At 65.4% G+C, this 227,790-nt stretch carries 212 protein-coding genes, 1 tRNA gene and 1 pseudogene (2 of these 214 only partly in view); 107 read left to right on the top strand and 107 right to left on the bottom strand.

Annotation, left to right across the window (positions count from 1 at the left end):
• On the bottom strand, window positions 1-468 hold the 5' portion of the coding sequence (locus M2282_RS10040) for a LysR family transcriptional regulator (protein WP_280808626.1). It extends 447 nt beyond the left edge of the window; the window shows 468 of its 915 coding nt (coding positions 1-468); its start codon is at window positions 466-468; the stop codon falls past the left edge of the window.
• Between the two features lie 96 nt (window positions 469-564).
• Between M2282_RS10040 and M2282_RS10035 the strand changes: the two genes are divergently transcribed.
• Genes M2282_RS10035 through M2282_RS10005 form a run of 7 tightly spaced genes read left to right on the top strand, consistent with a single transcriptional unit; the run spans window position 565 to window position 8,943 of the window.
• Window positions 565-2,724 (top strand): indolepyruvate ferredoxin oxidoreductase subunit alpha, encoded by a 2,160-nt coding sequence (locus M2282_RS10035; RefSeq protein ID WP_280808625.1) that lies wholly within the window; start codon window positions 565-567, stop codon window positions 2,722-2,724.
• An 8-nt stretch (window positions 2,725-2,732) separates the two neighbouring features.
• The gene (locus M2282_RS10030; protein WP_280808624.1) at window positions 2,733-4,349 is read left to right on the top strand and encodes an indolepyruvate oxidoreductase subunit beta family protein; all 1,617 of its coding nucleotides are present in this window, start codon (window positions 2,733-2,735) and stop codon (window positions 4,347-4,349) included.
• Between the two features lie 16 nt (window positions 4,350-4,365).
• Complete coding sequence (locus M2282_RS10025) at window positions 4,366-5,604, top strand: alpha-hydroxy acid oxidase (RefSeq protein WP_280808623.1); 1,239 nt, start codon at window positions 4,366-4,368, stop codon at window positions 5,602-5,604.
• 38 nt (window positions 5,605-5,642) lie between these two features.
• A complete protein-coding gene (locus M2282_RS10020; RefSeq protein WP_280808622.1) occupies window positions 5,643-6,695 on the top strand; it encodes a TRAP transporter substrate-binding protein in 1,053 nt (350 codons plus the stop codon).
• A 3-nt stretch (window positions 6,696-6,698) separates the two neighbouring features.
• Window positions 6,699-7,223 (top strand): TRAP transporter small permease, encoded by a 525-nt coding sequence (locus M2282_RS10015; protein ID WP_280808621.1) that lies wholly within the window; start codon window positions 6,699-6,701, stop codon window positions 7,221-7,223.
• The gene (locus M2282_RS10010; protein WP_280808620.1) at window positions 7,220-8,521 is read left to right on the top strand and encodes a TRAP transporter large permease; all 1,302 of its coding nucleotides are present in this window, start codon (window positions 7,220-7,222) and stop codon (window positions 8,519-8,521) included. The genes M2282_RS10015 and M2282_RS10010 overlap by 4 nt, the downstream gene beginning before the upstream one ends.
• Complete coding sequence (locus M2282_RS10005) at window positions 8,521-8,943, top strand: acyl-CoA thioesterase (RefSeq protein WP_280808619.1); 423 nt, start codon at window positions 8,521-8,523, stop codon at window positions 8,941-8,943. The genes M2282_RS10010 and M2282_RS10005 overlap by 1 nt, the downstream gene beginning before the upstream one ends.
• 4 nt (window positions 8,944-8,947) lie before the next feature.
• On the opposite strand, the gene M2282_RS10000 is transcribed toward M2282_RS10005, so the two are convergent.
• A complete protein-coding gene (locus M2282_RS10000) occupies window positions 8,948-9,418 on the bottom strand; it encodes a low molecular weight protein-tyrosine-phosphatase (protein ID WP_280808618.1) in 471 nt (156 codons plus the stop codon).
• Window positions 9,419-9,810: 392 nt separating this feature from the next.
• On the opposite strand from M2282_RS10000, the gene M2282_RS09995 reads away from it, so the two are divergent.
• The 3 genes from M2282_RS09995 to M2282_RS09985 all read left to right on the top strand — a co-directional run bounded on the left by M2282_RS09995 (window position 9,811) and on the right by M2282_RS09985 (window position 14,016).
• Complete coding sequence (locus M2282_RS09995; protein ID WP_280808617.1) at window positions 9,811-10,017, top strand: hypothetical protein; 207 nt, start codon at window positions 9,811-9,813, stop codon at window positions 10,015-10,017.
• 186 nt (window positions 10,018-10,203) lie between these two features.
• Window positions 10,204-12,969, top strand: coding sequence for a magnesium-translocating P-type ATPase (gene mgtA, locus M2282_RS09990; RefSeq protein WP_280808616.1), 2,766 nt, complete (start codon window positions 10,204-10,206; stop codon window positions 12,967-12,969).
• Between the two features lie 330 nt (window positions 12,970-13,299).
• A complete protein-coding gene (locus M2282_RS09985; protein ID WP_280808615.1) occupies window positions 13,300-14,016 on the top strand; it encodes an MgtC/SapB family protein in 717 nt (238 codons plus the stop codon).
• On the opposite strand, the gene M2282_RS09980 is transcribed toward M2282_RS09985, so the two are convergent.
• The 4 genes from M2282_RS09980 to xdhC all read right to left on the bottom strand — a co-directional run bounded on the left by M2282_RS09980 (window position 14,017) and on the right by xdhC (window position 19,388).
• Window positions 14,017-15,459, bottom strand: coding sequence for an NAD-dependent succinate-semialdehyde dehydrogenase (locus M2282_RS09980; RefSeq protein ID WP_280808614.1), 1,443 nt, complete (start codon window positions 15,457-15,459; stop codon window positions 14,017-14,019).
• Window positions 15,460-15,638: 179 nt separating this feature from the next.
• The gene (locus M2282_RS09975; protein WP_280808613.1) at window positions 15,639-16,979 is read right to left on the bottom strand and encodes a glycerate kinase type-2 family protein; all 1,341 of its coding nucleotides are present in this window, start codon (window positions 16,977-16,979) and stop codon (window positions 15,639-15,641) included.
• Window positions 16,980-17,042: 63 nt separating this feature from the next.
• Window positions 17,043-18,251 (bottom strand): urate hydroxylase PuuD, encoded by a 1,209-nt coding sequence (locus tag M2282_RS09970; protein ID WP_280808612.1) that lies wholly within the window; start codon window positions 18,249-18,251, stop codon window positions 17,043-17,045.
• Window positions 18,252-18,587: 336 nt separating this feature from the next.
• Window positions 18,588-19,388: a xanthine dehydrogenase accessory protein XdhC gene (xdhC, locus tag M2282_RS09965; RefSeq protein WP_280808611.1), complete on the bottom strand. Its 801-nt coding sequence runs from the start codon at window positions 19,386-19,388 to the stop codon at window positions 18,588-18,590.
• A gap of 53 nt (window positions 19,389-19,441) precedes the next feature.
• Here xdhC and M2282_RS09960 point away from each other — a divergent pair, with 53 nt between their 5' ends.
• On the top strand, window positions 19,442-19,939 hold the full coding sequence (locus M2282_RS09960) for a hypothetical protein (protein ID WP_280808610.1): 498 nt from the start codon (window positions 19,442-19,444) through the stop codon (window positions 19,937-19,939).
• Between the two features lie 2 nt (window positions 19,940-19,941).
• On the opposite strand, the gene uraH is transcribed toward M2282_RS09960, so the two are convergent.
• Window positions 19,942-20,292, bottom strand: a complete 351-nt coding sequence (uraH, locus tag M2282_RS09955) for a hydroxyisourate hydrolase (RefSeq protein ID WP_280808609.1) — start codon at window positions 20,290-20,292, stop codon at window positions 19,942-19,944.
• Between the two features lie 95 nt (window positions 20,293-20,387).
• Between uraH and M2282_RS09950 the strand changes: the two genes are divergently transcribed.
• The 5 genes from M2282_RS09950 to M2282_RS09930 all read left to right on the top strand — a co-directional run bounded on the left by M2282_RS09950 (window position 20,388) and on the right by M2282_RS09930 (window position 26,905).
• Entirely contained in the window at window positions 20,388-21,062 is a 675-nt protein-coding gene (locus M2282_RS09950) for a GntR family transcriptional regulator (protein WP_093437573.1), read from the top strand.
• Between the two features lie 15 nt (window positions 21,063-21,077).
• Entirely contained in the window at window positions 21,078-22,043 is a 966-nt protein-coding gene (puuE, locus tag M2282_RS09945) for an allantoinase PuuE (protein WP_280808608.1), read from the top strand.
• A gap of 2 nt (window positions 22,044-22,045) precedes the next feature.
• Window positions 22,046-23,824 (top strand): 2-oxo-4-hydroxy-4-carboxy-5-ureidoimidazoline decarboxylase, encoded by a 1,779-nt coding sequence (gene uraD / locus M2282_RS09940; RefSeq protein ID WP_280808607.1) that lies wholly within the window; start codon window positions 22,046-22,048, stop codon window positions 23,822-23,824.
• Window positions 23,825-23,841: 17 nt separating this feature from the next.
• Complete coding sequence (locus tag M2282_RS09935; protein ID WP_280808606.1) at window positions 23,842-25,068, top strand: M20 family metallopeptidase; 1,227 nt, start codon at window positions 23,842-23,844, stop codon at window positions 25,066-25,068.
• Between the two features lie 121 nt (window positions 25,069-25,189).
• A complete protein-coding gene (locus M2282_RS09930; protein ID WP_280808605.1) occupies window positions 25,190-26,905 on the top strand; it encodes an S-layer protein in 1,716 nt (571 codons plus the stop codon).
• 34 nt (window positions 26,906-26,939) lie between these two features.
• On the opposite strand, the gene M2282_RS09925 is transcribed toward M2282_RS09930, so the two are convergent.
• Together M2282_RS09925 and M2282_RS09920 are read right to left on the bottom strand one after the other, a co-directional pair.
• A complete protein-coding gene (locus M2282_RS09925) occupies window positions 26,940-28,076 on the bottom strand; it encodes a sigma-54 interaction domain-containing protein (RefSeq protein ID WP_280808604.1) in 1,137 nt (378 codons plus the stop codon).
• Window positions 28,073-29,200, bottom strand: a complete 1,128-nt coding sequence (locus tag M2282_RS09920; RefSeq protein WP_280808603.1) for an acyl-CoA dehydrogenase family protein — start codon at window positions 29,198-29,200, stop codon at window positions 28,073-28,075. Before M2282_RS09920 ends, M2282_RS09925 begins: the two co-directional genes overlap by 4 nt.
• A 311-nt stretch (window positions 29,201-29,511) precedes the next feature.
• Between M2282_RS09920 and ssuD the strand changes: the two genes are divergently transcribed.
• The 11 genes from ssuD to M2282_RS09865 all read left to right on the top strand — a co-directional run bounded on the left by ssuD (window position 29,512) and on the right by M2282_RS09865 (window position 42,203).
• Window positions 29,512-30,675: an FMNH2-dependent alkanesulfonate monooxygenase gene (ssuD, locus tag M2282_RS09915; protein ID WP_280808602.1), complete on the top strand. Its 1,164-nt coding sequence runs from the start codon at window positions 29,512-29,514 to the stop codon at window positions 30,673-30,675.
• On the top strand, window positions 30,672-31,862 hold the full coding sequence (locus M2282_RS09910) for an acyl-CoA dehydrogenase family protein (protein WP_280808601.1): 1,191 nt from the start codon (window positions 30,672-30,674) through the stop codon (window positions 31,860-31,862). Before ssuD ends, M2282_RS09910 begins: the two co-directional genes overlap by 4 nt.
• 346 nt (window positions 31,863-32,208) lie before the next feature.
• Window positions 32,209-33,591, top strand: a complete 1,383-nt coding sequence (locus M2282_RS09905; RefSeq protein ID WP_280808600.1) for an ABC transporter substrate-binding protein — start codon at window positions 32,209-32,211, stop codon at window positions 33,589-33,591.
• Window positions 33,588-34,490 carry a carbohydrate ABC transporter permease gene (locus M2282_RS09900; RefSeq protein ID WP_280808599.1) on the top strand — a complete coding sequence of 301 codons (903 nt, stop codon included), beginning with the start codon at window positions 33,588-33,590 and terminating at the stop codon, window positions 34,488-34,490. The genes M2282_RS09905 and M2282_RS09900 overlap by 4 nt, the downstream gene beginning before the upstream one ends.
• Before the next feature lie 29 nt (window positions 34,491-34,519).
• Window positions 34,520-35,419 carry a carbohydrate ABC transporter permease gene (locus M2282_RS09895; protein ID WP_280808598.1) on the top strand — a complete coding sequence of 300 codons (900 nt, stop codon included), beginning with the start codon at window positions 34,520-34,522 and terminating at the stop codon, window positions 35,417-35,419.
• A gap of 31 nt (window positions 35,420-35,450) precedes the next feature.
• Window positions 35,451-36,617 (top strand): ABC transporter ATP-binding protein, encoded by a 1,167-nt coding sequence (locus tag M2282_RS09890; RefSeq protein ID WP_280808597.1) that lies wholly within the window; start codon window positions 35,451-35,453, stop codon window positions 36,615-36,617.
• Window positions 36,607-37,860, top strand: a complete 1,254-nt coding sequence (locus M2282_RS09885) for an acyl-CoA dehydrogenase family protein (protein WP_280808596.1) — start codon at window positions 36,607-36,609, stop codon at window positions 37,858-37,860. The genes M2282_RS09890 and M2282_RS09885 overlap by 11 nt, the downstream gene beginning before the upstream one ends.
• A gap of 54 nt (window positions 37,861-37,914) precedes the next feature.
• Window positions 37,915-39,168 carry an SfnB family sulfur acquisition oxidoreductase gene (locus M2282_RS09880; protein ID WP_280808595.1) on the top strand — a complete coding sequence of 418 codons (1,254 nt, stop codon included), beginning with the start codon at window positions 37,915-37,917 and terminating at the stop codon, window positions 39,166-39,168.
• 17 nt (window positions 39,169-39,185) lie between these two features.
• Entirely contained in the window at window positions 39,186-40,619 is a 1,434-nt protein-coding gene (locus tag M2282_RS09875) for an LLM class flavin-dependent oxidoreductase (RefSeq protein ID WP_280808594.1), read from the top strand.
• 285 nt (window positions 40,620-40,904) lie between these two features.
• On the top strand, window positions 40,905-41,282 hold the full coding sequence (locus M2282_RS09870) for a VOC family protein (protein ID WP_432422889.1): 378 nt from the start codon (window positions 40,905-40,907) through the stop codon (window positions 41,280-41,282).
• A 48-nt stretch (window positions 41,283-41,330) separates the two neighbouring features.
• A complete protein-coding gene (locus M2282_RS09865) occupies window positions 41,331-42,203 on the top strand; it encodes an amino acid ABC transporter substrate-binding protein (protein WP_280808592.1) in 873 nt (290 codons plus the stop codon).
• Window positions 42,204-42,287: 84 nt separating this feature from the next.
• Here M2282_RS09865 and M2282_RS09860 read toward each other — a convergent pair whose 3' ends face one another.
• Window positions 42,288-43,214: a LysR family transcriptional regulator gene (locus M2282_RS09860; protein ID WP_348541730.1), complete on the bottom strand. Its 927-nt coding sequence runs from the start codon at window positions 43,212-43,214 to the stop codon at window positions 42,288-42,290.
• Window positions 43,215-43,407: 193 nt separating this feature from the next.
• Here M2282_RS09860 and M2282_RS09855 point away from each other — a divergent pair, with 193 nt between their 5' ends.
• Window positions 43,408-43,851 carry a nuclear transport factor 2 family protein gene (locus M2282_RS09855; RefSeq protein ID WP_280808719.1) on the top strand — a complete coding sequence of 148 codons (444 nt, stop codon included), beginning with the start codon at window positions 43,408-43,410 and terminating at the stop codon, window positions 43,849-43,851.
• Between the two features lie 56 nt (window positions 43,852-43,907).
• Here the strand turns inward: M2282_RS09855 and M2282_RS09850 are convergent, their stop codons facing one another.
• The gene (locus M2282_RS09850) at window positions 43,908-45,770 is read right to left on the bottom strand and encodes a tannase/feruloyl esterase family alpha/beta hydrolase (RefSeq protein ID WP_280808590.1); all 1,863 of its coding nucleotides are present in this window, start codon (window positions 45,768-45,770) and stop codon (window positions 43,908-43,910) included.
• Between the two features lie 384 nt (window positions 45,771-46,154).
• On the opposite strand from M2282_RS09850, the gene M2282_RS09845 reads away from it, so the two are divergent.
• From M2282_RS09845 to M2282_RS09830, 4 genes are all read left to right on the top strand, one after another.
• Window positions 46,155-47,648 carry an NCS1 family nucleobase:cation symporter-1 gene (locus M2282_RS09845; RefSeq protein ID WP_280808589.1) on the top strand — a complete coding sequence of 498 codons (1,494 nt, stop codon included), beginning with the start codon at window positions 46,155-46,157 and terminating at the stop codon, window positions 47,646-47,648.
• Window positions 47,649-47,674: 26 nt separating this feature from the next.
• Window positions 47,675-48,412, top strand: a complete 738-nt coding sequence (locus M2282_RS09840; protein WP_280808588.1) for an aspartate/glutamate racemase family protein — start codon at window positions 47,675-47,677, stop codon at window positions 48,410-48,412.
• Between the two features lie 49 nt (window positions 48,413-48,461).
• Window positions 48,462-49,226, top strand: a complete 765-nt coding sequence (locus tag M2282_RS09835; protein WP_280808587.1) for a GntR family transcriptional regulator — start codon at window positions 48,462-48,464, stop codon at window positions 49,224-49,226.
• Between the two features lie 153 nt (window positions 49,227-49,379).
• A complete protein-coding gene (locus M2282_RS09830) occupies window positions 49,380-50,876 on the top strand; it encodes a nucleobase:cation symporter-2 family protein (RefSeq protein ID WP_280808586.1) in 1,497 nt (498 codons plus the stop codon).
• A 7-nt stretch (window positions 50,877-50,883) separates the two neighbouring features.
• Here the strand turns inward: M2282_RS09830 and M2282_RS09825 are convergent, their stop codons facing one another.
• The 5 genes from M2282_RS09825 to M2282_RS09805 all read right to left on the bottom strand — a co-directional run bounded on the left by M2282_RS09825 (window position 50,884) and on the right by M2282_RS09805 (window position 58,065).
• Window positions 50,884-51,741 (bottom strand): aldo/keto reductase, encoded by an 858-nt coding sequence (locus M2282_RS09825; protein WP_280808585.1) that lies wholly within the window; start codon window positions 51,739-51,741, stop codon window positions 50,884-50,886.
• A gap of 49 nt (window positions 51,742-51,790) precedes the next feature.
• Window positions 51,791-52,609 (bottom strand): hypothetical protein, encoded by an 819-nt coding sequence (locus M2282_RS09820; protein ID WP_280808584.1) that lies wholly within the window; start codon window positions 52,607-52,609, stop codon window positions 51,791-51,793.
• Between the two features lie 37 nt (window positions 52,610-52,646).
• Entirely contained in the window at window positions 52,647-54,332 is a 1,686-nt protein-coding gene (locus M2282_RS09815; protein ID WP_432422888.1) for a ShlB/FhaC/HecB family hemolysin secretion/activation protein, read from the bottom strand.
• Between the two features lie 102 nt (window positions 54,333-54,434).
• Window positions 54,435-55,190: a hypothetical protein gene (locus M2282_RS09810; protein WP_280808582.1), complete on the bottom strand. Its 756-nt coding sequence runs from the start codon at window positions 55,188-55,190 to the stop codon at window positions 54,435-54,437.
• A 295-nt stretch (window positions 55,191-55,485) separates the two neighbouring features.
• Entirely contained in the window at window positions 55,486-58,065 is a 2,580-nt protein-coding gene (locus M2282_RS09805) for a filamentous hemagglutinin N-terminal domain-containing protein (protein ID WP_280808581.1), read from the bottom strand.
• Between the two features lie 368 nt (window positions 58,066-58,433).
• Between M2282_RS09805 and M2282_RS09800 the strand changes: the two genes are divergently transcribed.
• From M2282_RS09800 to M2282_RS09780, 5 genes are all read left to right on the top strand, one after another.
• Complete coding sequence (locus M2282_RS09800; RefSeq protein WP_280808580.1) at window positions 58,434-59,762, top strand: C4-dicarboxylate transporter DctA; 1,329 nt, start codon at window positions 58,434-58,436, stop codon at window positions 59,760-59,762.
• Window positions 59,763-59,769: 7 nt separating this feature from the next.
• Entirely contained in the window at window positions 59,770-60,474 is a 705-nt protein-coding gene (locus M2282_RS09795; RefSeq protein ID WP_280808579.1) for a GntR family transcriptional regulator, read from the top strand.
• A 165-nt stretch (window positions 60,475-60,639) separates the two neighbouring features.
• The gene (locus M2282_RS09790; protein WP_280808578.1) at window positions 60,640-61,773 is read left to right on the top strand and encodes an AI-2E family transporter; all 1,134 of its coding nucleotides are present in this window, start codon (window positions 60,640-60,642) and stop codon (window positions 61,771-61,773) included.
• 138 nt (window positions 61,774-61,911) lie between these two features.
• On the top strand, window positions 61,912-62,346 hold the full coding sequence (locus tag M2282_RS09785; RefSeq protein ID WP_280808577.1) for a DUF2141 domain-containing protein: 435 nt from the start codon (window positions 61,912-61,914) through the stop codon (window positions 62,344-62,346).
• A gap of 7 nt (window positions 62,347-62,353) precedes the next feature.
• Window positions 62,354-63,859: a carotenoid oxygenase family protein gene (locus tag M2282_RS09780; RefSeq protein ID WP_280808576.1), complete on the top strand. Its 1,506-nt coding sequence runs from the start codon at window positions 62,354-62,356 to the stop codon at window positions 63,857-63,859.
• Between the two features lie 13 nt (window positions 63,860-63,872).
• Here M2282_RS09780 and M2282_RS09775 read toward each other — a convergent pair whose 3' ends face one another.
• Window positions 63,873-64,775 (bottom strand): LysR family transcriptional regulator, encoded by a 903-nt coding sequence (locus M2282_RS09775; RefSeq protein ID WP_280808575.1) that lies wholly within the window; start codon window positions 64,773-64,775, stop codon window positions 63,873-63,875.
• A 112-nt stretch (window positions 64,776-64,887) separates the two neighbouring features.
• Between M2282_RS09775 and gcl the strand changes: the two genes are divergently transcribed.
• The 3 genes from gcl to M2282_RS09760 are packed head-to-tail and all read left to right on the top strand — an operon-like array spanning window position 64,888 to window position 68,419.
• Window positions 64,888-66,681 carry a glyoxylate carboligase gene (gene gcl / locus M2282_RS09770; RefSeq protein WP_280808574.1) on the top strand — a complete coding sequence of 598 codons (1,794 nt, stop codon included), beginning with the start codon at window positions 64,888-64,890 and terminating at the stop codon, window positions 66,679-66,681.
• Window positions 66,682-66,699: 18 nt separating this feature from the next.
• Entirely contained in the window at window positions 66,700-67,479 is a 780-nt protein-coding gene (gene hyi, locus M2282_RS09765) for a hydroxypyruvate isomerase (RefSeq protein WP_280808573.1), read from the top strand.
• 28 nt (window positions 67,480-67,507) lie between these two features.
• Window positions 67,508-68,419 carry a 2-hydroxy-3-oxopropionate reductase gene (locus tag M2282_RS09760; protein WP_280808572.1) on the top strand — a complete coding sequence of 304 codons (912 nt, stop codon included), beginning with the start codon at window positions 67,508-67,510 and terminating at the stop codon, window positions 68,417-68,419.
• A gap of 9 nt (window positions 68,420-68,428) precedes the next feature.
• Here M2282_RS09760 and M2282_RS09755 read toward each other — a convergent pair whose 3' ends face one another.
• Window positions 68,429-69,769, bottom strand: coding sequence for an NAD(P)/FAD-dependent oxidoreductase (locus tag M2282_RS09755; protein WP_280808571.1), 1,341 nt, complete (start codon window positions 69,767-69,769; stop codon window positions 68,429-68,431).
• A gap of 248 nt (window positions 69,770-70,017) precedes the next feature.
• Here M2282_RS09755 and M2282_RS09750 point away from each other — a divergent pair, with 248 nt between their 5' ends.
• The 5 genes from M2282_RS09750 to M2282_RS09730 all read left to right on the top strand — a co-directional run bounded on the left by M2282_RS09750 (window position 70,018) and on the right by M2282_RS09730 (window position 75,658).
• On the top strand, window positions 70,018-72,321 hold the full coding sequence (locus tag M2282_RS09750) for an NADP-dependent malic enzyme (protein ID WP_280808570.1): 2,304 nt from the start codon (window positions 70,018-70,020) through the stop codon (window positions 72,319-72,321).
• Window positions 72,322-72,501: 180 nt separating this feature from the next.
• Window positions 72,502-73,536: an ABC transporter substrate-binding protein gene (locus M2282_RS09745; RefSeq protein WP_280808569.1), complete on the top strand. Its 1,035-nt coding sequence runs from the start codon at window positions 72,502-72,504 to the stop codon at window positions 73,534-73,536.
• Window positions 73,536-74,393 carry an ABC transporter ATP-binding protein gene (locus M2282_RS09740; protein ID WP_280808568.1) on the top strand — a complete coding sequence of 286 codons (858 nt, stop codon included), beginning with the start codon at window positions 73,536-73,538 and terminating at the stop codon, window positions 74,391-74,393. The genes M2282_RS09745 and M2282_RS09740 overlap by 1 nt, the downstream gene beginning before the upstream one ends.
• Window positions 74,394-74,403: 10 nt before the next feature.
• Window positions 74,404-75,174 carry an ABC transporter permease gene (locus M2282_RS09735; protein WP_280808567.1) on the top strand — a complete coding sequence of 257 codons (771 nt, stop codon included), beginning with the start codon at window positions 74,404-74,406 and terminating at the stop codon, window positions 75,172-75,174.
• 7 nt (window positions 75,175-75,181) lie between these two features.
• On the top strand, window positions 75,182-75,658 hold the full coding sequence (locus M2282_RS09730) for a nucleoside deaminase (protein ID WP_280808566.1): 477 nt from the start codon (window positions 75,182-75,184) through the stop codon (window positions 75,656-75,658).
• A gap of 15 nt (window positions 75,659-75,673) precedes the next feature.
• Here M2282_RS09730 and M2282_RS09725 read toward each other — a convergent pair whose 3' ends face one another.
• Genes M2282_RS09725 through M2282_RS09715 form a run of 3 tightly spaced genes read right to left on the bottom strand, consistent with a single transcriptional unit; the run spans window position 75,674 to window position 77,935 of the window.
• Window positions 75,674-75,895, bottom strand: coding sequence for an oxidoreductase-like domain-containing protein (locus tag M2282_RS09725; protein WP_280808565.1), 222 nt, complete (start codon window positions 75,893-75,895; stop codon window positions 75,674-75,676).
• A 13-nt stretch (window positions 75,896-75,908) separates the two neighbouring features.
• Entirely contained in the window at window positions 75,909-77,258 is a 1,350-nt protein-coding gene (locus M2282_RS09720; protein WP_280808564.1) for a sensor histidine kinase, read from the bottom strand.
• The gene (locus tag M2282_RS09715; protein ID WP_280808563.1) at window positions 77,255-77,935 is read right to left on the bottom strand and encodes a response regulator transcription factor; all 681 of its coding nucleotides are present in this window, start codon (window positions 77,933-77,935) and stop codon (window positions 77,255-77,257) included. The genes M2282_RS09720 and M2282_RS09715 overlap by 4 nt, the downstream gene beginning before the upstream one ends.
• 145 nt (window positions 77,936-78,080) lie before the next feature.
• Between M2282_RS09715 and M2282_RS09710 the strand changes: the two genes are divergently transcribed.
• On the top strand, window positions 78,081-78,767 hold the full coding sequence (locus M2282_RS09710) for a phosphatase PAP2 family protein (protein WP_280808562.1): 687 nt from the start codon (window positions 78,081-78,083) through the stop codon (window positions 78,765-78,767).
• 21 nt (window positions 78,768-78,788) lie between these two features.
• On the opposite strand, the gene M2282_RS09705 is transcribed toward M2282_RS09710, so the two are convergent.
• Window positions 78,789-79,217 (bottom strand): GlcG/HbpS family heme-binding protein, encoded by a 429-nt coding sequence (locus M2282_RS09705; RefSeq protein WP_280808561.1) that lies wholly within the window; start codon window positions 79,215-79,217, stop codon window positions 78,789-78,791.
• A gap of 86 nt (window positions 79,218-79,303) precedes the next feature.
• Between M2282_RS09705 and M2282_RS09700 the strand changes: the two genes are divergently transcribed.
• Window positions 79,304-80,209 (top strand): LysR family transcriptional regulator, encoded by a 906-nt coding sequence (locus M2282_RS09700; RefSeq protein ID WP_280808718.1) that lies wholly within the window; start codon window positions 79,304-79,306, stop codon window positions 80,207-80,209.
• Here M2282_RS09700 and lpxO read toward each other — a convergent pair whose 3' ends face one another.
• The 3 genes from lpxO to M2282_RS09685 form a co-directional block, all read right to left on the bottom strand.
• Window positions 80,210-81,106, bottom strand: a complete 897-nt coding sequence (gene lpxO, locus M2282_RS09695; protein ID WP_280808560.1) for a lipid A hydroxylase LpxO — start codon at window positions 81,104-81,106, stop codon at window positions 80,210-80,212.
• 298 nt (window positions 81,107-81,404) lie between these two features.
• The gene (locus M2282_RS09690) at window positions 81,405-81,803 is read right to left on the bottom strand and encodes an OsmC family protein (RefSeq protein ID WP_280808559.1); all 399 of its coding nucleotides are present in this window, start codon (window positions 81,801-81,803) and stop codon (window positions 81,405-81,407) included.
• Window positions 81,804-81,864: 61 nt separating this feature from the next.
• A complete protein-coding gene (locus M2282_RS09685) occupies window positions 81,865-82,332 on the bottom strand; it encodes a winged helix-turn-helix transcriptional regulator (protein WP_013542969.1) in 468 nt (155 codons plus the stop codon).
• 128 nt (window positions 82,333-82,460) lie between these two features.
• On the opposite strand from M2282_RS09685, the gene M2282_RS09680 reads away from it, so the two are divergent.
• Window positions 82,461-83,762: a D-amino acid dehydrogenase gene (locus M2282_RS09680; RefSeq protein WP_280808558.1), complete on the top strand. Its 1,302-nt coding sequence runs from the start codon at window positions 82,461-82,463 to the stop codon at window positions 83,760-83,762.
• 12 nt (window positions 83,763-83,774) lie between these two features.
• On the opposite strand, the gene M2282_RS09675 is transcribed toward M2282_RS09680, so the two are convergent.
• Window positions 83,775-84,857: an aromatic ring-hydroxylating dioxygenase subunit alpha gene (locus M2282_RS09675; RefSeq protein WP_280808557.1), complete on the bottom strand. Its 1,083-nt coding sequence runs from the start codon at window positions 84,855-84,857 to the stop codon at window positions 83,775-83,777.
• A gap of 338 nt (window positions 84,858-85,195) precedes the next feature.
• Between M2282_RS09675 and M2282_RS09670 the strand changes: the two genes are divergently transcribed.
• Genes M2282_RS09670 through M2282_RS09660 form a run of 3 tightly spaced genes read left to right on the top strand, consistent with a single transcriptional unit; the run spans window position 85,196 to window position 87,629 of the window.
• Complete coding sequence (locus M2282_RS09670) at window positions 85,196-86,239, top strand: ABC transporter substrate-binding protein (RefSeq protein WP_280808556.1); 1,044 nt, start codon at window positions 85,196-85,198, stop codon at window positions 86,237-86,239.
• Window positions 86,236-86,769, top strand: coding sequence for a nucleoside deaminase (locus tag M2282_RS09665; RefSeq protein ID WP_280808555.1), 534 nt, complete (start codon window positions 86,236-86,238; stop codon window positions 86,767-86,769). Before M2282_RS09670 ends, M2282_RS09665 begins: the two co-directional genes overlap by 4 nt.
• Window positions 86,770-86,798: 29 nt before the next feature.
• Window positions 86,799-87,629, top strand: coding sequence for an urease accessory protein UreD (locus M2282_RS09660; protein ID WP_280808554.1), 831 nt, complete (start codon window positions 86,799-86,801; stop codon window positions 87,627-87,629).
• A gap of 4 nt (window positions 87,630-87,633) precedes the next feature.
• Here the strand turns inward: M2282_RS09660 and M2282_RS09655 are convergent, their stop codons facing one another.
• Entirely contained in the window at window positions 87,634-88,506 is an 873-nt protein-coding gene (locus tag M2282_RS09655) for a LysR substrate-binding domain-containing protein (protein ID WP_280808553.1), read from the bottom strand.
• 106 nt (window positions 88,507-88,612) lie between these two features.
• Here M2282_RS09655 and M2282_RS09650 point away from each other — a divergent pair, with 106 nt between their 5' ends.
• The 5 genes from M2282_RS09650 (at window position 88,613) to M2282_RS09630 (ending at window position 95,001) form a co-directional block, all read left to right on the top strand.
• On the top strand, window positions 88,613-89,203 hold the full coding sequence (locus tag M2282_RS09650) for a cysteine dioxygenase family protein (protein WP_280808552.1): 591 nt from the start codon (window positions 88,613-88,615) through the stop codon (window positions 89,201-89,203).
• Between the two features lie 77 nt (window positions 89,204-89,280).
• Window positions 89,281-90,855 (top strand): rhodanese-like domain-containing protein, encoded by a 1,575-nt coding sequence (locus M2282_RS09645; protein ID WP_280808551.1) that lies wholly within the window; start codon window positions 89,281-89,283, stop codon window positions 90,853-90,855.
• A 53-nt stretch (window positions 90,856-90,908) separates the two neighbouring features.
• Window positions 90,909-91,919 (top strand): Bug family tripartite tricarboxylate transporter substrate binding protein, encoded by a 1,011-nt coding sequence (locus M2282_RS09640; protein ID WP_280808550.1) that lies wholly within the window; start codon window positions 90,909-90,911, stop codon window positions 91,917-91,919.
• 41 nt (window positions 91,920-91,960) lie between these two features.
• Entirely contained in the window at window positions 91,961-93,169 is a 1,209-nt protein-coding gene (gene metC, locus M2282_RS09635) for a cystathionine beta-lyase (protein ID WP_280808549.1), read from the top strand.
• 176 nt (window positions 93,170-93,345) lie between these two features.
• The gene (locus M2282_RS09630; RefSeq protein ID WP_280808548.1) at window positions 93,346-95,001 is read left to right on the top strand and encodes an ankyrin repeat domain-containing protein; all 1,656 of its coding nucleotides are present in this window, start codon (window positions 93,346-93,348) and stop codon (window positions 94,999-95,001) included.
• A 43-nt stretch (window positions 95,002-95,044) separates the two neighbouring features.
• Here M2282_RS09630 and M2282_RS09625 read toward each other — a convergent pair whose 3' ends face one another.
• The 4 genes from M2282_RS09625 to M2282_RS09610 form a co-directional block, all read right to left on the bottom strand.
• Window positions 95,045-95,464, bottom strand: a complete 420-nt coding sequence (locus M2282_RS09625) for a sel1 repeat family protein (RefSeq protein ID WP_280808547.1) — start codon at window positions 95,462-95,464, stop codon at window positions 95,045-95,047.
• Window positions 95,465-95,580: 116 nt separating this feature from the next.
• Window positions 95,581-96,852, bottom strand: coding sequence for a glutamate carboxypeptidase (locus M2282_RS09620; RefSeq protein ID WP_280808546.1), 1,272 nt, complete (start codon window positions 96,850-96,852; stop codon window positions 95,581-95,583).
• A gap of 119 nt (window positions 96,853-96,971) precedes the next feature.
• Window positions 96,972-97,178, bottom strand: a complete 207-nt coding sequence (locus M2282_RS09615; RefSeq protein WP_013542989.1) for a YbdD/YjiX family protein — start codon at window positions 97,176-97,178, stop codon at window positions 96,972-96,974.
• 8 nt (window positions 97,179-97,186) lie between these two features.
• Window positions 97,187-99,259: a carbon starvation CstA family protein gene (locus M2282_RS09610; protein ID WP_280808545.1), complete on the bottom strand. Its 2,073-nt coding sequence runs from the start codon at window positions 99,257-99,259 to the stop codon at window positions 97,187-97,189.
• Window positions 99,260-99,460: 201 nt separating this feature from the next.
• Here M2282_RS09610 and kdsA point away from each other — a divergent pair, with 201 nt between their 5' ends.
• The gene (kdsA, locus tag M2282_RS09605; RefSeq protein WP_280808544.1) at window positions 99,461-100,306 is read left to right on the top strand and encodes a 3-deoxy-8-phosphooctulonate synthase; all 846 of its coding nucleotides are present in this window, start codon (window positions 99,461-99,463) and stop codon (window positions 100,304-100,306) included.
• Here kdsA and M2282_RS09600 read toward each other — a convergent pair whose 3' ends face one another.
• Both M2282_RS09600 and M2282_RS09595 read right to left on the bottom strand, forming a co-directional pair.
• Window positions 100,307-100,819, bottom strand: coding sequence for a C40 family peptidase (locus M2282_RS09600; protein ID WP_280808543.1), 513 nt, complete (start codon window positions 100,817-100,819; stop codon window positions 100,307-100,309).
• Between the two features lie 52 nt (window positions 100,820-100,871).
• Window positions 100,872-101,255, bottom strand: coding sequence for a nuclear transport factor 2 family protein (locus tag M2282_RS09595; protein WP_280808542.1), 384 nt, complete (start codon window positions 101,253-101,255; stop codon window positions 100,872-100,874).
• A gap of 69 nt (window positions 101,256-101,324) precedes the next feature.
• Between M2282_RS09595 and M2282_RS09590 the strand changes: the two genes are divergently transcribed.
• The 8 genes and pseudogenes from M2282_RS09590 to map all read left to right on the top strand — a co-directional run bounded on the left by M2282_RS09590 (window position 101,325) and on the right by map (window position 107,014).
• Complete coding sequence (locus M2282_RS09590) at window positions 101,325-101,885, top strand: hypothetical protein (protein ID WP_280808541.1); 561 nt, start codon at window positions 101,325-101,327, stop codon at window positions 101,883-101,885.
• Between the two features lie 61 nt (window positions 101,886-101,946).
• Entirely contained in the window at window positions 101,947-103,152 is a 1,206-nt protein-coding gene (locus tag M2282_RS09585; RefSeq protein ID WP_280808540.1) for a PrsW family intramembrane metalloprotease, read from the top strand.
• Between the two features lie 23 nt (window positions 103,153-103,175).
• A pseudogene (locus M2282_RS09580) lies at window positions 103,176-103,325 on the top strand (MerR family transcriptional regulator); the annotation flags it as partial.
• 29 nt (window positions 103,326-103,354) lie between these two features.
• On the top strand, window positions 103,355-103,951 hold the full coding sequence (locus M2282_RS09575; protein ID WP_280808539.1) for a GNAT family N-acetyltransferase: 597 nt from the start codon (window positions 103,355-103,357) through the stop codon (window positions 103,949-103,951).
• A 257-nt stretch (window positions 103,952-104,208) separates the two neighbouring features.
• Entirely contained in the window at window positions 104,209-105,204 is a 996-nt protein-coding gene (locus M2282_RS09570; RefSeq protein WP_280808538.1) for a L,D-transpeptidase family protein, read from the top strand.
• 2 nt (window positions 105,205-105,206) lie between these two features.
• Window positions 105,207-105,773 (top strand): M23 family metallopeptidase, encoded by a 567-nt coding sequence (locus M2282_RS09565; protein ID WP_280808537.1) that lies wholly within the window; start codon window positions 105,207-105,209, stop codon window positions 105,771-105,773.
• A gap of 192 nt (window positions 105,774-105,965) precedes the next feature.
• On the top strand, window positions 105,966-106,223 hold the full coding sequence (locus M2282_RS09560; RefSeq protein ID WP_280808535.1) for a ParD-like family protein: 258 nt from the start codon (window positions 105,966-105,968) through the stop codon (window positions 106,221-106,223).
• The gene (map, locus tag M2282_RS09555) at window positions 106,220-107,014 is read left to right on the top strand and encodes a type I methionyl aminopeptidase (protein WP_280808534.1); all 795 of its coding nucleotides are present in this window, start codon (window positions 106,220-106,222) and stop codon (window positions 107,012-107,014) included. Before M2282_RS09560 ends, map begins: the two co-directional genes overlap by 4 nt.
• A 5-nt stretch (window positions 107,015-107,019) precedes the next feature.
• Here map and M2282_RS09550 read toward each other — a convergent pair whose 3' ends face one another.
• Together M2282_RS09550 and M2282_RS09545 are read right to left on the bottom strand one after the other, a co-directional pair.
• Window positions 107,020-107,667, bottom strand: a complete 648-nt coding sequence (locus M2282_RS09550) for a hypothetical protein (RefSeq protein ID WP_280808533.1) — start codon at window positions 107,665-107,667, stop codon at window positions 107,020-107,022.
• A 220-nt stretch (window positions 107,668-107,887) separates the two neighbouring features.
• Window positions 107,888-108,997: an SMP-30/gluconolactonase/LRE family protein gene (locus M2282_RS09545; RefSeq protein WP_280808532.1), complete on the bottom strand. Its 1,110-nt coding sequence runs from the start codon at window positions 108,995-108,997 to the stop codon at window positions 107,888-107,890.
• A 97-nt stretch (window positions 108,998-109,094) separates the two neighbouring features.
• Between M2282_RS09545 and M2282_RS09540 the strand changes: the two genes are divergently transcribed.
• Window positions 109,095-109,391 (top strand): excalibur calcium-binding domain-containing protein, encoded by a 297-nt coding sequence (locus M2282_RS09540; RefSeq protein WP_280808531.1) that lies wholly within the window; start codon window positions 109,095-109,097, stop codon window positions 109,389-109,391.
• 33 nt (window positions 109,392-109,424) lie between these two features.
• Here M2282_RS09540 and M2282_RS09535 read toward each other — a convergent pair whose 3' ends face one another.
• The gene (locus M2282_RS09535; RefSeq protein WP_280808530.1) at window positions 109,425-110,003 is read right to left on the bottom strand and encodes a nucleotidyltransferase family protein; all 579 of its coding nucleotides are present in this window, start codon (window positions 110,001-110,003) and stop codon (window positions 109,425-109,427) included.
• Window positions 110,004-110,086: 83 nt separating this feature from the next.
• Window positions 110,087-110,512, bottom strand: coding sequence for a hypothetical protein (locus tag M2282_RS09530; RefSeq protein ID WP_280808529.1), 426 nt, complete (start codon window positions 110,510-110,512; stop codon window positions 110,087-110,089).
• A 14-nt stretch (window positions 110,513-110,526) separates the two neighbouring features.
• On the opposite strand from M2282_RS09530, the gene M2282_RS09525 reads away from it, so the two are divergent.
• Entirely contained in the window at window positions 110,527-110,961 is a 435-nt protein-coding gene (locus tag M2282_RS09525; RefSeq protein WP_280808528.1) for a hypothetical protein, read from the top strand.
• Here the strand turns inward: M2282_RS09525 and M2282_RS09520 are convergent.
• The 3 genes from M2282_RS09520 to M2282_RS09510 are packed head-to-tail and all read right to left on the bottom strand — an operon-like array spanning window position 110,903 to window position 112,411.
• Window positions 110,903-111,301 (bottom strand): hypothetical protein, encoded by a 399-nt coding sequence (locus M2282_RS09520; protein ID WP_280808527.1) that lies wholly within the window; start codon window positions 111,299-111,301, stop codon window positions 110,903-110,905. The genes M2282_RS09525 and M2282_RS09520 overlap by 59 nt on opposite strands.
• Window positions 111,282-111,719 (bottom strand): hypothetical protein, encoded by a 438-nt coding sequence (locus M2282_RS09515; RefSeq protein ID WP_280808526.1) that lies wholly within the window; start codon window positions 111,717-111,719, stop codon window positions 111,282-111,284. Before M2282_RS09515 ends, M2282_RS09520 begins: the two co-directional genes overlap by 20 nt.
• Window positions 111,720-111,757: 38 nt before the next feature.
• Window positions 111,758-112,411 carry a DUF938 domain-containing protein gene (locus M2282_RS09510; protein WP_280808525.1) on the bottom strand — a complete coding sequence of 218 codons (654 nt, stop codon included), beginning with the start codon at window positions 112,409-112,411 and terminating at the stop codon, window positions 111,758-111,760.
• Between the two features lie 303 nt (window positions 112,412-112,714).
• Here M2282_RS09510 and M2282_RS09505 point away from each other — a divergent pair, with 303 nt between their 5' ends.
• On the top strand, window positions 112,715-113,224 hold the full coding sequence (locus M2282_RS09505) for a DUF1993 domain-containing protein (protein ID WP_280808524.1): 510 nt from the start codon (window positions 112,715-112,717) through the stop codon (window positions 113,222-113,224).
• Window positions 113,225-113,591: 367 nt separating this feature from the next.
• On the opposite strand, the gene M2282_RS09500 is transcribed toward M2282_RS09505, so the two are convergent.
• The 21 genes from M2282_RS09500 to ppk2 form a co-directional block, all read right to left on the bottom strand.
• A complete protein-coding gene (locus M2282_RS09500; RefSeq protein WP_280808523.1) occupies window positions 113,592-114,074 on the bottom strand; it encodes a GreA/GreB family elongation factor in 483 nt (160 codons plus the stop codon).
• A gap of 287 nt (window positions 114,075-114,361) precedes the next feature.
• The gene (locus M2282_RS09495; RefSeq protein WP_280808522.1) at window positions 114,362-115,042 is read right to left on the bottom strand and encodes a response regulator transcription factor; all 681 of its coding nucleotides are present in this window, start codon (window positions 115,040-115,042) and stop codon (window positions 114,362-114,364) included.
• The gene (locus M2282_RS09490) at window positions 115,039-116,403 is read right to left on the bottom strand and encodes a cache domain-containing protein (RefSeq protein WP_280808521.1); all 1,365 of its coding nucleotides are present in this window, start codon (window positions 116,401-116,403) and stop codon (window positions 115,039-115,041) included. Before M2282_RS09490 ends, M2282_RS09495 begins: the two co-directional genes overlap by 4 nt.
• Before the next feature lie 65 nt (window positions 116,404-116,468).
• Window positions 116,469-117,455: a hypothetical protein gene (locus M2282_RS09485; RefSeq protein ID WP_280808520.1), complete on the bottom strand. Its 987-nt coding sequence runs from the start codon at window positions 117,453-117,455 to the stop codon at window positions 116,469-116,471.
• Window positions 117,452-118,675: an MFS transporter gene (locus M2282_RS09480; RefSeq protein WP_280808519.1), complete on the bottom strand. Its 1,224-nt coding sequence runs from the start codon at window positions 118,673-118,675 to the stop codon at window positions 117,452-117,454. The genes M2282_RS09485 and M2282_RS09480 overlap by 4 nt, the downstream gene beginning before the upstream one ends.
• Before the next feature lie 29 nt (window positions 118,676-118,704).
• Window positions 118,705-119,643 carry a DedA family protein/thiosulfate sulfurtransferase GlpE gene (locus M2282_RS09475; RefSeq protein ID WP_280808518.1) on the bottom strand — a complete coding sequence of 313 codons (939 nt, stop codon included), beginning with the start codon at window positions 119,641-119,643 and terminating at the stop codon, window positions 118,705-118,707.
• Between the two features lie 118 nt (window positions 119,644-119,761).
• Window positions 119,762-121,141, bottom strand: coding sequence for a heavy metal sensor histidine kinase (locus M2282_RS09470; RefSeq protein ID WP_280808717.1), 1,380 nt, complete (start codon window positions 121,139-121,141; stop codon window positions 119,762-119,764).
• A 5-nt stretch (window positions 121,142-121,146) separates the two neighbouring features.
• Entirely contained in the window at window positions 121,147-121,854 is a 708-nt protein-coding gene (locus M2282_RS09465; protein WP_280808517.1) for a heavy metal response regulator transcription factor, read from the bottom strand.
• Between the two features lie 29 nt (window positions 121,855-121,883).
• Window positions 121,884-125,060, bottom strand: a complete 3,177-nt coding sequence (locus M2282_RS09460) for an efflux RND transporter permease subunit (RefSeq protein ID WP_280808516.1) — start codon at window positions 125,058-125,060, stop codon at window positions 121,884-121,886.
• Window positions 125,057-126,268, bottom strand: coding sequence for an efflux RND transporter periplasmic adaptor subunit (locus M2282_RS09455; RefSeq protein ID WP_280808515.1), 1,212 nt, complete (start codon window positions 126,266-126,268; stop codon window positions 125,057-125,059). Before M2282_RS09455 ends, M2282_RS09460 begins: the two co-directional genes overlap by 4 nt.
• Window positions 126,269-126,272: 4 nt before the next feature.
• Entirely contained in the window at window positions 126,273-127,754 is a 1,482-nt protein-coding gene (locus tag M2282_RS09450) for an efflux transporter outer membrane subunit (RefSeq protein ID WP_280808514.1), read from the bottom strand.
• Between the two features lie 197 nt (window positions 127,755-127,951).
• Window positions 127,952-128,962: an aldo/keto reductase gene (locus M2282_RS09445; protein WP_280808513.1), complete on the bottom strand. Its 1,011-nt coding sequence runs from the start codon at window positions 128,960-128,962 to the stop codon at window positions 127,952-127,954.
• Window positions 128,963-129,081: 119 nt separating this feature from the next.
• Window positions 129,082-130,341 carry an MFS transporter gene (locus tag M2282_RS09440; protein ID WP_280808512.1) on the bottom strand — a complete coding sequence of 420 codons (1,260 nt, stop codon included), beginning with the start codon at window positions 130,339-130,341 and terminating at the stop codon, window positions 129,082-129,084.
• Window positions 130,342-130,473: 132 nt separating this feature from the next.
• Entirely contained in the window at window positions 130,474-131,166 is a 693-nt protein-coding gene (gene urtE, locus M2282_RS09435; protein ID WP_280808511.1) for an urea ABC transporter ATP-binding subunit UrtE, read from the bottom strand.
• A gap of 507 nt (window positions 131,167-131,673) precedes the next feature.
• A complete protein-coding gene (gene urtD, locus M2282_RS09430; protein ID WP_280808510.1) occupies window positions 131,674-132,552 on the bottom strand; it encodes an urea ABC transporter ATP-binding protein UrtD in 879 nt (292 codons plus the stop codon).
• Window positions 132,549-133,775: an urea ABC transporter permease subunit UrtC gene (gene urtC, locus M2282_RS09425; RefSeq protein ID WP_280808509.1), complete on the bottom strand. Its 1,227-nt coding sequence runs from the start codon at window positions 133,773-133,775 to the stop codon at window positions 132,549-132,551. The genes urtD and urtC overlap by 4 nt, the downstream gene beginning before the upstream one ends.
• Window positions 133,772-135,319, bottom strand: a complete 1,548-nt coding sequence (gene urtB, locus M2282_RS09420; protein WP_280808508.1) for an urea ABC transporter permease subunit UrtB — start codon at window positions 135,317-135,319, stop codon at window positions 133,772-133,774. Before urtB ends, urtC begins: the two co-directional genes overlap by 4 nt.
• Window positions 135,320-135,502: 183 nt before the next feature.
• A complete protein-coding gene (gene urtA, locus M2282_RS09415; protein WP_280808507.1) occupies window positions 135,503-136,771 on the bottom strand; it encodes an urea ABC transporter substrate-binding protein in 1,269 nt (422 codons plus the stop codon).
• 116 nt (window positions 136,772-136,887) lie between these two features.
• Complete coding sequence (locus M2282_RS09410) at window positions 136,888-137,217, bottom strand: nucleotide pyrophosphohydrolase (RefSeq protein WP_280808506.1); 330 nt, start codon at window positions 137,215-137,217, stop codon at window positions 136,888-136,890.
• A 93-nt stretch (window positions 137,218-137,310) separates the two neighbouring features.
• Window positions 137,311-138,360 (bottom strand): extracellular catalytic domain type 1 short-chain-length polyhydroxyalkanoate depolymerase, encoded by a 1,050-nt coding sequence (locus M2282_RS09405; protein WP_280808505.1) that lies wholly within the window; start codon window positions 138,358-138,360, stop codon window positions 137,311-137,313.
• A 55-nt stretch (window positions 138,361-138,415) separates the two neighbouring features.
• Window positions 138,416-139,339 carry a polyphosphate kinase 2 gene (gene ppk2 / locus M2282_RS09400; RefSeq protein ID WP_280808504.1) on the bottom strand — a complete coding sequence of 308 codons (924 nt, stop codon included), beginning with the start codon at window positions 139,337-139,339 and terminating at the stop codon, window positions 138,416-138,418.
• Between the two features lie 156 nt (window positions 139,340-139,495).
• On the opposite strand from ppk2, the gene M2282_RS09395 reads away from it, so the two are divergent.
• The 8 genes from M2282_RS09395 (at window position 139,496) to M2282_RS09360 (ending at window position 147,505) form a co-directional block, all read left to right on the top strand.
• Window positions 139,496-141,130, top strand: a complete 1,635-nt coding sequence (locus M2282_RS09395; RefSeq protein ID WP_280808503.1) for an inorganic phosphate transporter — start codon at window positions 139,496-139,498, stop codon at window positions 141,128-141,130.
• A 9-nt stretch (window positions 141,131-141,139) separates the two neighbouring features.
• Complete coding sequence (locus M2282_RS09390) at window positions 141,140-142,186, top strand: transporter (RefSeq protein ID WP_280808502.1); 1,047 nt, start codon at window positions 141,140-141,142, stop codon at window positions 142,184-142,186.
• 97 nt (window positions 142,187-142,283) lie between these two features.
• A complete protein-coding gene (locus tag M2282_RS09385) occupies window positions 142,284-143,141 on the top strand; it encodes a 3',5'-nucleoside bisphosphate phosphatase (protein ID WP_280808501.1) in 858 nt (285 codons plus the stop codon).
• Window positions 143,138-144,115 (top strand): DMT family transporter, encoded by a 978-nt coding sequence (locus M2282_RS09380; RefSeq protein WP_280808500.1) that lies wholly within the window; start codon window positions 143,138-143,140, stop codon window positions 144,113-144,115. The genes M2282_RS09385 and M2282_RS09380 overlap by 4 nt, the downstream gene beginning before the upstream one ends.
• 15 nt (window positions 144,116-144,130) lie before the next feature.
• Entirely contained in the window at window positions 144,131-144,766 is a 636-nt protein-coding gene (locus tag M2282_RS09375; protein WP_280808499.1) for an L-threonylcarbamoyladenylate synthase, read from the top strand.
• Between the two features lie 47 nt (window positions 144,767-144,813).
• The gene (locus M2282_RS09370) at window positions 144,814-145,488 is read left to right on the top strand and encodes a site-2 protease family protein (protein ID WP_280808498.1); all 675 of its coding nucleotides are present in this window, start codon (window positions 144,814-144,816) and stop codon (window positions 145,486-145,488) included.
• Window positions 145,489-145,500: 12 nt separating this feature from the next.
• Window positions 145,501-146,832, top strand: a complete 1,332-nt coding sequence (locus tag M2282_RS09365) for a tryptophan--tRNA ligase (protein ID WP_280808497.1) — start codon at window positions 145,501-145,503, stop codon at window positions 146,830-146,832.
• Window positions 146,833-146,908: 76 nt separating this feature from the next.
• The gene (locus M2282_RS09360) at window positions 146,909-147,505 is read left to right on the top strand and encodes a LuxR C-terminal-related transcriptional regulator (protein WP_013543036.1); all 597 of its coding nucleotides are present in this window, start codon (window positions 146,909-146,911) and stop codon (window positions 147,503-147,505) included.
• A 166-nt stretch (window positions 147,506-147,671) separates the two neighbouring features.
• Here M2282_RS09360 and shkS read toward each other — a convergent pair whose 3' ends face one another.
• A complete protein-coding gene (shkS, locus tag M2282_RS09355; protein WP_280808496.1) occupies window positions 147,672-149,087 on the bottom strand; it encodes a surface-behavior sensor histidine kinase ShkS in 1,416 nt (471 codons plus the stop codon).
• A 179-nt stretch (window positions 149,088-149,266) separates the two neighbouring features.
• On the opposite strand from shkS, the gene M2282_RS09350 reads away from it, so the two are divergent.
• Window positions 149,267-149,668 (top strand): phage holin family protein, encoded by a 402-nt coding sequence (locus M2282_RS09350; RefSeq protein ID WP_280808495.1) that lies wholly within the window; start codon window positions 149,267-149,269, stop codon window positions 149,666-149,668.
• Between the two features lie 22 nt (window positions 149,669-149,690).
• On the opposite strand, the gene M2282_RS09345 is transcribed toward M2282_RS09350, so the two are convergent.
• The 4 genes from M2282_RS09345 to M2282_RS09330 are packed head-to-tail and all read right to left on the bottom strand — an operon-like array spanning window position 149,691 to window position 154,363.
• On the bottom strand, window positions 149,691-150,812 hold the full coding sequence (locus M2282_RS09345; RefSeq protein WP_280808494.1) for an ABC transporter substrate-binding protein: 1,122 nt from the start codon (window positions 150,810-150,812) through the stop codon (window positions 149,691-149,693).
• A gap of 28 nt (window positions 150,813-150,840) precedes the next feature.
• Window positions 150,841-151,932 (bottom strand): ABC transporter permease, encoded by a 1,092-nt coding sequence (locus M2282_RS09340; protein WP_280808493.1) that lies wholly within the window; start codon window positions 151,930-151,932, stop codon window positions 150,841-150,843.
• The gene (locus M2282_RS09335; RefSeq protein WP_280808492.1) at window positions 151,929-153,443 is read right to left on the bottom strand and encodes a sugar ABC transporter ATP-binding protein; all 1,515 of its coding nucleotides are present in this window, start codon (window positions 153,441-153,443) and stop codon (window positions 151,929-151,931) included. The genes M2282_RS09340 and M2282_RS09335 overlap by 4 nt, the downstream gene beginning before the upstream one ends.
• The gene (locus M2282_RS09330) at window positions 153,440-154,363 is read right to left on the bottom strand and encodes an SMP-30/gluconolactonase/LRE family protein (protein WP_280808491.1); all 924 of its coding nucleotides are present in this window, start codon (window positions 154,361-154,363) and stop codon (window positions 153,440-153,442) included. Before M2282_RS09330 ends, M2282_RS09335 begins: the two co-directional genes overlap by 4 nt.
• A 233-nt stretch (window positions 154,364-154,596) precedes the next feature.
• On the opposite strand from M2282_RS09330, the gene M2282_RS09325 reads away from it, so the two are divergent.
• Complete coding sequence (locus tag M2282_RS09325; protein WP_280808716.1) at window positions 154,597-155,607, top strand: LacI family DNA-binding transcriptional regulator; 1,011 nt, start codon at window positions 154,597-154,599, stop codon at window positions 155,605-155,607.
• Window positions 155,608-155,614: 7 nt separating this feature from the next.
• On the opposite strand, the gene M2282_RS09320 is transcribed toward M2282_RS09325, so the two are convergent.
• Both M2282_RS09320 and M2282_RS09315 read right to left on the bottom strand, forming a co-directional pair.
• A complete protein-coding gene (locus tag M2282_RS09320) occupies window positions 155,615-156,682 on the bottom strand; it encodes an L-idonate 5-dehydrogenase (RefSeq protein ID WP_280808490.1) in 1,068 nt (355 codons plus the stop codon).
• A gap of 19 nt (window positions 156,683-156,701) precedes the next feature.
• Window positions 156,702-157,652 carry a 2-hydroxyacid dehydrogenase gene (locus tag M2282_RS09315; protein WP_280808489.1) on the bottom strand — a complete coding sequence of 317 codons (951 nt, stop codon included), beginning with the start codon at window positions 157,650-157,652 and terminating at the stop codon, window positions 156,702-156,704.
• A gap of 165 nt (window positions 157,653-157,817) precedes the next feature.
• Between M2282_RS09315 and M2282_RS09310 the strand changes: the two genes are divergently transcribed.
• The 6 genes from M2282_RS09310 (at window position 157,818) to M2282_RS09285 (ending at window position 164,151) form a co-directional block, all read left to right on the top strand.
• Window positions 157,818-158,579 carry an SDR family oxidoreductase gene (locus M2282_RS09310; RefSeq protein WP_280808488.1) on the top strand — a complete coding sequence of 254 codons (762 nt, stop codon included), beginning with the start codon at window positions 157,818-157,820 and terminating at the stop codon, window positions 158,577-158,579.
• 43 nt (window positions 158,580-158,622) lie between these two features.
• A complete protein-coding gene (locus M2282_RS09305) occupies window positions 158,623-159,516 on the top strand; it encodes an NAD(P)-dependent oxidoreductase (RefSeq protein ID WP_280808487.1) in 894 nt (297 codons plus the stop codon).
• A 47-nt stretch (window positions 159,517-159,563) separates the two neighbouring features.
• The gene (locus M2282_RS09300; protein WP_280808486.1) at window positions 159,564-159,932 is read left to right on the top strand and encodes a hypothetical protein; all 369 of its coding nucleotides are present in this window, start codon (window positions 159,564-159,566) and stop codon (window positions 159,930-159,932) included.
• Window positions 159,933-160,061: 129 nt separating this feature from the next.
• On the top strand, window positions 160,062-160,358 hold the full coding sequence (locus tag M2282_RS09295; protein ID WP_280808485.1) for a hypothetical protein: 297 nt from the start codon (window positions 160,062-160,064) through the stop codon (window positions 160,356-160,358).
• Window positions 160,359-160,492: 134 nt separating this feature from the next.
• Window positions 160,493-161,122, top strand: a complete 630-nt coding sequence (locus tag M2282_RS09290) for a YjbF family lipoprotein (protein ID WP_280808484.1) — start codon at window positions 160,493-160,495, stop codon at window positions 161,120-161,122.
• A 62-nt stretch (window positions 161,123-161,184) separates the two neighbouring features.
• Complete coding sequence (locus tag M2282_RS09285; RefSeq protein ID WP_280808483.1) at window positions 161,185-164,151, top strand: YjbH domain-containing protein; 2,967 nt, start codon at window positions 161,185-161,187, stop codon at window positions 164,149-164,151.
• A 150-nt stretch (window positions 164,152-164,301) separates the two neighbouring features.
• On the opposite strand, the gene M2282_RS09280 is transcribed toward M2282_RS09285, so the two are convergent.
• The 26 genes from M2282_RS09280 to M2282_RS09155 form a co-directional block, all read right to left on the bottom strand.
• Window positions 164,302-166,275, bottom strand: coding sequence for a polysaccharide biosynthesis protein (locus M2282_RS09280; RefSeq protein ID WP_280808715.1), 1,974 nt, complete (start codon window positions 166,273-166,275; stop codon window positions 164,302-164,304).
• Window positions 166,276-166,440: 165 nt separating this feature from the next.
• The gene (locus tag M2282_RS09275) at window positions 166,441-168,696 is read right to left on the bottom strand and encodes a polysaccharide biosynthesis tyrosine autokinase (RefSeq protein ID WP_280808482.1); all 2,256 of its coding nucleotides are present in this window, start codon (window positions 168,694-168,696) and stop codon (window positions 166,441-166,443) included.
• Window positions 168,693-169,127 carry a low molecular weight protein-tyrosine-phosphatase gene (locus M2282_RS09270; protein ID WP_280808481.1) on the bottom strand — a complete coding sequence of 145 codons (435 nt, stop codon included), beginning with the start codon at window positions 169,125-169,127 and terminating at the stop codon, window positions 168,693-168,695. Before M2282_RS09270 ends, M2282_RS09275 begins: the two co-directional genes overlap by 4 nt.
• 140 nt (window positions 169,128-169,267) lie before the next feature.
• Complete coding sequence (locus tag M2282_RS09265) at window positions 169,268-169,624, bottom strand: VanZ family protein (RefSeq protein ID WP_280808480.1); 357 nt, start codon at window positions 169,622-169,624, stop codon at window positions 169,268-169,270.
• Entirely contained in the window at window positions 169,621-170,226 is a 606-nt protein-coding gene (locus M2282_RS09260) for a NeuD/PglB/VioB family sugar acetyltransferase (protein ID WP_280808479.1), read from the bottom strand. Before M2282_RS09260 ends, M2282_RS09265 begins: the two co-directional genes overlap by 4 nt.
• 14 nt (window positions 170,227-170,240) lie before the next feature.
• Window positions 170,241-170,801, bottom strand: coding sequence for a sugar transferase (locus tag M2282_RS09255; protein ID WP_280808478.1), 561 nt, complete (start codon window positions 170,799-170,801; stop codon window positions 170,241-170,243).
• A complete protein-coding gene (locus tag M2282_RS09250; protein WP_280808477.1) occupies window positions 170,785-171,786 on the bottom strand; it encodes a UDP-glucose 4-epimerase family protein in 1,002 nt (333 codons plus the stop codon). The genes M2282_RS09255 and M2282_RS09250 overlap by 17 nt, the downstream gene beginning before the upstream one ends.
• Entirely contained in the window at window positions 171,783-172,913 is a 1,131-nt protein-coding gene (locus M2282_RS09245) for a glycosyltransferase family 4 protein (protein ID WP_280808476.1), read from the bottom strand. Before M2282_RS09245 ends, M2282_RS09250 begins: the two co-directional genes overlap by 4 nt.
• 134 nt (window positions 172,914-173,047) lie before the next feature.
• Complete coding sequence (locus tag M2282_RS09240; protein ID WP_280808475.1) at window positions 173,048-174,013, bottom strand: glycosyl hydrolase family 28-related protein; 966 nt, start codon at window positions 174,011-174,013, stop codon at window positions 173,048-173,050.
• A 110-nt stretch (window positions 174,014-174,123) separates the two neighbouring features.
• The gene (wecB, locus tag M2282_RS09235; RefSeq protein ID WP_280808474.1) at window positions 174,124-175,254 is read right to left on the bottom strand and encodes a non-hydrolyzing UDP-N-acetylglucosamine 2-epimerase; all 1,131 of its coding nucleotides are present in this window, start codon (window positions 175,252-175,254) and stop codon (window positions 174,124-174,126) included.
• 12 nt (window positions 175,255-175,266) lie between these two features.
• Complete coding sequence (wbjC, locus tag M2282_RS09230; protein ID WP_432422885.1) at window positions 175,267-176,406, bottom strand: UDP-2-acetamido-2,6-beta-L-arabino-hexul-4-ose reductase; 1,140 nt, start codon at window positions 176,404-176,406, stop codon at window positions 175,267-175,269.
• A gap of 5 nt (window positions 176,407-176,411) precedes the next feature.
• Window positions 176,412-177,455 (bottom strand): polysaccharide biosynthesis protein, encoded by a 1,044-nt coding sequence (locus M2282_RS09225; protein ID WP_280808472.1) that lies wholly within the window; start codon window positions 177,453-177,455, stop codon window positions 176,412-176,414.
• Window positions 177,456-177,458: 3 nt separating this feature from the next.
• On the bottom strand, window positions 177,459-178,649 hold the full coding sequence (locus M2282_RS09220) for a glycosyltransferase (protein ID WP_280808471.1): 1,191 nt from the start codon (window positions 178,647-178,649) through the stop codon (window positions 177,459-177,461).
• Between the two features lie 45 nt (window positions 178,650-178,694).
• A complete protein-coding gene (locus M2282_RS09215; protein WP_280808470.1) occupies window positions 178,695-179,963 on the bottom strand; it encodes a hypothetical protein in 1,269 nt (422 codons plus the stop codon).
• 7 nt (window positions 179,964-179,970) lie between these two features.
• The gene (locus tag M2282_RS09210; RefSeq protein ID WP_280808469.1) at window positions 179,971-180,777 is read right to left on the bottom strand and encodes a glycosyltransferase; all 807 of its coding nucleotides are present in this window, start codon (window positions 180,775-180,777) and stop codon (window positions 179,971-179,973) included.
• Window positions 180,777-182,309: an oligosaccharide flippase family protein gene (locus M2282_RS09205; protein WP_280808468.1), complete on the bottom strand. Its 1,533-nt coding sequence runs from the start codon at window positions 182,307-182,309 to the stop codon at window positions 180,777-180,779. Before M2282_RS09205 ends, M2282_RS09210 begins: the two co-directional genes overlap by 1 nt.
• A gap of 4 nt (window positions 182,310-182,313) precedes the next feature.
• Window positions 182,314-182,496, bottom strand: coding sequence for a hypothetical protein (locus M2282_RS09200; RefSeq protein ID WP_280808467.1), 183 nt, complete (start codon window positions 182,494-182,496; stop codon window positions 182,314-182,316).
• A gap of 55 nt (window positions 182,497-182,551) precedes the next feature.
• Window positions 182,552-183,724 (bottom strand): DegT/DnrJ/EryC1/StrS family aminotransferase, encoded by a 1,173-nt coding sequence (locus tag M2282_RS09195; protein WP_280808466.1) that lies wholly within the window; start codon window positions 183,722-183,724, stop codon window positions 182,552-182,554.
• 129 nt (window positions 183,725-183,853) lie between these two features.
• Window positions 183,854-184,945 carry an NAD-dependent epimerase/dehydratase family protein gene (locus M2282_RS09190; RefSeq protein ID WP_280808465.1) on the bottom strand — a complete coding sequence of 364 codons (1,092 nt, stop codon included), beginning with the start codon at window positions 184,943-184,945 and terminating at the stop codon, window positions 183,854-183,856.
• Window positions 184,946-184,959: 14 nt separating this feature from the next.
• Window positions 184,960-186,246: a Vi polysaccharide biosynthesis UDP-N-acetylglucosamine C-6 dehydrogenase TviB gene (gene tviB, locus M2282_RS09185; RefSeq protein WP_280808464.1), complete on the bottom strand. Its 1,287-nt coding sequence runs from the start codon at window positions 186,244-186,246 to the stop codon at window positions 184,960-184,962.
• Window positions 186,247-186,405: 159 nt separating this feature from the next.
• The gene (locus M2282_RS09180) at window positions 186,406-187,479 is read right to left on the bottom strand and encodes a polysaccharide biosynthesis/export family protein (protein ID WP_280808714.1); all 1,074 of its coding nucleotides are present in this window, start codon (window positions 187,477-187,479) and stop codon (window positions 186,406-186,408) included.
• A 1,097-nt stretch (window positions 187,480-188,576) separates the two neighbouring features.
• A tRNA-Ser gene (locus tag M2282_RS09175) sits at window positions 188,577-188,666 on the bottom strand.
• A gap of 57 nt (window positions 188,667-188,723) precedes the next feature.
• Window positions 188,724-190,055, bottom strand: a complete 1,332-nt coding sequence (serS, locus tag M2282_RS09170) for a serine--tRNA ligase (RefSeq protein WP_280808463.1) — start codon at window positions 190,053-190,055, stop codon at window positions 188,724-188,726.
• A gap of 63 nt (window positions 190,056-190,118) precedes the next feature.
• Window positions 190,119-191,081 carry a threonine/serine dehydratase gene (locus M2282_RS09165; protein ID WP_280808462.1) on the bottom strand — a complete coding sequence of 321 codons (963 nt, stop codon included), beginning with the start codon at window positions 191,079-191,081 and terminating at the stop codon, window positions 190,119-190,121.
• Window positions 191,078-192,046 (bottom strand): 4-hydroxy-3-methylbut-2-enyl diphosphate reductase, encoded by a 969-nt coding sequence (gene ispH / locus M2282_RS09160; protein ID WP_280808461.1) that lies wholly within the window; start codon window positions 192,044-192,046, stop codon window positions 191,078-191,080. The genes M2282_RS09165 and ispH overlap by 4 nt, the downstream gene beginning before the upstream one ends.
• Window positions 192,043-192,486 (bottom strand): FKBP-type peptidyl-prolyl cis-trans isomerase, encoded by a 444-nt coding sequence (locus M2282_RS09155; protein WP_280808460.1) that lies wholly within the window; start codon window positions 192,484-192,486, stop codon window positions 192,043-192,045. Before M2282_RS09155 ends, ispH begins: the two co-directional genes overlap by 4 nt.
• A gap of 119 nt (window positions 192,487-192,605) precedes the next feature.
• Here M2282_RS09155 and radC point away from each other — a divergent pair, with 119 nt between their 5' ends.
• Window positions 192,606-193,283, top strand: a complete 678-nt coding sequence (radC, locus tag M2282_RS09150) for a RadC family protein (protein ID WP_280808459.1) — start codon at window positions 192,606-192,608, stop codon at window positions 193,281-193,283.
• The gene (locus M2282_RS09145) at window positions 193,283-193,966 is read left to right on the top strand and encodes a Smr/MutS family protein (protein ID WP_280808458.1); all 684 of its coding nucleotides are present in this window, start codon (window positions 193,283-193,285) and stop codon (window positions 193,964-193,966) included. The genes radC and M2282_RS09145 overlap by 1 nt, the downstream gene beginning before the upstream one ends.
• A gap of 125 nt (window positions 193,967-194,091) precedes the next feature.
• On the opposite strand, the gene M2282_RS09140 is transcribed toward M2282_RS09145, so the two are convergent.
• The 4 genes from M2282_RS09140 to fabV all read right to left on the bottom strand — a co-directional run bounded on the left by M2282_RS09140 (window position 194,092) and on the right by fabV (window position 199,194).
• Complete coding sequence (locus M2282_RS09140; protein ID WP_280808457.1) at window positions 194,092-196,200, bottom strand: bifunctional 2',3'-cyclic-nucleotide 2'-phosphodiesterase/3'-nucleotidase; 2,109 nt, start codon at window positions 196,198-196,200, stop codon at window positions 194,092-194,094.
• A gap of 83 nt (window positions 196,201-196,283) precedes the next feature.
• Window positions 196,284-197,507 (bottom strand): NAD(P)/FAD-dependent oxidoreductase, encoded by a 1,224-nt coding sequence (locus M2282_RS09135; RefSeq protein WP_280808456.1) that lies wholly within the window; start codon window positions 197,505-197,507, stop codon window positions 196,284-196,286.
• 43 nt (window positions 197,508-197,550) lie between these two features.
• Window positions 197,551-197,970, bottom strand: coding sequence for a group II truncated hemoglobin (locus tag M2282_RS09130; protein ID WP_280808455.1), 420 nt, complete (start codon window positions 197,968-197,970; stop codon window positions 197,551-197,553).
• A gap of 27 nt (window positions 197,971-197,997) precedes the next feature.
• Window positions 197,998-199,194, bottom strand: coding sequence for an enoyl-ACP reductase FabV (fabV, locus tag M2282_RS09125; RefSeq protein ID WP_280808454.1), 1,197 nt, complete (start codon window positions 199,192-199,194; stop codon window positions 197,998-198,000).
• A 161-nt stretch (window positions 199,195-199,355) separates the two neighbouring features.
• Between fabV and M2282_RS09120 the strand changes: the two genes are divergently transcribed.
• From M2282_RS09120 to M2282_RS09100, 5 genes are all read left to right on the top strand, one after another.
• Window positions 199,356-200,183 (top strand): ABC transporter substrate-binding protein, encoded by an 828-nt coding sequence (locus M2282_RS09120; protein ID WP_280808453.1) that lies wholly within the window; start codon window positions 199,356-199,358, stop codon window positions 200,181-200,183.
• 178 nt (window positions 200,184-200,361) lie between these two features.
• Window positions 200,362-201,057, top strand: coding sequence for an amino acid ABC transporter permease (locus M2282_RS09115; RefSeq protein ID WP_280808452.1), 696 nt, complete (start codon window positions 200,362-200,364; stop codon window positions 201,055-201,057).
• Window positions 201,058-201,070: 13 nt separating this feature from the next.
• Entirely contained in the window at window positions 201,071-201,799 is a 729-nt protein-coding gene (locus tag M2282_RS09110) for an amino acid ABC transporter permease (protein WP_280808451.1), read from the top strand.
• Window positions 201,796-202,539: an amino acid ABC transporter ATP-binding protein gene (locus M2282_RS09105; protein ID WP_280808450.1), complete on the top strand. Its 744-nt coding sequence runs from the start codon at window positions 201,796-201,798 to the stop codon at window positions 202,537-202,539. Before M2282_RS09110 ends, M2282_RS09105 begins: the two co-directional genes overlap by 4 nt.
• Window positions 202,536-203,537 (top strand): isopenicillin N synthase family dioxygenase, encoded by a 1,002-nt coding sequence (locus M2282_RS09100; protein WP_280808449.1) that lies wholly within the window; start codon window positions 202,536-202,538, stop codon window positions 203,535-203,537. The genes M2282_RS09105 and M2282_RS09100 overlap by 4 nt, the downstream gene beginning before the upstream one ends.
• Here the strand turns inward: M2282_RS09100 and M2282_RS09095 are convergent.
• From M2282_RS09095 to M2282_RS09085, 3 genes are all read right to left on the bottom strand, one after another.
• Window positions 203,480-203,803 carry a hypothetical protein gene (locus M2282_RS09095; protein WP_280808448.1) on the bottom strand — a complete coding sequence of 108 codons (324 nt, stop codon included), beginning with the start codon at window positions 203,801-203,803 and terminating at the stop codon, window positions 203,480-203,482. The two genes, M2282_RS09100 and M2282_RS09095, sit on opposite strands and share 58 nt — an antisense overlap.
• Complete coding sequence (locus tag M2282_RS09090; protein ID WP_280808447.1) at window positions 203,800-204,480, bottom strand: HAD family hydrolase; 681 nt, start codon at window positions 204,478-204,480, stop codon at window positions 203,800-203,802. The genes M2282_RS09095 and M2282_RS09090 overlap by 4 nt, the downstream gene beginning before the upstream one ends.
• Before the next feature lie 210 nt (window positions 204,481-204,690).
• Complete coding sequence (locus tag M2282_RS09085) at window positions 204,691-206,034, bottom strand: MFS transporter (protein WP_280808446.1); 1,344 nt, start codon at window positions 206,032-206,034, stop codon at window positions 204,691-204,693.
• Window positions 206,035-206,216: 182 nt separating this feature from the next.
• Here M2282_RS09085 and cyoA point away from each other — a divergent pair, with 182 nt between their 5' ends.
• The 8 genes from cyoA (at window position 206,217) to trhA (ending at window position 213,868) form a co-directional block, all read left to right on the top strand.
• On the top strand, window positions 206,217-207,242 hold the full coding sequence (gene cyoA / locus M2282_RS09080) for a ubiquinol oxidase subunit II (RefSeq protein WP_280808445.1): 1,026 nt from the start codon (window positions 206,217-206,219) through the stop codon (window positions 207,240-207,242).
• The gene (gene cyoB, locus M2282_RS09075; protein ID WP_432422884.1) at window positions 207,239-209,251 is read left to right on the top strand and encodes a cytochrome o ubiquinol oxidase subunit I; all 2,013 of its coding nucleotides are present in this window, start codon (window positions 207,239-207,241) and stop codon (window positions 209,249-209,251) included. The genes cyoA and cyoB overlap by 4 nt, the downstream gene beginning before the upstream one ends.
• Window positions 209,244-209,921, top strand: coding sequence for a cytochrome o ubiquinol oxidase subunit III (cyoC, locus tag M2282_RS09070; protein ID WP_280808443.1), 678 nt, complete (start codon window positions 209,244-209,246; stop codon window positions 209,919-209,921). Before cyoB ends, cyoC begins: the two co-directional genes overlap by 8 nt.
• Window positions 209,918-210,328 carry a cytochrome o ubiquinol oxidase subunit IV gene (gene cyoD / locus M2282_RS09065; protein WP_280808442.1) on the top strand — a complete coding sequence of 137 codons (411 nt, stop codon included), beginning with the start codon at window positions 209,918-209,920 and terminating at the stop codon, window positions 210,326-210,328. Before cyoC ends, cyoD begins: the two co-directional genes overlap by 4 nt.
• On the top strand, window positions 210,325-211,182 hold the full coding sequence (locus M2282_RS09060) for an SURF1 family protein (RefSeq protein ID WP_280808441.1): 858 nt from the start codon (window positions 210,325-210,327) through the stop codon (window positions 211,180-211,182). Before cyoD ends, M2282_RS09060 begins: the two co-directional genes overlap by 4 nt.
• The gene (locus M2282_RS09055; protein WP_280808713.1) at window positions 211,166-212,548 is read left to right on the top strand and encodes an ATP-binding protein; all 1,383 of its coding nucleotides are present in this window, start codon (window positions 211,166-211,168) and stop codon (window positions 212,546-212,548) included. The genes M2282_RS09060 and M2282_RS09055 overlap by 17 nt, the downstream gene beginning before the upstream one ends.
• Window positions 212,545-213,105 (top strand): response regulator transcription factor, encoded by a 561-nt coding sequence (locus M2282_RS09050; RefSeq protein WP_280808440.1) that lies wholly within the window; start codon window positions 212,545-212,547, stop codon window positions 213,103-213,105. The genes M2282_RS09055 and M2282_RS09050 overlap by 4 nt, the downstream gene beginning before the upstream one ends.
• Before the next feature lie 79 nt (window positions 213,106-213,184).
• Entirely contained in the window at window positions 213,185-213,868 is a 684-nt protein-coding gene (trhA, locus tag M2282_RS09045) for a PAQR family membrane homeostasis protein TrhA (RefSeq protein WP_280808439.1), read from the top strand.
• A gap of 10 nt (window positions 213,869-213,878) precedes the next feature.
• On the opposite strand, the gene M2282_RS09040 is transcribed toward trhA, so the two are convergent.
• Window positions 213,879-214,103: a SlyX family protein gene (locus M2282_RS09040; RefSeq protein ID WP_280808438.1), complete on the bottom strand. Its 225-nt coding sequence runs from the start codon at window positions 214,101-214,103 to the stop codon at window positions 213,879-213,881.
• A gap of 48 nt (window positions 214,104-214,151) precedes the next feature.
• Window positions 214,152-215,675 (bottom strand): MFS transporter, encoded by a 1,524-nt coding sequence (locus M2282_RS09035; protein ID WP_280808437.1) that lies wholly within the window; start codon window positions 215,673-215,675, stop codon window positions 214,152-214,154.
• Window positions 215,676-215,785: 110 nt separating this feature from the next.
• Here M2282_RS09035 and M2282_RS09030 point away from each other — a divergent pair, with 110 nt between their 5' ends.
• From M2282_RS09030 to M2282_RS09020, 3 genes are read left to right on the top strand one after another with little or no spacing between them, the layout of a single operon-like run.
• Window positions 215,786-216,706, top strand: coding sequence for a LysR family transcriptional regulator (locus M2282_RS09030; RefSeq protein ID WP_280808436.1), 921 nt, complete (start codon window positions 215,786-215,788; stop codon window positions 216,704-216,706).
• A gap of 32 nt (window positions 216,707-216,738) precedes the next feature.
• Window positions 216,739-217,011, top strand: a complete 273-nt coding sequence (locus tag M2282_RS09025) for a type II toxin-antitoxin system Phd/YefM family antitoxin (protein ID WP_280808435.1) — start codon at window positions 216,739-216,741, stop codon at window positions 217,009-217,011.
• Window positions 217,008-217,331, top strand: a complete 324-nt coding sequence (locus M2282_RS09020) for a type II toxin-antitoxin system RelE/ParE family toxin (protein WP_280808434.1) — start codon at window positions 217,008-217,010, stop codon at window positions 217,329-217,331. The genes M2282_RS09025 and M2282_RS09020 overlap by 4 nt, the downstream gene beginning before the upstream one ends.
• Window positions 217,332-217,371: 40 nt before the next feature.
• Here the strand turns inward: M2282_RS09020 and M2282_RS09015 are convergent, their stop codons facing one another.
• The 3 genes from M2282_RS09015 to selD all read right to left on the bottom strand — a co-directional run bounded on the left by M2282_RS09015 (window position 217,372) and on the right by selD (window position 222,613).
• On the bottom strand, window positions 217,372-218,835 hold the full coding sequence (locus tag M2282_RS09015; RefSeq protein WP_280808433.1) for an AAA family ATPase: 1,464 nt from the start codon (window positions 218,833-218,835) through the stop codon (window positions 217,372-217,374).
• A 94-nt stretch (window positions 218,836-218,929) separates the two neighbouring features.
• Window positions 218,930-221,446 (bottom strand): ABC transporter permease, encoded by a 2,517-nt coding sequence (locus M2282_RS09010; RefSeq protein ID WP_280808432.1) that lies wholly within the window; start codon window positions 221,444-221,446, stop codon window positions 218,930-218,932.
• An 87-nt stretch (window positions 221,447-221,533) separates the two neighbouring features.
• Complete coding sequence (gene selD, locus M2282_RS09005) at window positions 221,534-222,613, bottom strand: selenide, water dikinase SelD (protein WP_280808431.1); 1,080 nt, start codon at window positions 222,611-222,613, stop codon at window positions 221,534-221,536.
• A gap of 113 nt (window positions 222,614-222,726) precedes the next feature.
• On the opposite strand from selD, the gene M2282_RS09000 reads away from it, so the two are divergent.
• The 5 genes from M2282_RS09000 to mnmH all read left to right on the top strand — a co-directional run bounded on the left by M2282_RS09000 (window position 222,727) and on the right by mnmH (window position 227,389).
• Entirely contained in the window at window positions 222,727-223,593 is an 867-nt protein-coding gene (locus M2282_RS09000; protein ID WP_280808430.1) for a putative selenate ABC transporter substrate-binding protein, read from the top strand.
• A gap of 142 nt (window positions 223,594-223,735) precedes the next feature.
• Complete coding sequence (locus tag M2282_RS08995; RefSeq protein WP_280808429.1) at window positions 223,736-224,548, top strand: phosphonate ABC transporter ATP-binding protein; 813 nt, start codon at window positions 223,736-223,738, stop codon at window positions 224,546-224,548.
• Window positions 224,545-225,372, top strand: a complete 828-nt coding sequence (locus M2282_RS08990; RefSeq protein WP_280808428.1) for a PhnE/PtxC family ABC transporter permease — start codon at window positions 224,545-224,547, stop codon at window positions 225,370-225,372. The genes M2282_RS08995 and M2282_RS08990 overlap by 4 nt, the downstream gene beginning before the upstream one ends.
• Window positions 225,369-226,163, top strand: a complete 795-nt coding sequence (phnE, locus tag M2282_RS08985) for a phosphonate ABC transporter, permease protein PhnE (protein ID WP_280808427.1) — start codon at window positions 225,369-225,371, stop codon at window positions 226,161-226,163. The genes M2282_RS08990 and phnE overlap by 4 nt, the downstream gene beginning before the upstream one ends.
• A 155-nt stretch (window positions 226,164-226,318) precedes the next feature.
• Entirely contained in the window at window positions 226,319-227,389 is a 1,071-nt protein-coding gene (mnmH, locus tag M2282_RS08980; RefSeq protein WP_280808426.1) for a tRNA 2-selenouridine(34) synthase MnmH, read from the top strand.
• Here mnmH and fdhD read toward each other — a convergent pair.
• Window positions 227,323-227,790, bottom strand: the 3' portion of a protein-coding gene (gene fdhD, locus M2282_RS08975; RefSeq protein ID WP_280808425.1) for a formate dehydrogenase accessory sulfurtransferase FdhD. It continues 450 nt past the right edge of the window; the window shows 468 of its 918 coding nt (coding positions 451-918); its start codon lies off the right edge, out of view; it ends in the stop codon at window positions 227,323-227,325. The two genes, mnmH and fdhD, sit on opposite strands and share 67 nt — an antisense overlap.

Here is a 227,790-nt window from a genome sequence, read left to right as displayed (position 1 = left end):
GAAGCCGAAGGCGAAGTCGACCTTGCCGCTGTCCAGCGCGGTGGCGATGTCGCCGGTGGCCAGCGGCATGGTCTCCACGCGCACGCCCGGCGCCAGCTCGCGCAGCCGCGCCATCAGCGGCGGCAGGAAGCGGCCCTCCCCGATGTCGCTCATGTGGATGCGAAACAGCTTGCGCGAGGCCGCCGGCTCGAAGCGCTCGGGCTCGCTCAGCGCCTGCTGCAGCGTGTCCAGCGCCGACTGCACCGACACCGCCAGCCGCTCCGCGCGCGGCGTGGGCGCCACACCGCCGGGGCTGCGCGTGAAGAGCGCGTCGCCCAGCAGCAGCCGCAGCCGCGTGAGGCCGTGGCTGGCCGCCGGCTGGGTGAGGCCCAGCGCCTCCGCCGCGCGGCTCACGTTGCGGGCGCGATAGACCGCATCGAACAACCGCAGCAGGTTGAGGTCGATCGCATCGATATGCACTGATTTCATATTGGATAGCCGAATTATTTTATTGAAGTATGGCCCCCGCGTGACCACACTCCCCTGTCCGTGCTCCTTCGAGCCCCACAACAACGACGAGACACGATGGAAGTTTCATTCAGCAAGGAAGTGGAAATGCTGCGCCTGGGCAGTGGCGCCACCTTCCACGGCGAGGGCATCCTCGCCATCACCAAGGGCCTCTTGCAGTCCGGCGTGGCCTACGTGGGCGGCTACCAGGGCGCGCCCGTGTCGCACCTGCTCGACGTGATGGTCCAGGGCAAGGCCTACATGGATGAGCTCGGCGTGCACGTTGAGGCGTGTTCCAACGAAGCCTCGGCCGCGGCGATGCTCGGCGCCTCCATCCACTATCCGCTGCGCGGCGCGGTGACTTGGAAGTCCATCGTCGGCACCAACGTGGCGGCCGATGCGCTGTCGAACCTCTCCTCGCCGGGCGTGACCGGCGGCGTGCTGGTGGTGGTGGGCGAGGACTACGGCGAAGGCGCCAGCGTGATCCAGGAGCGCACCCATGCCTATGCGCTCAAGTCGAGCATGTGCCTGCTCGATCCGCGGCCCGACCTCGGCGTGATGGTGCGGATGGTCGAAGAAGGCTTTCGCCTGTCCGAGACCTCGAACATGCCCTGCCTGATGGAACTGCGCATCCGCACCTGCCATGTGCGCGGCAGCTTCGAGTGCAAGGACAACATCTCGCCTGCGGTGTCGACCCGCGCGCTGATGACCGAGCCCGCGGGTTTCGACTACATGCGGCTTGCGCACCCGCCCGTCACCTTCCGCCACGAAAAGCTCAAGGGCGACGAACGCATTCCGGCGGCGCGGCGCTACATCGTGGCGAACGGCCTCAACGAACTGATACCGGGTGGGCGCCACGCCGACCTCGGCATCGTCGTGCAGGGCGGGCTCTACAACGCGCTGATCCGAAGCCTGCAGCAGCAAGGGCTGGCGGATGCATTCGGCGAGACCGACATCCCGATCCTCGTGCTCAACGTGACTTACCCGCTGGTGCCCGAGCAGGTGGCCGACTTCTGCGTGGGCAAGCGCGCGGTGCTGGTGGTGGAAGAAGGCCAGCCCGAATACATCGAGCAGGACATTGCCACGCTCCTGCGCCGGCGCGACATCCAGACGCCGCTGCACGGCAAGGACATGCTGCCCGCGGCGGGCGAGTACGGCGTCGAGGTGCTGTCCGGCGGCATCGGCGTCTTCGCCGCGAAGTACATCGAGGCGAGCGAAGCCTCGTCGTCCGCACAGGCGTGGCTGGCGGGCAATCGCGAGCGCCGCGAGGCTGTCGCGCGACAGCTCTCCACGCCGCTGCCCAACCGCCCGCCAAGCTTTTGCATCGGCTGCCCCGAACGCCCGGTGTTCTCCGCCCTCAAGCTCGCGCAGCAGGAGACCGGCCCGGTGCACATTGCGGCAGACATCGGCTGCCATGCCTTCGGCACCTTCGAGCCCTTCTCGATGGGCCACTCGATCCTCGGCTACGGCATGAGCCTCGCGAGCCGCGCGGGCGTCGCGCCGATGATGAACCGCCGCACGCTCTCGATCATGGGCGACGGCGGCTTCTGGCACAACGGCCTGCTCACCGGCGTGCAGAGCGCGCTCTTCAACGACGACGACGCGGTGCTGCTGATCTTCAAGAACGGCTACACCTCGGCCACCGGCACGCAAGACATCATCTCCACGCCCGACGACGAGACGAAGGAGCGCGCCGTCGACAAGCAGCAGAGCCTGGTCGACAAGAACCAGACCATCGAAGCCACGCTCACCGGGCTGGGCGTGAAGTGGATGCGCACGGTGACAACCTACGACGTGGAGCGCATGCGCAAGACGCTGACCGAGGCGCTCACCAGCGACTTCAACGGCCTGAAGGTGGTGATCGCCGAGGGCGAGTGCCAGCTCGAGCGGCAGCGGCGCATCAAGCCATGGATCGCGGGCCTTCTGAAAAAGGGCGAGCGCGTGGTGCGCGTGAAGTACGGCGTCGATGAGGACGTGTGCAACGGCGATCACGCCTGCATCCGCCTCTCGGGCTGCCCCACGCTCACGCTCAAGGACAACCCCGATCCGCTCAAGGTGGACCCCGTGGCGACCGTGATCGACGGCTGCGTGGGCTGCGGCCTGTGCGGCGAGAACGCGCATGCGGCCACGCTGTGCCCGAGCTTCTACCGGGCCGAGGTGGTGCAGAACCCGAAGTGGCATGAGCGCCTGCTGCACGGCCTGCGCGGCGCCGTCGTTCGCGCACTGCAACCTGCATGAGCCGCGCCATGGAACAGAACCGTCCGCTCACGCTCCTGGTCTGCGCCCTCGGCGGCGAAGGCGGCGGCGTGCTCACCGAATGGCTGGTGGACATCGCCCGCCATGCCGGCTACGCCGCGCAGAGCACGTCGATCCCCGGCGTGGCGCAGCGCACCGGCGCCACCACTTACTACATCGAGGTGTTCCCCGTGCCGCTCGCGCAGCTCGGCGGCAGGCGCCCGGTGTTCAGCCTGAGCCCGGTGCCGGGCGCGCTCGATGCGATCGTGTCGTCGGAACTGCTCGAGACCGCGCGGCAGATCGGCAACGGCATGAGCGCACCGTTGCGCACGCTGGTCATCAGTTCCTCGGCACGCATCTTCACCACCGCCGAGCGCATGGAACCCGGCGATGGACGCGCCGATGCGCAACGGCTTGTCGATGTGGTCAAGGCCTTCAGCCGCGAGCACCATGTGTTCGACATGAATGCCATCGCGCGCGACAGCGGCACCGTGGTCAGCGCAGTGATGCTGGGCGCCATCGCGGGCAGCGGCCTCTTCCCGTTTCGGCGCGAAGCCTACGAGCATGTGGTGCGCGGCGGCGACACGAGCGCGCCCGAGAAGCTCAACAAGATGGCCGCCGCCAGCCTGCGCGGCTTCGCGGCCGCCTTCGATGCGGTGAGCGCACCTCGCACCCAGGCGGCCTTCGTGAACAGCGTGATGGCCGGCGACACCGCCGACGCACCACCGCCGGCATGTGCGCTGCCCGACGAACTGGCACGCCGCTTTCCACCCGCCGTGCACGACATGCTCACGCTCGGCCATGCGCGCGTGCTCGACTACCAGGACGCCGCCTACGCGAAGCTGTACGCCGAGCGGCTGGCCCAGGTGCTCGATGCCGAGCGCACCGCCGATCCGGCCGGCGCCCACGGCTTTGCTGTCACCCGCGAAACCGCGCGCTGGCTCGCGCTGTGGATGGCCTTCGACGACATCGTGCGCGTGGCCGCGCTCAAGGGCCGTGCGAGCCGGGCGCAGCGCGTGCGGCAGGAAGTGCGCGCTGGCGACGACGACATCGTGAAGGTCTACGACCACTTCAAGCCCGGCACCGCCGAGTTCGCCGCGCTGCTGCCGCCCGCGCTGTCGCGCCGCGTGACCGCGTGGGACCGCGGGCGGCAAGCGCGTGGCCTTGCGCCATGGGCATTGCCGCTCAAGGTGGGCAGCCACTCGGTCCTGGGCATGGCGTCGCTGCGCCTGCTGTCGTCGCTCAAGTGGCTGCGCCGGCGCGGCAGCCGCTTCGCCGAAGAGCAGGCACTGATCGAACGCTGGCTCGCGGCCGTGGAAGCCGGCACACGCGAAACCTGGGCGCTGGGGCACGAGCTCGCGCTGTGCGGCCGGCTCATCAAGGGCTACGGCAGCACCAACGAACGCGGCAAGGAGAACCTGCTGCACATGACCGGCCATCTCGCGGCGCAGCCCGGCGTGGCGCCGGCGGCGCGCGCGCAGGCCATCTCGGCGGCGCGCACGGCCGCGCTCGCCGACGATGCCGGCCGCGCGCTCGACGCTGCGCTGGTGGCGCACGGCGCGCCCGCCCGCCCGGTCAAGGCCCAGCCCATCCGCTGGATGAAGCGCAAGCCCACCGGCGGCGCCTGAAGCGAGACGCGCCGCAATGCCGCTGCTCAACGTCGACGACTACCGGCGCCGCGCGCGCCGGGTGCTGCCGCGTCTGGTGTTCGACTATGTCGATGGCGGCGCGGAAGACGAACGCTGCCTGCAGCGCAACCGCGACGCGCTGGAACAGTTGCCGCTGATTCCCGAATGCCTTCGCGATACCAGTGCGATGGACATCGGCATCGAACTCTTCGGCCGCCGCTGGCGCGCGCCCTTCGCGGTCGCCCCCATCGGACTGGCCGGCCTCGTGCGCCCCGGCGCCGACAAGCTGCTGGCCGGCGCCGCCCAGGCCGCGGGCGTGCCTTTCATACTCTCGACCGCATCGAACTCACGCATCGAGGACGTGCGCGCAGCCGCGCCCGATGCAGCGTTGTGGATGCAGCTCTATGTGATGGGCGAGCGCGCCATCGCCGAGCGCATCGTGCGGCGGGCGCGCGCCGTGGGTTTCGAGGCTTTGGTGCTCACGGTGGACGTACCGGTCAGCGGGCTGCGCGAGCGCGACCTGCGCCACGGCTTTCGCGTGCCGATGCGGCTCACGCCCGGCACCGTGCTGAACATGGCGCGGCATCCCGGCTGGCTGCTGCGGCTCGCACGAGGCGGCATGCCGCGGTTCGAGAACCTGCTGCCCGGTGCGGACGAGGCGCCCGTCTCCGCCCAGGCCCAGGCTGCCCTGCTCTCGCGCACCATGGACCGCACGCTCACCTGGGAGAGTCTCGGCTGGCTGCGCAAGCTGTGGGACGGCCCCCTGCTCATCAAGGGCCTGCTGGGTGCGGAAGACGCCAAGCGCGCCGTGCGCCATGGCGCCGACGGCATCGTGGTCTCCAACCACGGCGGCCGGCAGCTCGATGCGGCGCCCGCCAGCATCGCCGCGCTGCCGCGCATCGTCGACGCGGTCGGCGGGCGCATTCCGGTGCTGGTCGACGGCGGCATGCGGCGCGGCAGCGACGTGGTGAAAGCGCTGGTGCTCGGCGCCAGCGGCACGCTGGTCGGCCGCGCGCCGGTCTACGGGCTGGCCTGCGGGGGCGAACAAGGCGCGCTCGCCGTGCTGCAACTGCTGGCGCAGGAAACCGAACGCACGATGACCTTGCTGGGCGCCACGCAGGTGCACGAACTGGGCCCGCGCCACGTCGATCGGCCCGGGTTCCGTTCGCCTTCCGAACAAGCCGCGAGCGTTCCGGGCCTGAAGGAAAACACGCTCGGGAAAGCCTCCATATACCCGGCGCACGCGACTGCCTAGATTGCGGCAACCAGTTCAAACACATAACGAAGGAGACCATGACCACCATCCGCCACCCCCACCGCTCCAGGGCCCGCGCCCTGGCCCTGAGCGCCGCCACCGCCGTGCTCGTGATCGGCACGCCCGCCGTACAGGCGCAGGACAAGCCCGTGCAGATCAAGCTGTCGAGCTGGGTGCCGGCGCAGCATCCGCTCAACCCTGCCCTGCAGGCCTGGGCCGACGACATCAAGAAGGAATCGAACGGCAGCATCACCGCGATCCTGTTTCCCTCGGAGCAGCTGGGCAAGGCCTTCGACCACTACGACATGGCGCGCGACGGCATCGCGGACTTCTCGTACGTGAACCCGGGCTACCAGCCGGGCCGCTTTCCGGTGATGGCGGGTGCGTCGCTGCCCTTCCTGTTCGCCAACGGCAAGGAAGGCTCGGCCGCCATCGATGCCTGGTACCGCAACTACGCGGCCAAGGAAATGAAGGACGTGAAGTACTGCTTCGCTTTCGTGCACGACCCCGGCACCTTCCACTCGCGCAAGAAGATCACGCTGCCCACCGACATCAAGGGCATGAAGGTGCGCCCGGCCACCAGCACCGTGGGCCAGCTGATCACCTCGCTGGGCGGCACCAACGTGCAGGCCTCGGCACCGGAGTCGCGCGACATGCTCGAGCGCGGCGTGGCCGATGCGATCACCTTCCCGTGGGGATCGATCGGCCTCTTCGGCATCGACAAGGTGGTGAAGTACCACATGGATGCGCCGCTGTACGTCACGCCTTTCGTCTGGGTGATGAACAAGGGCAAGTACGACGCGATGTCCGCCGGGCAGAAGAAGGTGATCGACGACCACTGCACCAGCGAATGGGCGCAGAAGGTGGCCGGACCGTGGGCGGACTTCGAGTTCGGCGGGCGCGCGAAGATCGCGGCGCAATCGGGCCACGAGGTCTACAAGCTCACGCCGGAACAACTCGATGCATGGCGCAAGGCGGCCGCACCATCGGAAACGCAATGGGCCGAGAGCGTGAAGAAGGCGGGCGAAGACCCGAAGGCGGTGATGGATGCGCTGAAGGCCAGCCTCGCCAAGAACAAGTCGGCGCTCTGAGCGATGGCTGCCCGGTCCGCCAGCTACATGGACCGCGCGATCAACACGATTGAATGGCTTGCCGCCATCTTCGTGGGGATCGTCGCGCTCAACATCTTCGCGGCCGTGGTGCTGCGCAAGTTCTTCGACGCCTCGATCCCCGACGCCTACGACTTCGGCCGCATGCTGCTGGGCATCCTGATCTTCTGGGGCATCGCGGCCACCAGCTACCGGGGCGGCCACATCACGGTCGACCTGGTGTGGACCGCGGCAGGCCCGCGCATGAAGCGCGTGATCGACGTGTTCGCCACGCTGGTGCTGCTGTTCGTGGTGGCGGTGCAGACCGCGATGCTGTTCGACAAGGTGCGCGGCACCTACGTGGACAACGTGCTGACCTACGACATGAACATTCCCACCTGGCCGTTCTACGCGGTGGCGTGGTTCGGCGACGTGTGCGCGGTGCTGCTGATCGCCATTCGCACGTATCGCTTGATCTTTCACCCCGAGCAGCTCGAAGAAGTTCACGCTGAACAGAAAGCCGACGAATGAGCCCCGATGCGATTGCAGTCCTGGGCTTCGTCGCCCTCTTCGCGTTGATGCTGTTGCGCGTGCCGGTCGGCATGGCCATGGGCCTCGTGGGGGTCGCCGGCTACAGCTACCTCGTGGGCCCCGGGCCCGCGCTGAAGCTGGTGGGCCAGACCTCCATGCGCACCGTGACCGACTACACCTTCGGCGTGATCCCGATGTTCATGCTGATGGGTGCGCTGGTGTCGGTGTCGGGCGTGAGCCGCGAACTCTTCAAGGCCGCCAACTCGATGATCGGCCACATGCGCGGCGGCCTGGGCGTCGCCACCGTGGTGGCCTGCGGCGGCTTCGCGGCGATCTGCGGCTCGTCGGTGGCCACGGCCGCCACGTTCTCGGCGGTGGCGTATCCGGAGATGCGGCGCTTCAACTATCCGCAGTCGTTCTCCACCGGGGTGATCGCCGCGGGCGGCACGCTGGGCGCGATATTGCCGCCATCGACCGTGCTCGCGGTCTACGCCATCCTCACGCAGCAGGACATCGGCAAGCTCTTCATGGCGGGCATCGTGCCGGGCATCCTCGCGATGGCGATGTATGTGCTGACGATCGCGATCATCGTGAAACTCCGGCCCGACTGGCTGCCCGGCGGCGAAGTCAAGCCCTGGTCGGAACGCTTTAAGGATCTGCGCAACGTGTGGGCGCCGCTGGTGCTGTTCGTGTTCGTGATCGGCGGGCTCTACGGCGGCTTCTTCACGCCGACCGAAGCGGGTGGCGTGGGCGCGAGCGGCGCGTTCATCCTCGGCATCGTCAGGCGCAAGCTCGACGGCCCGAAGATCCGCGAGGCGCTGCTCTCGGCCACGCGCACCGCGGCGGCGGTGTTCACCGTGCTGATCGGCGCGCTCCTGTTCGGCTACTTCCTCACCATCACCCAAAGCCCGCAGAAGCTCACCGAATTCCTCACCGGGTTGGGCATCGGCCGCTACGGCGTGCTCGCGCTCATCATGGTGATGTACCTGGTGCTCGGCTGCCTGATGGATGCGATGGCGATGATCATCCTGACGGTGCCCATCATCTTCCCGGTGATCGTGCACCTGGGGTTCGATCCGATCTGGTTCGGCGTGATCATCGTGATGACGGTGGAGCTGGGGCTCATCCATCCACCGGTGGGGATGAACGTCTTCGTCATCAAGAGCGTGGTGAAGGACGTGAGCTTCACCACCATCTTCAAGGGCGTGCTGCCGTTCATCGTGACGGACATCGTGCGGCTGGTGATCCTGATCGCGTTCCCGGTCATCGCGCTGTGGCTGCCGACGAGAATGGGCTGATGAGTACAGCAGGCAAAGAAATCATCTACACCGCACGCGTCGAGTTCGGCGACTGCGACCCGGCCGGCATCGTCTGGTTTCCCAACTTCTTCCGCTGGATCGATGCGGCCTCGCGGAATTTCTTCGCCGGATGCGGCGTTCCGCGCTGGGAAGAAACAGCCAGGACGATGGGCGTGATCGGCACGCCGCTGGTGGACACGCACACGCGCTTCGTGAAGGCCGCGAGCTACGGCGACACGCTGGAGATCGCGGTGCGCATCACCGAGTGGCGCGACAAGAGCTTCGTGCAGACCTACCGCGTGACGCGCGGCGACGACCTGATCCTCGAATGCGAAGAGGTGCGCATCTTTGCCGCCAAGCGCGATAGCGGGGGCATACGGGCGGTACCGATTCCGCCGACCATTCGCGCGCTCTGCGAATAGCCGGTCAGCGCCCCGCGGCCTGCAGCTTGGCGAGCAGCCCGTCGACACCGCGATCGATCAGGTCGAAAGCTTCGACGAAAGCACGTTGCCCGCCGTACCAGGGATCGGGCACGTCGCCTTCATCGCCCTCGGCGAAGTCGGTGAGCATGTGAATCTTGTGTGCGGTGCCCGCGGGCGCGAGCCGGCGCAGCGCGGCGCAGTGGTGCGCGGTCATGCCGACGATCCAGTCGAAGCGCTCGAAATCGCTGGCGCGAACCTGCCGCGCGCAGTGCGCATGCATCTCGATGCCGCGTCGGCGCGCCTCGGCTACCGAGCGCGGGTCGGGCGGATTGCCGCGCTCCTCGTCGGAGATGGCGGCGCTGTCGACGTCGACGGGCAATCCCGCGAGGCGCGCCTTGTGCAGCAGGAGCGCATGGGCGGTGGGCGAACGGCAGATATTGCCGGTGCAGATGAAGAGGACAGCGGGTTTCGTCATCGGTATGAAAGCCTGTTGAAAGGTTGCAGCGCGGGCCGAGGCGGAATCGCAACAACGAGGCGATAACGACCCTGCTGGCATTGCAGGACAAGCGCGAAAAGGTTGACGCTCATTGTGACGCGGTGCAACAATCCTGCATCTTTACTTCGGAGCCCCGTGCGTGGACAGTGCCAGTTGGATCAGTGACAAGACGCGTGCCTCGGCAGGCGTGACACATCCGGCCCTCTAGCGCAGGCTCTCCCGCGCTGTGGCCGCCGTGCACGCAGCGTGACCCGTTCGCCAATCAGGCAAGCGGCTCTCCCCTTCCGAATTCCGTCGTTCTTCGTCACTGACTTTTTCAGTCAGCTTGCGTGTCCGTGCGCGAGGCCCTTCAATCGCGAAGGAGCCTTGTCATGCGTCAATTCCCAACCCGTCAGCCGCAGCAACAGCAGCCGATGCAGCAACCCGTTCGCCCTGCGGCGCACGTGCCTGCACGCGCGGTCACGGCGCAAGACGCCGAGAACGAAACGCTGGACCGGGCCGCCGCGCTCTGGACCACCCGGCGCATCCGCAGCTTCTTCCTGCTGCTCGACCAGCCACTGCGCGCAGCGCAGCGCTGAGGCCCGGCCGCACACGACGAAGGAGGCCTTCCATGGACCCCGCCCCTCATCGGCGCCCTTGCGCGCCCCACCCGTTCCTGTCAATTGCAAATGTGCAGCGCGCCGTGCTGCGGAGGGACTCGCACGTCTGATGGATTGACGCGTGGGCGTTCTTCTCCTGCCCGGCCTGCGCCGCGAGGAGAAAAAATGAAGAACGTCCTGAAATCCTTTTTCGAGAGCTTCCTGCGCAGCCGTCACATGCTGCATCACTTCGAGCGCTGGCAGACCATGCTGGGCTCGAAACCCGTCGGCGTGGCCTCGGCCAGCATGCCACCCGACATCGCCAGGGCACTGGCCGCGGCCTCGCGCACCGATGCGGGCGAGATGCTCGCCAGGCTCGACAGCTCGCCGCGCGGCCTGAGCGAAGGCCACGCCCAGGTGCTGCGCAAGCGCCTGGGCAGCAACGAGGTGCGCCACGAGCAGCCGCTGCCGTGGTGGTCGCACCTCTGGCAGTGCTACCGCAATCCGTTCAACCTGCTGCTGACGGTGCTGGCGCTGATCTCCTACGTGACGGAGGACATGAAGGCCACGCTCGTGATCGGGAGCATGGTGGTGCTCTCGACGGTGCTGCGCTTCCTGCAGGAGACGCGCTCCAACAAGGCCGCCGACCGGCTCAAGGCGATGGTGAGCAATACCTCCACGGTGCTGCGGCCCGCGCCGGGGCGCAAGGCCGGCGCGGCGGGCGACGAGGGCGTCGACGCCACGCACGCGGGCACGGTGCGCGTGGAGGTGCCGATGCGCGACCTGGTACCAGGCGAAGTGATCGCGCTCTCGGCCGGCGACATGATCCCGGCCGACTGCCGGGTACTGACCGCCAAGGACCTGTTCATCAGCCAGTCGGCATTGACCGGCGAAGCCATGCCTGTCGAGAAGTTCGCCGTCGATCGCGGCGACCACGAGGCCGGCGTGCTCGAACGCGAGAACCTGCTCTTCATGGGCACCAACGTGATCAGCGGCACCGCCACCGCGCTGATCGTGCACACCGGCGACCGCACCTTCTTCGGCGCCCTCGCGCAGCGCGTGACCGCCACGGATCGCGGCACCAGCGCCTTCCAGGCGGGCATCAACCGCGTGAGCTGGGTGCTGATCCGCTTCATGCTGGTGATGGCGCCGCTGGTGCTGGTGATCAACGGCGTGGCCAAGGGCGACTGGTGGGAAGCGGCGCTGTTCGCGCTGTCGATCGCCGTCGGCCTCACGCCCGAGATGCTGCCGATGATCGTGACCGCCACGCTCGCCAAGGGCGCGGTCGTGATGTCGCGCCAGAAGGTGATCGTCAAGCGGCTGGAAGCCATCCACAACTTCGGCGCGATGGACGTGCTGTGCACCGACAAGACCGGCACGCTGACGCAGGACCGCATCGTGCTGGAGCGCCACACCAACGCGTGGGGCGAGGGCTCGAACCATGTGCTGCAGCTTGCGTACCTGAACAGCTTTCACCAGACGGGTTTGAAGAACCTGCTCGACAAGGCGGTGCTCAACCACGCCGAGATGCAACCAGAGACGCGGCTGCAGACGGCCTACCGCAAGATCGACGAAGTGCCCTTCGACTTCTCGCGCCGCCGCATGTCGGTGGTGGTGGAGAACGGCGGCAGCGAGCACCTCTTGATCTGCAAGGGCGCGCTCGAAGAGATCCTGTCGGTGTGCACGTCGGTCGAACGGGGTGCCGAGGTGCTGTCGCTCGATGCGGAGCTGCTTGCGCGCATCCACAGCGTGGCCTCGGAGCTGAACCAGCAGGGCCTGCGCGTGGTGGCCGTGGCGAGCCGCACGCTGGCCGCTGAAGCACGCAAGGCCGCCTACAGCGTGGCCGATGAATCGGGGCTCACGCTGCTGGGCTACGTGGCCTTTCTCGATCCGCCGAAGGAATCCACCGCGCCCGCGCTGCGCGCGCTGGCCGAGCACGGCGTGGCGGTGAAGGTGCTCACCGGCGACAACGAACTGGTCACGCGCAAGGTCTGCGGCGACGTGGGCATCGACGCCGGCCACATCGTGCTCGGCCGCGAGACCGAGGATCTGCGCGACGACGAGCTGCGCGAGCTGGTCGAGCGCCACCAGGTGTTCGCCAAGCTCACGCCCGCGCACAAGGAGCGCATCGTCCACGCGCTGCATGCCAACGGACATGTGGTGGGCTTCATGGGCGACGGCATCAACGACGCACCGGCACTGCGCGCCGCGGACATCGGCATCTCGGTGGACGGCGCGGTGGACGTGGCCAAGGAGTCGGCCGACATCATCCTGCTGGAAAAGAGCCTGATGGTGCTGGAGCAAGGCGTGGTCGAGGGCCGCCGCACCTTCGCCAACATGCTCAAGTACATCAAGCTCACCGCGAGCTCGAACTTCGGCAATGTGTTCTCGGTGCTGGTGGCGAGCGCGTTCCTTCCCTTCCTGCCGATGTTGCCGCTGCACCTGCTGGTGCAGAACCTGCTGTACGACGTGTCGCAGATCGCGATTCCGTTCGACAACGTGGACGAGGAATTCCTCAAGTCGCCGCAGCGCTGGAACCCGGCGGACCTCGGGCGCTTCATGGTGTTCTTCGGGCCGCTGAGCTCGGTGTTCGACCTGCTGACCTACACGGTGATGTGGTTCGTGTTCTCGGCCAACACGGTGGAGCACCAGACGCTGTTCCAGTCGGGCTGGTTCATCGAGGGGCTGCTGTCGCAGACGCTGATCGTTCACCTGATCCGCACCCGCAAGATCCCGTTCCTGCAAAGCCGCGCGGCATGGCCGCTGCTGGCGATGGGCGCCGCCATTGCCGCGGTGGGCATCTGGCTGCCGATGGGGCCGCTCGCGCACTACTTCAAGCTGCAGGCGCTGCCGCTGACTTACTTTCCGTGGCTGGTCGCGATGCTGGTGGGGTATGCGGTGCTGACGCAGACGGTGAAGGGGTGGTATGGGCGGCGGTATGGGTGGCAGTGAGTTTCCTGTTCAGGGCGTGTGCACAGGCCACCGGGTACTCCCCTCCGCGAATGTCCCCCGGGGCTTCGCCCCTCCTCCTTGATTTCGCTGCGGGGAGCACCCGATGCCCTGTGCACCGGGGCACGCTGCTGGTAATCGGCGATCAACGACCGCTCTGAAGCGCTCACGCTGATGGTGGGTTCTGTTTCGCGAAATCAAGGGGGAGGCCGCAGGCCGGAGGACATTCGCGAAACAGAGCCCACCGTCGGCGTGAGTGCCGCCCTGAACAAAGCTACATGCAGATGACACCCAAGCCCTGCAAACTGAGCGCAAAACATCGAAAGACATCTGATGCAAGCCATCCAGAACTTCAACCTGCCTTCGCTGCTCGACACCTTCGTCAGCGTGGCGGTCGCCTTCACCCTCGGCTCGCTGATCGGCCTGGAGCGCCAGATACGGCAGCGCGCCGCGGGCCTGCGCACCAACACGCTCGTGGCAGTGGGTGCCGCTGTGTTCGTGGATATGGCGAATCGCCTGCACGGCCACGATGGGGCCGTGCACGTGGCAGCCTATGTGGTCTCGGGCATCGGCTTTCTTGGGGCGGGCGCGATCATGAAGGAAGGCACCAACATCACGGGCCTGAACACGGCGGCCACGCTGTGGGGGTCGGCGGCGGTGGGGGCCTGCGCGGGGGCGGACCTGATCGGCGAGGCGATGATCGCGGCGCTGTTCGTGCTGGCCAGCAACACGCTGCTGCTGCCGGTGGTCAACCGCATCAACCGCCGCCCGATCAATGAAGAATCGAGCGAGGCGACCTACACGGTGCGGGTGATCTGCTCGCGCGCGGCGCGGCCCGAGGTGATGGACCAGCTCCTACTGTTGCTGGAAGCCGCGAACTACCCGGTGCGCGATGTCGACCAGCACGCCTTCGGGCCCGCCGACACGGAGATCGAAGCAACGCTGTATGCCACCGCGGTCGAGCCCTTGGAGCTCGACCAGGTGATCACGGAACTCGAAGCGCTCGAAGGCGTCCAGCAAGCTTTCTGGAACGCCAGCGCCGACGATTGATTAAACGCCGAGGATCGACACCGCCTTGGTGTTCAGATAGGCCTCAAGCGCCTCGGGGCCGCCTTCCGAACCGTAGCCCGAATCCTTCACGCCGCCGAACGGCATTTCGGGCGACGGGGTGGCGGGCTGGTTGATCCACAGCATGCCGAGCTCGAGCTTCTGGCTCAGCAGGTGCGCGCTCTTGATCGACTTGGTGAAGGCGTAGCCGGCCAGGCCGAACGGCAGGCGGTTGGCTTCGGCGATGGCTTCTTCGAGCGTGTCGAAACCGCGGATCGCTGCGATGGGGCCGAAGGGTTCGTTGTTGAACACGTCGGCGTCCAGCGGCACGTCGGTCAGCACGGTGGGGGCGAAGAAGTTGCCGGTGTCGCCGATGCGCTCGCCGCCGGCAGCCACGGTGGCGCCCTTCTTGCGCGCGTCTTCCAGCACGTGGGCCATGGCCGTGAGGCGGCGTGCGTTGGCCAGCGGGCCGATGGTCGTGCCTTCGGCAAGGCCGTCGCCGAGCTTCAGGCCTTCGGTGTACTTGACCAGCGTGCGGGCGAATTCTTCGCGCAGGCTGTTGTGCACCAGGAAGCGCGTGGGCGAAATGCAGACCTGGCCCGCATTGCGGAATTTGGCGGCGCCGGCGGCCTTGACGGCCAGGGCGACGTCGGCGTCTTCAGCGACGATCACCGGGGCGTGGCCGCCCAGTTCCATCGTGACGCGCTTCATGTGCGAACCGGCCAGTGCGGCCAGTTGCTTGCCGACGGGGGTCGAGCCGGTGAAGGTGACCTTGCGGATGATCGGGTGGGCGATCAGGTAGTTCGAGATTTCGGCGGGGTTGCCGAACACGAGGCCCACGGTGCCGGGCGGGATGCCGGCGTCGACGAAGGCCTGCAGCAGCGCGGCAGGCGATGCCGGGGTTTCTTCGGGCGCCTTCACCAGGAACGAGCAGCCGGTGGCGAGGGCTGCGCCGAGCTTGCGGACGATCTGGTTGATCGGGAAGTTCCACGGCGTGAACGCGGCGACGGGGCCCAGCGGCTCCTTCAGCACGAGCTGCTGCGCGGCCAGGTTGCGCGAGGGCACGATGCGGCCGTAGACGCGGCGGCCTTCGTCGGCGAACCATTCGATGATGTCGGCGGCAGCCAGGGTTTCGCCCTTGGCTTCGGCCAGCGGCTTGCCCTGCTCTTGCGTCAGCAGCTTGGCGATGTCGCCCGCGCGTTCGCGGATGAGGCCGGCGGCGCGGCGCATGACGGCGGCGCGTTCGTTGGCGGGGGTGTTGCGCCACTTGTCGAAGCCGCGTTGGGCGGCGGCCAGGGCGCGGTCCAGGTCGGCGATGCTGGCATGCGCCACCTTGCCGATGACCTTGCCGGTGGCGGGGTTCACGACGTCCAGCGTCTTGCCGCCGGTGGCATCGACCCATTCGTTGTCGATCAGCAGGCGGGTGTCGGTGTAGGTAACGGTCATGGCGAACTTTTCCTTCGGGGACTGGATGATGAAAAGGGGAAATCTGGGTGTGCGCGGCGCGGCACCGGAGGTGCGCATGCGACAGCGGCGGCAAAGCGCCGCCGGGTGCATAGATTAACCCGAGTTCACAAATGTCGCCGGGGCCCGGAAATCGCCCTTTTCCCCCGGCACGGGCCTCATTACAGAATCAGCAGCGCCCTGAAATCATTGACGTTGGTGTTCGTCGGCCCCGTCACGAACAGGTCGCCGATGGCGTCGAAGTAGCCGTAGGCGTCGTTGCGGTCGAGGTGATCGGACAGCTTCCTGCCCTGCGCCGTGGCGCGCGCCAGGGTGTCGGGCGTGACGAAGGCGCCGGCGTTGTCTTCCACGCCGTCGATGCCGTCGGTGTCGGCCGCCAGCGCCCACACATCCGGCTGGCCCATGAGCGCACCGGCCAGGCCCATGCAGAACTCGCCGGCCCGCCCGCCCCGGCCCTTGGCCTGGCCCGGCTGGCGCGGGCGGATCGTGACCGTGGTCTCGCCGCCCGAAAGAATGACGCAGGGCCGCGCGAACGGCTGGCCGCGGTGGGCCACGGCGCGGGCCAGCGCGGCATGCACCTTGCCGACTTCGCGCGATTCGCCTTCGATCTCGTCGCTGAGGATGTGCGCCTCGATGCCCGCCTCGCGCGCCGCCTGGGCCGCCGCTTCGAGCGACTGCTGGGGCGTGGCGATCATGTGCGTCTCGTGGCCGGTGAAGGCCTTGTCGCCGGGCTTGGGCGTTTCGAGCTCGCCGCTTTGGAGCTGGGCGCGCACGGGCGCAGGCACTTCGATGCCGTAGCGGTCGAGGATGGCCAGCGCATCGGCGCAGGTGGTCGCATCGGGCACCGTGGGGCCGCTCGCGATGACGGCCGCATCGTCGCCCGGCACGTCGCTGATGGTGAGCGTCACCACGCGCGCCGGCGCACAGGCCGCTGCAAGACGGCCGCCCTTGATGCGCGAGAGGTGCTTGCGCACGCAGTTCATCTCGCCGATGCCGGCGCCGCTGTCGAGCAGTTGCTTGTTGATGCGCTGCTTGTCGGCCAGCGTGAGGCCTTCGGCGGGCAGCACCAGCAGCGACGAGCCGCCGCCGGAGATCAGGCACAGCACGAGGTCGTCGGCCGTGAGGCCTTGCGTGAGCGCGAGGATGCGCTCGGCGGCCTGCTGCCCGGCCTCATCGGGCACAGGGTGCGCGGCTTCGACCAGTTCGATGCGCTGCGGCACGCCTTCGGGGCGCGGCGGAATGTGGTCGTAGCGGGTGACGACGAGGCCCGAGAGCGGCGCATCGGCCGGCCACAGGGCTTCGAGCGCCTGCACCATCGAGCCGCCTGCCTTGCCGGCGCCCAGCACCAGCGTGCGCCCCTTGGGTGGCTTGGGCAGGTGGGCGCCCAGCGTGGACAGCGGCAGCGCGCGGTCCACCGCCACGCGGTACAGGTGTTCGAGGAAGGCGCGCGGGGTTTCGCGCGGATCGGGCGCGGGCCCGAAGGACGAGGTCGATGCGGTCATGGCTTGCGTTGTCTCCATCCGGCGATTGTGCGGGGGGCGGTGCGCCGCCCTCTTGACCGCGGTCTAGTTTGTCGTCTTGGCGCCGGCCTGGAACCAGCGGCTGATGAGCGCCCGCTCGTCATCGGTGATACCGGTCGCGTTGTTCATCGGCATGATCTTGGTGACCACCACCTGCTGATAGATCGCCTGCGCATGCGCAGTCACCTGCTCGGGCGAATCGACGCGCACGTTCTTCATCTGCACGGCCGCGCCGTGGCACATGAAGCAGCGCTGCTCCAGCACCTTCTGCACATCGGCATAGGCGACGGCGGGCGCTGCCGCGGCAGCCACCGGAGCCGCAGCGGGCTCGGGCTTCATCCAGACGATGGTCAGGCCCAGCACCACGATGCCGACCAGCGCATACGGCAGCGGGTTGCCCGCATTGCCGAGCTTGAAGCGGTGGCGCACCACGAAGAACTGCCGGATGGCCGCGCCGCCGAGCATGATCAGCAGCAGCACCACCCAGTTGTACTTGTGCGTGTAGGTGAAGCTGTAGTGGTTGCTCAGCATCGCGAACAGCACCGGCAGCGTGAAGTAGGTGTTGTGCACGCTGCGCTGCTTGCCGCGCTGGCCGTGCACCGGGTCGACCGGCCTGCCTTCGCGCAGGGCCACCACGTTCTTGCGCTGGCCCGGGATGATCCAGAAGAACACGTTGCCGCTCATCGTCGTGGCCATCATGGCGCCCACGAGCAGGAAGGCCGCGCGGCCCGCGAACCACTGGCAGGCCAGCCAGGTCGCGAAGACGATGAAGATCGCGATCAGCACGCCGACGATGGTGTCGCCGTTCTTGCGGCGGCCGAAGATCTGGCAGATGCCGTCGTAGACCATCCAGAACACCACGAAGAAAGCGAGCGCCACGGCGATGGCGGCGCCGGGCTGCCAGTCCATTTTCGACTTGTCGATGAGGTAGGTGCTCGCGTTCCACAGGTACGACATCGTGAAGAGCGTGAACCCGGTGATCCAGGTGGAGTAACTCTCCCAGTACGACCAGTGCAGGTGGTCCGGCAGCTTCTTGGGCGCCAACGCGTACTTCTGCATGTTGTAGAAGCCGCCGCCGTGCACGGCCCACTGCTCGCCGCCCACGCCTTTATCGAGCGATTCCTGGTCCTGCGGCTTCTCGAGGCTGTTGTCCAGCATCACGAAGTAGAAGGAAGCGCCGATCCAGGCGATGGCGGTGATGACGTGGACCCAGCGCAGCAGCAGGTTGGCCCAGTCGAGGTAATAGCTTTCCATTGGATGCTCTCTCAACCCGGTCGGCGCGTGAGGACACCGAGACGGGGTTTCAGCCTGCTCACCACTGCGGGCGCTGTAAGCAGAGAAAGTGCCGCGAACGCAGGCTCCATGAAATGGGCCTCGCTCCGCTGCGGCTTGTTGTGGACCGAAAGTGTATACAGTTTTATCAAGGAATAGGGGGATTTTCTTCAGGCAAAGCACTGAAAACCCTCGCTGTGCGACCGAAGCAAGCTCCATTCCAGAAACACCGCGGAACCGGCTTTGCCGGGCCGCTGGTGTTGCCCCCGGTAGGGGGTTGGCGAAGCGACACGCAGTGCCGCGCAGCCTGGGGGCGAGTCATATGCTCAACAACTGTGCCGCCACCGCGACCGCGATCACCTCGGGCTCCTTGCCGGTGATGCCGGGCACGCCGATGGGGCAGGTGATGCGGGCCAGTTCGTCGGCCGTGAAGCCGCGTGCTTCGAGCCGGTGGCTGAAGGTGGCCCACTTGGTCTTGCTGCCGATGAGGCCGATGTAGGGCAGGTCGTCGCGCGTGCGCAGGCGCTTGAGGCAGGCGATGACGATGTCGAGGTCTTCGGCATGGCTGAAGCTCATGATCAGCACGCGACTGCCCGGGGCGAGTGCGGCGACGGCGTCCTGCACGGGTTCGGAATGCTCGGTGTCGATCTGCGCGGGGAGCTCGTCGGGGAAGACGCCGTCGCGGCTGTCGATCCAGCGCACCGAAAACGGCAGCGCGGCGAGCAATCGCGCGAGCGCGGCGCCCACGTGCCCGCCGCCGAACAGCGCCACGGGCTTGAGCTGCGCGACCAGTTCGCGCTGCAACGCCGGTGCATCGGCGGCGGTGATGCGCTGATACGAGAGGAACATCACACCGCCGCAGCATTGGCCCAGGCTGGGGCCGAGCGGGTAGCGCTGGACGCCATCGATGGTGCGCTTGCCAGCGAGCAGTTCGCGCGCTTCCTGCGTGGCCTGGAACTCGAGCTGCCCGCCGCCGATGGTGGCCGTGAGCGCGTCGGCCCACACCGCCATCCACGTGCCGGCCTCGCGCGGCGCCGAGCCCTGCGTGGACTCCACGCGCACCAGCACCGCGTCTTCTTTTCGAAGACGTGCCAGCAATTGATCGACCGCACCGCTCATACCCGATACCTTCGGTTGCCGGGCCCGCGAAGACTCACGGTATAAACCCGGCGATGAATGCCCAGCTTACGCCGCGCCGCCTTGCACTGGCGGCATCCGTTCTTTGTTCCGCCCTCTGGCTCGCCGGCTGCGGAAGCCCAGGGGCTGTTCCCGGCCAGTTGAGCGGCGCCAAGGCCGGTGCATCCGGCACCGTGCCACGCGCATCGAATGCGGCCACTGCGCGCGACTACCGCCGCGATGCCGCGCGCCATGTCTATGACCTCAATCGCTCGCGCATCTACAGCGGGCAAATGCCGCCCATGCTCTACGCGGTCGGTACGCTGCAGGTGAACCTGGACACCGGCGGCAAGGTGGTCTCGATGCACTGGCTGCGCGCGCCGCAGCATGCGCCCGAAGTCATCGCCGAGATCGAGCGCGCCGTGTTGCAGGCCGCGCCCTTCCCGGCCGCGACGCGCCTTGGCGCTGTGACGTGGACCGACACCTGGCTCTGGGACAAGAGCGGTCGATTCCAGCTCGACACGCTCACCGAAGGTCAGCAACAAGGCGACTGACCTCAGGAGCCGCGGTACGTGGAGTAGCTCCACGGGCTCACGAGCAGGGGCACATGGTAGTGCTGGTCGGTGTGTGCCACGCCGAAATCCAGCGACACCTTGTTCAGGAAGTTCGGCTCCGGCAGCTTCACGCCGCGGGCCTTGAAGTAACCCGCCACGTCGAACACCAGCCGGTAGGTACCGACCTTGATCGAGCTGTTGTCATAGAGCGGACCGTCGCTGCGGCCGTCCGAATTCAGCGTGAAGCGCTTCACCAGCGTGGCGGCATCGCCGTCGGTGGTGTACAGCGCCACTTCCATGCCGGCCGCGGGGCCGCCGTGCATCGTGTCCAGTACGTGAGTGCTCAAGCCCATGGGGCGCTCCTTCAAAGATCGAACCTGCGGCTCGAATCGGGTGCGGGAAATTCCGGTGGACAAAAGTGTATACAGTTACCGGCTTTGGGTCTATCATGAAAAACATGGAGTCCTCCACCACCCGTTCGATCGTCGATGCGCTCACGAAGGCCATCGTCGAGCATCGCCTGCAGCCCGGCACCAAGCTCGCCGAGCAGAAGCTGGCCGATCACTTCGGCGTGTCGCGCACGCTGGTGCGGCAGGCGCTGTTCCAGCTCTCGCAGAACAAGCTGATCCGGCTGGAGCCCGCGCGCGGCGCCTTCGTGGCGGCGCCCGCGGTCGATGAAGCCAAGCAGGTGTTCAAGGTGCGCCGCATGCTCGAGGCCGAGATGACGCGCGAGTTCGTGCGCACCGTCACGCCGGCCAAGATCAAGGCGCTGAAGGAACACGTCGCGCTTGAAAAATCCGCCGTGTCGGGCGAAGACATTTCGGGCCGCACCGAGCTGCTCGGCGACTTCCATGTGCGAATGGCCGAGCTCATGGGCAACACGGTGCTGGCGCAGATCCTCGGCGAGCTGATCTCGCGCTGCGCCCTCATCACGCTCATGTACCAGAGCACCAGCGCGGCCGAGCACTCCAACGACGAGCACGCCGACATCGTCAAGGCGCTGGCCGCCCGCGACGAAGAGCGCGCCGTGCGCCTCATGACCGAACACCTGGAACACGTCGAGGCCAACCTGACCTTCGACCGCAAGGTTCCGACCAACGACATCTCTCTTGCGCTGTCCTGAAAAGCCCTTGACCTCATGACCGTCTACGACACCACCCTGCCCTACCCGCGCGACCTCGTCGGCTACGGCCGCAACCCGCCGCATGCCCAGTGGCCGGGCGGCGCGCGCATCGCGGTGCAGTTCGTCCTCAACTACGAAGAGGGCGGCGAGAACGCCACGCTGCACGGCGACGCGGGCTCCGAGCAGTTCCTCTCGGAGATGTTCAATCCGGCCAGCTTCCCGGACCGCCACATCAGCATGGAAGGCATCTACGAGTACGGCTCGCGCGCGGGCGTCTGGCGCATCCTGCGCGAGTTCGAAAAGCGCGGCCTGCCGCTCACCGTGTTCGGCGTGGGCATGGCGCTGGAGCGTTACCCCGAACTCACCGCCGCCTTCAAGGAACTGGGCCACGAGATTGCTTGCCACGGCTGGCGCTGGATCCACTACCAGAACCTCGATGAAGCCACCGAGCGCGAGCACATGCGCCTGGGCATGGAAGCCATCGAGAAGCTCACCGGCGAGCGCGCACTCGGCTGGTACACCGGGCGCGACAGCCCGCGCACCCGGCGCCTCGTGGCCGACTACGGCGGTTTCGAATACGACAGCGACTACTACGGCGACGACCTCCCGTTCTGGATGAAGGTGCAGAAGACCGACGGCACCGTGGTGCCGCAGCTCATCGTGCCCTACACGCTCGACGTGAACGACATGCGCTTCGCGCTGCCGCAGGGCTACTCGCACGCCGATCCGTTCTTCCAGTACATGAAGGACACCTTCGATGCGCTCTATGCCGAAGGCAATGAGAACGGGGACAACAGCCCCAAGATGATGAGCATCGGCATGCACTGCCGCCTGCTCGGGCGGCCCGGCCGCATCACCGCGCTGCAGCGCTTTCTGGACCACATCGCACAGCACGACCGCGTGTGGGTCTGCCGGCGGGCGGACATCGCGCGGCACTGGAAGCAGGTGCATCCCTTCACATCGGCCGTCACAGGAAGCTGACCATGAGCCTCACCATCGCCCAACTCAACGCGGCCGTGCCCGCCGAAGCCGTCGCCTTGCTCGACGGCATCTACGAACACTCGCCCTGGATCGCACAGCGTGCGCTTGCTGCCCGCCCGTTCCGCTCGCTCGCTCATCTGAAGCACGCGCTGGTGAAGGCGCTGGCCGCTTCGTCGAACGACGAGCAGATCGGCCTCATCCGCGCCCACCCCGAGCTCGCGGGCAAGGCCATGGTGAGCAAGACGCTCACGGCCGAATCGACCAACGAGCAGAGCAAGGCCGGTCTCACCGATTGCACGCCCGAAGAGTTCGCCAAGATCCAGAAGCTCAACGCCGACTACAACGCGAAGTTCGGCTTTCCGTTCATCCTCGCGGTGCGCGGCCCGCGCGGCACGGGCCTGGCCAAGCGCGAGATCATCGACACCTTCGAGCGGCGCCTGTTCAACCATCCTGAATTCGAAATCGGCGAGGCGCTGCGCAACATCCACCGCATCGCCGAGATCCGGCTGAACGACAAGTTCGCGGCCGACGTCTCGCTCGGCAACGACGTGTGGGACTGGCAGGAGCAGCTCTCGGTGCACACCGACCCCGGCTATGCCGAAAAGGGCCAGCTCACCGTTACCTACCTGACCGATGCGCACCGCGCCTGCGCCGCGCAGATCAGCGCACTGATGCGCGACGTGGGCTTCGATTCGGTGCACATCGATGCGGTCGGCAACGTCGTCGGCCGCTACGAAGGCGCAACCGCGGACGCGAAGACCCTGCTCACCGGCTCGCACTACGACACCGTGCGCAACGGCGGCAAGTACGACGGGCGCCTGGGCATCTTCGTGCCGATCGCCTGCGTGCGCGAACTCGCGCGCCAGGGCAAGCGCCTGCCTTTCGCGTTCGAAGTCGTCGGCTTCGCGGAAGAAGAAGGCCAGCGCTACAAGGCGACCTTCCTCGGCTCGGGCGCGCTCATCGGCCACTTCGATCAACGCTGGCTCGACCAGAAGGATGCCGACGGCATCACCATGCGCGAGGCCATGCAGCATGCGGGCCTGAAGCCGGAAGACATTCCGAAGATCCAGCGCGATCCGGCGCGCTACCTCGGCTTCGTCGAGGTGCACATCGAGCAGGGGCCGGTGCTCACGGAACTCGACTTGCCGCTGGGCATCGTCACCGCCATCAACGGCGGCGTGCGCTATGTCGGCGAAGTCATCGGCACGGCCAGCCATGCCGGCACGACGCCGATGGACCGCCGCCGCGACGCCGCCGCCGCGGTGGCCGAGCTGATCCTCTACACCGAGCAGCGCGCCGCCAAAGACGGCGACTCCGTCGGCACCGTCGGCATGCTCGAAGTACCCAGCGGTTCCATCAACGTGGTGCCCGGCCGCTGCAAGTTCAGCCTGGACATGCGCGCGCCGAACAACGCGCAGCGCGATGCGCTGGCCGACGACGTGCTCGCCGAACTCAAGGCCATTTGCGAGCGCCGCGGCGTGCGCTATGAGATCGAGGAAAGCATGCGCGCCTCCGCTGCGCCAAGCGCGCCCGACTGGCAGCAGCGCTGGGAAAAAGCGGTCGATGCGCTCGGCATTCCGCTGTTCCGCATGCCCAGCGGCGCCGGCCACGATGCGATGAAGCTGCACGAGGTGATGCCGCAGGCCATGCTCTTCGTGCGCGGCATCAACTCGGGCATCAGCCACAACCCGCTCGAGTCGAGCACCAACGACGACATCCAGCTCGCGGTGCAGGCCTTCCAGAACCTGCTGAACGACCTCGCAACCGAACAAGATCACTGACTTTCAGAAGAACACCCATGACCGACTACGCCAAGCTCGACGCCTGGATCGACGCCCACTTCGACGAGGAAGTGAAGTTCCTGCAGGAGCTCGTGCGCGTTCCCACCGACACGCCTCCGGGCAACAACGCGCCGCACGCCGAGCGCACGGCAGAGCTGCTGAAGGACTTCGGCCTCGACGCTGAAAAACACGCCGTGCCCGCGCAAGAGGTGAAGGACTACGGCCTCGAATCGATCACCAACCTGATCGTGCGCCGCCAGTACGGCACGGGCGGCCGCACGGTCGCGCTCAATGCCCACGGCGACGTGGTGCCTCCCGGCGAAGGCTGGACGCACGACCCCTACGGCGGCGAGATCGTCGACGGCAGCCTCTACGGCCGCGCCACCGCGGTGAGCAAGAGCGACTTCGCGAGCTTCACCTTCGCGCTGCGCGCGCTCGAAGCCGTTGCAAAACCGACCAAGGGCAGCGTCGAACTGCACTTCACCTATGACGAGGAATTCGGCGGCATCCTCGGCCCGGGCTGGCTGCTCGAGAAGGGCCTGACCAAGCCCGACCTGATGATCGCGGCCGGCTTCAGCTACGAAGTCGTCACCGCCCACAACGGTTGCCTGCAGATGGAAGTCACGGTGCACGGCAAGATGGCCCACGCCGCCATCCCGACCACCGGCGTCGATGCGCTGCAGGGCGCGGTGAAGATCCTCAATGCGCTCTATGCGCAGAACACGCTCTACCAGCAGGTCACCTCGAAGGTCGAGGGCATCACGCATCCGTACCTCAACGTCGGCCGTATCGAAGGCGGCACCAACACCAACGTGGTGCCCGGCAAGGTGGTGTTCAAGCTCGACCGCCGCATGATCCCCGAGGAAAACCCGGTCGAGGTCGAGGCGACGATCCGCCAGGTGATCGCCGATGCGGCCGCCGAAAGCGCCGGCATCACGGTGGACATCAAGCGCCTGTTGCTGGCCAATTCGATGAAGCCGCTCGCGGGCAACAAGCCGCTGGTCGATGCGATCCAGAAGCACGGCGGCGAACTGTTCGGCGAGCCGATCCGGGCCATGGGCACGCCGCTGTACACCGACGTGCGCCTGTACGGCGAAGCCGGCATTCCCGGCGTGATCTACGGCGCCGGCCCGCGCACCGTGCTCGAATCGCATGCCAAGCGCAGCGACGAGCGCGTGGTGCTCGAAGACCTGCGCCGTGCCACCAAGGTGGTGGCGCGCACGCTGAGCGACCTGCTGGCCTGACGCTAGAACTTTCACATTCCTTTCATCGCGGCGTCACGCCGGGATTTCAGACTCCGGGGTTTCCATTCGAACCCCTGAGGCAACGGCCAGCCCAGTGCTGGCCGTTGCCGCGTCTGTCGCCATGAAATCCCATTCTTCCGTTCCCCGCGTCCGCAGCTTTCATCTCTCCACACTCGCGCTCGGCGCGATCATGCTGACCGCTTGCGGCGGCGGCTCCGGCGGCGGCACGCCGTTCGCCGGGCTGCCCATCGTTCCGGCTGCGCCGGCACCTGCGCCCTCACCCGCTGCGCCTCCGCCGCCCGCTCCACCGACGACACCCACGACACCCACCGAGCCCACCGGCCGCTGGACCGTCGGCGACCTGCACGTCCACACCATCCAGTCGGACGACACGCAGCAGATCTCCACGCTCGACCAGGTGCTCGCCAAGGCCTTCGACCGCTTCGGCCTCGACTGGGCCGCGCTCTCCGATCACCTGCGCCTGTCTTCCTACGACAACGACGGCAACAAGCTGCCGGCGTCGATCCCCTTCTCGCTGGGCATGGCCAAGTACCAGGTGCCGCGCATCAAGGCGCTGCAGGCCGGCGGCAAGTACGCCGACAAGACGATCTTCGCGTCCTTCGAGTGGGACATGGCCACGCACGACCACGGCAACGTGGGCATCCTGACCGACAACCCGATGTCGGATGCCGCGCTCAAGGCCGCGAGCCAGTTCGAATACCTGTTCACCAACCGCGACCCCGCGCTGTTCCCGGCCGACGACGTGACGGCGTGGAATGCGAAGGACGCGTGCGCCTTCTCCACGCACGCCGACGTGCTCGCGGCCATCGCCTGGCTCAGGAAGAACTACCCCGACACGAGCTACCTGCAGATCAACCATCCCTCGCGCAATCCCGGCAAGTACACGGCGGCGCAACTTCGCGAGATGAACGATGCCGCGCCGAACATCGTGTTCTCGCTCGAAGGCATGGTCGGCAACCAGATGGAGCCCGACCGCGGCGGCTACAACAGCGCCTATGTTCCGGCCAACCTGCCGTCGCGCACCTACGGCGGCGTGGACTACCTCGTCGCCAGGCTCGGCGGCACCTGGGATGCGCTGCTGTCCGAAGGCCGCCACATCTGGAACGTGGCGGACTCCGACTACCACTTCACCATCTCGCAGGGCCAGTACAGCAGCGGTTACGCGCCGGGCGAGTACGCGAAGAACCATCTCTGGGGCGACATCAAGGACCCGAAGTCGCTGCTCGCGGCCTTTCGCGCGGGCAAGCTCTTCGCGGTGAACGGCGGCCTGATCGACGCGCTCGACTTCAAGGTGCAGAGCGCGAAGGCCACGGGCGAGATGGGCGCCGAAGTGGCGGCCGCGCCGGGCGAAGACCTGAAGATCACCATCCGCTTCAAGAGCCCCGAGCGCAACAACTACGAGTTCCAGCTCGGCAGCGGCGTCTTCGCCAACGTGAAACCGGTGGTCGATCACGTCGACCTGATCGCAGGCGACGTGACGGGCCGCGAGACCCCGGGCACGCCCGGCTACGCGCGCGACACCAACCCGTCGACCCGCGTGCTCAAACGCTTCACCCGCAGCGACTGGAAGCTCGATGCCGACGGCTACTTCGCCGTGAGCTACACGGTGAAGGCCGGCGGCAACCAGTACTTCCGCCTGCGAGGCACGAACCTGGGAACCGACGTGCCCAACGAAACGGCGGGCGGCGAACCGCTGTTCGATGCGCAGACGACCGGCACCGACAACATGGCGCGCTTCAATGCGATCAATGCGCGCAACTACAGCGACCTGTGGTTCTATTCGAACCCGGTGTTCGTGAAGGTGGCGGCGCAATAGACGGACCAGGCGCCCCTTCCAGCGCCGCCCGCAGCTACTTCAGCGCCGAGATCTCCCGGCTCTTGATGAGCCGCGAGCGCAGCACGTTGCGGCTGATGCCCAAGAGCTTGGCGGCCTGCACCTGGTTGCGGTGGCAGAACTCGAAGGCGGCCCGCATCACGGTTTCCTCGATCTCTTCGAACAGCTGCTCGCTCGGCTCGTTGAAGAGGTCGCGCAGCACGCCTTCGAGCGCCTGCCGCGGCGTGGCGGAACCGCGGGGTTCGCTGTTCTCCGGCGAGCGCCGCTGGATGTTCAGCGACGACAGATGCAGGTGCTCCACGCCTATCACGCCGTGCTGGGATATCAGCAGCGCATGGTGGATCACGTTCTCCAGTTCGCGGATGTTGCCGGGCCAGCCGTACTCGGCGAGCTTGTGCTCGGCACCGGCATCCAGGCGCACCGGGCCGTAGCCCAGCCGCTGGCGATATTCCTCGATGAAATGCCGCGCCAGCGGAAGAATGTCGCCGGGGCGCTCCCGCAGCGTGGGCAGCGCCAGGTGCACCACGTGCAGGCGGTAGAACAGGTCTTCGCGGAAGTGGCCGGCCGCCACCGCATCCTGCAGCCGCACGTTGGTGGCGGCCACCACGCGCACGTCGATGGGCACGCTCTTGCGCGAACCCAGGCGCACCACCTCGCGCTCCTGCAGCACGCGCAGGAGCTTGACCTGGATCGACAGCGGCAGGTCGCCGATCTCGTCCAGGAACAGCGTGCCGCCGTTGGCCGCCTCGAACCAGCCCGTCTTGGCCGAGAAGGCGCCGGTGAACGCGCCTTTCTCGTGGCCGAAGAGTTCGCTCTCGACCAGGTTCTCGGAAAAGGCGCCGCAGTTCACGGCCACGAAGGGCTTGCCGCTGCGGCGGCTGAGGTCGTGCACATGCCGCGCGATCAGTTCCTTGCCGGTGCCGGTCTCTCCGATGATGAGGACGTTGGCATCGCTGGGCGCCACCATGCGCACGCGCTCGAGCAGCGCCGCCGAGCGCGGGTCCTGGAACACCTGGGCCGTGGCGCGGATCGAGGTGGTCAGCTTGCGCGGGTTGGGCAGGGTGAGCAGCGTGGGCGCGTCCCAGTCGTCCTCCGATGCGGTGGAAGCATCGGTAGGCGGCAGCACGGCCAGTGGGTGGTGGAAGGCGTTCATGAATAGAAGGTCGGTACGGGGAGTTGCTGCTTGAGGGCCCATTCGCCGAGCTCGCGCAGCTTGTAGGCCACCGGGTCGTGCAGGGTCTGGGTGCGCAGGTTGCGCCAGTGGCGGTCCAGCCGCAGGCCGCCGTGCGTGGCGCGCGCGCCGGCCACATCGAACATGCGCGTACAGATGTCCAGCCCGGTGTTCGTGGCGGCCACCTTGGCGGTGGCCACGGCCACGGCGACCTCGCCGCGTTCGTCTTCCTTGAGTGCGGGGCCGCGCCGCCAGGCCGCATCGAGCCGGTCGGCCGCGCGGTCGGCCAGCACGCGCACGCTCTCCAGGCCCACCCAGAAGTCGCCGTAGTGGCCCAGCACGTACGGGTCGTCGTGCATCTGCGCCACCCTGGCCGCATGCCAGGGGCGCGACTCGTGCAGCGTGTAGTGCCGCGCATCGTTGAAGGCCGCCTCGGCGATGCCCAGGTAGATGTTGGCCAGCACCAGCTGCGACACCAGCGGCCGCAGGCATGCGAAGGGCGTGGACAGCGGGCCCGGGTCGGCCAGCACCTCGTGCTGCTCCACGCGCACTTTCTCGAAGGTCACGCTGCCGCTGTCGGTCTGGCGCTGGCCGATGTTGTTCCAGTCGGGCGCGACGAAGATGCCCGAGCGGCCGGTGGGCACGGCCGCGACGATGAACGCGCCGCCGTCCGCCTCGCGCGCCGAGGCGATCAGCATCTCGGAGTCGAGCGCGCCCGAGCAGAAGCTCTTCTGGCCAGTGAACTCCCGCCAGCCCTCGCGCGCGCTCGACACCGTGCGGTCGTCCAGCGGGTTGAGCGCATTGCCCCAGAACCAGCGGCGGCGCGCGGTCTGCTCGAACCACGGCTGCCATTGCGCGGGCCGCGCGAACAGGCGCACCGTGGCCAGCATCAGGTGGTGAAAGCCGAACACATGCGCGATCGAACTGTCGGCCTGCGCGAGCAGGCGCACGACGTCGAGCGTCTCGCGCCAGTCCGCGCCGTGGCCGCCGAATTCGTGCGGAATGCTCAGGGCCAGCAGGCCGCTGTCGCGCAGGGCATCGCGCTCGGCCTTCGGCGTGCCGCCGCGCTCGTCGCGCTCCACCGCCGTCGCCGCAAAGCGCTGCATGAGCGCGTGCGCAATGTCGCGGGGAGATTCGGAAACCGGAATGGAAAGAACGGAACCCACAAGAGACCTTCGGTGATGTGCAGGCAGCAGGGTTGCTGGTTCAGCAGCATGTTCGGGGCGAAGAAGGGCCCGGCCAACGATGCGATCCGTATATCGATCCTTGGTTTGCTTCCATGGCAGCAGTGCGCCCCACCGGATGCGCGGCTTTCAGCAGATGTGGTGCCGGGCTGCTGCTCCAGCAGCAAAAAACCGCGTGCATCGCGGCGCTCCCGGGGGCGGCGCGACTGGCACGCTAACTGCTGAATCGCCCCATGCAACTTTTCTGGTTCCTCCCCACGCACGGCGACAGCCGCTACCTCGGCACCTCGCGCGGCGCGCGCACGGTGAGCCATCGATACCTGCGGCAAGTGGCGCAGGCCGCCGACGAACTGGGCTACGAAGGCGTGCTGATTCCCACAGGGCGCTCCTGCGAAGACTCATGGGTGGTGGCCTCCTCGCTCGCGGCGCAGACCGAGCGGCTCAAGTTCCTGGTGGCCATACGCCCCGGCATCATTTCGCCGACGGTCTCGGCACGGCAGGCCGCAACACTCGACCGTTTCTCCGATGGGCGCCTTCTCATCAACGTGGTGACCGGTGGCGACCCCGACGAGCAGCACGGCGACGGCAGTTTTCTCACGCACGCCGAGCGCTATGAAGTGACCGACGAGTTCCTGCGCATCTGGCGCGGCGTGGCGGCGGGCGAGACGGTCAATTTCTCGGGCAAGCACCTGCGCGTGGAAAACGCGAAGACGCTCTATCCGCCGGTGCAGAAACCGTATCCGCCGCTGTGGTTCGGCGGCTCGTCGGAGGCGGCCATTGAACTCGCAGGCGAACAGGTCGACGTGTACCTCACCTGGGGCGAACCGCCGGCGGACGTGGCCGACAAGATCGCAAAAGCGCGCGCCGCAGCCGCGAAGCACGGCCGCACGCTGCGCTTCGGCATCCGGCTGCATGTGATCGTGCGCGAGACCAGCGAGGCAGCCTGGCGCGCGGCCGACGAACTCATCTCCTATGTGACCGACGACACCATCGCCGCGGCGCAGAAGGCCTTCTCGCGCTTCGACTCGGTGGGCCAGCAGCGCATGGCGGCGTTGCACGGCGGGCGGCGCGACAAGCTCGAGGTGTCGCCCAACCTGTGGGCCGGCGTGGGCCTGGTGCGCGGCGGCGCAGGCACGGCGCTCGTGGGCAGCCCCGAGGAGGTGGCGGCGCGCATCAAGGAGTACGCGGCGCTCGGCGTGGAGACCTTCATCTTCTCGGGCTACCCGCATCTCGAAGAGGCTTACCGCGTGGCCGAATTGCTGTTCCCGCTGCTGCCGCTGGACCATGTGCGCCCGGCGGGGCAGGCGAACATCACCGGTCCTTTCGGCGAAGTCATCGCCAACGACATCGTGCCGCCATCGTCGAATGCCGCGGTGCGCGAGAAGGCCGCCGCATGAAGCATTTCTCCGCGGAGGCCGGCGATGAAGTCGTGCCCTGGCATGCCACTGCACAGCGCGTTGCAGAGGCGCTGGCGGAGACCGCCGTCGAGCGCGACCAGCGCGGCGGCACGCCCAAGGCCGAGCGCGACCTGCTGCGCGACAGCGGCCTCCTGATGCTCAGCGTGCCGACGGAGTTCGGCGGGCTCGGTGCGAGCTGGCAGCAGACGCTCGACGTGGTGCGCGGCTTTGCGCGCGTCGACAGTTCGGTGGCGCATCTGTTCGCCTTTCATCACTTGCTGCTCGCGACCACGCAGCTCTTCGCGCAGCGCGCGCAGTGGCAGCCGTGGATCGAGCAGACCCGAACGCAGCGCTGGTTCTGGGGCAATGCGCTGAACCCGCTGGACAAGTCCACGCGCGCCGAAGCGGTCGATGGCGGGTACGTGTTCTCGGGCCGCAAGAGTTTCTGCTCCGGCGCGAGCGACTCGGACATGCTGCTCGCCTCCGCGCTCGATGCAAACGAGCGCCTGCTGATCGGCGTCGTGCCCACGCGGCGCGCGGGCATCACGGTGCTGGGCGACTGGGACAACATGGGCCAGCGCCAGACCGACAGCGGCAGCGTGCTGTTCGAGCACGTGCCCGTGGCGACGGGCGAGTTGCTGCTGGACCCCGGCCCGCTATCCACGCCCTTCGCCTGCCTGCGGCCGCTGCTGGCGCAATTGATCCTCTCGAACATCTACCTCGGCCTCGGCGAGGGTGCGCTCGCCGAGGCGAAGGCGTTCACGCTGCAGCAGGGACGGCCCTGGCTCTTCTCGACCGCATCGGCCGCGAACGAAGACCCGTACGTGCTCACGCACTACGGCGACTTCTGGCTCGCGCTGCAGGGCGCACGCATGCTGCTCGACCAGGCAGCGGCGGCATTCGACCAGGCCTGGCTGCGCGGCACCTCGCTCGATGAACAGGAGCGCGGACAGGTGGCCGTTGCCGTCGCCGCAGCCAAGGTTGCGAGCACGCGCGCGAGCCTCGAGGTGGCGCACCGCATGTTCGAGGTGACGGGCGCGCGCGCCACCACCGCCGCGCTGCGCCTGGACCGCTACTGGCGCAACCTGCGCGTGCACACGCTGCACGATCCGGTGGACTACAAGCTGCGCGAGCTCGGCGACTGGGCGCTCAATGCGCGCTTGCCGCAGCCGAGCTTCTATTCCTGAACCTTCGCCTGCCATCGCCAAGGGCAAGGGCCTGCGACCTCGCGTTGCAGGCCCTTCGTGCTTTCAGGCGCGCGCATCGGCTGCTGCACAAGAAGCAGTTCTTCGTCCCGGTTGCTGCCTCGCATTCATTCGATGGCCGCATACCGATCTGCTTCAAACAGCTATGGCCTCAGCGCTGCTGGCCCATCAGCAACCCGTCCGCAGCTTGCTGCCGCCCCAACATCCGCCGCCATGGCCATTTCGCTCTAACTCATTGATTCATAAGGGAAAAGGGAGTGGCACGCCATTCGCTTATATCAAGCATGCGGCGAATTGCTCGCAGCTTCCAAACAAAGGTCATATCAACATGCGTCGAGATCTGAAAGTCGTTGCCACGCCGGCCCTGAGCCGCCGCCGGTTCCTGGGCACTGCGGCCGCGATGGGCGCCGCGGGCACGTTGGCCGCTTGCGGCAAGGAGGACGCCAAGGCACCCGCATCGCCGCCGCCCGTTGCCTCGGCCCCTGCCGCCGCCGGCGAGAAAAAATATGCGGGCCAGTCGCTGAACCTGCTGTTCAACCAGCCGCATGCGCTGGCGGGCAAGCTGCTGGCGCAGGAGTTCGAAGCGCTCACGGGTGCCAAGGTGACCGTGACGCCGGTGCCCTACGACCAGCTGCATGCGCAGGCCACGCTCGATGTCCAGTCGGGCGCCAACCAGTTCGACGTCATCGATTATTTCTATCACACGCTCGGCGCACTGGTGGCCGACAAGGTGGTCGTGGACGTCACCGACTGGATCGCCCGCGACACCGCGCAGATCGAGCCCGGCGACTTCCTGCCGTCGCTCTACGACACCTACACGCTGCGCAACGGCCGCCGCTGGGGCCTGCCCTATGACGGCGATACGCACGTGCTGTTCTACAACACGGAGATCTTCGCGCGGCACGGATTGACGGCGCCCAGGACCTGGGACGACTACTACAACGCGGCCCGCCTCATCACCGAGAAAGAGTCCGCCAACGGCATCTACGGCGCTGTGGTGCAGGGCTTCAAGATCCCGGTGATCGTGGGCTCGTCGTATGCGAACCGGCTGGCCGGCTTTGGCGGCAGCTTCTTCACGCCCGATGGCAAGCCCGCCTTGACCAGTCCGCAGGCCATCGCGGCAGCGGAAGAGCTCGCGCGCATCGTGCCCTATGCCTTGCCCACGCCCGCGGAAACGGCGTTCGAGCATGCGCTGCCCGCCTTCCTGTCGGGCAAGGCGGCCATGATCGATTTCTGGACCGACCTGGGCGTCACCGCGCAGGACCCCGCCTCGTCGAAGATCGTGGACAAGTGGGCGCTGGTGCAGTTGCCAGTCGGCGGTGAAAACAAGACACCGCGCGCCGCCTTGAATGCGGGCTTCGGCCTGGGCATCACGGCCGGCACCAGGAAGACGGAGCTGGCCTGGGAGTTCGTCAAATGGGCGACGAGCAAGAACATCTCGCTCCAGCAGGATGTGCTGCCGGGCAGCGGCATCGACCCCAACCGCACCTCGGTGCTGAACCATCCCGACTACATCAAGGCGGCGCCCACGCTGCAGCCCGAACTGAAGGCCGCCATCGGCAATGCGCTGGCCTGGCCGCTGCAGGCCCAAAGCCCCAAGCTGATGGACGCGCTGACCGAGCAGCTCGCGCTGATCGTCTCGGGCAAGAAGAAGCCGCGTGAGGCGCTGGAGGCGGCGCAGGCGAGCTGGGTGCAACTGCTCGACGCATGAGCCTGACGCTGCAGTCATCGCAGGGAAAGTGGCAACGCACGGCACCGCGCTGGATGCTGACGCCCGCGGCCATCGGCCTCGCGCTGGTGTGCATCGTGCCTGGGCTCTACACGCTGGCTCTCGCGTTCACGAAATCCACGCTGGGCCAGCCGTTGACCGCGTGGGCGGGCTGGCGCAACTTTGCGCCGCTTGCGCAGACCTCCGACTTCGCATTCACATTGCTGCGCACCGTGCTGTATGCGGTGCCGGCCTGCCTGCTCCAGCTGGTGCTCGGCCTGGCGATCGCATTGCTGCTGCAGGCGCTGCGGCAGGGGCGCTGGGCCTACAGCCTGATCCTGCTGCCGCTGATGACACCGCCGGTGCTCGTCGGTGTGGCCTGGAAGCTGCTGCTGGCGCCGGCAGGCGGCCTGCTCAACGGCACCTTGCTGCGCCTGGGATGGGTGCACGAGCCGGTGTCGCTGCTGGGCTCCTCGACATGGGCCCTGCCGGCGGTGATGCTGGCGGACAGCTGGCAGTGGCTGCCCTTCGTGGTGGTGCTGTGCGTGGCCGCGTTGCAAGCCCTGCCTTCCGACGTGTACGAGGCGGCCGCGCTCGATGGCGCGAGCCCGCGGCGGATCTTCATCAAGATCACGCTGCCCCTGCTGGCGCCCGCGCTGGTGGGCATCTTCCTGCTGCGGGTGGTGATGTCGCTCAAGACCTTCGACCTGGTCTACATCCTCACCGCCGGCGGGCCGGGGCGCGCCACCACGCTGGCGAGCTACGAAGTCTGGAAGTCGGGGTTGCAGAACTTCGACATCGGGCAGGCGGCCGCGCAGACGCTGGTCTTCTGCCTGCTGGTGGCCTGGGTGACATGGCCGATTCTCCGGACCCTGGCGCGGGTGGAGCGGCGCACGGGCTAGCCCGTTCGCACATCGATACGAACAGCGACATGACCATAGCCAACGCATCCACCGCGCCAGTCGTCACCGTCCCGGCGACAACGCGTGCGAGCAACCGGGGCCGGACCAGGCCTGCAGTCCCAGTGCGCGAGTGGCTGCGCAAGACAGCGCTGCGACTCGCGCTTGCATCGGTGCTGCTCTTCTGCCTGCTGCCGATCGCCTTCCTGGCCGCAACCTCGTTCAAGACGCGGGACGAGGTGCTGTCGGGCCACTTCCTGCCCCAGGCGCCCACGCTGGCCAACTGGTCCAGGGTGTTCGAGATCGCGCCGCTGCACTGGAATCTTCTCAATTCGCTCGCGGTGGCGCTGGTGAGCGTGGCCGTGACGCTGGTGGTCGCGGTGCCGGCGACCTATGCGGTGGTCAAGCTGCGGCGCGGGCCCGCGCTGGCCGGCGCGCTGCTGTCGAGCTACGTGGCGCCGCCCGTGGTGGCGCTGCTGCCGCTGTTCTTCATGATGCGCCACGCGGGGCTCAACAACAGCCTCTTCGGACTGGGCCTGGTGGAAGGCCTGATGAACGTGCCGGTCGCGTTCTGGCTGCTGCGCAGCTTCTTCAAGCAGGTGCCCGTGGCGCTGGACGAAGCCGCCTGGCTCGATGGCGTGGGCTACTGGCGAACGCTGTGGCGCGTGAACTTGCCGCTGCTGTGGCCCGGCCTCGTCTCCACGGGACTGATCTGCCTGATCCTGACCTACAACGAGTTCCTGCTCGCCTCGGTGCTCAACAGCCGGCCGGACATCCGCACCATCACCGTCGCGATCTCGCTCTTCCAGGGCGAGCGGGTCGTGAACTTCGGGCAGATGGCCGCGGCCTCGCTGGTCGGCATTGCGCCGGTGTACCTGGTGGCGCTGGCATTCCAGAAGCACCTGATCGGCGGCCTGGGGGCCGGCCGCTGAACGGCTGCTGCATCTTCTTCATTCGAATTCCATGTCTCACATACAGATCACCGGCCTGTCCAAGAAGTACGGCAGCACGCCCGTGCTGCGCGATGTCCACCTGGGCATCGGCGAAGGCGAGTTCGTCGTGCTGGTCGGCCCGTCGGGCTGCGGCAAGTCGACGCTGCTGCGCGCCATTGCCGGGCTGGAAACAACAGACGGCGGCAGCATCGCGTTCGACGGCGAAGCGGCCGACCATCTGCCGCCGCAACAGCGGCGCCTGGCCATGGTGTTCCAGAGCTATGCGCTCTATCCGCACATGACGGCGCGCGACAACATGGCCTTCGGCCTGCGCGAGCAACGCCAGGGCGAAACGCTGATCGCCCAGCGCATCGCCAAGGCTTCGGCCGCGCTGCACCTGGGCGACTACCTGGACCGCTATCCGCGCGAGCTCTCGGGCGGCCAGCGCCAGCGGGTGGCGATGGGCCGCGCCATGGTGCGCGAGCCCAGGGCGTTCCTGTTCGACGAGCCCCTGTCCAACCTGGATGCGCAGTTGCGCGTGCAGATGCGCGCCGAGATCCGCGCGCTGCAGCGGCAGCTGGGCACCACCACCGTCTACGTCACGCACGACCAGGAAGAGGCGATGACCATGGCCGACCGCATCGCGGTGCTGCGCGCCGGGCGCATCGAACAGGTGGGCGACCCGTTGGCGCTCTACGACGAGCCCGCCAACGAGTTCGTGGCGCGCTTCATCGGCTCGCCGCCGATGAACCTGATCGATGGCCGGTGGGCGCAAGGCCAGCTGTCGCTGGGCGAGGGCCTGCGCCTCCCGGCGCCGCCCGGCTCGGCGGGGCGGCACGACGACGCGGTGCGCCTGGGCGTGCGGCCCGAACACCTCGTGCTGCACACCGGCGAGGCCCCCTTGCCGGCCGGTGCGCCGCAGCTTCGGCTGGAGGTGTCCGCCATCGACTATCTCGGTTCCGTCACGGAACTGCACGGCACCGTGGCGGGCGCGTTCGATGCCCGGCCCTGGGTGGCGCGGCTTGCCGGACGCCACCGCGCCACGGCTGGCGAGGACGTGACGTTGACCTGGAATCCCTTCCACGCCCATTTGTTCGACCCGGAATCGGGAGCACGTCTGCAGCCGGCGATCCGGGACGGCAACGCAGGCTCCATCTCAACCAAGGCAGCAAGGACCCCGCATCGCCATGACCACTGAAACCACCCTCGCCTCCCCGCGCACCGCGGCAGAGACACCCTTCGACTATCCCGCGCTGGCAGAGAAGTTCCGGCCCGTTTTCAAGCGCATCGCCGAGACGGCGCTGGAGCGCGAGCGCAATCGCGTACTGCCCTTCGAACCGATCACCTGGCTCAAGCAGGCCGGCTTCGGCGCCGTGCGCGTGCCGGTGGAACACGGCGGCGGCGGCGCATCCATTCCGCAGCTGTTCCAGTTGCTGATCGAACTCGCAGAGGCGGATTCGAACGTGCCGCAGGCGCTGCGCGGGCACTTCGCGTTCGTGGAGGACCGCCTCAACGCGCCGCCCGGCGAGGCGCGCGACGTGTGGCTGCGCCGCTTCGTGAAGGGCGAGCTGGTGGGCAATGCGTGGTCCGAGGTGGGCGCGGTGGCCATCGGCGACGTGGGCACGCGCATCTCGCAAAAGGACGGCCGCTGGGTGGCCAACGGCCGCAAGTTCTACAGCACCGGCAGCATCTTTGCCGACTGGGTAGACCTGTATGCGCGCCGCGCCGACAACGATGCCGACGTGACCGCCGCCGTGAGCACCCACCAGCCGGGCGTGGTGCAGCACGACGACTGGGACGGCTTCGGCCAGCGCACCACCGGCAGCGGCACCTCGGTGTACGAGAACGCCCACATCGACGAGGAGAACGTCTTTCCGTTCGAGACGCGCTTCAAGTACCAGACGGCCTTCTACCAGCTGTTCCACCTGGCCACGCTGGCGGGCATCGGCCGCGCCATCGAGCGCGACGTGGGGCACGAGGTGCGCAACCGCCAGCGCATCTACAGCAACGGCAACGCACAGCACGTGAGCCAGGACGCGCAGATCCTCCAGGTGGCGGGCCAGATCTCGGCGCTGGCCTATGCCGCGGAGGCCACGGCGCTGCGCGCGACGCTGCCGGCCCAGCGCGCCTACGAGGCGCGCCTGCACGGCGACGAGGCGGCGGAGCGGCAAGCCAACATCGATGCCGAGATCGAATCGGCGCAGGGCCAGATCGTGGTGTCCGAGCTGGTGCTGCGCGCGGGCTCCGACCTTTTCAATGCACTCGGTGCTTCGGCCGCGAGCACTTCCAAGGCGCTGGACCGCCACTGGCGCAACGCACGCACGGTGTCCTCGCACAACCCCATCGTCTACAAGGCCCGCATCGTGGGCGACTGGAGCGTGAACGGCACCGAGCCGCCCTACGTGTGGCAGATCGGCAGCGGCCCCGGCCGCAAGGATTGATCTGCATCGCTTTCTCCCGTCAGCCCGTTCTTTCCCATTTTTCTGGAGTTCACCATGACCACCGCCACCCTGGACCGTCCCCGCGTCAACACCTCCGAGCCCTTTGCGCCGCGTCCGCGTCCTGCCCAACCCGCCCATGTGATTCGCGACGATGCCGAGGCCGTGTCCGTGGCCCGGCGTCTGGCCGCCGAGTTCGGGGCCGAATCGGCGCTGCGCGACCGCGACGGGCTGCTGCCGTTGGCCGAACTGGACGCCTACTCGCAAAGCGGCCTGTGGGGCATCACCGTGCCCAAGGCCTACGGCGGCGCGGGCGTGTCCTTCGCCACGCTGGCGGACGTGATCCGCATCGTGGCGGAGGGTGACTCGAGCATTGCCCAGATCACGCAGAACCACCTGGCGCTTGTCGGCCACATCGACCTCGACGGCACACCCGCGCAGAAGGAAGAGCTGTTCGGGCTGGTGCTCAAGGGCATCCGCTTCGGCAATGCCTTCTCCGAGAAGAACAGCAAGAACGTGGCCGCGTTCGAAACCACCCTGGTGTTCGACGGCGACGACGTGGTGATCAACGGGCAGAAGTTCTACACCACCGGTGCGCTGCTCTCGCACATCGTGCCCATCGTGGCGGTGGACCCGGTGGAGGGCAAGGGCTATCTGGCCTTTGCCGAACGCGATGCGCCGGGCCTCACGGTGCACAACGACTGGTCGAGCTTCGGCCAGCGCACCACCGCATCGGGCTCCATACAGATCGCCGATGTGCGCGTGCCGCGCAGCCGCCTCTTGCCCGTGGCCGCGTTCGACCGGCCCACCGCGGCCGGCGCGATCTCGCAGATCATCCAGGCCGCCATCGATGCGGGCATTGCCGCTGCCGCCATCGCGGAAACCATCGCTTTCGTGCGCACCCGCAGCCGTCCGTGGATCGACAGCGGCAAGGAGACCGCGGCCGAGGACCCCTTCATCATCAGCGCGATCGGCGACCTGACGCTGCGCCTGCACGCCGCCGAGGCCTTGCTGGAGCGCGCGGGCCGCGCCATCGACCGGGCGCTGGCCGACCCCGAAGAGGGAGCCGTCAACGCCGCCACCCTGGCCACAGCCGAGGCCAAGGTGCTGACGACCGAGGTGGCCATCAACGCCTCCAACAAGCTCTTCGAGCTGGCGGGCACCCGTTCCACGCTGGCGGAACACAACCTCGACCGCCACTGGCGCAACGCGCGTGTGCACACGCTGCACGATCCGGTGCGCTGGAAGTTCTATCACCTGGGCAACTACCAGCTCAACGGTGTGCACCTGCCGCGTCACGCCTGGAGCTGAAAGAAAAGACCACCGCCATGACCAAGGCCATCCGCTTCAACGCCTTCGAGATGAACTGCGTGGCGCACCAGTCCCCCGGACTATGGGCGCACCCGCGCGACCGTTCCTGGGAGTACAAGGACCTGCGCTACTGGACCGACCTGGCGAAGGTGCTGGAGAAGGGCATCTTCGACGGCATCTTCATCGCGGATGTCATTGGCTACTACGACGTGTACAAGGGCGGCAACTACCACGCGCTGCAGCAGGCGGCGCAGATCCCGGTGAACGATCCGCTGCAACTGGCGGCGCCCATCGCCATGGTGACCGAGCACCTGGGCATCGGCATCACGGCGTCGACCTCGTTCGAGCATCCCTACACCTTCGCGCGGCGGCTCTCCACGGCCGATCACCACACCAAGGGTCGCCTGGGCTGGAACATCGTCACCTCCTATCTTGAAAGTGGCGCGAAGAACATCGGCCAGGGCGGCCTGCGCAAGCACGAGAACCGCTACGAGGTCGCGCAGGAATACGTGCAGGTGCTCTACAAGCTCTTCGAGGGCAGCTGGGAGAGCGATGCCGTGGTGCGCGACCGGCGCACCGGCATCTTCGCCCACCCCGAGAAGATCCATGAGATCGGCCACAAGGGCGAGTACTTCGAGGTGCCCGGGTATCACCTGTGCGAGCCCTCGCCGCAGCGCACCCCGGTGCTCTACCAGGCGGGTGCATCGGGCTCGGGCAAGGCATTCGCGGCCCAGCATGCGGAGTGCGTCTTCGTGGCGGCGCCCCTGCAATCCACGTTGAAGAACTACGTGCGCGAGGTGCGCGAGCAAGCCGCGGCGGCGGGACGCGATGCGCGGAAGATCCTGATCTACAACCTCGTCACGGTGATCGTGGACGAGACCGACGCCAAGGCCGAGGCCAAGTTCGAGGACTACAAGCGCTACGTGTCCTACGACGGCGCGCTGGTGTTCATGTCGGGCTGGACCGGCATCGATTTCGGGCAGTACGCGCCGACCGACCTGGTGCGGCGTGTGGAGACCAACGCCATCGTCTCGGCCGTCGAGCACCTGGCCGGCGGCGACAAGGCCTGGACCATCGAGGAACTGGCCGTGTGGGGCGGCGTGGGCGGAATGGGGCCGGTGTTCGTCGGCTCCGCCAGCACGGTGGCCGACATCCTGCAGCAGTGGGTGGAAGAGACCGATGTGGACGGCTTCAACCTGGCCTATGCGGTGGCGCACGAGACCTTCGAGGACGTGGTGACGCATCTGGTGCCCGAGCTGCAGCGCCGCGGCGTGTACCCCACCGCCTACACGCCGGGAACGCTGCGCGAGAAGCTCTTCGGGCAGGGGCCGCTGCTGCCGCCGAGTCATCCTGCGCACGCCTACCGCGACATCGAACGCGTCAAGCGCGAGCAGGCGTTGGCCGGCAGGCGGAACGGTGCCGTCACGCCGCCCGAGCTGGTGCAGGTGTAGCCGTCGGCGTGGGCATCGCGGGAATGAGGGAGCCGATCGGGCGCCCGGTGTTGCCGGGGCCTCGATCGATGCCAGCAAGAAAGCATGAGGCGACGCAGGCCGATCAGGCGCGCTCCGGCCTTTTTGATCGATCGATTTTCATGCTGCTCAGCAGCTAAATAAATCACTTTCGATCATCGATAACCATCCTTAAAGTTGCGCCCATTGCAACTCTCCCGATGGGAATTTTCCATGTCCACCGCAACGACCCGCATTCCATTCCACCTGGCGTTTCCCGTCCGCGACATCGCCGAAGCCCGGGCGTTCTACGGCGAACTGCTCGGCTGCCCGGAAGGTCGCAGCGCGCCGGAATGGGTCGATTTCGATTTCTACGGCCATCAGATCGTGGCCCACCTGGCACCCGACGAATGCGGCCACCGCCAGAGCAGTGCCGTCGACGGCCACGACGTGCCGGTACGCCATTTCGGCGCGATCATTCCCATGGACCAGTGGCAGCTCATGGCCGACAAGCTGGTGGCGCGCCAGACCCAGTTCGTCATCGAACCCTACATCCGCTTCAAGGGCGAGGCGGGCGAGCAGGCGACGATGTTCTTCCTGGACCCCTCTGGCAATGCCATCGAGATGAAGTCCTTCGCGGACCTGAGCTCGCTGTTCGCACGCTGAAAGACCGCCATGATCAAGAGCAAAATCAAGGCCGTGGCACTTGCGGCCATGCTGGTCGTCGTCTGCGCCTCGGCTGCGGCCCAGTCCGAAACCTTGGGCAAGATCAAGGAGTCGAGCTCCATCACGATGGGCGTCCGCGATGCCTCGGGCGCCATGTCATTCACGCTCGGGCCCGGAAAGTACACGGGCTTTCATGTCGAGATCTGCGAGCGGGTCATTGCCGACATCAGGAAAGCGGCGCAACTCGACAGGATCGATGTGAAGTACCAGCTCGTGACGCCACAGAATCGGATGCCCCTGGTCCAGAACGGCACCGTGGACATCGAGTGCGGAACGACGACCAACAATGCCGCGCGGCAGAAGGACGTTGCATTCGCGCCCACCTTGTATGTCGAGGGCATCCGAATCGCCGTCAAGGCGAATTCGGGCATCGCATCCTCCACGCAGTTGGCTGGCAAGACGGTGGCGGCCACCACCGGCAGCACGTCCGTGCAGGCGCTGCGAAAGCTCGGGCGCGACGGCGTGACCGGCGTCTCCGAGGTGCTGTCCAAGGACAACAGCGAAGGTTTCCTGCTTCTTGAAAGCGGCCGCGCCGAGGGATTCGTCGCAGACGGCCAGATCCTGGCGACGTTGATCTCCAAGAGCAAGGAGCCCGAGAAGTACAAGCTGCTGGATCAGGTTCTGAGCGTGGAGCCCATCGCAATCATGTTCCGCAAGGGCGATCCGGCATTCAAGAAGGTCGTCGACGACAGCATTCTGGCGCTCGCCAAGAGCGGCGAGGTCGCGCGCCTCTACGACAAGTGGTTCATGCAGCCGATCCCTCCAAGTGGTTCGAAGGTAGGGTTGCCGGCAAACGCGATGACCAGGGCCGCATGGGCCGCTCCGTCGGACAAGCCACTGGAGGCTTACGAGGCACGCTGAGTCTGACCATCGCGCGAAGGCCACGGACGATCCGGCATGTGCTCGGCCGGATGGCCCGATCAAGAGCCCGCTCTACGGCGTGCGCTACCGCCCCGATGCCGTTGCGCGACGAAGTTTCTGCACGAGCGGATTGCTGATCTTTGCTTCGGCTGCATCGCGCAGGTGCTGGGCAAAATGAGCCACGATCGGTGGGCTGGCCCTTGGCTTGCGTTGAAGCAGGCCGATCTCCCTGTAGAAGGTGAACTCCCCCAGCGAAACCACGCGCACCCCTGCGGGCAGGGGAAGATGCGCCTCGACCAGGGGAACAAGCGCAACGCCCAACCCCTTGGAGGCAAGGTGGATCAATCCGGGGATCTCATCGATCTCGATCGCATCGTTGACCGAGAGTCCCTCGCGGCGAAGAAAGCCCTCGACCATCCGCCCGCCGAATGAAGCCCTGTCATAGCGCAGGAACGGTTGCGCCTGGATCAGTGCGCGCCAGTCCCTCGTCGCGGGCATCGCCTTGGGTACGACAAGCACATAAGGCTCGTGCATGAGCGCTTGCCACGTCAGATCGGAAGGCATGCCGAAAGGGGGACGGATGATCACCGCCGCATCGATCTTGCCGGCGTCAAGGTCGTCCATCAAACGCATCGACACACCGGGCGACACGTGGATGCGCACCAGCGGAAAGGCTTTGCGCAGCCTCTGGAGCGCACGCGCCAGCAACGTGGGTTGCGCCGAGGCGATCGAACCTATTCGCAGCAATCCGCTGGTGGCACTGTCTTGGGGAAGCTCTCCAAGCTTTGCGAACAACGCACAGATCTCTTCCACGCGCGGCAAGGTCGTCTGCCCCGCGACGTTCAAGGTGGCGGAGCGCCCTGTTCGATCGAACAGTTCGAAACCCAGCGCCTCTTCGAGCCGCTTGATCTGGCTGCTCACCGCGGACTGGGTGAGTCCGATGCGGTCTCCCGCTGCGGCAAAGGTGCCGTGCTTGCACACCGCGATGAAGGTCTTGAGTTCGCTGATCACCGGGCGAGCATCGCAAATATCGATCGTCGGGTCAAACAAACATCGACGAAATGCCGCCAATCCGATGGCATTCATTCATCGATTTTTTGAGTGCCAAGCACGAATTTATATTGCTTTTCCTTGACGTTCCAGGTTCATAGACTTTGCCATCGTCGTCAGGGAACTGCGATCGATCGAGTGCCCGGCTTTGATCGTGCCGCTCGCGCTGACGATCGCGATCCTCGAATCTCCAATCTCAAACGAAAGTGAAAGCATGAACAAGCCTACCTACGTCCCGGAATACAACGCCATCGTCGAAGTGCTGAGCAAGTACAACGAAGGCTGCAAACAGGCCAGGAGCAGCCTCATGAAGCCTGCTTTCAGCGAGCAGGCCACCATGTTCAGCGTGGGCGTCGACAACAAGCTTTCAGGCGGAGCCATCCAGAACCTGTTCGACGGTATCGACAAGGATTTCCGTCCATCGCCTGAAGCTCGAAGTGCCATTGTCCGCATCGACATCGCCGGAACCGCCGCAAGTGCTCGCATCGACACCAACGACGTCTCCGGTTTCTGCTTCACCGATTTCTTCCATCTGCTCAAGGTCGAAGGCAAATGGACTGTGATCAGCAAGATCTTTCACACGCACGTCGCGCCCTGAGCGAGACCAGCGTATCCAGTCCTTACGGCGTGACAGTTGCTCGACCGCCGCCGCAACTACGAGCAGGTGTAGCTCGCCGCTGAACCGATGACGCCGCTGGTGTAGGTAATCTTCTTCGGGTACACGCAGATGGGACGGGTTTTCGTTGCGGCACCGCCAAGGGTCTGCAGGGTCAGGGCATCCGGGGCGGTGCCTTTTTCCACCCACGCCGTCAGTGCGTCGTAGAACTGGGTCGGCGTGAAGTAAGGAACCTCCGCCGTCGGGTTGGACGTTCCGTTCGGATTGCCATGGCCAGCACCTGGCACCAGATAGAGCCGATAGAAGCCTTGGACATCGCTCAACCCGCCGTTCCTGGCGACCACGCTGTTGTAGTAGTTGACTGTCCCCTGCGGCATGATGAGTTCGTCGGCCAGACCATGCCAGGTCAGCATCTTGCCGCCGCGATTCTTGAATGCGGAGAGGTCCGGGTTGTCCGTGTTGATGTTTCCGAACTGCGGCTGCAGCGTCACGCCGCGGTCATAGGCATTGCTCAACTGCGCGTAGCCCAGCTGCTTCCAGAGCGATTGGCCGTTGCCGGTTGCATTCACGAACGAAGGATCGCCGATGGTCGAGTTCTGCAACTCGAGCGCCACCTGGTCGGACGCAATGGGGAATGCACCGTTCGGGCTGGCCAGGCCGTTCAAGCCAAAGGCAGCGAACATGGTGGCGTACAGCGAAGTGCCGCGGCTCTGTCCGTACCAGCGCTGGTTTGCGGAGCCAAGCAGCGTGGAGGACGACGCCGCGGACCAGCCGTTGTCGCTCGCCGGCGATGGCGCCGAGCCGTCGGCCGTCATGCCGTACCAGACCTTGTTGATGGCTGTGGCTTGTGCCTTCGTGACGCACGCGCTCGTGCCGTTCGTTCCTCCGTCGGACGTGCAGAGAACCGTGGGATCCGTCGTCGGGTCGTACGTGCAAGACGCGGGGTCGAGCACATAGCCCAGGTGCTGGCCGCCCACCACATCGCATGCGGCAACGGCGGCGTTGGAAACCAGATCCTGCTGGGCCTGCGTCGGTGCAACACCACCCAGGTCGCGCTGGAAGACGATCTGCGGATACAGCTCCGCGGTGATGAACCTCGTCCAGTTGATGGCGGGATAGTTGGCGACGATGCCGTCGAAGTCGGTGGGGTTGTTCTGCGCCAGGTTCAGGCCCTGGCGTCCACCCGTCGAGCCCCCGTCCCAGTAGGCGTACCTTGCCGGCGTTCCGTAGTAGGCCGCTGCCAGCGCTTTCGTCTTGACGGCCTGTTCATGAATGCCTCGGCTGGCAAAGTCGGTCCACAAGGTCTTGTTGATGGTGCCATCTGGGTTCATTGCGAATGAGCCGCCCGCGAGCGAAGAATGGCCGGTATCCGTGGTCGACGAGACGGCGCCTTCCTTGCCAGCCACGTTGGCCGCGTCGTTGCTCGCAATCGCTGTCGCGCTGCCGGCGACGCCTCCTTGCCAGCCACCGCCTCCCAACGCATGAACGCGCGAGTTCCAAGCGGCTTTCGATGGCAGCCAGATCTCGATGCCGATGCCGGGCGACGTCGAAGGCGCGCCCTCGGGTCCGGGGTTTCCAGGCCCCACATTGAGCTTGACCATGCAGACGTCGTTCGCAGCCACCGGCGTTGCCGCCGTCGCCGCGCCACCCAGGAGAAGAGCGTCTCCCTTCTTGAATGACTTGACCGCAACAACGCTCGTACTGGCGTCCGGCTTGAAATTGGCCTTGAGCGTGTCATCGCACGTCAGCGCCGCAGGGCCTGAGGGGGGCGGCACCGTGGCGACAGGCGGATTGCCGAATCCGATGAAAGGCAGTGTGTTGTTGTTGCTGCCGCCACCGCACCCGCTGGCGAGAACGGCTGCAACGATCGCGGAAACTGCCAAGGGCTGATGGGTTTTCATGTGTCTCCTTCAAGTGGTGGATGAGATGCAAAAAAGTGCACGTTTTCTCCGGCACTGGCATGCAACATGAACTATTAGGCATCCACCGCGAGCGTCATTTGTACGGGTTATCCCACCGCTAGGGAATACGCCGTGCAGTGGCTTTGAGAGAAGCCACGCCCCAAAGCACCCCAGATCCGATCTTTCTCACCACCAGTGCTCGGAAATATAGTGCACATGGGTGCCGCCCCGCCAGCGCGAATGAGGGAATCTACGGATATAAGATTCCTCGAATGGTCTTGATTGGGTTCAATTTTTGTATACAAATAACGCACTCTATAAGTGGCGCGATATTTGCGTCAAAAACGGGCTTTAGCTCCCCAACCCTTGCACGAGGAAAAGACCATGAGCACAGTCGTCAGCCACGCCCCCGCGGGGGCCAGCGAAGCCGGCATCGCGCCGCACGCGGAATCGAACGCCCTCATCAAGCCCGGCTACGACCCGCGCCTGACCAACGAGGACCTCGCCCCGCTCAAGAAACAGACCTGGGGGCAATACAACATCTTTGCGTTCTGGATGTCCGACGTGCACAGCGTGGGCGGCTACATCACGGCCGGCAGCCTGTTCGCGCTCGGCCTGTCGAGCTGGCAGGTGCTGGTATCGCTGCTGGTGGGCATCGTGATCGTGCAGTTCTTCTGCAACCTGGTGGCCAAGCCGAGCCAGGTGACGGGCGTGCCCTACCCCGTGGTGTGCCGCGCGCCCTTCGGCGTGCTGGGCGCGAACATCCCGGCCATCATCCGCGGGCTGATCGCGGTGGCCTGGTACGGCGTGCAGACCTACCTTGCGTCGGCGGCCTTCATGGTGCTCGCGCTGCACATGTTCCCGAACCTCGCGCCGTATGCCGACGTGGCCACGCACGGGTTCGTGGGCCTCTCGACGCTCGGCTGGGTGGCGTTCATGGTCATGTGGGTGCTGCAGGCCTTCGTGTTCTGGCACGGCATGGAAGCCATCCGCAAGTTCATCGATTGGGCCGGCCCTGCCGTGTACGTGGTGATGGCCGTGCTGTGCGGCTGGCTGGTGTGGAAGGCGGGCTGGAGCAAGATCGACCTGAACCTGGGCGGCATCAAGTTCCAGGGCTGGGACGCGCTGCCGGTGATGCTCTCGGCCATCGCGCTGGTGGTGAGCTACTTCAGCGGCCCGATGCTCAACTTCGGCGACTTCTCGCGCTACGGCAAGAGCTTCGACGCGGTGAAAAAGGGCAACTTCTGGGGCCTGCCCATCAACTTCGTGTTCTTCTCGCTGCTGACCGTGATCACCACGGCCGCGACGCTGCCCGTGTTCGGTGAACTCATCACCGATCCGGTGCACACCGTGGGCAAGATCGACAGCACCACGGCCGTCGTGCTGGGCGCACTGACCTTCATGATCGCGACCATCGGCATCAACATCGTCGCCAACTTCGTCTCGCCGGCCTTCGACTTCTCGAACGTGGCGCCGCAGCACATCAGCTGGCGCACGGGCGGCATGATCGCCGCGGTGGGCTCGATCTTTCTGACGCCCTGGAACCTGTACAACAGCCCCGAGGTCATCCACTACACGCTCGACGTGCTGGGCTCGTTCATCGGGCCACTGTTCGGCATTTTGATTGCCGACTATTACATCGTGCGCAAGCAGCAGATCGACGTGGACGCGCTCTACACCATGAGCAAGCAGGGCAAGTACTGGTACAGCAACGGCTACAACCCGAAGGCGATCCAGGCGCTGGTGCCGTCGGCCCTCGTGCCCATCCTCTGCGTGATGGTGCCGGCGCTGCGCGGTGGCGCGAACTATGCATGGTTCATCGGCATGGGCCTGGGCTTCGTGCTCTACGTGCTCCTGAACCGCAACAACAAGACTTGAAACACCGACATCGAAAGGGACGCGCCGTGCGCATCAAGATCATCAATCCCAACACCACCTGGAGCATGACCGAGAAGATCGGCGCCTGCGCCCGCGCGGTGGCGCACGCCGGCACGGAGATCGTTGCGGTCAGTCCGGCCATGGGGCCGGTTTCCATCGAGAGCCACTACGACGAGGCGCTGGCCGTGCCCGGCCTCTTGCAGGAGATCGCCGCGGGCGAGCGCGACGGCATCGACGGCTACGTGATCGCCTGCTTCGGCGACCCGGGCCTGAAGGCCGCACGCGAACTGGCGCTTGGTCCGGTGGTGGGCATCGCCGAGGCTGCGATGCACCTGGCCAGCATGATCGGCAGCCGCTTCAGCGTGGTCACCACGCTGGGCCGCACGATGGGCCAGGCCTGGCACCTGGCCGAGATCTACGGCATGGAACGCTTCTGCGCCAACGTGCGCGCTTGCGAACTGCCGGTGCTCGAGCTCGAAGAGCCGGGCTCCAACGCGCGCGAGCGCATCGTCGAAGAATGCCGCCGCGCGCTGGAAGAAGACGGCTCCGACTGCATCGTGCTCGGCTGCGCCGGCATGACCGACCTGTGCGAGCACATCAGCGAGTTGCTCGGCGTGCCGGTGATCGACGGCGTGGCCGCGGGCACCAAGCTCATCGAATCGCTGGTCACCTTGAAGCTCAAGACCAGCAAGCGCGGCGAGCTGGCCCATCCGCTGCCCAAGACCATGAAGGGCGCGCTCGAAGGCTTCACGCTCGCCGGGTGATGCAGGCCGGCGTGGGCGAAGGCATTGAACGCTGAGCCACAATCTCCGCATGCCCCGCGCCAGCACCAAAACCATCGCCTCCCCCGCCCCGACCGACACCATCGCCACTCCGGCCGAGAACGGTGCAGCCGTTGGCAAGGGAAGCTCCATCGAGCGCATCGCCCAGGACATCGCCACCGCCATCGTCGAGAAGCGCCTGCCGCCTGGCACCTGGCTGCGCGAAGAGGCGCTGGGCCGCGTCTATTCGGTGAGCCGCACCAAGGTGCGCGCGGCGCTCTTGATGCTGTCGAAGGACAAGCTCATCGAGATGATTCCCGACAAGGGCGCCTTCGTCTGCCAGCCGACCGTGCAGGAGGCGCGCGAGGTGTTCGCGGTGCGCCGCATCCTCGAGAGCGAGGTGGTGCGCATGTTCATCGCCAACGCGCGGCCGCGCGACTACCAGGTGCTGGAGCAGCACATCAAGTTCGAACGCGCGGCGCTGCGCCAGAGCCCCACCATGGGCACGGTGCGTGAGAAGGTGCTGGGCGACTTCCACGTGGCGCTGGCCGAGGCCGCGGGCAACCACACGCTGGCCGAACTGGTGCGCGAACTGGTGGCGCGCAGCTCGCTGATCGCGATGCTCTATCACTCGTCGAACGATCCGCACTGCTCGTCCGACGAGCATTCGGATTTCCTTCGCATCTGCCGAAAGGGCGACGTGGAAGGCGCCGTGGCCTGCATGACCGAACACCTCGAACGCATCGAGGCCAGCCTCGAACTGGGCACCGACAAGCCCGACCGGCAACTCGACCTGGTCAAGGCACTGCTTGCGTGAAAAATAGCCGCAGATAGCGGCATGCGGTGCGGGTTTTCCTGCATCCGTATTGACGCATAAATTGTATACAGTTTCGCGTACACACTTTGTGGACGCCGCGAAACGATGCGCCGTCCGCGCCTTCTCTCCCCTTGCTGCGCCAGGAGATACACGATGACGGCCGAGACCTCTTCCTCTGTTCAGACAGTCCACCCCGTGGACCAGCGCCTGCCCTCGGGCAAGCTCGCGGCCCTCGGCCTGCAGCATGTGCTGGTGATGTACGCGGGCGCCGTCGCGGTGCCGCTCATCGTCGGCCGCGCGCTCAAGCTGTCGCCCGATGAAGTCGCGCTGCTGATCTCGGCCGACCTCTTTTGCTGCGGCATCGCCACGCTCATCCAGGCGCTGGGCGCCACGCAGTTCTTCGGCATCAAGTTGCCAGTGATGATGGGCGTGACCTTCGCATCGGTCGCACCGATGGTGGCGATCGCCAATGCCAACCCCGGGCAGAACGGCGCGCAGTTGCTGTTCGGCGCGATCATCGGCGCGGGCGTGGTGTCGATCCTCATCGCGCCGCTCGTGAGCCGCATGCTGCGGTTCTTTCCGCCGGTGGTCACGGGCACCATCATCGCGGTCATCGGCATCAGCCTGATGCGCGTGGGCATCAACTGGATCTTCGGCAATCCCGTGGGCCCGACGGCGCCCGCGCTGGTCGACCCGGTGTATGCCAAGTGGCTCGCCGAAGTCACCTCGCCGGGCAGTTCGATTCCAGCGGTGCCCAAGGGCTTCGCGATCATGCCCACCGTGCCCAACCCCAAGTACGCGGACCTCTCGGGCTTCGGCGTGGCCGCGCTGGTGCTGGTGTCGATCCTGCTGATCGTCAAGTACGCCAAGGGCTTCATCGCCAACATCTCGGTGCTGCTGGGCATCGTGATCGGCGCGGTGGTGGCGTCGATCACCGGCCTCATGACCTACGAGAAAGTCGGCAAGGCCGCGTGGGTCGACGTCGTGCTGCCCTTTCACTTCGGCATGCCGCAGTTCGACCCGATCCTGATCCTCACGATGACGCTGATCATGATTGTGGTGATGATCGAATCGACCGGCATGTTCCTCGCGCTCGGCGAAATGACCGACCGCAAGATCACGCAGAAAGACCTGGCCAAGGGCCTGCGCACCGACGGCCTGGGCACGCTGATCGGGGGCATATTCAACACCTTTCCGTACACCAGCTTCTCGCAGAACGTGGGCCTGGTGGCCGTCACCGGCATCAAGAGCCGCTATGTGTGCGTGGCCGGCGGCGTGATCCTGATCGTGCTGGGCCTGCTGCCGAAGATGGCCGCGCTGATCGAATCGCTGCCCACCGTGGTGCTCGGCGGCGCGGGCCTCGTGATGTTCGGCATGGTGGCCGCCACCGGCATCCGCATTCTCTCGGGCGTGGACTTCAAGACGAATCGCCACAATGCGATGATCGTCGCGGTGGCTATCGGCGTCGGCATGATTCCGCTGATCGCACCCAACTTCAAGCAGTGGATGCCGCATTCGATCCACTCGCTGATCGAATCGGGCATCTTGCTGGCGTCGATCACGGCGGTGCTGCTGAACCTGTTCCTCAATGGTGCGAAGCACGACGAGCAGGCCGTGATCGCCGCGGCCAAGCAGGCCGAGGCGCACTAAAGGGAAATCAGATCATCGCCAGCGGCGTCTTGCGCCGCGGCGGTGGGTGCAGGCGGTCGAGTTCGGCGAGGGTTGCCGCATCGAGCTTCAACCCCGCCGCAGCCAGGTTCTCTTGAAGATGCGCGCTGCGCACCGCCTTCGGAATCGCGACGACGCCGGGTCGCGCGATCACCGCGGCCAGCGCGAGTTGCGCGGCGGTCACGCCGAGGCGTTCTGCCAACTCTCCAAGCCCCGCGTCCTCAGCGAGTGCGCCCTGGTCGATCGGGCTGTAGGCCATCAACGGCATGCCGTGCTCGCGCAGCCAGGGCAGCAGGCTGAACTCGGGACCGCGTTCGCCGAGCGACAGGTACACCTGGTTCACCGCGCAGCCCGGGCCACTGCCGATGACGCCATCCAGCTCTTCCATGTCGTCGGTGTCGAAGTTGCTCACGCCCCAGTGCGCGATGCGCCCGCCCGCGACCAGCGACTGCAGTGCCTCGACCGTCTCGCTCAATGGATGGCTGCCGCGCCAGTGCAGCAGGTACAGGTCGATGGCATCGAGCCCCAGGCGCTTGAGGCTGCGCTCGCAGGCCTCGCGCGTGCCGCGGCGGCTTGCGTTGTGCGGGTAGACCTTGCTGACGATGAAGAGCTCTTCACGCCGCACATCGCCCGCGCGCAGCGCCTCGCCGATGGCCTGCCCGAGCACGGTCTCGGCACCGCCTTCGCCGTACATCTCGGCGGTGTCGATGAGGCGGTAGCCCAGGCCGATGGCTTCGCGTATCGCGGCAACCTCGGCCACGCGGTGCGAGGCCACCTCGCCCATGCGCCAGGTGCCGAGGCCAAGGACCGGTATCTCGCCGCCGGTGGGGAGTGGGAGTGTGTGCATGCGGCCATGGTACGAGAGCGAGGCCGAGCCAAGGCTCCGGTTCAGCCCATCACCACAGACTGCCCTTGGTCTGCCCCAGCGTATCGACGCAGTACGCCAGGGCCTTGGCGCGTTCGTCGCGAAGGTGTTGCCAGTCGTTGGTTTGCCAGGCTGTCCATGTCGCCGGCTCGGACCGGTACAGGCAGGTGGCCGGAATCGGTGGAAGGCCGAAACGCAGGCTTGCCAGGGCCAGCCCGGCACCGAATTGCAGGCGGTACAGCTCGTCGTCTCCCGACAGGTTCTCGTACACCAGCCGCCATACGCCGACATTGATCGGCGCGTCGGCCTCGGCCGGCAACTGCGCGGCAGCGGCCATGTCTTCGCGCGTCCATCCGCTCTCGCTGCGGCCCCGCTCCAGTTCCTTCCACGCCCGGGCCGCATAGACACGGGTGGCGATCTCGCCGAGTGCCTGCGGCAGTTCCGTCATGCCGGGATTGCTGGCCCACGCCTGCCCCGCCAGTTCCGGCACCGGGTCGCCGATCAGATCGTCCTTGGTGAAACTCTGTGCGCCGACCCCGCCCACCCGTCCCAGGGCCACCGCAAGGCCGACATTGAGCGCCACCTGCGCCGCGACGGTCTGGCCCGTATGACTGCGGCGCACGACGCGCAACTGCTCATAGCCTTCGGGATAAGTCTTGTAGCGCAGGCGCACCTTCGTCTGGCCCACGGGCACGAGGCCATCGGCTGCGGCGTAGCTGCCCAGCGCGGGCGCCGAGACGGCCGCTTCGTCCGGTCGGGTTGCTGTCAGCGGCGGCTGGGTGACGCAGGCGGACAAGAGAAGTGCGATGCCGAGTGCGCCCCCTAGCAGCGCAGCAGCTTTGATGGACAACTTTTCTTTCTTTGCTCTCATTGGAAACTTCTCTGGATCAAAAACTTGCATTGAGGTTGAACCCCAACGTGACCTTCGCCGTGCGATAGCCCTCGGGCTTGCTGATCGGCGCGCCGACGAAGAAGTCGTAGCTCAACTTGGTCCACTGCCCACGCACACCGACGACGGCACCCGCCAGGTTGCGGCCGAGCGTGTCGATAGTCGAGCGCCCGCCGACGTGTCCGTAATCGGCGCCAACGTAGAGTTCCGCACCGCTCTGCCCCATGGCCCAACCGATGTCGTTGCGCAGCAGCCAGCCGCGCTCGCCCATGAGGCTGGTCTCCCCGTCGAAGCCGCGCACCGTGTAGCGCCCGCCGATGGCGAAGCGGTCCTGCGGCGTGAGCGGCGTGCGGTTCCATTGCGCGCGGATCAGGCCCGAGTAGCGAAGCTTCTGCTCGCCCAGCTTGAACGGCGCGTTCAGGCTGACATCCGCAGTGACGAGCTTCATGCGCGACGTGCCCTCCCCGAACGCTTCTTCTGGCGCTGTGCGCGAGCCGAAGCCGCCCGTGCCGCGCTTGTAGGCCAGCGTGCCTTCGAGCGTGGCCTCGCCGATGAACTCCTTGTGGTTCAGGCTCAGCTCCCAGCCGCCGACCACGCGGTGCTGCACCTCGACCTCCTGGTCTTCGATGAAGTTGCGCGACTCGCGCCGGAAGCCCTTGAGCGCAACGGTCGTCTTGCGGCTCTGGTCTCGGTAGACAAGGCGCGAGAGCTTGACCTCCGCGTTGTTGGTCTTGCCCGCGTAGATGATGTCGCCGTTCAGGCCGGCGACGCTCTGGTAGTACTGGCTGTTGGAGGCGGTGAAGCCCAGCATCCAGTAGCCGAAGGGCAGCGAGTAGTGCGCGGTCTGGCCTTCGGTGCCGTAGCTCGGCTCCGAGAGAAAGTGGCTGTTGATGCTGTGGTTGGCGCTGACGTAGAACAGGTCGTTCAGGCCGAAGGGGTTGTCGAGCGAGACGGTGGCGCCGGCCTGATTGCGGCCTGTGGCCTTGGTGCCGCTGTCGTCAAGGCTCAGGGTGACGCGCCATTTTTTTGACTGGACGTACTTGACGACCAGGTCGCTGTCGCCGGGCTTTGCGCCGGGGGCGGTCGAGGGTTCGATCTGGATGTCCGCCTCGGCGGTGGGGGCGCGCTTAAGGTTCTCCAGCCCTTGCTCGATGTCGCGCAGGTTCAGCAGGTCGCCCGGGCGCGCGGGGATCGCGGTGGTCAGCAAGGCGGAACTGCCGAGCAGTGTGGACGAAGAATCCGGCGTCAGGCGGATGGCGGCGACGCGGCCCGGCACCAGCGAGAGGGTCAGCGTGCCGGCAGAAAGATCCTGCGGCGCGGCGAGCACGCGGCTGGTGACCCAGCCCTTGGCGATGACGGCCTGCTGGACGCGCGCCAAGACCACGTTGACGCCCGATGTGCCCAGACACCGGCCAATGGGCGAATCATTGCCATCAGGGCCTGAGAGATCGGCAACGGCCCACTGGAAGGCTTCGGACTGCTCGCCGACCAGCAGCACGCGGTCAATGCGAAAGCACGGGAACTCGGATTCGGGGATGCGCTGCGCCGGCGCCGGCGGTGCGGCCTGCGGGCGCTGGTCGACAGTGCGCTCGTTCTGCTCCCGCAAGGCTCGCTCGCGCTCTTGCTGGCGCTGCTGCTCGATGAGGGGCTGGGGGGTGGTCGGGGATTGCTGGGCCAGAGCCAGCAACGGGGCAACGGCTATTGCCGTTACCCAAAAATTTCGTTTCAAACAGAACTCCCTATTTTTCTTTTACTGAAGCAATGCTCCAATCTCCGCGCGCGCCCTTTAGACTATCGGCAAAAAATCCGGTCTAACTACCTTTGGCATGCTGTCGTAGGCCCTAAGAATTGTTTGCAAAGGCGTTAGCGATTCATCATTGTGCAAATAGACAATTTTCAACCAAGTCGCGGCTCGGATATATTGCCCTCCGCCCAACCAATTTTCTTGCAAATTGGATTGAAGCATTTTGCGGCCAGCACCAAGCAAATCGTCTTTGTCAAAATGCGTTCGGCCGGCCCGCTCCAAGCAAAGCGCGTAAGCCAGTTCGCGCGGCTTAAGTGTTTTTTTTAGAGAGGGGATACTGGGCGCCAGATGTTTTTCGTATTCCTGAATTCCCGCCTCATATTCTTCAGCTTGAAAACTAAAAGCCATGAAATCATCAAGCAGTCCATCACTCAATATCATTTTCGAGCTGTACGGCAAACCGGTCATTTCCTGCGGTACAAACCGCTGCAGCTCGAAGTCAAATTTGTCGGGGCCCAGCACTTTTGTGAAACCTATTTGCATGTGCTCCAAACTTGCATCTTGCGCCGCTTTCCACGAGGCTTGATCGTTTGTGCCGTCATGCATCCACCCCCCAATCGCTTTGGCCCAATACAACGTCTTGCGATGCCAACTCGGAATGGTCCCTAGTCGATTTTCTTCTCCACCTTCAATTCCTTGATCCAGCCATCCAAGCCATCTTGAAATCCCAGGGTGAAACTCCAAATGTAGGCCAACTAACCATCCTGAAATAGCAGTTTCAAGATTGAGGACGGCCATATTTCCGATTGGAACCTTAGAGCTGCATTCCCTCGCCAAAAAAAACTCCATCATCTCCGACGAAAAGGCATTTGCTCGATATTTAACTGGATCAAAAATCATAAAAAACCTTTAGCATGGCCTTCCGCCACAGAATCTAACGGGCACGGAATTTCTTGCAATGCCATCACCAACGGTATTTGTGGTGAAATTTCTAGCTGCAAGATTTTGAAGTGCGAGAGCCTTAACGGCCGGAGGCAAAGAGGATGAGTTAATTGCATTCAATGTCTGCTGAAGGGCATTATTCAGACGCGCGCTATCCGGAGTAAACGTTGGCGAAGAAGACGGTGCCGCTTGCGGTCAGTGTCCCGCGCGTGTTGTCCAGCGAGGTTTTGCGTGTGTCGATGGCCAGGCTGCCGCCGCTGGCCTTGCCGTCGATGTTCGTCAAGCCGCTGTTCGCAAGCACGACCGCCCCCGCAGCCAGCAGGTTGCCCGATGTGTTGTCGGTCGTGCTGCCGGTCGTGACGTGAAGGTCTCCCACCACGGCCGCAAGCGTTCCGGAGGTGTTGTCGAGGCTGGCGGCGTTGACGGTGGTACCGCCGTTGGAGCCCAACGTGCCGTCCACATTCGACAGCACCCCAGCAGCCGCGATGCTCAACGTGCCTGGTGTGGTGACCACGGCCTTGTTGGTGTTGACATCGCCCTGCGTGGCCGTGATGGCAACGTTGCCACCGCTGGTCTTGCTGGTCGAGAGATCGACGCTCGCGCCTTGGAACGTCGCATTGCCTGCGGAAAGGTTCGTTCCATTGGCAGCAAGCGCACCGGAGGAAGTGACACGCAGATCGCCTGCCCCACTTGCTGATGCAGCGAGCGTCCCGTCGCTCTGGATGCCGGCGCCGAGCACGCCCGCCGCACCGCTCTGCACGTCCGCAGCCGCGATGGTCGTATTGCGTCCGGACGTGATGTTGCCGTCGTTGATGAGCGCGCCGCTGACGGTCACACTGGCATCGTTCGCGCCGCGCAGCGTGCCGGCGTTCGTGAGCGTTGCCGCGTTAACCCCAAGGTCGGTGGCCGCGATGATCGACCCGCCACTGCCGTTGACAAGTTGACCTGTCGCTGCGAGCTGCACGCCAGCCTGCGCCGACTGGATGCTGCCCTGTGTGTTTTCCAGCGAGCCGGTACTGAGTGCCAAGCCCCGGTTGGAAGCGAGGGTGCCGGAGGTGTTGACGGTGGCCCCTGCCACGTTGGCCGAGAGTGCCCCTGCGGCCGAGATGTTGCCGCTCAGGTTGTTGGCCGAGCCACCGACCGTGAGGTTGGCATTGCTGTCGCTGCTCAGCACGCCGGCCTGGTTGTTCAGGTCACCGGAGGTGGTGATGTCCAGGCTGCCGCTGCGCAGCGTTCCGGACGCGTTGTCGAAGGAGCCGAGCCGGGCGACAAAGGCTTCGGAGACATTGATGGTCCCGCCCCGGTTGGAAAAGCTCGCCTGGTTGAGTGCCAGGCTCGCCACGCTCAGGGTTCCGCCGTTGTTGAGCAGGTTCGCGGTTTGCAGGGTGATCGGGCCACCTGCGTAGACCTTGCCGCCGTCGTTCCGGATCGCGCCTGCGGCGGTGATGTTGCCTGGTTCGATCGGTGCGGCAGCAGGTGTTGAAGTGCCTGCAGTTGTTGTGCCGCCTGTGGATGCGGTTGTGCCCGTCGAGCCGCTTGAGCCAGTGCCCGTGGTGGTGCCTGTACCAGCGCCGGCACTGCCGTTTCCAGTGCCAGCTGTCGGTGCGGGCAACGGCTCGCTGCCGATCCAGCCGCCGTTGGTGTTGCTGATCGTGGGCGCAGAAAGCGCCAGCGGTGCCATGCTGGTCTGGCGGATCGTGCCTTGGTTGACGATGTCGCCGGCCGTGCTGGCAAGCTGTAGGCTCTGGCCTTCCAGCGTGCCGGTGTTGATCAGATGGCCTGATGCCGTGACGACCAAGCTGCCTGCACTGGCACCGATGTTGCCGGCGTTGCGCACCCCAAGGCCCGCTTCGGTCCCGATCAATGTGATCTTCCCGGAATACATGCCACCTAAAGCAGCCACATCCATGGCAAAGGTAGGTGTAGCGCCAGCGCCGGTCGTGGGCGTGATCTGCGCATGGTCGGCGCTGATCTGGTTCGCGCCGGTCACGACTTTCAGTTCACTGGCCCAGATGCCCGCATTGGCTTCCACGGCCCGCGCGAGGATCGCCGCATAGTCGGTCTTGCTCGCATCGAGCCCCGCACCGTTGATGGTGATGGTGCCGCCGCGCACGAGGAAACTGTCGAGGCCGCCCAGGGCATTGAGCTGCGGCGTGCCCGTGGTCAGCGTGGCGCGGCTGGCGTTGATGAAGCCTGCGCCATCCACGTTGATGCCGGCCGGGTTCGCGATGATGATTTCCGCGCGCTGCTCTGCAACTTCCATGTAGCCGCGCAGCTGGCTCACGTTGCCGCCATTGACTTCGTTCAGGATGATGCGCGCCGGTCCCCCAGCCAAGTACGGATTGCCCTGAACGATGCCGCCGAGCTGCGTCTGCACATTCGTGCGGCTGTTGTTGAAGATCGCGCCGTTGGGTCCGACGTTGAGCTGGTTGTAGATGTTGCGCGAAACGCCTGCGGCCGAAGGCGTCTGTATGTTGATCAGCGGCACGCCGTTGGGCGCCACCAGCACGGTGGGGCGCAGGCTGCCGGGAACGTTGGGCGCGCCGACGATCTGGCTGTGGGCTGTGCCCACCACCACCATCCCCGCAAGCACTGCTCCGATGAAGGCGCGCGCGCCGCCGGTGGAGGTCGCCTTGCTGGCACCTTTGCCGGTGCTGGTCGCGGTTTCCTGAACCACCATCCGCATGCCTCTGGCGGCATTGAAGACGATGCGGTGCAAATGGCGATTCATTCTTTTGGCGCTCACCGCGTTAACAATTCACAACCATTTGTGACAAGATGCACAAAACGGGACGTGATTATGGGTAGCGGACGCAAGGGCGCTCAGGCACTACTTCACGAATGAACGAAGCTCTGAAAAAGCTTTCTCTCTGAGTAAGTCGTACGACTTCATTTCCCTCGGTTCTTGTAGAAAAAATACAACGCAACGACGGTTCCCCGTCGTACCGAACAGCTTGCACACCGACTGATTCGGGCCATCTTTGTTTCCGGGAATACCCTCTGCCGTTCACAAAGTCTTCTTGCCTACATTCCTTGTATGCAAGAAAAAGCGACGCTTGCATGCAACTCTCGACAAGACACAAAGACAGGAGACTCCCCATGCCTCGCTTCGCCAAATCGCTTTTCGGTCAGGTGGTCATCGCGCTGGTGCTGGGCGTGCTCGCCGGCCTTTTCTGGCCCGAGTACGCCGTCAAGCTCAAGCCGCTGGGTGACGGCTTCATCAAGCTGATCAAGATGATCATCCCGGTGCTGGTGTTCTGCGTCGTCGTGCACGGCATCGCAGGGGCCGGGGACCTCAAGCGCGTGGGGCGGGTGGGCGTCAAGGCGCTGATCTACTTCGAGGTGCTCACCACCATCGCGCTCGCCATGGGCCTGGTGCTGGCCTTCGTGTTCCAGCCGGGTGTGGGCATGAACGTGGACCCGGCCAAGCTGGACCCGGCCGCCATGAGCGCCTATGCCTCCAACGCCGACAAGCTCACCAGCGGCGGCACGGTCGAGTTCCTGATGAAGCTGATTCCCACCACGGTGGTCAACGCCTTCGCCACCGGTGACGTGCTGCAGGTGCTGCTGTTCGCGGTGCTGTTCGGTTGCGCGCTGTCGCTGCTGGGCGATCGCGGCAAGCCGGTGGCTGTGGTGGTGGATGCGCTCTCGCTGGTGCTCTTCAAGATCATGGGGATCCTCATCAAGCTGGCGCCGCTGGGCGTGCTGGGCGCCATCGCGTTCACGGTGGGGCAGTACGGCATCGGCTCGCTCAAGCAGTTGGGCATGCTGGTGGCGCTCTTCTACGGCGCGGTGCTGATTTTCGTGTTCGTGGTGCTGGGGCTGGTGATGCGCTTCTCGGGCTTCAGCCTCTGGAAGCTGCTGCGGTACCTGCGCGAAGAGCTCGCCATCGTGTTCGCGACCACCTCGTCGGACAGCGTGCTGCCGCAGATCATGGCCAAGCTGCGCCGCATGGGCATCCGCGATTCGACGGTGGGCCTGGTGATTCCGACGGGCTACTCGTTCAACCTCGATGCCTTCTCGATCTACATCACGCTCGCCGCAGTGTTCATCGCGCAGGCCACCAACACGCCGATCTCGATGGCGGACCTGCTGACCATTCTTGCCATCGCACTGGTCACCTCCAAGGGCGCGCATGGCGTGCCGGGTTCGGCCATCGTGGTGCTGGCGGCGACGCTGCATGCGATTCCTGCGATCCCGGCCATCGGCCTGGTGCTGGTGCTGTCGGTGGACTGGTTCATGGGCATCGCCCGCGCGCTGGGCAACCTGATCGGCAACTGCGTGGCCACGGTGGCGATCGCGGCGTGGGAAGGCGACATCGACCGCGACCGCGCCCATGCGGTGCTGAACGGCACCTACACGCCGGACGACGAACCGCTGGCCGAGGCACCCGCGGCCCACGCCGCCATCGCTTCCACCGCTCACTGAAAAACGAATGCCCACCGACGTCAGCCCCACCGCCATTGCCGAACGCGTCGTCGAGGCCATCCTCGCGCAGAAGCTCGCACCGGGCGAGCGGCTGGGCGAGCAGGCCCTGGCCGAGAACTTCGCGGTGAGCCGCACGATGGTGCGCGAGGCGCTCATGCAGTTGCAGGCGCGCGGCTTCGTCGAGGTGCAATCGCGCCGCGGCTGGTACGTGGTGGAGCCTTCGGCCGAGGAAGCGCGCGATGCCTTCTCGGCGCGCCGCATCGTCGAGGCCGGCATCCTGGCCGCGAGCGAGGGCCGGCCGCTGGGCAAGGTGATCCGGAAGCTGCGCGACCACATCGCCGACGAGCAGCGCGCCATCGAAGGCGCCGATGCGGCCACGCGCGCCTTCCTGCTGGCGGACTTCCATGTGTGCCTTGCCGAACAGATGGGGCACCAGCTGCTGGTCGATGTGCTGCGCGATCTCACGGCGCGCACCACGCTGGCGGCCACGCTCTATCAGTCGAAGCACGAGGCCGGCCAGTCGTGCGCGGAGCACGGCGCCATCGTCGCGGCGCTGGAGGAAGGCGACACGGACAAGGCGCGCCGCCTGATGCTCGAGCACATCGGCAACGTCGAGCTCGCGCTCGAGGTGGAAGCCCCCGCCGAGCCCGATGCACCGAGCCGCCTGCGCGCCACGCTGGCGCCGGTCGCGCTGCCGCGCGCCAAACGCTGAAGCCGTCCGTGCAATAGTGCCGCAGCGCGCTATCGATCAGATAGCACGCCGCGACGGACTGGCAACGGCTGCAGGCGGATTTGTCTGGCCGTGGCGCGGCACCTCACAAGAGCGCGCCCGCCGACAGGATGGCGCCGCCCCGCTCGGCTACAGTCCGAGACACTTATGAACTCACCCCAACTCCAGCGCGGCGTGTTCCTCGCCCTGCTCGCCGTCGTCACCGCCGCCTTCGTATGGGTGCTGCTGCCGTTCTTCGGCGCGGTGCTGTGGGGCGTGGCGCTGGCGATCCTGTTCACACCGCTGTACAAGTGGCTGCTCAAGAAGATGCGCGGCAAACCCAATGCGGCCGCGCTCTCGACGCTGGCCATCTGTCTCTTCATCGTGATCCTGCCGCTGGCGATGGTGGGCGTGTCGCTGGTGCAGGAAATCGCGCTGGTCACGCAGAACATCCGCTCGGGGCAGATCAACTTCGCGGCCTACTTCCAGCAGATCCTGAACGCCACGCCGCAGTGGCTGCTCGGCATCTTCGAGCGCTTCAATCTCGGCGACATGCAGGCCTGGCAGGACCGCATCTCGGCCGCCGCAGGCCAGGGCAGCCAGCTCATCGCGGGCCAGGCGCTCACCATCGGGCAGAACACCTTCGACTTCATCGTCAGCTTCTTCGTGATGCTGTACCTCCTGTACTTCCTGGTGCGCGACGGCGCCGCGCTCTCCAAGACCATGCGCGACGCCGTGCCGCTCGCCAAGCCCCACACGCACTACCTGCTCAACAAGTTCACCACCGTCATCCGCGCCACCGTGAAGGGCAACGTGGCCGTGGCCATTGCGCAGGGCACCATCGGCGGGCTGGCCTTCTGGTTCCTCGGCGTGCAGGGCGCGCTGCTGTGGGCCGTGCTGATGGCCTTCCTGTCGCTATTGCCCGCAGTGGGGGCGGCGCTCATCTGGGGGCCGGTGGCCATCTACTTCCTGGCCACCGGGCACTTCTGGCAGGGCGGCGTGCTGATCTTCGTGGGCGTGTTCGTGATCGGCCTGGTCGACAACATCCTGCGGCCGGTGCTGGTGGGCAAGGACACGCAGATGCCCGACTACATCGTGCTGATGTCCACCATCGGCGGCATGGCGATCTTCGGCATCAACGGCTTCGTGATCGGGCCGGTGATCGCAGCGCTGTTCATGGCGGCGTGGAGCCTGTTCGCGGACTCGGGGCACATTGGCAACGGCCACCAGACGATCGAACCGCCGCAGACGCCGGAAGCCGCCGACCCAGCCGCCCTGCCCGAGAACCGCAAGAAGGGCTGACCGCTGCCGGCGCCTGACGCCGGTCGCGCGCAATTTCTGCATCTGGCGCGCGCATTTCCGCATTTCGTCGCATGCCGCTGGGCACCGCCCGGCGCCTGCGGGATCGTCGGGGCCTCTTCACTGCAACGAGGCCCTGCCATGCGTCTTTTCGCTCTCCCTTCCCGCCCGGCCGTGCGCGCGATGTGCGCCGCCGTCCTCCTCGCGCCGCTGGGCGCCTTTGCCGCCGATCTGAGCCTGAGCGTGGCCGACGGCCCCGCTGCCGACGCCACGCTGTACGTCGCGCTCTACGACAGCACCGCCGGCTTCGCGGGCACCGCGCTGGCCTCTCAGATGGTGCCGATGCGCGGTGGCACGGCACGGCTCGTGTTCCCGGGCCTGGCAACGGGGCGCTATGCCGTGCGCGTGTTCGCGGACGAAAACGGCAACGGCAAGCTGGACACCAACCTGATGGGCATGCCCACCGAGCGCTACGGCTTCTCCAACGATGCCAAGGGCAACCGCGGCGCTCCCGAATTCGACGCCGCCGCGCTCGCCGTCGACGCCGACCTGCAAACCGTCATTCACCTGCGCTGAGGCCGCCATGCAAAGACGCGAACTCATGCGCCTGCTGGCTTCGGCCGGTGCGCTTCCCCTTCTCGGGCCCTTGGCACGCCTGGCGCATGCCGCGGACAAGGACGCCTGGCAGGCCGACTTCGAGGCCGCCGACGCGCCCTGGAAAACCGGCTTCGCCGCGCCGCCCGGCGACCTGCCGCTGACCCGCGCCGCGGTGCGCGGGCGTTTTCCCGATGCCGTCACCGGCACGCTGTTCCGCATCGGCCCGGCGGGCCACGACCTGGGCGGCGAGCGCTACCACCACTGGTTCGACGGCGACGGCATGGTGCATCGCTTCGTGATCGACGGAGCCGACGTGCGCCACCAGGGCCGCTATGTGGCCACGCCCAAGCGCGTGGCCGAGGTGCGGGCCGGACGCCGCCTGGCGGAAGCCTTCGGCACCATGCCGCCGGGCGTGGAGCCACCGACCTCGGCCGACAACATCAACGTCGCCAACACCAGCGTGCTGCCGTTGCAGGGCGAGGTGCTGGCGCTGTGGGAGGGCGGCTCGGCCACGCGCATCGATGCGCGCACGCTGGACACGCTGGGCGTGAAGACCTGGCGCCCCGACCTCGCGGGCATGCCTTTCTCGGCCCACCCCAAGGTGGACCCGGACGGCACCGTCTGGAACTTCGGCGTGAGCTCCGGCCAGGGCCTGCTGGCGCTGTACGAGATCGGCGCCGACGGGGCACTTCGCCGCGCCGCCGTGGTGCCGGTGGCCGACATGCCCATGGTTCACGACTTCGCCGTGACCGAGCGGCACCTGGTGTTCCTGATGCCGCCGCTGGTCTACGACGCCAAGCGCAAGGAAGCCGGCGCGACCTTCCTCGACGCGCATGTCTGGCGGCCCGAGCTGGGCATGCGCGCACTGGTGGTCGACAAGCAGAACTGGGAGAGGCGCCAGATGCTCACGCTTCCGGCCGGCTTCCTGTTTCACGTCGGCAATGCCTGGGAAGAGGACACGCCGCGCGGCACACGGATCCACATCGACTACGTGCGCTCGGAGAACGCCGACTCGGTGTTCACGACCAACCGCGAAGTGATGCGCGCCCGCCGCGTGAAAAGCACCGACCCGCATCTGACTGTCGCCACGCTGAACCTGGACACCGGCACGGCAACGCAGACGACGCTGGCGCAGGAAGCGGAGTTTCCGCGCATCGACCCGCGCCGCGTGGGCCTGCGTCATCGCCAGGTGGTACACGCCACGCAGGTCCGGCGCGACCTGCCGGGCTTCGGTGCGGTCGCGCGCACCGATGTCGAGAGCGGCTGCAGCCAGCGGTTCAGCTACGGGGCGCAGGCCATCGTGGAAGAACATGTCTACGTGCCGGACGGCGCGAAGCCGGGTTGGGTGCTGGGCACGGTGCTGGATTTCGGCCGGCAGAAGACGGTGCTGTCGTGCTTCGCGGCCGATCACCTGGCGGCAGGCCCTGTGGCACAGGCTACGCTGCCCTATGCGCTGCCGCTGGGCCTGCACGGCGCTTTCGTGTCGGCCTGAAGAGAAAGAAAGCTCAGGCCGCCCACCAGCCTTCATCGAACCGCCCCTGCAGGAACGCCACGAAGCCCGACACCTTCCCCGGCACCAGCTTGGGCGACGGGAACACGGCGTGGATCTCCTGCTCGGGCAGCGCATGGTCGCCCAGCACCGCGACCACCTTGCCCGCCGCCATCGATTCGCTCGCCACGTAGCGCGGCATGAGCGCGATGCCCAGCCCGTCGCGTGCGGCCGCCAGCACGGCGGAGAGGTTGTTCGAGCGAAAGCGCCCCGAGACCGGCACCGTCACCGGCTCGCCCTTGGGCGTGTGCATGCGCCAGAACTCGTCGCCCACCACGCTGCTGTAGATGAGCGCCACGTGCGCGCTCAGGTCCTGCGCGCGCTTGGGCGTGCCGTGCTTCTTCAGGTAGCCGGGCGCCGCGACCATGACCCACGGGTTGGCGCCCAGGTAGCGCGCGCCCAGCGATGAGTCGGCCAGCTTGCCCATGCGGATCGCCACGTCGATGCCCTGCGCGATGAGGTCGACGTAGCGGTCCTCGAAGCTCAGGTCCAGCTGCACCTGCGGATGCCGGCGCATGTACTCGAGCGCCAGCGGCACCACCACGCGCCGCCCGAATGCCACCGAGGTGCCCACGCGCAAGAGGCCCTGCGCCTGGTTCTGCCGCAGCTGCACGATGCTGTCGGCCTCCTCGGCGTCGCGCACGATGGTCTTGCACTTCTCGTAGTAGAGCGCCCCCGGCTCGGTGAGGCTCACGCCGCGCGTGTTGCGGTTGAGCAGCCGCACCTTCAGCCGCGTTTCCGTTGCCGCGATCTGCTTGGTCACGGTGGGTTGCGTGGTGTTGAATTCGCGCGCTGCTTTCGAGAAGCTGCCGGTCTCCACGACCCGCACGAACATTTCCATTGCCAACAATCTGTCCATTGGCGCATCGTAGCCAGTTATTCCGCCACGGAATAGGTTTTATGGTCCGCAGCCGTCTTCTTCGAATGGCCCGCGCTTCCTACAGTGGACGTCACTTAACGGAGACAGTCCCATGGCAAAAATGAAAGCGGTCCAGGCCGCCGTGCTGGTGATGGAAAAGGAAGGCGTGACGCAGGCCTTCGGCGTGCCCGGTGCCGCCATCAACCCGATGTATTCGGCGCTGCGCCAGCGCGGCAGCATCTCGCACATCCTCGCGCGCCACGTCGAAGGCGCCTCGCACATGGCCGAGGGCTACACGCGTGCGGTGGCCGGCAACATCGGCGTGTGCATCGGCACCTCGGGCCCCGCGGGCACCGACATGATCACGGGCCTGTATTCGGCCTGGGCCGATTCGATTCCGATCCTCTGCATCACCGGCCAGGCGCCGCGCGCACGCCTCTACAAGGAAGACTTTCAGGCGGTCGACATCGAATCGATCTCCAAGCCGGTCACCAAGTGGTCGGTCACGGTGCGCGAACCCGGCCAGGTGCCGCAGGTGTTCCAGCAGGCCTTTCACCTGATGCGCTCGGGCCGCCCCGGCCCCGTGCTCATCGATCTTCCGTTCGACGTGCAGATGGCCGAGATCGAGTTCGACATCAACAGCTACGAGCCGCTCGTCCCCTACAAGCCGGCCGCCACGCGCGCGCAAATCGAAAAGGCCATCGGCATGCTGCAAGCGGCCGAGCGCCCGCTGATCGTGGCCGGCGGCGGCGTCATCAATGCCGATGCGTCGGACCTGCTCGTGCGCTTTGCCGAAGCCACCGGCGTGCCGGTGATTCCCACGCTGATGGGCTGGGGCTCGATCCCCGACGACCATCCGCTGATGGCCGGCATGTGCGGCCTGCAGACCAGCCACCGCTACGGCAACGCAACGATGCTCGCGAGCGACTTCGTGCTCGGCATCGGCAACCGCTGGGCCAACCGCCACACGGGCTCGGTCGATGTCTACACCAAGGGCCGCACCTTTGTGCACGTGGACATCGAGCCCACGCAGATCGGCCGCGTGTTCACGCCCGACTTCGGCATCGTCTCGGACGCCAAGTTGGCGCTGGAGCAGTTCGTCGCCGTGGCAGAAGAAATGAAGGCCGCCGGCAAGCTCACCGACCGCCGCGAGTGGGCCAGGTCGTGCATCGAGCGCAAGAAGACCATGCTGCGCAAGACCAACTTCGACAGCGTGCCGATGAAGCCGCAGCGCGTGTACCAGTGCATGAACAACAACTTCAGCAACGACACCTGCTATGTGAGCACCATCGGGCTCTCGCAGATCGCGGCCGCGCAGTTCCTGCACGTGTACAACCCGCGCCACTGGATCAACTGCGGCCAGGCCGGCCCGCTGGGCTGGACCATTCCCGCCGCGCTGGGCGTGCGCGCGGCCGACCCGACGCGCAAGATCGTCGCGCTCTCGGGCGACTACGACTTCCAGTTCATGATCGAAGAGCTGGCCGTGGGCGCGCAGTTCAAGTTGCCGTACATCCACATCGTGGTGAACAACTCGTACCTCGGCCTCATCCGCCAGGCGCAGCGCGGCTTCGAGATGGACTACTGCGTGCAGCTCGCGTTCGACAACATCAACGCCGGCCCCGACGCGGGCATCGAGAGCAGCTACGGCGTCGATCACCTGAAGGTCGTCGAGGGCCTCGGCTGCAAGGCGATCCGCGTGAACAAGCAGGAAGAGATCGCGCCGGCCATCCAGCGCGCCGAAGCCCTCATGGCCGAGTTCAGCGTGCCGGTCGTCATCGAGGTGATGCTCGAGCGCGTGACCAACATCGCGATGGGCACCGAGATCGACAACATCACCGAGTTCGAGCCGCTGGCGGAGCACCCCGCCGATGCGCCCACCGCGGTGGCGGCCGAGATGCTGGACTGAGTGAGCAAGGAGACACACATGCCCAAGTTCGCAGCCAACCTCACGATGCTCTTCACCGAGCTGCCGTTCATGCAACGCTTCGAAGCCGCCGCCAAGGCGGGCTTCAAGGGAGTGGAATACCTCTTCCCCTACCCCTTCGAGAAAAAGGAACTCGCGGCGGCCCTGCGCGCCAACGGCCTGCAGCAGGTGCTGCACAACCTGCCGGCCGGCGACTGGGACAAGGGCGAGCGCGGCATCGCGTGCCTGGCCGACCGCACGGGCGAGTTCGCCGAAGGCATAGGCATGGCGATCGACTACGCGACCGCGCTCGGCTGCCCGCAGGTCAATTGCCTCATCGGCAAGGTGCCCGAAGGCGCCGACATCAATGTGGTCAACCGCACGGTGATCGACAACCTGCGCCTGGCCGCGCGGGAGCTGGAAGCCGCGGGCATCCGCATGCTGATCGAGCCGATCAACACCTTCGATATTCCGGGCTTCTACCTGAACCGCACCGACAAGGCGCTCGCGCTGATCGAGGCGGTGGGTTCGCCCAACCTGAAGGTGCAGTACGACATCTACCACGCGCAGCGCATGGAGGGCGAGCTGGGCAACACGCTCACGAAGCACCTCGCGCAGATCGGCCATATCCAGCTGGCCGACAACCCCGGACGCGGCGAGCCGGGCACGGGCGAGATCAACTACCCGTGGCTCTTCAAGCACATCGATTCGCTGGGCTACGGCGGCTGGATCGGCTGCGAATACAAGCCGCGCAGCGACACCGTCAATGGCCTCGGATGGCGCGAAGCGCTCACGCAATAAAAGACAACTTCAGATCGGAAAAAGAGACATGACGACAACACCCCAGAAAATCGGATTCATCGGCCTCGGCATCATGGGTGCGCCCATGGCAGGCCACCTGCTCGACGCGGGCCATCAGCTCTTCGTGAACACGCAGGGCAACACGCCAGAGCCCTTCATCTCGAAGGCGAAGATCTGCGCCTCGGCGGCCGAGGTGGCGCGCCAGGCCGACATCATCTTCATCATGGTGCCGGACACGCCCGATGTGGAGAAAGTGCTGTTCGGCGAGCCGGGCACGCACGGCGTGGCCGAAGGCCTGAAGGACTCGCGCGGCAAGATCGTGGTGGACTGCAGCTCCATCGACCCGATCGCCACCAAGGCGTTTGCCAAGCGCATCGTGGCGCTGGGCTGCGGCTACATCGACGCGCCGGTCTCCGGCGGCGAAGTCGGCGCCAAGGCCGCGAGCCTCACGATCATGTGCGGCGGCGACGAAGGCACCTTCGAGCGCGTGAAGCCGCTGCTGGACAAGATGGGCAAGAACGTCACGCTGGTGGGCGCCGTGGGCGACGGCCAGGTCTGCAAGGTGGCCAACCAGATCATCGTGGCGCTGAACATCGCGGCCGTGGGCGAGGCGCTGCTGTTCGCCTCGAAGGCGGGCGCCGATCCGGCCAAGGTGCGCCAGGCGCTGATGGGCGGCTTCGCGAGTTCGCGCATTCTCGAAGTGCACGGCGAACGGATGATCAAGCGCACCTTCGCGCCGGGCTTCCGCATCGCGCTGCACCAGAAGGACCTGAACCTCGCGCTGCAGAGCGCGCGTTCGCTGGGCGTGGCGCTGCCGCAGACGGCGGGCGCGGCGCAACTGATGAATGCCTGCGCGGCGCTCGGCCACGGGCAGTCGGATCACTCGGCGCTGGTCAAGGCGCTCGAAGCGCTCGCCCAGCACACCGTCACGCCGGACTGAGCCTGCGGCTCAGGTCTTTGCAGCCTCGAGGGATTCCTTGAGGTTCCGCCGCCGCCATGCCCAGGTCTTGATGGCCTGCGGCAGGATGCCGATGCACGAGGCGTAGTACGTCACCTTGAAGCCCCAGAAGCGCGGGCCGATCGGCGTGTCGCGGAACAGGTCGCCAGCCAGGATGGACAGGAGCGCCTCCTGCATCCGCCAGATGTTGCGCGGCGCCATGAAGAGCCGACGGATCGCCGGCGAGGTGATGCGGTAGATGAACCACGAGAACAACTTCGGCCCGCGCTTCATGACCTTCTCGTAGTGGCGGAAGGCCTTCTCGGCCTCCTTCGCCTCGCCCCTGAGCCACAGGTCTGCAGCGTTCGCGGCCTCGAAGCCGCTGTTCATCGCCAGGTACACGCCCGAGGAGAACATCGGGTCGACGAAGGCGTAGGCATCGCCCACCATCATGAAGCGGTCGCCGCGGCAGAACTTCGAGTCGTAAGCGTAGTTGCCGGTGGCGGTGGCGCCTTCCATCAGCGTGGCGTTCGCAAGGCGCGCGGCCAGCTTGGGCGCGAGCGCGATGGTCTCCATCAGGAAGTCTTCGAGCGACGCACCCTGGCGGCGCTTGAAGTACGCGGGCGAGGCCACGGCGCCGACGCTCACGGTGCCGTCCTTCAGCGGGATGTACCAGAACCAGCCGTGGTCGAACCAGAAGAGCGAGATGTTGCCCTCGAAGCGGCCGGGGCGGCGCTCGGCGTTGGCGAAGTGGCCATAAAGCGCCGCGCTCGCGTGCTTGCGGTTGCGCTGCTTGGCGTCGAACTGGTTCGACAGCAGCGTGTCACGCCCGCTCGCGTCGATCACGAAGCGCGGGCGCCAGCTGGTCTCGGTGCCGTCGTCGGCCTTGATCTTCACCAGCGGGCGGTTGTCGGGGGTTCCCTTGCCGGCATCCATGTCCACGCCGGTGACGCGCTGACCCTCGAAGGTGCGCGCGCCGCGCTTGCCGGCATGGCGGAACAGCAGCTCGTCGAATTCCGAGCGGCGCACGTGCACCGCGTAGGGAAAGCTCTTGTCCATCGCCTGGCCGAAGTCGAAATGGCTCGTGTGGTCGTGCCAGGGCGAAACGAACTCGGCGCCGTGCTTCTTGATGCCGATGGCCTCGACCTCGGTGCGCACGCCCAGCCGGTCGAACAGCGGCATGTTCATCGGCAGCAGCGATTCGCCGATGTGAAAGCGCGGATGCTGCGCCTTCTCGATCAGCACCACGTCGTGCCCCTTGTCCGCCAGCAACGCGGCCACGGTGGAGCCCGAAGGGCCCCCGCCGATGACCACGACGTCGGGGTCGGTGGTGGTGAAAGCTCCGGGTGTCATGCGCTGCCCCTCCGTTGTCTTTGTGTGTGTCTCGATGGACGCCGGCCGGCCGCTCAGGCGGCATGGTTCCGGATTGCCTTGTGAACCTTGGATGACCTTAGTTAACAGTTGTGAGTTTAGCGAACCGGCGCCCGGTTCCAGGCCGGATCCGCCCCGGCTATGGGTTCAGGCCTTTTCTGCATTGCCCCGCCGGGAACCGGGTGCGCTTTTGCGGTAGCCTCATTGCCCGTCAAACAAGGAGACATTTCATGGCTGCACCCCTCTCCCCCGCCGAAGAAGCACTTCGCGAGGCAGCGCGCGAATACCACCGCTCGCCCGTCAAGGGCAAGATTTCGATCACCCCCACCAAGCCCCTGCTGAACCAGCGCGACCTGTCGCTGGCCTATTCGCCGGGCGTGGCCTATCCCTGCCTGGACATCGCCGCCGATCCGTCGCTGGCGGTCGAGTACACGGCCCGCGGCAACCTCGTGGGCGTGGTCACCAACGGCACCGCGGTGCTGGGCCTGGGCAACATCGGCCCGCTGGCCGCCAAGCCGGTGATGGAAGGCAAGGGGTGCCTCTTCAAGAAGTTCGCCGGCATCGACGTGTTCGACATCGAGCTGGCCGAGAACGACCCCGACAAGCTGGTCGACATCATCGCGGCGCTGGAGCCCACGCTGGGCGGCATCAACCTCGAAGACATCAAGGCGCCCGAGTGCTTCTACATCGAGAAGAAGCTGCGCGAGCGCATGAACATCCCGGTGTTCCATGACGACCAGCACGGCACGGCCATCATCTCGGCCGCGGCGCTGCTCAATGGCCTCGAGCTCGTGGGCAAGAAGATCGAGGACGTGAAGATCGCCGTCTCGGGCGCCGGCGCCGCCGCCATCGCCTGCCTCGACGTGATGGTCGGCCTGGGCGTCAAGCCCGCCAACATCCATGCCTGCGACTCCAAGGGCCTGATCTACGTCGGCCGCGCAGGCGGCTTCGACGAATCGAAGTCGCGCTATGCCCAGAAAGACACCGGCGCCCGCACCCTCGCCGACGTGGTGAAGGACGCCGATGTGTTCCTCGGCTGCTCGGCCCCCGGCGTGATGTCGGCCGACATGGTCAAGACCATGGGCACGCAGCCCATCATCCTGGCGCTGGCCAACCCCGAGCCCGAGATTCGCCCCGAGCTGGCCAAGGCCGTGCGGCCCGACTGCATCATCGCCACGGGCCGCTCGGACTATCCGAACCAGGTCAACAACGTGCTGTGCTTCCCGTACATCTTCCGCGGCGCGCTCGATTGCGGCGCCACCAAGATCACGGAAGAGATGAAGCTGGCCTGCGTGCGCGAGATCGCAGACCTCACCAAGGCCGACATCAGCGAAGAGGTGGCCACGGCCTACGCGGGGCAGGAGCTCTCGTTCGGGCCCGACTACATCATTCCGAAGCCCTTCGATTCGCGCCTCATCCTGCGCATCGCCCCCGCCGTGGCCAAGGCGGCCGCCGCTTCCGGCGTGGCCACCCGCCCCATCGAGGACATGGAGGCCTACCGCCAGCACCTGACGCGCTTCGTCTACCAGACCGGCATGTTCATGCGCCCGGTGTTCACCGCCGCCAAGCTGGCCACCGCCAAGCGCGTGGCCTATGCCGAAGGCGAGGACGAGCGCGTGCTGCGCGCCGCACAACTGGCCGTGGACGAAGGCCTGGCCCAGCCGATCCTGGTCGGCCGCCCTGCCGTGATCGAGGCGCGCATCAAGAAGGCGGGCCTGCACATCCGCATCGGCACCGATGTGGAGATCGTCAACCCCGAAGACGACCCGCGCTTCCGTGTGTACTGGGAGGCCTTCCACAAGCTCATGGGCCGCCGCGGCGTGACGCCCGAGGCCGCCAAGACGATGGTGCGCCGCTCCAACACCACCATCGCCGCGCTGATGCTGCACTTGGGCGATGCCGACGCGATGATCTGCGGCCTGGTCGGGCGCTTCGACGTGCACCTGGAGCACATCCGCAACCTGATCGGCCTGAAGCGCGGCGCGCCGGGCTTCGCGACGCTCAACGCGCTCACGCTGGAGAAGCGCACCGTGTTCATCACCGACACCAACGTGAACGAAGACCCGAGCGCCGAACTGCTGGCCAGCATCGCGGTGATGGCGGCCGAGGAAGTGCGCCGCTTCGGCCTGCCGCCCAAGGTGGCTTTTCTCTCGCACTCGAACTACGGCACATCGAGCCGCGGTTCGGCCCGCAAGATGCGGCTGGCGCGCGACCTGTTCGCGCAGATGGCACCCGACATCGAATGCGACGGCGAGATGCACGGCGACGCCGCGCTCTCCGAAGACGTGCGCCGCACCGCGCTGCCCGAGACCACGCTCACCGGCGAGGCCAACCTCCTGGTGTGCCCGAACCTCGACTCGGCGCACATCCTCTACAACGTGCTGAAGATGACCGGTGCCAACGGCATCACGGTCGGGCCGATCCTGCTGGGCGGCGCGGGCTCGGCGCATGTGCTGACGCCTTCCTCGACCGTGCGGCGGATCGTGAACATGACGGCGCTGGCTGTGGCGAATGCGACGACGGCGCTGAAGTAACTCGCAGCCCTTTCCCTCAAAAACGCCCCGCCGTGGTGACACAGCGGGGCGTTTTTCTTGTTTTTGCACCAGCAGCATTCCGTCGTGCACCTCAGTGGCCAGCCCGGAAGGGTTCGCACCAATCGCGTGCGGGCACCGTTTTTGCTTGAATGCCGAAGCATTCACCTTCACGGATCTCGCATGAACAAGCGCCAACTGCTCCAGTCCTTCCTCGCCGCCTCGGCCCTCAGCTTCGGCCTCACATCGGCCCATGCCCAGGCCCCGACGCCGATCAAGTTCCAGCTCGACTGGCGCTTCGAGGGACCGGCCGCGCTGTTCCTGCACCCCGCCGCCAAGGGCTACTTCAAGGCCGCGGGCCTGGATGTGACCATCGATGCAGGCAACGGCTCGGGCGGCACGGTCACGCGCGTGGCTTCGGGCGCCTACGAAATGGGCTTTGCCGACCTCGCGGCGCTGATGGAATTCCACGCCAACAACCCCGACAGCCCGAACAAGCCGGTCGCGGTGATGATGGTCTACAACAACACGCCGGCCTCGGTCATGGCGCTCAAGAAGAGCGGCATCACCAAGCCTTCGGACCTCGCCGGAAAGAAGCTGGGCGCGCCGGTGTTCGACGCGGGCCGCCGCGCGTTCCCGATCTTCGCCAAGGCCAACAACATCGGCCCGGTCAACTGGACCGCCATGGACCCGACGCTGCGCGAGACCATGCTGATCCGCGGCGACATCGACGCGATCACCGGCTTCACCTTCACCTCGCTGCTGAACCTGGAGGCGCGCGGCGCCAAGGCAGCCGACGTGGTGATCCTTCCCTACCCCGACTACGGCGTGAAGCTCTACGGCAACGTGATCATCGCGTCGCCCAAGCTCATCAAGGAGAACCCGGCAGCGGTGAAGAAATTCCTCTCGGCCTTCGCCAAGGGCGCCAAGGAAGTCATCGCCAACCCGGCCGTGGCCATCGAATCGGTGAAGGCGCGCGACGGCATCATCGACAGCAAGCTGGAAACCCGCCGCCTGCAACTGGCCATCGACACCGTGATCAACAGCGCCGACGCGCGCAGCGAAGGCTTCGGCGCCGTCAACGCGGGCCGCATGTCGCTGATGGCCTCGCAGGTGTCCGATGCGTTCAACACGAAGACCCGCGTGAGCCCCGATGCCGTGTGGACGGCCGCCATGCTGCCGCCGGCGGCCGAACTCAGCGGAATCCTTCGCAAGTGATGGCAGGCGCACCCAACGACGCCGCCGCCCCCTTCGTCGATTTCCAGGACGTCTGGCTCGCCTACAACGAGGAGTTGCTGCGCGAGAACCACTTCGCGGTCGAGGCCATCGACCTGAAGGTCAAGCGCGGCGAATTCATCGCGATCGTCGGGCCTTCGGGCTGCGGCAAGTCGACCTTCATGAAGCTCACCACGGGGCTGAAGATGCCGTCGATGGGCAAGATCCGCATCGACGGCGCACCCGTGACCGGGCCGCTCAAGATCTCGGGCATGGCGTTCCAGGCGCCGTCGCTGCTGCCGTGGCGCACCACGGTCGACAACGTGCTGCTGCCGCTGGAGATCGTCGAGCCCTACCGCTCGAACTTCAAGGCCAAGCGCAAGGAATACGTCGAGCGTGCGCGCAAGCTGCTGCAGAAGGTGGGCCTTGCGGGCTACGAAGACAAGTTTCCGTGGCAGCTCTCGGGCGGCATGCAGCAGCGCGCAAGCATCTGCCGCGCGCTCATCCACGAGCCCAAGATGCTGCTGCTCGACGAGCCCTTCGGCGCGCTCGATGCGTTCACGCGCGAGGAGCTGTGGTGCATCCTGCGCGACCTCTGGACCGAGCAGCAGTTCAACGTGATCCTGGTGACGCACGACCTGCGCGAATCGGTGTTCCTTGCCGACACGGTGTATGTGATGAGCAAGAGCCCGGGCCGTTTCGTGGTGAAGCGCGAGATCGAGCTGCCGCGTCCGCGCGAGCTCGAACTCACCTACACGAAGGAGTTCACCGACATCGTGCTGGAGCTGCGCGGGCACATCGGCGCCATCCGGAACACCGGCATCAGCGCGGCGCAAACCGCCGCGGCTGTTTCCCATTGATCGGCGCACCATGAAGAACACCAAGCAAATCGAACGCTGGTCGCCCTGGCTGCTGCTGGTCGCAGTGCTCCTGCTGTGGCAGATCGTCTGCGCGGGCTTCGAGGTCTCGGACTTCATCTTCCCGAGCCCGTGGCGCATCTGGACGCAGTTCTGGGAATACAAGGAAATCATCGCGGGCCATGCGTGGCGCACCTTCTGGGTCACGATGGCGGGCTTCGGCCTCGCGATCGTGGTGGGCGTGCTGATGGGCTTCGTCATCGGCAGTTCGCGCATCGCGTATGCGGCGATCTACCCGCTCATGACCGCCTTCAACGCGCTGCCCAAGGCGGCCTTTGTGCCGATCCTGGTGGTGTGGTTCGGCATCGGTGTGGGGCCGGCGATTCTCACAGCCTTTTTGATCAGCTTCTTCCCGATCATGGTCAACATCGCGACGGGTCTCGCCACGCTGGAGCCCGAGCTCGAAGACGTGCTGCGCGTGCTCGGCGCCAAGCGCTGGGACGTGCTCATGAAGATCGGCCTGCCGCGCTCCATGCCCTACTTCTTCGGATCGTTGAAGGTGGCGATCACGCTGGCTTTCGTGGGCACCACGGTGAGCGAGATGACTGCGGCCAACGAAGGCATCGGCTACCTGCTGATTTCCGCAGGCTCGGCCATGCAGATGGGCCTGGCCTTCGCGGGCCTGATGGTGGTGGGCGCGATGGCGATGCTGATGTACGAGCTCTTCAGCGTGATCGAGAAGCACACGACGGGCTGGGCCCACCGAGGCTCCCAGAACCAATAATGCGCGGATGACACCAGACCAGATCATTCGCGCGCTGCGGCGCGCCGACGAGGTGGCCCGCCGCGCGATGGCGATGGGCCGCCACCCCTTCGGCGCGGTGCTCGTCGCACCCGATGGCGAAACCATCCTCGCCGAGCAGGGCAACATCGACACGGTGAACCACGCCGAGGCCACGCTGGCGCGCCACGCCGCGCAGAACTGGCCGGCCGAGTACCTCTGGCAATGCACGCTGGTCACCACCTTCGAGCCCTGCGCGATGTGCGCGGGCACCAGTTACTGGGCGCACATCGGCCGCGTCGTCTACGGCGCGGAAGAATCGGCGCTGCTCGCGCTCACGGGCGACCACCCCGAGAACCCGACGCTGAGCCTGCCCTGCCGCGAGGTGTTCGCACGCGGGCAGAAGAAGATCGAGGTGATCGGGCCGGTGCCTGAAGTGGCGGAGGAAATGATCGCCACGCACCGCGGGTTCTGGGAAACCCGCTAGAGGGCTAGACCAGCTTCAGGCCAGCAGCAACGAGGCTTCGTCGCGCCAGTAGTTCACCGCGGCGAGCCAGCCCTCCCACACGCAGCCGTTGCAGCCGCGTCCGCAGCAGGTGGTGGGCTCGGGTGGCGGCGCGCGCATGGCGAGCCCCTGGGCATCGAGCACCGCCTGCACGCGCGCGATCAACGCTTGCGCACTGGCAAGGTTCGTGGGCTCGGGCAGCCGGTCGATGAGGTTCATGGCAACGAGGTTCTCACGCGCCGAGGTTCAATTCGAGCCGCATCTTCGCGCCGCCCGATTCGCTCGATCCGATGCTCAGCTGCCCGCGATGCAGCCGCGCGACTTCGGCCACGAGATGCAGGCCAAGCCCCGCACCCCGCCCGCGCGGCACGAGCCGGTGAAACGGCGCCACCACGCGTTCGCGGTCCGCTTCCGGAATGCCGGGCCCTGAATCCAGCACCTCGATGCACGAGGGCGCACACAGCCGCACCTCGATGTCGCAGCCCTGCCCGCCGTGCTCGATGGCGTTCTGGATCAGATTGGTGAGCGCGCGTTCGAGCGAGGGCGCATCGCCGCGCATCATGAGCGGCTGCGGCGCATCGACCGAGAGCGTGCAGCGGTTCTGGATCGCCAGCGGGGCAATGTCGGCCGCCACGCGCTCGCACAGCGCCTTCAGGTCCACAGGCTGCTCCTGCGGCACGATGTGGTCCAGGCGCTGCAGGTCGAGCAACTGCTCGGCCAGCGTGGCGAGCCGCGCCGAGGCCTGCATCAGCTTCACCTTGAGCGGGTCGTTCGGCAGGCCTTCGAGGTGGATCTGCAGCGTGGTGATCGGCGTGCGCAGCTCGTGCGCGGCGTCCGCCAGGAAGCGCTCCTGCCGGTCGTAGCCTTCGTTGAGCCGGTCGAAGGCGCGGTTGACGGCGTTGACCAGCGGGCGGATCTCGCTCGCCACGTTGGCCAGTGGCAGCCGCGTGGTGCGCTCGTGCACGTCGATGCTTTCCGCATGCTCGGCCGTGGCCACCACGCCCCGCAGGCCGCGCTTCACGACGAAGGGCGTGGCCAGGATCACGCCCAGGCTGGTGAGCAGCGCCATCGGCGCCACGAGGAACAGGAACACGAGCCCCGTGCCCTTCAACGTGTTCTTCACCGACAGCGGGCTGCCGGTCTGCGCGAGCACATTGACCGGCCCCGCGGCCGTCTCTACGCGCTCGAAGCGGGCCTTGGGCTGGGTGTTGTCCTTTTCGGGCTCGATGGCCGTGCGCGCGATGCCGTCGAGCGTGGTGACGAGCGTGGCGTATCTGGGTGGCACGTCGCCATGGCGCACTTCCGCACCCCTGGCATCGCGCGCGATGAACCAGAAGCTGGGGTCGCCGTCCTGCAGGCGCAGGAACTCGGAGGTCGGCACCACGATCAGCTTGCCGGCGGCGTCGCGGGCCAGCGCGCGCTGTATCACGGCCACGGTCTCCTGCCCGCTCTCGTCGACCACGCGGCCCAGCATCCAGGCCAGGCCGATGAAGCCGCCCAGCACCAGCGAGCCGACCACCACCTGCAGCAGGATCAGGCTCCAGATCAGGCGCCAGCGCAGCGAGAGCAGGCTCAGCGTCACGGCGAAGATGCGGCGCAGATGAGATAACCCACGCCGCGGATCGCATGGATCTCGACCCCGGCGCCAGCCTTGTCGAGCTTGGAGCGAAGACGCGAGACGTGCGTGTCGAGCGCGTTCGACTGGATGTCGTCCTTGTGGCCGTACACGCGGTCCTGCAGCACCTCGCGCAGCACGGTGCGGCCGCGGTGCTCGAGCAGCGTCTCCAGCACCAGCAGTTCGCGCCGCGGCAGCGTGAGCCACGCCTCGCCCACGTGGGCCTGCCGCGCGTGATGGTCGAAGCGCAATTGCCCGAGCGTCGTGACGAAGCTGGCGCGCACCGCGGGTCGTCGCGCGAGGGCGCGCACGCGCGCCATGAGCTCGTCCATCGAGAAGGGCTTGGCGAGGTAGTCGTCCGCGCCGCCATCGAGGCTCAGCACGCGTTCGGCCACGTCGGACATGGCGGTGAGCACCAGCACGGCGGCGGCGATGTCGTTCTGGCGCAGGAACGCCACGAGCGAGAGGCCGTCGCCGTCGGGCAGGCCGCGGTCGAGCACGATCACGTCGTGCTGCGCGCCGATCGCGGCCTCCTCGGCTTCGCGCAGCGAGCCCGCCACATCGACCACCGCCTGGTTCTGACGAAGGGCCGATGCGAGCGCTTGCGCCAGATCGACTTCGTCTTCGACAAGCAGGATTCTCATGAGGGGAAGCGTGAGATGGAGAGGAAGGAGGCAGCGGCCCGAATGGGCGGGACATTCTAGGAGAGGCCCTGCACGGCGCATGCGCAATGTTCGCGCAATGCAGCTGCATAAGCTGTGGCGCTCCCCCTTCACGAAAGCCGCATCGGTGACGTCCCGCTCGAGCCTCGCATCCCTTCCCTCCGCGCCCTGGTACACGGCATTGGGACGGCGGATCGCGACGCTCTGGATCGTCAAGATGATCGGCACCACCGTCGGCATCTCGGGCTTCTTCTTCCTGTACTTCTGGGTGATGCACAACCCGCCGTCGACGCCGACGGTGATGCCGCTCACACCCATCGACCACTGGGTGGGCGTGAGCGACGATGCGATGCTGTTCTACGGCTCGCTGTGGTTCTACATCTCGCTCGCGCCCGCCCTCGCGAAGGACAAGGCGGAGCTCTGGGCCTGCGCGCAGGGTGCCGCTGCCATGGCGGCCATCGGCCTGGTGGTGTTCTGGTTCTTTCCGACCACGGTGCCGGTGTTCGCGGTCGACTGGTCGCAGTACCCGGCCCTGCAGTTCCTCAAGGCCACCGACGTGGGCGGCAATGCCTTTCCATCGCTGCATGTGGCCTTCGCGGTGTTCACGGCCGTGCTGCTGGGCCGCCAGCTGCGCAGCGTGGGTGCGCCCTCATGGACGCAATGGGTGAACCTGCTGTGGGCCTTCGGCATCGTCTATTCGACGCTGGCAACGCGGCAGCATGTGCTGCTCGACGTGATCGGCGGCACGCTGCTCGCGCTGCTCGTCAGCTGGGCACGCACCAAGCGCGAACGGCCGGTGCTGGCCGAGGCCTGAACCTCCTGGTCCGTGTGGCGGTCAGAGCGCCTCTGCGCCCGCGGCCGCCACCTGCGCATCCTGCGTCGACTGCATGCCCGAGACGCCGATGGCGCCGACGAGGCGGCCCTCGTGCATCAGCGGCAGGCCGCCTTCGAGCGGGCATGCGCCCTCGGTGGCCAGCAGCCGCAGGTTCAGCCCGCCCGCAGCCAGTGCCTCTTCGAACACGCGCGTCGGCCGCTTGAAGCGCACGGTGCTGCGCGCCTTGGCCTGCGCGATCTCGACGCTGCCGGTCTGCGCATGGTCCATCTTGTGCAGCACCACGAGGTTGGCGGCGCTGTCCATCACCGCGATGACCATCGGCCAACCGTTGGCGCGCGCCTCGGCTTCGGCGGCCGCGGCAACGCGCCGGGCAATGTCGAGGGACACGGGCGGGCCGTAGGAAATGAAGGCTTGTGGCGCGGTGCTCATGGCGAATCCTGTGAAGTGACGAACGAAGCACAGGACGATATCGGCGGGCAGAATGATTGGCCATTCCCCAAAACTTCGCATCCGTTGTGCACGAATCGCCAGCTCACCGCCCCGATGCCTCCGCTCTCGCGTCCCTCGCCTGGGACGACATCCGCTTCTTCGTGGCCGTGGCGCGCGAGGGCAGCCTCTCGGGTGCGGCGCGGCAGTTGCGCGTGGAGCACTCGACGGTCGCGCGGCGGGTCGGCGCGCTGGAGTCGCACATCGGCGTGCGCCTCTTCGACCGCCTGCCGCGAAGCTGGGCGCTGACGGACGAAGGCCAGGCATTGCTCGAACCCGCCGTGCGGCTCGAGCAGGAAGTGCTCGCCTTCGCGCGCGCCGCCGCGGCGAACGCGGCGGAACAGGGCACGGTGCGCGTCTCCGCGCCGCCGGCCTTCGCCAGTCACTTCATCGTGCCGCTGTGGGCCGCGCAGGCCGACCGGTGGCCGGGCATCGCGCTCGACATCGTTGGCGAACTGCGCAGCGCGAATTTGCAGCGTCGCGACGCGGACATCGCGATCCGCTTCATGCGCCCGACCGAGCCAGGCCTTGCAGCACGCAAGCTCGGCCAACTGGCCTTCCGCCTCTACGCCGCGCCGGTGTGGCTGACGCGCGCGGAGGCCGACTGGTGCTTTCTCGGCTACAGCGATTCGCCGGGCAACGTGCCGCACCAGCAATTGCTTGCAGCGCTTGCCGGCACGCGCCCTTTCGTCCTGCGCAGCAACGACCTCACGGCCCTGCACAACGCCTGCCGCGGCGGCCTGGGCCTCGCGATGCTGCCGGACTTCATGGCGCGGGGCGACGCCGCACTGATTGAAGTGCCCGGCGAAGGGCGGCCTGTGATGCGGGAGGTGTGGAGCGTGGTGCACCCCGACGTGAGGCGCTCGCCGCGCGTCAGGGCCGTGGCCGACGCGCTGGCGGAAATGGTCGGCGCCCACGCCGGGCGCCTTGCGTGATTACCAGAAGATCCAGAGAGCGAGGCCGCCGAAGATGGCCCACTTCACCAGGTAGTAGGCCCTCTTGTCCCAGGCCTTCAGGCGCTTGCCGACCACGCGGATCTGGTAGATGTACTTGAAGGCGCGGTTGATGCCGCCCGTCTTGTCGCCCGCATCGTTGGGCGAGCTCGCGGCGGCCAGCAGGTTCTTGGCGAACCAGCGGTTCACCGCGCTGGCCCAGCGGTACTTCAGCGGGCGCTCGATGTCGCAGAACAGGATCACGCGGTCGTGGTCGGTGGTGTTCTCGGCGTAGTGGATGAAGGTCTCGTCGAACACCACGGCTTCGCCGTCGCGCCAGTGGTAGCGCTGGCCGTCCACGTCGATGTAGCAGCCTTCGACGCCGGGCGTCCACAGGCCGAGGTGGTAGCGCAGCGAACCGGCAAAGGGGTCGCGGTGGCGCACGAGGCGGCTGCCGGGCGGCAGCTCGGCGAACATCGCGGCCTTGATGGTGCCGATGCCCTTGAGCAGCTCGGTCGTGCGCGGGCACAGGACGGCGGCCGAGGGATGCGCCTCGTCGTACCACTTGAGATAGAAGCGCTTCCAGCCACTCTTGAAGAAGGAGTTGAAGCCCACGTCGTTGAACTGGCTCGATGCCTTGATGCTGCCGCCGTTGCGCATGGCCAGCGCCTCTTCGCGGATGACTTCCCAGTTCTCTTCGAGCACGCGCATCTCGGGAAACTGCGCGGGCGAGAGGTACGGCGTGCCCGGCACCTTCGAGAAAAGGTACATGAAGACGTTCAGCGGCGCGAGGAAGGTCGAGTGATCAGAGAGTTGTCTGAAGAAACGATGCCGGACCTGCCCGCGGAAGTGAACGTAGAGCGCGCTGAGCGCGAAGATTGCAAGAATGACCCACTTCATTGTTGAAAGTGTCCTGTAGACGGCGCCGGGGGCAACCGGAGATTGTAAATCTCTGCCCCAAAATGGACCTGACCAGGCCCTTTGCCCGTTTCCGGAGGGAGGTTTCAGGTGTATCCCGAGCGTGTGGAGGCTGCGCACAGAAGGTCGAAGGCTAGTTGGGAGATTCGACAGCTGTTCATTGCCGACCGCGCGCCCTGCACTCTCGACGACTGCATGTCGACTGCAAGAGGGTCGACTGACCAAGCAGCGCCAAGCAGTCCCTGCGGTCGTTGGAGCTCACGTTCCTGAACTCGAGCACTCAGGCCCAGCCGGTTTCGATCTCGGTCTTCACCTCGGTCATGAGCTTGTGCACCGGGCACTTGCCCGCCACGCGCAGCAGTTCGTCGCGCTGGGCTTCGGTCAGGTCCCCGGTCAGGCGCAGGCCCGACTTCAAGCGATAGACGCCCTTGCGCTCCTCGCTGTCGTCGCGATCGACCACCACCTCGATGTCTTCCACCGGAATGCCCTTGCGGCGCGCGTAGATCAGCACCGTGAGCGCCTTGCAGGCGGCGAGCGAGGCGTCGTACAGATCGTGCGGCTCGGGGCCCGCATCGCTGCCGCCGCCGGCCGGCGAGGCATCGACGGGAATCTCGTGGTTGCGGATCTTGAGGATGTGGCGCGTGCCGGAGGTGCCGTCGCGGCGGATCGAAATGCTCATGCCGGTTTCCTTGGTGAATGAAGAGGATGCAGACCCTGCGCCGGCATGGTAGCGGCGGCGTTCAGCGGTCCACGGCCAGCACCAGCGTTTCCTTGATCTCTTCCATCACCACATAGCTGTGCGATTCGGCCGCCACCGGCAGCTTCTTGAGGATGTCGCCGAGCAGGTGCCGGTATTCGCTCATGCCGCTCAACCGCGCCTTGACCAGGTAGTCGAAGCTGCCGGAAACAAGATGGCATTCGAGCACCTCGGGCATGTGCAGCAGCTCCTGCTTCACCTTGTCGAACACGTCGCCGGACTTGGCAGAAAGCTTGATCTCCACGAACACCAGCAGCGTCTTGCCCAACGCCTCGGGCGACACACGCGCGTGATACCCGGTGATGACGCCGTCGCGTTCCATGCGCTTGACGCGCTCGGCGCAGGGCGAGGCAGAGAGGCCGATGTGTTCGGCCAATTCGGTCATGGAAACACGGCCCTGGCGCTGCAGCAGGTCGAGGATCTTGCGGTCGATTCGGTCGAGTTCGGGCATTTCACTCCGTGGGCTGCATTGGACGATTGTCGACAGCGGATTTCACCGCTTGGCGCTTAAAAACAATCGAATCCACTGCATTGTGCCCATTAGATTTGCTGTATTCCACCTGAATCAGCAAATACACCATGAAAGTCATCGTTCTCGGCGGGGGCGTGATCGGCACCACCACGGCCTACTACCTCGCGCGCTCCGGCGCAGAGGTGACCCTGCTCGACCGGCAGTCCGGCCCCGCCGAAGAAACCAGCTTCGGCAACGCCGGGCAGGTGTCGCCGGGCTACTCCACGCCGTGGGCCGCGCCGGGCATTCCGCTGAAGGCGATCAAGTGGATGTTCAAGAAGCATGCACCGTTGTCGATCCGCCCCGACGGCACGCTGTTCCAGCTGCGCTGGATGGCCGCGATGCTGCGCAACTGCTCGCCCGAGCGCTATGCGGTCAACAAGGAACGCATGATGCGCGTGGCCGAATACAGCCGCGGCTGCCTGCAGCAGCTGCGTGCCGACACCGGCCTCGCGTATGAGCACCGCACCGGCGGCACGCTGCAGCTGTTCCGCACGCAGGCACAGCTCGATGCGGTGCAGCGCGACATCGCGGTACTGGAGGAGTGCGGCGTGCCCTACGAACTGCTCGACCGCGACGCGCTCGCCAGCGTCGAACCCGCGCTGGCCGGCGCGCGCGATCGCCTCACCGGCGGCCTGCGCCTGCCCAACGACGAAACCGGCGACTGCCACCTTTTCACCCGGGGCCTGGCCGACATCGCGCGCAGCCTGGGCGTGGACTTCCGCTTCGGCCAGTCCATCGACGGCCTGGAGACTGACGGCGGCCGCATCACCGGCGTGCGCACCACCACCGGCAAGATCCTCACGGCCGACCGCTACGTGATGGCCTTCGGCAGCTACTCGCGCGCCGCCATCGCCTCGCTGGGCCTCGACATTCCGGTCTACCCCGTGAAGGGCTATTCGCTCACCGTGCCGCTGGTCGACGAATCGCTCGCGCCGCAATCGACGGTGCTCGACGAGACCTACAAGGTGGCCGTGACGCGCTTCGACAACCGCATCCGCGTGGGCGGCATGGCCGAGCTCGGCGGCTTCGACCTGCGCCTGAACCCTGCCCGCCGCGCCACGCTCGAAAAAGTGGTGAGCGATCTGTTCCCCGGCGGCGACCTGCCGAGCGCCACCTTCTGGACGGGCCTGCGCCCGATGACGCCCGACAGCACGCCCATCGTCGGCGCCACGCGCTACGCGAACCTGTTCCTCAACACCGGCCACGGCACGCTGGGCTGGACCATGGCCTGCGGCTCGGGCAAGCTGATCTCGGACATGGTGATGGGCCAGCGGCCGGACATCCGCACCGACGGGCTCGGCATGGATCGCTACGAGCAGGCGCCGTCGCGCGGCACGCGCCCGAATCCCGTCACGGCACCCGCTTGACGCTGCGGCCGCTCAGGCGGCCTTGACGATCGGGATCGCCGCGATGTTCATGCCGCGGTAGACCTCCGCCTCGCCGTGCTTCGCAAGCAGCTGCATCAGGTGCTTGCGGATCAGCATGCCGGGCCGGTCCGACTCCATCGAATACTCGACGCCACGCCGCCGCGTATCCACCAGCGCATCGGGATCGGTGGATTCGAGGATGTCCTTGTCCTCGCGCGTGATTTCCGCGTCGAAGTCGATCAGCATCTGCGCCGCGCAGTCGGCCTCGGTGTCGTTGCGGAACAGCCATTGGCACAGCTGCATGCGCCCGTCGTCGATCGGCGTGAAGCAGTTGATGATGATGTGCCGCACGCCGCTCGGGTACTCGATGTCGAGCCGTCGCGAGAACGGCAGGAAGTAGGCGTTGCGCATGTGGCGCGTGGTGATCGCATCGGTCACGCCGCTGATCGCGTGAAACTTCACCGGGTTCGTCGCCTCGATGACCGTCTCCGCGTAGAAGCCCGACTCGTTTTCGACCAGCTCGTACTTGCTCGGCTTCGGGCTCGCGGCCACGCCGAAGGTGGCGCGGTGCACGAAGCTGAAGTGCGAGTTGTCGAACGAGTTTTCGAGTGCGCGCATCGGGCTCGTCTGCCACTCTTCGTAGAACTGGAAGATCGTGCGATAGCCCGGGTCGGTGAACTCCGGGATCTCGGGGATGTCGGCGATGGGCTCCTCGAGCGCCACCCACGCATAGCCGTGGCGCGCGGTGCAGCAATAGGCGGTGGTGCGGTACTCGGGCGAGATCCTGCGATCGGCTTCGTACTGGGGAATGCGGATCACCTGCCCGCTGCGGTCGTAGGTCCAGCCGTGGTAGCCGCATTGCAGGGCGCCCTGCCGGCAGGCCTTGCCTTCGCCATCGACGCACCAGCCCTTGGAGAGCTTCGCGGTGCGGTGGCAGCAGCGGTCGCGCAATGCAGCTGGTTGGCCATCGGCGTCGATGAAGAGAACGATGTCTTCGCCCAGCAGCCGGAAAGGCTTCGGGCCATTGGCCAGTTCGGTGAGCGGCATGACGGCATGCCAGAACTTGCGGAAGACGGGTTGTCGGGTAACGAGCATGCGTGGACTCCTTCTGTGTTGCGCGTGGGTACGTACGAACCTGAAAGAGCAATTTCCTGCCGGATGCGTGGGGCATCGCGCGGCTGAACGCTTCTACTCTGCGCAACCTGCCTTGCAAATTGCGCGCCCGGATTGTGGCTCGCCGCGTTTGCCAACGCACGCGCTTTCACGCAAAGCCCGAGCAAAAGCCCTTGGCATGCGTCGTGCATGAACCCTTGCAAGAGTAGAAGCGTTCAGCAGCGCACGCACCACGAACGTGCGCCGCCCGGAAATTGCTCTTGAAGCGCCTTCTGCTTTCTTGCAGAGGGATTCAAGACCACCGATTCCGAGGCTCCACCATGCAACGCCGATCCTTTCTCGTGGCCACGTCTGCCGCGGCAGCCGCAGCCATCGCCGCACCTTCCGTCATGGCCCAGGGCGCCGCCGGCAAGTCCACGCCGGTCAAATTCACGCTCGACTTCCGCATCAACGGCCAGACCGCGCCCTTCTTCCTCGCACACACCAAGGGCTACTACAAGGACGAAGGCCTCGACGTGAGCATCGACACCGGTGCAGGCTCGGTCGCCTCGATCATGCGCATCGCGAGCGGCGTCTACCAGATGGGCCTGGGCGACATCAGCTCGCTGGTCGAATTCAATGCGCAGAACCCCGGCACGCCGATGGTGCAGGCCGTGTACCAGTACTACAACCGCGCACCGTTCGCGATCATCGGCCGCAAGGACCGCGGCGTGACCGGCGACTTCAAAAGCCTGCAGGGCAAGAAGGTCGCGGCCGCGGCGGTCGAGTCGACCCGCCGCGCGTGGCCGCTGGTGGCGCGCAAGCAAGGCATGCGCGCCGATGCGTTCCAGTGGCAGACCACCGACTTCAGCGCGCGCGACAACGTGATGGTGCGCGGCGACGTCGATGCCGCCACCTACTTCCACGATTCGGCCATCTCGCTTTTCTCGCGCATGAAGCCCGAGGAACTCTCGGTGCTCAAATACGCGGATGCGGGCGTCAACCTCTATGGCAACGCGATCCTCGCGAGCAGCAACCTCATCGCGCAGAACCCGAGGGTGGTTGCCGCCTTCCTGCGCGCAACCAACCGCGCCATCGTCGAGACCTTTGCCAATCCCGCACCCAGCATTGCAGCGATGCGCCAGCGCGAACCCATCCTCGACGAGAAGATCGAGCTTGAACGCTGGGGCATCACGGCGCAATATGTCGGCGCGGCGGACACGCGAAGCCATGGCCTCGGCGACATCCGGAAGCTCACGCTCGAGCAGCAGGTCGACGAGGTGGCCGAGGTCTTCGGACTCAAGGTCAAGCCCGCGGCTGACGCCATCTTCAACACCTCGATGCTCCCATCGCGCAACGAACGCATGATTTCCACCAAGGCATGAACTTCAGCAACACAGACAACAACACCACCTCGCTCCCCGAAGAAACCGCGCTCGACGAGCGCGACGGGCGGTACCTTCGCAAGGCCATCGGCTGGTCGCACCTCGCGCGCCGGCGCGGCAACCGGCCTTTCGGATCGATCATCGTCTCGGCCGCCGGCGAGGTGCTGGCCGAGGCCTACAACAACACGGGCGAGACGGGCGACTGCACCGGCCACGCCGAGACGAATGCGATCCGCGCGCTGGCCGGTCGCGGCATCTCGCGCGAAGAGCTCGCCGAAGCGACCATCTACGCGTCGGGCGAGCCCTGCGTGATGTGCGCGGGCGCGATCTTCTGGTCGAACATCGGCCGCGTGGTGTTCGGCATCGACGCTGAACGCCTGCGCGTGTTCCGCGGCGAACGGCAGGACCAGCGCGATGCACAACTGTCGTGCCGCGACGTGTTCCGCGCGTCGCCGCATTCCATCGAATGCATCGGGCCGGCGCTGCTGGACGAATCGGCCGCAGCGCACGACGGCGCGTGGAAGGTCTGACCGGCGTCGTGGCTGGATAGACTCGCCGCATGCCCTGGCACGCCCGTCTACACCTCGACTACAAACAAGAATCCGCCCGCACCGTCGCCCGCTTCCGGCATGACGGGCCGCTGCGCATCCTGCAGAGCCTGTATCCCGAAGGCGATGCGATCTGCCACAACGTGCTGGTGCATCCACCCGGCGGGCTGGTCGGCGGGGACACGCTCGACATCGACATCGAAGGGGCGGATGGCAGCCACGGACTGATCACCACGCCGGGCGCCTCGCGCTTCTATCGTTCCGAAGGTGAGCTGGCGCTGCAGCGCACGCGCATTCGGCTCGCCAGGGGCGCGCGGCTCGAGTGGCTGCCGCTGGAAGCCATCTGCTACAGCGGATGCCAGGCGGAGAACCGGCTGACGATCGAAGTCGAACCGGGCGCCGAGATGATCGGATGGGACGTGACCGCGCTCGGCTTGCCGAATGCGAACCAGCCCTTCGAGCGTGGTACTTATCTGCAGCACATCGAAGTGCCGGGGGTGTGGCTGGAGCGAGGGCGTATTGATGCGGCGGATCAGCGTTTGCTACAGAGTCCGCTGGGTTTTGGCGGACACAAGTGCATCGCATCGCTGTTCTTCGTGTCGGGCTCGCCGGCGACACGGGCGCGACGCGAAGCCTTGCTTGCACATGCGCGCTCGTTGCTCGATGCGCATGGCTTGTTCGACAGCGCCGGTGCGACGAGCCCGCATGCGGAGGTGGTTGTGCTGCGGGTGCTGGCGCCTGTGGTGGAGCCTGCAATGGAGTTGTTGCGGCAGGTTTGGCAGGCCTGGCGAAGCGAGCTTTGGGAGTTGCCTGCGAGTTCTCCCCGCATCTGGGCCACCTAGCGCCTCAGGCCGGCATGTCGGTGCGCGGAAGTCTCAGATGCTTCTTCAGCGTCTCGAACACCTGCCGCGTGACCGGGTTCACCACGTGACTGCGCACATACAGGTAGTACGCCAGGTCGGGCAATCGCGGCATGCCGTCGCCCGCGCCCAGCACGCGCAGGCCCGCGTCGAGCTGCTCCACGCCGCGTGCCGTCACGCCGAGCCCCGCCCTCAGCGCCGCCTTGATGCCGATCAGGCTCGAGGACGTGTATCGCGGCGTCCACGCGACGCCTGCCGCATCGAGCGCCTCGTGCCCGATGCGGCGGAAGATGCTCGGCCCGTCCGCCATGATCAGCGGCACCGGCTTGGTCGGGTCGTGCACATAGCCCGCCGCACACAGCCACACGGTCGGCGAGTTGCGCAGCACCACGCCTTCGAACTGCGGGTCGGCGCGGTTGGAGATGATCATGTCGACCTCGCCACTCTTGAGCGAAGTCATCAGGTAAGGACTGCGGCCGATGTGGATGTCCAGTTGCAGCAGCGGAGAGGTGCGCGCCACTTCGGTCAACAGCAGCGGCAACATGGTCTCGGCCACGTCGTGCGGCGCGCCGATGCGCAGGTTACCTTCGAGCTGGCCTTGCCGGAGGCTGCGGAGCGCCTCGTCGTTGAGCGCGAGCATGTGGTGCGCATAGCTCAGGAGCCGCTCGCCGTGTTCGGTCAGCCGCTTCTGCCGGCCTTGCTTGATGAAGAGCGGATGGCCGATCTGCTCCTCCAGCCGCTGCATCTGCTGCGTGATGGCCGACTGCGTGCGTCCCAGGTGGACGGCGGCCGCCGCAAAGCTGTGAAGGCTGACGACAGCCGCAAACGAGCGCAGCAGTTCAAGATCGAGCGTGGGCATCCATTAATTTTATTGATGTATTTCTTGCGCTGCCTGGATTGTTGCGTCACCCTCCCGTCACTACAGTGAATGCACACCAAACAGGCAACCCCACTGGAGAAACCGCATGAGCAACCCATCCGAGCAACGCCGCCAGGCGGTCGAAGCGTCGATCGGCGAGATGAAGAAAGCCATCGGCGGCGCTGAACCAACCCGCGAAAAGCTCGATGCGGTGCTCGATTCGCTCCAAGGCCTGGCTGCGCACACCGAGTACTGGGGTGCCGCCGACTTTCCGCCGCCCGAGGCCGGCGAGCACCAGGCCCGCTACCTGATCGCCGAAGACCCGGACCAGAGCTACGCGCTCTACCTGAACGTGATGCGCCCGGGCAAGAAGATCGTGCCGCACAACCACACGACCTGGGCCTGCATCGCGGCCGTCGAAGGCACCGAGCACAACCGCGTGTATGCGCGCACCGACGACGGTTCGGTGCCGGGCGTGGGCAAGCTCGAAGAAACCGCGCTGGTCGTCGTTGCGCCGGGCAAGGGCATCGCGCTGATGCCCGAAGACATCCATTCGGTCGAGATCCAGGGCGAGCAGGTGATCCGTCATCTGCACATGTACGGCCGCGCGCTCGAAACACTGAACGAGCGTACCGCGTACGACATGGCTGCAGGCACGTACCAGACGATGGGCATCGGCGTGCCGACGCGCCGCTAGGCACCCTCTTCGATTCATCTTCTTTTCATGCGAGGCGCGCGCCTTGCAGGACTTCGTTCGCCCCAACGACTTGCCCCATGACCTCTCACATCGACCCGAAGACCCTCAAATCCTGGCTGCACGACGGAGGCGAGATCGCGCTGCTCGACGTGCGCGAACACGGCCAGTACGGCGAGGCGCACCTCTTCTACGGCATCCCGCTGCCCTTCAGCCGGCTCGAGGTCGATGCACCGCGCCTGGTGCCGCGCCGCAGCGTGCGGGTGGTTGCGTATGACGATGGCGAATCCGCCGTGGCACTGCGCGCGGCCGAGCGGCTCGCCGCACTCGGCTACACCGACGTGCACGTGCTGCAAGGCGGCGCCCCCGCCTGGAAGGCTGCGGGCTACGGGCTCTTCGCGGGCGTCAACCTGCCCTCGAAGACCTTCGGCGAACTGGCCGAAGAGACTTACCACACGCCCCGCGTCAGCTCCGACCAGCTGGCCGAGATGCTGGCACGCAAGGACGGGGTAGTGGTGCTCGACGGCCGCCCCGTCAGCGAGTTCCACAAGATGAACATCCCGGGCGCGACCTGCTGCCCCAACGGCGAGCTGGCCTACCGCGTGCGGCAGCTCGTGCCCGACACGACCACGCCCATCGTCATCAACTGCGCGGGCCGCACGCGCAGCATCATCGGCGCGCAGACGCTCATCAACCTCGGTCTGCCCAACCCGGTCTATGCGCTGGAGAACGGCACGCAGGGCTGGTATCTGAACGATCACACGCTCGAGCACGGCGGCACGAAGCGCTACGCGGACGACAGCGGCAACACCGATTTGCGCCCGGCGGCGAAGGCATTGGCCGAGCGCTTCGATGTGCCCACGGTGCCGGCGAAGACCGTGCAGCAATGGGCTGCGGAAACGGATCGCAGCCTCTTCCTCTGCGACGTGCGCACGCCCGAAGAATTCGCCGCCGGCAGCCTGCCCGGCGCGCAGCACACGCCCGGCGGCCAGCTGATGCAGGCCGGCGACCAGTACTTCGGCGTGCGCGGCGCGCGGCTCGTGCTGTTCGACAACGACGGCGTGCGTGCGCCGACCGTCGCAAGCTGGCTGCGGCAGATGGGGCATGACGCGAGCGTGCTCGAAGGCGGCCTTGCAAGCGGGCTGTCGCTCGCGCCTGCCGCCGCGCCGGCAGCGCCTGCATTGAAGACCATCGATGCACAGACGTTGTCTGCGCGGCTCACGCAAGGCGAAGTCGCGCTGATCGACCTGCGCGGCAGCATGCAGTTCCGCGCCGGCCACATCCCGCAGGCGCGCTGGTCGATTCGCCCGCGCCTGGCAGACGACGCAAAAGGCGAGACGCGTCAGATCGCGCTCGTTGCCGAAGAAGCCGCGCTCGCCGCATGGGCTGCCGCGTCCGAGCTCGGTGGCCATGACACGCTGCTGCTCGAAGGCGGCATGGCCGCATGGCGCGCCGCCGGCCTGCCCCTCGAAACCACACCCGGCCTGCCCGCAGACGCCGACTGCATCGACTACCTGTTCTTCGTGCACGACCGGCACGACGGCAACAAGGAAGCCGCGCGCCGCTACCTCGCATGGGAGACCGGCCTCGTCGCGCAGCTCGATGCAGAGGAGCGTGCGGCCTTCAGGCTGCCCTCGGCCGCATCGCACAACTAGCCATCGCTTTTCTTCCGCTCGTCGTTGTCCGTCCCCAGTCCAGGAGTCCTGCCATGTCGTCTGCCTTTTGCGTTCCGCACCTTGCCCGTCTTGCTGTCGCCGCCACGTGGCTCGCGGCATTGGCCTTGCAGCCCGCATCCGCCGACCCGCTGCCCGCGCGCAACGGCTTCCCCTCGCAGACGGTGAAGTTCATCTCGCCCTTCCCGCCCGGCGGCGGCAACGATGCGACGGCGCGCCTGGTCACCACGCGCCTTCCGGAAATCATGGGCCAGGCCGCGGTGGTCGACAACCGTGGCGGCGCGGGCGGCAACATCGGCGCCAAGACGGTGGCCGATGCCAAACCCGACGGCTACACCGTGCTCACCTCGCAGGTGTCGATCATGGCGGTGAACCCCACGCTCTACGCCTCGGCGGGTTTCGATCCGATCAAGAACTTCATTCCGATCACGCAGATCAACGCCGCGCCGCTCGCGCTCGTGGTGGATGCCAGTTCGGCGCTCAAGAGCTTTGCCGACCTCGCCACCAAGGCCAAGGCCACGCCCGGCAAGGTGACCTATGCGACGCCGGGCAACGGCACGCTCTCGCACCTCGTGGGCGTGGTGCTCGCCAAGGACAACGGCATCGACATGACCCACGTGCCCTACAAGGGCGCCGGCCCCGCGCTGACCGACCTGCTCGGCGGACAGGTCGATGTGCTCGTGACCTCGACCGCCTCGGTCGCGGGGCTCGTGCAGAACGGCAAGCTGCGCGTGCTCGCCGTGACCAGCCCGCGCCGCATCGGCGTGTTCGCCAAGGTACCCACGCTCGAAGAGCTGGGCTATGCCGGTGCGCGCTTCGAGGACTGGTACGGCTTCTTCGCGCCCGCCGGCACGCCGCCCGAGCGCGTGGCCTATCTGAACGAAGCCATCGTGCGCACGCTGCGCCTGCCCGAAGTGACCAAGCTGGTGAACGACGGCGGCAGCGATGTGGTGGCCAACTCGTCGGAAGCCTTTGCCGCGCAGTTGAAGCTGGACATCGATCGCTGGTCCCGCATCGTCAAGCTCTCGGGCGCCAAGGCCGATTGACGCACCATAGGGGCCTGGCCCACGCTCGACAGAACACCACCATGTCCGACTCGCACAAAGAAGACCCCGCTGTACAGGCGCTCGACACGCGGCTCACGCGCACCGGCAAGTCCCCTTCCTATTTCGGCGGCACACCCGTCAACACGCCGCTGGTGCGCGCCAGCACCGTGCTGTTCGACAGCGTGGCCGCCATGCGCGACACCCGCGCACGCCGAGGCGACGAGCGCGCCTTCAGCTACGGCGCGCGCGGCACGCCCACCACCTTCGCGCTCGAAGACGCGGTGAGCGAACTCGAAGGTGCGTATCGCACGCGGCTCTTTCCGACCGGCCTCGCGGCCATCGGCATGGTGCTGCTGTCGTACCTGAAGCCGGGCGACCATGTGCTGATGTCCGACAGCGTGTACGAGCCGACGCGCAACCTCGTGCATTCGTTTCTCGAACCGTATGGCATCCGCATCAGCTTCTTCGCGGCGGATGGCGCCGGCATCGAAGACCTGTTCGAGCCCACCACGCGCCTCGTGTACGCCGAGTGCCCCGGCTCGCTGGTTTACGAGATGTGCGACCTGCCCAAGCTCGCCGCGCTCACGCATGCGCGCGGCGCACTGCTCGCGGCAGACAACACCTGGGGGTCGGGCGTGCAGTACCGGCCGCTCGAACTGGGCGCGGACATCTCCACGATGGCCGCCACCAAGTACCTCTCGGGCCACTCCGACGTGATGATGGGCACCGTCGCCACCACGCGCGAAGCATGGCAGCCGCTCAACGAACGCTGCGATGCCTTCGGCATGACCGTGAGCCCCGACGATGCATGGCTGGTGCTGCGCGGCATGCGCACGCTCTCGGCGCGGTTGCAGATGCACGAGCGGCATGCGCTCGAAGTGGCGCACTGGCTCCAGGCGCGGCCCGAAGTGGCGGCGGTGTTCTGCCCCGCGCTGCCGCAGCATCCGGGCCATGAGATCTGGCAGCGGGATTGCCGCGGTACCAACGGGCTCCTCTCGTTCGAATTCAAGCCAAGCACCGAGAACGCAGCCGTCGAGCGATTCGTCGATGCGCTCTCGCTGTTCGGCCGCGGCTCATCATGGGGCGGCTACGAAAGCCTCGTGGCCTGGACCAACATGCGCAAGGCGCGCAGCGTGACCGACTGGAGCGGGCGCGGCGCGGTCGTCCGGTTGCACATCGGGCTGGAAGCGCCGGCCGATCTGCTGGCCGACCTAGCGCGCGGGTTCGCTGCCATGGCCGATTCGCGTTGACCCTCTTCGGCCTCATGCCCTAACATCCCGTCCGCGGTGCAAGCCGCGCCCGGGCCCGCGGGAAGGGTTGAACCCACTTGCTTTCGCACGCTGCTGCGCTCTCGCGCAGCGCTACCAACCAGCTCCTTTGTGCAGCCGGAATTGCGGGTCGTCGGCGCGTCATGCACGGAGGTTCCATGAAACGCATTCCCGCACGGCCCGATCTCGGGCATCTCAAGAAGCAAGCCAAAGAGTTGCTTGCCGGCTATCGGGGCGGCGACCTTGCTGCCCTTGCCCGATTCCGCGAATCCCTTCCCGTTGCTGCCGACAAGGACGATGCGGCCATTGCCGCGCTCGGCCTGCGCCTGCACGGCGCGCAGTCGTGTCTGGCGCGCGAGTACGGTTTCGTGTCGTGGGTCGATCTGCAGGGCTTCGTGCTCGCCCGCATCGCGCAGGCGAACGATCCGGCGCGCGCGGTGATGCTCTGGCTGCGCGCCGCCTATGCAGGCGAAATCTCTGGCGGCAACAACCTGGCCAGGCCCGCGCTGGCCGCGCGCCTGCTCGAAGAAAGCCCGGGCCTTCTGGGCGACGACCCGTACCTCGCCTGCGCGGTCGGCGATGAGGACCTGCTGCGCCAGGCGATTGCGCGCGATCCGGAGTGGGTACTGCGCGCGGGCGGGCCACTCCTGCTACCGCCGCTCAATGCCGTCGCGCACTCCAGCCTGGTGCAACTGCCGGCCTTTCGCGAGCGCCTGCGCGCCTGCGCCAAGCTGCTGCTCGATGCAGGCGCCGATCCGAACCGGGCCATCGGCAGCCGCTGGCCGCCCGCGTCGCTGGCTGCACCGTCCGAGACGGACCGCCTGTCCGCGCTGTACGGCGCAGCGGGACAGAACCGCGATGTGGAGATCACTCAGCTGCTGCTGGACGCCGGCGCCGACCCGAACGACGGCGAATCGCTCTACCACTCGCTCGAAGAGCCCGCCTGCACGCGCCTGCTGCTGAAGGCCGGCGCGCGCGTCGAGGGCACGAATGCGCTCTACCGCGTGCTCGACCTCGACCGGCTCGAATCGCTGCAACTGCTGCTCGCCCACGGCGGCGATCCGAACGAAGCCGCGCCCGGCGAGCCCACGAGCGACTGGGGGCGGCCGCTGCTGTGGGCCATCCGGCGGCGGCGCTCGGCCGCGCACATCGAGGCGCTGCTGGACGCAGGCGCCGATGCCACCGTGCGCACGCCCGAGGGCATCGATGCCCACACGCTCGCGCTGCGCTTCGGGCTGACGGACGTGGCCCGGGTGATCGCGCAGCGGACCGGCGGCAATGCGCAGTTGCCACCCGACGAGCAGTTCATCGCCGCATGCGCGCGCGGCGACGAGCCTGCTGCCCGGCGCATCCAGGCGGAACATCCGCAGGTACTTGCCATGCTGTCTCCCACGCAACTGCGCCTTTTGCCCGAGCTGGCCGCACAGCCGGGCTGCGGTGAGGCCGTGCAGCTCATGGTCGAGCTCGGCTGGCCGATCGCCACGACCGGCGGCGACTGGGAGGCCTCGGCGCTGAACCAGGCGGTGTTCCGCGGCGATGCAGCACTCACCCGCTTCCTGCTTTCGCATGGCGCCACATGGACAGAACGGCACGGCTTCGGCGACGACGTGAGCGGCTCGCTGTCGTGGGCCTCGCTCAATCAACCCACGAAAGACGGCGACTGGGTCGGCTGCGCCGAAGCGCTGGTCGCGCACGGTTTCCCCACCGCGCTGCCCGACCCGGGCGGTTCGGACGGCGTGCTCGTGGGTGGACGGCTCGGGAGGTTCTCCGACGAGGTGACCGACTTCCTGCTCGGCGCGTCCAGGGCGCCCTGAAGCGCAACGAGCGGGCGCTTGCGCCCGCTCGCCTCACGTCATCTCAATCGCAAGCGATCACGCCCGCCGGCGAATTGCGCAGGCGATTGAGAAACGTCAGTTGCACCTTCGCGGTTTCGCTGCCCTGCATCGCGGCCTGGTGCATCCACTGGCGCGCCTCGCAGCGGTCGGAGCGCACCGACATGCCGTAGAGCACCGGTCCGGTGAGCAGCACCATGCCGAGCATTTCCTGCGCTTCGGCATCGCCCTGCGTCGCAGCCTCGCGCAACTGGTCGAGCATCGTGCGGTAGTCGCGTGCAGTCTGGGCTTCGAGCGCGAGCTGAAAGCGCTGCGCCGCGTGCAGCTCCTGGCTGCGCTCCGTCGGCCCCGCTGCGGCGAGCGCTGCCGCGAGGCACAGCGCGCCCGCGAGGAAGATGCGCCAGCGCAGCGACCAGCTCGCGATCTGGTTGAGTTCGGATGCCATCGACGTTCTCCACAGGTCATTGATGTGGATGCATCGTGGCCCTGCGCGCGCCAGAAGAAAAACTGGAATTCACGCAGGCCGCCTCAGGCCTTGCCTGAGCCTGGACGGGCACCGCGTTACTTGGCGCTCAGGTCCATCAGCATGCGCGACAGCAGGTAGACCCGCGGCACCACGCTCTCGACCTCGGCGTATTCCTCCGGCGTGTGGATGCCGCCGCCCACGATGCCGAAGCCGTCGAGCACCGGAATGCCCACGCCCGCCACCAGGCTCGCGTCGGCCGCGCCGCCGCTGCTCTCGATGGTGAGCTTCTTGCCGATCTCGGCGTAGATGCCTTCGGCCATCGCGACCAGCTTGTCCGATGCGGGCGAACGCGGCATCGGCGGCAGGCCGCGCACCAGGCGCACGCGCACCTCGGTCTCGGGGATCAGCTTGTTCTGCGAGATGCGCACCAGGTCCTTCTCGACGCGGTCGAGTTCGTCGGGCGTGGCGGCGCGCACGTCGCCCTTGGCGCTTGCGGTGGCGGGAATCACGTTGGTCGGGCCGTTGGCCGTGAGCATCGTGAAATTGACCGTGGTCTTCTTCGCCGCGTCCGCCGTCTTCGACAGTTGCAGCACCTGGTGTGCCACTTCCATCGCCGCGTTGCGGCCGGCTTCGGGCGCGACGCCCGCGTGCGCGGCCACGCCCTTCACTTCGACGAGCGCGGTGGCCGAGCCCTTGCGCTCCACCACCAGGCCGTCGGCCGGGCGGCCCGGCTCCAGGTTCAGCGCCACGTCGTGCTGCTTGGCCACGCGCTCGATGAGCGCGCTGGTGCCGACCGAACCCACCTCTTCGTTCGTGTCGATCAGGAAGGTGATCTGCCCATAGTCCTTGAAGCCGATCTTCTGCAGCACCTTCAGCGCCTGCAGGCCGGCGACCACGCCGCCCTTGTTGTCCATCACGCCGGGGCCGTAGGCGCGGCCGTCCTTGATGTAGAACGGCTTGGCCGTGGCCGTGCCTTCCTTGAACACGGTGTCGATGTGGGCGAGGATGAGGATCTTCTTCGTGCCCTGCCCCGTCAGCGTGGCCACCACGTTGGTGCCGGGATGCGGCTCCGCAGGAAAGGTCTCGATGCGCGCGCCGAGCTTGCGCAGTTCTTCGACGGCGATCTCGCGCACCTTCGCGAGCCCGTCGGTGTCGGCCGAGCCGGAGTCGATGTTGACCAGGCGCTCCAGCAGCTTCAGCGCCTCGTCCTTCTGCTGCGTGGCCGCATCCAGCGCGCCCTGGTGGGGCTTTTGGGCCATGGCGTTGCCGGCTGCGGCGAGCAGTGCGCAGGCGAGCAGCACGCCCTGGCAGGCGGTGCGCAGCGGCGCGGGGTTCTTGAGGGGGTATGGGCGCTTGGAAAAAGTCATGGGGTCCGCTCTCGGTTCGTTCGCTGGATTGCCCAGCGCAAAAAAGCCTGCTCCTCGCAGGCAAAGCAGGCTATCACCCGCGTTCCGCGCGGGTCAAGCGAACAGCGAACGGACGGGCCCTAGCAGCAGCGGCCCTTGCCTGCGCCGTAGCGTGCCTCCAGCCGCTCTCGGAAGAAGGCCTCGTAGCTCATCGGCGGCCGGTCCGGGTGCGTGGCCGCCATGTGCGTGAGGTAGGCGTCGTAGTCGGGCAGGCCGACCATCAGCCGCAGCGACTGCTTGAGCGAGCGGGCGAAGTAGCGCCCGGCTTCGGGCAATGCGAGGGCCATGCGCGTGCTCAGTGCGCCGCCGCGGCCGATGTGCCGGCCGGCTCGAACGGCGTCTCGTGCGTGGTCGGCCGGTTGGCCGCGCGCGCCGCGATGCACGCCTTGATGCTGTAGACCAGCACGCTCAGCACCACGAACATGAAGAGCGCACACAACGCCGCATCGAGGCGGTCGTTGAAGACGATGCGCGACATCGCCTCTGGCGTCTTCGCCGGCGCCACGAGCACGCCGTTGGCCAGGCCTTCGGTGTACTTGGCCGCGTGCGAGAGGAAGCCGATCTTCGGGTCCGCCGAGAAGATCTTCTGCCAGCCCGCCGTGAGCGTGCAGGCCAGCAGCCACACGGCGGGTGCGATGGCCACCCACGCATAGCGCTCGCGCTTCATGCGGAACAGCACCACCACGCCCAGCAGCAGCGCGACGGCGGCGAGCATCTGGTTCGAGATGCCGAAGAGCGGCCACAGCGTGTTGATGCCACCCAGCGGATCGACCACGCCCTGGTACAGGAAGTAGCCCCAGGCCGCCACGCACAGCGCCGTCGCCACGAGGTTGGCTGGCAGCGAATCGGTGCGCTTGAGCGCGGGCACGAAGCTGCCCAAGAGGTCCTGCAGCATGAAGCGGCCGGCGCGGGTGCCGGCGTCCACGGCAGTGAGGATGAACAGCGCTTCGAACAAGATCGCGAAGTGGTACCAGAAGGCCATCATGGCCTGCCCACCGATCACCTGGTGGAGGATGTGGGCCATGCCCACGGCCAGCGTCGGTGCGCCGCCTGCACGGCCGAGGATGGTGGTTTCGCCGACGTCCTTGGCCGTCTGCAGCAGCATCTCGGGCGTGACCACGAAGCCCCAGCTCGAAATGGTCTGCGCCGCCTGCTGCGCGGTGCTGCCTACCAGCGCCGCCGGGCTGTTCATCGCGAAGTAGATGCCCGGCTCGATGCACGAGGCCGCGACCAGCGCCATCACCGCCACGAACGATTCGGCCAGCATGCCGCCGTAGCCGATGAAGCGCGCATGGCGCTCGTTGTCCAGCATCTTGGGCGTGGTGCCGGATGAGATCAGCGCATGGAAGCCCGACACCGCGCCGCAGGCGATGGTGATGAACAGGAACGGGAACAGGCTGCCCGACCACACTGGCCCGCCGCCTTGTGCGAACTGCGTGATGGCCGGCATCTGCATCGTCGGCATTACGAACACGATGCCGATGGCCAGCGCGATGATCGTGCCGATCTTCAGGAAGGTCGACAGGTAGTCGCGCGGCGCGAGCAGCAGCCACACCGGCAGGCTCGCGGCGACGAAGCCGTAGCCCACCAGCATCCAGGTGAGCGCCTTGCCGTCGAATGTGAAGAGCGGTGCCCATTCGGCGCTCTGGCTCACGGCCTGGCCGCCGAAGATGGCGAGCATCAGCAGCACGAAGCCGATCAGCGAGACCTCGCCGATGCGCCCCGGACGGATGTAGCGCAGGTAGATGCCCATGAAGAGCGCCACCGGGATCGTCGCGGCCACCGTGAAGGTGCCCCACGGCGATTCGGCCAGCGCCTTCACCACGATCAGCGCCAGCACCGCCAGGATGATGATCATGATCATGAAGGTGCCGAACAGCGCGATCATCCCGGGCACCACGCCCATCTCCTGCTTGACGAGGTCGCCGAGCGAGCGGCCGTCGCGGCGCGTGGAGATGAAGAGAATGATGAAGTCCTGCACCGCACCCGCGAACACCACGCCCGCCAGCACCCACAGCAAGCCGGGCAGGTAGCCCATCTGTGCGGCGAGCACCGGGCCCACCAGCGGGCCCGCGCCCGCGATAGCCGCGAAGTGATGGCCGAACAGCACGTTCTTGTCGGTCGGCACGTAGTCCAGGCCGTCGTTGTGGCGGTGCGCGGGCGTCTTGCGGTTGCCGTCCAGGCCCAGCACCTTGTCGGCGATGAAGAGGCTGTAGTAGCGGTAGGCGATCAGGTAGGTGCAGATCGCGGCGGCCACCACCCAGAGGGCGTTGACGCTTTCACCACGGGTCAGGGCGACGGTGCCGAGCGCGAATGCGCCGACGACGGCCACGACCAGCCACACCAGGTGGCGGCGGAGGGTTTGCATGCGGATGTCTCCTCGATATTGGAGTCGAGGAGTCTTGCCGGATGCGGCCGCGCTGCCATCCGTCGGACCGCGTGGGCGGGTTGCGTGGCACTGCGTAATGGAAAACCCGAGGAAAACCCGAGGCACGCAAGAGCCCAACCGGATTGCCCGCCCCCGCGGGGCGCGAGAATGCCGCCACGTATCCAGCAGAGAACTCCCACCATGTCCACCGTCACCATCCATCCTCAGATCGACGTTCGCAACGACGGCGCCTTCGTGCTGTTCGGCGGCGTCAACGTCCTCGAGTCACGCGACCTGGCCCTGCGCACCGCGGCCGAGTTCGTGCGCGTTGCCGGCAAGCTCGGCATTCCCTATGTCTTCAAGGGCAGCTTCGACAAGGCCAACCGCTCGTCGATTCATTCGTACCGCGGCCCCGGCCTGGACGAGGGCCTGAAGATCCTGCAAGAGGTCAAGACCGAGTTCGGCGTGCCACTGCTGACCGACGTGCACGAACCCTGGCAGGCCGCCCCGGTCGCCGAGGTGGTCGACGTGTTGCAGCTGCCCGCCTTCCTGGCGCGGCAGACCGACCTGGTGGTGGCGCTGGCCAAGACCGGCCGCGTCATCAACATCAAGAAGCCGCAGTTCCTGAGCCCGTCGCAGGTGCTGAACATCGTCGAGAAATTCAAGGAAGCCGGCAACGAGCAGATCATCCTGTGCGACCGGGGCACCTGCTTCGGCTACGACAACCTGGTGGTCGACATGCTGGGCTTCGGCGTCATGAAGAACGTGACGCAAAACCTGCCCGTCATCTTCGACGTGACCCATGCGCTGCAGCAGCGCGAGGCTGGCGCCGCCGCGTCCGGTGGCCGGCGCGAGCAGCTGGTGGACCTGGCGCGTGCCGGCATGGCCGTCGGCTTGGCCGGTCTTTTTCTCGAAGCACATCCAGACCCAGCGCAAGCCCGGTGCGACGGTCCGAGCGCGCTGCCGCTGGCGCAACTCGAACCACTGCTGACGCAGCTCAAGGCGCTGGACGACCTGGTGAAGTCGTTCCCGGTGCTGAATATCTAGCTAGGGCCGTCGCGCCTGCATCGGCTGGCGCGACCAGTACACGCCATCGAGCCGGTCGAGCCGCACCTCGCCGCCGGTCGATGGCGCATGCACGAAGCGCCCGTCGCCGACGTAGATGCCCGCGTGCGACGGCGCGGAATTGCCGAAGAGCACGAGGTCGCCCGAACGTATTTCCGACATCGCCACGGGCCGTCCGAAAGCCGCCATCCGCGACACCGTGCGCGGCGGCACCTGCCCCAGGCTGCTGCGGTACACATAGCCGATGAGCCCACTGCAATCGAAGCCGCCCTCGGGCGTGTTGCCGCCATAGCGGTACGGCGTGCCGACGAGGCCGAGCGCATGGATCGTGATGCTGTTCGACTGCTCGGTCGTGAGCGGCGGGATGCTGGAGACGGGTGGTCTCTGCGGCGTGGGTGGGCTTGCACAGCCCACCATCAGCACGAAGACGCCCATCGAGAGCAGTCGGAACATCGGCATGCGGGAACGCTGCGTTGGGACGGTGGTGTCGGGCATGGGGTGATGGCGGGTCTGGTGGACGTGCATGGACTTTAGCGATGCCCGTCGATCATCCTGCCCGCTCGACCCATTGGGCGCGCCAGGCGGGCGCATCGAAGGGATCGGCAAAGTACTGCGTCTCGCGCGCCACCTTGCCATCCCGGAACTCCATGATGCTCACGGTGAAGGCGCTCTTGCCTTCGTAGTCGATCGCGTACTCGGTGATCCAGAGATCGCCCTCCCCGACGATCCGCCGCACCGCGAACCCCGATGGCTTGCCGGGGTGATGGCTGCGCAGTGCCTGCAGGTTGTGTCGGCCGTGGATGACCTCGCCCGACTGCGGATACGCGCACACGGCATCGTCGTGATAGATCTCGTGCTCGGCGATCTGATCGCCCGCAGCGGAGGCCGCCCAGTGCCGATCGATCGCCGCCCGGATGTCCTGCTCTTTCATCGTCGATCTCCTTGTGAGTCCGTCATCGGGCGCCTGGATGGTGCCCGCATCGTATGGCACGATCCACGGATGCCCGAGCCGTCACGCCGCATCCCGTACCGCACCTGGCCGGGTGCACTCGCGGTGCTCCTGGCCATCGCGGCCTATGTGGGCGGCCTCACATTCTGGGACAGCCGAACACCCGGCGCCCGGCCCCTCGACCCGGGAGAGACGGTCTCCGTCGGCCATGCCCGGTTCTTGCCCGCCAACGGATGGGAGATGGACGTCTCGCGCTCCAAGGCCGGCAGGTCGCTGATGCTCTTCAAGGGAGGCCACAAGTTCCTCGTGACCACCGGTCCGTGGGTGGGTGGACCTGATGGCCCGCTGGTGCGCCAGCAACGGCTCATGGAGCGCGGACAGCACTTGGAGATCGACGGCGACATCTCCGATTTCGTCACCTCCTGGGGCTTGCAGGGCAAGACCTTCGCGTACTACGGATCGAAGCTCGCGGGCCGGTTCTGGCAGGTGGTCGACCCGCAGCGAAAGTCGCTCGTGCAGATCGATTTCTACGGCGCCAGCGATGGCCTGAACGAAGCAATGGCCGAGGCCCGCAGCATGCTGGAGTCGATGGACCTGGAGGCCTCGCCATGAGCGCCGCGCCGGGCCGCCCCAAGCAAGCTCGCACCGCAGTGCGAAGCACGAAGGTATTTCAATGAGCGCTGACGGCGCCGAAAGCCTCGTGGGCCCCGAACAGGATCGCGGCGTGTGGCCCGTGGGCACCGACTCGTTCTTCCAGCCACATCGCGCGGCCTTCTGGCTGCTCGCGGCGATGATCGTCAACGGGTTGTTCTACACGATCAACATGTTCTCGATGGGCTTTCGCGTGGTGCCCGTCACCGCGTTGCTCGGCCTTCTGGTGTGGGGCATCTACACGCTGGTTTTCCTATTGGTCTTTCGCACGCTGGACCTGCTCGAGCAGCACCCGCCCGAGGCCTTCGTGCTGGCCTTCGCATGGGGCGGTTTCGGCGCGGTGTACTTCGCGGCGCCGGCCAACATCGCGATCCAGAGCCTGTGCGCCAAGCTGGTGTCGCCGGACTTCGTGGCCGTGTGGGGCCCGGCCGTCGCGGGTCCGATCACCGAGGAGTTCCTGAAGCTCGCGGGCGTCGTGCTGCTGGTGCTGGTCGCGCGCAACCAGTTCCAGACCTACCTCTCGGTGCTGATCGTCGGTGCCATGGCGGGACTGGGTTTTCAGGTGGTCGAGAACCTGAGCTACACCGTCAACGCCTCGATGCACTTCCCGCTCGAGAACCAGGTGTACCCCGTGCTCCTGAACCTGCTCACGCGCGGCCTGATGAGCGGCCTCTGGAGCCACGCGGCCTACACGACGATCGCGTCCTTCGGCGTGGCGTGGTTCCTGCTGCATCCGGAGCGATCGAAGGCCACGCGGGTCGCCGTGGCCTTCCTGTGCTTCGCGCTCGCATGGGCCATGCACTTCCTCTGGAACTCGCCGTGGCTCGAAGACCTCTTCGACGGCGGCTACGGCGAGATGGCCGTGATGCTCGTCATCAAGGGGATTCCCGCGATGATCGCGGCCGGGCTCTTCTGGCGCGTGGCCGCGCGCGAGAACGGTGCGTACCTCCACGCGCTCGCCGCTTACTTCGTGCCCGAGCGCGAACTGATCCGCGACGACGAATGGGTGCGCCTGGGCGCACCGCTGCAGCGCTACAAGGTGCGCCGCGAGATCGGCTGGACCTTCGGCCTGCGGGCCCGATGGCTGAAGAGGCAGTTGCAGCGCGAGCAACTGCGGCTGGTCCGCAAGGCGATGACGTACGGGCGCGGGGCGCAGACGCTGCCGCATGAGGTGGCGATACGGCGGTTGCGGGCGGAGCTGGAGCCGCTCGTCCAGGTGCGGCCGTAGAACAAACGCCCATCGTGTGGAATCTGCTTGACCCTGCCAACCACAGTCCGTCGACCCGCGTCGCACCTTGGCCGGGCTCGCCGGGCTACGAGGCTGTCGCTACCTGCCTCGCCTCTCCGGAGGTGCGGGCACGGACGCAAGGAGTCATCGCATGGCGGCCGCAAGTGGCGTGAGGCCGCCCCTCTCACCGAAAATCGATCCCATGCCAATTTCCAAAGCCGCTTCAGCAGTACATCTCGTCTGGCCGTCGCCCGAGTATTTGACGGGCTACGTCGCAGCGCTCGAACGCGGATGGTCGCCCAACAACCTTCGGCCCGAGGTCGCGCAAGAAGAACTCCTGTTGATACGAGCGAACGCCGACGGGTTTCTGAAGAGCCTTGTGGATCGAGAGGCCAAGGGGCCACCGGTCGCGCTTCCCGATGGCACCAAGGTCCCGCGCTTGCCCGGGTATCGGCGCTGGCTGTGGGACGACGAGTTTTGCGGCAGCATCGGCCTGCGTTGGCAACCCGGCACGAATGCCCTGCCGCCTTACTGCCTCGGCCACATCGGGTACGGCGTCGTGCCATGGAAGAGCGGCAGGGGTTACGCCAAGGAGGCGTTGCGTTCACTGCTGCCGGAAGCCTCGTCCGTCGGGCTGGGCTACGTCGAGATCACGACCAATCCGGACAACCTGGCCTCGCAGCACGTCATTCGCGCCAATGGCGGCGTACTGGTGGAAGAGTTCATCAAGGGGCCGGAGCTGGGAGGCACGCCGGAGCTGCGATTTCGCATCGTGCTCCAGGGACGCAGCGCCGGCTAGTGCTGCCGCGCGTAGCGTCCCGGCGATTGCCCCACATGCCGGCTGAACGCCGTGCTGAGCGTGCTGGCCGAACCGTAGCCGCCCGGGTGGCGCACGCCATGTGCGGGCGCAAGTCGCACAAGCAACGACTGTCCCAGACTACAGCGCGCCCGCACCCGGGCTCCTAACCTTCTTGCTTTACCAGGGAGCGCACCATGCCCACAAGCCTTCAAAGCCACACGACCGGCTCTTCCCGTCGTGCATTCATGACGGCATCCATGGCAGCGTGCGCAGCTGCCGTGCCCTGGTCCGCATGGGGCGCCGGATCGTCCGCCAAGAAGAAGCCGCGCGAGCAGGATGCGTCCGCCGGTCTGGACAAGCTGAACGCCGCGAGCAGCACGCCGGTGCTGGCGCAAGGCTCCAGAGGTCCGGCCGTCGTGCGTGCGCAGATCCTGCTGGACCGCGTGTGGTTCTCCCCCGGCGAGATCGACGGCGGCTTCGGTGCCAACATGCGGCGCGTGGTGTCGGCCTACCAGGAGGCCAACGGCCTCAAGACCACCGGCAAGGTCGATGCCGCGACCTGGGATGTGCTCACCAAGGATGCGACCCCATTGTTCGAGACCTACACGATCACCGAGAAGGACGTGGCAGGCCCCTTCACGCCGACGCCGCGCGACATGGCCGAGCGCGCGAAGCTCAAGTCACTCGACTACGAGAACCTGAAGGAAGCGCTGTCGGAGCGGTATCACATGGCGCCGCGCCTCCTCTCGGACCTGAACAAGGGCTCCAGCTTCAAGGCCGGCGATTCGATCATCGTGGTCAGCGCGACGGCCGCCGCCGACGCGCGCGTGGTCGCCTCGGCCAAGTCGATCCGCATCGCCAAGGCGGCCCACATGCTCTTCGTGCTCGACAGCAATGGAAAGCCGCTCGCGGGTTTCCCGGTCAGCATCGGCGGGCCGCTCGATCCGTTGCCCGTGGGCAAGATGAAGATCACCAACGAAGTGAAGAACCCCACCTTCACGTACAACCCCGCGCTCCTGAAGAAGGGAGTGCCGGCCGATGCGCAGAAGGTCGATGTCGCGGCCGGGCCCAACAACCCGGTGGGCAACATCTGGATGGGTCTGTCGAAGCCGCACTGGGGCATCCACGGCACGCCGGCGCCGGAGCGCGTGGGTCATGACGAGACGAACGGCTGCATCCACCTCACCAACTGGAATGCGGCGCGGCTTTCGCAGCTGGCCAAGGCCGGGTTCGCCGTCGAGGTTCAAGCGTAGGCATGAGCGCGGCGACATTCGGCACCCGCGCGATTGCGGCGTGTGCATCGGGCCTTTTCTTCTGTCTCGCCGCCCTGGGTGGCGCGTCGGCGCAGGACGTCGTTCCTGCGCCCGTCGATGGCACCGCCTTGCTCGCTGCGCGTGCCATCGCGATGCCGATCGACGGCGTGCAGGGGCCTGCACTGCAAGACACCTTCACGGACCGGCGCACCGGCGGCTCGCACGAGGCCCTGGACATTCCCGCGCCGCGAGGCACGCCCGTGCATGCGGTGGACGACGGCAAGCTGGTCAAGCTCTTCACCAGCGTGCCGGGCGGGCTCACCGTCTATCAGTTCGACCCGGCGGGCCGGCTGGCCTACTACTACGCCCACCTCGACAGGTATGCGGACAACCTGCATGAAGGCATGGCGCTGCGCAGGGGCGACGTCGTGGGCTACGTCGGCACCACCGGGAACGCGCCGCCCAATGTGCCGCACCTGCACTTCGCCGTGTTCCTGCTCGATGCGGACAAGCGCTGGTGGAAGGGCACGGCGATCAATCCCTATCCGGCATTGCGACAGCTGCCCTAGCCTGCGCGCGGCCCGCTCATCAGGTCGAGGTGCCGAGCTCTTCGACCATGAGGTCGATGAAGCGCCTGACACGCGCACGCCGATTGATGGGCGCGACCGGTCTCCAGCACCTTCCGGAGCCCCATCTGACCGGGCAATGCCGGACCACATGCAATGTATATAATCCATATACGTTTCATATAGAGGTGGCCAATGGGCATCGTCAAGATTTCGGACCTGATGCATGAGAACCTGCGCGTGGCGGGCAACGCTCTCAGCAGGTCCATCAATTCGCAGGCAGAGCACTGGATGCGGGTCGGCATGCTGACCGAGATGCACCCGGAGCTGGACTACCGGGAAGTCTGCCAACTGCTGATTCAGGCCGAGCTCTCGGGGGGCCTGGACATCACCGCGGCGGCCACGGCGCCCGCTGGCAAGACCCGCTCGTCCTCGAACGGCAAACACCAGTGACCCGCAACGGCGTTCCCATCAAGTCCGCGGAGGAACTCGCGATGTCGCGGCGGGCCGGCCAGCTCGCCGCCGAGGTGCTCTGCATGATCGAACCCCACGTCGTGCCGGGGGTGAGCACAGAAACGCTCGACCGGATCTGCCACGAGCACATCGTGAACGTCCAGGGCGCCGTGCCGGCCAATGTGGGGTACCAGGGGTATCCGAAGACCATCCTCACCTCCGTCAACCAGGTGGTCTGCCACGGCATCCCCTCGGCCGACAAGATCCTGAAGAAGGGCGACATCATCAACATCGATGTCGCCGTCATCAAGGACGGCTGGTTCGGCGACACCAGCCGCATGTTCTTCGTGGGCGAGCCCAGCGTGCTGGCCCGGCGTCTGGTGGAGACGACCTACGAAGCGATGCTCGCCGGCATCCGGCAGGTCAGGCCCGGAGCGAGGCTGGGCGATGTCGGCCATGCCATCCAGTCGGTCGCCCAGCGCGAGCATTTCAGCGTGGTGCGGGAATACTGCGGACACGGCATCGGCCAGATCTACCACGACGAGCCGCAAGTGCTGCACTACGGACGGCGCGGCGACGGCCTCACGCTGGAGCCGGGGATGGTCTTCACCATCGAGCCGATGCTCAACGCAGGCAAGCGCGACACCAGGCAAATGCCCGACGGCTGGACCGTCGTGACGAAGGACAGGTCCCTCTCCGCCCAGTGGGAACACATGGTGGCCGTGACGCCCGAGGGATACGAAGTGCTCACCGCCTGGCCAGGGGGCACGGGCACCTACGCGCCGGTCTGAAGCGCCTACAGCGCGAGCCACTCCCAGCGCTTGTAGGCCCACTCGTACTTTCCGCACGCATAGGACACCAGCGTGTCGATGGCGGCATCGGCGCTCAAGGGTTCTGCGCTGTGATAGTGCGCTCCCGTGGTGACCAGCTGGTGCTCCAGATGGAAACCCTTGGCATCGGCATACACCTGCATGTACGTTCCACCGCGCAGTTCGATGACGGCGAATGCGGATGCGTCGTCCTTCAGCAACGGTACCCAATGGCGGATGTTGGCTTCGTTCGCCGCTTCCGCCACACCGAAATCGGGACAGTCCAGCATGGGCGTCTGGTACTCCGCGCCGATGTCGAAGAGAAGGTGCTCCCCTGCGGTCGATGCGCCGTTCCTGAAGATGGCGATGAAGAAGCAATCGCGAATGTCCAGCGGCACATGCACCAGCAGCGCATCGTGCGCCTTGGCGCGACGGGCAAAGACCCGCGCGGGCTCGGGCGCCGCCCAGTCCTTCAGCCGCAGCGGCTCACGAAGGCTCTGCGCAAGCGCCACCGCACCGCGCTTGATGGCATCGCCTGCGGCGTGGTCCTCGGTACCTTCCTGCAGCAGGTCGAGGTACTCGTGGAGCTGGATGAGCTTCGAGGCAGGCGGCTTCGGTTGGCGAGAAAAGAACATGGGGATGCGGCTCTCGTGAAGCCGCGATTCTCGTCGCAACACCGCTGCCGCAACGCCCGCTGCCTCTTGGCCGCCGAGACCGCCGCCGTGTCGTAGTACTCCAGGACGGCCAGGGTGCAGAAGAGAACCATCACGCGAAGACTTGGCCGGTCGCGGGCGAGGACCGCATGAAGCGCCTCGCATCTGGGAGCAATCAGCGCATGACTGGTGCCTGAAACAGCTAGCGCTTCAACCAGCCCAGTCCCTTCGCATGCAGGCTCTGCACATAGAGCCGGTCACGCGTTTCGGTAACCGCCGTGGTCTCGGGATAGGCGCCCGTCGCATCCTGCAGGCTCGCCAGCACCTTCCCGTCTTCGCTGAACGCGACCACGTGGCCATAGGCCTTGGGCACCGGCCACAGCGAACGCGGCAGGCGCATCGTCACGCTGCGCAGGAACGGCTTGTCGGCGAGCTTGTCGATGGTCGGGTTGCGCGGCTTCACCAGGCCCACCCAGATCCTGCCGTCGAGCCCGCGCATGAGGTTGTCGGGGTAGCCGGGCAGGTTGTCGAGCAGCACGGCGGCCTGCGGATTGGGGGTGCTTGCGGCCACGTCGAGATCGCGCGCGTCGACGCCGATCTTCCACACGCGGTACTTGCCGGTCTCGGCGACGAACAGGCTCTTCTCGTCGGCGCTCAGTGCGATGCCGTTCGCGAAAGCCAGGCCGCGCGCAACGACGCGCGTGGCCTTGGTGGCCGGGTCGTAGGCGAGCACACGGCCCGTGGCGGACTGCTCGAGGATGTCGAGCACGCTGGCTTCGAAGGTGCCGCCCCACTCGGCCGGCGAGAAGCGCGTCGACGCGTCGGTGAAATACATCGTGCCGCTGCCGCGCGCCACCACCACGCCGTCGGCATAGCGGATCGGCTGGCCGTCGACCTGGTTGGTGAGCACGGTGATCTGCTTCGAAGGGCTGATGGACAGCAGCCCCTTGATGGCGTCGGCCGCGATGAGATTGCCGGTTGAATCGAAGTCGAAGCCGAGCACGCGGCCGCCCGTGTTGACGAAGGCCTCCTGCCCTGTGCCGTCGGGATTCATGCGAAGGATGTTGCCGCTCAGCACCGTGGTGTAGAGCTTGCCGTCGGGACCGATGGCGATGTGCTCGGGGCCCTCTTCCCGGCCGAGGTCGATCATGTTGAGCTGGGCCAGGTGGTCGTTCACCGCGAAGACGCCGGTGTAGCCGGGGTCGGCAGGGGCGGACCAGATGACCGGCTTGACCGGGACGGGCCACAGCGCGAGGTAGACGATGGCTGCGAGCAGCAGCAGGCCGAGCGCGGCAAGGGTTTTCTTCAGCATGTAGTGGTCTCGCTCCTTGGGGGTTTCCGATTCTGGCCGTTTCCCGGAGGCTCGACTAAGCTCGCGCGCACACGCCCGGAGGCAGAGGAGACGGAACATGATGCGACTGATCTTGATCGCGCTGCTGGCGTTCGGCGCCTGGAAAGGCTATGAGCACTACCAGGCCAGGAAGCTCTCTGCAGCCATGCAGCGCGGGGCGCCGTCTCCGGCGCTCAATTTTTCCGGCAAGCCGAGCGCTTCGCCTTCGACTGCGAGCTTCTCTTGCGATGGCCGCACCTACTGCTCGCAGATGACCTCATGCGCCGAGGCCACCTACTTCCTGAAGAACTGTCCCGGCGTGAAGATGGACGGCAACAACGACGGAGTGCCTTGCGAGCAGCAGTGGTGCCGTTGAAGAGGCATCAGCCGGATGCCGCACACAAAGCGCTCAGCGCGGACCGGCCTCTGCGTGAGCCAGACCATCCGCCCGAACCTGCAGCCATGGCCATCGCGCGCGGTACGACGCAGCTTTCGCATCGAACAGATCGCGATGCGGCATCAGCGGGTTCATCGTGAGCACGCCGTCGTACAGAATGGCGAGGCCGTTCGGCGCATAGAGCTCGCCCGGCCGGACACCGACGCAGGTCGCCGGAACGAGGAAGCGGTCGATTCCGTCGCAGGCGCTGCCCAGCGCCTCGTAGGGATGGCCGAAATACGATTCGTACCAGAGGTGAACCCGCGCCTGGTTCGATGCTTCGACCGTGATGCCGAGGTCGCCCAGCACTTCATCGACTCGCGCTTGCACGCGACGCTCGCCTTCATCGCTCGTGTCGTTGGCGTCGAAGTAGAAAAGGTCGTAGTCCTTGATGCCTGACTCAGGCTCGGCGCCGGACCGCAGGTTCCACACCGTTTGGAAGAGGCAGCCGGCGACCAGCCATCCGTCGGGGAGGTCCAGGGCGTTCCATCGCTCGAGGATTGCGCGGTTGTTGCGGTTCTTGAGGATGTCGGTGATGAAACGGTCTTGCATGGCGTGAAGGGAAACAGAGCCGGGCATGCGCGGCGGAATCTGGCGTGTGCGCGGCTACCAGTGGGGCTTTTCTTGCGGCAGGGCTAGAAAAGCCGGCACATGAGGTACAGGCCAGCTGCATCAAAGGCCCAAATCCAAACGGAAACGCCCACTGCAATGGAAACGAGCCCGAATCCTAGACGCCACCAGAGCCGCTTTGTTTTGTTGAGGCACAACTGAAGGACGAAGAGACCAATCAGCGACAGCACCCCAATTTGCAAGTAGAGGCCCCAGTTCACCCATCCTTCGGCGCACGAGTATTCGTGACCTATGCCAAAAGCGATTGCGACAAAGGCGAGATAGGTTGCCAGAGGAACTGCTATTGCGAGCAGCTTGTTGTTTTGGGAAATCCACCGCTTCATGATTTGCAGGTTTTTCGTACCCCACCAATTTGCAGACCTTCCCGCTTTGATGAGCAGGCTCGGTCTGGTAGCCGGCTTGGTGTCGCAGCCGGTTTTCTCAAAACGCATCTGAACTACACACCGTGCAATCGATGGCGAGTCGATGGAGCGTAGCACTCGGGCGGCCTCAGACCCAGAACGCCCGGCCTCAAATCGACGTCGATAGCATCGACCTGCAGGACAGTGATCCCGAGGTGCGCGGCGAGGCACTTGCAGGACTGGCGGAACGAGGTGATGCGAGAGCGATTGGCTATCTAGCGGAACACCTGGACGCCGATTGCCGCGTCTACGAATTGGATGCCGCGGAAAAGTTGGCGAGTCCATTGCTGCTGGATGCGCTGCAAAAGATTGCAGGCAACTTGATCGCGTCAGAGGTCGGTGGCTATTGGCTTGGTCGTCTGAAGGCGGCCATCGCCGCATGCACTGTGACTGCACATGCCAACGTGGCGGTGCTGGATGTCAGAAACCCGGTGCAGCACGCCAACGCACGGCGCCCGGGTATGGGCGAGCGTCCTTGAAGCACAGGAAGATTTCCACAACAGCATCTGCCACGAACCACTCGTCGGACTTGAGTGCCAGTTCGCCGGCACCAAACACAAGCAGGGTTCCGTCCGGAAAGATCGGGCTCGGCTTGTCGTGAAACGCCCTTTCCCGCTTTCCGGTTGCAGCATCGAAACGCTCCACCATGCAGGTTGCGCGGCCACCCGCCACCTGAACGTAGCTTCCGTCTTCAATCGTCAGCGATGCGTAGGAATGCCTTCCCGCACTCCAGAGTGCGCGCACTCTCTGTCGAATTTGCGCGTCCGTCGGGGCCACAAGTTCGGCAAAGTTCTGGCCTTCAAGGCACATTGTTTTCATGTGATAAGGAATTCGACACTTTGATTGCGTTGAGCGCCCGAAGCACCTTGTTTGCGATCGCTCCAGGCCCGGCACCGAATCCACGATTGCGCAGGCTTGTGTCCTGAACCGCAGTCATGTCTTCCCAGGTGTCCACCGACTCGACAACTCCGTGAGTTTCGTCAGTGTCGATGGCGAAGTCGATGAACCGCCCGTCTTGCGCGAGCAGCAAACCAAACAGCCGTGGCATTCCGGGGAAATCGATGTCCAGATCGACAACGATGGATTTCTCCCACTGAACACCTCGTTCAAGTCCGGCGACTCTGAGTGCTTCAGGAAGCGGATTCAGCCGCCAGTGCGTGGCTTCGTTTCGGATCGAAACCTCTGCCAAGGCGTTTTGCTCTTGCACGTTGAGTCTGCGATGGCGTGGCAGCGGCATAGGGACTAAGGGTCTGCGACGGCAGGCCTGTCTTTCATTCAGGTTGACTCCAAACCTTGGAAGCCGAAAACCAACAGCAAGTTGTTCGCAGGCATCGCATGCCGCTCGCGCAACGCGAGTCCTGCGCGGCGCGCCTCTGCCGCCACGTCTTCCAGGCGGCGGATGCCCCATGCGGCATTGCGGGCGCGCAGGTCTTCGTTGAACGCCATGTTGCTCGGCGCGGGGAGGACGTCGTCTTCGAAGTAAGGCCCGTAGGTGATCAACAACCCGCCAGGACGCAGATGCCGCGCGGCGCCTTGCATCAGGGCAGCACATGTGGGCCAAGGTGCGATGTGCAGCATGTTGGCGCAGTAGATGGCGTCGAACTTTTGTTCTTCCACTTCTCCCCCTTCAGCGAACGCATGTCCTGGCGATGGCCACTGGGGTGACATCACATCGAGCAGGAGCGGCGATCGGAGATTGGGAAGTGCGGCTTCCGCGACTCGGGTTGCGAGCGCGGGAAGCGCGCGAGGGTCTGCGTCGGTTGGTTGCCAGGTCCATTGGGGCATCGAGGCTGCGAACCAGGCGGCATGTTGGCCTGTGCCGGAGGCGATTTCCAGCGCGGTGGCGCGCAGGCCGAGGATGCGGGTCAATGCGTCGAGGATGGACTGCTTGTTGCGGTCGGCGGCCGGGCTGTAGGGGAGTTCGGGCATGCGGACTGGACTTGTATGGATGAGGTCTGAACAGTATCGGGGCAAGGTGACACAGGTGCTTGTGATCATCCGGCGAAGTCGGCATTGCAGCGATCGCGGTCTGTCGTGCGTCTGCAATTGACGTCCCCTTCTTGCTGGTGAACTGCCCTTCAACGCGGCTGCTCCGACTACCAGCGGGAAGAAAAGCTGGCCACAAAAGCCGGGGCGATTCAGTTCGCCCTGTGCTGTTAGCCTTACATGGTCGGCAGGGGCTCTGCCACGCCAACTCCGGCCATCGTGCCCAATTTTAGAAGTGAACTCACTATGACCAGCCCGCTGTACAACGCCTCCGTTCCCGTCATGCAGCAGATGCTGCGCGCCTTGTCCGACGTGCTCAAGAAGGCCGAAGACCACGCGACGCAAAAAAATATCGATGCCAATGCGCTGCTGCAGGCGCGGCTGTTCCCTGACATGTTTCCGCTGGTACGTCAGGTACAGATCGCCGCAGACTTCTCCAAGGGCATTACCTCCCGCCTGGCTGGCGCCGAGGTGCCGTCCTGGCCCGACACCGAGGTCAGCTTCGCCGACCTGCAAGCGTTGATCGCCAAAGCTTTGGCCCATATCGGCTCCTTCAAGTCTGAGCAATTTGATTCAAGCGAGAGCCGCGAGATCGTATTGCGCCCCGGCACCCCCAAGGAAAAGAAGCTGACCGCAGGCGCATATCTTCTGCACTATGGACTGCCGCAGTTTTTCTTCCACGTGACCACCACCTATGCCATCCTGCGCCACAACGGTATTGAGATCGGTAAGCGCGACTACATGGGTGCCTACTGACCCAAGGCAGACAGGAGTTCAGCCTCTCTGGCCACTGCGCTCGATAGCAACTAGAGCCTCCATCGCTGCGCGATTTCAGCTAACTGTGGATAGAGGCTTTATCTACCCCAATTTGCTTGGCGCCTGGTCAAAGCTGACCAAATGTCTGCTGCGTTAGTCTGTGAATTACACAGTCGACCCGTTGCGGGCGTTCGACGTTGGTCTGCTGATGGCGGTTATGCAGCGATTGCTGCCGGTGATGTCGGCCCCCTGAGTTCGCGGTCTTGGCCACGCAGCGGTCATTCATGCGCCCGTGTCATCTCGGACCCAGTGGCCGGTTTCAACGTAGTGCTGACCTCGGCCAATTCGGCGTGAACTTGCTTGCGGCTCAATGAACCCGCAGCACCTCAAACTGCTGTCGGATTAGAGCGGCCTGTATCGACACCTCATCACCTTCGCATTTGCCCAGCATGGCCCTGCCCAAAGGGGCTTCGCTGCTGATGACCTGAACGACCTGAGCGCCGCTGACCAACTTCATGCTGCCCCCATCCGGGCCGAGAAAGAGCAGTTGCTGCTTGTCGTCGGAATCGACCAGGCAGACCACCACGCCGAGCTGTATACCTTTGCTGGCGTCGTAGGGACGCGGGCGAAATTGGCGCCAAGTGGCCATCGCCTGGCGGATGGCTTCGGCGCGCCGAGCTTGGCCGGTGGCCAGGTAGGCGGCTTCGAGTCCCAAGGTGTCGTATTTGTTCTCGGCGATGTTCTCTTCGTGAGTCGCCGTTTCATGGGCCGCCCGCATTGCCTGTTCGGCTTGCAGCAGGTCTTCGGCGAGCCGTTCCAGCACCTGCTGTTGCAGCGCAAATTTATCCATGGCGAAAGGTAGGCATCTCGAACAAGCAGGGGGCAGGTCTTGATTATGAAAGGCTCCACCAGCCTTCGACGCTTCTATGGCTGCAGGTTAACTTCAGCTATGTGCCCATAAGCACCGTTCGCCGCCCGGTGTCGGACGGCAGCAGACAGTCTTGAGCCGACCTCCAGGCTACTGGCCAAACTCGAATTGCGCACGCATCACCGCGCGGCGGTGGCATTGCACAAAGCCCCGACAGTCCCCCGCCGAAGTTCACGATCAGCAGCGGAAGAAGCAGCAGCAATCAGTCGTCACCCCTGCCCAAACTCCCGCGCATGCTCCACCGCGTACTTGATCAGTTCCGCCTGCCCTTCGATCCCCAGCCGCCGCTTGATGCTCTGCCGGTGCGCCTCCACCGTGCGCACGCTCAGGCCCAGGTCGCGCGCAATCTGCTTGCTCGATTCGCCCCGGCCTAGCGCGGTGAGGATCTCGCTCTCGCGCGGCGTGAGCAGCGGGCGCGGCGCCTGGTTGCGAAACAATTTCTTCGACACGGCCGGGCTCAGGAAGGTGCCACCCGCCGACACCGCCTCGATCGCAGCCACGATCTCTGCCGCGGGCGCGTCCTTCAGCACGTAGCCGCGCGCGCCTACCTGCATCGCCTTCTGCACGTACTCGGGGTTGTCGTACATGCTGAGCATCACGATGTGCGGCGCGGGATGCGACGGTGGAGGATCACGTTGCAGCACCAGCGCAGCAAGGTCGATGCCGTTCATGTCCTTCATGCCGACGTCGACCAGCATGAGGTCGCACCGCAGCGTGTCGAGCAGCGCCAACGCCTCGGCGCCGCTGCCGGCCTCGCCGACGATCTCCAGGTTGGGCATGGCGCCCAGGCGCGCGCGCAGCCCGTCGCGCACGAGCGGGTGGTCGTCCACGATGAAGAGGCGGATGGGCTTCTGGCGCGGTTGTGTGGGCGGTGCTGATGCGGCTGTCATTCCGGCCTCGCGCTGCGGGCCGGCACTTCGGCCTCGATGGATGTGTGGCCGCGGCCCGAGCGCATTGCAAGGCGCCCGCCGATGGCCTCGATGCGCTCGCGCATGTTGCGAAGGCCTATGCCGTGGCTCGGGTCGAGCTGCATGGCCTCGACGTCGAAGCCCACGCCGTCGTCGCTCACCTCCAGCCGCACGGCCTCGTCGGTGAAGCCGAGCGAGATGTGCACGCGGTGCGCCTCTGCATGCTTGCGCACATTGGTGAGCGCCTCCTGCGTCACGCGAAAGAGCGCGGTCTTGGTCTCCTGCGAGAGCTCGAAGGGCTCGCCCTCGACCATGATGGATGCATCGATGCTCCCTTCATCGCCGAACTCTTGCCCCAGGCGCTCCAGCGCGGCGGGCAGGCCCAGCGTGTCGAGCAGCGCGGGGCGCAGGCGGTGCGAGATGCGGCGCACTTCGATGAGCGAATCGTTGAGCCGCTGCAGCGCCTTGCCGAGCGCGGGCGGCGTGGGTTGCTGCTCGCGGGCCAGCGCATCGACGGCGGATTCGATCAACAGCTTGGCCGACACCAGCGTCTGGCTGGTGCCGTCGTGCAGCTCGCGCGCGAGGTGGCCGCGCTCTTCTTCCTGCGACTGCACCACGCGCCGCGCGAGCAGGCGCAGCTTGGCCTCGGCCACGCGGTGTTCGCTGAGGTTCAGGAACACGCCGGCCGCGCTCACCACGCCGAGGCACAGCGCGGCGATGCCGGCGATCCACAGCAGCGTGGCGGTGACGTTGGCGTTCATCTGCTTGTCGAGCGCGTCCATGGTGGACTCGATGTCGTCCAGGTACAGGCCGGTGCCGACCATCCAGTTCCAGCGCGGCAGTGCCGTCACGTAGCCGAGCTTGGGCGCCATCTGCGCGCTGGAGGGCTTGCGCCATTCGTACTCGACGTAGCCCCCGCCGTTTTCCTTGGCGCCCTTGATGAGGTCCTGGATGGTGAAGCGGCCGCGCGAATCGCTCATGCCCCAGAGGTTCTGGCCGACCAGCTCAGGCTGGCGCGAATGCATGAGCGAGTTGCCTTCGAGGTCGTACACGAAGAAGTAGCCGTCGTCGCCGTAGTCGAGCGCGGCCAGGCGGCGCAGGGCCTCGTTGCGGGTGGCTTCGTCGTCGAGGCCGGAGTCGTACAGCGGCCGCAGGTTGCTCACGGCCAGTTCGACATAACTGCGCAACTCGCTGCGGCGTTGGGCCATGTAGCTGTGCTCGACAAGGGCGCGCTCGCGCTGGGCCAGGTCGTGCTCCTGGTGACGCACCGCGAGCGCCACGAGCACCAGTGCGACGAGCAAGGGAGCTACGGCCAGCGCGACGATCTTGGTGCGGAGGTTCATGGGGGGAGAAGGCTACCACCGGGGGCAAGGAGGCGGTTTCGCGGCGCGTCGCTCCCGGAGCGCGGCTAGCGTTCGGGGTTCTCGTGCGGCAGGAGACCGCGCTCGCTCAAGGCATCCAGAAGCGCCTCCTGATCGGCCCCGCCTTCCAGCAACAGATCGAGGCTCTTTCCCGCCTTCGGTCGAATGGCAAGAAAGTCGAATTCGTAGCCGAGGCCCTTGGCACGGCGATGGCTGACGCGGGCCTGGCGCAAGTCGATCTGCCAATCTCCATCGATGCTGCGCAGCTGGGTGTTGTCGAGCTGGAAGGCACGCACTCGCGAATGCGAAAAGGTGCTGATCCGCGAGAAAGGGATGGCCCAGACCAGCCAGGCGATCATTGGCAGCAGCACGCAGAGCGCCACCACCGTCTTCAGGAATCCGACGTCAGGTGCATGGAGCAGCATCGCGATGCCCGCAGCGCCCGCCAACGCATATCCCGCCCAGACCCAGGCAAGAAAACACCGCCAGCAAAACAGCATGGCACGGCTTTGCAGGATGCCCTTGGGCATCGCCCCGGCGTTGCTTCTCTGCGCGAGATAGTGGTTGAAGACCGGCACCAGTTCATCGACCGGCGCCGTCAGCATCAGCTTCTTGAATGGCCGCGTGTGAACGATCAGGTAGTTGTCGCTGTCGGGAATTCCCTCGAGGCTCAGCACGTCGATCCATTCGACGCACCCGAGTCCTTGCACCGAGAAGCCTTCCTCGCCGATGTCGACCAGGGTTTTTTCGTTGAACAGCTTCGGTCGGCTTTTCGCCAGGCGCAGCCAATGGGTCTCGACCCAGATCCATGCGCGCACGACGAACACCAGGCCCACCAGCCACGCAGCGAAGAGCCCGATCATGGCCACCATGCCCAGCGCGATGTACCAGCCCGTCGCATCCGGGTCGATAAGCCACGCGGCGCCGACGAAAATCAACGCGGTGTAGGCCGCACACAGCAACAGGATGGGCCAGATACCGCTCGCGTCGGGTTGGGTGACCTGGATGCGCTGTGAAAAAACCGGGGCGCTCATTGCGTACCGTTGGCCACGGACACAGATCCACGCCGGAACTCCGTGAAGTACAGCAGCAAAGCCATCGACACGAACCCGCCACCCAGCAGGCACAACCCGGTCCACCCATGAAAGGCATACACCGCAGCCGCAATCCCCGAAGCCACCGCCGCGCAGATGAAGATGAAGGTCATGAAGAGGCCGTTGAGCCGCCCGCGCAGCTCCGGCGCCAGCATGAACAGGCTGCGGAAGTTCAGCACCTGGCACAGCTGCACCGCCCCGTCGAGCAGGATGCCCGCCGCGACCAGTCCGGCCAGCGAATGGAAGTGCATGGCGACCGCGCCCAGCACGAAGGACAGCAGCGCGACGACGATGGCCACGCCCGTCGCGGGACGCGTCAACCCCCTGTCGGCCAGCCGCCCTGCCACCGGCGCCATCAAGGCGCCCGCCGCGCCCGCGAGCGCGAAGAGACCGATGCCCCGCTGACCCATGCCGAACTCATGCACCAGCGCCAGCGGCACGGCCGTCCAGAAGGCCTGGAAGCCCGCGAACATCATTCCCTGGTACCACCCGCGCCGGCGCAGCAGCGGCGTGTTCCATACGATGCCCGGCAGCGACGCCATGGTGCGCGCATAGCCGATGGACGCATGCGGCCGTCGCTCGGGCAGCACGCGCCACAGCACGGCGATGAGCAACGCCATGAGCACCGCCGAGATCCAGAACAGCGCACGCCAGCCGAGGCTGGCGGCCACGATGCTGGCAAAGGGCCGCGCCAGCATGATCCCGCCCAGCAGGCCCGCCATGATGTTGCCCACCACCTTGCCGCGCGTGGCCTCGGGCGCCAGGTGCGAGGCGAAGGGCAGCAGCACCTGCGCCGCGACCGCGCAGGCGCCGACCACGAACGAAGCCGCGAGAAAGGTCACGGCCGAATTAGAGAGCGCGATGCCCACGAGCCCGATGACCGCGCCGAACAGCGCACCGACGATCAGCCGCCGGTTCTCGACCACGTCGGCCAGCGGCACCAGCAGCAACAGGCCGGCGCCGTAGCCCAGCTGGGTTAGCGTCATGATCAGGCCGGCCAGGCCCGCATGGAGCTGCAGGGTGTCGGAGATGGGGCCGATCAGTGGCTGGGCGTAGTAGATGTTGGCCACGCACAGGCCGCAGGCCACGGCGAAGACGAAGGTCAGCGCGGGCGTGAGGCCGACGGCGGGAGGATGGGCGGTGCTGGAGGCGGAAGACACAAGGCGGGTTTCTGCAGGCGCGGGGTCGATCAATGCAGGCTGGTCGGCCGGCCCGAGGCCACCCAGGCGTCGAGCCCGCCGGTGAGCGGCAACGCACGCCGTGCCCCGCGCGCCAGCAGCACGCGCGCGGCCTGGGCGGCCGACACTTCGTTGGGGCAGTTGCAGTACAGCACCACGTCGCGGTTCGGGTCGATCTGCAGATCAAGGTGCCGGTGCTGCAGCGCCTTGAGCGTGTAAGGCAGCGCGCCCGGAATGCGGCGTGGATCGACCTGCACGCCAGCCTTGCCGCGCACGTCGATGATCAATGGCGGCTCCTCGCCGCTCAGCAGTTCGTGCAGTTCCTCAACCGAGATGCGCGGCATGCCGGTCAGGCGCATGAAGGCGCGGCGGCGCCAGTAGCGCACCGCAAGAATCACGAGCAACAGCACCGCCACGGCCGCGGTCGCGATGCCGCCGGCCTGGGCCAGGATGGCGAGCACTTCCTGTATCTGGTCGCGGAAGGCCCAACCGAGGCCGAGGAACAGGCCCGTCCAGATGAGCGCCGCGCCCACGTCGAAACCGATGAAGCGCCGCACCGACATGCCCAGCGCACCCGCCATCGGCGGCGCGACCACCGAGACGCCCGGTACGAACTTGGCGGCCACGAGCGACATGCCGCCCCAGTCGGTGATGAGCGATTCCCCGCGCCGCACGCACGAGTCGGGCGACAGCGAGATGCGGCACAGAAGGCGCATGAAGCGGTAGCCGAAGCGCCGGCCCGCATAGAACCAGGCCCCGTCGCCCAGCAGGTTGGCGACGACCGCGGCCAGCACCACGCCGACGACCGACACATCGCCCGCCGCCAGCAGCGCGCCCGTGACTACCAGCACCGCGGCCGCCGGCACGGGCAGGCCCAGGCGTGCGGCAAAGCTGGCGACGAACACCACCAGGATCGCGTTCTGCACCAGCAGCGACATCAGCTGCGCCATGCCAGCCTTTCGGTCGATGCAGGGGTGAGACGCGGAGTGGGAGCGGGGTTCATGCGAACCCCGATTGTCCGGCATGCCACAAGAACGTACCGGGCGCAGGCCATTTGAAACCGCCGTTTCAGCCGGTCCGCGAGACGCTGAAAGCGAAGGTGTTCACTCCGCCTTCGCTTGACGCGCTGACCTGCCCGCCGTGCATGCTCGCCACCGCCTTGACGATGGCCAGGCCCAGGCCGTGGCCGTGGTGCTCGCCGCCGTCGTTGCGGGCCGCATCGACGCGGTAGAAGCGGTCGAACAGGTGCTGCAGGTGCTCCGCGCCGATCGGGGTGCCGGGGTTCGACACGGCGATCCACGTCGCGCCGGGCGCTTCGCGCAGCGTGACGGTGATCTGCGCGCCGGGTGGCGAGTGCTCGATGGCGTTCTGCAGCAGGTTCGACATGGCGCGGCGGAACAATGCGCTCTCCAGCCGCGCCTCGGCCTGCACGTCGCCCGCGATGCCGACCTGCGAGCCGCTTTCGTCGAGCACGAACTCGAAGAAGTCGATGGTCTTTCGCACCTCCTGCGCCACGGGCGTGAGCACCAGGCCGGTGGCCACCTCGCCGCGGTCGGCGCGCGCCAGGAAGAGCATGTCGTTGACGATGGAGCGCAGCCGCTCCAGGTCTTCGAGGTTGGCCTGCAGCACCTCCTCGAAATCGCCCGCGCTGCGCTGGCGCGAGAGCGCCACCTGCGTGCTGCCGATGAGGTTGGCCAGCGGCGTGCGCAGCTCGTGCGCCACGTCGGCGTTGAAGGCCTCGAGCTGGCCGTACGCCTCTTCGAGCCGACTGAGCGCGCCGTTGAAGGCCTCGGCGAGCGCGGAGAGTTCGACCGGCAGCGCCGTCGTCTGCAGGCGCTGCGACAGCGTCTTGGGCCGCAGCGCCTGCGCCTCCTTCGACAGGCGCTCCAGCGGCTGAAGCCCGAGCCGCGCGATCCAGTAGCCCGCCAGCGCCACCACCAGCACCGCACCGAGGCCGAGCACCACCAGCGCGGAGAGGAAGGCCTCGCGGGTGTGCGTGTAGGGGGTCGAGTCGCTCCCGATGATCAACCGCACGGCCGGCCGGTCTTCCAGCGGCCCGATGTGGACCGACAGCGTGCGCAGCGGCTGCACATGGCCCGGGAGGATGATGCTGCCGCGGCCGTCGGGGTCGTGGGTCATGCGCTCGATCTCGGCCAGCCCCTTGCCGTACTGGAAGCGCGGGTCGTCGCTCAGCACCCAGAAGCGCACGCTGCCGTCCTCGGGCGTGAGGGTGTCCATCTTGGCCTGCACCCGCGCCCAGCGGTCGACGGTGCCGATGTGCTCGATGGAGTACTGCGTGTTCTTGAGCGCGATCCGCAGCTCGTCGTACTGGTGGCGGTCGAGCTCGCGTGCGAGCACGCCGTGCAGCGCGGCACCGGTCAGCGCGAAGGTCGCCATGGCCACGAGCGCGAACATGATGACCAGCCGCGCGGTGATGGAGCCCTTCACCAGCTTCACAGGGCGCCGCCCTCCCCCTGGGCTTCGTTCTCCGTATCTCTCAACTCCATCACATAGCCCATGCCGCGGATGGTGTGCAAGAGCTTGGGGCTGAACGGCACGTCGATCTTGTCGCGCAGCCGCTTGATCGCGACCTCCACCACGTTGGTGTTGCTGTCGAAGTTCATGTCCCACACCAGCTCGGCGATGGCGGTCTTCGAGAGGATCTCGCCCTGCCGCCGCGCCAGCACCGCAAGCAGCGCGAACTCCTTGGCCGTGAGGTCGATGCGCGTGCCGCCGCGAAAGGCCTTGCGCGCGAGCAGGTCGATCTGCAGGTTGGCGATGCGCAATTGCACCGGCTCTTGCTTGCGGCCGCGCCGGTTGAGCGCCTGCAGGCGGGCCAGCAGTTCGAGGAACGAGAAGGGCTTGATGAGGTAGTCGTCCGCGCCTTCGTGCAGGCCCTTGATGCGGTCTTCGACGCGGTCGCGCGCGGTGAGCATGATGACCGGCGTTTCCTTGACGGCGCGCAGTGCGCGCAGCACCGCGAAGCCGTCCTGCCCCGGCAGCATGACGTCGAGCACGATCACGTCGTACTCATGGGTGAGCGCGAGGTGCTGGCCGTCGATGCCGTTGTGCGCCATGTCGACCGTGCAGCCCTGCTCGGTCAGCCCCTTGGAGAGGTAGTCCGCGGTTCTCAGCTCGTCTTCGACAATCAGGATCTTCATGCTTTCGTCTCGCTCCATTCGGCGGGCACCTAACCCTGCGCTTCGGCCACCGGCGGGGTCTCTTCACCGTTCCTTGCGGCCTTGCGGGCCTTGCGCGCTTCCTTGCGGCGCAGGTACCAGTAGTGCGCGCGGTCCAGGTACAGGTAGACCACCGGCGTGGTGAACAGGGTGAGCGCCTGCGAGAGTATCAGCCCGCCGACCATCGCGTAGCCCAGCGGCCGGCGCAGCTCCGAGCCCGAGCCGTGGCCCAGCATCAGCGGCAGGCCCGAGAGCAACGCGCACATCGTCGTCATCATGATCGGGCGGAAGCGCAGCAGGCACGCCTGGTAGATCGCCTCCTGCGGCGCCATGCCCTGCTCGCGTTCGGCCTTGAGCGCGAAGTCGATCATCATGATTCCGTTCTTCTTCACGATGCCGATGAGCAGGATGATGCCGATCAGCGCGATCACGCTGAGGTCGTAGCCCCCCGCCATCAGGATCAGCAGCGCGCCCACCCCGGCCGATGGCAGCGTCGAGAGAATCGTGAGCGGGTGGATGTAGCTCTCGTACAGCAGGCCCAGCACGATGTACACCGCCACCAGCGCCGCGGCGATCAGGTAGGGCTGCGAGGACAGCGAATCCTGGAAGGCCTGCGCCGTGCCCTGGAACGAACCGCTCAGCGACTGCGGAATGCCCATCTCGGCCTGCGCCTTGTTGATGGCGTTGACCGCATCGCCCAGCGCATGGCCCGGTGCGAGGTTGAACGAAATCGTCACCGCCGGGAACTGGCCCTGGTGGCTGATCGACAGGTACGCGGTCTTGCTGGTGTCCACCTTCACGAAGGTGGAGAGCGGCACCTGCTGGCCGGTGAGCGGCGAGGTGAGGTACAGCTTGCTGAAGAGCGCCGGGTCCTGCTGCAGCGCGGGCGTCACCTCCAGCACCACGTGGTAGCTGTTGAGCTGCGTGAAGTACTGCGCCACCTGGCGCTGGCCGATGGCGTCGTACAGCGTCGCGTCGATGGTCGCGGGCGAGATGCCGAAGCTCGACGCGCGGTCGCGGTCGATGGTCAGCACGGCCGAGGCGGCGGCGTTCTGCTGGTCGGAGGCGAGGTCGGTGATCTCCGGAATCTGGCGGAAACGCGCGAGCAACTTGGGCGCCCAGGTGTTGAGCTCGTCCAGGTTCGAGTCGGTCACCGTGTACTGGTACTGCGTGCGCGACGAACGGCCGCCCACGCGGATGTCCTGCCCCGCCTGCAGGAACAGGTTCACGCCCTGCACCTTGGCCAGCTGCGGACGCAGCCGCGTGATGATCTCGTCGGCGCTCGCGGTGCGGCCTTCGTCCTTGGGCTTGAGGTTGATGTAGAAATTGCCGGTGTTGAAGGTGGACGAGCTGCCGTTCATGCCGAAGGCCGAGACGTCCGGGTCCTTGCGCACCACGTCGGCCAGCTCCAGCATGCGCGCGTTCATCGAGGCGAAGGAAGCGTCCTGCGCCGATTCGGCAAAGCCCGAGATGAAGCCGGTGTCCTGCTGCGGGAAGAAGCCCTTGGGAATGACCGCGAACAAAAATCCCGTGGCCGCCACCGTGGCGATGAAGACCATCAGCGTGATGAACTGGTGGTCGAGCACCACATGCAGGCCGCGCTTGTAGCCGTTGAGCATCGCGTCGAAGCCGCGCTCGAACAGCAGGTACAGCCGGCCGTGCTTGCGCGCATGCTCGTTCTTCAAAAAGCGCGAGCACAGCATCGGCGTGAGCGTGAGCGAGATGACCACCGACACCACGATGGTCAGCGTGACCGTCACCGCGAACTCGCGGAACAGCCGCCCCACAATGCCGCCCATGAGCAGCAGCGGAATGAACACCGCAATCAGCGACACCGAAATCGAGATGATCGTGAAGCCGATCTCGCCCGCGCCCTTGTAGGCGGCCTCCAGCGGCGACATGCCTTCTTCGACGTAGCGGTAGATGTTCTCCAGCATGACGATGGCGTCGTCCACCACGAAGCCGACCGCGATGGTGAGCGCCATGAGCGAGAGGTTGTCGAGGCTGTAGCCCAGCAGGTACATCACCGCCACCGTGCCCAGCAGCGCGAGCGGCACCGTCACGCTCGGGATCAACGTGGCCGGCACGTTGCGCAGGAACACGAAGATCACCGCCACCACGAGCGCGATGGTCAGCAGCAGCGTGAACTCCACGTCGAGCACCGAGGCGCGAATGGTCTGCGTGCGGTCGACCAGCGCGTTGACTTCGACGGTCGGCGGAATGGAAGCCTTCAGGCGCGGCATCGCGGCGTTGATGCGGTCCACCGTCTCGATCACGTTCGCGCCCGGCTGCTTGGTGATGGCCAGCACGATGGAGCGGCCGTTCTGGATGGTGTTGCCCTCAGCGGCAGCGGCGCCTGCGTAGGCCCAGCCGGCGATCTTCGCGTTCTCGGGACCGTCGATGGCCACGCCCAGGTCGCGCACGCGGATCGGCGCGCCGTTGCGGTAGGCCAGGATCACGTCGTTCCACGGCTGCGCCTTGAGCAGCTGGTCGTTGGTGTAGACGGTGAAGCTCTGGTTCGGCCCGTCGATGGTGCCCTTGGGCGCGTTCACCGTGGCTGACGAGAGCACCGTGCGCACGTCTTCCAGGCTGAGACCGAGCGCGGCGAGCTTGGCCGGGTCGAGTTGCACGCGCACCGCGGGCTTCTGCGCACCACCGATGTTGACCAGCCCCACGCCCGCGATCTGCGAGATCTGCTGCGCGAGGATGTTGTCGGCGTAGTCGTTCACCTCGGTGAGCGGCAGCGTCTTCGACTGCACCGAAAGAATGAGGATCGGCGAATCGGCCGGATTCACCTTGCGAAAGCTCGGCGGGCTCGGCAGGTTGGCGGGCAGCTGCCCGGTGGAGGCGGTGATGGCCGCCTGCACGTCGAGCGCGGCGGCGTCGATGTTGCGGTCCAGGTCGAACTGCAGCGTGATCTGCGTGGAGCCCAGGCCGCTGGTCGAGGTCATCTGCGACAGGCCGGCGATCAGCGAGAACTGCCGCTCCAGCGGCTGCGCCACGTTGGAGGCCATGGTCTCCGGGCTTGCGCCCGGCAGGTTGGCCGACACCTGGATCGTCGGAAAGTCGACCTGCGGCAGCGGCGCCACCGGCAGCAGCGGAAACACCGCCGCACCGACCAGCAGGATGGCCAGCGCGAGCAGCGTGGTGCCGATGGGGCGCTTGATGAATCCGGCAGAGATGCTCAATTGCCGCTCCCGGTGGTGGCCGCGATCTGCGCCGCGTTGCCGGTCTTGGCGACAGCTGGCGGCTCGACGATGGCGGCGCCCTCGCGCAGCTTGTACTGGCCATCGACCACGACGCGCTGGTCGGCGGCCAGGCCCTTGTCGATCACCGCCACGCCGTCGGCGATCTGCAGCACATGCACCGGCACATTGCTGGCCTTGTTCTGTGCATCGATGAGCCAGGCGTAGGTGCCGTCCTGTCCGCGCTGCACGGCGGCGGCGGGCACGGTGAGCGCGCCCTGCCGGCGGTCGAGCTGCAGTTGCACGTTGACGTACTGGCCCGGCCACAGCGCGTGCTGCGGATTCGCGAAGCTGCCCTTGAGTTGAACCGTGCCGTTGGTGGTGTCGATCTGGTTGTTCAGCAGGATGAGCTTGCCGGTGCCGAGCATCTGGTTGCCGGCGCGGTCGTATGCCACCACCGCCAGCGGCTGGTTGCTTTGCTGCTGCACGCGGTTGATGTCCTGCACAGCGTCTTCAGGCAGCGTGAATTGCACGGCGATGGGGTCGATCTGGTTGATGACGACCAGCCCGTTGGTGTCGGCCGCATGGACGATGTTGCCGGGGTCGACCAGCCGTGCGCCGACGCGGCCGTTCATCGGCGAGACGATGCGGGTGAAGCTCAGCTGCACCTCGGCGTACTGCACCTGCGCAGCATCGGTCTGCACGGTGGCTGCGAGCTGGTTGACGAGGGCCTTCTGCGTGTCGACCTGCTGCTGCGTGGCGGCGTCCTGCGCGATGAGCGTGGTGTAGCGCGCCAGGTCTGCGCGGGCGTTGGCGAGCTGGGCTTCGTCCTTCGCCTTTGTGGCCTGCGCCTGCGCAAGTTGGGCCTGCAGCGTGCGCGGATCGAGCTGCGCGAGAAGTTGCCCTGCCTTCACGTCCTGCCCTTCGGTGAAGCCGACCTTGTCGAGCTGCCCGTCGATGCGCGCCTTGACGGTGACCGTGGCCATCGAGGCGACGGTGCCGATGCCCGAGCGGTAGACCTGCACGTTCTGCGGCGTGACGCGCGCGGTGGTCACCTGCACCGGCGGCGTCTTCGGCGCTTCGGGCTTGGCGCCGAAGGCCTTGCTGTGGTTGAGCGCCCAGGCGCCGCCGCCCAGCACGATCACGAGCGTGGCGGCCGCGACCCAGGTCGAGCGGCGCTGAAGAGGAGCTTGGGTTGTGGTCGTCGTCATGGCATCAATTTCCGGAAGTCGTGGCGGTTGCGGCGGTGGCCGTCCAGCCGCCGCCCGTGGCTGCGATCAGCGAGACGCTGGCTGCGAGCTGGCGGCCAAGCAACTGCGCGGCCGTGCGCTGGTTGGTGAGGGAAAGCTGCTGCGCCGTCACCACGCTGAGGTACGTGGCGGTGCCGGCGCGGTACTGGCTCAGCGCGAGGCGCTCCGCCAGCTGCGAGGCCTGCACGGCCTGCGCCTGCAGCGCGGCTTCGCGGTCGAGCACGCGCAGGGTCGCAAGGTTGTCCTCGACCTGCTGGAAGCCGCCGAGCACAGTCTGCTTGTATTGCGCGACCGAGGCGTCGTAGGTGGCCACGGCCTGGTCGGTGTGGGCCTTGCGCAGGCCCCCGTCGAATACGGTCTGCGCGAGCGCGGCGCCCAGCGACCACACCCGGCTGGGCGTGTTGAAGAGCGAGGCGAGATTCCCGGCGCTGAAGCCGCCGCTCGCGCTCAGCACGATCTGCGGGTAGTACGCGGCCTTGGCAACGCCGATGTTGGCGTTGGCGGCCTGCACGCGGCGCTCGGCGGCGGCGATGTCGGGGCGGCGTTCGAGCAGTTCGGAGGGCAGGCCCGTGGGGGTGACGGGCAGCTGCACGCGCAGCGCGTCGGTGGATGAGAGCGATGCGGCCGTCGTCTGTGCCGATGGCGCGAGCGGCGGCAGCCTGAAGGACGCAGGCGCCTGCCCCGTCAGCACGGCGACGGCGTGTTCGAGCTGGCTGCGCTGGGCTTCGAGATCGACGGCTTGCGCTTCGGCGGTCTTGAGCTGGCTTTCCGCGAGCGCCACGTCGGAACGCAGCACCGTGCCTGCGGCGTACTGGTGCTGCGTGAGCTCGAGCGCCTTGGCGTAGGCCGTGGTGGTGCTGGCATATAGGTCGCGCTGCAGGTCGATGACGCGGATCTGCAGGTAGTCCTGCGCGAGCGTGGTCTGGATGCTGAGGCGGGCGCCGGCCAGGTCATCGGCGCTGGCTTGCACGTCGGCATTGCCGGCTTCGACGGAACGGCGCACCGCGCCCCACAGGTCGGGCTCCCAGCTGGCGGCCAGGCCGAGGGTGTCGGTGGTGCCTCGCTTGACGGCGCCGGTGCTGTTGGTCTGGGCGCGGTTGGCGCCTGCGTCGAGTCCCACGGTCGGGAAGAAGCCTGCGCGTGCGGCGGCGGCGATGGCCTGTGCCTCGCGGTACTGGGCTTCGGCGACGCGGATGTTCTGGTTGGCGGCATTGGCCTGCACGACCAGCGCGTTCAGCGTGGTGTCACCGTAGGCCTCCCACCAGGGATGGCTCGCGTCGATGGCCTGCGGCGTGGCGGTCTTCCAGGGGCCGGTTTCCTTGTAGGCGACCGGCAGGTCCATGGAGGGCCGCACGTAGTCAGGGCCGACGGCGCAGCCTGCGAGCAGCAGTGCGGCGAGAGCGACGGCTGTCGCTTTGGGTGAGGGGGAAGTGGCGAAGAGAACCATGGTGGGTTCACTCTAGGAACCCGGCTCCAACCCTTCGCTGTCGACTAACTGACAGTTCTGACAGTTTCCGGTTTTGCTCCCTCCCCTCCCGGGGGAGGGCTGGGGTGGGGGCTCGCGGCGTATCAAGCACCAGCGGCTGGTCAAAGGCCGCGCGCCCCCATCCCAGCCTTCCCCCGGAAGGGGAAGGAGCAATACCTTCAGCGCGGCGCGTCGCCCTTGCGGTACTCGGCGGTCAGCTCATCGAGCTTCTGCTTGAGCGCCGTATCGAGCTTGTATTCGGCCGCCGCGATCGTCGCATCGAGCTGCTCCGGCCGGCTCGCACCGAGCAGCGGCGCGGTGATCAGCGGGTTCGCCATCACCCATGCCACCGCCAGCGTCGCGAGCGGCACGCCCGCCTCGTCGGCCAGCTTGTGCAGCTGCGTCACCGTATTGAAGCTGCGTTCGTTCCAGTAGCGGTCCTGGTACATGCCGCCGGCCGTGCCGAGCGTGAAGCGGGTGTTCTCCTCGGGCTTGGCGCCCGGCTTGTACTTGCCGGTGAGCAGGCCACCGGCCAGCGGGTTGTAGGGAATCACGCCCAGGCCCTCTTCGCTCGCGAGCGGCAGCAGCTCGCGCTCGATCTCGCGGAACAACAGGCTGTAGCGCGGCTGCACCGACACGAAGCGCGTGAACCGGTGCAGGTCAGACTTGCCGAGCGCACGGGCCAGCCGATAGGCCAGGAAGTTCGACACGCCGATGTAGCGCGCACGCCCCGACTTCACGATGATGTCGAGCGCCTCGAGCGTCTCTTCGAGCGGTGTCTCGCGGTCGTCCATGTGCAGCTGGTACAGGTCGACATGGTCGGTCTTCAGCCGCTTGAGCGAGAGGTCGATGGCATCGAGCAGGTGCTTGCGCGATGCGCCCTGGTCCCAGGGATTGGGGCCGACTTTGTTCACCGCCTTGGTGGCGACGACGAAGCGGCGGCGGCCCGCGGGGCCTTGCTTCTCGAGCCAGTTGCCGATGATTTCCTCGGTGCGGCCGGTGGTCTCGACGGTGCCGCCGAGCGGATACACGTCGGCGGTGTCGAGGAAGTTGATGCCGCCTTCGGCCGCCTTGTCGAGGATCTGGTGCGACACCGTCTCGTCGGTCTGCAGGCCGAAGGTCATGGTGCCGAGGGCGAGGCGGGACACGGTCAGGCCCGTGCGGCCGAGACGGGTGGTGGGAATGCTCATGAAGGGCGCGCTCCGGGGATGAGGGAGTAGAGGAGGAAGGGCGGCGGCCATCATAGGCACGGCCGCGCAATCCTGCAGGCGCCGGAGATTTCAGGCGCGCGAAGTGCGCGCCGGCGATGCTACGAAGCGCTAGTCGCGCGCTGGCCGGCGCCGGGGCGCGAATCGGCCCGCGCACTCATCACGCCCCAGCCGAAGATGCCGATGCCCGCGAGCGCGAGCAAGGCGCCGACCCAGCCGGTGGAGGTCCAGCCCAGGCCGGCCGAGATGGCCACGCCGCCAAGCCACGCGCCGAGCGCATTGGCCATGTTGAAGGCCGAATGGTTGAGCGCGGCGGCGAGGGTCTGCGCATCGCCCGCCACGTCCATCAGGCGAATCTGCAGCGCCGGGCCGATGGCCACGGTGGTGCCGATGAGGAACACGCCGATGGCGGCCGTGACCACGTGCTGCGCCGCGAAGGTGAAGAGCGCGAGCACCAGCACCGCATACACGAGCACGCCGGCGATGGTGCGCATCAGCGACTTGTCGGCCAGCCGCGAGCCCACGATGTTGCCGGTGACCATGCCCAGGCCGAACAGCGCGAGCACGAAGGGCACGTTGTGCACCGACAGGTGGGCCACTTCAGTGAGCGTGGGCTTGATGTAGCTGAACACCGCGAACATGCCGCCGAAGCCGATGGCGCTGATGCCGAGTGTGAACCACACCTGCTTGCGCTTGAACGCGCCGAGTTCGCGCCACGGGCTGGCTCCGGCCGCGGCGGCGATGTCGGGCACGTCGCGGCGCACGAGCACGATGGCCAACAGCGCGATCAAGCCGACGAACACGAAGGCCGCGCGCCAACCGAAGAACTGGCCGAGCCATGCGGCGATGGGCACGCCGACCAGCGTGGCGCCGGTGAGGCCGAGCATCACGAGGCCCACGGCGCGTGCACGGCGTCCGGGCGGCGCGAGCGTCGCGGCCACGAGCGCGGCCACGCCGAAGTAGGTGCCGTGCGGCAGGCCCGTGGCAAAGCGCAGCAGGCTCAGCGATAGATATCCCGGCGCCATCGCGCTCGCGAAGTTGCCGGCGGCGAACACAGCCATCATCGCGATCAGCAATGCGCGGCGGCCCCAGCCTGCCGCGAGCACGGCGAGTACCGGGGCGCCGACGACCACGCCGAGCGCATAGGCGCTGATGACATGGCCGGCCTGCGGAATGGTGACGTCGATGTCGCGCGCGACCTCGGGCAGCAGGCCCATGATCACGAATTCGCCCGTGCCGATGGCGAAGCCGCCGACGCCGAGCGCGAGCACGGCCCGCAGGAAATTGACGGGCGCAGGCGAAGGGGAAGAAACGGGAATGGCAGTGTCCGCGCTGTCCGGCGCGGGTGGGGAGGCGTTCAAGGCCAGGCTCCTGGGAGGGGTGCCCGGCGGCGACGGGCAGGCCCGAATTTTAGGGTAAACCCTGAAATCGACCGATACGCAGATGCCAATGCCCCGGTATCGGCAGGGCCTGGAGCAGCCCTTTCCCGAAGATCAGATCGCCACGAGCTGGCGCACGCCCTGCGCTTCCATGTCCTTACCCAGGCCGCGCGCAATGACCTCGCCGCGCTCCATCACCAGGTAGTCGTCGGCCAGTTCCTGTGCGAAGTCGTAGTACTGCTCGCACAGCACGATGGCCATGTCACCACGATCGGCCAGCATGCGGATCACGCGGCCGATGTCCTTGATGATGCTGGGCTGGATGCCTTCGGTGGGCTCGTCGAGGATGAGCAGCTTGGGCTTGGGTGCGAGGGCGCGTGCGATGGCGAGTTGCTGTTGCTGGCCGCCGGAGAGGTCGCCGCCTCTCCTGTTGATCATCTGCTCGAGCACGGGGAACAGTTCGAACAGTTCCGAAGGAATGGGGGTGCTGCCGCTCTTGTAGGCGAGCCCCATGCGCAGGTTCTCTTCGACCGTGAGCCTCGCGAAGATCTCGCGGCCCTGGGGCACGAAGCCGATGCCCGCCCTCGCCCTGTCGTAAGGCGTGGCCTTCTGGATCGGCTTGCCTTCGAGCTCGATGCTGCCGCTCTTGATGGGCACGAGGCCCATCAGCGATTTCAGCAGCGTGGTCTTGCCTACGCCGTTGCGGCCCATGAGCACGGTGACCTTGCCCAGGGTTGCCTGGAAGCTCACGTCCCGGAGGATGTGGGAGCCGCCGTAGTACTGGTGGATGTTTTTGACTGTCAGCATTTTTTTGCGCCTTGGTGTTTTTGAGACGCACCCGGTATGCGGCACGGCCCGGACAGCCCCACTGTGCCGGCCCTTCGGGCTTCCCTGCGGTGCTCGCGTTTCGCGGGGTCTCGCAGAACTCGCCTGCGGCTCAGACAGCTGCGAGCCCTGATCCGCGAAACGCTGCGCTCCTCGGCGGCACAGAGGGGCTGTCCGGGCCGTGCCGCATACCGGGCGCTTGTCGTGGCTTGGATGCCGTTGCCCTCGCCCGGAGGGAGAGGGAGGAAGCCCGGGGAACACACGACCGCTCTGACCACGGCGGCGGGGGCTGTCCCTTTGGGTGGCCGTTGAGGCACCGCCGAGCAGCGCAGCGACGGGCGGATCAGGGCTCGCCGCTGTTTGAGCGAAGCGAGTTCGGCGAGACCCCGCCCGTCGTGAGCAGCGCAGGGAAGCCCGAAGGGCCGGTGACGTCGGCCGCCCAAAGGGACAGCCCCCGTCGCCGTGCCCCGAACAGCAACAGCGACCATTTCATCGCCCAAGATAAACCTCGATCACGCGTTCATCGGCCTGCACTTCGTCGAGCGTTCCCTGCGCCAGCACGGAGCCATCGCACAGCACGGTGACGATCTCGGAGATGGTGCGGATGAAGCTCATGTCGTGCTCCACCACCATCAGCGAGTGCTTGCCCTTGAGCGTGAGGAAGAGCTCTGCCGTGCGCGCCGTTTCCTCGTCGGTCATGCCGGCCACGGGCTCGTCGAGCAGGAGCAGCTTCGGGTCCTGCATCAGCAGCATGCCGATTTCGAGCCACTGCTTCTGGCCGTGGCTCAGGTTGCCCGCCAGGCGCGAGACGCTGTCGGCCAAGTGGATGGTCTCCAGCACTTCGGCCAGCCGGTCGCTCTGCGCCGAATCGAGCTTGAACAGCATCGACGCGCGTACGCCCTTGTTGGTCTTGAGCGCGAGTTCCAGGTTCTCGAACACGGTCAGGTGCTCGAACACCGTCGGCTTCTGGAACTTGCGGCCGATGCCCAACTGGGCGATGTCGGCTTCGCGGTGGCGCAAGAGGTCGATGGTGCTGCCGAAGAACACGGTGCCCGAATCGGGCCGGGTCTTGCCGGTGATGATGTCCATCATCGTGGTTTTGCCCGCACCGTTGGGGCCGATGATGCAGCGCAGCTCGCCCGGTGCGATGTCCAGCGAGAGCTTGTTGATGGCCTTGAAGCCGTCGAAGCTCACGCTCACGTCTTCGAGGTACAGGATGCGGCCGTGCGTGATGTCGACTTCGCCCGGCGTTGCGATGCGGCCGAAGCCGGCCTCGCGGCCACCCGATTCGGTGCTGCCGCTCGCGGAGTGAATGCCGCTTGCGCGGGCCGCGCGCTCGGCGCCGGCTTCCATCAGGTCGGGCGTCATGCGCGGGCTCCCTTCACGTCGGTGGCCAGCGGCGCATGGAGCGCCTCGGGCTCCATGCCCTGCCCTGCGGCCATGGCGCGTTGCGCTTCTTCCCGGCCTGCGCTCGGTGCGGCTGGTGCCGCCTTCTCGCGCGACAACCACTTCTTTACCAACCCCACGATGCCGTTCGGCAGGAACAGCGTGACAGCAATGAACAAGGCGCCCAGGAAGTACAGCCAGTACTCCGGATACGCGACGGTGAGCCAGCTCTTCGCGCCGTTGACGATGAAGGCGCCGATGATCGGCCCGATCAGCGTGGCCCGCCCGCCGACCGCCGCCCAGATCGCGATCTCGATGGAGTTGGCTGCGCTCATCTCGCCCGGGTTGATGATGCCGACCTGCGGCACATAGAGCGCACCGGCCACGCCGCACATCACGGCGGAGATGACCCAGATCGTGAGCTTGTACGGCAGCGGGTTGTAGCCCGAGAACATCACGCGCGTTTCCGCGTCGCGAATGGCCTGCAGCACGCGGCCGAACTTGCTGCCGATGAGCCACTTCGCGAAGAGGAAGAAGCCCAGCAGCGTGAGGCCGGTGAGCGCGAACAGCGTCATGCGCATCTCTTGCGTGGCGATCGGGATGTCCAGGATGCGCTTGAAGTCGGTGAAGCCGTTGTTGCCGCCAAAGCCCGTCTCGTTGCGGAAGAACAGCAGCATGGCCGCGAAGGTCATGGCCTGCGTGATGATCGAGAAGTACACGCCCTTGATGCGCGAGCGGAAGGCGAAGAAGCCGAACACGAAGGCGATGAGGCCCGGCACCGCGACGATGAGGATCAGCGTGGCGATGAAGCTGTCGCTGAAGGTCCAGTGCCAGGGCAATGTCTTCCAGTCGAGGAACACCATGAAGTCGGGCAGGTCGCTCTTGTAGTTGCCGTCGCGGCCGATCTGGCGCATGAGGTACATGCCCATCATGTAGCCGCCGAGCGCGAAGAAGAGGCCATGGCCCAGCGAGAGGATGCCGGTGTAACCCCAGATCAGGTCCATGGCCAGCGCGCAGATGGCGTAGCACATGATCTTGCCGACCAGCGCCACCGCGTAGTCGCTCATGTGCAGCGGGCTGTCGACCGGCACCACGATGTTGAGCACCGGCGCCACCGCGCACACCACGATCAGCGCGACGAAGAAGGCTGTCCAGCCCTTGCCGCTCAGCAGCGGGCCTTTGGTTGGTAACACGACCTTGCTCATGCCTCTGCACTCCGGCCCTTCATCGCGAAGATGCCTTGGGGGCGCTTCTGGATGAAGATGATGATGAAAACGAGCACCGCGATCTTCGCGAGCACCGCGCCCGCCCAGCCTTCGATGAACTTGTTGAGAATGCCCAGCCCCAGCGCTGCATACACGGTGCCCGCGAGCTGGCCGACGCCGCCCATCACGACCACCATGAAGCTGTCGACGATGTAGCTCTGGCCGAGGTCGGGACCGACATTGCCGATCTGGCTCAGCGCGCAGCCCGCGAGGCCCGCGATGCCCGAGCCGAGCGCGAAGGCGTAGGTGTCGATGCGCGCGGTGTTCACGCCCATGCACGACGCGATCGGGCGGTTCTGCGTGACGCCGCGCACGAAGAGGCCCAGGCGCGTCTTGCCGATGAGCCAGCCCATCGCCAGAAGCACGAGCACCGCAAAAATGATGATGCAGATGCGGTTCCACGGCAGCGTGACGTTGCTCAACATGGTGAAGCCGCCGCTCATCCAGCCGGGGTTTTCCACGCCGACGTTCTGCGCGCCGAAGAGCGTGCGCACGAGCTGCTGCAGCATCAGGCTGATGCCCCAGGTGGCGAGCAGCGTCTCCAGCGGCCGGCCATAAAGGAAGCGGATCACGCCGCGTTCGAGCACCGCGCCGACGAGCGCCGACGCGAGGAAGGACACGGGAATGGCGGCCACCAGGTACCAGCCGAACGCCGCCTCGGGCATGTACTTCTGGAAGATGCCCTGCATCACGTAGGTGGCGTAGGCGCCGATCATCATCAGCTCGCCGTGCGCCATGTTGATGACGCCCATGAGGCCGTAGGTGATGGCGAGGCCGAGTGCGGCCAGCAACAGCACGGAGCCCAGGCTGATGCCGCTGAACACGGCGTTGATGCGATCGCCCCAGACCAGCGCACCGTCGATGTTGGCGATGGATGCGGCAATGGCCGTCTTCACGTCGGCCTCGGTCTCGTCGGCCAGGCGCTGGTTCAGCAGCAGCTTGGTGTCGGGATTGCGGTTGTTGCCCAGTTCCTTGGCGGCCGCGAGGCGCTTGGCCTTGTCGGCGCTGGTGAGCATGCCGGCGGCGCGCACGAGTTCGAGCTGCGCCTTGATCTTGGGGTTGGTCTCGGCGGCCAGCGCCTTCTCGACCATGGGGATGCGGGATTCGTCAGGCTCCTTGAAGAGCGCCTGCGCGGCTTCGGCGCGCACCGCGTCGTCGGTGCTCGTGAGCTTGAGCGCAGCCTGCGCAGCATCGAGCGCGCCGCGCATGAGGTTGTTGTTGACGACGTCTTCGGCGGTGTCGGGCACTTTCAGCTCGGTGCCGGTGACGGGGTCGTAGCCTTTGTCGTCCTTCATCACGAAGACCTTGTCTTCGGTGTATTTCACGGCGTCGTCGGACATCGCCTGGATGAAGGCGGCGGTCTTGTCGTCGGCGGTGAGAACGGCCTTGTTGAGCGCGGCGATGCGGGCTTCGGACTCGCCGGAGGCGATGGCCCGGGCTTCGTCGGCGGTCAGCGCGTGGGCGGCCGTTGCCATGAGCAGCATGGCGGCGAATGCGCAGTGAAGGGTTCGTCGAAGCATCATGAGACTGGAAGTTGGGGTTAGCCCCTTCCCCTTCCGGGGGAAGGTTGGGATGGGGGCAAGCGGCGCTTGGACAAGCGCAGTGCTCGAATCGACCGCCGTCAGCCCCCACCCCTGCCCTCCCCCGAAGGGGAGGGAGAAACACACTTACATCGACTTGCCAGCGGGGTAATCCGGCTTCTTGTCGTTGCCTTCGATGTACGGGCTCCAAGGCTTGGCCTTGACCGGACCCGGCGTCTTCCACACCACGCTGAACTGCCCATCGGCCTTGATCTCGCCGATGAACACGCTCTTGTGCAGGTGATGGTTCTTCTCGTCCATCTTCGAGACGATGCCCGAGGGGGCAGTGAAGGTCTGGCCGGCCATCGCCGCGATCACCTTGTCGGTGTCGGTCGACTTGGCCTTCTCGACCGCCTGCTTCCACATGTGGATGCCGATCCAGGTGGCTTCCATCGGGTCGTTGGTGAGCGGCTTGTCCTTGTGGCCGGCGATGTTCTTGGCCTTGGCGTAGTCGCTCCACTGCTTGATGAACGCCGTGTTGGTCGGGTTCTTGATCGACATGAAGTAGTTCCATGCGGCGAGGTGACCCACGAGCGGCTTGGTGTCCACGCCGCGCAGTTCTTCCTCGCCCACCGAGAAGGCGACGACCGGCACGTCCTTGGCCTTCAGGCCCGCGTTGCCCAGTTCCTTGTAGAAGGGCACGTTGGAGTCGCCGTTGATGGTGGAGACCACCGCCGTCTTGCCGCCGGCCGAGAACTTCTTGATGTCGGCAACGATGGTCTGGTAGTCGCTGTGGCCGAAGGGCGTGTACTTCTCGTCGATGTCGGTGTCCTTCACGCCCTTGCTCTTGAGGTAGGCGCGCAGGATCTTGTTGGTGGTGCGGGGGTACACGTAGTCGGTGCCCAGCAGCACCCAGCGCTTGGCGCCGCCGCCTTCCTTGCTCATCAGGTAGTCGACAGCCGGAATGGCTTGCTGGTTGGGTGCGGCGCCCGTGTAGAACACGTTCTTGGAGAGCTCTTCGCCCTCGTACTGCACGGGGTAGAACAACAGGCCGTTCATTTCCTCGACCACCGGCAGCACCGACTTGCGCGACACCGAGGTCCAGCAGCCGAAGATCACCGAGACCTTGTCCTGCCCGAGCAGCTGCTTGGTCTTTTCAGCGAACAGCGGCCAGTTGGAGGCCGGGTCGACGATCACGGGCTCGAGCTGCTTGCCCAGCACGCCGCCCTTCTTGTTGATGTCTTCGATGGCCATCAGCACCGTGTCTTTCAACACGGTTTCCGAGATGGCCATCGTGCCCGACAGCGAGTGCAGCACGCCGACCTTGATGGTGTCGGCAGCGAATGCGGGCGCAGCAGAAATGCTGGCCAGCGCGACGGCGGCGGTGAGCGCCTTGAGTGTGAAACGACGTTGCATGTGGACTCCTGCTCCGGTGGGTTGAACCTTGTCGACAGCGTGTGGCTGGCGATGGAGAGGAGTCTGCGGAATGCACCAACAAGGGGAAATACGCCGGGTGGCGTACACGGAGGTACTCAGGCGGGCGGATCGACGGGGACCGGGTACTTCTGCGCGTTGACCACCATCTTGCGCCGGGCTGCATCGACCAGGTCGATGTCGAGCTTGTCGGCGAGCTGCAGCAGATAGAGCAACACATCCGCCATTTCGGCGCCGACCTCGGCGCGCTTCTCTGCCGGGAGCGATCTACTCTGCGCTTCGGTGAGCCATTGGAAATGCTCCAGCAGCTCAGCCGCTTCCACCGAGAGCGCCGATGCGAGGTTCTTTGGGGAGTGGAACTGCCCCCAGTTGCGGGCCTGGGCGAAGTCACGCAGGGCTCGGATGAGCGGTTTCAGATCGGATTCCATGGCACACCTGTCGTTGGGCGGCGAGTGTGGCACGGGCGAGGGAAGAAACCCAATCTGGGTATGAGCGTGCCCAGATTGGGCAAGTTGCCATCGTCAGCTCGGGGCCTTGGCCGCATGCTTGAACTGCACCATCGCAAAGGCCCAGGTCATGCGCGTGGCATCGGGCCCGGCCGCATCGCTGAACAGCAGCTTCGACGCACCTCCGCTCCACGCATGCCCCAGCCCCGCGACCTCGCACAGCGAGACCACCGTGCGGCCCTTGCGCTTGAAGTCGGTCACGCGCATCGGGCGGCGCTTGCCGCGCTGCACGTCGCGTGGCAACCCGGGCCGCGCGCCCATGGCCGTCGCCCATACGGCGGCGCTGTTGACGGCGTTGCTGGGCGCCACCACCGCATCGGCATCGCCATGCAGCACGAGCATGGGGGGCAGGGTCGCGAACACGGCCGCGGCGCCCATCGCCTTGCCGACCGCTGTGGCGGGCATGGGCGGCACGTTCTGGCCGCGCATCGCGCCGAGCGCGGTGGCCGACGACTTCGCGGCGCCGGGCGCCACGCCCGAATGCATGACGACGGCGCGAAAACGGTTCGGGTAGCGCGTGGCCACCAGCGCCGCCATGCTGGCGCCGGCCGAGAGGCCGGCCAGCGCGATGCGCTCGCGGTCCACCGGGTAGAGCACGCAGGCCTGGTCGACCGCGGCCATCAGCGTCGCGGCCTCGGCGTCGGCCTTGCCGGAGCGGCGCTCGTACCAGTTCCAGCAGCCTTGAGGATGCGCGAGCCGGTCCTGCTCCGGATAGAGCACCAGGAAGCGCTGGCGCACCGCCAGCGCGTTCATGCGCGTGCTGGCCGCGAAGTCGCGCCCGGTCTGGCCGCAGCCGTGCAGCATGACCATGAGCGGCAGCTTCTCGCCGGGCTTGAGTTGCAGGTCGGCCGGGCGGAACAGGTGGTAGCCGCGCGCCCCGCCCGCGCCGATCGCCACGCCGCTGAGCCAGTCGCCCTTGCCGGGCGGCGGCTTGAGCCGCTTGGCCGTCGCGCGCTGCACCTGGCCTGCCACGCGCTTGCTGTTGCTCAGCGTGATCTTGGTGAGCGCCTTCAGGTTGCGCTCGTAGGCGCGGGCAAAGACGGAAGCGGTGGAACGACGGGCCATGGCGCAGTGTGCAGGCAAAGCGCCGGGCGGCCAAACCGCCGCAAAGCCCTGCCCTTCAGTAGATTTCCGGAACGATCATGTTGGCGGGCACGGGCTGGCGCAGATAGTCGTCGTGCCGCTCGCGCGCCGGCAGCTCGACCGGCGGATGCGCCACTTCCTGGTACGGCAACTGGCCCAGCAGATGGCTGATGCAGTTCAGGCGCGCCTTCTTCTTGTCGACCGCCTGCACCACCCACCACGGCGCCTCGGGGATGTGGGTGCGCTCCAGCATGATTTCCTTCGCCTTGGTGTATTCCTCCCAGCGGCGGCGGCTCTCCAGGTCCATCGGGCTCAGCTTCCATTGCTTGAGCGGATCGTGGATGCGGCCGAGAAAGCGCATGTGCTGCTCGTCGTCGGTGATAGAGAACCAGTACTTGATGAGCTTGATGCCCGAGCGCACCAGCATCTTCTCGAACTCGGGCACGGTGCGGAAGAACTCCTCGTACTCGTCGTCGCTGCAAAAGCCCATCACGCGCTCGACGCCGGCGCGGTTGTACCAGCTGCGGTCGAACAGCACCATCTCGCCGGCCGCCGGCAGGTGCGCGGCATAGCGCTGGAAGTACCACTGCGTGCGTTCACGGTCGTTGGGCGCGGGCAGCGCAGCCACGCGGGCCACGCGCGGGTTCAGGCGCTGCGTGATGCGCTTGATGACGCCGCCCTTGCCCGCCGCATCGCGGCCTTCGAACAGGATGACGACCTTCTGCTTGCTGTGCTGCACCCAGTCCTGCAGCTTGACCAGTTCGCCCTGCAGGCGAAACAGTTCCTTGAAATAGGCCTGGCGGGCTGCCTTGTCGGTGGGGGTGTTGACGCTCGCGGCGTCGAGCCCGTCGATGTCGCGGTCTTCGATCTCCAGCTCGAGCTCTTCGTCGTAGCTGTCGATCAGGTCGCGGGCGATGCGTTGCATCAGGTCTTCGTGGTCTGGAAGGGCGCTCGTCAGCATGATGAAAAGGGAGGAAGTGGGGGAAGAAAAAAGCATGCTGCACGCCCCGTATGACTGCGGCGTGACGGTTTGGCGGCGGCTTTCCGTAGGCCGACACGCCGTTGTCACATGGCGCGAACACCATCTGCAGCCACTCCAACACCTAGAAAACCGCCCATGAACACGCTCGCCGCCCCGAACACGGAGATGCCGGCCGCGCCCGCTGCGGCACACCGGCCCAAGCTCGACGCCAAGCCGGGTCCGATCACGTTGATCACCTTCGTCGGCCTGCTGGCCGCGGGATTGCTCTTCACGGCGTGGAGCCTCGTGGGCGACGTCACAGCCTCAGGCGCACCGGTCACGACCTGGGTGCCCTACATCCTGCTGGGCGTGGCGCTGCTGATCGCGCTGGGCTTCGAGTTCGTCAACGGCTTCCATGACACCGCCAACGCAGTGGCCACGGTGATCTATACGCACTCGCTGCCGCCGAACTTCGCGGTGGTGTGGTCGGGCTTCTTCAATTTCCTGGGCGTGCTGGCGTCCAGCGGCGCGGTGGCCTTCGGCATCATCGCGCTGCTGCCGGTGGAGCTTATCTTGCAGGTGGGCTCGGGGGCAGGATTCGCGATGGTGTTCGCACTCTTGATCGCCGCAATCATCTGGAACCTGGGCACCTGGTGGCTCGGGCTGCCGGCCTCTTCATCGCACACGCTGATCGGCTCGATCATCGGCGTGGGCATCGCCAACGCGCTCATGCATGGTCGCGACGGCACCAGCGGCGTCGATTGGGGCCAGGCCACCAAGGTGGGCTATTCGCTGCTGCTCTCGCCGATGGTGGGATTCGGCTGCGCGGCCCTGCTGCTGCTGGCGCTGCGCGCCTTCGTGAAAAACCGCGCGCTGTACGAAGAGCCCAAGGGCAACACGCCGCCGCCGTGGTGGATTCGCGGCCTTCTGATCCTGACCTGCACCGGCGTGTCGTTCGCGCACGGCTCCAACGACGGGCAAAAGGGCATGGGGCTGATCATGCTGATCCTGGTCGGCACGGTGCCGATGGCTTACGCGCTGAACCGGGCGATGCCCGCCAACGAGACGGTGAAGTTCGTGGCCGTGGCCGAGATGACGCAGAACGCGCTCAACCGCAACGTGCCGACCTCGCTGCCTGCGCTGGCGCCGGCCGCAGTGCGCGACACGCTCTCCACCTATGTGCGCACCCGCGAGTTCAACGACAAGGTCGTACCCGCGCTGGCCGCGACCGCCGGCAGCATCGGCCAGCAGGTACGCGAGCACGGCTCGCTCGCCGCAGTGCCGGCCGAAGCCGTCGCCAATGTGCGCAACGACATGTACCTGGCCTCCGAGGCCATTCGCCACCTCGACAAGAGCGGCGCCGCGAAGTTCGACGACGAGACCAGGCTGCGGGTCAACGCCTTCCGCCAGGAGCTGGACGACGCGACGCGCTTCATTCCGCTGTGGGTCAAGATCGCCGTGGCCATCGCGCTCGGCCTGGGCACGATGATCGGCTGGAAGCGCATCGTGGTCACCGTGGGCGAGAAGATCGGCAAGACGCACCTGAGCTACGCGCAGGGCGCATCGGCCGAGGTGGTGGCGATGCTCACCATCGGCGCGGCCGACATGTACGGCCTGCCCGTGTCGACCACGCACGTGCTCTCCTCCGGCGTGGCCGGCACCATGACGGCCAGCGGCTCGGGCCTGCAGATGTCCACGCTGCGCAACCTCGCGCTGGCCTGGGTGCTGACGCTGCCGGTGGCCATGCTGCTGTCGGGCTCGCTCTACTGGCTCTTCACCCGTCTTTTCTGATCACGCACCTTGTCGGCATTCCATGAACTCGCCGCCCGGTCGTATGGCGGCGACGAAGCCGGGCTGATATGCGGCTACCTGTTCGACGCTTCGGCGCCGGAGCCCGCGCGGGCCATCGATTCGGCGCAGGCGGCGGCGTGGCTGGGCGCGCAGCCCGAAGACCCTGCCGTCGATGACGGCAGCGGTGCGTATGTGTGGCTGCATTTCAACCTGAGCCATGCGCAAGCGGAGCGCTGGCTCCTGCGGCACGCGAAGCTCTCCGACACCTTCTACGAGACGCTGCACGACGGCCTGCCCTCCACGCGCATCGAGCGTGCCGACGATTCGCTGATCGCGGTCATCAACGACGTGCACTTCGAGTTCAGCTTCGAGCCTTCGGACATCTCCACGCTGTGGATCAGCGTGGGCCCGCGCCTTGTGGTCACGGCGCGCGCGAAGCCGCTGCGCTCGGTCGATGCGCTGCGCACGGCGGTGAAGGCGGGCGATGCGCCGCGCTCGAGCACCGAACTGCTCGAACACCTGCTGCGCGCGCAGGCCGATGTGCTGGTGAAGATCGTGCGGGGCGTCACCTCGCGCATCGACCATATCGAAGACGAACTGCTCGCCGGCCGGCTCGACCACAAGCGCGCGCGGCTCGGTGTGCTGCGGCGCTTGCTGGTGCGGCTGCAGCGGCTGCTGGCGCCCGAGCCGGCCGCGCTGTTTCGCCTGCTGCAAGGCCCGCCGTCGTGGATGTCGGAGCCCGATGCACAGGAACTGCGCGGCTCGACCGAGGAGTTCTCGGTGGTGCTGCGCGACATGCAGGCGCTGCAGGAGCGCATCAAGCTGCTGCAGGAAGAGATCGCCGCCAACGTCAACGAGGACAACAACCGCAGCCTCTTCGTGCTGACGGTGGTGACGGTGCTGGCGCTGCCGATCAACATCCTGGCGGGTTTGTTCGGCATGAACGTGGGCGGCATTCCGCTCGCGGAACACAAGCACGGGTTCTGGATCGTGGTGGCGATCGTCGCGAGCTTCACCGCCGTAGCCGCCTGGGCGGCTTTCCGCAAGAAGCGCTGAGCCGCATGCAGCGGCGCAGTAATGCTATTTATTTAGTAGCATCTCGCGCAGCATCCATGCGCCCGCATCGGCGTTCCACACCCCCTAGAATGGCGGGGTGTCCTCCATTCTCAATGCCGATCTTCACTGCCACTCCGTGGTCTCCGACGGCACATTGACGCCCGAAGAACTGGCTGCACGCGCAGCCGCCAACGGGGTCGAGCTCTGGGCCCTCACCGACCACGATGAGGTCGGCGGTCAGCACCGCGCCGCCGCAGCAGCCCGCGCCAACGGCCTGCGCTACCTCACCGGCACCGAGATCTCGGTGACCTTCGCGAACGAAACCGTGCACATCGTCGGCCTGGGCTTCGACCCCGACGACGCCGCGATGACGCAAGGCCTCTACGACACGCGCGGCGGTCGCGGCAAGCGCGCGCAGGAAATGTCCGAGGGGCTGGCCAAGGTCGGCATCCAGGGTGCCTACGAAGGCGCGCTCAGGTTCGTCGGCAATCCCGAGCTCATTTCGCGCACGCACTTCGCACGCTTCCTGGTCGAGCAGGGCCACTGCCGCGACACCTCCGAGGTGTTCCGCAAGTACCTCACCGAAGGCAAGCCCGGCTACGTGCCGCACCGCTGGGCCTCGCTCAAGGACGCGGTGCACTGGATCACCGCCGCCAAGGGCATGGCCGTGATCGCGCACCCGGGCCGCTACAAGTTCACGGCCAACGAGGAGTACGCGCTGTTCCTCGAGTTCAAGGCGCATGGCGGCCGGGCGATCGAGGTCGTCACCGGCAGCCACACGCCGGCCGAATATGTCGAGTACGCCGACAAGGCGCTCGAGTTCGATTTCGCCGCATCCCGCGGCAGCGATTTCCACAGCCCCGACGAGAGCCATTGCGATCTCGGCAAGCTGCCACCGTTGCCTGGCGCCCTCACGCCGGTGTGGGAACTGCTCGGCCATCGCATCCAGCAGTGAGCCAGAGCCCCGGGCCCGGCATCGACAGCGCGGCCGGCGCTGCGCTGGCGAATGCGCGCGCCGCGCAGCAAGCCAGCCGCAGCAAGGAATCCGAACGCATCCTCGCGGGCATCGGCTTGGTGATCGTGGCCGTGGCCTGCTTCGCCACGCTCGACACGGCCACCAAGATGTCGACGGCCGGCGTGCCCATCCTGATGGGCGTGTGGTTCCGCTACGCCTTCCAGGCCGTGGCCACCACGGCCGTGCTGTTGCCGCTGCACGGAACGTCGCTGCTGCGCACGCGCCATCCGCGCTACCAGCTGCTGCGCGGCGCGCTGCTGCTGGTGTCGAGCACGCTGGCGTTCCTGAGCCTGCGCTACATGCCGCTCGCAGAGTTCACCTCCATCGTGCTGATCGCGCCGCTGGTGATCACGCTGCTCGCGGCGACCACGCTCAAGGAGTACGTCTCGCCGCTGCGCTGGGCGCTGGTGGCGGGCGGCTTCATCGGCACGCTGGTGATCCTGCGGCCGGGCAGCGACGCGTTCAGTTGGGCCGTTCTTCTGCCGATCGGGCTGGTGCTGACCAACGCCTGGTTCCAGGTGCTCACCAGCAAGCTCGCGCAGACCGAGAACCCGCTCACGATGCATTTCTATACCGGCTGGGTCGGCACGCTCATCGCCTCGCTGGCGCTGCCCTTCGTGTGGACCACCCTGCCCTCGTGGGAATGGTGGGCGCTGCTGTGCCTCATGGGGTTCATGGGCACGGTGGGTCATTTCATATTGATCCTTGCCTACCAGCGCGCACCGGCCTCCACCCTCACGCCGTACCTCTATGCACAGATCGCCTTTGCCATGCTGGGCGGCTGGCTTGTTTTTTCGCAAGTGCCCGACCGGTATTCGCTCATCGGCATCTCGATGATCGCGGTCTGCGGCGCCGCCGGTGCGTGGCTCACGGTGCGAGAGCGCCGCGTGCCCATCGAACCGGCGGAATCCTGATCAGGAGATAGTTCCATGGCCCAGTACTTCGAAGTCCATCCCGAGAACCCGCAGCAGCGGCTGCTCAAGCAGGCCGCGACGCTGCTCGCGCGCGGCGAGATCGTCGCGGTGCCCACCGATTCCAGCTACGCGCTGGCCTGCCACCTCGACGACAAGGACGCGGTCGACCAGTTGCGCCGCATCCGCCAGGTCGACGAGAAGCATCACCTCACGCTGCTGTGCCGCGACCTGAGCGAACTGGCCAACTACGCGCGCGTCGACAACAAGCAGTACCGCCTGCTGAAGGCTGCCACGCCGGGCCCCTACACCTTCCTGCTCGAAGCCACCAAGGAAGTGCCGCGCCGCGTGAGCCATCCGCAGCGCAAGACCATCGGCCTGCGCGTGCCCGACCACAAGGTGCTGCTGGAGCTGCTCGCACTGCACGGCGCGCCGCTGCTGGCCACCACGCTGATCGCGCCCGGCGAGACCGAAGCACTGAACGACGCACAAACGATCCGCGAACGCTTCGAAAAGCAGATCGGCGCGGTCATCGATGCCGGCGCATGTCCTTCGCAGCCGACCACGGTGGTCGATCTCACGCCCATGGGTGAGGGCGACGATCCGGTCGTGGTGCGGCAGGGGCGCGGGGCGCTCGCCGTGCTCGGGCTGTAGAAAGAAGTTCGACCTGATAACCAATGCCTGTCTGACACAATCGCCCAGTGGATATTTCCAATCTCATACAGAAGGTACTCATCTACGCATTGCCCGTGATCTTTGCGATCACCGTGCACGAGGCGGCCCACGGCTATGTGGCGCGCTACTTCGGCGACAACACGGCAGCGGCGATGGGACGTGTAACCCTCAACCCCATGAAACACATCGACCCCATCGGGACCATCCTGATGCCGTTGATGCTGTACTTCGCGACCTCGGGCGCCTTCCTGTTCGGCTATGCCAAGCCGGTGCCGGTCAACTTCGGGCGGCTGCGTCATCCCAAGCGCGACATGATCTGGGTGGCACTCGCGGGGCCGGCCTCGAACTTCATCCAGGCCATCCTCTGGGCATTGCTGTTCGTGGTGCTGGCTGCGACCGGTTTCGATAATGAAAACTTTTTCATCCAGATGGCGCGCGGCGGCATCCTGGTCAACCTCGTGATGTGGGCCTTCAACCTGTTTCCGTTGCCGCCGCTCGATGGCGGCCGTGTGCTGGCCGGGCTGCTTCCCAACGGGCCGGCGCAGAATTTCCTCGCGCGCATCGAGCCCTATGGCTTCTTCATCGTGATGGGCCTGGTCATTGCGGGCGTCGTCAGCACCTACTGGCTGCGCCCACTGATGGACGTCGGCTACTTCGTCATCAACCTCATCATCACGCCGCTCAAGGCATTGCTGCTCTAAGTCTGTCGCTCCATGGCCTCGTCTTCTCCCTCTCCCCTGCGCGTCCTGACCGGGATTACCCCGTCGGGCACGCCCCACCTCGGCAACTACGTCGGCTCGATCCGCCACTCGGTGCGGCAGAGCGTCGCGCCCGGTGTCGAGAGCTTCTTCTTCCTGGCCGACTACCACGCGCTCATCAAGGTGCAGGAGCCCGCGAAGATCCAGCGTTCCACGCTCGAGATCGCCGCGAGCTGGCTGGCCTGCGGGCTCGACCCCGAACGCGTCACCTTCTACCGCCAGTCGGACATCGCCGCGATTCCCGAGCTGACCTGGTTCCTCACCTGCGTCACCGGCAAGGGCGTGCTCAATCGTGCGCATGCCTACAAGGCCCAGCTCGACAAGAACATCGCCAAGGGCGAGGACCCCGACGCCGACGTGTCCGCCGGCCTCTTCATGTACCCGGTGCTGATGGGCGCGGACATCCTGATGTTCAACGCCCACAAGGTGCCCGTGGGCCGCGACCAGGTGCAGCACATCGAGATGGCGCGCGACATGGCGCAGCGCTTCAACCACCAGTACGGCGAGCACTTCACGCTGCCCGAGGCCGAGATCGACGACGCCGTCGCCACCCTGCCCGGCCTCGATGGCCGCAAGATGAGCAAGAGTTACGGCAACACGATCCCGCTGTTCGCGCCGCGCGCGTACCAGCAAAAGCAGATCGCCAGCATCGTGACCGACTCGCGCGCGCCCGGCGAGCCCAAGGAGACCGAGGGCTCCGCGCTCTTCCAGATCTACCAGGCCTTTGCCGATGCCGACGAGACCGAGATGCTCCGCAAGGCCTACGCCGACGGCATCGGTTGGGGCGACGCCAAGCAATTGCTGTTCGAGCGCATCGAAGCCGAAGTGGGACCGCTGCGAAAGCGCTACGAGGCGCTGATGAGCGACCCGGCCGAGATCGAGCGCATCCTGCTCATCGGCGCGGAAAAGGCCAGCGCGTTGTCGCGGCCCTTCATGACTCGCCTGCGCCATGCGGTGGGCCTGCGCAACCTCGCGGCGGGCCGCGACAAGGGCGATGCCAAGGCGGCCAAGGTCGCGAAGCCCAGCTTCAAGCAGTACCGCGAACGCGGCGACGGGCTCTTCTATTTCAAGCTGCTCGATGCGCGCGGCGAAACCCTGTTGCAGAGCCGTGGATTTGCATCGCCGCAGGAAGCCGGCCGTACCATCGCGCTCCTGCAGGCCGAGCGCGGTGCGGCACTGGCCACGCTGGCCGCGCAGTTCGAGCCCATCGACACAGAACAATCACGCGCCGTGACCGAGGCGCTGCAGGCATTGGCGGAAGCGACGACCACAACCGACGGAAGTTGAACCGGCAAGGGCCCACCGGGCTTACCTGCCGGTGAGCGAGACGAGAGAAGACGGTGCGATCACAAAGGAAGAAAACATGAGCATTTATGTCATCGACGACCACCCCCTGATGCGCGACGCGATCGTGATGGTGCTGCGACGCCTGCGACCCGCCGAGAACATCGTCGAGCTCGAGCGGCTCGACAAGCTCGCAAGCTCGGTGCAGCAGCGTGGCGCACCCACCCTGTTCTGCCTGGACCTGAAGCTTCCGGACACGAATGGCGTCTCGGGCGTGATCGCGGTCAAGCAGGTCTATCCCAACGTGCCGATCGCCGTGTATTCGGCGGCGCCGGCCGCGGACATGGAAGACGCCTGCATCGAGGCAGGCGCCGACACCTACATCGAGAAGTCGGCCAGTTCCAATGAATTGGCAGCCGCCTTGCGCGGACTGCTGATGGCGGGTTCGGAAGAAGCCGACGAGCCGCCGCTCGCGAGCAGCAAGCTCTCCAAGCGCCAGACGCAGCTGATCGCCATGCTCGACAAGGGCATGAGCAATCGCGACATTGCGACTGACCTGGAGATCAGCGAGCACACGGTGAAGGTTCACCTGTGGCGCCTGTTCCGCCGCCTCGGTGTGAAGAGCCGCACGCAAGCGCTGCACTACGCGCGCACCAACGGCTTGTTATCCGGCTAACCCCCAGGCTTCGCGCACTTCGGGTCGCTTCTCCACCCCCCTTGCAGGGGGCAACACCAGCGGCCCGGCAGAGCCGGTTCCGCGGTGTTTCTGGAAAGAGGCTCGTCTCTTGTAAGCCGCGCCCGGTGCGCGGCTTTTTAGTGTCACCTGCGCCGTTGCTCGGCGCTCAGCCGCCGGAGGCGCTCACACGCGCCTGCGCCACCGCCTCGTCGGCGTCGTGCAGCGCCACGCGGAACACGCTGCCGCTGCCCAGCCGCGAGCGCACGCTGACCGGGTGTCCCAGCACGTGCGAGAGCCGCGCCACGATGGCCAGGCCGAGGCCGAAGCCGTCGGACGTGCCGGCATGGTCGGCCACCTTGTAGAACTCCAGGAACACGTCGCGCAGATGCTCGGGCGCGATGCCGATGCCGGTGTCCCACACCTCCACGCGCATGCCGTCGCGCGTCTGCCGCGCGGCGAGCAGCACACCGCCCTCGGTCGTGTACTTGATCGCGTTGGCCAGCAGGTTGCCGATCATGCGGCGCACGCGGATCGGATCGGTGAGAAAGGAGCCCTCGGTCACATGCACGCGGAAGTCCAGGCCGCGGCTCTCGGCCACCGGGCGGTATTGCAGCTCCAGGTCGTGCAGCAGCTCGGAGACGTCGACGCGCTCGATGTGCAGCCGCACCTGGCCCGAGTCGATGCGCGCGAGGTCGAACATCGAATCGAACAGCGCATTCACCGCATGCGTGGCGCGCACGATCTTCGGTGCGAGTTCGAGCACCAGCTCGGGCTCGTTGCGCAGCCAGTCGGCGTACAGCGAAAGCGCCAGCACCGGCTGGCGCATGTCGTGCGCGGCGCTGGCCAGGAAGCGGTTCTTCATCGCCACCGCCGAGACCGCCGCCTGCCGCTGCTGCGTGAGCGACTTGATCAGGATGTGGTTGTGGAACAGGAGCTCCAGGCTGTTGCGCGCCGTCTCGTGGATGTGGCGCCCCGCCCGCAGCAGCAGAAACCAGTGCAGGGTCGGCAGGATCGGCATCAGGTAGCCGTACTGGAAATGCGGCTGGTGCAGGTTGATGGTGATGAGCCGGACCAGCACCGCCGCCAGGATCGCGCCGAACAGCGTGTTGACGTAGCGCTTGAGCAGCGGCGGATGCAGCGCGAGTCCGTTGAGCGGCGAGGTGGCCACCCCGGCCACGATCAGCCAGCTCATGAACTGGTTCACCTGCGGCGTGCGCTCGAAGAACAGCAGGATCGACAGCCCCCACACCACCGCGCTGGTGCTCCAGACGAAGCCGTAGCGCTCGACGAACTGCTGCTGCGCCGCGGAGCTGCGGCCGGCATAGCGCACCGCATAGACGCGCGCGCCCCAGGCGCGGCAGGCGGTGGCGATCAAGCCGGCCAGCAGCCAGGTGAACAGCTCCCAGCGGGGCACATAGGCCCAGTTGAGCCCGACCATGGCCGGCATGAGCGCCGCGGAAACGAAGTAGGAGCCGCGCGCAGAGCGCATCAGGCTGCGGATGAGTTCGCCGCGCACCCACGATTCGGCCTCGTCGGCCGAAGCCGGCGCCGGTGTCAAGCTCGCGATCGACGGATTGGCCATATGGCACAGGCCCCTTGTTCTTATCCGCAATGGAAGATGGGCCCCCTGCAGGAGGGGCACCGAGAGATGGCGATATTAACGGGCTGCCAGTGATTGTTTCCCAACGGTAACGTCAGGAGACCGGCCGCCATAATCTGCAGACATCCGCAGATTCGCCGAACAAGAAGGAACCCGCCCGCATGCTGAGCAACCTCACCCCCTTCCTCGTCCACTGGGCCATCACCGGTGTCTCGCTCTGGGTCGCCAGCCATCTGTTTCGCGGACTCAAGTTCGACGGCACCGGGGCGCTGGTGGTGTCGGCACTGCTGCTCGGTCTGGCCAATGCGGTGGTGAAGCCGCTGCTCATCGTGCTCACGCTGCCGCTGACGCTGGTCACCTTCGGGCTGTTCCTGCTGGTCATCAACGCGTTGATGATCCTGCTGGTCGCCGCGCTGGTGAAGGGCTTCCGGGTCTCGGGCTTCTGGACCGCGCTCTTCGCGAGCATCTTCATCTCGCTGCTGAGCATCGTGATCGGCTCGTTCGTCACCAGCGGCGATCCGGCCGAGAAGGTGCAGATGCCCCAGAGCGGCAACTGGCTCTGAGGCGCCGGCCCGGCCGAGCCCCCTACTTGCCCCAGACCGTCTTGTACTGCGTGCGGTAGCCGTTGTCGGGGTCGAACACGTTCTTCGGCCCGCCGTCCTTGCCCACGTTGCCCACGGTCACCAGATGCACCTTGGGCACGTAGCCCGACCACTTCTCCTTGGCGAAGGCGCGGTTGAGCTCGTCGACGATCTGCCAGCCCTGCATGTTGAGCGGCTCGGGCACCGTGCCGGCCTGGTAGCGCTGCGTGCGGATGCGCTGGTAGGCCGCCTCCGAGCCGTCGCCGGCCGACACCGCCTTGGGCGATCCGTCGCCCTTCTTGCCCGCCGCCGTGAGCGAGGGGCCCATGAAGTCGAAGTACAGGTCATTGATGGCCAGTGAATGCGTCCACTTGTCGCCGAAGCGCTGCAGCAGCGAGGTGGTGAGTTGCGGCATGCGAGTCGAGCTTTCGGAGATCGGGCTGTCCTCGAAGCTCAGCACGGTGCAGCCGCCGCATTTCTTGATGACCGCTTCCATCGCGCGCGCCTTGTAGAGCGCAATCGCGTACTGCGAGTCGGTGAAGATCACCACGCCGGCCTTGCCGCCCGAATCGGCCACCACCCATGAGGCGGCGACATCGGCCACGTCGTCGGTCACGGTGGTCACGTTGGCGTAGAGGCCGGCCTTGTCGTTCGGGCCGGGCTGCTCGCCCGAATGCCAGCCCACCAGCGGAATGCCCGACTTGGCCGCACCCGAGAAGGCGGCCTTCTGCTCTGTGGTGTCGAAGCCGCCCACCACGATGCCCGCGGGCTTCACGGCCAGCGCCTGGTTGAGCGCCGCGGTGCGCCCGCTGACCGTGCCCTGTCCGTCGATGACGCGCACGGTCCAGCCGATGGCGCGCGCCGCTTCCTCCACGCCCTTGCTGACGCCGACGATGCCGCCGTTCTTCATGTCGCCCGCGACGAAGACGATGGTCTTGCCCGCGGCGGCCTTGGGGCCGGTGGTGGGGCCGTCCCATTTTTCCTTGGTCATGGTGGCGATCTCGACCTTCTTCTTCGCGGCATCCAGGAAGTCGTCGGCCATGGCCTTGGGCGCCAGCGCGGCGGCGCACAGCGCCAGCACGGCGGCGGCGACGGTGCGCGCGGGAACCACACTCTTTTTCTTCATGCTTGTCTCCAGTCGTTGCGGTGAACCGTCACTTCGACGGCGTTGAGGGAACCGGTTGTGGCGCATGGTCGAGCTGCCGCTCGGCAATGCGCCGCTTGATCGAGCGGTTGCGCCGCTGCTGCGCCCAGCCCGCGATGCCGATGGACACCAGCAGCGTGAGCCCGTTGAAGAGCGGCTCGACATAGAAGGCCCCGCCGAACTGCTGGATGCCCGAGATGCCGATGGCCAGGATCGCCACCCCGACCAGCGTGCCCCACACGTTCACCCGGCCCGGCCGGATGGTGGTGGAACCCAGGAAGGCGCCGACCAGCGCCGGCAGCAAGAATTCGAGTCCCACGCTGGCCTGGCCGATCTGCAGGCGCGAGGCGAGCAGCACGCCCGCAAAGCCCGACAGCAGGCCCGACGCGACAAACGCGCCCATCACATGCTTGCGTACCGCAATGCCGTTGAGCTGCGCCGCCTTCGGGTTGGCGCCGATCACGTACAGCGCACGACCCAGCGGCGTGAACTCGGTAACGACCCACAGCGTGACGCTCACCGCGAGCACGTAGAAGGCGCCCACCGGCAGGCCGAGCAGGCTGCCGCCCGCGATGCCGACGAAGCCGTCGGGCAGGTCGCCCACCACCTGGCGTCCGCCGCTGTGCCACATCGCGACCGCATAGATCACGGTGCCGGTGCCCAGCGTGGCAATGAAGGAGTCGATCTGCGCGAGCTCGACCAGCAGGCCGTTGAGCACGCCGAAGAGCGCCGCGCACGCCAGCACCACCAGCACCGCCGCGGGCCATGGCAGGCCGAACTGGGTCTGCAGGCTGATCGCGAGGATGTGCCACAGCACGATGCCGTAGCCCACGGTGAGGTCGATCTTGCCGGTGATCATCGGAATGGTCGCGGCCAGCGCGAGCAGCGCGATCACCGACTTGTCGGCCAGGATCGCGCGCAGGTTGAACAGCGTCGGAAAGGTGTCGGGCAGCAGCAGCGAGAACAGCAGCGCGAGCGCCACCATCAACGCCACCAGCCCATAGACCGGCATCGCGCGGCCGATGCGCTGCGCGAAGGAGACGGCCTCGCCGTCGAGCGACTTGTCGGGCTCCAGCGCGGTGGACTTGATCGAACTGCTCATGCGGAAAGCTCCTCGCGCGTTGCCGCGCCTGCTGCCAATGCCAAAAGTTTTTCCACCGTGATCGCCTCGCCCTTCAGCTCGGCGGCGATCAGCCCGTCGCGGAACACGAGCACGCGGGTGCAGACGGTGGCGATTTCCTCGAAGTCGGTGGAGACCACGACCAGCGCGGTGCCGGCCTCCGCGCGTTCGCACAGCACGCCGTAGATCTGCCGCTTGGCGCCGACGTCCACGCCGGCGGTGGGCTCTTCGAGCACGACAAGCGGTTTGTCGAGGTGGAACCAGCGCGCGAGCACGACCTTCTGCTGGTTGCCGCCCGACAACTGCTGCACCTCGGCCGACGGTGCGGGCGGGTTGATGTCGAAGCGGCGGATGAGCGCGAGCGCGTTGTCGTTCTCGCGGCGCGGGCGGTCGAAGGCCAGACCGCGGTCGCCATGCAGCGCGGCGTTGGGGAACAGGTTCTCCAGCACGGTCATCGAGCCCGCGAGGTTTTCCTCGAGCCGTTCGCCGGCGACGTAGGCCACGCCCGCACGAATGGCATCGGCGGGGCAGGTGAACGCGCAGTCGTTGCCGAGCAGCCGCATGCGGCCGGCCGACAGCGGCTCGCGCCCGAAGATCGCACGGCTGATGGCCTCATGCCCCGCGCCGCGCAGGCCGACCAGCCCCAGCACTTCGCCGCGGCGCACCGCCAGGCTCAGCGGGCCGGCGTTGCCGCTGGCCGCGCCGTCCAGCTGCAGCACCGCGGCGCTCTCCGCCGGCACGCTCGCCTTGGGCACCGAGGCCGACAGCGCCTTGCCGACGATCAGCCCGACCAGCTCGCCTTCGTGGGTATGGGCCGTGGCCTTCACCGCCACCAGCTTGCCGTCGCGCATGACGGCCGCGCGGTCGGAGATGGCCATCACCTCGTCGAGCCGGTGCGACACGTAGAGCATCGCCATGCCCTGCCGGCGCAGTTCGCGCAGCACGCCGAACATGCGCTCCACGTCGCTCATCGGCAGGCTGGCCGAGGGCTCGTCGAGCACCAACAGGCGGGCTTTCACCTCGAGCGCACGGCCGATGGCGAGCAGCGATTTCTCGGCACGCGTGAGCGAGAACACGCGGCGGCCCGGATCGATGTCGCAGCCCACGCGTGCCATCACGCGGCGCGCAGTGTCGTTGGCGGCGGACCAGTCGATGAGCCCGAAGCGGCGCGGATAGCCGGTGCCCAGGCCCACGTTCTCGGCCACCGTCATCCATTCGACGAGGCCCAGGTCCTGGTGGATGAAGGCGACCGGCTGCTCGCGCCGGTCGGTGCGCCGCCATGTCGCCTGCGGCTGGCCGTCGAAAAGAATCTCGCCCTGATCCGCGGGATAGATGCCCGCGAGCAGCTTGATGAGCGTGGACTTGCCCGCCCCGTTCTCGCCGAGCAGCGCGAGGATTTCGCCGGCGCGCACGTCGAGCGTCACGTTGTCCACGGCTTGCGTGCCGCCGAAGCGCTTGCAGACGGATTGGAATTGCAGCAAGGGCGTGGTCATGCGCAGGTCGCTCCCCGGGTGCCGAGGCGGATGCGATAGAGCGAGGTGGAAGCGCACACGTACAGCGCGTTGCCATCGCTGCCACCGAAGACCAGGTTGCCCACCTTCTCCGGCACGGCGATGCGCGCCATGCGCGTGCCGTCGGGGTGATAGACCTGCACGCTGTCGGCGCTGCTGGTGTAGACGAAGCCGTGCACGTCGACGCGAAAGCCGTCAGCCAGCCCCGGGCTCACCACCGCGAAGACGCGCGGGTTCGCCAGGTCCTGCCCGCCGATCACGTCGAACGCGACGATGTGGTGATGGCCCGAGCCGTCGGTGCGCAGCGCGGCCGAGGTGTCGCTCACATAGAGGACGCTTTCGTCGGGCGAGAAGGCCAGGCCGTTCGGCTCCTCGACGAAATCGCTCACCGAGCGCAGCGCGCCCGTGGCCGGGTCGAAACGGAACACGTGGTTGCGGCCCAGTTCGCTCTCGGCCTTGTGGCCTTCATGGTCGGACACGATGCCGTAGGGCGGATCGGTGAACCAGATGCTGCCGTCGCGCTTGACCACCACGTCGTTGGGCGAGTTGAGCCGGCGGCCCTGGTAGCGGTCGACCAGCACCTCGTCGGCCAGCGGCACCAGGCCCGGGCCGAAGCGCGTGCGCACGATGGCGCGCAGGCCGTGCGAGCAATGCAGCAAGGCGCCGTCGGCTTCGCGCACGTGGCCGTTGGTGAACTCCACGCCCTCGCGCCACACGGTCATGCCGGCGTCGGCGTGCCAGCGCAGCATGCGGTTGTTGGGGATGTCGCTCCACAGCACCGCGCCGTCTTCGCGCATCCACACGGGGCCTTCGCTCCAGGCCGCCCCGGTGCACAGGCGTTCGAGCGGGCCGGCTTCGCGAGCAACGGCGGCAAAACGGGCGTCGAGGACTTCGATGGTCATGGCCGAAGTTTGGCATCTAAAAGATACCGGTAACCTAGGCTTTTCCCGTACACGACCTGCCGACCTCTTTACTCTAGAATTTTCGTAATTCAGGAAGCCAGGCGCATGCTTCAATTCTGCGCATAAAACGTTATCGGTATCTCACAAACCCTCGCATATCCTCGAAGCACATTTCCAGAGAACGCCACTTGCCAGCGACCAAAGCCCCCGCCCCCCTGTCCCGTCCGGCGACGATGGCCGATGTCGCCGCGCGCGTGGGCGTCTCGAAGATGACGGTGTCGCGCGCGCTCAACCGCAGCGTGGGCAGCGACCGCGTGACTTCCGAAGCGTTGCGCCAGCGCATCCTCCAGGCCTGCGAGGAGATGGGCTACGTGATCGACCAGACCGCGCGCACGTTTTCGAGCAAGCGATCGGGCTTCATCGCGGTGCTGATTCCGTCGCTCAACAACTCCAATTTTTCAGAAACCGCGCAGGGCATCACCGCGGCGGTGGAAGCGCGCGGCCTGCAGGTGCTGCTGGGCTACACCGACTACCGCGTGGAAAACGAGGAGCGCCTGCTGCGCGCGATGCTCGCGCGCCGGCCCGAAGGCGTGATCCTCACGGGCGGCGTCCACACCCCGGCCGCGCGCGCCATGCTGCAGGCCGCCGGCGTGCCGGTGGTGGAAACCTGGGACCTGCCCGCCAAGCCCGTCGAGCACACCGTCGGCTTCTCGAATGCCGAGGCCGCCGCGGCGATGGTGCGGCACCTGCACGGCAAGGGCTACCGGCGCATCGCGTACATCGGCGGCACCTCGAACCGCGACACGCGCGGCGCCGACCGCCAGCGCGGCTATGCGCAGGCGATCCGCGAACTGGGCCTGCCGGACGGCCGCGTGATCAGCTTCGGCCAGCCGCCGATCTCGATGGCGCAGGGTGGCGAAGCCGTGGCGCAGCTGATCCGCCAGTGGCCCGATGTGGATGCGGTGCTGTGCGTGTCCGATCTCTCGGCCTTCGGCGCGCTGATGGAATGCCGGCGGCAGGGCTGGGACGTGCCAGGGCGCATCGCGATCGCGGGCTTCGGCGACTTCGAGGTGGCGCGCGCCTGCCATCCGCGCATCACCACCGTGGCGGTGGATTGCGTGGGGCTGGGCAAGGCGGCCGGCGAACTGCTGCTGCGCGTGATGGATGGCGCCCGCGAAGGCCATCGCCCGCCGCCTGAGACGGTGATGATCCCCTTCCACATCGAGCAGCGCGAAAGCTCCTGAGCCTCCTTCAGGCGACAGCTTCTGCCGCGTCGGCGAAATCGATCAGCACCTTCATCGCCTGCCGGCGGTCGCTGGCGAGCTCGAAGGCCTGCCGCGCCTGCAGCATCGGGAAGGTGTGCGACACCACGGGCGACAGATCCACACGCCCTTCGTTGATGAGCCGCACCGCGAGCGCAAACTCCGCGTGGAAGCGGAACGAGCCGCAAATGCTCAGCTCCTTGGCGACCACCATGTTCTGCGGAATGCTCACATCGCCGCCCAGCCCCAGTTGCACCACGACACCGCGCGGGCGCATCACCTCGAGCCCGTCGCGCAGGGCTCGCTCGTTGCCCGAGCATTCGAGCATCACGTCGAAAGTGCCCTTGTCGGCCGCGTAGCGCGACACCCAGGCCTTGTCCTGTGCGACGTTGATGACGCTGTCGGCGCCGATGGCGCGTGCGATCGCGAGCGGTTCGTCGACCACGTCGGTCGCGACGATCTCTGCCGCACCGTGCACGCGCGCGGCCGCGATCGCCAGCACGCCGATCGGCCCGCAGCCCGACACCAGCACGCGCTTGCCCAGCAATGAACCCGCGCGCGAGACCGCATGCAGCCCGACTGAGAACGGCTCGGCCAGCGCCGCCAGGCGCAGCGGCACATGGTCGGCAACCTTCACGCATTGCGTGGCTTCGCACAGCAGCATGTTGCGGAAAGCGCCCTGCACATGCGGTGTGCGCATCGCGCTGCCGTAGAAACGCATCTCCAGGCACTGGTTGGGCAGGCCTTCGAGGCAGAACTTGCAGCCGCCGCACGGACGGCTCGGATTGATCGCAACCTTGTCGCCGATGCGCACGCTGTCGACACCGGGCGCCACCGCGACCACGGTGCCCGCCACTTCATGGCCCAGCACCATCGGCTCCTTGATGCGCACGGTGCCGAAGCCGCCGTTGTGGAAGTAATGCAGGTCGGAGCCGCAGATGCCGCCCATGCCGACCTTCACCAGCACCTGGCCGGGGCCGATCTCGCCGGCATCCTGTTCATCGAGGCGCAGGTCGTCCGGAGCGTGGATGACGAGGCACATGCAACGCATACGCATGGTGGTTCCTTCTTTCTCTTCAGGGAACGGGAGTGACGAGGGGACGGCCCGCGAAATGGGCCTCGAGGTTGCGGCGCACGAGCGCGCCCATGGCGCGGCGCGTCTCTTCGGTGCCGCTGCCGTGGTGCGGATGCAGCACCACGTTGTCGAGCGCCGCGAAGCGCGGATCGATGCGCGGTTCGTTGAGGAACACGTCGAGCGCCGCGCCCGCGATGCGCCGACCCTCCAGGGCCTGCAGCAGCGCGCCCTCGTCCACCGTGGTGCCGCGCGAGACATTCACGAGCCAGCCGCGCGGGCCAAGCGCCGTGAGCACCTCGGCATCGACGATGCCCCGCGTGGCCTCGCCCCCCGGCAGGATGACGATGAGCACATCGCACCAGTCGGCCATGGCTGGCAGGCTGGCGAAATGCCGCAGCGGGCTGTCGGCCTTCGGCGTGCGGCTGAAGTAGGCCAGCTCCATGTCGAACCCCGAGAGCCGCCGCGCGATGGTGCTGCCGATGCGGCCGAATCCGGCGATGCCCACGCGCTGGCCGAAGACGCGCGTTGCGAGCGCCATCGGCCCTTGCGCCCAGGCGCCGCTGCGGACGAAGGCGTCGCTGGCCGGAATGCGCCGCTGCAACGCGAGCGTGAGGCCCACCGCAAGGTCGGCCACGTCGCCGTTGAGCACATCGGGCGTGTTCGTGACACGGATGCCGCGCGCACGGCAGGCGGCAAGGTCGATGCCGTCGGTGCCCACGCCGTAGCAGGCGACCAGTTCCAGGTTGGGCAGCGCGGCGATGAGCTCGCCGCTTGCGCCCAGCTCGCCGCGCGTTGCGACCGCGCGGATGCCCGGCGCATGTTCGGCGATGAAGGCCTGCCGGTCGGGCGCCTCCCACAGGCGGTGCAGGGTGTACTGCGCCTGCATCGGGGCCATGTCCCATTCGGGGTAGGCGCCGGGCATCAGCACTTGCGGGGCGGCGGTAGCGGTCAAACGGTTCTCCTCAAGATCTCGCAAATAAGATACCGGTAACCTTAACTGCTCCGTGAGAAAGCTGCAACATCGGATTCACCCGGTTGACGGGCCCTCAAGATACCGGTAACTTTATCGAGCTGTTGCACCCTCACCCGACTTCCGCGTCCAACCAAGGAGCTCTTTTTGAAACTGTTCGACCTGTCCGGGCGCATCGCCCTCATCACCGGCTCCAGCAAGGGCATCGGCTTTGCGCTGGCCGCGGCGCTGGGCTCGGCCGGTGCACGCGTGGTGCTCAACGCACGCGACGCCGGTTCGCTGGCCACCGCTCGCGACGCACTGCGCGCCCAGGGCGTGGCGGCCGAGGCGGTGGCCTTCGACGTCACCGACGCCGCCGCGGTGGAGGCCGGCGTGGCCCGCATCGAGGCGGAGATCGGCCCGATCGAGATCCTCGTCAACAACGCCGGCATGCAGCACCGCGGCCCGTTCGCGGAGTTCCCGATCGATGCCTGGCACAAGATCACCACCACGAACATCGACAGCGTGTTCCTCGTCGGCCGTTTCGTGGCACAGCGGATGATCGGGCGCGAGCGCGGCAAGATCATCAACGTGTGCTCGGTGCAAAGCGAACTGGGCCGCCCGGGCATCGCGCCCTATGCCGCCACCAAGGGCGCGGTGAAGATGCTCACCAAGGGCATGGCGATCGACCTCGGCAAGCACGGCATCCAGGTCAACGGCCTCGGGCCGGGCTACTTCAAGACCGAGCTCACGCAGGCCCTGGTGGCCGACGAAGCATTCACCGCGTGGCTCTCGGGCCGCACGCCGGCCGGTCGCTGGGGCGAGGTGCAGGAACTCGGCGGCGCGGCCATCTTCCTGGCCTCGGACGCATCGAGCTTCGTCAACGGCCACATCCTCTACGTCGATGGCGGCATTACCTCGAGCCTCTGATGCCGCACGAAGAAATCGCCAGCCCTCACCCGAAAGTTTTCACATGACATTCAAGCGCCAGCGCGTGGCCGTGATCGGCGTCGGCATCATGGGCTCGGCCATCGCGCGCCGGCTGCTCGGCTGCGGCCATGCGGTGAGCGTGTTCGACCTCGACACCGCCAAGGTCGATGCACTGAAGCAGCAAGGCGCGCAGGCCCACCCCACTGCGGCGGCCGCAGCGTCGGCCAGCGACTTCGTCATCACCAGCCTCAACTCGGCGGCCGTGGTGGAGCGCGCGCTGCTGGGTGAAGCCGGCGTGGCTTTCGCCTCCGCGGATGCGCAGCGCCTGGTGATCGACATGTCCTCCATCGATCCGCCCTCCACGCGCCGGATCGCAGAAGCGCTGCGCGAGCGCACCGGCATGGGCTTCGTGGATGCGCCGCTCTCGGGCGGTGCGCCCAAGGCGCTGCTGGGGCAACTGACGGTGATGGCCGGCGGCAGCGCCGACGACGTGGCGCGTGCCCGCGCCGTCATGGACAGCCTGTGCGCCAACTACACCCACATGGGCGGGAACGGCGCGGGCCAGACCACCAAGCTGGTCAACCAGCTGCTGTGCGCCATCGGCTTCCAGGCCGTGGCCGAGGCGGTCCGGCTCGCGGAAGCCGGCGGCGTCGATGCCTCGAAGCTGCATTCGGCCCTGGCCGGCGGGCGCGCGGACAGCCAGATCCTGCGCGAGTTCGGCCCCAAGATGGCCGCGCGCGACGACACGCCCACCGGCCGCATCGACAACATGCTCAAGGACCTCGAGGCGGTGCAGGCCTTTGCGCAAGGCCAGCGCTTGCCGCTGCCGTTGACAGGCACCGTCTCGGAATTGCATCGCACCTTCGTGGCAGCCGGACTGGGCCCCGAAGACACCGCCGCCATGATGCGGCAGTTCAACGGCTATGCCCGCGGCTGAACGCGCACCGACCCATTGCTGCACATCCAATCAAGGACACAAAAATCATGTTCATCCGCTGCGCGTTTTTCAGGGGCCAGGTCAAACCCGGCCTGGAGGACACCTTCACCCGCTATGTACACGAGAAGCTCGTGCCGCTATGGACGCGCTTCCCCGGCGCGCTGGAGGTGCGCGTGCTGCGCCAGCTCGAAAGCGACGTGAGCGACCCCGAACTAGCGATGGTGCTGGCCATCCGTTATGCCAGCCGCGAGGACATCGCACGCGCACTCGACTCACCCGTGCGCCATGAAAGCCGCGAGGTTTCCAAGGGCCTTTTCGAGATGTTCGATGGAACCGTGTTCCATACGATTTTCAGCGCCGAGGAATTTCCGCTCCCGCGCGGTGTTGGTGAAGGCACCGGGGCCGCGGTCTCGTAAGCAAAGGCAACAGTGAATGGTCACACCCCCAACGAGTTGCGTCTGTGCACGCTGGGGGAAATGGGTTGCGACCCACTTGTAATGCGTGCTACCCTCGACCACAAGAAATTTGAGAGGACTAGGACTACCATGAAGATGATCAAACTGGCAGCTGCTCTTGCTGCCTTGGCAGTTTCGTCGGCATTCGCGCAAGCACCGGCTCCGGCGCCCGCTCCTGCCAGCAACACCACCACCCCCGCACCCGCTGGCGCTACCAACGCCACCGCAGCAACCACCGGCGGCCTGACCCCCGGTCAATGGGGCGCAGTTGCAGGCAGCAGCGCACTGCTCGTGGCCATCGCCAGCAGCAACGGTGGCAATGGCGGTGGTGGCTTTGTCATCATCCCTGGCACCGGTACTGGCACAGGTACCACCGGCACGCGTTAATGCTGCGTGCCCTCCCACTGGGAGGGCATTCGCTGAAAGCTCCGCGCGTTGGTTTCGCCACGCGACTTTTAAAACGTTGCCTATGGGCAACGTTTTGTTTGGGCGTTGGCGGTTGTTCCTCCGGGTCTTCAGCCATGCTGGATGCCGCTCGGCTTTTGTACAAAGGCCAGGTCGCGGCCCAGCCGGATTTCAATCCTGCCTATCGCTATTTGCGGACCCAGATCGGTGACCGCACCATTTTCATGGTGCTCGGCTATATCGATCAGCGCCCCGAGGGCCCTGTCGAAGTTTGGTACAGCGGCAGCGGCGAAGTCGTCAGGCTCCTGAACGGCCAGCTCGTGGGCACCACGGGCCTCAGCACCGACTGGCGAAACGTTCGGCTCACAGGCCTTCCTGCGTGGACGGCTGCCGATGCGCCGACCAATGCAGGCGGTTCGAGTCAAAGCTACACGCGACTGCGCGATCTCATGCCCGGCTACCGCTTCGGAATTCGCGACGAGATCGTCCGTATTTCCATCCCCCCGCCCCCGAACTCCTCCCTTGCAGGCGTCGATCCGGCCTCCTTGCGTTGGTATGAAGAGCGCAGCGTGTCGCACCCGTCCGCGGCGTCACTGCCCGCGGCACGCTTTGGCCTGTCGCGCGCTTCTGCAACACCCCAGGTTGTGTATTCGGAGCAATGCCTCTCCAGTGATTTCTGCATGAGCTTCGAACAGTGGACACCTCCCGCGCCCGCAGCCGGTAGATCGGCAAGCTCTGGCACATGAACCCCTGGGCTCGCGGTATTGGCAAACGGCAATGGCCTCGTCGAGCGGCCATCGCTTGCGCGTTGGCGGCAAGTTTCGGCGTCTCGGCGCAGCCGCTGGACACGGCCACGAAAAACGAATCGGCGAATGACGTCGATGTGCGTCCGGGCGAGCGCCTGAGCGCCTGGCTGCTGCGCCAGCCCGCCGATGCCGCCTCTGCCGGTCTCGCGTGGCGCGTGCCCCAGGAACGGCTGGCGCAGCAGTTCCTCAAGAACACCTTGCTGGTGCGCATCGAATCGGCGAGCCGGCGTTCACCGCGCTCGGAGCAGGTCGACCGCCTGAGCCTGATTTCCTGGCTCCAGGGCTTGCCCGTCACAGGCCGGGTGGCGCTCGGCATCGTGGACCCTCGCTGGCTGCAGGCGCATCCCGAAGAAGACCCCGTCTTGGCGGCCGGACAGCAACTGGTTGCCGCACCGCCCGATTTGAAGACCATCGCCGTGGTTCGCCCCAACGGAGAGCTGTGCCATGTAACCCATGAAGCCGGCCGGACCGCCTGGGACTACGTGGCAGCCTGCGAGCCTCGAGGCGCTCACGACTGGGCCTGGGTTGCGCAGCCGGATGGACGAACCGCTCGCGTGGGCGTGGCCCCATGGAACAGCCAGCCTTCGGACGAACCTGCGCCGGGCGCGTGGATCTGGGCGGCTCCCCGGGACCTGACCGACCTCGTCGCGGCGTCCGAGGGGATCATCAAGTTTCTCGCCACGCAGGGCCCCTCCCCTCAAGGCGACGCGCCCGTCGGCACCCCGGCACAAGCGGGGGCACAGCAGCCACCCGCTCCGGCGCAGGCAAGCACGCCGTCAACCGCCGTGTCCGTGCGTCCCGAAGCCGCGCCGCAGTACAACGCCACCCGCACCAGCGGCAACGATTGGGGCGAAACCGGCCTTCTCCAGACACCCACCGCCCGCATGGGCCAAGCGGGCGACTTCAGATCGTCGATGTCCCATGTGTCGCCCTACACACGGTTGAACGTGATGTTCCAGCCGCTGGACTGGCTGGAAGGTGGCTTCCGGTACACGTCGATCAGCAACGTGCCATACGCAGCCAGCACTACCGGCCAGAGCACCAAGGACAAGAGCATCGACCTCAAGGTGAGGCTCTTGCGTGAGTCCGCTTATGTGCCAGAGCTTGCGCTCGGTTTTCGAGATCTCGGCGGGACCGGGTTGTTTTCTTCCGAGTACTTGGTTGCGAACAAGCGCTACGGCGATTTCGACTTCAGTCTCGGCATCGGATGGGGATATCTCGGCAACAGCGGCAATATCCGGAATCCGCTGACACTTCTGAGCAGTCGATTCGAGAAGCGCACCATCACTGCTGTATCGGGTGGCGAAACCAACTTTGGCACTTACTTCCGTGGCCCTGCTGCTCTGTTCGGCGGCGTGGAGTGGCGCACTCCTTGGGAGCCGCTGACGGTCAAGCTTGAATACGAAGGAAACGACTACAAGAACGAACCCTTCGGGAACAACCAGAAGCAGCGCAGCCCCTTCAATGTCGGCTTCGAATACCGCTACTCCCCCGGCGTCGCCTTCACCGCCGGCTTGGAACGCGGCAACAAGCTGATGGTCGGCATCACGCTGTCCACCAACCTTGCATCGCTGAAGGCATCCAAGCCCGCCGACCCGCCCCAGCCCCGCTTCACGCCGCAGGCGCCTCAAAACCCGCCGGGCTGGGCATCGACGGCGGCCGAGATCGAGGCCCGCACCGAATGGATGGTCCAGCGCATCGCCGCGCAAGACAGCGGCGTGCATGTGTGGATCACCGAGAGCAACACCGTCTACCGCCAGGCGCGCGTGCAGCAGATCATTGCCGTGCTGCACCGCGATGCGCCCGCGACGATCAAGAGCTTCATCCTGCACTACAACGAGCGCGGCCTTGCGATGCGTGCGCAGGTCGTCGACAGGGCCGAATGGGTCGCCGAGCACTACCAGGCGCAATCGCCCGCCGAAGCGCGCGCGGCCAGCCAGCGCGACTACGCGCCGCCCCAGGACAGCAGCGAAGACCGGCTCTTCCTGCCTCCGCCGAACAAGACCGCCAGCGACACCGCGGCAAGTGCGTCCACCCAGCAGCCCGTGGCGGCGAACCTGGCGCCATGGGAACGCCGCACCGAGAAGTTCACCTACGGCGTGACGCCGTATTTCTCGCAGATCCTCGGCGGCCCCGATGCGTTCATGCTCTACCAGCTCGGCGCGCAGGCCACGGCGGAATACCGCTTCACGCCGAGCACATGGGTGAATGCCGCGCTCAACTGGCGCTTGCTGGACAACTTCGACAAGTTCACCTACACCGCGCCCAGCAGCCTGCCGCGGGTGCGCACCTACCAGCGCGAGTACGTCACGTCCGCGCGGCTGACGATGCCGGTGTTCCAGCTGACCCACGTGGGCCGGCTGAGCGAAGACCAGTACTACAGCGTCTACGGCGGTGCGCTCGAATCCATGTATGCCGGCGTGGGTGCCGAATGGTTGTATCGCCCATGGCGCAGCAAGTTCGCCCTTGGCATCGACATCAACCATGTGCGCCAACGCGACTTCAAGCAGGACTTCGGCCTGCGCGACTACAAGGTCAACACCGGCCATGCCACGCTGTACTGGGACACGGGCTGGAACGGCGTGATGACAAGAGTCAGCGTCGGCCAGTACCTGGCCGGCGATCGCGGGGTGACGCTGGACATCAGCCGACGTTTCGACAACGGCGTATTGGTGGGGGTCTACGCCACCAAGACCAACGTGTCGGCGGCGCAGTTTGGTGAAGGCAGTTTTGACAAGGGCATCTACATCTCGGTGCCCTTCGATGCGCTGCTGCCGAAATCCAGCAAGTTCTCGGCGGGCTTCAACTGGTCACCGTTGACGCGCGATGGCGGCGCGAAGCTGGGGCGGATCAATCCGCTCTATGACATGACATCGGTGCGCGATCCGCGGGCCTTCAGTTTTGCGGCGCCGGAGAACAGCCAGCCTAAGGCCGGGGACAACATTCTCAATTTCGAGAACGCGCGATAGACGGTGGCAAGCCCAATGGGTCAGGGCTGAATTGGCTGCTTGCGAGCCATGTGCGTGCGAATTGGAAGAGTGATCGTGATGCGCCATGGATGGCCATCACGCTGCCCGCGGTAGCCGCCAGCCGTTGCATCGCACGGCCCTGCCGCCGATTCAAAGCGCGATGGCTATGGGCAGGTCCGAGTTGGCGCTCTCTTCGGTGCGGTCCACCACGGTCATCGCCGAGCGATGCCGCTCCATGTGCACCCAATCGACCACTTCCGCATGGGCGCGGTAGCCGGGCATCATCTGCTGCAGCGTGCGCTTCAGTGCCGGCACATCGCTGCTGCGAATCGCTGCGCTCAACACGTCGAACTGACGCCAGAGCTCTTCCTGAGGGAGGCAAACTTCGTGCGCCTTCATCACACGCGGATGCGGCGTCGGCAAGGCGTTGTCACCGATCAGCAGTTCCTCGTACAGCTTCTCGCCCGGCCGCAGGCCGGTGATCTGGAGTTCGATATCGCCATCGGGCGAGGCGTCATCCCGCACCGTTCGCCCTGACAGTTCGACCAGACGGCGAGCCAGATCGATGATGCGCACCGGCGACCCCATGTCGAGCACGAACACGTCTCCGCCTTCGGCCATTGCGCTCGCCTGGATGACCAGTTGCGCCGCCTCGGGAATCGTCATGAAGTAGCGTGTGATGTCCGCATGCGTCAGCGTGATGGGGCCACCCGCTTCGATCTGCCGACGAAACAGTGGAACCACCGAGCCGCTGGAGCCCAGCACGTTGCCGAAACGAACCATCGAGAAGCAGGTGCCGGAGTTTTGTTGCGCGAGCCCCTGCAAGGTCATTTCGGCCAACCTCTTGCTGGCGCCCATGATGTTGGTCGGCCGCACTGCCTTGTCCGTGCTGATCAGCACGAAGCGACGAACCTTGCATTCCATGGCGACTTGCGCCGCCGTGAGCGTGCCCAGCGCGTTGTTGCGCACGCCTTCGATGGGGTTGTGCTCGACCAACGGCACATGCTTGTAGGCCGCCGCGTGATAGACGGTGTCAGGGTGCCAGGCACGCATCACATCACGCAAGCGCGCCGCATCGCATACCGAAGCCAGCAACGGGACCACATGAACATGAGGCGCCAACGCTTCGAGCTCCTGATGGATGCCGTAGAGCGCGAACTCATTCATCTCCACCAGCAGCAGCGTCTTCGGCGACAGCTGCACGATCTGCCGGCACAACTCGCTGCCGATGGAGCCGCCCGCTCCCGTCACCAACACGACCTGATGGCGAATGTTCCTGTGCAGCAAATCGTTCATTGGCGCGACGGGATCGCGCCCCAGCAGGTCTTCGATGTCGACTTCGTGCAGATCCTGAACCTGCACTCTCCCGTTCGCTAGGTCGGCCAGCGCCGGGAGCGTGCGCACATGCAAATACAACGGCAACAGCTGGTTGAGGATTTCGGCCCGGCGCGCACGGCTGGCCGTAGGCATGGCCAAGAGGACATCGGTAATGCCCAGTCTTACGGCGTTCTCCTTGAGCCACTCCGGGGAATGGATGGGCAGGCCGTGAAGGGTGTTGCCCTGGAGGTGCTTGGCGTCATCGACAAAGGCACGAACCAGCATCTCGCGGCTCTGGGTCAATGCGGCAGCCAGTTGCACCCCGGCACCGCCGGCGCCATAGATCACCACCTGCGGCAGCGCCTTGCGATCGATCGCGCTCAGGTACATGCCGCCCAGCCAGTAGCGCGCAAACATGCGCGAGCTGGCGACCGCCATGAACAGCAGCAGAGGCATCAGGAAGCCCACGGTGCGCGGCACGCCGCTCACACCGATCACCGAAAACACGAAGCCGTAGCCAATGCCGAAGAAGGTGCAGGCACGCACGATGGCCATCAATGCGGCAGGCCCGGCATAGCGGAAGATGGCGCGGTACAGCCCGGAAACGACGAAGAGTGGCAGCGCACCCACGATGGCTACAACCACGGCCAGCCACTGGATTCCGCGAAGGGTTACCCACTGCTCGTAACGAAGACTGAACGCTACCCAGACGCACAGGACGCACAAAGTGGCATCGACAGCCAACGCCAAAAAGCGTTTGGCAGGGCGAGGCAACGCAAGCAAGGGTGCCGCAAGGCGGTTGAACAGGAATCTCACTCCGGGTGGCCAATTGTTTTTAGTAGATAACAATTCTCCCCGAAGGCTGCACGTTCGCCTCCCTCATTCAGGGTATCCGGCGGCCCTAAACTGTGTATTTATGTATCACCTGTGAGTACCACCGCATCACTCTGCGAAACGCTTAGTGCGAATGCCTCAAACGGCGTCCTTGTATTTGTATTCGGTGTAGCGGTAGCCGCCGTACTTGTAGCCGTAGCTGCCGTAATGCCGGCGCGAAAGGTCCATGCCGTTGAAGACGACACCGCTGACCCGTTGGCCTGCATGGGCCAGACGCTTGACGCTTTCGCTGAGCTCGCCGAGCTGCGTGAGGTTGTCGCGAGCCACCAGCAGGATCGCGCCGGCGTGCGCCGCGACCGCTGCAGCATCGGCTGCCACCAGCACAGGCGGGCTGTCGATCACCACCAGGTCGTAGCGTGCCGACATGGTTTCCAGGAAATCCCTCAGCGTCGACGACAGCATCATGCTCGCAGGGTTGAACGGGTAGTTGCCAGTGGTGAGAACGTCGAGATTGGGAGTCACCTGGCTATGAATCGCCTGCTCGCTCGTCATCTCACCTGCGAGGACGTCCGCCAGTCCACCCTTGCGGGGCAAGCCGAATGCAGTGTGGAGATGGCCCTTGCGCAAGTCGGCGTCGATCAGCAATACGCGCCGGCCGGCCTCGGCCATGATGGCCGCGAAATTGCCTGAAACGAAGCTCTTGCCAACCCCTGGCGTGGCGCCGGTGATGAGAACGCGGTTGTTGTCGGTCTCCATCAAGGCCAACTGCAGAGAGATGCGCAGGTTGCGCAAACTTTCTACAGCCAGGCTTTCTGGCTCGTTGATGGCCAATACCTGGACCCCACCTACACCGCCTGCAATGCGCTGTCCGATCCGTTCTTGCTCGATGGCAAGTGGGACGACGGAGTAAACGTTCAGGCCAAGGCGGTCCTCGATCTCCTGCGGGTTGTTGATGCCGCTGGCCATCTTGCTGCGCACGATGGCGAAGGCGATGCCGGCGAGCAGGCCCAGCACCAGCGACAGGGCGACGATCAGAGGCTTTTGTGGCTTCACAGGTCTTTTTGGCTCGGTCGCCTTGTCGAGCAAACGCACATTGCCGACCTTGCCCTCCTTGACCAAGCGCAATTGCAACGAACTGTTGAGCAGCGATTTGTAGAGCTCACCGTTGACACGGACGTCGCGCTCCAAGCGCAACGCATCACGCTGAACAACCGGCATGGCGCTCACTCGGTTGTCAATTTGATCGAGCTCGCGGCGGAGGGCAGATATCTGTCCATCGATCACGCCCACTTTGGGGTTCGTCGCGGTAAAACGCGAGCGCAGGTCGCGCCGCAACTGCTCCGATTCGAGCAGTTGCTTTCGCAACTCAACGGTCTGGTTCAACATGGCCTTGGCTTCCTCATCGAAGGCAATGGTGCCGTTCTTGTTGCGGAAGCTCGCGTAGGCATCTTCGGAGACCTCGAGCTGCTTCTTGAACTCGGGCAGTTGGTCGCCGAGGAATTCAAGCGTCTTCTCAGCTTCGGCCGCCTTGCGCTCGATGTTCTGACGCACATACTGCGCACCGATTGCATTGAGGACTCGTCGCAAGCGGTCTCGGTCACTGTCTTCGAGCGTCACGCTGATCACGTTCGATTGCTTGCCCTGCTCACTGAGCTGCACCCGCTTTTGCAGATCCTCAGTGGTCGTGAGCAGGGAGGCGCGCGAGACCACGAACTCGGCACCGGACTTTCCATTGAGCTTCGACACCATCAGCGTGATGGTGCCGTCAGGCCCCGCCTGGCTCAGCAGCGTACCGACAGCGCCCGTCAGCGGAGCCGGCAGGTCGGGATGCGAGAGCGTGTACTGGCCACCGGCCTGTGCGGTGATGACGAATGGCTGCTGGTCTTCGAGTGGGGCAGGCACATCGAACTTGGCGATGTCTATTGCCTCCGTGCCCGACACGTAGCCATCCATGCCAAGGAGCCCGGGCTCCGACAATTCCTTGGCGCGCCTTGAAAGCCAATCGCCGATAAGCGGAATACGGCGAGGCTGCGCGTCGATGTACAGACGCGTTGCCTCGACCGCTCCGCCCATGATCATTCGTGACCGAAGGATTTGGATTTCGCCAGTTGCCGGCGTCTTCACGTCGAACAGGTTGGCCGTATCACCAAGAAAGTTCTTCGCGTCGGGCGCCGAGTCCTCGACCTGGACCACCAAATTGGACTGGTAGATGGGCGTGGACAGCAGCGCGTAGGCAACACCCAATGCGACGGCGACGAAAGTAATGCCGGCCACCAACCATTTGCGATCGATCAGGATGTCGAGGTATTCGGACAGATGGATGACATCGTCATCGTCGCGCGGCGGCGCAACGACCGGAGCCGAGGACACCGGAGGAGAAGCAAGAGAAGTCATGAAAGTTTCTTGATGCGTTCGACCCACGCAGTCGCGCCGTCGTCTATGAGTTTCAGGGCTCGCTCGAAGGCCGGACGGCCCAGGCGGTAAGGATCGGGGATGTCCGCGCGTGCGACCTCACCCAGACGAAACAGTTTGCCGCGCGTGAGCGGATGGCGTTGGTTAATGTACAGGCGCTGTTCCTCATCCATGGCTAGGATAAGGTCAGCCTCCTGACACATCAGATTTGTCAGTTGTCGCGCACGATGGGCCTCGATATCGAGCCCACGCTTTGCCATGAGTTCCCGCGCCAGTGCATCAGCGGGCTGGCCCACAAGCGCTCCAATGCCGGCGGACGCGACCTTCAGATGCGGCAAGGCGGCGGCGATCAAGGCTTCCCCCATCGGGCTGCGGCAGATGTTGCCGATGCATACAACCAACACGGATTTCATGACATGGGGCGCTTATTTGGGCAAGCGGCATTTGCCAGCTGCAAAGACCAACAAATCACAGTGAAGACTCCCATTTTTTAATGCCATTTTAGTTGCTGACTCCCCCCGGCACGCCTACCAAGTGCCTGTGGCAATCGATCTCAAGGCTGCTTCGCCACGCGACGCCACGACAACCAAGTCAACATTTCGCCGAGCAGAAGTCCGATGCCATCCGCTAACAAATCCGTCCATTCGGCAGACCGGTCGGGCGTGAAGGACTGCAGTACTTCGATAACCCCGCCGTAAACTAGCAGCCCCGCAAGAACGGCAACTGTTCGACCGGGGAAAGCACCGCGCCCCAAAAAAGCAAGCGTCGCGAAGGCCAGCAGATGATTGGTCTTGTCCCAACCAGTGGAGGGCATCGGCGCTGTGATTGGCACGAGCGAAAGCACAAGAACTGCAATGGCGCATACCCAAAATGCAACGCGCAGTACCTTGCTGATTTGCAGCCTGATCATCGTGTGATTCTTTGGGCAAGGTAGTCGGGATGCACCACCTCACCAGAATGCAATACACGATCTGCAGCCACCCTAACCCCATAAGCAAGCGCCGCTCCCACTGGCATCCACGCGCGACGCCCGAGCACACTGCCGCCAGCCATCCCCGCATTCACACCCAGATGGCCGAACGGTTCTACCGTGCAGTCGTGATCGACCACGGCACCACAATTCACGATCACGCCTTCACCTAGTTGAGCGCCTGTGCCCACGACCGCGCCGGCCATGATGGCAGTGCCCCGTCCTACCGCAGCTCTGGGCGATACCGTGGCGGCAGGGTGGATCACCGTTGCGAGGGCCAGCCCTTGCGCCTGCACGCGTTGGTGCAAGGCCTCGCGCAACGCGTTGTTGCCGATCGCCACGAACACCGCGTCGATCTGGTCCTTACATGCGCTCAACATGGCCGTCGTTCCCCACACCGGCCAGTCCCACACGTGTTGCCCGGGCTCGGCAGCATCGTCGAGAAAGCCCGTCAACACATAGTCGTCACGCAGCAATACGGCCTCCGCAACGCTGCGGCCGTGACCGCCCGTGCCAATGATCAACAGACGCTTCGGTGTCATCGTCGTCCTTGCATTCAATGCGTCACGCCATCGCGCCTGAGCACTTTGACAAAGGTGAGCCAGAGAATACGAATATCGAATCCCAAAGACCGGCGCTGGAGGTATTCGACATCGAACTGAACCTTGACCGGAATCGGCAGTTCGTCGCGCCCATTGACCTGAGCCCACCCCGTCAGTCCTGGCACCAGCAGATGCACGCCTTGCCGGGTCCGCAACTCGATCAGGTCCGACTGGTTGAAAAGTGCAGGACGCGGCCCGACAAAACTCATGTCCCCGACCAGGATGCTCCACAACTGCGGCAACTCATCCAGGCTGCTCTTGCGCAAAAAGGGGCCGATCGGCGTCAGGTACACCCCGGGGTCGGACAGCAGGTGCGTGGCCACCGCCGGCGTGCCGACCCTCATGCTGCGGAACTTCGGCATCTTGAAGATTCGGTTGTTGCTGCCGACACGGTCAGACCAATAGAGTGCAGGTCCACGCGAAGTGAGACGAACGGCCAGGGCAATGACGGCCACCGGCAGCAGCAACACCATGGCGGCGCACACCGCGAGAACCAGATCAAACAGACGCTTCATTCAGATACCCTTCTGCCGCCCTCTTCAAACCTTCGTCAACACTGAGGGGTGGCGCCCATCCCAGCCGTTGCCTTGTGTCGGAGATATCCACCTGCAGCGAACCGCAAAGTCGCTGCGCAACACTGCGCCGCCCCAGCAAGGCGGCCCCCAGTTCGATCCAGCTCACCGGAACAGGCACAAGCCGCGCCGGTCGCCCCATCGCCTGCCCGAGGCGTCGCAGCAACTGGGAAGTCGAGAGGTCTTCGCCGTCCGAAATCAGAAAAGTTCGGTTGGCAGCGGCCGAATGAGATATGCAGGTAACCAGCAGATCGACCAGATTGCCGAGTGCCACCATGCTGCGACGGTTGTGCTCGATACCGCCTAGCGGGAGGGGCAAGCGACGCGCCACCGCACCCATCATGGCGCGGAAGTTAGCCTTGACGCCGTGCCCATATACCAGCGGGGGACGAACGATCGCGACCTCCATTCCGGAATCGATGGCCAGTTGCCGCAAACCTGCTTCGGCCTCGTGCTTGGAGATCCCATAGGCATCCTGCGGTGCCGGGGAGTCATCCGCCCGAAAAGGCCGTCCGAGTACCGTGGCTTCACCATTCACCTTGATGGAGCTGACAAAGACGAAACGCCTCACACCGGCTGCGGCAGCCTGTCGGGCAAGGTTCAATGTGCCCTCCACGTTCACCGAACGGAAGGCGCTCAACGGGTCTTCCGCCGTGTCTTTCATCACATGCACACGAGCGGCGCAATGGACGACTGCATCCGCACCTCGCAACGCTTCGCTCCAATCGGTGTTGCTGGACAAATCGCCTACCGTGCACTGTTCTATCGAGGCCGGCAAACCCTGGCTCGGTTGCCGTACTCCAGCAACGATTTCGAACGACGCAGCCGGCACTGCCTCGCCTGAAACGCCCGGGGACCCGCGCTCCATCAATTGCCGAATGAGCGCGCCGCCCACGAAGCCCGTCGCGCCGGTGACGAGAACCCTCACGCGGCCACCTCTTCCCAAACCTGCATGGTTTTCGCTACAACAAGCTCCTGCGAGAACTCTTGCTCAACCATCAGGCGCCCTTGTGCACCCATGTGCTCGCGCATCGCCCGATCAGCCATCAATGTTTCGAGCGCATTTGCCAACGCAGCGACATCGCCGAACGGAACCAGGAGTCCATTCCTGCCATGAATCACGACCTCCCGACAGCCGGGCACATCGAACGTGACGATCGGCCTCGCGCAACTTGCGGCCTCGAGGAGTGCTTTGGGCAGCCCTTCGCGATAGGAAGGCAGACACACCACGTGGGCCTGGGCCAGTACCGCTGGCATGTCGTTGCGGTTTCCCCAGTACTCCACCACACCTTCCGATTCCCAATCTTTCAGCGTCTGCAGCGGAACGCACGACGGGTTGTGATCGTCGCGGCCGCCCACCAATGCGAATCGCGCACGGACGCCGCGCTGTTGCAGAAGCCTCGCGGCTTCCACGAATTCAGCCACGCCCTTGTCCCAGAGCATCCGTCCCGGCAGCACGACAAGCATCTGCTGATCATTGGGCTCGGGCTCCGGGGTCGCCGGAAACGCGTTCACATCCACACCTGCACCACGGATCAGCCGGATTTTTTCCGGCGCGATGACCTTCGCCTCCGACAACACCTGCGCGTCGTCTGGGTTCTGCAAGATCAGGCGAGTGGCTGGATTGCGAAATGCCGCGCGAAAAGCCTGGACGATAAACGGGCGCAGGCATCTTGCGAGCAACTTCTGTGAGGAAAACACATATCCCAGGCCCGCGAGTGCAAACACTCTGCCTTCTGATTTGTTGGACTTGCCGGCTATGGCGCTGTACAGCACGGGCTTGAGCGCTACGGCGTGCAGCACATCTGGCTGAAACGCTCGGATGGCAGATCGCACGCCGCGCAATGCGCGCCATTCCGTCAGCGGGTTTTTGGAACGCCGCTCTAGGAGCCATGGGAAAACCTCGATCCCCATTTTTTCGAGCAATTCGGCGTGGGTCGAGAGGCGGCATAAAACGGCCACGCGATAACCCATAGCCTTTGCATGAATTGCTAGCTGAAGGCGATGGGAAACGAAGTACCAATCCTCGGAAATAACAAACAACAGTCGCTTCATCAAAACAGTCGGCGATTTTAAAAATTAAGAAAAAATACCTGCAGTATCATAGATGCCAAGCCGAACAAAGGCGTCGATACATTTTCCAGCAAAATCGGCGCCATACACTCATCGCCGCCGCCGAGGAAAGCATCTTATTCTCTAATTGAATTCTGACGCTCAACAATAGACCGCGATTTTCCATCAACCAAAATGGCCTTCTTGCTGCTTTTTTCAAATGAATTTCCGGTCACCTTGGCGTCGAGGGTATTAAAAATAGCCACACCCTCTGCGCCATTTCCCATGAATGAATTTCCTTTGATAGAAATGGCAGAAATGGATCCATCTTTGAATTTCGAAGACAAGTAAGAAGCAATCCCGGAGCCCGCATTGCTGAGAAATCGAGATCTCATTATCTGAACATCTCTTACAGCACCATCAGCATTGGGCTCGATGTCAATACCAGCTTGAGGCGGCACACCTCGAGTGTTACTGAAAACGGAATCAGTGACTAGAATTCCAGTGCCGGAGACTATGGACAAACCTTGCCGCCTGTTGCCGTCCGCAACAACGGAACAAAATTGGACATTTTTACTTTTCCCCGCCACATAGAAGCCATCCCCCCAGTTATCTTTGGAAACCATGTCTTTAATAACTACATCGCTCGCCCCGTGCAAAGACAGGCCCATTCCCCATTCCCCGGTACTCCCCTGATGTTCGTGACGCTCACCTTTCAACTGCCCCCCGACAATTGCGACATTCGAGGCGTCATAAATGCGCAAAATACTGAAAGTATCCACCGCATTTGGCATCGCCTTAATAATAGCACCTTGAGACAATTTAAAAACCGTATTACTCTTTATCCTCAATCCGACTTTGGCGTCAACCAGGTAAGTGCCCACTGGAAGCACAACTGTTCCGCCGCGCAGCGAAACTCCATCGAGAGCCTTTTGGAGCGCCTTCGTGTCATCGGTAGAACCATCACCAAGGGCACCTGCGCTTTTTACATCAATTACCAAATCCGAAGCGGGCTTAATCTCACAGGAGGCAAATGCATTTGTACTCTCCAAAACAATCAAAAAGCCTAAAACCGCAATCCCCAAAAATCGCAATTCAATCACGACAATACCTTTCCAAACCGGAAATAGATTCGCTTCACCCACCTAAGAACCGGCGCTGTCTCACCGTGCTTAAAAGCCTTGCGGTTCAATCTCAAATCAATCACTCTGACTTAGTACCTCTTCCAAACTACCCGATTCACATAATCGGTGTAGCTATGAATAATGCGGACTATTTTCTCCGAAACATTTGGAATACTGTAGTCGGCAACCTGTCGGAGTAGCCGCCGACTTCCACGTGGTTGCCTTTGCAAAATGGCCAATCCTTGCAGCACTCGCTCGATATCCAATCCCACCATCATTACCGCGGCCTCTTCCATCGCCTCCGGTCGCTCGTGAGCCTCTCGCAGATTTAAAGCAGGGAAATTCAAAATGGAGGATTCTTCGTTAATCGTTCCGCTATCTGAGAGAACCGCTCGTGCGGAAATCTGCAGTCGGTTGTAATCGGTGAAACTAAGCGGTTTGAGCAACTGGACATTGGGATGAAAGAAAACGCCCAAGGCGTCCACCCTTTTCTGCGTACGAGGGTGTGTGGATACGATAACCGGCATCTTTTCGTGCTCGGCAATAGTATTTAATACCTGCACGAGCTTGTTAAAATTCTGGTCTGAGTCGATATTTTCTTCGCGATGTGCACTTATCAAAAAGAATTTCTCTTCCCTCAGCCCAAGCCTATCAAGCACATCTGAGGACTCAATTTTCTGCCGGTAGTGCGCCAGCACCTCAGCCATTGGACTTCCCGTTTTTATTACCATATCGGGAGGTAGCCCCTCGCGCAGCAGGTATTCGCGCGCAATACTGCTATAGGTGAGATTGATATCCGCTGTGTGATCAACTATACGACGGTTTATTTCTTCAGGAACGCGCTGATCAAAACACCGATTGCCGGCTTCCATATGAAATACAGGCACCTTCCGGCGCTTGGCAGGCAATACAGCCATGCAACTGTTCGTGTCTCCCAAAACCAATAAAGCATCCGGCTTCTCCGACGCCAGCACCGCATCAATCGCAATAATTATCTGCCCGATGGTTTGCGCAGCTCCGGCGGCCGCGGCATTCAGAAAATGATCTGGCCGACGTATCTCAAGATCGTCGAAAAAAATCTGATTAAGTTCATAGTCATAGTTTTGCCCAGTGTGGACCAAAATATGCTCACACTGCTCATCAAGCTGCACCAATACACGAGAAAGCCGAATAATCTCTGGTCGCGTGCCAACCACAGTCATTACTTTAAGTTTTTTCATTTTTAATCTTCCTCACACAGGACATGTGAATGTATCTGGTCTTGCTCGATCAAATATCTCATTGGCCCAGAGCATAACGATCATCTCGTCGGCACCAATATTTGTAATGTCGTGCGTCCAACCGGGAACAGTCTCTACAACTTCTGCTTTATCGCCATCAGTTAATAGCTCATAAACTTCCCCAGTATGCATGTGCCGGAATCTGAACCTTGCTCGGCCTTTGATGACCAGAAATTTTTCTGTTTTTGAATGATGATAATGGCCACCACGCGTAATACCGGGATGTGCGGTGAAATAGCTGAATTGCCCGCAATCCGGCGTTTTCAACATCTCAACAAATACGCCGCGCGGATCAGCATACTGAGATATCGAATAGGCGAACAATTCCACAGGGAGATGGCTTACATAGGTTGAATACAAAGCACGGATGAATCCACTACCTACGCGCTCGGTCACCAAAGTGGAGCGGCTATCGTGAAACGCCTCGATCTGCCTCGCCACCTCACCCACGGTGGACTTGTATTGGGGCGTCATAACCGAGAAACCCGAATCCGCTTTCAGGGAATCCGCACCGTCAAGTAATTGAACGAAGCGCTCTACAACGTCGTCCACGTAGACCAATGTAAGGGGCGCCAATGGATCGTTGATTTGAATTGGTAAACCGCGCGCTATGTTGTGACAAAAAGTGGCCACCGCCGAGTTGTAATTTGGCTTGCACCATTTTCCAAATACATTTGGCAAACGAAAAACGTGCACCGGGACTCCGCGGCTGGCCTCCAGCTTAAATAGCAAATCTTCCGCGGCTCGCTTACTCAACCCATAAGGATTATTTTTCGATGCCTGCATGCTGGAGGAAAAAATCACTGATGGGCGGCGTCCGCTTCGTTCAACTTCAGCTGCCAATGCGTCGCACAGCGCCTGTGTAAGTGCTGCATTGCCGCTGAAGAATTCCTCGGGATGCTTGGGCCGATTAACACCCGCCAAGTGAAATACAAAATCCACGCCATGAAGCAATTCCGGCAACTTGGACACATCGTCCGAACGACCAAAGCAGTGAATCTGCAAATCAATGCGTTCGCCCAAAACAAGTCGCAGGTTTCTAGCAATAAAGCCATCGGCCCCAGTGATCAAAATTCTCTTGCCACCACTCACTTGCATCACTCCTCTGCTATGACATTTTCGCCAGCAGCGATACGTCGCATGAAATCAAGCTTGAGAAGCAAGGCTTTCATGCCGGCAACATCCAATCTCGTGGTGTTATGAGAGTTGTAGTCCTCACCATGAGCCGTTTGAGTTAGGCGCTGTTCTCCCTGCTCAACAAATTTTGCGTAATTCAGATCCCGTCCATCGGGTGGGACGCGGAAATAGCTACCCATGTCTTGGGCACAGGCCAACTCTTCGCGCCCCAAAAGGGCCTCATATAACTTCTCACCGTGTCGTGTGCCCATTACCTGCACCGAATGCCCGACCTTATTCATTAACTCCAACAATGCATCGGCAAGCACTTGTACCGTCGCTGCGGGCGCCTTTTGAACGAAGATATCGCCATTATTTCCGTGCTCAAACGCGTACAAAACAAGATCTACGGCATCGGACAATGTCATCATAAAGCGCGTCATTGTCGGATCGGTGACCGTTATTGGCATCCCAGCTAATATCTGGTCCACAAAGAGCGGAATGACGGATCCTCGTGAAGCCATTACGTTTCCGTAGCGGGTGCCACAGATCACGGTGCCCGAGCCTTCCAAATTCCTACTAGCCGCCACCATCACCTTTTCCATCATCGCTTTGCTGATGCCCATAGCATTGATTGGATATACAGCCTTGTCTGTACTAAGGCATATCACCCGCTGAACTCCGGCCCCGATTGCGGCCTCCAGCACATTTTCTGTGCCCAGCACATTTGTTTGGACCGCCTGCATAGGATGGAATTCGCAGGACGGCACTTGTTTAAGCGCAGCGGCGTGAAATACAAAGTCCACACCTCGCATGGCCTGTTGCACGCTCCGCGCATCGCGCACATCGCCAATGTAGAACTTGAGCTTGGGGTTGTGATAGCGCTTGCGCATATCATCCTGTTTTTTCTCGTCGCGACTGAATATGCGAATTTCGGCAACATCGGTATTCAGAAATCGCTTGAGAACCGCGTTCCCAAAGGAACCAGTTCCGCCTGTAATGAGTAGGGTCTTCGAGGTAAACATGATCTATAAATTTCTGGCAGTCTCGAGGAATTGAGTCAAGGAGCTGGAAGCATTACGATAGTCAAAAGCCCTCAGAGCTTGATCCCGGCAGGCCCGACGCATTTGCGTATGCTTTTCTCGGTTAATTTTTGCCGCTCTGAATAACGTGGCCTTCAAACTCTGAGGCGACGGTTTCTCGCAAATCCATCCAGTGGCGCCATCGATCAAATGCTCTCCCATGTCACTGGTAATGTTGGCAATGACGGGGGTTCCAACCGAGAAGCTCTCCACGAATTTTGTGGGGAATCCTGCTCTCGAATAGCGAGCTACGTTACGCAGAAGCAACGAATAATCCGCCGCCCTTACAAGATGCATCGACTCATCGTGGCTAAGGACCCCTAGAAATTTCACGGTGGAGGCGACCAACTCAGGGGGAAAAAGTTTGATGGAAGGGTAAAGACCAGCATGATTTTGGTCTACGCCAGCAATGGATAGCTTTAAATTCAACCCCTCCTGCTTTGCCTCTAGAACGGCACAAAGCATTCGATCTAACAGGTCTTTTTTCCCAGGGGATCCTGCATAAACAAGCTGCATCGTAGTCAATCGGTCCTTTTCCTGTGCTGACCATTCAGTTTCAAGGACGTCCAGTAGAGGCGGGGTTCTTAGGCTATGCCCTCCTCCTTTGAGGTAGTAATCGTGCAGGAAGCTACTTATCGTAATAGTATTTTTAACTCGCGGCGTTAAAAAACGCATTGCGAGTTCAATGTTTAATTGATAGGGAGAAAGATAGGCAAAAAAAGAATCCGGTTCGTACCACTCAACCGCATCAAAAATTAGCCGCACGGAATTTCGCTTGGCCCACGGAATCAATCTCAGTAGGTAAGGAGAGTACCCGCTGTATAAAATAACTGCGTAAGGGCGCTCCGGTAATGAATCTAGCCACTCAAGCGTTTTCGAGCCCATCCGAAAATACGCCAGCCGCTTCAACCATCTTGGAAGATGTTCGGCATTTCGCTCATCGAGAGATAAAACCTTGATCCCCTTGTACTCCGAAAGATTCTCACTTGTGCTCGGCTGGCCAGATGCTACGGCGACCTTGAATCCCGCCTCTTGTAGGGCCTGGCAATTTCCCAAAATACGACGCGCCGCTGCGCCTCCAGACGGAAACGAAAAGGGCCCGACGTAGAGTACCAATTTTGAGGCGTTACGATCCATAGCGATAAGATATACGATTAATTTTCAGCAATCAACTCGGATTGATTACACGGGCAACAGTTTTTGTTTTTCACCCGTGTCTATAGCCGGCCGAATTTTATGATCAACGCGGCTTTTTTTGATTACATAATATGCATAGAGCACAAAAAGCAGTCGTCCTCCAGGCGTGGCCGCGAACAGAAAACCTTTAAAGTTCAGGAAAAAAATAGAGAACGTATAAATATACGGAAACCAATGGCGCCGGGTCATTATTTTGAAAATCCGCCAAGATGTATACGCAGAAAAAATCAAAATGACCAGCAAAAAAAACATCCCGGCATAATTGAGCTGAAGGAAAACACCCAAATCCGTATTCGTTCTCTCATCTAAAAACAACGATCGCCCACTTCCAAAGAGCCATTCCGATATTCCGTCGGGCCAGACGATAAAACTGCCAAATATTAGATCGAAAGTTCCCCGATCTTGGGAGCTATTATTTGATGCAAAGAAATTCGCAAACTCCTTAAAAAAGGCCGCGACCCACTCCCCTTGTTCCCCTATATCAATGTTCAAGATATAAAAAAGGCCGCAGAAAATGAAAATAGAACCAAGGATTTTTACCGTCTTTTTTAATGATCCGCCCAAACACAAATGAATCAGGACAAAGATGAAAAAGGAAATGAATCCGATGCGCGCATTAAGAGCTGCACCGGCCAAGCAAATAACGGTTGGCAGAATGAAGAAAATATTCTTCTCAATCTTCAGCAACGAGTATCCGGCAAACACTCCCAGGAGATACCCGTAAGTGAAAGTTAAATTTTCCGAAAAGCCATAGGCGCGATACCGAAGATCGAAATTGGAATAGAGTTCGTAGTAAGGATCGAGTTGAATTGATTTGTAGTAATCATCTAGACTCGGCGAGAAGTACAAAATCAGCGTTATGCATGCAGAAAGTACGCCTGTTATATATACCGCCCGCGGAAAATCCTCGTCCCCTGTCGGACGATAGCGAACGAGAAAATAGACTACTACGGCACCGAATATATAAGCTTGAAACCACCAAGCCAAAAAACGATCAATATAGACAGCCTCGCCCGATAGGCCATCTCTGAGCATGCTTAAAAAAACGATTAATGCGACTAGCGCATTTTCCATCTTCAATTGCGAAAAAATCAACATCCACTTTTGCCCACGCAACAGCAAGAATATGAGGAGGATAAAAAGCTCCACCAAGGGATATACAATTTTCGGAACAATCGGCGTTTGGTAGACGTAGATAAATATGAATATGAGAAGTCCAGCTTCCCAGAATCCGGAGATTTTTCTCGACTTCATATTCCTACTATCTCAATCCAAGCGCGCGAAGAACGATAGCTGCGAGTATTTTCATCCGCGCCAAAAAAGAATAAATTACGTAACGGCCTTTCGAGGAACGGTCCACATATCGAAGGAAGGCGAATTTTTTCTTATATAAGGCACTTCTGTCATCTCGATATCGTTCAGACAGACTCCCCAGCGCCGAATAGCGATATACGGAGGAAACCTCCTCCGAATAATGAATAATCCCTTTGGCGGCATTCTGATATAGCATCACAATATCCATGTTGACTCCCGGTATCTTCGGGATAACAACATTTTCCTTTCTGAATACAAAACTGGCAGTAGGGGCAAACCATCCGCGCAACAAGACGTCTCTTACTCCCATCTCCTGTGGCAGCTTCTTTTTGTTAAAAGAACTTCTTTCACCACTAACGACGTTTTCCCTCAACGCATTATGAATACTCATAGAATATTTTTCATTACCTTGAAGTATGCCGACTTGCTTTTCGAGTTTCGATGAATCGATCCAGTAATCATCCCCCTCGCAAATGGCCAGATATTCACCCTCTGTGCGCTCAATCAAATCTTTGAAAAAATAGAATCCATTTTTCGAGAATTCGTTTTCTTCACGAATGATCAAATGAATTTTCTCTCCATGCTTTTCCTTATACCTTCTTAGAATCTCCGCTGTCCCATCGGTAGATGCATCGTCGTGTATAAACACCTTGAAGGGGAAAGTTGTTTTTTGCATCAAAATTCCGTCCAACGCGTTTTTGATGTAGTCTTTTTGGTTGTATGTTATTAAACACACAGATAGTTTTGCAAGCATCACACCGCCTTCACTCGATCGATCATCTTTTTTGCAATTATTTTTCTCGTCGCACGAGCCAGAAATATGGCAAGCAAGCTAAAAATAAACATGCCAAGCCCTAGACTTATTAATTGTAGAAATTCGAAAAATCGATTGTGACTCGAAAATGAAAAGAAACTCAAAATCCAAGCCGAGAGCGAGCAAGCGGAAAATATTGGGAGCAGATCTTTACCGAGCCATAAACGATGCAGTCCCTTGTGAAATCGCCGATGAACCAGCAATGGGACGACGAAGAAGTAGAGGGCATTCAAAATGAGCCAGGTGTAACCCGCACCTTTCGCACCGTGCACCCAAGTTGCCCATATGAGAGTCGGGAGCAACAGCAGGATGTACATAACATTCGCTCGCACGTGCAACACAAGATCGCCCTTTGCGAACTGCAAATAGTAAGGAAAGGCGGCGATCGCTAAGAAGCCATTGCCTAGGGCATACAGGCGCAATACGGGAGCTGCCTGCGCGGCCGCTATCGCGTCACCAGTCCACACCCATAGCACCTGTTCAGCAAAAAAAGCGAGCACGAGGGAGGCAGGTATGGCAATTACGGCAACTATTTGCGTTGCTTTGCGATACAGATGAAGCAATCCTGCCTCATCACCCTCTGCCTGTAGACGCGCCATCCGCGGCATGAGTGCGCTGCTGATGGGTCCACCCACCATTGTTACTCCGCTTGCGGCTAATACGGCCAAAGTGAAATAGCCGTACTCGACCAGCGGTAAAAATTTGGATAATACAAGTTTGTCCGTTTGCGTTACAAACACCCACGCTGATGTCGTAAAAGCGATCGTGAGGGAGAATTGGAGCACCGACCGGATGGGTATAAATAACGAACGTATGGACCATCCAATGATCTGGTCGGGTTGAATCGCGGGAAAAAGGCTTTGAGATTTTGCGACCAATCCGAATAGCTCTATCAGAGCTACCAGTAATTGATAGCTGAAAAAAATCGTGGGCGATGGTCCAATCAGTATCAGCACTGGCAGAACTCCTACAAAGCGCAACGTGGCTACGAGGGCATTGAAGCCTCCTAGCCACACTAATCGCTCAGAGCCGGAGATGCATCCACGATAAAATCCAGACATCCAGCGCAATGCCACCCCGCCAGCCATCAATTGCAGGCACAGCTGAATCTCCGCTAAAGGCAAGGTTTGTGCATTTAGCCATCGGTTAGCAATCAGTCCGGAAAATCCGAACATTACGACAGCACCGAATATTGCTATAGCCAAAAAAATGACTTGCAGTGCGCGCAACAAACGGCGATAGCTCAATGCATCGAGTGCCCCACCTCTGAAGCGTGCGGTTTCGCGCGCAACTGTGGGTGTGAGACCTAAGTCCAAAAGATTGAACCACGCCTGCAGCATGGTAAAAAAACCAACCAAGCCATACGCTTCGGCGCCCATGTATTTTAAATACATGGGCAGAATTAAAATTCCTATAAGCGTAACGTATACCTGCGTCGCGTAGCTGGCCAGGATATTGCGTTTGAAAGACACGGATTTATCGCTTTTCCGGCGAGCGGTGGGAATTTTCAGTCACGGTCGCTTCGGCTGATAATAAATCCGATAAGGCAAATGAATATCCCTTTCCCTTGAATTTCTTTAGCTGCCAGGCTTCCAAAATATCGACATCTACCAAGAGCTTCGATAGCGAAATCGGAGCGCCTTTTTTCACAAATGGCATCACCTCTCCTGTGAAACCCTCTTCACTCAAAAAGTCAAATTGGATACATCCCATTTCAGCGCGCTGCGATGATGGAGATTACTCGGCTTAAATCTGCATCACCAAGATTAGGGTAGATTGGCAAGCAAAGTACTTTCTGCGCCACAGCCGTTGCCACAGGCAAATTCTCTCGATGGGTTGATGCCATTCCTCGATACATCGGAAACTCAGAGATCAACGGATAAAAGTACCTGCGCGCGTAGACATTGTTCTCCTTGAGTTTCTGGTATAGAGCATCGCGACTTATTGGGTAATTCGACTCCACCAAGACTGGGAAATACGCATGGTTGGCCACGAGCTCCCCGGCGTCTTGCAAGCAAAGAATTCCCGGCACGTTTCGCAGCGCTTCGCGGTATGTAGCATCAACGCTTTTGCGCCTCGCAAGTGCGGCGCCCACGTGCTGTAGCTGCAGCATGCCAAAGGCTGCATTGATTTCGCTCATCTTCCCGTTAATACCCGGCGCGACCACCGTGATTTCGTTCACAAAGCCAAAATTCTTCAGATGATCAATGCGCTGTTTCGTCTTTGCATCGGGGCAAATGATGGCTCCGCCCTCAAAGGTATTGAAGACTTTGGTGGCATGAAAGCTTAGAACCGACAAATCGCCATGTCTCAGCACACTGCCACCTTCATCCTGAACGCCGAATGCGTGGGCGGCGTCATAGATCACCCTGAGGTTGTAGTTGTCCGCAATCTTCTGGATAGCCTCTACGTCGCACGGATGGCCATAGCAATGCACCGGCATGATGGCGGTCGTGTGCGGAGTAATAGCCGCTTCAATCTTTGCCGGATCGAGGTTCAGCGTGTCCGGATGAATGTCGGCGAACACAGGCTTGATGCCGTTCCACAACAGTGAATGCGCGGTCGCTACGAACGAATATGGCGTCGTGATGACTTCACCGGTCACTCGTAGCGCTTGCAACGCAGTCACCAAGCCCAACGTGCCGTTCGAGAAGAGTGCCAAGTGCTTGACGCCTAAGTAGTCACACAGAGCCTGTTCTAGTTGCTGATGAAACGGGCCTCCGTTGGTGAGGATTTTGTTGTCCCATATTTCCTGCAGGTAGGGGAGGAACTCTTCCAGTGGTGGCAACGCTGGCTGGGTGACATAGATGGGCGGCGCCTTGTCAGCGGCGTCTAGGCCAATTGCTGCTCGCGCGGGCGAGACAAGGGCCAGTGGTGTCTTTGGCATCTGCGTTTCCTTCGGTTCGAGGTATTGCGACTAAGGGCGCCGAGTGACTTGGAGCAGGTTGGTTTTCATCGCATGTGAATTCGCGTCGTCACCAAGTTCTTCAACTCACGCACGCCATGTATGTTTCGATCAATTTTCTTGGGCCATGTACCACGGCATGGCCAAGGCCAGACCTTCGCCGATGCGTTGCGTGGGCGCATAGCCCAGCAGGCGCTGAGCCTTGCCGATATTGGCTAGGCTATGCCGCACATCTCCGGCGCGAAAGTCCCGATACACGGGCTGGGCGTCTTGAAGATGCGGGTAATGCGGCAGGAGTTTGCTGCGCAGTTGGGCGTACAACTCATTGAGACTGGTGCGGTCCCCTACGGCCACGTTGTAGACCTGGTTGACAGCATCGGGCTCCTGCGTAACGGCAGCCAGCAGGTTCGCTTGGACGACGTTTGCGACAAAGCAGAAGTCACGGCTGGTTTCACCGTCGCCGTTGATGTGAACCGGCTCGCCCCGCACCAGGCTGGCGATCCATTTCGGGATCACCGCAGCATAAGCACCATTGGGATCTTGCCGAGGACCGAATACGTTGAAATAGCGCAGGCCAACGGTGTTGAAACCGTAGCAGCGGGCAAACACATCGGTATAGAGCTCATTGACGTACTTGGTGACGGCATACGGGCTGAGAGGCTTGCCGATGGTGTGTTCGACTTTCGGCAGTCCTGGATGGTCGCCATAAGTGCTGCTGCTGGCCGCGTACGTGAAACTCTTGACCCCGGCGTCCCGCGAAGTCACCAGCATGTTCAGGAAGCCGCTGATATTGACATCGTTGGTCGTGATGGGGTCAGCCAAGCTTCGGGGAACGCTGCCAAGGGCGGCTTCATGAAGCACATATTCCACAGGTGCGCCGCCTCCACCCGACGAGGCCTCAGCCTCAGGAAAGGCCATCGCACTCTGGCAGTCGTCGAGATTGCGAATATCGCCCTCTATGAAATGGAAGTTGGTCCACTGCTCGGGCGCCACCAGAGTTTGAACCTCGATCAGGTTGCGCCGGTGCCCGGTTGCGAAGTTGTCAAGCCCCACCACGCGCTGGTTAAGTTTGAGCAGGTGCTCAAGCAGATTGCTGCCGATGAAGCCGGCCACGCCAGTGACGAGCCACACATGGCGCTCCGTGACCAAGCGAGTGCGAAGCTTGTCGTAGGCCGACGACGGGCTGGTATTGGATTGGCTCATGGTGCCTGCTCCGCTCACAGTCGACCGTCTGCAGCACCCAAAGGCAGCAGACTCTTCACATCGAACAGCACGGCATCGGGCTGGCCCAGGGCCTTGATGCCCGCTTCGCCCAATGTTACGAACTGGTGGTGGCCCACGGCCAGCACGATGGCGGAGTACTGACCAGCAGCAGGCATCTCGGGCAGGCACTGCAAACCGTATTCATGCTCGGCCTCGGACACGTCGATCCATGGGTCGAAGATGTCGACCTGCGTGTTGTAGCCCTTCAAGGTGCGCACGATGTCCACCACCTTGGTGTTGCGCACATCGGGGCAGTTTTCCTTGAAGGTCAAACCCAGCACCAAGACCTTGCTGCCCAGTACCGGCACGTTCTTGCGCAGCATCAGCTTGATGACTTCGTCCGCGACGTGGATAGCCATGTTGTCATTGATGCGGCGTCCGGCCAGAATCACCTCCGGGTGATAGCCCACTTCCACCGCCTTGTGCGTCAGGTAGTACGGATCCACCCCGATGCAATGGCCGCCCACAAGGCCGGGGCGAAATGGCAGGAAATTCCATTTGGTGCCTGCCGCCTGCAATACCTCCAGCGTATCGATCCCCAGCCTGCGGAAGATCAGGCTGAGTTCATTCATCAGCGCGATGTTCACGTCACGCTGCGTGTTCTCGATCACCTTCGCCGCCTCGGCAACCTTGATGCTGCTGGCCTTGTAGGTGCCGGCAGTGATGATCTGCTGATAAAGCTGATCCACGGCATCGGCAACGTCAGGTGTGCTGCCGCTCGTCACCTTCTTGATGGTCGGCAGCCGGTGCTCCTTGTCCCCCGGATTGATCCGCTCCGGGCTGTACCCGCAGAAGAAGTCGACGTTGAACTTCTTGCCGCTGAACTTTTCCAGCACGGGCACGCAGACCTCTTCCGTCGCGCCCGGGTACACCGTCGACTCGAAGATCACGATTGCGCCGGCCTTCATCACCTTGCCGACGGTTTCGCTGGCCTTGATCAGCGGCGTGAGATCGGGGCGGTTGGCGTTGTCGATGGGTGTGGGCACCGTCACGATGAAGACGGCGCAGTCGCGCAGGTCGTCGGCGTGCGAGGTAAAGGCCAGCTGTGCGGCGGCCTTCAGTTCTTCGGGCGTGGTTTCGAGCGTGTGGTCCTGTCCGTTTTGCAGTTCGGCAATGCGCTTGGCGTTGATGTCGAAGCCGACCACCTGGCGCTTCTTGCCGAACTCCACGGCAAGGGGCAGGCCCACGTAGCCCAAGCCAATGATCGCGATCGGTTGATGTGAATGAATGGCTGCTTGCATGATGAATGGCTGGAACAAAAAAATCGACGGCATGGCTTCAAGAGAAGCCCCTGCCGTCATGCCGCGTTCGCGGTTTGCTGTCTGTCTGTCGATTCATGTGCGTCCATCCGCACCTCGTCGTTGAGGCGCTGGTGGACTTCTGCCCCCTTGGCGAACTGGCTAGCGATGCCTGACGTACACCTCGCTGGCGCTGTTGACCACCTGCGCGGACGGAAGGATCAGGCTGACCACGCGGTTCCACTTGACCAGCGGCACGGGGTCGATATAGACCACGTCCTGCGACTGCAGCCGGAACTGGCTCGCAATAGCCATGGCGGCCGGGTTCTTGGCATCGAGATGGAAGACGGCCGGCGCGCCAGTCGCGCCCTGGCGGATCACGTAGATCTGGCCGGCATTGGCCGTCGTATTGATGGGGCCGCCTGCCTCGCCAAGCGCTTCGCTCAAGCTCAGGCGGCCGTTGCTGCGCATGTTCAGGGCCAATGGCGCTACGACTTCGCCCATGAGGAATATCCTGGAGTCTTCGCGGTGCGCGATGCGCACGGTGTCGTCGCTTTTCAGCGGAATGTTGTTGCCGTCGTAGCCGGCTTCACGCAGCCGGGGCAAGTCGATCGGAATCGACTTTCCGTTGCGGATCAACGTGACGGCAGACAGATTGCCGTTGGCCGTGATGCCGCCGGCCCGGTTGATGGCCTCGTTCAGCGTCATGGGCACGTCGGTGAAGATCTGCGAGCCGGGGTTACGCACTTCGCCTTCGACGTAGGCACGACGGCTTCTGAAGGACTGGATGCGCACCGTCACCTGTGGGTTCTCGATATGCGGCGCCAACAGCTTGCGGATCAGGTCGGAGGCACTGGCTTCGCTCAAACCAGCGACACGAACGCGGCTGATGTATGGGAAAGCGATTTCACCGTCGGGGTCGACGATGAAGCCGGGGGCCACCTGCACTCCAGTGGGGTCCACGGACTGCGAAATCACGGCACCCGCGTTGGGCAACAGTTCAGGATGGTCATAAACGATCACACCCACCACGTCGCCAGGACCGATGGTGTAGCGCTCGCTCTTGCCGAACAGCGCCTGCACGTCCGGCGGCACGTTCTTGGGCGAGGTCTCGGCCAGCGTGCGCACGAGCGCGAGCGAAATGGGGGTGATCGCGCCTTCGGGTGCTGCGTCGGGCAGGTAGCGGAACTGCGATGGCAGCTCTTCCCTTCCGTCGTAAGCCTCCACGGACCCCATACCCGGTACGACTGCGCAACCTTGAAGCACGATCGCACCCGCGAGTGCCGAAGCCCATGCCAAGACTTTCGGAATTCTTCTCAATCTGATCCCCCAGAAATCAATATTTACAGCGACGAGCGCAAGAGGCCGTGCGCAGTTTCACCACACAGTTTTCCGGCGCTGCGGCTATTGACGAGTTTTTTGTAAAAAATCGTTTATTCTTCGCACCGAAACTCACAAATGCAGTGAGTTGGTGAAAAGGCACTGACGGCGCCAAAGTCGCCCTCAGAACTTCTTGGCCTTCTCTGAAGAGAAGGCCATCCATGTTCATCTTTGCTAACTTTTCCCTCATCGTAACAGGGTACCCCCCAACCACCCCTTCTCGACGCCGTTGGAGAGGGTAAAGGTAGGCGCGTGCGCGCTCTCGGCACGGGGGCCTTGGCAACGCGGACGCCGCGAGACAACGGGCACCTCCACAGCCCCTCGATACCCGAGAGGAACCACGCCTTTTTTTGACGGCCGATTTCAGGTCGAAACCCTGCAATGCGCGCTTTGAATCCCTCTTGAAATCAGGCGATCTTCAGGATCCTGATGGCCGGCAGGTTACTTGCAAATACAGGGATTACAAATACCGGGAACATGGTAGTGCTGCGGTCAAAAAAGGGAGCAAGAATGGTGCATAGCAACACATTCGCCTATAAGCCGTAGAGCTTGGCAAGGGGGCCAACGAATATGCACATTGCCCTCTATGCACAACCTTTTTTCCGCCTGCCCCTGTGGCATTGAACACTTGAAGCGCATGCACCGGCGGCCGTGGATGCGAATGCTGCCGTGGCTGCGCCTTTATCGCTGCGATAACTGCGGCAAGCACCAGCTTCATTCCGAACGAGAGATAGAAGCTGCGCGGGCGAAAAGAGAGGCCCACCCGCCGCGTTTTGCAAAGAAGACGTCCCCGGGAACAACGAATCCGGTCAAACGTTAGCCTTGCAACGGATAAGCCGAATTGAAAAACAAAAAGCCGCAATGAAAAATCATTGCGGCTTTTGGTATTGGCTTTGCCGGCAGAAAATTGAAAGCCAAATGGCTTTTATCAATTCACGGCTCAGAAGCGTGTTTGGAGGAGAGGGAGGGATTCGAACCCTCGGTACTATCGCTAGTACGCCTGATTTCGAGTCAGGTACATTCGACCACTCTGCCACCTCTCCGGTGCTGTCGAGCCTGCGATTATAGCTGGAAAAACAGGGCTTTTGAAGCCCCAGCCCTCAACCGCGCAACAAATCCAGGCCGCCGAGATAAGGCCGCAGTGCGGCCGGCACGTTGATCGAACCGTCTTCGTTTTGGTGGTTCTCGAGCACCGCCACCAGCGCGCGCCCCACCGCCAGACCCGAGCCGTTGAGCGTGTGCACGAGTTCGTTCTTGCCCTGGGCGTTCTTGAAACGGGCCTGCAGGCGGCGCGCCTGGAAGGCTTCGCAGTTCGAGACCGAGCTGATCTCGCGGTAGGTGTTCTGGGCCGGCAGCCAGACCTCCAGGTCGTAGGTCTTGGTGGCGCCGAAGCCCATGTCGCCGGTGCACAGCAGCACCACGCGGTACGGCAGTTCCAGCACCTGCAGCACGGCTTCGGCATGGCCGGTCATTTGCTCGAGTGCGTCGTAGCTGGTGTCGGGGTGGACGATCTGCACCATCTCGACCTTGTCGAACTGGTGCTGGCGGATCATGCCGCGCGTGTCGCGCCCGGCGCTGCCGGCTTCGGAGCGGAAGCACGGCGTGTGGGCCGTGAGCTTGATCGGCAGTTGCGCCTCGGCCACCACCTCGTCGCGCACGAAGTTGGTCAGCGGCACTTCGCTGGTCGGGATGAGGTACAGCGCCGAATGGTCGGGCGCGGGTTCGCCGTCCTGGCCACCCTTCTTCGCGGCGAAGAGGTCGCCTTCGAACTTGGGCAACTGGCCGGTGCCGCTCAAGGTGGCGGCATTGACGATGTAGGGCACATAGCACTCGGTGTAGCCGTGCTTCTCGGTCTGGATGTCGAGCATGAACTGCGCGAGCGCGCGGTGCAGGCGGGCGATCGGCCCCTTCATCACGGTGAAGCGCGAGCCGGCGAGCTTGGCGCCCATCTCGAAATCGAGCCCCAGCGGGGCGCCGAGGTCCACATGGTCCTTCGCGGCAAAGGCCAGCGGCGTGGCATCTGCACCCGCGCCGCCTTGCGGGCTCCAGCGGCGCATTTCGACGTTGCCGGTTTCGTCTTCGCCGACCGGCACGCTGGCGTGCGGCAGATTGGGCACCGCGAGCAGCAGGGCCTGCAGCTCGGGCTGGATCTCTTCGAGGCGCCTGGACTGCGATTCCTGTTCGGCCTTGAGCGCGTTGACTTCGGCCATCAGCGCATCGGTCGATTCGCCCTTGGCCTTGAGCGGGCCGATCTGCTTGTTCAGGGCGTTGCGGCGTGCCTGGATTTCCTCGGAGCGGGTCTGGACGGTCTTGCGCTCGGCTTCGAGCGCGGTGAACGCCGACACGTCGAGGTAGGGCTGGTTCTTCTTGCGTTTTTCGAGGCCGGCCACAGCGGAGGCCAGGTCTTTGCGGAGCAGGGTGATGTCGAGCATGAGGGGGATTTTAGGTGGCGCGACGCACGCGCCCTCCCCCTTGCCCGCCCGGCCCCGCGTCCGTCAGGCGACGGTGGCCGGATCGACGTTCGCCCCGCAGACGATCAGGCACACCTTCTCGCCCTCGCGCGGGAGGTAGGCGCCGGTCTGCAGCGCAGCGAGCGGCAGTGCGGCGGCCGGCTCCACGGCGAGCTTCATTTCCTTCCACAGCCACTGCTGGGCGGCGCGGATGGATTCGTCGGACAGCAGCAACGCGTCTTCAACCTGCTGCTGCGTGATCTCCCACGAGATGGCACCGATGCGGCGCGCACCGAGCGAATCGGCCGCAATGCCGCCGACATCGACATCGACCGGCTCGCCAGCCTCGCGGGCGCGGAACAGCGTCGGAGCTTTCTCGGGCTCGAGCGCCACCACGCGGGCGCGCTTTTCGAACCAGCCGGCGAGGCCGCCGATCAGCCCACCGCCGCCGACGCTCACCAGCACCGAGTCGGGCAGGCCGCCCTGCACTTCGATCTCGTGCCCCAGCGTGCCCGCGCCGGCCACGACTTCAGGCTGGTCGTAGGCATGGGTCAGCAAGGCGCCGGTTTCCTTCTGGCGCGTGAGGCAGGCGGCCAGCGCATCGGGGTACAGCTCGCCGACCACGACGACTTCGGCACCCAGCGCACGCAGGCGCGCGCGCTTGGCTTCGGGCGAGACACCGGGCAGGAACACCTGGCAGCGCACGCCCAGCGCCTTGGCAGCGGCTGCGGTCGCGATGCCGGCATTGCCGCCGGAGGCCACGACCACGCCGCTTTCGGGAATGTCGTTGGCCAGCAGCCGGTTCATCATGCCGCGGGCCTTGAAGCTGCCGCTGACCTGCATGTGTTCGAGCTTGAGCCAGACCTCCACGCCGGGCAGTGCCAGGCCGAAGGCGGATGCGGGCAGCTTCCAGAGCGGCGTCTCGCGAAGGAAACCGCCGGCGCGTTCGCGCAGCCTGCGGGAGGCGCTTTCTATTTCAGAGCGCCAATTTGTCGTTTGCTTGTTCAAGAGATGTGTCCTGGAGGCGGAATGTCGTCGAGCTTGAGGCCCTTGGGGAGCGGAAACTTGATGGTTTCCTCGATGCCGTCCATCTTGCGGACCGACACCGCGCCGAAGGCGCGCACGCGATCGATCACCTCGCGCACCAGCACCTCGGGCGCCGAAGCACCGGCCGTGAGGCCGACGCGGCCCTTGCCCTCGAACCACTCGGCCTTGAGCTCGTCGGCCGAATCGACCATGTAGCTCTCGGTGCCCAGGCGCTGCGCCAGTTCGCGCAGCCGGTTGCTGTTGGAGCTGGTGGGGCTGCCGACCACGATCACGAGGTCGACCTGCGGGCTCATGATCTTCACCGCGTCCTGGCGGTTCTGGGTGGCGTAGCAGATGTCCTGCTGCTTGGGCTCGCGCACCCTGGGGAAGCGCGCGCGCACGGCGGCGGCGATCTCGGCGGCGTCGTCCACACTGAGCGTGGTCTGCGTGACGACCGCGAGCTTCTCGGTCTGCAAGGGCGAAACCGTCGCCACGTCGGCCACGTCTTCCACGAGATGGATGCCGCTGGAGAGCTGCCCCATCGTGCCTTCGACCTCGGGGTGTCCCTTGTGGCCGATCATGATGAACTCGTAGCCTTCCTTCGCGAGCTTGGCGACCTCGACGTGCACCTTGGTCACCAGCGGGCAGGTGGCGTCGAAGATCTCGAAGCCGCGGTCGCGCGCCTCCTGCTCCACCGCCTTGCTCACGCCGTGCGCGCTGAACACGAGCGTCGCGCCGGGCGGTACGTCGGACAGTTCCTCGATGAAGATCGCGCCCTTGGCCTTGAGCTCGTTCACCACGTAGGTGTTGTGCACGATCTCGTGGCGCACATAGATCGGCGCGCCGAACTTGGCGAGGGCACGCTCGACGATCTCGATGGCGCGGTCCACGCCCGCGCAAAAGCCGCGCGGCTCGGCGAGGAGGACTTCCTCGATGTTCGGATTCATAGCACTCCGATCAGCTTCACTTCGAAGGTCACGGGTTGGCCAGCCAACGGGTGATTGAAGTCGAAGCGCACCGCGGTCTCGCTCGATTCGATCACCGCGCCCGCGTAGCTGCCCGTGCCGTCGGGCGTGGGGAACTGCACCACGTCGCCGACCGCGTACTTCTCGTCGGGGTCGCCCATCTGCGCGAGCAGCTTCCTGGCCACCCATTGCTTCATCTCGGAATTGCGCTCGCCGAAGGCCTCGCCGGCGGGCAGCTCGAAGGTGGCGTGCGTGCCCTCTTCCAGGCCCAGCAGGCGCTGTTCCATGGCGGGCGAAAGTTCGCCGGTGCCCAGCGACAGGGTCGCGGGCTTGTCGGCGAAGGTGTTGATGATGTCGCCCGCCGGGCCGGCGAGCCGGTAGTGCAGGGTCAGGAAGGAGCCGGAAGTCACGACGTGGGACATGAGAGCAGCGGAGGTAGGCAAAGACAAGGTGGGTGTCCCGATAAACTGGACTGCATTTTAAGGACGGGGGGCTTCCACCCGTTCCATCCAAGGTTTCCCAAGATTTCCCCCAGGTTCCGATGGCTTTCAAGGATCTCCCCGCCAACGCCCGCCCGCGCGAAAAACTCATCGCGCGGGGCGCTGCCGCATTGGCCGACGCCGAACTGCTCGCGCTGCTGCTGCGCACCGGCGTGCCGGGCAAGAACGTGCTGCAGATGGCGCAGGAACTGCTCGAGCGCTTCGGCGGCCTCTCGGGGCTGCTGCACACCGGCCCCGAAGAACTGAAGCTGGTCAAGGGCATGGGCGGTGACGCCAAGCGCGCTGAGCTCATCGCGGTGCTCGAGCTCGCACGACGCGCCATGGCCGAGCAACTCAAGGAGCGCACGGTGTTCGACTCGCCCGATGCCGTCAAGCAGTACGTGCAGCTGCACATCGGCTCGCGGCCGCACGAGGTGTTCGCGGTGCTGTTCCTCGACGTGCAGCACCGGCTGATCGTGCTGGAGGAGCTGTTTCGCGGCACGCTCACGCAGGCGAGTGTCTACCCGCGCGAAATCGTCATGCGCGCTCTGCACCACCAGGCCGCGGCCGTGGTGCTGGCGCACAACCACCCGAGCGGCAGCATCGAACCCTCGCGCGCCGACGAATCGCTCACGCAAACGCTCAGGGCTGCGCTCTCGCTGGTGGACGTTCGCGTGATCGACCATGTCATCGTGAGCCCGGGCCAGAGCTTCTCGATGGCCGAAAAAGGATTGCTCTGATGGCCTCGCGCCCCTCCCCTCCATCTTCTTCTTCCGCGCCCAAAACGCTGAAGAACCTCGCCGACCTCAAGCAGGTGCAGCGCGTGCTGGCCGAGACGCGCGAGCGCGAAGCGGCCGAGGCCGCCGCGAGGGCCGCCGCCGAGCGCAAGCGCGCGGCCGAGAAAGACCTGTTCGCGCGCGCCATCGGCGCCACCGAGCCGCTGCGCCGCAAGGCCGCAGTGCCGCTCGCCCCCGAGCCGCCTGCGCCGATTCCGGTGCAGCACCAGCTCGACGAGCAGCGCGTGCTGCGCGAATCGCTCTCCGACGAGTTCGACGTGACCACGCTGCTGGACGTCGATGATGCGATGAGCTTCCGCCGCCCCGGCATCGGCACCGACGTGACGGCGCGGCTGCGCAAGGGCGACTGGTCGATCCAGGCGCAGGTCGACCTGCACGGCCTGCGCAGCGACGAGGCGCGCGAGGCGCTCGGCGGCTTCATCCGCGCCTCGCACAAGCAGGGGCTGCGCTGCGTGCGCGTGGTGCACGGCAAGGGGCTGGGGTCGCCCGGCAAGCAGCCGGTGCTCAAGACCAAGACGCAGCGCTGGCTGATCCAGAAGAACGAGGTGATTGCGTTCGTGCAGGCGAAGCCGGCGGAGGGTGGGGCCGGGGCGCTTGTCGTGCTGCTGGCGCCCGTGCGGCGCTGACTTGCTCCTTCCCCTTTCGGGGGAAGGTTGGGATGGGGGCAGGCCTTCGAACAGGCGCCGCCGCTGAAGGTGAGGCCGTCGTGCCCCCACCCCTGCCCTCCCCCAGAGGGGGAGGGAGAAACACACTACTTGCCCAGGTCCAGCTTGTAGACCGAGCGGCCCTTGCCGCTGCCATCGTCCGCAGTCAGCAGCGACACGTTCGTCACCCCCGCATCCGTCGCCGCGCTCAATTGCCCCTGCCCCGACGTGAACACCACGTTGCCCGCCGTCGTCACCTTGGTGAAGCGCCAGCTGCGCGCCGCGCCGTTGGCCGCGCGGGTGATGGTCTTCTTCGCCTTGATGTATTCGATCAGCACATCGCGGTTCGCGTCCGGCGACGCGTAGATCGTCGCGCGGCCGTCCAGCGCCGGGATGAAGCTCCCGCCGCTCGTGGCGCGGTAGTTGTTGGTCGCGATCACGAACTCCTTGGCCGGGTCGATGGCCGCGCCCAGGTACGTGAGGTTCTTGATGCGGCTGCCCACGGCCTGCGTCACGTCGATCTCGTACTGCACATCCGGCGTGGTGAACATGTCGAAGTTGTAGCCGGGGAAGCTGCTGATGAGCTGCTGGTCCGCCGTCGACGCCGGGTCGATCCTGTTGAAGCGCTTGGCCGCGGCCTCCAGCCAGCCCTTGATCTCCGCGCCCGTGACCTTCACCGCATACACCGTGTTCGGGTACAGATAAAGGTCGGCCGCACTGAAGATCGCGAGGTTGCCCACGGCCACGTCGGTGTAGTCGCGCCCGCCCTCGAAGCCCGACTTGAACGGCGCGCTCACCGACAGCACCGGCAGGCTCTTGTATTGCGGCAGGTTGCCGTCGATGTAGCTTTTCACGTAGTCGGCCTGCGCCTGGTTCACGATCTGGATCGCGCCGGGGTCCCCCACGTCGGCGAAGAAGGTGTTCATGCGGAAGTCGGTGGTGCCGATGGGCGTCTTCACGTAGCTGATCGCAGCCTGGTGCTGCGTGTCGATGAGCGGCGCGACGCTCGGGTCGGCATCGACGTACACGGCCTTGTTGGCAGCGTCCTTGCCGGTCTGCGTGGAGCGCGCCTCCACCAGCGTCTTGCTCTTGTCCACGCTCCAGGCCTTGCCGTCGTACACCAGCTCGAGCTTGATGAGGCCGAGCGACTTGCCCCACGACGACGCCATCACCGCAGGCACGCCGTTGACGGTGCCGGCCGCGTTGTCCACGCCGGCCTGCGTGAAGCCGGGCTTGGCCGAGACACGGTCGGGGAAGGTGCCGTGCTGGTGGCCCATCATCAGCGCATCGATGCCGGGCACCTTCGACAGGTACAGCGCCGAGTTCTCCATGGTGGGCGAATACGGCGAGGCGTCGAGCCCGCCGTGCTGCAGCGCGACCACGATGTCGGCGCCCTTGGCGCGCAGCTCGGGGACGTACTTGTTGGCGGTTTCCACCGTGCCATCGACGCGCAGCTTGCCTTCGAGGTAGCGCTTGTCCCAGTTCATGATGCCGGGCGTGGTGAAGCCGATCACGCCGACCTTGATCGGCACCGTGACGCTCTTGCCGTCAGGGCCGGTCGCGGTGAATTGCCGCTCGAGGATCACGTAAGGCGCGAGCAGCGGCTTGCCGGTCTTCACGCTCTGCACGTTGGCCAGCACCAGCGGGAAGTTCGGGCCGACGCATTTCTTGGCCGTATCGACACCGTCGACATCGAGCCCGCCGCCGATGGCCTGGTTCAGAAACTCCAGGCCGTAGTTGAACTCGTGGTTGCCCAGCGTGCCGGCATCGAAACCGCCGGCGTTCATGGCCTTGTACATCGACAGCGGCTGCGTGCACGGAATGCGGTTGATCAGCGCCTCGTAGTCGGCGAGCGCCGTGCCCTGGATGGTGTCGCCGGCATCGAACAGCATCGTGTTCGCGTAGTCCTTGCGCGCGGCCTTGATGAGCGTGGCGGCGCGCTCGTAGCCGTACGACTTGTCTTCGGCCAGCTTGAAGTAGTCGAAGCTGAGCACGTTGAAGTGCAGGTCGGTGGTCTCCAGCAGGGCGACCGTGGTGCGCGTGTCCTTGGCCACCGGCGCTGGCGCCGGTGCGGGAGAAGGCGCCGGCACGATGGGCGGGAACACCGTACCGCCACCGCTTCCGCCGCCGCAGGCAGTCAGCAAGGTGGCAACCACGGCGGCACAGGTGGACATGGGGGCAAGGCGCCAGAGCGCCGCAGCCGCTGAATTCTTCATCGATCGTCTCCCTCGGATTAGGAAGACGCAGTCTCCGAAAGGCGAATGACAGGCTGGTGAATCGCGCCCGTCATGCAGCGCGGCTACGACAGGTGATTCTTTAGTGGTATTGACGCATCCGCGATCGCCACCGGGTCGGGGCTGCGGCCAGCTTCGAGCAGCTTGCGGCTCATCATGTGATCGACCGGCGCGTTGACCGATTCGACGCACGCGAGCTGCCCGTCGACGTAGTGGAACAGCGAGAACGCCTCGGGCTTGGGACCGGGGCGGCGCACGCTCGTCAAATCTGGCGTGCCTTCGGCAGGCATCAGGCCCACCATCTGCAGGCGCATGCTGCCCTGGTCGGACCAGAACCAAGCGACCGCATCGTGCGTGCGCGCGGCGCCGGTCAGCGTGGCGACTGCGGTGCGTGCCTGGTCGTTCGCGTTCTGCACCGATTCGAGCCGCAGTGCGCGGCCCGCGCGGCGATCGGGGAAGCGCGTGCAGTCGCCCACGGCGAGCACGTCGGCTGCGTTGGTCTGCATGTGGCCGTCGACCACGATGCCGTCGGCGCACTCGATGCCCGCGGCCTGCGCGAGTGCGGTCTCGGGCACGGCACCGATGCCCAGCAGCAGCAGGTCCACCGGCTGCTTCACGCCGTTGACCTGGATCGATGCGAGCCGGTCGCCCTCGACCTCGAATGCACCGGTCTGCGCGCCGAGCACGATGTCGATGCCGGCGGCGCGGTGCGTAGCGAGCACATGCGCCGACAGCTCGGGCGACACGGCGCGGCCCAGGAGGCGCGGCGCGCTTTCGATCACCTGCACGCTCTTGCCGAGCGCCTTCGCGGTGGCCGCCACTTCGAGGCCGATGAAGCCGCCGCCGAGCACGGTGACATGCTGCGCACCCGCAAGCCGCTCGCGCAGGCGATGCGCTTCTTCGGCGGCACGCAGGCTCGCGACGTTCTCCAGCCCTTGCTGGAGCCCGGGCATCTGCCGTGCACGCGTGCCCGTGGCCAGCACCAGCTTTTCCCACGGCAGCACCGCGCCCGAACGCAGCGTGACGGTGTGCGCCTCGCGGTCGATGGCCACGGCCGCATCGCCCAGGTGCAGCGTGATGCCCGCTTCGCGGTACCAGTCGGCGGCCTTGTGCGGCTGCGTGGTTTCTTCGGCGCTCTTGAGAAAGGCCTTCGACAGCGGCGGACGGTGGTACGGCTCGCAGGCCTCTTCGCAGACCAGGTGCACGCGCGCGCCCTGTCCGGCTTCGGCAAGGCTCGCGCAAAGCTGGGCCGCGGCGTGGCCGCCGCCGATGATGACGATGGAATTCATGAGGGAAAGTCTTTCGGGAGTCGGTGTCTGTTTTTATTCGCCGCTATTCGCCGCGGTTTCGCATCCAGTCTGCTGTCTGGAAGAAGGACGTGCGCAGCCTTGCGCGCAAGTCATCGGGCACACCGGTCTCGCCCATCGCCTGGTCCATGCAGGCCAGCCACTGGTCGCGCTCCTTGATGCCGATGCTGTGGCCGCCGATGCTCTGCGGCAAATGCCGCGCGCGCAGCATCGGATGGCCGAAGCGGTCGGTGTAGTGCTGCGGGCCGCCGAGCCAGCCGCACAGGAACCAGAAGAGGCGCTGGCGTGCGTTGTCGAGGCTGGTGCCGTGCACCGCGCGCAGTTGCGCGTAGGCGGGCTCGAGCTCCATCAGGTCGTAGAAGCGCTCGACCAGCGCCTCCACCTTCGGCTCGCCGCCGATCCACTCGAAGGGCGTGCCGGCGGGCGGCTTTTCTTGAATCTGCATGGGCGGGAGTATCCCTCTGTGCGCTTCCTAGGCCTGGACGAGGTTCGGGATTCCCACATCGGGGTTCACGTCGGCCTCGTAGTCCACGCCTTCGACAACGAAGCCGAAGAGCCGCAGGAACTCGGTCTTGTAGCCCGCGAAATCGGTGAGTTCGTGGATGTTCTCGCTCGTCACCTGGGGCCAGAGTTCGACCACGCGCGCCTGCACCTCCGGGGCCAGCTCCTTGTAGTCCGCGCGCAGGCGGCCTTCGGCGTCCAGGTGCGGCGTGTTGCCGTAGAGGCTCTCGGCGAAGAGGCCGTGCACCTGCTCGATGCAGCCTTCGTGCGTGCCCTTCTCCTTCATCACCTTGAAGAGGAGCGAGAGGTACAGCGGCATCATCGGAATGGCCGAGCTCGCCTGCGTCACGACCGCCTTCAGCACCGAGACGCGCGCATCGCCGCCCTTCGCCGCCAGCCCGGCGCGAATGCCGAGCACCTTCTGGTCGAGGTCCTTCTTGGCTGCGCCGATGGAGCCGTTCCAGTAGATGTCGTGCGTGATCTGCTCGCCCAAGTAGGTGAAGGCGGTGGTCTTGGCGCCATCGGCCAGCACGCCGGCTTCTTGCAGCGCGTCGATCCACATCTGCCAGTCTTCGCCGCCCATCACGGCGACGGTGTTGTCGATTTCTTCCTGCGTGGCGGGCTCCAGCACGGTTTCCTTGACGACCTCGTTGTCGGTGTCGAGGCCGCGCAGGGTCACGGCCTTGCCGATGGGCTTGAGCGTCGAGTTGAAGACCTGGCCAGTCTTCGGATGCGTGCGCCGCGGCGCGGCCAGGCTGTAGACGACGAGATCGACCTGGCCGAGATCCGCGCGGATCGCGTCGATGGTCTTCTGCTTCACGTCGTCGGAGAAGCCGTCGCCGTTGATGCTCTTCGCATAGAGGCCTTCTTCCGCCGCAGCGCGATGGAAGGCGGCGGTGTTGTACCAGCCGGGCGAGGCGGGCTTGGTCTCGCTGCCGGGCCGCTCGAAGAAAACGCCCAGCGTGTCGGCGCCGCAGCCGAAGGCCGCTGTGATGCGCGCGGCCAGGCCGTAGCCGGTCGATGCGCCGATGACGAGCACCTTCTTCGGTCCTTGCGCAATCCGGCCCTGGGCCAGCACGTGGTCGATCTGCTGTCTGACGTTGGCTTCGCAGCCCGTGGGATGGGTCGTGACGCAGATGAAGCCGCGCACGCGCGGTTTGATGATCATGAAGACCTCGCTGGATTGATGCCGGGGAAGCACGCAATTTAACCCAGCCGGGCTGGCAGGCATCCCATGCGGGCCATATGCATATGTCAATCGACGATTTAATAATCTGAGGTTTTATTGATATGGTTCAGGCCTGATTTCCAACCGGAGAAAGAACAACCATGCGCCACACCCTGCTCGCCGCGGCACTCGCCGCCTCCGCCCTGTTCACCGGCATCGCCGCCCACGCGGACCAGCTTGCCGACATCAAGAAGAAGGGCGAACTCGTGGTCGGCGTGCTCGGCACCGACGAGCCCGCCACCTTCGTCGACCCGAAGACGCGCCAGATCGTCGGCTACGAAGTCGACCTGGTGAACGCCATCGCCAGGAAGATCGGCGTGAAGCCGGTGCTCAAGCAGATCGCCGTGGCCGCACGAATTCCCGAGTTGCAACAAGGCCACGTGGACCTGGTGGCCGCGGGCCTCACGCACAACAAGGAGCGCGAGGCGCAGATCGACTTCTCGCTCACCACCTTCGTGACCGGCCAGAAGGCCATCGTGAAGAAGGACAGCGGCATCGCCGACATCCCGCAGTTGGGCGGAAAGAAGGTGCTGACCATCCGCGGCGGCACGCAGGAGCCCAACATCCGCAAGGCCGTGCCCACCGCCGAGGTCGTGACCTTCGACACGAGCCAGCAGGCCTTCCAGGCCCTGCAGCAAGGCAAGGGCGTGGGCTACGTGGACGACGAGGCCGCGCTGCTGCGCAGCTACGCCAAGCTGGGCCCCGCGAAGGCGCAGTACGTGGTGCTCAAGCAGAACCTGAGCACCGAGGCGCTGGCCATCGGCATCAAGAAGGGCGAGAGCGGCCTGAAGGCCGTGGTGGACGACACGCTGCGCGAGCTCGAGAAGTCGGGCGAGGCGCAGAAGATCTTCGTGAAGTGGTACGGGCCGACGACGGCTTCGGGCTTCGAGACGCGCGACTTCAAGTTCGACAGCGACAAGATCGACTGACACCGCCTTTGCATTTCTCCTTCCCCTTCCGGGGGAAGGCCGGGATGGGGGCTCGCGGCCTTCGAGCAAGCGCCACGTCTTTTCAGACGCCGTCGTGCCCCCACCCCAACCCTCCCCCGGGAGGGGAGGGAGCCAAACCGGAAAGCCGCCCCTTGCGACGGTGATACTGTCGCCCCCCATGCCCCTGTTCGACTATTCCTTGCTGCTGACCGGCAAGTACCACGACATGCTCGTCGCGGGCCTCCTGCTCTCGCTGCAGCTGCTCGCGGCCTCGCTCGTGCTGGCGCTGCCCATCGCGCTGGTAGTGGCGCTCTTGCGCCTGTCGCCGATCGCGCCGCTGCGCTGGCTGGGCTTTGCGTACGTGGAATCGATCCGCAACATCCCGCTGCTTGCGCACATGCTCTTCTGGTATTTCGGCGCGCCCGAGCTCTTGCCCGATGGCATCAAGCAGTGGCTCTACGCGGGCCACATCGAGGCCTACAGCGCCATCGTCGCGCTCGCGCTGTACACGGCCGCCTTCATGGCGGAGGACATCCGAAGCGGCATCCGCGCGATACCGACCGTGCAGTTCGAAGCGGGCCGCGCATTGGGCTTCGGCTTCCTGGACACCATGCGCCGCTTGGTGCTGCCGCAGGCGCTGCGCATCACCGTGCCGCCACTGATCTCGCAGACGCTGAGCCTCTGGAAGAACACCTCCATCGCGACTGTGATCGGCGTGGCCGAGCTGATGTACCAGGCCGGGCAGGTGGAGAGTGCGACCTTCCGCAGCTTCGAGTCGTTCGCGTTCGCGAGCGCAGCCTACTTGACGGTATCGCTGGCCATCACGGGCCTCGCGACCTGGTACCACCACCGCTTCCCGGTGCGAACGATCTGAGGACGGCGACGCGATGCTCCAGATCATCAACGACTACTGGGTCTACTTCCTCATCGGGCAGTACCCGAACGGCCCGCTCGGCGGGCTGGTGCTCACGCTGCTGCTTGCGTCCTGCGGCCTCGTGCTCGCGCTGCCGCTGGGCATCGTGCTGGGCCTCGCGCGCGTGAGCCCGTGGCGCTGGGTGCGCTGGCCTGTGACAGGCTTCGTCTTCGTGGTGCGCGGCCTGCCGCTGCTGATGGTGATCTTCTGGGCCTACTTCTTCCTGCCCAGCGTGACGGGCGTGAAGACCGACCAGTTCACCACCATGCTGATCGCGCTCGTGATCTTCGATGCCGCCTACCTCGCCGAGATCGTGCGCGCCGGCATCCAGGGCCTGCCGCGCGGGCAGATGGAAACGGCGCGCGCGCTGGGCCTGAGCTACTTCCGCGCGATGCGCCTGGTGGTGCTGCCGCAGGCGCTGCGCAGCATGCTGCCTTCTCTGGTGAACCAGTTCGTCTCTACCATCAAGGAGACCTCGCTCGGCTACATCATCGGCCTGGCGGAGGTGTCGTTCATCGCAACGCAGATCAACACGCAGGTGTTCACCAAGCCGGCGCAGATCTACCTGATATTGGGCGGCACGTACTTCATTCTTTGCTTCGGCCTCTCGCGCTTCGCCTACTGGCTGGAGCGACGGTTCGCGCGCCGCGGCATGTCCACCATTGGCTCCACTTCCGCTTCGGCCCCCAAGGTGTCCGCATGATCGAACTGCAGAACGTCAACAAGTGGTACGGCAGCTACCAGGCCCTGGTCGACATCAACGAGACCATCCACAAGGGCGAGGTCGTCGTGGTGTGCGGGCCCTCAGGCTCGGGCAAGTCGACGCTGATCCGCACCTTCAACCGGCTCGAGCCGATCCAGTCGGGCCGCATTCTTTTCGAGGGCCAGGACATCCACGCGCCCGGCACCGACGTGAACGCCTTCCGCTCGCGCATCGGCTTCGTGTTCCAGCAATTCAACCTGTTCCCGCACCTCACGGTGCTGCAGAACTGCACGATGGCGCCGATGCAGCTTCGCGGCCTCTCGCGCAAGGACGCCGAGGAGCGCGCGATGGCGCTGCTGCAACGCGTGGGCCTGGCGAACAAGGCCGATGCGTGGCCGAGCGAACTCTCGGGCGGCCAGCAGCAGCGCGTGGCGATCGCGCGCGCCCTCGCGATGCAGCCGCCGCTGATGCTGTTCGACGAGCCCACCAGCGCGCTCGACCCCGAGATGGTCGGCGAGGTGCTGTTGGTGATGCGCGACCTCACGCGCGACGGCATGACCATGGTCTGCGTGACGCACGAGATGGGCTTTGCGCGCGAGGTGGCCGACCGCGTGATCTTCATGGACGAAGGCAAGGTGCTCGAGCGCGCAACGCCCGACGATTTCTTCAACCGGCCGCAGCATCCGCGCGCGCAGCAGTTCCTGTCCGACATCCGCTCGCCTTTCTCGAGAGACGCATGACCGACCAATCCCTTCCCCTGATCGACGTTGCGCCGCTCGTGGCCGGCACGGCCGGACGCGAGGACGTGGCCGCGCAGATTGGCGCCGCCTGCCGCGCGCACGGCTTTTTCTACGTCACCGGCCACGGCGTGGATGCGGCGCTGGTGCAACGGCTCGAAGACCTGAGCCACCGTTTCTTCGAGCTGCCCGAAGAAGCCAAGATGCGATGGCGCATGGCCCTCGGCGGGCGCGCATGGCGCGGCTTCTTTCCGCTCGGCGGCGAGCTGACCTCGGGCCGGCCCGACTGGAAGGAAGGCCTGTACCTCGGCACCGAGCTGCCCGCGACGCACCCGCTGGTGCAGGCGAAGACGCCGGTGCACGGGCCGAACCTTTTTCCCGATGTGCCGGGCTTCCGCGAAACCATCCTCGAGTACATGGCGGCTGTCACGCAACTGGGCCACCAGTTGATGGAAGGCATCGCACTGAGCCTGGGCCTGCCGGCCACGTATTTCGCCGAGCGCTACACCGCCGATCCGCTGATCCTGTTCCGCCTGTTCAACTACCCCTCGCAGCCCGTGCCCGAAGGGCTCGACGTGCAATGGGGCGTGGGCGAACACACCGACTACGGCCTGCTCACCATCCTGCACCAGGACAACGTCGGTGGCCTCGCGGTGCACACGCCGGGCGGCTGGATCGACGCGCCGCCGATTGCAGGCTCCTTCGTCTGCAACATCGGCGACATGCTCGACCGCATGACCGGCGGGCTCTACAAGTCGACGCCGCACCGCGTGAAGCGCAACACCTCGGGGCGCGACCGGCTGTCGTTCCCGCTGTTCTTCGATCCGAATTTCGAGGCGCGCGTGCAGCGCATCGAAGGCCTCGCGGGTGCCGAAGCGCTGGACGACAGCGCCGAGCGCTGGGACCGCGCCAACGTGCACGCCTTCAGCGGCCGCTACGGCGACTACCTGCTGGCGAAGGTGTCGAAGGTGTTCCCGCAGTTGCGCGACGAAGTGCTGTGAGTGGGCCTAGCTGGGACATCGATGAATTCGTCCTCCCAGCTGCCGACATCCGCGCCGGGATCGGAGATGGGCACGAGCTTGTCGCTGCGGCAGTAGAAGGTCCAGCCCTCGAAAAGCACGTCGTAGTAGGTGCCGGGCAGGTAGCGCTCGCTGGGCGCGTCATAGGGCGCCGAGACCACTTCCACGATGCGGCCGACCGCGCGCTCGGTCATCGGCGATGCGAGGCAGCTGTCGATGACGTGGCACAGGGTGCCGATTCTGATCATGGCCGCACCATTTCGCCCGGAAACCAGCGCGGCAGGTGCGCCGTCGCGTCGTGCAGCGAGTCCAGCACATGGAAAGCCCGCTCGATGATCGATGCAGGCGGGTGCTTGAGGTCCGGCACGATCACGACGCGAAGGCCGGCGGCCAGCGCGGCCTTGGCGCCGTTCTCGCTGTCCTCGAACGCGATGCACTGCGACGGGTCCACGCCCAGGCGCGAGGCCGCGAGCAGATAGAGCGCTGGATCGGGCTTGGCGCGCGCCACCTCGTCGCCGCCCGCGAAGGCATCGAAGTGATGGAGCACGTCGAGGCTGCCGAGGCAGGCCTGGATCTGCCCGCTGGTCGAAGACGACGCCACGGCACAACGTGTTCCGCGCTGGCGCAGCGCGGCGAGGAATTCGGCTGCGCCCGGCTTGATGGGAAAGAGCGGCGCGCCGTCCGAGCGCTCCAGCTGCAGGCACTTGCGAACATGGGCGATCGCATGGCGGTAGGCGTCCGGCCCGCCGAGCAGCGCGCCGAGGATCACCTCGGACTCCGAAGTGGCGAGGCCGACGACCCGCAGGTATTGGCTGTGCGAAAGCTCGATGTCGAGCGTGCGGGCCGCTTCGATCCACGCGGCCATGATGGGCCGCTCCGAATCGATGAGGAGCCCGTCCATGTCGAAGATGGCGGCGGCAAACATGGCGCGATCCTAAGCCAGCGCGCGCGGCAGCGTCGGAAAAGGAAAAGGGGCCGACAGGCCCCCTTTCAAAAACAGCTTTCGATGCGCTCAGAAGGTGTGAAGAAACCGTAGCGAGCGGTTCGAGCTTGCACCGAGGACCGGAGCCGTACTCTGTACGGTGAGGACCGCAGGTGCGAGATCGGACCGCGCAGTAGGTTTATTCATGCCTTCTCAGTCGCGCACCAGCGCGCGGTTCAACCCCAGCGCGGCCAGCGTGCCGGCCGCACCCGAGAGCAGGTAGACGCTCACGTAGGCCAAGCCGAAGTTCGCCGACAGCCCCAGCGCGACCAGCGGTGCGAAGGCAGCGCCGATCAGCCAGGCCAGGTCGGCCGTCAGGGCCGCGCCGGTGTAGCGGTACTTGGGTTCGAAGTTCGAGGTCACCGCGCCGGCCGCCTGGCCGTAGGAGAGGCCCAGCAGCACGAAGCCCAGCAGGATGAAGACGTCCTGCCCGAGCCGGCCGCCGTCCAGCAGCGTGGGGGCAAAACCACTGAACACCGCGATCATCGCGGCCAGGCCGCCCAGGGTGAAACGGCGGCCCACGCGGTCGGCGATCACGCCCGAGGCCACGATGCCGCCGGCGCAGAACACCGCACCGATCATCTGCACCACCAGGAACTCGGTGATCGACTGGTCGGAATACAAGGTGATCCAGGACAGCGGGAACACTGTGATCAGGTGGAACAGCGCGTAGCTGGCCAGCGCAGCGAACGCGCCGATCAGCAGGTTGGCGCCCTGCGAGCGGGTCAGCTCGACCACGCTGGTGGGCTGCAGCTCGCGCTCTTCGAGGAGGCGCGAATACTCTTCGGTGGCCACCAGGCGCAGGCGCGCGAACAGCGCCACCACGTTGATCGCGAAGGCCACGTAGAAGGTGTAGCGCCAGCCCCAGTCGAGGAATTCCTTGATCGAGAGGCTTGCGTAGAGATACGCGAACAGCGCACTGGCAATGAAGAAGCCGATGGGCGCGCCCAGCTGGCCCAGCATGGCGTACCAGCCGCGGCGGTTGGGCGGTGCGTTCAGCGCCAGCAGCGAGGGCAGGCCGTCCCATGAGCCGCCGAGCGCCAGGCCCTGGCAGAAGCGGAACACCGACAGCAGCACGATCGCCGTGAACCCGATGCTCTCGTAGCCCGGCAGGAAGGCAATGCCGGCCGTGGACGTGCCCAGCAGGAACAGGGCGATCGTCAGCTTGGTTTCGCGCCCGAATCGTCGCTGGATCGCCATTGAAATGACAGTTCCGAACGGCCGTGCGATGAAGGCGAACGAGAAGACCACGAACGCGTAAAGGATTCCCTCCAGGCGCTGCTCGAACGGGAAGAATACGTACGGAAACACCAGCACCGAGGCGATGCCGTAGACGAAGAAGTCGAAATACTCGGAAGCGCGGCCGATGATCACGCCGACCGCGATCTCGCCCGGGGCGATGTGCGAGTGATCGGCGTTGCCCTGGCTGGCGCCGTTTCCGGACGTGTTCGGCACAGGCTGTGCGCCTTGCGGACTGATGCTGGACGTCGTCGTCATTGCGTTTTGTAATTCGGGTGTCACCGGCAGTGACAGAGGTAGACCATTGAACAGAGGCTCCAAGCGTCTCACCGAACGGGGATTCCCGCCATAGGACAAAACGTCCAATAGGCGGCAGGAACCTTTGGTCGTAGATTGTGGAGTCTTTGCGCAGCCCACGCACTCCTTTATTTCTCTTCGGCATGCCCACCCTCCACTTCCTTCGCCGATGGCTCCTGTTGCTCCCCCTCGCCCTGCTGGCGGGCTGCAACACGGTGCTCATGAACCCCTCCGGCGACATCGCCAACCAGCAGGGCCGACTCATCGTCGTCTCCACGGTGCTGATGCTGATCATCATCATCCCGGTGATCGCGCTGACCATCTTCTTCGCCTGGCGCTATCGCCAGTCGAACAAGGAGGCCACCTACAGCCCCGACTGGGACCATTCCACCCAGCTCGAACTGGCAATCTGGGCCGCGCCGCTGCTGATCATCATCGCGCTGGGCGCGATCACCTGGATCAGCACCCACACGCTGGACCCGTACCGCCCGCTCACCCGGCTGGACGCCAAGCGCCAGATCTCGCCCGAGACCAAGCCGCTGGTGGTCGAAGTGGTGGCGCTCGACTGGAAATGGCTCTTCATCTACCCCGAGCAGGGCATCGCCACGGTGAATGAACTGGCCGCCCCGGTGGACGTGCCGATCAGTTTCAAGATCACCGCCTCCTCGGTGATGAATTCCTTCTTCATCCCCGCGCTGGCCGGCCAGATCTACGCCATGCCGGGCATGGAGACCAAGCTGCACGCGGTGATCAACAAGCCGGGCGAATTCGAAGGCTTCTCGGCCAACTACAGCGGCGCGGGCTTCTCGGGCATGCGCTTCAAGTTCCACGGCCTGAGCAAGGACGATTTCGACAAGTGGGTCGAGAAAGCCAAGACCTCCAAGGAAGGCGAGCTCACCCGCGAGGGCTACATGAAGCTCGAAGTGCCGAGCGAGCGCGAGCCGGTGCGCCACTACGCCACCGTCGATGCCGACCTTTACAACGCCATCCTCAACCGCTGCGTCGATCGCAACAAGATGTGCATGAGCCAGATGATGGCCATCGACGCCGACGGCGGCATGGGCAAGCCCGGCGCCTTCAACGTCGCCACCATGCAGAGCTGGCAACCCGACACCCTCAACTCGCCCAAGCGTAAGTACGTCACGGCGATGTGCACCACCGAAGAATGACGATGTTCGCGAACCTTGACCTGACGAAGCTCATCTTCGGCCGCCTCACGTGGGAGGCGATTCCCTACCACGAGCCCATCCTGCTCGCGACCTTCGCGGCCGTGGTACTGGGCGGCCTGGCCCTCCTGGGCGCCCTCACCTACTTCAAGGTCTGGGGCACCCTGTGGCGCGACTGGATCACCAGCATCGACCACAAGAAGATCGGCATCATGTACATCATCCTCGGGCTGGTGATGCTGCTGCGCGGCTTTGCCGACGCGATCATGATGCGGGCCCAGCAGGCCTTCGCCTTCGGCGACAACGCGGGCTTTTTGCCGCCGCACCACTACGACCAGATCTTCACCGCCCACGGCGTGATCATGATCTTCTTCGTGGCGATGCCGCTGGTCACGGGCCTCATGAACTTCGTGGTGCCGCTGCAGATCGGCGCGCGCGACGTGGCCTTTCCGTTCCTGAACAACTTCAGCTTCTGGATGACCACCTTCGGCGCGGGCCTGGTGATGGCTTCGCTGTTCGTCGGCGAGTTCGCCAAGACCGGATGGCTGGCGTATCCGCCGCTGTCGGGCATTCTCTTCAGCCCTGACGTGGGGGTCGACTACTACATATGGTCGTTGCAGATAGCGGGGGTCGGTACCTTGCTCTCTGGCGTCAACTTGCTGGCCACCATCGTGAAGATGCGCGCGCCCGGCATGACCATGATGAAGATGCCCGTCTTCACCTGGACCGCCCTGTGCACCAACGTGCTGATCGTGGCTGCCTTCCCGGTGCTGACCGCCGTGCTGGCCCTGCTGTCGCTCGACCGCTACGTCGGCACCAACTTCTTCACGAACGACCTGGGCGGCAACGCCATGATGTACGTGAACCTGATCTGGATCTGGGGCCACCCCGAGGTGTATATCCTGATCCTGCCGGCCTTCGGCATCTTCTCGGAAGTGGTCTCCACCTTCTCGGGCAAGCGCCTGTTCGGCTACGCCTCGATGGTGTACGCCACGGTCGTGATCACGATCCTGTCGTACCTGGTGTGGCTGCACCACTTCTTCACCATGGGCTCGGGCGCCAGCGTGAATTCGTTCTTCGGCATCACGACGATGATCATCTCGATCCCGACGGGCGCGAAGATCTTCAACTGGCTCTTCACCATGTACCGCGGCCGCATCCGCTACGAGCTGCCGATGATGTGGACCATCGGCTTCATGATCACCTTCGTGATCGGCGGCATGACCGGCGTGCTGCTGGCAGTGCCCCCGGCCGACTTCGTGCTGCACAACAGCCTGTTCCTCATTGCCCACTTCCACAACGTGATCATCGGCGGCGTGCTGTTCGGCATGCTGGCGGGCATCACCTACTGGTTCCCGAAGGCCTTCGGCTACAAGCTCGATCCGTTCTGGGGCAAGTGCTCGTTCTGGTTCTGGATCATCGGCTTCTGGTTCGCCTTCATGCCGCTGTACATCCTGGGCCTGATGGGCGTCACCCGCCGCATGAGCCACTTCCAGGACATGTCGCTGCAGATCTGGTTCCAGATCGCCGCCTTCGGCGCCGTGCTGATCGCGCTGGGCATCGCCTCGTTCATCATCCAGCTGGTGGTGAGCTACATCCGCCGCGATTCGCTGCGCGACACCACGGGCGATCCGTGGAACGGCCGCACGCTCGAATGGTCGACCTCCTCGCCGCCGCCGGCCTACAACTTCGCGTTCACGCCGCGCATCCATGACAACGATGCCTGGACCGACATGAAGCGCCGCGGCTACGAGCGCCCGCTGGAGGGCTTCACGCCGATCCACATGCCCAAGAACACCAGCGCCGGCTTCATCATCGCGGCCCTGGCTGCGGTGTGCGGCTTCGCGCTGATCTGGCAGATGTGGCTCGTGGCGGGCATCGGGTTCGTTTCCATGCTGGCTGCCGTGATCATCCATACCTTCAACTACAAGCGCGACTACTACATCCCCGCGGAAGAAGTCGTTCGCACCGAGGCCGAACGCACCCGCCTGCTGGGAGCCGCCCATGTCTGATACCACCGTTCTCCCGACGCCCGCGGGCCATCACGTCCCGGCCGGCGCCCACAGCGACCAGACGGGCAAGCCGCCCGTGTTCGAGCTGTTCCACGTCGGCAACGACCACCACCCGGAAAACGGCACGCTGCTGGGCTTCTGGCTCTACCTGATGAGCGACTGCCTCATCTTTGCGTGCCTGTTCGCTGTGTACGGCGTGCTGGGCCGCAACTATGCGGCCGGCCCCTCGGGCGCCGACCTGTTCGACCTGCCGCTGGTGGCGATCAACACCTCGCTGCTGCTGCTGTCGTCGATCACCTACGGCTTCGCGATGCTCGAGATGCAGAAGAAGCGCATGGGCGGCGTGCTGGTGTGGCTGGCCATCACCGGCCTGCTGGGCGCGGGCTTCATCGGCCTCGAACTCTATGAATTCGCGCACCTGCTGCACGAAGGCGCGGGCCCGCAGCGCAGCGCGTTCCTGTCGTCGTTCTTTGCGCTGGTCGGCACCCACGGCCTGCACGTGAGCTTCGGCATCATCTGGCTCATCGTGCTGATGATCCAGCTGCCCAAGCACGGCTTCACCGCCGCGAACCGCCGCCGCCTGATGTGCCTGTCGATGTTCTGGCACTTCCTGGACGTCGTGTGGATCGGCGTCTTCACCTTTGTCTACCTGATGGGATCGATGGCATGAGCGCCCACACCGACACCGCAGCGCATGGTCACGACGCGCATGGCGCCCACGACGACCATCACGACGATGGCCCCGTGAGCCACAGCACCTTCAAGGGCTACATGACCGGCTTCGTGCTGGCCGTGATCCTCACCGCGATTCCGTTCTGGCTCGTCATGGGCAAGGTGATTCCCAGCGCGAACACCACCTCGCTGGTCATCCTGGGCTTCGCGGCCGTGCAGATCGTGGTCCACATGATCTATTTCCTGCACATGGACGCCAAGTCCGAGAGCGGCTGGAACATGCTGGCCCTGATCTTCACGATCGTGCTCGTCGTCATCACGTTGGCCGGCTCGCTCTGGGTCATGTATCACATGAACGCCAACATGATGCCGATGTCGGTGCACGACATGAAGAACATGCCTTGACGCTCCCCGCGCCAGACCACCTCAGCCACAACAACACACCGGCCGGGCGCCCGCGCTCCGCGGCCGCCCGGGTGGCACTGGCGGTCTGCGCGGCGCTGGCCTTTGCCGGCTTCTTCGCGCTAGGCACCTGGCAGGTCGAGCGCAGGGCCTGGAAGCTCGATCTCATCGCCCGCGTCGACCAGCGCGTGCACGCCCCGGCCGCCCCCCCCCCCGCGCGCGCCGACTGGCCGCAAGTGAACGCAGCCAACGACGAATACCGCCATGTGCGCCTCACCGGCACCTTCCTGCACGACAAGGAAACCCTGACCCAGGCGAGCACACGGCTCGGCGCCGGCTTCTGGGTGCTGACGCCGCTGCGCACTGCCGATGGCACCGTGGTGCTGGTCAATCGCGGCTTCGTGCCGCCCGAAGCACGCGAACGCGTGAACCGCGCGGCCACCGAGGCGAAGGGTGAGGTCACCGTCGCCGGCCTTCTGCGCATCACCGAGCCCAAGGGCGGCTTCCTCCGCAAGAACGACCCCGCCGCCGACCGCTGGTTCTCGCGCGACGTGCAGGCCATCGCCGCGGCACGCGGACTGAATGACGTGGCGCCCTACTTCGTCGATGCCGAGGCCGATCCGTCGCTCCCGCCCGAGACGGCCGACTACCCCGTGCGCGGCCTGACGGTCATCGCCTTCCCCAACAGCCACCTGGTCTACGCCCTCACCTGGTATGGCCTCGCGCTGATGGTCCTGGGCGGCGCGTGGTTCGTCTGGCGCGACGGGCGCCGGCGCGCCGCGAGGGCATCTGGCGGCAGCGGCGAAAATGCGACCCATGCCCACCCCAGCCCCCGCCCCGATGCGCGCCACGACTGAAGCGGTCGCGGGCGAGCTGCTCGCGCCCCGCGCCGGCGTCGCGAGCCTGGACAACGCCACCGGCCACAAGAACATGCAGCAGCTGATCCAGCTGCGCTGGTTCGCGGTGGTCGGGCAAGTGGCCACCATCCTGGTGGTGCACTACGGCTTCGGCATCCGGCTGCCGCTGGACAACATGCTGCAGGTGCTCGCCTGCCTCGCGCTCTTCAACATGGTGAGCCTGCTGCGCTCGCGCACCCACCGCCGGGTGACCAATGGCGAACTGTTCCTCGCGCTGCTGGTCGACGTGGCCACGCTCACGGCGCAGCTCTACCTGAGCGGCGGCGCGACCAACCCCTTCGTCTTTCTCTACCTGCTGCAGGTGATCCTGGGCGCGGTGCTGCTGAAGGCCTGGTCGACCTGGACCATCGTGGCCGTCACCGGCCTGTGCTTCGCGGGGCTGGCGCTCTTCTCACGCCCGCTCGCATTGCCGCTGGACCACGACCGGGGCCTGTGGAGCCCCTACATCCAGGGCATGCTGGTGTGCTTTGCACTCAATGCGGCGCTGCTGGTCATCTTCATCACCCGCATCAGCCGCAACCTGCGCGCGCGCGATGCGCGGCTGGCCGACCTGCGCCAGCGCGCCTCCGAAGAAGAACACATCGTGCGCATGGGCCTTCTCGCCTCGGGCGCGGCGCACGAGCTGGGCACGCCGCTTGCCACGCTGGCGGTGATCCTCGGAGACTGGCGCCGCCTGCCCCACTTCAGCTCCGACCCCGAACTCCTGACCGAGGTGGCCGAAATGGAACTGCAGATCCAGCGCTGCAAGAGCATCGTGAGCGGCATCCTGCTGTCGGCCGGCGAGGCGCGCGGCGAATCGTCCGAAGAAACCACGGTGAGCACCTTCCTCGACGATCTCGTGGAAGAGTGGCGCACCACGCGCCCGGTGGAGGAGTTCGACTACGACAACCGCTTCGGGCAAGACCTGCCCATGGTTTCCGACTCGGCCCTGAAGCAGATGATCTGCAATGTCCTCGACAACGCGCTGGAGGCCTCGCCGCACTGGCTGCGCCTCGAAGCGGCGCACGATGCCGACGATCTCACGATCACTGTCACCGACGCGGGCCCGGGATTCCTTCCGGCGATCCTCAAGGAGTTCGGCAAGCCCTACCAGTCGAGCAAGGGTCGCCCGGGCGGCGGGCTCGGGCTCTTCCTCGTCGCCAACGTGGCGCGCACCCTGGGCGGCCGCGTCGCGGCGCGCAACCGGCCCGAGGGCGGTGCCATCGTGACCGTCACGCTGCCGCTCGCGGCCATCGTGCTGGAAGAAGAGGAAGAGACCGAAGACGGCGCGGCACCAGTCGCCGCCATGGACAACGCAAAACCATGACCGAAACCGCCGATGCCGAACGCCAGTTGCTGATCGTCGAGGACGATGGCGCCTTCGCGCGCACGCTCAGCCGCTCCTTCGAGCGGCGCGGCTATGCGGTGATGCACGCGAGCAATGCCGAAGAGGTCCAGGCGCTGCTGGAGACCGCTCCCCCTGCCCGCTCGCCGGGCTACGCGGTGGTCGACCTCAAGCTCAACGGCGAAGCCTCGGGCCTGACCTGCGTGCAGATGCTGCACCAGCACAACCCGACGATGCTGATCGTGGTGCTCACGGGCTTTGCCAGCATCGCGACCGCGGTGGAGGCCATCAAGCTGGGCGCCTGCCACTACCTGGCCAAGCCGTCGAACACCGACGACATCGAGGCCGCCTTCGGCCGCGCTGCCGGCACCACCGAGGTGGAACTGACCAACCGCTCGACCTCGATCAAGACGCTCGAATGGGAGCGCATCCACGAGATGCTGGCCGAGACTGGCTTCAACATCTCCGAGACCGCGCGGCGTCTCGGCATGCATCGGCGCACATTGGCACGCAAACTCGGCAAACAGCAGGTCAAGTAACATGATCTGCCGGTTTCGCGCCAACTGCGGAACCAAAACCGATTCCTGAGGTTCTGTCCTGATGACGAATAGCCCATCCATGCAGTTGCAGCCCCTTCCCGTCGACCCGAAAAAGCCGCCCTCTGCGACGCGCGACCAGACCGGGATGGAAGAGCTCTTCAACGCCCTGAGCCACGGCCTCGGCCTGCTGCTGGCGATCGCCTCGCTGCCCATCCTGATCTACAGCGCCGCACAGAAGGGCCAGGCCGCGAGCGTGGTCGGTGCCTCGCTCTTCGCGGGCACGGCCATCGTGCTGTACCTGGTCTCCACGCTGTACCACGCACTGCCGATGGGCCGGGCCAAGGCCTGGTTCAACCGGCTGGACCACGCGGCCATCTATCTCTTCATCGCGGGCAGCTACATGCCCTTTCTGTTCGGCGTGCTGCGCGGTCCGTGGGGCTGGACGCTGTTCGGCGCGATCTGCGCGGCGGCCGCGCTGGGCGTGGGCGCCAAGCTGTTCAACCGGCTGCAGCATCCGCTGTGGTCGACGGGGCTCTATGTGGCAATGGGCTGGATGGCGTTGATGGCGGCGGTGCCGCTGTATGAACGCATGTCACCGGCGGGGCTGGGCTGGCTGGTGGCCGGCGGGTTGTTCTACACGGCCGGCGCGATGGTCTTCCTGTTCGACAACAAGGTGCGCTTCGCGCATTCGGTGTGGCACCTGTTCGTGCTGGCCGGCAGCACCTGCCATTTCTTCGCGGTGCTCTGGCACTCGCACGGCTGAGTTTTCTCGTTCAGTAATGCGGCGGTAGCTCGTCGCGCAGGTTTCCCGCCGCCCCGTCCTGCCCTGCGTTCTGGCTCAGTTGCCGCAGGTGCGCCACCTGCTGGATCAGGCTGTCGATCTGCTGCTGTTGCCGGTAGATCGTCATGTTCAGCTGCTCCAGCAGGTCGTCGGCATAGCTGGACTTGATCTCGAGTTCGGTCAGCCGCTCGGTCACGTCGTTCGGTAGGTGTTCCATGCCGCTATTGGACAGGAAGAGCTGCGGGTTCTTTGTGACGCCTCGCCTTCAGCAGGCTGGCGACTCCAATACCGCCGCCCCCGCTTCGGCGTGCGTCTCGCCGCGCAGGAACACGAACACCACCAGCGCAGTCAGCACGGTCACGCCGGCCAGCACGCACAGCAGCGTGCCGAACGCCGCGCCATACGCATGCAGCAGCGCCGCGCGGTCCACGCCCGGCAGCAGCGCGAGCGCCTGCGACAGATCGCCCGTCGTCACCCGCTGCGCCGCCTGCGATGTCGCACCGGGATGCGCCGGCAGCCGCGCCAGTTGCAGCGCGACCAGTGCCGTCAGTCCCGCCCCGACCAGCGCGAGCGCAATCCCCTCACCCGCCACCCGCACCGTGTTGAAAATGCCCGACGCCATGCCCGCCCGTTCGCGCGGCACCACGCTCACCGCGAGCCCGTCCATCAGGCCCCAGGGGAGGCCAATGCCCGCGCCGATCAAGAGCAGCGGCCACACGATCGCGTGCAGCGGCGTGCCCGGCGCGCAGTAGCTGAGCCAGAGCAACCCCGCCGCGCACACCAGCAGCCCCACCGCCGAGATCACGCCCGCCGAGAACCGGTGCGCAAGCGAGGCCGCGAGCGTCGGCACCACGAGGATCGGCCCCGAGAGCGCGAACATGAACACGCCCGCCTCCATCGCGCTGCGCCCTTCCAGCCCGATGAAGCGGATCGGCAGCAGCACCAGCAGCACGACAAACCCATAGGCCGGCGCCGCAGCCAGCAACTGCACGCCGATGAAGCGCGGAAAGCGGAACAGCGACAGGTCGAGCATCGGATGCGCCACGCGCCGCTCGACGGCAATGAAGGCCGCGCCCATCACCACCGCGCCAGCCAGCGCACCGATCACCCACGGGCTGCCCCACCCGCTGTCGGGCGCCTGCAGCACGCCGAGCGTGAGCAGCGTCAGCGCGGCGGTGAAGGTGACGGTGCCCGGCACATCGAGCCCCATCGCATGTGGGTTGCTGGACTCGCGCATGTTCAGCGAGGCGATGCACAGCGCCACAAGGCTGATCGCCCCCGGGCTCAGCATCACCGACTGCCAGCCGAAGCTCTCGGCAAGCCAGCCCGAGAGGATCGAGCCGCACGACAGCCCCACGCCGAACGAGGTGCCGATGAAGCTGAACGCCCGCGTGCGCGCCGCGCCGTCGAACACCTGCGCCAGCGCCGCCGTGCCCGATGCGAACGCGGCCGCCGAGCCCAACCCCTGCAGGGCACGCGCGAGATCGAAGGCGACGATGCCGGGCGCAAGCGTCAGCAGCGAACTGCTGAGCGCAACCACCGCGAGCCCCATCAGGAAGACGCGCTTGCGCCCATAGGCATCGGCCAGCGCGCCCGCCGCCATCAGCGTTGCGCCGAAGCTCAGCATGAAGGCGTTGGTGACCCAGTTCAGCTGCACCGGGCTGCCGCCCAGCGCCTCGCGGATCGCGGGCAGCACCACCGCCGGGCCGGTGAAGCTCAGCGGCATGCCCAGCGCTGCCAGGCAGACGGCGGCCAGCAGCCAGTTCTTGGAAGGAGAAGGTGAAGACATCGGTGGCTTTCACGTGGAAAGGGAAAGGAGGTCACCGAAGATAGAAAGGAATCAATGGAATGAAAATGGTGCCATTGATCCTCACACTCCCAACCCAAGGTTGCCAATCCATGGACAGCTTCAGCGGACTCGAATCCTTCGTGCGGGCGGCCGACCTGTTGAGCTTTGCCAAGGCCGGGCGGTTGCTGGGCATCTCGGCCTCGGCCGTGGGCAAGAACGTCGCGCGGCTCGAGCAGCAACTCGGGCTCAGGCTTTTCAACCGCACCACGCGGCATGTGCGGCTGACCGAGGAAGGCGCGATGTTCCACGAGCGCTGCCGCCGCATCCTCGATGAGCTCGACGACGCGCGGGCCATGATGCAGGACGCGGTGGCTGCCCCGCGCGGCCGCCTGCGCGTGAGCCTGCCGACCATTGGCTACCGCTTTTTGCTGCCGATCCTGCCGGCCTTCAAGGCGCGCTTTCCCGAGATCGAACTCGACCTCGACTTCAACGACCGGCTGGTCGATGTGATCGCCGAAGGCGTGGACGTGGCGATCCGCAGCGGCGAGCTGGGCGACTCGCAGCTCGTGGCGCGCCGGCTCGGTCCGTTCAACTTCGTGCTCGTCGCCTCGCCTGCCTACCTGGCCGAACACGGCGTGCCGCAGGTGCCGGCCGACCTCGCCCGGCACAGTTGCCTGCGCTACAAGTTCGTCACGGGCGGAAAGATCGAGGACTGGGACCTGCCGGGCCTGCCCACGCAACTGCCGCCCGGCCTCCTGTGCAACAACATGGAAGCCATGCTCGGCGCGGCCGTGGCCGGCCTCGGCGTGGCCTACATGCCCGACTTCCTCGCGCGCGATTCGCTCTGCCGCGGCGAACTGCGGCGGGTTCTCAAGACACACCTCGTGCGGCAGGGGCAGTTCTCGGCGCTGTGGTCGTCGAGCCGGCAGTTGTCGCCGAAGGTGCGGGCGTTTGTGGACTTTGCGGGGGAGCACATGTTCAGAGGCGACGGCATGGCAGCCCCACCAAATAGGACTGAATTCAGACCATAATCAGTCCGATCAATAACCGCAGAGCGAACGCAATGAATTTCTCCACGCAGGTCAAACCCATCAGCTATCTCAAGAGCCATGCCGCGGACATCGTGAAAACGCTTTCGGACACTCGCGAGCCCATGGTCATTACCCAGAACGGCGAGGCCAAGCTCGTGGTGATGGATGTCCGCTCCTATGAAGAACATGAAGCGACTCTTGCGCTTCTGAAAGTCCTGGCGCTCGGAAATCGCGAAATCGAGCAGGGCCACTTCCGGTCGGCGGATGACGTGTTCGCCGAGTTGGATCAAGAAGACGCCCAATGAAGGTTGTGTTCCTGCGGTCCGCCGAGGCCGACCTGAAGGACCTGAGGCGCTACATCGTGAAGAACTTCGGTACAGACACCTGGGCAGCGAGCTACCAAAAGATCAAGCAGTCCGTCGCGATGATCCAGGCGCATCCCCAGGCAGGCCGGATTCCCGAGGAGCTCGAGAACCTGAACAGCGCCCAGTACCGGCAAGTCATCTCGGGCATGAACCGCATCATTTATGAAGTGCGACTGGATGTCGCCTACATCCACGTCGTCTGCGACACGCGAAGAGATTTGAAAGGCCTGCTCATGCGGCGCATGGTGGGCGCCGTTTGAGATCGAACGTGTCCGCCGCCTGGGGCGGTGCGACGCAGGCTTATGCCACGTACGCCAGCTGGCTCTCTGCTTGCGCAGTGCTGGTTCCCGATGGCGCTTCGACGGGCACAGCAGTCGCCGCCCGGCTCCACAAAAGCGCCGCCTGCAACGGATAAAGCGTGCGCGCATCCCCCTCCGCCTTGTTGCTCACCGTCGTCCCCGCCGCCTCGCTCATGCTGGCCGTGCGCACCGCGTCCAGCCGGTGCACGGGCACCATGAACGGCGAGTGCGTCGTGTAGACGATCTGGTTGCCGAAGTCGTGCTCGAAGTGCGCGAGCAGGTCGGCCTGCGAATGCGCGTGCAGGTGCAGGCCGGGCTCGTCCAGCAGCAGGATCGCATCGCCCGCGCCACGCGTGTCCGCAAAGAAGGCGATGTAGAACGAGAAGAACCACTGGAAGCCGCGGCTGCGTTCGTCCAGGTTCACTTCCACTTCGTACGCGCCGTTCGGGTCGGACACCAGCGTGTCCATGTACGGGCCGTCGAGGTTGAAGCGGACCTTGAGCTCGCGGTCCTTCCACACGCGGCGGATCTCCGACGTGACGACCGAGCCGGCGCGGTTCACGAGCTGGTTGCGCGTGGCCTGGTCGTTCTTCTCCAGCAGGTCCTGCAACTGCTGCGGATCGAGCCCAGCGACCTTGCAGAGCTTCTCGAAGCTGCGTTGCTCGGGCGTCGCCTGGCCCCAGCCCTTGCGCACGAGGTAGTCGGCGATGTTCTGTCGGCCGGGCAGCGCGGGGTACTCGTCCACGTAGACGAAGCGCGGCAGCTTCTCGAGCACCCACTGTTTGGCTTTCGCGAGCGCGGGCGTGTCGTTGGCTATGGCGCGGGCCATGTCCTCGAGTTCGACCAGCATCTGCTCCTGCTTGTCGCTGAGTTCGGCGTCCGCTGCGGCCATCGACTTGCGCAAGGCCTGCAGCGCCTTCACCGCGCCTTCGGACCATCTGATGTAGTCGGGGCTGGGGATCATCGCAGCGTCGAAGGCGTCGGCCTCCTGTTCCAGCGTGGCGCGGGCGCCTTCGGCGACCTTCTCGGCCGCGGCCTTGACGGCGGGCACGATCTTGCGGACCTTGCCCTTGATGTCCGACACGTCGAGCGAGAGTTCGCCGAGGCCTTCGAAGCCGGTCCAGCGCATCGCGGCATAGCCCCGGCCTGCGGTGACGTGGCGCACATCGGATGCACGCGGAAGGATGGCCTTCAGCTCGGCGCGTTCGCTGTCGTCGAGCATCCAGCGCGTCGCGACGACGGGCGTGTCGCCCTGGCATTCTTCGAGGCGGCGGTGCCTCGGGAAGTCCTTGATCGGACTGAGTTCCGCGAGGCCTTCGGCCGGGTTCAGGCTGTGGAGCGCGCGCAGCAGGTTCGATTTGCCGCTGTCATTTCGACCGAGGATCGCCGTGATCTGTGTGGAGTCGATGGGGCCGCTGTCGTTGATCGAGCGAAAGTTGGTGATCTGGAATGACGCCAAGCGCATGCGGGAATTTCTCTTCTGAAATGAATACGGGGCCGGGGAATGTATTGCATCCCCGGCCCCGCATTCCCTGTCGCAGAAGAAAAAAATTTCGCCGCTATTCCGCCGCGCGGCGCAGCGTGTCGACCACCGGCCGGCGCAACACATCGCGCAAGCCCCACCACCCCGCCGCCAGTGCCAGCACCGCGCCGGCCAGCGCGCCCGCGACGGGCACGATCGGCGATGCGGTCCAGGTGAACTCGAACACATAGCGCGCGAGCGCCCAGCCGATCACCGAGGCCACGATGCTCGCGAGAAAGCCCGCGAGAAGCCCCACGCCGATCAGCTCGGCGCGCTGCACTTGGCGCAGCAGGCTCGCGCGCGCGCCGACCGCACGCATCACCGCGAACTCGCGCGCCCGCTCCTCGCGCGTGGCCGTGACCGCCGCGAACAGCACCACCAGCCCCGCAGCGAGCGTGAAGCCGAACAGGAACTCGACCGCGCGGATCACCTGGTCGAGCACGCGCTGCACCTGGTTGATGGTCGCGCTCATGTCCACGTTGGTCACGTTGGGGTACGTGCGCACCAGCGTGTTGTCGAAGCCGCGCGTCTCGGGCGCGCGGAAGGCGCCCATGTAGGTCACGGGCACGTCGGGCAGCGAGGCCACCGTGTACATCACGAAGAAGTTGGCATGCAGCGAGCCCCAGTCGACCTTGCGCAGCGACGTGATGCGCGCATCGTTCTGCATGCCGCCGATGTCGAAGCGCAGCGTGTCGCCGAGCTTGAGGCCCAGCGTGTCGGCCAGCCCTTCCTCGACGCTCACCTCGCCCGCGGCGCCCGGCTTCCATGCGCCCGCAGTGATGCTGTTGTGCGCAGGCGCCTCCATCGCGTTGCTGAGGTTGAACTCGCGGTCCACCAGGCGCTTGGCGCGGTCTTCCACGTAGTCGTCGGGGGTCACCGGCTTGTCGTTGATGGCGACCAGGCGGCCGCGGATCATCGGGTACCAGTCGAACTTGCTCACGCCGGCATCGCGCAGCGACTTCTGGAACGCATCGCTCTGGTCGGGCATCACGTTGATGACGAAGCGGTTCGGCGCATCGGGCGGCGTGGCCTTGCGCCAGCTCGCGACGAGGTCGGTGCGCAGCAGCACGAGCAGCACCAATGCCAGGAGGCCCACCGCGAGCGCGCTGACCTGCACCACCGCATAGGCGGGCCGCGCGGAGATCTGCCGCGTGGCGAGCACCAGCCAGCGCGGCGCAGTCGTTTCGTTGACGCTGCGGCGCAGCACCTTCACCGCGAGCCAGCTGAGCAATGCAAACACGGCCACGGCACCCGCGAAACCGCCGACCGCGATCAGGCCGAGCTTGATGTCGCTGCTCGCCGCCATCAGCAGCGCGGCAAAGCCCGCGACGCCGATGCCAAGCACCGCGAGCGATGCGGGCTTGAGCCCGCCCACGTCGCGCCGGATCACGCGCAGCGGTGGCACGCGCGCCAGTTGCAGCACCGGCGGCAGTCCGAAGGCGAAGAGCAGCGTGAGGCCCATGCCCAGGCCGAAGGCCACCGGCCACAAGGTGGCGGCGGGCAGCGCGGTCTCGACAAGACCGGCCAGCAGCAGCACGAACACGTAGTGCACCGCAAAGCCGATGGCCACGCCGATGCCGCTGGCCACGAGGCCGATCACCGCGAACTCGAAGGCGTAGGCCATCGCGATGGTGCGCTGGCTCTGGCCGAGCACGCGCAGCATCGCGCAGTCGTCCAGGTGGCTGGCCGCGAAGCCGCGCGCCGCCAGCGCCACGGCCACGGCCGAGAGCAGCGCCGCGAGCAGCGCGACCAGGCTCAGGAATTTCTCGGCGCGGTCGAGCGTCTGGCGCATCTCGGGGCGGCCGCCCTCGAAGGAGTCGAGCCGCACGCCGCGCAGGTCGCCCTTCTTGATGGCGGCTTCGGCCCAGTCGGTGAAGCGCTTGACCGCCACGTCGCTGCCCGCCACCGCATAGCGGTAGCCCACGCGGCTGGCCGGCTGCACGAGGCCGGTGCGCGCCACGTCGGCCTGGTTGAGCATCACGCGCGGCGAAAAGCTCATGAAGCCGGCGCCGCGGTCGGGCTCCAGCGTGATGATGCGGCCCACGCGCAGGCTGGTGTCGCCCAGCAGCAGCGGGTCGCCGATCTTCAGGCCCAGCGAATCGAGCAGCGAGGCATCGACCCACACCTCGCCCCGAGGCGGAATGTCGCGGGTGACCGCGCCGGGCCCCGCGAAGGTGGTGGAAGTCTGCAGGCTGCCGCGCAACGGGTAGCCCGCCGCCACCGCCTTCAGCGCCACCAGCTTGCTGGCGCCGCCCTGCACGTCGTCGGCGCGCGCCATGGTGGGGAAGCCGTAGGTGGATGTGCCTTCCAGGCCCAGCGACTTCGCCTGCGCCATGAAGGCCTCGGGCGTGGGGTTGTCGCTCACGATCACCGCATCGCCGCCCAGCAGTTGCCGCGCATCGCGCTTGAGCCCGCCCTGCAGCCGGTCGGCGAAGAAGCCGACCGCCGTGAGCGCGGCCACGGCCAGCAGCACGGCAACGATCAAGAGGCGCAGTTCGCCGGCGCGCAGGTCGCGCCAGAGGGTGCGCCAGCCAAGGCGGAGGGAGTCGGTCATGGCGCGAACGATAGCCGACGGCTACTGCCGCAGGCGGGTTCAAGGGTTATTGCCCCCTCCGGGCGAGCCGGGCGCGAAAAGCCAGGGTCAGGGCAGAACGCGCAAGGCAGGCTCGCCCGCCTCCACGTGGCCGATGACGGCCGCCTCTGCAAAACCTTCCTTGCGGAAGATCTCCAGAACCGCATCGACGGCCTCGGGCGCGCAGCTCACTAGCAGGCCACCGGACGTCTGCGGATCGCTGAGCAGGTTCTGTGCGGTGGCAGGCAGGTCCGCGGCCAGCGCCACGTCGGCGCCGTAGCCCGCCCAGTTGCGGCCCGATGCGCCGGTGACGAAGCCTTCGGCCGCCATGGCCTCCACGTTGTCGAGCAGCGGCACCTTCGACCATTCGAGCACCGCGGTCAGCTTTGCGCCCCGCGCCAGTTCGAGCGTGTGGCCTGCGAGGCCGAAGCCCGTCACGTCGGTCAGCGCATGCACGCCGTCGAGCGCCGAGAGCGCGATGCCGGGCGTGTTGAGCTTCGTCGTGTTGTCAATCAACTGCCGGTAGCCCGCCTCCGACAGCTGCTCCTTCTTGAGCGCGGCCGACAGCACGCCCACGCCGAGCGGCTTGCCCAGCACCAGCACGTCGCCGGCCTTGGCATCGGCATTGCGGCGCACTCGGTCGGGATGCACCAGCCCCATCGCGACGAGGCCATAGATGGGTTCGACCGAGTCGATGGTGTGACCGCCCGCAATCGGAATGCCCGCCGCGCGACACACATCCTGCCCGCCGCGCACGATCTCGGCGATCACTTCCACCGGCAGCTGGTTGATCGGCATGGCCACAAGCGCCAGCGCCATGATCGGCCGGCCGCCCATCGCGTACACGTCGCTGATGGCGTTGGTGGCCGCGATGCGCCCGAACTCGTAGGGGTCGTCCACGATGGGCATGAAGAAGTCGGTGGTGGCGATCAGCGCCTGCTCGTCGTTGAGCCTGTAGACTGCCGCGTCGTCGGCGGTCTCGATGCCCACCATGAGTTCGGGCGGGATCATTCCCCCCGCGTGGTTCTTCAATATCTGCGACAGCACCCCGGGCGCGATCTTGCAGCCGCAGCCGCCACCGTGCGAGAAGCTGGTCAGCCGCAGCGGCGCCAGCGGATTCAGGAGCCTGGAGGGGACGGCATCGGTCATGGCGGCGCTTCGGTCGAGTGAGACAACAAGCCGCGATTATCGAAGCCCCGCCCGTGTTGAACCCGTATCTCCGAAGACACCCTTTTTTTTCGTTCCCGACAAAGGCTATTCCCATGAACAAGCTCTCCCGCATCGCGCTGGCGCTCAGCGTTTCCGCAGCCGCTTCCATCGCCAGCTTCGGCGCGCTCGCCCAGGGCGTGCTGCGCGTGTCGGCCATTCCCGACGAGGCGCCCACCGAGCTGCAGCGCAAGTTCACGCCGCTGGGCGACTACCTGAAGAAGGAAACCGGCATGGACGTGCAATTCACGCCCGTCACCGACTACGCCGCCGTGGTCGAGGGCCTGGCCACCAACAAGATCGACATGGCCTGGCTGGGCGGCTTCACCTTCGTGCAGGCGCGCATCCGCACCAACGGCGGCGCGGTGCCGATCGTGCAGCGCGCGGAAGACGAGGTGTTCACCAGCAAGTTCATCGTGCCCATCGACAGCACCGCCAGGACGCTGGCCGACCTGAAGGGCAAGACCTTTGCATTCGGCGCGCCCTCGTCCACCTCGGGCAGCCTGATGCCGCGCTACTTCCTGCTGCAGGCCGGCATCAACCCCGAGAAAGACTTCAAGACGGTCGCGTTCTCGGGCGCGCACGACGCCACCGTGGCCTTCGTGGCCGCCTCGCGCGCCGAGGCGGGCGTGCTCAATGCGTCGGTGTGGGACAAGCTGGTCGAGTCCAAGAACCCCAACGCCGCCAAGGTGCGCGTGCTCGCGACGACGCCGACCTACTACGACTACAACTGGACGGTGCGCCCTGGCATGGACCCGGCGCTGCAGAAGAAGCTGACGGATGCGTTCCTCAAGCTCGACCCGGCCAACCCGGCGCACAAGGAAATCATGGCGCTGCAGCGGGCGAGCAAGTTCATTCCGACCAAGTCGTCGAACTACGACGGCATCGAGACGGCTGGCAAGTCGGCCGGCCTCATCAAGTGAGATCGAAGGTGGGGAAGTCGCCCTCACCCCAGCCCTCTCCCGCAAGCGGGAGAGGGAGCAATTCGGGGCCCGGCTGTTGGCCCCCTCTCCCGCTTGCGGGAGAGGGTTGGGGTGAGGGAGCGGCACAGGGAAGTCTCGCAGCGTGAGCTTCTCCCTCGACACCATCGGCGTGGTCCACCCCAACGGCCAGCGCGCGCTGGCCGGGGTGACGCTGGCCGCGCGCGATGGCGAGCGCATCGCCGTCATCGGCCCTTCGGGCGCGGGCAAGACGACGCTGCTGCGCGTGCTCGGCGCCGCATTGCGCCCCGGTGAAGGCGAGGTGCAGACGCTGGGCGCGAAGCCGTGGCAATTGCCGGCCGGCGCGCTGAAAAAGCTGCGCGCGCGCATCGGCACCGTGCACCAGGCGCCGCCGATCGCGCCGCGCCTGCGCGTGGTCACCGCGGTGCTGGCAGGCCGGCTGGGCGAGTGGTCGGTGCTGCGCGCGCTGGGTTCGCTCTTCCATCCCTCGGACATCGCGGGCGCGCACGAGGTGCTCTCGCGCCTCGCGCTCGAAGACCGCATCTTCGACCGCTGCGACCGTCTCTCGGGCGGGCAGCTGCAGCGCGTGGGCATTGCGCGTGTGCTGTATCAGCGGCCCGCCCTGCTGCTGGCCGATGAGCCCGTCTCCGCGCTCGACCCGACACTGGCCGACGCCGCCATCGGCCAGCTCGTCGCGCAGAGCGAAGCGACAGGCGCCACGCTGGTCGCCTCGCTGCATGCGGTGGACCTCGCGCTGCGCTGGTTTCCGCGCGTCGTCGGCATGCGCAACGGGCAGGTGATGTTCGACCTGCCGACCAACGAAGTCACGCCCGCGATGCTCGATGCGCTCTATGCGAGCGAAGGCGGCGTGGCGGTGCAGCGTGCGCCTCAGCCCGTCGCCGCCGAGGTGGCCTTCCAGCGCCCGGACTGCCCATGACCACCGCCGTCGTCCACCGCGATCCGCACGCGATGCGGCGGCTGGGCTTCTGGCTCAGCGCGCTCGTCATCGCATGGCCGATGCTGGCGCTGTCCGAATTCAAGCCGTGGGCGCTGTTCGGCAGCGGCAATCTCGCGGTCATCGGCGGATTTCTCGCGGGCTTCTTTCCGCCCGAAGGCTCGGCCGATTTCCTCGCGCTGCTTGCCAAGGCCACGCTCGAAACGCTGGCGATGGCCACGGCCGGGACCGCGCTCGCGCTGTTGATCGGCGCGCCGCTCGCGTTCGTGACCACGCGCGCCCTCTCCATCTCGCGCATCGGTCCGGGGCCGGGCCGCGTGCAGGCCGGCATCGTGCGGCAGGCCGCGCGCTGGCTGCTGATGGTGCTGCGCGCGATTCCCGAAATCGTCTGGGCACTGCTCTTCGTGCGCGCGCTCGGCCTCGGCCCCGCGGCCGGTGTGCTCGCGCTGGCGATCACTTACGGCGGCATGCTCGGCAAGGTCTACGCCGAGATCCTCGAATCGACCGACACGCGCCCCGCGCGCGCGCTGCTCGAGAGCGGCAGCGGCCGGGTCGCCGCGCTCTGCTACGGCCTCTTGCCGCACACCGCGCAGGAACTGGCCTCCTACACCGTGTACCGCTGGGAATGCGCGGTGCGCGCCTCGGTGGTGATGGGCTTCGTCGGCGCCGGCGGCCTCGGCCAGTTGATGGACCAGTCGATGAAGATGCTCAATGGCGGCGAGGCGAGCAGCATCCTGCTGGTCTTCCTCGCGCTGGTGCTGCTGGCCGACATGCTGAGCAATGCGCTCAGGAGGCTGCTCGCATGAACCTTCCCCCGCGTCCGCCTCCGTGCCTGCGCTGCTGGTTCGCCGTGGGGCTGATCGCGCTGGCAGTCGTCGCGAGCTTCGTCTACCTCGGCATCGACTACCGCGCGCTGGGCTCGGCCGAGTCGCTGCGGCTGATGGGCAAGTTCATCGCCGAGTTCTTCCCGCCCGACGTGTCGCCGGATTTCCTCGCGAAGGTCGGCAGCGGTGCGTTGCAGACGCTGGCGGTGTCGGCGTTGGGCACCGTGCTCGCGGCCATCGCGGGCGCGGTGCTCGCGCTGCCTGCGTCGGGCCGCGCGGGATGGGTGCCGCGGCATGTCGCGCGCTTCATCCTCAACTTCCTGCGCAGCGTGCCCGAGCTGGTCTGGGCCGCGCTGATGGTGCTGGCCGCGGGCATCGGGCCCTTCGCGGGCGCGCTGGCCCTCTCGCTGCACACTACCGGCGTGCTGGGCCGTCTCTTCGCCGAGGCGCTGGAGAACGCGCCGCGCGAACCCGAACATGCGCTCACGCTTTCGGGCGCCGGCCCGGTCGCCGCCTTCAGCTACGCGAGCCTGCCGATCGTGCTGCCGCAGTGGGTGGCCTACACGCTCTACCGGTGGGAGATGAACATCCGCATGGCCGCGGTGCTCGGCTTCGTGGGCGGCGGCGGGCTGGGGCAGCTGCTGTACTTTCACCTGTCGATCTTCCAGCAGCAGCAGGCGATGACGGTGCTGATCGCGATGTTCGTGCTGGTGACCTTTGTCGACTTTGCGAGCGCCCGCCTGCGCCGGGGCCTGGGTCCCGCTTACGCCTGAGCCCTGACTTTCTCCCTCCCCTCCCGGGGGAGGGTCGGGGTGGGGGCAAGCGGCCGTCGATGAGGAACTGCCGTGTCGCGGGCGCCGCCTGCCCCCATCCCAACCTTCCCCCAGATGGGGAAGGAGCAGCCCCCGGAGCGCCGACAATCGGCCCCATGAGCCATCGCCAACCCGTGCGGGCGCCCGACCGCCACGCCTTCGACACGATCATCGACGCGCGCTCGCCGGCCGAGTTCGCGCTCGACCATATTCCCGGTGCCATCAACTGCCCGGTGCTCGACGACGAGGAGCGCCGCATCGTCGGCACCGTCTATGTGCAGACCGGCGCCTTCGAGGCGCGGCGCATCGGCGGTGCGATGGTCGCGGCCAACATCGCGAAGCATCTGCGCGACACGCTCGCCGACCGGCCCGAGAAGTGGAAGCCGCTGGTCTACTGCTGGCGCGGCGGCATGCGCAGCGGCTCGATGGTCACTTGGCTGCGGCTGGTGGGCTGGGACGCGCAGCAGCTCGCCGGCGGCTACAAGAGCTTCAGGCGGCACGTCATCACGCAGATCGATGCGCTGACCCCGCAGCTGGACCTGCGCGTGATCTGCGGCGCCACCGGCAGCGCCAAGACGCGCGTGCTGCATGCGCTGGCCGAGCGCGGCGAGCAGGTGCTGGACCTGGAAGACTTCGCGAGCCACAAGGGCTCGCTTCTCGGCTCGCTGCCCGGCGTGCCGCAGCCATCGCAAAAGCATTTCGAGACGCGCATCGCGACGGTGCTCGAAGCCATCGACCTGAAGCGCCCGCTGTACGTCGAGGGCGAAAGCATCCGCATCGGCCGGCTCTCGCTGCCGCTGTCGCTGGTGGCGCAGATGCGTGCCGCGCCCTGCATCGAAGTCGCGGCCACGCCCGAGGCGAGGCTGGCCTACCTGCTGCGCGACTACGCCTACCTCGGCGACGACCGCGACGCGCTGGCCGACAAGCTCGGCGTGCTCAAGGAATTGCAGGGCAAGGAAACGGTGGCGCGCTGGCAGCAATGGGCGCATGAAGCCAACCTGCCGAAGCTCTTCGCCGAGCTGATGGCGCTGCACTACGACCCGCATTACCAGAAGTCGCAGGAGCTTCACTTCAAGGCCTGGGAGCGCCGCCGCAGCGTGGCGACGACCGACCTGAGCGATCAGGGCATCGAGGCGGTCGCCGATGCGGTGCGCGCGTTCGAAGGCAGCGACAACCCGTCCGCATAGAGCACCCCACGCGGCGCGCGGCACAGCCCCCAGAAGCGCAGGCCGCTGAGTTCGGCCATCCGCACGCCCATCGCGGTGGGCGCCGAGATCGTCGCCATCGCCGCGATGCCCAGGCGCCCGCACTTGCGCACGAGTTCGTGGCTGCCGCGGCTGGACATCAGCACGAAGCCCGGTTCTTCGAGGCGGCCCGCCCGCGCCAGCTTGCCCAGCAGCTTGTCGAGCGCGTTGTGGCGGCCCACGTCTTCCATCACGTCGGTGAGTTCGCCATCCACCCTGGCCCAGCCCGCGGCGTGGATCGCGCCGGCTTCGGCATTCAGGACCTGGCGCGCGGGCAGTGCGGCAAAGGCGCGCAGCACGATTTCGAGGTCGATGCGTTCGATCCAGTCGCGCGGCGGCACGGG

The sequence above is a fragment of the Variovorax boronicumulans genome (assembly GCF_029892485.1).
In the GTDB taxonomy this organism is placed as follows: domain Bacteria; phylum Pseudomonadota; class Gammaproteobacteria; order Burkholderiales; family Burkholderiaceae_C; genus Variovorax; species Variovorax boronicumulans_B.
This window is presented reverse-complemented; position numbering and strand designations above follow the sequence as displayed.

Bases quoted from the DNA above. Each gene is read 5' to 3' on its own strand.
- M2282_RS09090 (WP_280808447.1), bottom strand. From the start codon at position 204,480: ATGTTTGCCGCCGCCATCTTCGACATGGACGGGCTCCTCATCGATTCG.
- M2282_RS09100 (WP_280808449.1), top strand. From the start codon at position 202,536: ATGACCGACCAATCCCTTCCCCTGATCGACGTTGCGCCGCTCGTGGCC.
- M2282_RS09660 (WP_280808554.1), top strand. From the start codon at position 86,799: ATGCCCTGGCACGCCCGTCTACACCTCGACTACAAACAAGAATCCGCC.
- M2282_RS09775 (WP_280808575.1), bottom strand. From the start codon at position 64,775: ATGGACAGATTGTTGGCAATGGAAATGTTCGTGCGGGTCGTGGAGACC.
- M2282_RS09475 (WP_280808518.1), bottom strand. From the start codon at position 119,643: ATGGCGCAGCTGATGTCGCTGCTGGTGCAGAACGCGATCCTGGTGGTG.
- wecB (WP_280808474.1), bottom strand. From the start codon at position 175,254: ATGAAAAAACTTAAAGTAATGACTGTGGTTGGCACGCGACCAGAGATT.
- M2282_RS09155 (WP_280808460.1), bottom strand. From the start codon at position 192,486: ATGTCCCACGTCGTGACTTCCGGCTCCTTCCTGACCCTGCACTACCGG.
- M2282_RS09845 (WP_280808589.1), top strand. From the start codon at position 46,155: ATGAGCACAGTCGTCAGCCACGCCCCCGCGGGGGCCAGCGAAGCCGGC.
- M2282_RS08990 (WP_280808428.1), top strand. From the start codon at position 224,545: ATGACCACCGCCGTCGTCCACCGCGATCCGCACGCGATGCGGCGGCTG.
- M2282_RS10000 (WP_280808618.1), bottom strand. From the start codon at position 9,418: ATGACGAAACCCGCTGTCCTCTTCATCTGCACCGGCAATATCTGCCGT.
- M2282_RS09900 (WP_280808599.1), top strand. From the start codon at position 33,588: ATGAGCCTGACGCTGCAGTCATCGCAGGGAAAGTGGCAACGCACGGCA.
- M2282_RS09630 (WP_280808548.1), top strand. From the start codon at position 93,346: ATGAAACGCATTCCCGCACGGCCCGATCTCGGGCATCTCAAGAAGCAA.
- M2282_RS09835 (WP_280808587.1), top strand. From the start codon at position 48,462: ATGCCCCGCGCCAGCACCAAAACCATCGCCTCCCCCGCCCCGACCGAC.
- M2282_RS09290 (WP_280808484.1), top strand. From the start codon at position 160,493: ATGCTGGATGCCGCTCGGCTTTTGTACAAAGGCCAGGTCGCGGCCCAG.
- M2282_RS09325 (WP_280808716.1), top strand. From the start codon at position 154,597: ATGGCCGATGTCGCCGCGCGCGTGGGCGTCTCGAAGATGACGGTGTCG.
- M2282_RS09600 (WP_280808543.1), bottom strand. From the start codon at position 100,819: ATGCCCGACACCACCGTCCCAACGCAGCGTTCCCGCATGCCGATGTTC.
- M2282_RS09950 (WP_093437573.1), top strand. From the start codon at position 20,388: ATGAAAAACATGGAGTCCTCCACCACCCGTTCGATCGTCGATGCGCTC.
- M2282_RS10035 (WP_280808625.1), top strand. From the start codon at position 565: ATGGAAGTTTCATTCAGCAAGGAAGTGGAAATGCTGCGCCTGGGCAGT.
- M2282_RS09350 (WP_280808495.1), top strand. From the start codon at position 149,267: ATGCTGAGCAACCTCACCCCCTTCCTCGTCCACTGGGCCATCACCGGT.
- M2282_RS09625 (WP_280808547.1), bottom strand. From the start codon at position 95,464: ATGGCATCCGAACTCAACCAGATCGCGAGCTGGTCGCTGCGCTGGCGC.
- hyi (WP_280808573.1), top strand. From the start codon at position 66,700: ATGCCCAAGTTCGCAGCCAACCTCACGATGCTCTTCACCGAGCTGCCG.
- M2282_RS09895 (WP_280808598.1), top strand. From the start codon at position 34,520: ATGACCATAGCCAACGCATCCACCGCGCCAGTCGTCACCGTCCCGGCG.
- M2282_RS09885 (WP_280808596.1), top strand. From the start codon at position 36,607: ATGACCACTGAAACCACCCTCGCCTCCCCGCGCACCGCGGCAGAGACA.
- M2282_RS09115 (WP_280808452.1), top strand. From the start codon at position 200,362: ATGCCCCTGTTCGACTATTCCTTGCTGCTGACCGGCAAGTACCACGAC.
- M2282_RS09735 (WP_280808567.1), top strand. From the start codon at position 74,404: ATGAAGAACACCAAGCAAATCGAACGCTGGTCGCCCTGGCTGCTGCTG.
- M2282_RS09110 (WP_280808451.1), top strand. From the start codon at position 201,071: ATGCTCCAGATCATCAACGACTACTGGGTCTACTTCCTCATCGGGCAG.
- M2282_RS09180 (WP_280808714.1), bottom strand. From the start codon at position 187,479: ATGGGGTCCGTGGAGGCTTACGACGGAAGGGAAGAGCTGCCATCGCAG.
- M2282_RS09395 (WP_280808503.1), top strand. From the start codon at position 139,496: ATGAACACGCTCGCCGCCCCGAACACGGAGATGCCGGCCGCGCCCGCT.
- M2282_RS09500 (WP_280808523.1), bottom strand. From the start codon at position 114,074: ATGGATAAATTTGCGCTGCAACAGCAGGTGCTGGAACGGCTCGCCGAA.
- M2282_RS09365 (WP_280808497.1), top strand. From the start codon at position 145,501: ATGGCCTCGTCTTCTCCCTCTCCCCTGCGCGTCCTGACCGGGATTACC.
- M2282_RS09260 (WP_280808479.1), bottom strand. From the start codon at position 170,226: ATGACACCGAAGCGTCTGTTGATCATTGGCACGGGCGGTCACGGCCGC.
- M2282_RS10005 (WP_280808619.1), top strand. From the start codon at position 8,521: ATGAGTACAGCAGGCAAAGAAATCATCTACACCGCACGCGTCGAGTTC.
- M2282_RS09920 (WP_280808603.1), bottom strand. From the start codon at position 29,200: ATGCAGCGCTTTGCGGCGACGGCGGTGGAGCGCGACGAGCGCGGCGGC.
- M2282_RS10010 (WP_280808620.1), top strand. From the start codon at position 7,220: ATGAGCCCCGATGCGATTGCAGTCCTGGGCTTCGTCGCCCTCTTCGCG.
- selD (WP_280808431.1), bottom strand. From the start codon at position 222,613: ATGACCGATGCCGTCCCCTCCAGGCTCCTGAATCCGCTGGCGCCGCTG.
- M2282_RS09120 (WP_280808453.1), top strand. From the start codon at position 199,356: ATGCGCCACACCCTGCTCGCCGCGGCACTCGCCGCCTCCGCCCTGTTC.
- M2282_RS09680 (WP_280808558.1), top strand. From the start codon at position 82,461: ATGAAAGTCATCGTTCTCGGCGGGGGCGTGATCGGCACCACCACGGCC.
- mnmH (WP_280808426.1), top strand. From the start codon at position 226,319: ATGAGCCATCGCCAACCCGTGCGGGCGCCCGACCGCCACGCCTTCGAC.
- M2282_RS09640 (WP_280808550.1), top strand. From the start codon at position 90,909: ATGTCGTCTGCCTTTTGCGTTCCGCACCTTGCCCGTCTTGCTGTCGCC.
- M2282_RS09270 (WP_280808481.1), bottom strand. From the start codon at position 169,127: ATGAAATCCGTGTTGGTTGTATGCATCGGCAACATCTGCCGCAGCCCG.
- M2282_RS09670 (WP_280808556.1), top strand. From the start codon at position 85,196: ATGCAACGCCGATCCTTTCTCGTGGCCACGTCTGCCGCGGCAGCCGCA.
- puuE (WP_280808608.1), top strand. From the start codon at position 21,078: ATGACCGTCTACGACACCACCCTGCCCTACCCGCGCGACCTCGTCGGC.
- M2282_RS09795 (WP_280808579.1), top strand. From the start codon at position 59,770: ATGCCCACCGACGTCAGCCCCACCGCCATTGCCGAACGCGTCGTCGAG.
- M2282_RS09980 (WP_280808614.1), bottom strand. From the start codon at position 15,459: ATGACCGTTACCTACACCGACACCCGCCTGCTGATCGACAACGAATGG.
- M2282_RS09190 (WP_280808465.1), bottom strand. From the start codon at position 184,945: ATGAGCCAATCCAATACCAGCCCGTCGTCGGCCTACGACAAGCTTCGC.
- M2282_RS10015 (WP_280808621.1), top strand. From the start codon at position 6,699: ATGGCTGCCCGGTCCGCCAGCTACATGGACCGCGCGATCAACACGATT.
- M2282_RS09910 (WP_280808601.1), top strand. From the start codon at position 30,672: ATGAAGCATTTCTCCGCGGAGGCCGGCGATGAAGTCGTGCCCTGGCAT.
- M2282_RS09195 (WP_280808466.1), bottom strand. From the start codon at position 183,724: ATGCCAAAGACACCACTGGCCCTTGTCTCGCCCGCGCGAGCAGCAATT.
- ssuD (WP_280808602.1), top strand. From the start codon at position 29,512: ATGCAACTTTTCTGGTTCCTCCCCACGCACGGCGACAGCCGCTACCTC.
- radC (WP_280808459.1), top strand. From the start codon at position 192,606: ATGGCTTTCAAGGATCTCCCCGCCAACGCCCGCCCGCGCGAAAAACTC.
- M2282_RS09715 (WP_280808563.1), bottom strand. From the start codon at position 77,935: ATGAGAATCCTGCTTGTCGAAGACGAAGTCGATCTGGCGCAAGCGCTC.
- M2282_RS09705 (WP_280808561.1), bottom strand. From the start codon at position 79,217: ATGAGCACCGCGCCACAAGCCTTCATTTCCTACGGCCCGCCCGTGTCC.
- M2282_RS09850 (WP_280808590.1), bottom strand. From the start codon at position 45,770: ATGAAAACCCATCAGCCCTTGGCAGTTTCCGCGATCGTTGCAGCCGTT.
- M2282_RS09055 (WP_280808713.1), top strand. From the start codon at position 211,166: ATGCGCGCCACGACTGAAGCGGTCGCGGGCGAGCTGCTCGCGCCCCGC.
- metC (WP_280808549.1), top strand. From the start codon at position 91,961: ATGTCCGACTCGCACAAAGAAGACCCCGCTGTACAGGCGCTCGACACG.
- M2282_RS09830 (WP_280808586.1), top strand. From the start codon at position 49,380: ATGACGGCCGAGACCTCTTCCTCTGTTCAGACAGTCCACCCCGTGGAC.
- M2282_RS09740 (WP_280808568.1), top strand. From the start codon at position 73,536: ATGGCAGGCGCACCCAACGACGCCGCCGCCCCCTTCGTCGATTTCCAG.
- M2282_RS09805 (WP_280808581.1), bottom strand. From the start codon at position 58,065: ATGAATCGCCATTTGCACCGCATCGTCTTCAATGCCGCCAGAGGCATG.
- urtD (WP_280808510.1), bottom strand. From the start codon at position 132,552: ATGACGCCCGACCTGATGGAAGCCGGCGCCGAGCGCGCGGCCCGCGCA.
- M2282_RS09655 (WP_280808553.1), bottom strand. From the start codon at position 88,506: ATGCCCACGCTCGATCTTGAACTGCTGCGCTCGTTTGCGGCTGTCGTC.
- M2282_RS09220 (WP_280808471.1), bottom strand. From the start codon at position 178,649: ATGGATCGTAACGCCTCAAAATTGGTACTCTACGTCGGGCCCTTTTCG.
- M2282_RS09585 (WP_280808540.1), top strand. From the start codon at position 101,947: ATGAGCGCTGACGGCGCCGAAAGCCTCGTGGGCCCCGAACAGGATCGC.
- M2282_RS09010 (WP_280808432.1), bottom strand. From the start codon at position 221,446: ATGACCGACTCCCTCCGCCTTGGCTGGCGCACCCTCTGGCGCGACCTG.
- M2282_RS09960 (WP_280808610.1), top strand. From the start codon at position 19,442: ATGAATGCCCAGCTTACGCCGCGCCGCCTTGCACTGGCGGCATCCGTT.
- M2282_RS09745 (WP_280808569.1), top strand. From the start codon at position 72,502: ATGAACAAGCGCCAACTGCTCCAGTCCTTCCTCGCCGCCTCGGCCCTC.
- urtB (WP_280808508.1), bottom strand. From the start codon at position 135,319: ATGCTGCTCATGGCAACGGCCGCCCACGCGCTGACCGCCGACGAAGCC.
- M2282_RS09540 (WP_280808531.1), top strand. From the start codon at position 109,095: ATGATGCGACTGATCTTGATCGCGCTGCTGGCGTTCGGCGCCTGGAAA.
- M2282_RS09340 (WP_280808493.1), bottom strand. From the start codon at position 151,932: ATGAGCAGTTCGATCAAGTCCACCGCGCTGGAGCCCGACAAGTCGCTC.
- urtE (WP_280808511.1), bottom strand. From the start codon at position 131,166: ATGCTGACAGTCAAAAACATCCACCAGTACTACGGCGGCTCCCACATC.
- uraH (WP_280808609.1), bottom strand. From the start codon at position 20,292: ATGGGCTTGAGCACTCACGTACTGGACACGATGCACGGCGGCCCCGCG.
- M2282_RS09495 (WP_280808522.1), bottom strand. From the start codon at position 115,042: ATGACAGCCGCATCAGCACCGCCCACACAACCGCGCCAGAAGCCCATC.
- M2282_RS09025 (WP_280808435.1), top strand. From the start codon at position 216,739: ATGAATTTCTCCACGCAGGTCAAACCCATCAGCTATCTCAAGAGCCAT.
- M2282_RS09135 (WP_280808456.1), bottom strand. From the start codon at position 197,507: ATGAATTCCATCGTCATCATCGGCGGCGGCCACGCCGCGGCCCAGCTT.
- M2282_RS09265 (WP_280808480.1), bottom strand. From the start codon at position 169,624: ATGATCAGGCTGCAAATCAGCAAGGTACTGCGCGTTGCATTTTGGGTA.
- M2282_RS09465 (WP_280808517.1), bottom strand. From the start codon at position 121,854: ATGAAGATCCTGATTGTCGAAGACGAGCTGAGAACCGCGGACTACCTC.
- M2282_RS09985 (WP_280808615.1), top strand. From the start codon at position 13,300: ATGCAAGCCATCCAGAACTTCAACCTGCCTTCGCTGCTCGACACCTTC.
- cyoB (WP_432422884.1), top strand. From the start codon at position 207,239: ATGACGATGTTCGCGAACCTTGACCTGACGAAGCTCATCTTCGGCCGC.
- M2282_RS09410 (WP_280808506.1), bottom strand. From the start codon at position 137,217: ATGGAATCCGATCTGAAACCGCTCATCCGAGCCCTGCGTGACTTCGCC.
- mgtA (WP_280808616.1), top strand. From the start codon at position 10,204: ATGAAGAACGTCCTGAAATCCTTTTTCGAGAGCTTCCTGCGCAGCCGT.
- M2282_RS09405 (WP_280808505.1), bottom strand. From the start codon at position 138,360: ATGGCCCGTCGTTCCACCGCTTCCGTCTTTGCCCGCGCCTACGAGCGC.
- M2282_RS09560 (WP_280808535.1), top strand. From the start codon at position 105,966: ATGGGCATCGTCAAGATTTCGGACCTGATGCATGAGAACCTGCGCGTG.
- M2282_RS09575 (WP_280808539.1), top strand. From the start codon at position 103,355: ATGCCAATTTCCAAAGCCGCTTCAGCAGTACATCTCGTCTGGCCGTCG.
- M2282_RS09865 (WP_280808592.1), top strand. From the start codon at position 41,331: ATGCTGGTCGTCGTCTGCGCCTCGGCTGCGGCCCAGTCCGAAACCTTG.
- cyoD (WP_280808442.1), top strand. From the start codon at position 209,918: ATGAGCGCCCACACCGACACCGCAGCGCATGGTCACGACGCGCATGGC.
- M2282_RS09760 (WP_280808572.1), top strand. From the start codon at position 67,508: ATGACGACAACACCCCAGAAAATCGGATTCATCGGCCTCGGCATCATG.
- serS (WP_280808463.1), bottom strand. From the start codon at position 190,055: ATGCTCGACATCACCCTGCTCCGCAAAGACCTGGCCTCCGCTGTGGCC.
- M2282_RS09360 (WP_013543036.1), top strand. From the start codon at position 146,909: ATGAGCATTTATGTCATCGACGACCACCCCCTGATGCGCGACGCGATC.
- M2282_RS09520 (WP_280808527.1), bottom strand. From the start codon at position 111,301: ATGAAAACAATGTGCCTTGAAGGCCAGAACTTTGCCGAACTTGTGGCC.
- M2282_RS09785 (WP_280808577.1), top strand. From the start codon at position 61,912: ATGCGTCTTTTCGCTCTCCCTTCCCGCCCGGCCGTGCGCGCGATGTGC.
- M2282_RS09450 (WP_280808514.1), bottom strand. From the start codon at position 127,754: ATGGTTCTCTTCGCCACTTCCCCCTCACCCAAAGCGACAGCCGTCGCT.
- M2282_RS09930 (WP_280808605.1), top strand. From the start codon at position 25,190: ATGAAATCCCATTCTTCCGTTCCCCGCGTCCGCAGCTTTCATCTCTCC.
- M2282_RS09800 (WP_280808580.1), top strand. From the start codon at position 58,434: ATGCCTCGCTTCGCCAAATCGCTTTTCGGTCAGGTGGTCATCGCGCTG.
- M2282_RS09455 (WP_280808515.1), bottom strand. From the start codon at position 126,268: ATGACGACGACCACAACCCAAGCTCCTCTTCAGCGCCGCTCGACCTGG.
- M2282_RS09570 (WP_280808538.1), top strand. From the start codon at position 104,209: ATGGCAGCGTGCGCAGCTGCCGTGCCCTGGTCCGCATGGGGCGCCGGA.
- M2282_RS09320 (WP_280808490.1), bottom strand. From the start codon at position 156,682: ATGCGTATGCGTTGCATGTGCCTCGTCATCCACGCTCCGGACGACCTG.
- M2282_RS09935 (WP_280808606.1), top strand. From the start codon at position 23,842: ATGACCGACTACGCCAAGCTCGACGCCTGGATCGACGCCCACTTCGAC.
- M2282_RS09130 (WP_280808455.1), bottom strand. From the start codon at position 197,970: ATGCAGATTCAAGAAAAGCCGCCCGCCGGCACGCCCTTCGAGTGGATC.
- M2282_RS09530 (WP_280808529.1), bottom strand. From the start codon at position 110,512: ATGCGTTTTGAGAAAACCGGCTGCGACACCAAGCCGGCTACCAGACCG.
- M2282_RS09020 (WP_280808434.1), top strand. From the start codon at position 217,008: ATGAAGGTTGTGTTCCTGCGGTCCGCCGAGGCCGACCTGAAGGACCTG.
- M2282_RS09905 (WP_280808600.1), top strand. From the start codon at position 32,209: ATGCGTCGAGATCTGAAAGTCGTTGCCACGCCGGCCCTGAGCCGCCGC.
- trhA (WP_280808439.1), top strand. From the start codon at position 213,185: ATGCAGTTGCAGCCCCTTCCCGTCGACCCGAAAAAGCCGCCCTCTGCG.
- M2282_RS09565 (WP_280808537.1), top strand. From the start codon at position 105,207: ATGAGCGCGGCGACATTCGGCACCCGCGCGATTGCGGCGTGTGCATCG.
- M2282_RS09255 (WP_280808478.1), bottom strand. From the start codon at position 170,801: ATGAAGCGTCTGTTTGATCTGGTTCTCGCGGTGTGCGCCGCCATGGTG.
- M2282_RS09485 (WP_280808520.1), bottom strand. From the start codon at position 117,455: ATGAGCGCCCCGGTTTTTTCACAGCGCATCCAGGTCACCCAACCCGAC.
- M2282_RS09105 (WP_280808450.1), top strand. From the start codon at position 201,796: ATGATCGAACTGCAGAACGTCAACAAGTGGTACGGCAGCTACCAGGCC.
- cyoA (WP_280808445.1), top strand. From the start codon at position 206,217: ATGCCCACCCTCCACTTCCTTCGCCGATGGCTCCTGTTGCTCCCCCTC.
- shkS (WP_280808496.1), bottom strand. From the start codon at position 149,087: ATGGCCAATCCGTCGATCGCGAGCTTGACACCGGCGCCGGCTTCGGCC.
- M2282_RS09050 (WP_280808440.1), top strand. From the start codon at position 212,545: ATGACCGAAACCGCCGATGCCGAACGCCAGTTGCTGATCGTCGAGGAC.
- M2282_RS09620 (WP_280808546.1), bottom strand. From the start codon at position 96,852: ATGACTTTTTCCAAGCGCCCATACCCCCTCAAGAACCCCGCGCCGCTG.
- M2282_RS09545 (WP_280808532.1), bottom strand. From the start codon at position 108,997: ATGCTGAAGAAAACCCTTGCCGCGCTCGGCCTGCTGCTGCTCGCAGCC.
- M2282_RS09275 (WP_280808482.1), bottom strand. From the start codon at position 168,696: ATGACTTCTCTTGCTTCTCCTCCGGTGTCCTCGGCTCCGGTCGTTGCG.
- kdsA (WP_280808544.1), top strand. From the start codon at position 99,461: ATGTCCACCGTCACCATCCATCCTCAGATCGACGTTCGCAACGACGGC.
- M2282_RS10020 (WP_280808622.1), top strand. From the start codon at position 5,643: ATGACCACCATCCGCCACCCCCACCGCTCCAGGGCCCGCGCCCTGGCC.
- fabV (WP_280808454.1), bottom strand. From the start codon at position 199,194: ATGATCATCAAACCGCGCGTGCGCGGCTTCATCTGCGTCACGACCCAT.
- M2282_RS09590 (WP_280808541.1), top strand. From the start codon at position 101,325: ATGCCCGAGCCGTCACGCCGCATCCCGTACCGCACCTGGCCGGGTGCA.
- M2282_RS09675 (WP_280808557.1), bottom strand. From the start codon at position 84,857: ATGCTCGTTACCCGACAACCCGTCTTCCGCAAGTTCTGGCATGCCGTC.
- M2282_RS09095 (WP_280808448.1), bottom strand. From the start codon at position 203,803: ATGATCAGAATCGGCACCCTGTGCCACGTCATCGACAGCTGCCTCGCA.
- M2282_RS09210 (WP_280808469.1), bottom strand. From the start codon at position 180,777: ATGCTTGCAAAACTATCTGTGTGTTTAATAACATACAACCAAAAAGAC.
- M2282_RS09880 (WP_280808595.1), top strand. From the start codon at position 37,915: ATGACCACCGCCACCCTGGACCGTCCCCGCGTCAACACCTCCGAGCCC.
- M2282_RS09505 (WP_280808524.1), top strand. From the start codon at position 112,715: ATGACCAGCCCGCTGTACAACGCCTCCGTTCCCGTCATGCAGCAGATG.
- M2282_RS09825 (WP_280808585.1), bottom strand. From the start codon at position 51,741: ATGCACACACTCCCACTCCCCACCGGCGGCGAGATACCGGTCCTTGGC.
- M2282_RS09305 (WP_280808487.1), top strand. From the start codon at position 158,623: ATGACATTCAAGCGCCAGCGCGTGGCCGTGATCGGCGTCGGCATCATG.
- M2282_RS10030 (WP_280808624.1), top strand. From the start codon at position 2,733: ATGGAACAGAACCGTCCGCTCACGCTCCTGGTCTGCGCCCTCGGCGGC.
- ppk2 (WP_280808504.1), bottom strand. From the start codon at position 139,339: ATGCTGACGAGCGCCCTTCCAGACCACGAAGACCTGATGCAACGCATC.
- M2282_RS09345 (WP_280808494.1), bottom strand. From the start codon at position 150,812: ATGAAGAAAAAGAGTGTGGTTCCCGCGCGCACCGTCGCCGCCGCCGTG.
- M2282_RS09085 (WP_280808446.1), bottom strand. From the start codon at position 206,034: ATGACGACGACGTCCAGCATCAGTCCGCAAGGCGCACAGCCTGTGCCG.
- M2282_RS09015 (WP_280808433.1), bottom strand. From the start codon at position 218,835: ATGCGCTTGGCGTCATTCCAGATCACCAACTTTCGCTCGATCAACGAC.
- M2282_RS09200 (WP_280808467.1), bottom strand. From the start codon at position 182,496: ATGCCATTTGTGAAAAAAGGCGCTCCGATTTCGCTATCGAAGCTCTTG.
- M2282_RS09750 (WP_280808570.1), top strand. From the start codon at position 70,018: ATGGCTGCACCCCTCTCCCCCGCCGAAGAAGCACTTCGCGAGGCAGCG.
- M2282_RS09615 (WP_013542989.1), bottom strand. From the start codon at position 97,178: ATGGCCCTCGCATTGCCCGAAGCCGGGCGCTACTTCGCCCGCTCGCTC.
- lpxO (WP_280808560.1), bottom strand. From the start codon at position 81,106: ATGAAGTGGGTCATTCTTGCAATCTTCGCGCTCAGCGCGCTCTACGTT.
- M2282_RS09665 (WP_280808555.1), top strand. From the start codon at position 86,236: ATGAACTTCAGCAACACAGACAACAACACCACCTCGCTCCCCGAAGAA.
- M2282_RS09040 (WP_280808438.1), bottom strand. From the start codon at position 214,103: ATGGAACACCTACCGAACGACGTGACCGAGCGGCTGACCGAACTCGAG.
- M2282_RS09970 (WP_280808612.1), bottom strand. From the start codon at position 18,251: ATGGAAAGCTATTACCTCGACTGGGCCAACCTGCTGCTGCGCTGGGTC.
- M2282_RS09755 (WP_280808571.1), bottom strand. From the start codon at position 69,769: ATGACACCCGGAGCTTTCACCACCACCGACCCCGACGTCGTGGTCATC.
- ispH (WP_280808461.1), bottom strand. From the start codon at position 192,046: ATGAATCCGAACATCGAGGAAGTCCTCCTCGCCGAGCCGCGCGGCTTT.
- M2282_RS09215 (WP_280808470.1), bottom strand. From the start codon at position 179,963: ATGAAGTCGAGAAAAATCTCCGGATTCTGGGAAGCTGGACTTCTCATA.
- tviB (WP_280808464.1), bottom strand. From the start codon at position 186,246: ATGCAAGCAGCCATTCATTCACATCAACCGATCGCGATCATTGGCTTG.
- M2282_RS09725 (WP_280808565.1), bottom strand. From the start codon at position 75,895: ATGAACCTCATCGACCGGCTGCCCGAGCCCACGAACCTTGCCAGTGCG.
- M2282_RS09225 (WP_280808472.1), bottom strand. From the start codon at position 177,455: ATGTTTACCTCGAAGACCCTACTCATTACAGGCGGAACTGGTTCCTTT.
- phnE (WP_280808427.1), top strand. From the start codon at position 225,369: ATGAACCTTCCCCCGCGTCCGCCTCCGTGCCTGCGCTGCTGGTTCGCC.
- M2282_RS09595 (WP_280808542.1), bottom strand. From the start codon at position 101,255: ATGAAAGAGCAGGACATCCGGGCGGCGATCGATCGGCACTGGGCGGCC.
- M2282_RS09445 (WP_280808513.1), bottom strand. From the start codon at position 128,962: ATGAGCATTCCCACCACCCGTCTCGGCCGCACGGGCCTGACCGTGTCC.
- M2282_RS09510 (WP_280808525.1), bottom strand. From the start codon at position 112,411: ATGCCCGAACTCCCCTACAGCCCGGCCGCCGACCGCAACAAGCAGTCC.
- M2282_RS09810 (WP_280808582.1), bottom strand. From the start codon at position 55,190: ATGGCCGTCCTCAATCTTGAAACTGCTATTTCAGGATGGTTAGTTGGC.
- M2282_RS09685 (WP_013542969.1), bottom strand. From the start codon at position 82,332: ATGCCCGAACTCGACCGAATCGACCGCAAGATCCTCGACCTGCTGCAG.
- M2282_RS10025 (WP_280808623.1), top strand. From the start codon at position 4,366: ATGCCGCTGCTCAACGTCGACGACTACCGGCGCCGCGCGCGCCGGGTG.
- M2282_RS09035 (WP_280808437.1), bottom strand. From the start codon at position 215,675: ATGTCTTCACCTTCTCCTTCCAAGAACTGGCTGCTGGCCGCCGTCTGC.
- M2282_RS09375 (WP_280808499.1), top strand. From the start codon at position 144,131: ATGGCCCAGTACTTCGAAGTCCATCCCGAGAACCCGCAGCAGCGGCTG.
- M2282_RS09140 (WP_280808457.1), bottom strand. From the start codon at position 196,200: ATGAAGAATTCAGCGGCTGCGGCGCTCTGGCGCCTTGCCCCCATGTCC.
- M2282_RS09145 (WP_280808458.1), top strand. From the start codon at position 193,283: ATGGCCTCGCGCCCCTCCCCTCCATCTTCTTCTTCCGCGCCCAAAACG.
- M2282_RS09875 (WP_280808594.1), top strand. From the start codon at position 39,186: ATGACCAAGGCCATCCGCTTCAACGCCTTCGAGATGAACTGCGTGGCG.
- urtC (WP_280808509.1), bottom strand. From the start codon at position 133,775: ATGAGCAAGGTCGTGTTACCAACCAAAGGCCCGCTGCTGAGCGGCAAG.
- M2282_RS09650 (WP_280808552.1), top strand. From the start codon at position 88,613: ATGAGCAACCCATCCGAGCAACGCCGCCAGGCGGTCGAAGCGTCGATC.
- M2282_RS09790 (WP_280808578.1), top strand. From the start codon at position 60,640: ATGAACTCACCCCAACTCCAGCGCGGCGTGTTCCTCGCCCTGCTCGCC.
- M2282_RS09535 (WP_280808530.1), bottom strand. From the start codon at position 110,003: ATGCAAGACCGTTTCATCACCGACATCCTCAAGAACCGCAACAACCGC.
- M2282_RS09925 (WP_280808604.1), bottom strand. From the start codon at position 28,076: ATGAACGCCTTCCACCACCCACTGGCCGTGCTGCCGCCTACCGATGCT.
- M2282_RS09515 (WP_280808526.1), bottom strand. From the start codon at position 111,719: ATGCCGCTGCCACGCCATCGCAGACTCAACGTGCAAGAGCAAAACGCC.
- M2282_RS09610 (WP_280808545.1), bottom strand. From the start codon at position 99,259: ATGCAAACCCTCCGCCGCCACCTGGTGTGGCTGGTCGTGGCCGTCGTC.
- M2282_RS09890 (WP_280808597.1), top strand. From the start codon at position 35,451: ATGTCTCACATACAGATCACCGGCCTGTCCAAGAAGTACGGCAGCACG.
- gcl (WP_280808574.1), top strand. From the start codon at position 64,888: ATGGCAAAAATGAAAGCGGTCCAGGCCGCCGTGCTGGTGATGGAAAAG.
- uraD (WP_280808607.1), top strand. From the start codon at position 22,046: ATGAGCCTCACCATCGCCCAACTCAACGCGGCCGTGCCCGCCGAAGCC.
- M2282_RS09645 (WP_280808551.1), top strand. From the start codon at position 89,281: ATGACCTCTCACATCGACCCGAAGACCCTCAAATCCTGGCTGCACGAC.
- M2282_RS09780 (WP_280808576.1), top strand. From the start codon at position 62,354: ATGCAAAGACGCGAACTCATGCGCCTGCTGGCTTCGGCCGGTGCGCTT.
- M2282_RS09295 (WP_280808485.1), top strand. From the start codon at position 160,062: ATGAAGATGATCAAACTGGCAGCTGCTCTTGCTGCCTTGGCAGTTTCG.
- M2282_RS09300 (WP_280808486.1), top strand. From the start codon at position 159,564: ATGTTCATCCGCTGCGCGTTTTTCAGGGGCCAGGTCAAACCCGGCCTG.
- M2282_RS09335 (WP_280808492.1), bottom strand. From the start codon at position 153,443: ATGACCACGCCCTTGCTGCAATTCCAATCCGTCTGCAAGCGCTTCGGC.
- urtA (WP_280808507.1), bottom strand. From the start codon at position 136,771: ATGCAACGTCGTTTCACACTCAAGGCGCTCACCGCCGCCGTCGCGCTG.
- cyoC (WP_280808443.1), top strand. From the start codon at position 209,244: ATGTCTGATACCACCGTTCTCCCGACGCCCGCGGGCCATCACGTCCCG.
- M2282_RS09550 (WP_280808533.1), bottom strand. From the start codon at position 107,667: ATGTTCTTTTCTCGCCAACCGAAGCCGCCTGCCTCGAAGCTCATCCAG.
- M2282_RS09030 (WP_280808436.1), top strand. From the start codon at position 215,786: ATGGACAGCTTCAGCGGACTCGAATCCTTCGTGCGGGCGGCCGACCTG.
- M2282_RS09000 (WP_280808430.1), top strand. From the start codon at position 222,727: ATGAACAAGCTCTCCCGCATCGCGCTGGCGCTCAGCGTTTCCGCAGCC.
- M2282_RS09690 (WP_280808559.1), bottom strand. From the start codon at position 81,803: ATGAGCATTTCGATCCGCCGCGACGGCACCTCCGGCACGCGCCACATC.
- M2282_RS09245 (WP_280808476.1), bottom strand. From the start codon at position 172,913: ATGAAGCGACTGTTGTTTGTTATTTCCGAGGATTGGTACTTCGTTTCC.
- M2282_RS09975 (WP_280808613.1), bottom strand. From the start codon at position 16,979: ATGACCGCATCGACCTCGTCCTTCGGGCCCGCGCCCGATCCGCGCGAA.
- M2282_RS09330 (WP_280808491.1), bottom strand. From the start codon at position 154,363: ATGACCATCGAAGTCCTCGACGCCCGTTTTGCCGCCGTTGCTCGCGAA.
- M2282_RS09490 (WP_280808521.1), bottom strand. From the start codon at position 116,403: ATGAACCTCCGCACCAAGATCGTCGCGCTGGCCGTAGCTCCCTTGCTC.
- xdhC (WP_280808611.1), bottom strand. From the start codon at position 19,388: ATGAGCGGTGCGGTCGATCAATTGCTGGCACGTCTTCGAAAAGAAGAC.
- M2282_RS09995 (WP_280808617.1), top strand. From the start codon at position 9,811: ATGCGTCAATTCCCAACCCGTCAGCCGCAGCAACAGCAGCCGATGCAG.
- M2282_RS09730 (WP_280808566.1), top strand. From the start codon at position 75,182: ATGACACCAGACCAGATCATTCGCGCGCTGCGGCGCGCCGACGAGGTG.